Origin of the sequence: [Clostridium] innocuum, from assembly GCA_012317185.1 — a bacterium.
In the GTDB taxonomy this organism is placed as follows: domain Bacteria; phylum Bacillota_I; class Bacilli_A; order Erysipelotrichales; family Erysipelotrichaceae; genus Clostridium_AQ; species Clostridium_AQ innocuum.
The window spans coordinates 519,044-749,729 of the sequence record CP048838.1; the positions used below are offsets into that span (position 1 = coordinate 519,044).

The 230,686-nt window shown below is 43.8% G+C and carries 213 protein-coding genes, 1 tRNA gene, 1 rRNA gene, 6 pseudogenes and 1 other annotated feature (1 of these 222 only partly in view); of the genes and pseudogenes, 180 read left to right on the forward strand and 41 right to left on the reverse strand.

The window, feature by feature from the left end; genetic code table 11:
- Window positions 1-76 carry the end of an SDR family NAD(P)-dependent oxidoreductase gene (locus tag G4D54_02595; protein ID QJA01383.1) on the forward strand. Its footprint begins 677 nt before the window's first position, so 76 of the gene's 753 nt are visible here — the last part of the coding sequence; its start codon lies beyond the left edge, outside the window; it ends in the stop codon at window positions 74-76.
- A 78-nt stretch (window positions 77-154) separates the two neighbouring features.
- Here G4D54_02595 and mscL read toward each other — a convergent pair whose 3' ends face one another.
- The 4 genes and pseudogenes from mscL to G4D54_02615 form a co-directional block, all read right to left on the reverse strand.
- Window positions 155-652 (reverse strand): large conductance mechanosensitive channel protein MscL, encoded by a 498-nt coding sequence (gene mscL / locus G4D54_02600; protein QJA01384.1) that lies wholly within the window; start codon window positions 650-652, stop codon window positions 155-157.
- A gap of 203 nt (window positions 653-855) precedes the next feature.
- A pseudogene (locus G4D54_02605) lies at window positions 856-1,979 on the reverse strand (transposase).
- Window positions 1,951-2,370, reverse strand: coding sequence for an IS200/IS605 family transposase (tnpA, locus tag G4D54_02610; GenBank protein ID QJA01385.1), 420 nt, complete (start codon window positions 2,368-2,370; stop codon window positions 1,951-1,953). Before tnpA ends, G4D54_02605 begins: the two are co-directional and overlap by 29 nt.
- Window positions 2,371-2,501: 131 nt before the next feature.
- Window positions 2,502-3,791 carry a M24 family metallopeptidase gene (locus tag G4D54_02615; protein ID QJA01386.1) on the reverse strand — a complete coding sequence of 430 codons (1,290 nt, stop codon included), beginning with the start codon at window positions 3,789-3,791 and terminating at the stop codon, window positions 2,502-2,504.
- Window positions 3,792-4,045: 254 nt separating this feature from the next.
- On the opposite strand from G4D54_02615, the gene G4D54_02620 reads away from it, so the two are divergent.
- From G4D54_02620 to G4D54_02665, 10 genes are all read left to right on the forward strand, one after another.
- Window positions 4,046-4,255, forward strand: a complete 210-nt coding sequence (locus G4D54_02620; GenBank protein QJA01387.1) for a hypothetical protein — start codon at window positions 4,046-4,048, stop codon at window positions 4,253-4,255.
- The gene (locus tag G4D54_02625; protein QJA01388.1) at window positions 4,252-5,253 is read left to right on the forward strand and encodes a sugar-binding transcriptional regulator; all 1,002 of its coding nucleotides are present in this window, start codon (window positions 4,252-4,254) and stop codon (window positions 5,251-5,253) included. The genes G4D54_02620 and G4D54_02625 overlap by 4 nt, the downstream gene beginning before the upstream one ends.
- Window positions 5,238-5,696, forward strand: coding sequence for a transcriptional regulator (locus G4D54_02630; protein QJA01389.1), 459 nt, complete (start codon window positions 5,238-5,240; stop codon window positions 5,694-5,696). Before G4D54_02625 ends, G4D54_02630 begins: the two co-directional genes overlap by 16 nt.
- A gap of 19 nt (window positions 5,697-5,715) precedes the next feature.
- Window positions 5,716-6,258, forward strand: coding sequence for a PTS sorbitol transporter subunit IIC (locus G4D54_02635; protein ID QJA01390.1), 543 nt, complete (start codon window positions 5,716-5,718; stop codon window positions 6,256-6,258).
- A 3-nt stretch (window positions 6,259-6,261) separates the two neighbouring features.
- Window positions 6,262-7,260: a PTS glucitol/sorbitol transporter subunit IIB gene (locus G4D54_02640; GenBank protein ID QJA01391.1), complete on the forward strand. Its 999-nt coding sequence runs from the start codon at window positions 6,262-6,264 to the stop codon at window positions 7,258-7,260.
- Between the two features lie 11 nt (window positions 7,261-7,271).
- A complete protein-coding gene (locus tag G4D54_02645) occupies window positions 7,272-7,637 on the forward strand; it encodes a PTS glucitol/sorbitol transporter subunit IIA (GenBank protein QJA01392.1) in 366 nt (121 codons plus the stop codon).
- A 130-nt stretch (window positions 7,638-7,767) separates the two neighbouring features.
- Entirely contained in the window at window positions 7,768-9,060 is a 1,293-nt protein-coding gene (locus G4D54_02650; GenBank protein ID QJA01393.1) for an NAD(P)-dependent oxidoreductase, read from the forward strand.
- A gap of 411 nt (window positions 9,061-9,471) precedes the next feature.
- Window positions 9,472-10,455: a sugar-binding transcriptional regulator gene (locus G4D54_02655; protein ID QJA01394.1), complete on the forward strand. Its 984-nt coding sequence runs from the start codon at window positions 9,472-9,474 to the stop codon at window positions 10,453-10,455.
- A 28-nt stretch (window positions 10,456-10,483) separates the two neighbouring features.
- Window positions 10,484-12,016, forward strand: a complete 1,533-nt coding sequence (locus tag G4D54_02660; protein ID QJA01395.1) for a PTS glucose transporter subunit IIA — start codon at window positions 10,484-10,486, stop codon at window positions 12,014-12,016.
- A gap of 18 nt (window positions 12,017-12,034) precedes the next feature.
- Complete coding sequence (locus G4D54_02665; GenBank protein ID QJA01396.1) at window positions 12,035-12,400, forward strand: PTS glucitol/sorbitol transporter subunit IIA; 366 nt, start codon at window positions 12,035-12,037, stop codon at window positions 12,398-12,400.
- Between the two features lie 256 nt (window positions 12,401-12,656).
- On the opposite strand, the gene G4D54_02670 is transcribed toward G4D54_02665, so the two are convergent.
- The 7 genes from G4D54_02670 to G4D54_02700 form a co-directional block, all read right to left on the reverse strand.
- Window positions 12,657-13,373 carry an MBL fold metallo-hydrolase gene (locus G4D54_02670; protein QJA01397.1) on the reverse strand — a complete coding sequence of 239 codons (717 nt, stop codon included), beginning with the start codon at window positions 13,371-13,373 and terminating at the stop codon, window positions 12,657-12,659.
- 175 nt (window positions 13,374-13,548) lie between these two features.
- The gene (ispD, locus tag G4D54_02675) at window positions 13,549-14,223 is read right to left on the reverse strand and encodes a 2-C-methyl-D-erythritol 4-phosphate cytidylyltransferase (protein QJA01398.1); all 675 of its coding nucleotides are present in this window, start codon (window positions 14,221-14,223) and stop codon (window positions 13,549-13,551) included.
- Between the two features lie 295 nt (window positions 14,224-14,518).
- Window positions 14,519-14,773, reverse strand: a complete 255-nt coding sequence (locus G4D54_02680; GenBank protein QJA01399.1) for a hypothetical protein — start codon at window positions 14,771-14,773, stop codon at window positions 14,519-14,521.
- Window positions 14,774-15,320: 547 nt separating this feature from the next.
- On the reverse strand, window positions 15,321-16,142 hold the full coding sequence (locus G4D54_02685) for an ImmA/IrrE family metallo-endopeptidase (protein ID QJA01400.1): 822 nt from the start codon (window positions 16,140-16,142) through the stop codon (window positions 15,321-15,323).
- Window positions 16,142-16,519 carry a helix-turn-helix transcriptional regulator gene (locus G4D54_02690; protein QJA01401.1) on the reverse strand — a complete coding sequence of 126 codons (378 nt, stop codon included), beginning with the start codon at window positions 16,517-16,519 and terminating at the stop codon, window positions 16,142-16,144. Before G4D54_02690 ends, G4D54_02685 begins: the two co-directional genes overlap by 1 nt.
- A gap of 605 nt (window positions 16,520-17,124) precedes the next feature.
- A complete protein-coding gene (locus G4D54_02695) occupies window positions 17,125-17,928 on the reverse strand; it encodes a DeoR/GlpR transcriptional regulator (GenBank protein QJA01402.1) in 804 nt (267 codons plus the stop codon).
- Window positions 17,929-17,948: 20 nt separating this feature from the next.
- The gene (locus tag G4D54_02700) at window positions 17,949-18,746 is read right to left on the reverse strand and encodes a hypothetical protein (GenBank protein ID QJA01403.1); all 798 of its coding nucleotides are present in this window, start codon (window positions 18,744-18,746) and stop codon (window positions 17,949-17,951) included.
- A 242-nt stretch (window positions 18,747-18,988) separates the two neighbouring features.
- Here G4D54_02700 and ulaG point away from each other — a divergent pair, with 242 nt between their 5' ends.
- The 9 genes from ulaG (at window position 18,989) to G4D54_02745 (ending at window position 27,658) form a co-directional block, all read left to right on the forward strand.
- Window positions 18,989-20,047, forward strand: a complete 1,059-nt coding sequence (gene ulaG, locus G4D54_02705; GenBank protein ID QJA01404.1) for an L-ascorbate 6-phosphate lactonase — start codon at window positions 18,989-18,991, stop codon at window positions 20,045-20,047.
- A 12-nt stretch (window positions 20,048-20,059) separates the two neighbouring features.
- A complete protein-coding gene (locus G4D54_02710; protein QJA01405.1) occupies window positions 20,060-20,515 on the forward strand; it encodes a PTS sugar transporter subunit IIA in 456 nt (151 codons plus the stop codon).
- Window positions 20,516-20,541: 26 nt separating this feature from the next.
- Complete coding sequence (locus G4D54_02715) at window positions 20,542-22,014, forward strand: PTS ascorbate transporter subunit IIC (GenBank protein QJA01406.1); 1,473 nt, start codon at window positions 20,542-20,544, stop codon at window positions 22,012-22,014.
- Between the two features lie 36 nt (window positions 22,015-22,050).
- Window positions 22,051-22,350: a PTS sugar transporter subunit IIB gene (locus tag G4D54_02720; protein QJA01407.1), complete on the forward strand. Its 300-nt coding sequence runs from the start codon at window positions 22,051-22,053 to the stop codon at window positions 22,348-22,350.
- A 120-nt stretch (window positions 22,351-22,470) separates the two neighbouring features.
- Window positions 22,471-23,496 (forward strand): hypothetical protein, encoded by a 1,026-nt coding sequence (locus tag G4D54_02725; GenBank protein ID QJA01408.1) that lies wholly within the window; start codon window positions 22,471-22,473, stop codon window positions 23,494-23,496.
- A gap of 10 nt (window positions 23,497-23,506) precedes the next feature.
- A complete protein-coding gene (gene araD / locus G4D54_02730) occupies window positions 23,507-24,214 on the forward strand; it encodes an L-ribulose-5-phosphate 4-epimerase (protein QJA01409.1) in 708 nt (235 codons plus the stop codon).
- Window positions 24,211-25,056 carry an L-ribulose-5-phosphate 3-epimerase gene (locus tag G4D54_02735; protein QJA01410.1) on the forward strand — a complete coding sequence of 282 codons (846 nt, stop codon included), beginning with the start codon at window positions 24,211-24,213 and terminating at the stop codon, window positions 25,054-25,056. Before araD ends, G4D54_02735 begins: the two co-directional genes overlap by 4 nt.
- Window positions 25,053-25,865: a Cof-type HAD-IIB family hydrolase gene (locus G4D54_02740; protein QJA01411.1), complete on the forward strand. Its 813-nt coding sequence runs from the start codon at window positions 25,053-25,055 to the stop codon at window positions 25,863-25,865. Before G4D54_02735 ends, G4D54_02740 begins: the two co-directional genes overlap by 4 nt.
- Before the next feature lie 479 nt (window positions 25,866-26,344).
- Complete coding sequence (locus tag G4D54_02745) at window positions 26,345-27,658, forward strand: DEAD/DEAH box helicase (GenBank protein ID QJA01412.1); 1,314 nt, start codon at window positions 26,345-26,347, stop codon at window positions 27,656-27,658.
- 53 nt (window positions 27,659-27,711) lie between these two features.
- Here G4D54_02745 and G4D54_02750 read toward each other — a convergent pair whose 3' ends face one another.
- The gene (locus G4D54_02750) at window positions 27,712-29,067 is read right to left on the reverse strand and encodes an MATE family efflux transporter (GenBank protein ID QJA01413.1); all 1,356 of its coding nucleotides are present in this window, start codon (window positions 29,065-29,067) and stop codon (window positions 27,712-27,714) included.
- Between the two features lie 280 nt (window positions 29,068-29,347).
- On the opposite strand from G4D54_02750, the gene G4D54_02755 reads away from it, so the two are divergent.
- Window positions 29,348-30,172 carry a hypothetical protein gene (locus tag G4D54_02755; GenBank protein QJA01414.1) on the forward strand — a complete coding sequence of 275 codons (825 nt, stop codon included), beginning with the start codon at window positions 29,348-29,350 and terminating at the stop codon, window positions 30,170-30,172.
- 194 nt (window positions 30,173-30,366) lie between these two features.
- Here the strand turns inward: G4D54_02755 and G4D54_02760 are convergent, their stop codons facing one another.
- Window positions 30,367-30,525: a hypothetical protein gene (locus G4D54_02760; protein QJA01415.1), complete on the reverse strand. Its 159-nt coding sequence runs from the start codon at window positions 30,523-30,525 to the stop codon at window positions 30,367-30,369.
- 427 nt (window positions 30,526-30,952) lie between these two features.
- Between G4D54_02760 and G4D54_02765 the strand changes: the two genes are divergently transcribed.
- The 8 genes from G4D54_02765 to G4D54_02800 all read left to right on the forward strand — a co-directional run bounded on the left by G4D54_02765 (window position 30,953) and on the right by G4D54_02800 (window position 38,894).
- A complete protein-coding gene (locus G4D54_02765) occupies window positions 30,953-32,851 on the forward strand; it encodes a transcription antiterminator (protein ID QJA01416.1) in 1,899 nt (632 codons plus the stop codon).
- Window positions 32,848-33,891 (forward strand): aminopeptidase, encoded by a 1,044-nt coding sequence (gene ypdE / locus G4D54_02770; GenBank protein QJA01417.1) that lies wholly within the window; start codon window positions 32,848-32,850, stop codon window positions 33,889-33,891. Before G4D54_02765 ends, ypdE begins: the two co-directional genes overlap by 4 nt.
- Window positions 33,892-33,906: 15 nt before the next feature.
- Window positions 33,907-34,227 (forward strand): PTS lactose/cellobiose transporter subunit IIA, encoded by a 321-nt coding sequence (locus tag G4D54_02775; GenBank protein QJA01418.1) that lies wholly within the window; start codon window positions 33,907-33,909, stop codon window positions 34,225-34,227.
- Between the two features lies 1 nt (window position 34,228).
- Window positions 34,229-34,561 carry a PTS sugar transporter subunit IIB gene (locus G4D54_02780; protein QJA01419.1) on the forward strand — a complete coding sequence of 111 codons (333 nt, stop codon included), beginning with the start codon at window positions 34,229-34,231 and terminating at the stop codon, window positions 34,559-34,561.
- A gap of 40 nt (window positions 34,562-34,601) precedes the next feature.
- Window positions 34,602-35,927, forward strand: coding sequence for a PTS sugar transporter subunit IIC (locus G4D54_02785; protein ID QJA01420.1), 1,326 nt, complete (start codon window positions 34,602-34,604; stop codon window positions 35,925-35,927).
- 67 nt (window positions 35,928-35,994) lie between these two features.
- Complete coding sequence (locus tag G4D54_02790; GenBank protein QJA01421.1) at window positions 35,995-37,098, forward strand: aminopeptidase P family protein; 1,104 nt, start codon at window positions 35,995-35,997, stop codon at window positions 37,096-37,098.
- Window positions 37,088-38,272 carry a putative C-S lyase gene (locus tag G4D54_02795; GenBank protein QJA01422.1) on the forward strand — a complete coding sequence of 395 codons (1,185 nt, stop codon included), beginning with the start codon at window positions 37,088-37,090 and terminating at the stop codon, window positions 38,270-38,272. Before G4D54_02790 ends, G4D54_02795 begins: the two co-directional genes overlap by 11 nt.
- A gap of 4 nt (window positions 38,273-38,276) precedes the next feature.
- Window positions 38,277-38,894 (forward strand): RDD family protein, encoded by a 618-nt coding sequence (locus G4D54_02800; protein ID QJA05140.1) that lies wholly within the window; start codon window positions 38,277-38,279, stop codon window positions 38,892-38,894.
- 158 nt (window positions 38,895-39,052) lie between these two features.
- Here G4D54_02800 and G4D54_02805 read toward each other — a convergent pair whose 3' ends face one another.
- Both G4D54_02805 and G4D54_02810 read right to left on the reverse strand, forming a co-directional pair.
- Window positions 39,053-39,271, reverse strand: coding sequence for a hypothetical protein (locus G4D54_02805; protein ID QJA01423.1), 219 nt, complete (start codon window positions 39,269-39,271; stop codon window positions 39,053-39,055).
- A 423-nt stretch (window positions 39,272-39,694) separates the two neighbouring features.
- Window positions 39,695-40,798 (reverse strand): annotated as a pseudogene (locus G4D54_02810) (hypothetical protein).
- A 760-nt stretch (window positions 40,799-41,558) separates the two neighbouring features.
- On the opposite strand from G4D54_02810, the gene rpsF reads away from it, so the two are divergent.
- The 11 genes from rpsF to G4D54_02865 all read left to right on the forward strand — a co-directional run bounded on the left by rpsF (window position 41,559) and on the right by G4D54_02865 (window position 50,598).
- Window positions 41,559-41,852: a 30S ribosomal protein S6 gene (gene rpsF / locus G4D54_02815; GenBank protein QJA01424.1), complete on the forward strand. Its 294-nt coding sequence runs from the start codon at window positions 41,559-41,561 to the stop codon at window positions 41,850-41,852.
- Window positions 41,853-41,871: 19 nt separating this feature from the next.
- Window positions 41,872-42,348, forward strand: coding sequence for a single-stranded DNA-binding protein (locus tag G4D54_02820; GenBank protein QJA01425.1), 477 nt, complete (start codon window positions 41,872-41,874; stop codon window positions 42,346-42,348).
- Between the two features lie 20 nt (window positions 42,349-42,368).
- Window positions 42,369-42,599: a 30S ribosomal protein S18 gene (gene rpsR, locus G4D54_02825; protein ID QJA01426.1), complete on the forward strand. Its 231-nt coding sequence runs from the start codon at window positions 42,369-42,371 to the stop codon at window positions 42,597-42,599.
- Window positions 42,600-42,710: 111 nt separating this feature from the next.
- Complete coding sequence (locus G4D54_02830; GenBank protein ID QJA01427.1) at window positions 42,711-43,634, forward strand: DUF2232 domain-containing protein; 924 nt, start codon at window positions 42,711-42,713, stop codon at window positions 43,632-43,634.
- On the forward strand, window positions 43,612-45,609 hold the full coding sequence (locus G4D54_02835) for a DHH family phosphoesterase (protein QJA01428.1): 1,998 nt from the start codon (window positions 43,612-43,614) through the stop codon (window positions 45,607-45,609). The genes G4D54_02830 and G4D54_02835 overlap by 23 nt, the downstream gene beginning before the upstream one ends.
- Entirely contained in the window at window positions 45,587-46,033 is a 447-nt protein-coding gene (rplI, locus tag G4D54_02840) for a 50S ribosomal protein L9 (protein QJA01429.1), read from the forward strand. Before G4D54_02835 ends, rplI begins: the two co-directional genes overlap by 23 nt.
- A gap of 8 nt (window positions 46,034-46,041) precedes the next feature.
- Window positions 46,042-47,388, forward strand: a complete 1,347-nt coding sequence (dnaB, locus tag G4D54_02845) for a replicative DNA helicase (protein ID QJA01430.1) — start codon at window positions 46,042-46,044, stop codon at window positions 47,386-47,388.
- A 127-nt stretch (window positions 47,389-47,515) separates the two neighbouring features.
- Window positions 47,516-48,262: an MBL fold metallo-hydrolase gene (locus G4D54_02850; GenBank protein ID QJA01431.1), complete on the forward strand. Its 747-nt coding sequence runs from the start codon at window positions 47,516-47,518 to the stop codon at window positions 48,260-48,262.
- The gene (locus G4D54_02855; protein ID QJA01432.1) at window positions 48,259-49,347 is read left to right on the forward strand and encodes a PDZ domain-containing protein; all 1,089 of its coding nucleotides are present in this window, start codon (window positions 48,259-48,261) and stop codon (window positions 49,345-49,347) included. The genes G4D54_02850 and G4D54_02855 overlap by 4 nt, the downstream gene beginning before the upstream one ends.
- A 96-nt stretch (window positions 49,348-49,443) precedes the next feature.
- On the forward strand, window positions 49,444-49,953 hold the full coding sequence (locus tag G4D54_02860) for a hydrolase (protein QJA01433.1): 510 nt from the start codon (window positions 49,444-49,446) through the stop codon (window positions 49,951-49,953).
- A 27-nt stretch (window positions 49,954-49,980) separates the two neighbouring features.
- On the forward strand, window positions 49,981-50,598 hold the full coding sequence (locus G4D54_02865) for a TetR/AcrR family transcriptional regulator (GenBank protein QJA01434.1): 618 nt from the start codon (window positions 49,981-49,983) through the stop codon (window positions 50,596-50,598).
- Between the two features lie 77 nt (window positions 50,599-50,675).
- Here G4D54_02865 and G4D54_02870 read toward each other — a convergent pair whose 3' ends face one another.
- On the reverse strand, window positions 50,676-51,560 hold the full coding sequence (locus tag G4D54_02870) for a prepilin-type N-terminal cleavage/methylation domain-containing protein (protein ID QJA01435.1): 885 nt from the start codon (window positions 51,558-51,560) through the stop codon (window positions 50,676-50,678).
- A gap of 299 nt (window positions 51,561-51,859) precedes the next feature.
- Between G4D54_02870 and G4D54_02875 the strand changes: the two genes are divergently transcribed.
- The 21 genes from G4D54_02875 (at window position 51,860) to G4D54_02975 (ending at window position 74,034) form a co-directional block, all read left to right on the forward strand.
- Window positions 51,860-52,384, forward strand: coding sequence for a phosphohydrolase (locus G4D54_02875; GenBank protein QJA01436.1), 525 nt, complete (start codon window positions 51,860-51,862; stop codon window positions 52,382-52,384).
- Complete coding sequence (gene rlmH / locus G4D54_02880; protein ID QJA01437.1) at window positions 52,381-52,857, forward strand: 23S rRNA (pseudouridine(1915)-N(3))-methyltransferase RlmH; 477 nt, start codon at window positions 52,381-52,383, stop codon at window positions 52,855-52,857. Before G4D54_02875 ends, rlmH begins: the two co-directional genes overlap by 4 nt.
- Window positions 52,858-53,104: 247 nt before the next feature.
- Window positions 53,105-55,477 carry an ABC transporter permease gene (locus tag G4D54_02885; protein ID QJA01438.1) on the forward strand — a complete coding sequence of 791 codons (2,373 nt, stop codon included), beginning with the start codon at window positions 53,105-53,107 and terminating at the stop codon, window positions 55,475-55,477.
- Window positions 55,478-55,490: 13 nt separating this feature from the next.
- The gene (locus tag G4D54_02890; protein QJA01439.1) at window positions 55,491-56,261 is read left to right on the forward strand and encodes an ABC transporter ATP-binding protein; all 771 of its coding nucleotides are present in this window, start codon (window positions 55,491-55,493) and stop codon (window positions 56,259-56,261) included.
- Between the two features lie 6 nt (window positions 56,262-56,267).
- A complete protein-coding gene (locus G4D54_02895; protein QJA01440.1) occupies window positions 56,268-56,945 on the forward strand; it encodes a response regulator transcription factor in 678 nt (225 codons plus the stop codon).
- An 82-nt stretch (window positions 56,946-57,027) separates the two neighbouring features.
- Complete coding sequence (locus G4D54_02900) at window positions 57,028-58,206, forward strand: HAMP domain-containing histidine kinase (protein ID QJA05141.1); 1,179 nt, start codon at window positions 57,028-57,030, stop codon at window positions 58,204-58,206.
- A 375-nt stretch (window positions 58,207-58,581) separates the two neighbouring features.
- The gene (locus G4D54_02905) at window positions 58,582-59,313 is read left to right on the forward strand and encodes a MerR family transcriptional regulator (GenBank protein QJA01441.1); all 732 of its coding nucleotides are present in this window, start codon (window positions 58,582-58,584) and stop codon (window positions 59,311-59,313) included.
- A gap of 643 nt (window positions 59,314-59,956) precedes the next feature.
- Complete coding sequence (locus G4D54_02910; protein QJA01442.1) at window positions 59,957-60,946, forward strand: ABC transporter substrate-binding protein; 990 nt, start codon at window positions 59,957-59,959, stop codon at window positions 60,944-60,946.
- A gap of 261 nt (window positions 60,947-61,207) precedes the next feature.
- Window positions 61,208-62,080 (forward strand): ABC transporter permease, encoded by an 873-nt coding sequence (locus tag G4D54_02915; protein QJA01443.1) that lies wholly within the window; start codon window positions 61,208-61,210, stop codon window positions 62,078-62,080.
- Window positions 62,073-62,828 carry an ATP-binding cassette domain-containing protein gene (locus tag G4D54_02920; protein QJA01444.1) on the forward strand — a complete coding sequence of 252 codons (756 nt, stop codon included), beginning with the start codon at window positions 62,073-62,075 and terminating at the stop codon, window positions 62,826-62,828. Before G4D54_02915 ends, G4D54_02920 begins: the two co-directional genes overlap by 8 nt.
- A gap of 283 nt (window positions 62,829-63,111) precedes the next feature.
- Window positions 63,112-64,248 carry a glucose-1-phosphate adenylyltransferase gene (locus G4D54_02925; protein QJA01445.1) on the forward strand — a complete coding sequence of 379 codons (1,137 nt, stop codon included), beginning with the start codon at window positions 63,112-63,114 and terminating at the stop codon, window positions 64,246-64,248.
- 1 nt (window position 64,249) lies between these two features.
- Window positions 64,250-65,365: a glucose-1-phosphate adenylyltransferase subunit GlgD gene (gene glgD / locus G4D54_02930; GenBank protein QJA05142.1), complete on the forward strand. Its 1,116-nt coding sequence runs from the start codon at window positions 64,250-64,252 to the stop codon at window positions 65,363-65,365.
- Entirely contained in the window at window positions 65,365-66,804 is a 1,440-nt protein-coding gene (glgA, locus tag G4D54_02935) for a glycogen synthase GlgA (GenBank protein QJA01446.1), read from the forward strand. Before glgD ends, glgA begins: the two co-directional genes overlap by 1 nt.
- 373 nt (window positions 66,805-67,177) lie before the next feature.
- Window positions 67,178-67,681: a PTS transporter subunit IIB gene (locus G4D54_02940; protein QJA01447.1), complete on the forward strand. Its 504-nt coding sequence runs from the start codon at window positions 67,178-67,180 to the stop codon at window positions 67,679-67,681.
- Window positions 67,682-67,737: 56 nt separating this feature from the next.
- Window positions 67,738-70,470, forward strand: coding sequence for a sigma 54-interacting transcriptional regulator (locus G4D54_02945; GenBank protein QJA01448.1), 2,733 nt, complete (start codon window positions 67,738-67,740; stop codon window positions 70,468-70,470).
- Window positions 70,471-70,544: 74 nt separating this feature from the next.
- Window positions 70,545-71,012, forward strand: a complete 468-nt coding sequence (gene agaB / locus G4D54_02950) for a PTS N-acetylgalactosamine transporter subunit IIB (GenBank protein QJA01449.1) — start codon at window positions 70,545-70,547, stop codon at window positions 71,010-71,012.
- Window positions 71,013-71,040: 28 nt separating this feature from the next.
- Entirely contained in the window at window positions 71,041-71,844 is an 804-nt protein-coding gene (agaC, locus tag G4D54_02955) for a PTS N-acetylgalactosamine transporter subunit IIC (protein QJA01450.1), read from the forward strand.
- Window positions 71,831-72,628 carry a PTS N-acetylgalactosamine transporter subunit IID gene (agaD, locus tag G4D54_02960; GenBank protein ID QJA01451.1) on the forward strand — a complete coding sequence of 266 codons (798 nt, stop codon included), beginning with the start codon at window positions 71,831-71,833 and terminating at the stop codon, window positions 72,626-72,628. Before agaC ends, agaD begins: the two co-directional genes overlap by 14 nt.
- A gap of 66 nt (window positions 72,629-72,694) precedes the next feature.
- Window positions 72,695-73,399, forward strand: coding sequence for a glucosamine-6-phosphate isomerase (locus G4D54_02965; protein QJA01452.1), 705 nt, complete (start codon window positions 72,695-72,697; stop codon window positions 73,397-73,399).
- Between the two features lie 70 nt (window positions 73,400-73,469).
- Entirely contained in the window at window positions 73,470-73,739 is a 270-nt protein-coding gene (locus G4D54_02970) for a type II toxin-antitoxin system Phd/YefM family antitoxin (protein QJA01453.1), read from the forward strand.
- Window positions 73,702-74,034, forward strand: coding sequence for a type II toxin-antitoxin system RelE/ParE family toxin (locus tag G4D54_02975; protein ID QJA01454.1), 333 nt, complete (start codon window positions 73,702-73,704; stop codon window positions 74,032-74,034). Before G4D54_02970 ends, G4D54_02975 begins: the two co-directional genes overlap by 38 nt.
- Before the next feature lie 221 nt (window positions 74,035-74,255).
- Here the strand turns inward: G4D54_02975 and G4D54_02980 are convergent, their stop codons facing one another.
- Both G4D54_02980 and G4D54_02985 read right to left on the reverse strand, forming a co-directional pair.
- Window positions 74,256-74,429: a Txe/YoeB family addiction module toxin gene (locus G4D54_02980; GenBank protein QJA01455.1), complete on the reverse strand. Its 174-nt coding sequence runs from the start codon at window positions 74,427-74,429 to the stop codon at window positions 74,256-74,258.
- Window positions 74,430-74,648: 219 nt separating this feature from the next.
- Window positions 74,649-77,072 (reverse strand): PRD domain-containing protein, encoded by a 2,424-nt coding sequence (locus G4D54_02985; GenBank protein QJA01456.1) that lies wholly within the window; start codon window positions 77,070-77,072, stop codon window positions 74,649-74,651.
- A gap of 338 nt (window positions 77,073-77,410) precedes the next feature.
- Here G4D54_02985 and G4D54_02990 point away from each other — a divergent pair, with 338 nt between their 5' ends.
- The 8 genes and pseudogenes from G4D54_02990 (at window position 77,411) to G4D54_03025 (ending at window position 83,942) form a co-directional block, all read left to right on the forward strand.
- Window positions 77,411-77,830: a PTS sugar transporter subunit IIA gene (locus G4D54_02990; GenBank protein ID QJA01457.1), complete on the forward strand. Its 420-nt coding sequence runs from the start codon at window positions 77,411-77,413 to the stop codon at window positions 77,828-77,830.
- Window positions 77,831-77,855: 25 nt separating this feature from the next.
- Window positions 77,856-78,623 (forward strand): PTS sugar transporter subunit IIC, encoded by a 768-nt coding sequence (locus G4D54_02995; protein ID QJA01458.1) that lies wholly within the window; start codon window positions 77,856-77,858, stop codon window positions 78,621-78,623.
- A complete protein-coding gene (locus G4D54_03000) occupies window positions 78,620-79,447 on the forward strand; it encodes a PTS system mannose/fructose/sorbose family transporter subunit IID (protein ID QJA01459.1) in 828 nt (275 codons plus the stop codon). Before G4D54_02995 ends, G4D54_03000 begins: the two co-directional genes overlap by 4 nt.
- A 13-nt stretch (window positions 79,448-79,460) precedes the next feature.
- A pseudogene (locus tag G4D54_03005) lies at window positions 79,461-80,389 on the forward strand (phosphoglycerate dehydrogenase).
- A gap of 15 nt (window positions 80,390-80,404) precedes the next feature.
- Window positions 80,405-80,878, forward strand: coding sequence for a PTS sugar transporter subunit IIB (locus tag G4D54_03010; GenBank protein QJA01460.1), 474 nt, complete (start codon window positions 80,405-80,407; stop codon window positions 80,876-80,878).
- Between the two features lie 61 nt (window positions 80,879-80,939).
- Window positions 80,940-81,587 (forward strand): bifunctional 4-hydroxy-2-oxoglutarate aldolase/2-dehydro-3-deoxy-phosphogluconate aldolase, encoded by a 648-nt coding sequence (locus G4D54_03015; protein ID QJA01461.1) that lies wholly within the window; start codon window positions 80,940-80,942, stop codon window positions 81,585-81,587.
- A 137-nt stretch (window positions 81,588-81,724) separates the two neighbouring features.
- Window positions 81,725-82,903, forward strand: coding sequence for a mannitol-1-phosphate 5-dehydrogenase (locus G4D54_03020; GenBank protein ID QJA01462.1), 1,179 nt, complete (start codon window positions 81,725-81,727; stop codon window positions 82,901-82,903).
- Window positions 82,896-83,942: a mannitol-1-phosphate 5-dehydrogenase gene (locus tag G4D54_03025; protein ID QJA01463.1), complete on the forward strand. Its 1,047-nt coding sequence runs from the start codon at window positions 82,896-82,898 to the stop codon at window positions 83,940-83,942. Before G4D54_03020 ends, G4D54_03025 begins: the two co-directional genes overlap by 8 nt.
- Window positions 83,943-84,663: 721 nt before the next feature.
- Here the strand turns inward: G4D54_03025 and G4D54_03030 are convergent.
- The 7 genes from G4D54_03030 to G4D54_03060 form a co-directional block, all read right to left on the reverse strand.
- Entirely contained in the window at window positions 84,664-85,434 is a 771-nt protein-coding gene (locus tag G4D54_03030; protein ID QJA01464.1) for an ABC transporter permease, read from the reverse strand.
- On the reverse strand, window positions 85,431-86,372 hold the full coding sequence (locus G4D54_03035; GenBank protein QJA01465.1) for an ATP-binding cassette domain-containing protein: 942 nt from the start codon (window positions 86,370-86,372) through the stop codon (window positions 85,431-85,433). Before G4D54_03035 ends, G4D54_03030 begins: the two co-directional genes overlap by 4 nt.
- A gap of 70 nt (window positions 86,373-86,442) precedes the next feature.
- Window positions 86,443-87,090 (reverse strand): TetR/AcrR family transcriptional regulator, encoded by a 648-nt coding sequence (locus tag G4D54_03040; protein QJA01466.1) that lies wholly within the window; start codon window positions 87,088-87,090, stop codon window positions 86,443-86,445.
- A 181-nt stretch (window positions 87,091-87,271) separates the two neighbouring features.
- On the reverse strand, window positions 87,272-88,027 hold the full coding sequence (locus G4D54_03045) for a hypothetical protein (protein ID QJA01467.1): 756 nt from the start codon (window positions 88,025-88,027) through the stop codon (window positions 87,272-87,274).
- Between the two features lie 49 nt (window positions 88,028-88,076).
- Window positions 88,077-88,646 (reverse strand): matrixin family metalloprotease, encoded by a 570-nt coding sequence (locus G4D54_03050; protein QJA01468.1) that lies wholly within the window; start codon window positions 88,644-88,646, stop codon window positions 88,077-88,079.
- Window positions 88,647-88,894: 248 nt separating this feature from the next.
- The gene (locus tag G4D54_03055) at window positions 88,895-90,151 is read right to left on the reverse strand and encodes a hypothetical protein (GenBank protein QJA01469.1); all 1,257 of its coding nucleotides are present in this window, start codon (window positions 90,149-90,151) and stop codon (window positions 88,895-88,897) included.
- Between the two features lie 111 nt (window positions 90,152-90,262).
- A complete protein-coding gene (locus G4D54_03060; GenBank protein QJA01470.1) occupies window positions 90,263-92,647 on the reverse strand; it encodes a PRD domain-containing protein in 2,385 nt (794 codons plus the stop codon).
- Between the two features lie 340 nt (window positions 92,648-92,987).
- Between G4D54_03060 and G4D54_03065 the strand changes: the two genes are divergently transcribed.
- The 6 genes from G4D54_03065 (at window position 92,988) to G4D54_03090 (ending at window position 98,958) form a co-directional block, all read left to right on the forward strand.
- On the forward strand, window positions 92,988-94,043 hold the full coding sequence (locus tag G4D54_03065; protein QJA01471.1) for a zinc-binding dehydrogenase: 1,056 nt from the start codon (window positions 92,988-92,990) through the stop codon (window positions 94,041-94,043).
- Between the two features lies 1 nt (window position 94,044).
- Window positions 94,045-94,872 (forward strand): class II fructose-bisphosphate aldolase, encoded by an 828-nt coding sequence (locus G4D54_03070; protein QJA01472.1) that lies wholly within the window; start codon window positions 94,045-94,047, stop codon window positions 94,870-94,872.
- A gap of 209 nt (window positions 94,873-95,081) precedes the next feature.
- On the forward strand, window positions 95,082-96,008 hold the full coding sequence (locus tag G4D54_03075; GenBank protein ID QJA01473.1) for a phosphoglycerate dehydrogenase: 927 nt from the start codon (window positions 95,082-95,084) through the stop codon (window positions 96,006-96,008).
- Window positions 96,009-96,079: 71 nt separating this feature from the next.
- Window positions 96,080-96,787, forward strand: coding sequence for an RraA family protein (locus G4D54_03080; GenBank protein QJA01474.1), 708 nt, complete (start codon window positions 96,080-96,082; stop codon window positions 96,785-96,787).
- Between the two features lie 3 nt (window positions 96,788-96,790).
- Window positions 96,791-97,945, forward strand: coding sequence for an iron-containing alcohol dehydrogenase (locus G4D54_03085; GenBank protein ID QJA01475.1), 1,155 nt, complete (start codon window positions 96,791-96,793; stop codon window positions 97,943-97,945).
- 59 nt (window positions 97,946-98,004) lie between these two features.
- Complete coding sequence (locus G4D54_03090) at window positions 98,005-98,958, forward strand: D-2-hydroxyacid dehydrogenase (GenBank protein ID QJA01476.1); 954 nt, start codon at window positions 98,005-98,007, stop codon at window positions 98,956-98,958.
- A 292-nt stretch (window positions 98,959-99,250) separates the two neighbouring features.
- Here G4D54_03090 and G4D54_03095 read toward each other — a convergent pair whose 3' ends face one another.
- Window positions 99,251-99,517: a hypothetical protein gene (locus G4D54_03095; protein ID QJA01477.1), complete on the reverse strand. Its 267-nt coding sequence runs from the start codon at window positions 99,515-99,517 to the stop codon at window positions 99,251-99,253.
- 625 nt (window positions 99,518-100,142) lie between these two features.
- On the opposite strand from G4D54_03095, the pseudogene G4D54_03100 reads away from it, so the two are divergent.
- The 17 genes and pseudogenes from G4D54_03100 to G4D54_03180 all read left to right on the forward strand — a co-directional run bounded on the left by G4D54_03100 (window position 100,143) and on the right by G4D54_03180 (window position 114,571).
- Window positions 100,143-100,375, forward strand: a pseudogene (locus G4D54_03100) (hypothetical protein).
- Between the two features lie 492 nt (window positions 100,376-100,867).
- Entirely contained in the window at window positions 100,868-101,926 is a 1,059-nt protein-coding gene (locus tag G4D54_03105) for a 3-phosphoglycerate dehydrogenase (GenBank protein ID QJA01478.1), read from the forward strand.
- Window positions 101,916-102,596 (forward strand): bifunctional 4-hydroxy-2-oxoglutarate aldolase/2-dehydro-3-deoxy-phosphogluconate aldolase, encoded by a 681-nt coding sequence (locus G4D54_03110; protein ID QJA01479.1) that lies wholly within the window; start codon window positions 101,916-101,918, stop codon window positions 102,594-102,596. Before G4D54_03105 ends, G4D54_03110 begins: the two co-directional genes overlap by 11 nt.
- A gap of 27 nt (window positions 102,597-102,623) precedes the next feature.
- On the forward strand, window positions 102,624-103,112 hold the full coding sequence (locus G4D54_03115) for a PTS sugar transporter subunit IIB (GenBank protein QJA01480.1): 489 nt from the start codon (window positions 102,624-102,626) through the stop codon (window positions 103,110-103,112).
- A gap of 110 nt (window positions 103,113-103,222) precedes the next feature.
- Window positions 103,223-103,975: a PTS sugar transporter subunit IIC gene (locus G4D54_03120; protein QJA01481.1), complete on the forward strand. Its 753-nt coding sequence runs from the start codon at window positions 103,223-103,225 to the stop codon at window positions 103,973-103,975.
- Between the two features lie 2 nt (window positions 103,976-103,977).
- Window positions 103,978-104,802 carry a PTS system mannose/fructose/sorbose family transporter subunit IID gene (locus G4D54_03125; GenBank protein QJA01482.1) on the forward strand — a complete coding sequence of 275 codons (825 nt, stop codon included), beginning with the start codon at window positions 103,978-103,980 and terminating at the stop codon, window positions 104,800-104,802.
- Between the two features lie 161 nt (window positions 104,803-104,963).
- Window positions 104,964-105,377, forward strand: coding sequence for a PTS sugar transporter subunit IIA (locus G4D54_03130; protein ID QJA01483.1), 414 nt, complete (start codon window positions 104,964-104,966; stop codon window positions 105,375-105,377).
- An 18-nt stretch (window positions 105,378-105,395) separates the two neighbouring features.
- Entirely contained in the window at window positions 105,396-105,893 is a 498-nt protein-coding gene (locus G4D54_03135; protein ID QJA01484.1) for a hypothetical protein, read from the forward strand.
- A gap of 10 nt (window positions 105,894-105,903) precedes the next feature.
- Window positions 105,904-106,536 carry a ketohydroxyglutarate aldolase gene (locus G4D54_03140; GenBank protein ID QJA01485.1) on the forward strand — a complete coding sequence of 211 codons (633 nt, stop codon included), beginning with the start codon at window positions 105,904-105,906 and terminating at the stop codon, window positions 106,534-106,536.
- Window position 106,537: 1 nt separating this feature from the next.
- Window positions 106,538-107,488: a phosphoglycerate dehydrogenase gene (locus tag G4D54_03145; protein QJA01486.1), complete on the forward strand. Its 951-nt coding sequence runs from the start codon at window positions 106,538-106,540 to the stop codon at window positions 107,486-107,488.
- Between the two features lie 69 nt (window positions 107,489-107,557).
- The gene (locus G4D54_03150) at window positions 107,558-108,748 is read left to right on the forward strand and encodes a mannitol dehydrogenase (GenBank protein ID QJA01487.1); all 1,191 of its coding nucleotides are present in this window, start codon (window positions 107,558-107,560) and stop codon (window positions 108,746-108,748) included.
- Window positions 108,745-109,875 carry a mannitol dehydrogenase gene (locus tag G4D54_03155; protein ID QJA01488.1) on the forward strand — a complete coding sequence of 377 codons (1,131 nt, stop codon included), beginning with the start codon at window positions 108,745-108,747 and terminating at the stop codon, window positions 109,873-109,875. Before G4D54_03150 ends, G4D54_03155 begins: the two co-directional genes overlap by 4 nt.
- 1 nt (window position 109,876) lies before the next feature.
- Complete coding sequence (locus tag G4D54_03160) at window positions 109,877-110,563, forward strand: ribulose-phosphate 3-epimerase (protein QJA05143.1); 687 nt, start codon at window positions 109,877-109,879, stop codon at window positions 110,561-110,563.
- Window positions 110,560-111,204: a ribulose-phosphate 3-epimerase gene (locus G4D54_03165; protein QJA01489.1), complete on the forward strand. Its 645-nt coding sequence runs from the start codon at window positions 110,560-110,562 to the stop codon at window positions 111,202-111,204. Before G4D54_03160 ends, G4D54_03165 begins: the two co-directional genes overlap by 4 nt.
- A 135-nt stretch (window positions 111,205-111,339) precedes the next feature.
- Window positions 111,340-111,615: a UxaA family hydrolase gene (locus G4D54_03170; GenBank protein ID QJA01490.1), complete on the forward strand. Its 276-nt coding sequence runs from the start codon at window positions 111,340-111,342 to the stop codon at window positions 111,613-111,615.
- A 48-nt stretch (window positions 111,616-111,663) separates the two neighbouring features.
- Window positions 111,664-112,869 (forward strand): UxaA family hydrolase, encoded by a 1,206-nt coding sequence (locus G4D54_03175; protein QJA01491.1) that lies wholly within the window; start codon window positions 111,664-111,666, stop codon window positions 112,867-112,869.
- A gap of 187 nt (window positions 112,870-113,056) precedes the next feature.
- Complete coding sequence (locus G4D54_03180; protein QJA01492.1) at window positions 113,057-114,571, forward strand: IMP dehydrogenase; 1,515 nt, start codon at window positions 113,057-113,059, stop codon at window positions 114,569-114,571.
- Window positions 114,572-114,952: 381 nt separating this feature from the next.
- Here the strand turns inward: G4D54_03180 and G4D54_03185 are convergent, their stop codons facing one another.
- The 5 genes from G4D54_03185 to G4D54_03205 all read right to left on the reverse strand — a co-directional run bounded on the left by G4D54_03185 (window position 114,953) and on the right by G4D54_03205 (window position 119,492).
- Window positions 114,953-115,591, reverse strand: coding sequence for an acetyltransferase (locus G4D54_03185; protein ID QJA01493.1), 639 nt, complete (start codon window positions 115,589-115,591; stop codon window positions 114,953-114,955).
- 4 nt (window positions 115,592-115,595) lie between these two features.
- Window positions 115,596-116,396, reverse strand: coding sequence for a PHP domain-containing protein (locus tag G4D54_03190; protein QJA01494.1), 801 nt, complete (start codon window positions 116,394-116,396; stop codon window positions 115,596-115,598).
- Window positions 116,397-117,142: 746 nt separating this feature from the next.
- Complete coding sequence (locus tag G4D54_03195; GenBank protein QJA01495.1) at window positions 117,143-117,532, reverse strand: hypothetical protein; 390 nt, start codon at window positions 117,530-117,532, stop codon at window positions 117,143-117,145.
- Window positions 117,532-117,804: a DUF3795 domain-containing protein gene (locus G4D54_03200; protein ID QJA01496.1), complete on the reverse strand. Its 273-nt coding sequence runs from the start codon at window positions 117,802-117,804 to the stop codon at window positions 117,532-117,534. Before G4D54_03200 ends, G4D54_03195 begins: the two co-directional genes overlap by 1 nt.
- Window positions 117,805-117,911: 107 nt before the next feature.
- On the reverse strand, window positions 117,912-119,492 hold the full coding sequence (locus tag G4D54_03205; protein ID QJA01497.1) for a GGDEF domain-containing protein: 1,581 nt from the start codon (window positions 119,490-119,492) through the stop codon (window positions 117,912-117,914).
- A gap of 199 nt (window positions 119,493-119,691) precedes the next feature.
- Here G4D54_03205 and G4D54_03210 point away from each other — a divergent pair, with 199 nt between their 5' ends.
- The 9 genes from G4D54_03210 to G4D54_03250 all read left to right on the forward strand — a co-directional run bounded on the left by G4D54_03210 (window position 119,692) and on the right by G4D54_03250 (window position 128,428).
- Window positions 119,692-120,870 carry a phosphoglycerate kinase gene (locus tag G4D54_03210; protein ID QJA01498.1) on the forward strand — a complete coding sequence of 393 codons (1,179 nt, stop codon included), beginning with the start codon at window positions 119,692-119,694 and terminating at the stop codon, window positions 120,868-120,870.
- A 28-nt stretch (window positions 120,871-120,898) separates the two neighbouring features.
- Complete coding sequence (locus G4D54_03215; protein QJA01499.1) at window positions 120,899-121,645, forward strand: triose-phosphate isomerase; 747 nt, start codon at window positions 120,899-120,901, stop codon at window positions 121,643-121,645.
- A gap of 336 nt (window positions 121,646-121,981) precedes the next feature.
- A complete protein-coding gene (locus G4D54_03220) occupies window positions 121,982-122,539 on the forward strand; it encodes a VanZ family protein (GenBank protein QJA01500.1) in 558 nt (185 codons plus the stop codon).
- Between the two features lie 173 nt (window positions 122,540-122,712).
- Window positions 122,713-123,375 carry a response regulator transcription factor gene (locus tag G4D54_03225; protein ID QJA05144.1) on the forward strand — a complete coding sequence of 221 codons (663 nt, stop codon included), beginning with the start codon at window positions 122,713-122,715 and terminating at the stop codon, window positions 123,373-123,375.
- A complete protein-coding gene (locus G4D54_03230) occupies window positions 123,372-124,367 on the forward strand; it encodes a HAMP domain-containing histidine kinase (GenBank protein QJA01501.1) in 996 nt (331 codons plus the stop codon). The genes G4D54_03225 and G4D54_03230 overlap by 4 nt, the downstream gene beginning before the upstream one ends.
- Window positions 124,368-124,457: 90 nt before the next feature.
- Window positions 124,458-125,222, forward strand: a complete 765-nt coding sequence (locus G4D54_03235) for an ABC transporter ATP-binding protein (protein QJA01502.1) — start codon at window positions 124,458-124,460, stop codon at window positions 125,220-125,222.
- Entirely contained in the window at window positions 125,209-127,179 is a 1,971-nt protein-coding gene (locus G4D54_03240; GenBank protein QJA01503.1) for an ABC transporter permease, read from the forward strand. Before G4D54_03235 ends, G4D54_03240 begins: the two co-directional genes overlap by 14 nt.
- A gap of 169 nt (window positions 127,180-127,348) precedes the next feature.
- Entirely contained in the window at window positions 127,349-127,999 is a 651-nt protein-coding gene (locus G4D54_03245) for a site-2 protease family protein (GenBank protein ID QJA01504.1), read from the forward strand.
- On the forward strand, window positions 128,000-128,428 hold the full coding sequence (locus tag G4D54_03250) for a GNAT family N-acetyltransferase (GenBank protein QJA01505.1): 429 nt from the start codon (window positions 128,000-128,002) through the stop codon (window positions 128,426-128,428). It begins immediately after the preceding gene.
- A gap of 260 nt (window positions 128,429-128,688) precedes the next feature.
- On the opposite strand, the gene glmS is transcribed toward G4D54_03250, so the two are convergent.
- The gene (gene glmS / locus G4D54_03255; protein ID QJA01506.1) at window positions 128,689-130,506 is read right to left on the reverse strand and encodes a glutamine--fructose-6-phosphate transaminase (isomerizing); all 1,818 of its coding nucleotides are present in this window, start codon (window positions 130,504-130,506) and stop codon (window positions 128,689-128,691) included.
- A gap of 931 nt (window positions 130,507-131,437) precedes the next feature.
- On the opposite strand from glmS, the gene G4D54_03260 reads away from it, so the two are divergent.
- From G4D54_03260 to G4D54_03345, 18 genes are all read left to right on the forward strand, one after another.
- The gene (locus G4D54_03260) at window positions 131,438-132,085 is read left to right on the forward strand and encodes a hypothetical protein (protein ID QJA01507.1); all 648 of its coding nucleotides are present in this window, start codon (window positions 131,438-131,440) and stop codon (window positions 132,083-132,085) included.
- A 19-nt stretch (window positions 132,086-132,104) separates the two neighbouring features.
- Window positions 132,105-132,635, forward strand: coding sequence for a signal peptidase I (locus G4D54_03265; GenBank protein ID QJA01508.1), 531 nt, complete (start codon window positions 132,105-132,107; stop codon window positions 132,633-132,635).
- 9 nt (window positions 132,636-132,644) lie between these two features.
- The gene (locus tag G4D54_03270) at window positions 132,645-133,622 is read left to right on the forward strand and encodes a hypothetical protein (protein ID QJA01509.1); all 978 of its coding nucleotides are present in this window, start codon (window positions 132,645-132,647) and stop codon (window positions 133,620-133,622) included.
- Entirely contained in the window at window positions 133,606-135,015 is a 1,410-nt protein-coding gene (locus tag G4D54_03275) for a hypothetical protein (GenBank protein QJA01510.1), read from the forward strand. Before G4D54_03270 ends, G4D54_03275 begins: the two co-directional genes overlap by 17 nt.
- Before the next feature lie 14 nt (window positions 135,016-135,029).
- Complete coding sequence (locus tag G4D54_03280) at window positions 135,030-135,839, forward strand: hypothetical protein (protein QJA01511.1); 810 nt, start codon at window positions 135,030-135,032, stop codon at window positions 135,837-135,839.
- 260 nt (window positions 135,840-136,099) lie between these two features.
- Complete coding sequence (locus G4D54_03285; protein QJA01512.1) at window positions 136,100-137,293, forward strand: ABC transporter substrate-binding protein; 1,194 nt, start codon at window positions 136,100-136,102, stop codon at window positions 137,291-137,293.
- Window positions 137,294-137,365: 72 nt separating this feature from the next.
- The gene (locus tag G4D54_03290; GenBank protein QJA01513.1) at window positions 137,366-138,244 is read left to right on the forward strand and encodes a branched-chain amino acid ABC transporter permease; all 879 of its coding nucleotides are present in this window, start codon (window positions 137,366-137,368) and stop codon (window positions 138,242-138,244) included.
- A 4-nt stretch (window positions 138,245-138,248) separates the two neighbouring features.
- The gene (locus tag G4D54_03295) at window positions 138,249-139,208 is read left to right on the forward strand and encodes a branched-chain amino acid ABC transporter permease (GenBank protein ID QJA01514.1); all 960 of its coding nucleotides are present in this window, start codon (window positions 138,249-138,251) and stop codon (window positions 139,206-139,208) included.
- A 1-nt stretch (window position 139,209) separates the two neighbouring features.
- Complete coding sequence (locus G4D54_03300) at window positions 139,210-139,986, forward strand: ABC transporter ATP-binding protein (protein QJA01515.1); 777 nt, start codon at window positions 139,210-139,212, stop codon at window positions 139,984-139,986.
- Window position 139,987: 1 nt separating this feature from the next.
- Window positions 139,988-140,692 carry an ABC transporter ATP-binding protein gene (locus G4D54_03305; protein ID QJA01516.1) on the forward strand — a complete coding sequence of 235 codons (705 nt, stop codon included), beginning with the start codon at window positions 139,988-139,990 and terminating at the stop codon, window positions 140,690-140,692.
- Window positions 140,693-140,696: 4 nt separating this feature from the next.
- A complete protein-coding gene (locus G4D54_03310) occupies window positions 140,697-141,344 on the forward strand; it encodes a CBS domain-containing protein (protein QJA01517.1) in 648 nt (215 codons plus the stop codon).
- 63 nt (window positions 141,345-141,407) lie between these two features.
- Window positions 141,408-142,325 (forward strand): ABC transporter permease, encoded by a 918-nt coding sequence (locus G4D54_03315; protein ID QJA01518.1) that lies wholly within the window; start codon window positions 141,408-141,410, stop codon window positions 142,323-142,325.
- Between the two features lie 12 nt (window positions 142,326-142,337).
- Window positions 142,338-143,276, forward strand: coding sequence for an ABC transporter permease (locus G4D54_03320; GenBank protein ID QJA01519.1), 939 nt, complete (start codon window positions 142,338-142,340; stop codon window positions 143,274-143,276).
- A gap of 12 nt (window positions 143,277-143,288) precedes the next feature.
- Window positions 143,289-144,302, forward strand: coding sequence for an ABC transporter ATP-binding protein (locus G4D54_03325; GenBank protein QJA01520.1), 1,014 nt, complete (start codon window positions 143,289-143,291; stop codon window positions 144,300-144,302).
- On the forward strand, window positions 144,299-145,273 hold the full coding sequence (locus tag G4D54_03330; GenBank protein QJA01521.1) for a dipeptide ABC transporter ATP-binding protein: 975 nt from the start codon (window positions 144,299-144,301) through the stop codon (window positions 145,271-145,273). The genes G4D54_03325 and G4D54_03330 overlap by 4 nt, the downstream gene beginning before the upstream one ends.
- A gap of 125 nt (window positions 145,274-145,398) precedes the next feature.
- Complete coding sequence (gmk, locus tag G4D54_03335; protein QJA01522.1) at window positions 145,399-145,980, forward strand: guanylate kinase; 582 nt, start codon at window positions 145,399-145,401, stop codon at window positions 145,978-145,980.
- The gene (locus G4D54_03340; GenBank protein ID QJA01523.1) at window positions 145,977-147,875 is read left to right on the forward strand and encodes a S9 family peptidase; all 1,899 of its coding nucleotides are present in this window, start codon (window positions 145,977-145,979) and stop codon (window positions 147,873-147,875) included. Before gmk ends, G4D54_03340 begins: the two co-directional genes overlap by 4 nt.
- A gap of 296 nt (window positions 147,876-148,171) precedes the next feature.
- Window positions 148,172-149,377 (forward strand): ATP-binding protein, encoded by a 1,206-nt coding sequence (locus tag G4D54_03345; protein ID QJA01524.1) that lies wholly within the window; start codon window positions 148,172-148,174, stop codon window positions 149,375-149,377.
- Between the two features lie 262 nt (window positions 149,378-149,639).
- On the opposite strand, the gene G4D54_03350 is transcribed toward G4D54_03345, so the two are convergent.
- Entirely contained in the window at window positions 149,640-151,544 is a 1,905-nt protein-coding gene (locus G4D54_03350) for a PTS transporter subunit EIIA (GenBank protein ID QJA01525.1), read from the reverse strand.
- Between the two features lie 166 nt (window positions 151,545-151,710).
- On the opposite strand from G4D54_03350, the gene G4D54_03355 reads away from it, so the two are divergent.
- The 44 genes from G4D54_03355 (at window position 151,711) to G4D54_03570 (ending at window position 198,321) form a co-directional block, all read left to right on the forward strand.
- Window positions 151,711-152,028, forward strand: coding sequence for a PTS lactose transporter subunit IIBC (locus G4D54_03355; GenBank protein ID QJA01526.1), 318 nt, complete (start codon window positions 151,711-151,713; stop codon window positions 152,026-152,028).
- Window positions 152,025-153,281, forward strand: coding sequence for a PTS sugar transporter subunit IIC (locus G4D54_03360; GenBank protein QJA01527.1), 1,257 nt, complete (start codon window positions 152,025-152,027; stop codon window positions 153,279-153,281). Before G4D54_03355 ends, G4D54_03360 begins: the two co-directional genes overlap by 4 nt.
- 5 nt (window positions 153,282-153,286) lie before the next feature.
- Complete coding sequence (locus G4D54_03365; protein ID QJA01528.1) at window positions 153,287-153,616, forward strand: PTS lactose/cellobiose transporter subunit IIA; 330 nt, start codon at window positions 153,287-153,289, stop codon at window positions 153,614-153,616.
- A 5-nt stretch (window positions 153,617-153,621) separates the two neighbouring features.
- Window positions 153,622-155,031, forward strand: a complete 1,410-nt coding sequence (locus G4D54_03370; protein ID QJA01529.1) for a family 1 glycosylhydrolase — start codon at window positions 153,622-153,624, stop codon at window positions 155,029-155,031.
- A gap of 207 nt (window positions 155,032-155,238) precedes the next feature.
- A complete protein-coding gene (locus tag G4D54_03375) occupies window positions 155,239-156,861 on the forward strand; it encodes a peptide ABC transporter substrate-binding protein (protein QJA01530.1) in 1,623 nt (540 codons plus the stop codon).
- A 141-nt stretch (window positions 156,862-157,002) separates the two neighbouring features.
- On the forward strand, window positions 157,003-158,205 hold the full coding sequence (locus G4D54_03380; protein QJA01531.1) for a M20 family metallopeptidase: 1,203 nt from the start codon (window positions 157,003-157,005) through the stop codon (window positions 158,203-158,205).
- 235 nt (window positions 158,206-158,440) lie between these two features.
- A complete protein-coding gene (locus tag G4D54_03385) occupies window positions 158,441-158,902 on the forward strand; it encodes a PTS sugar transporter subunit IIA (GenBank protein ID QJA01532.1) in 462 nt (153 codons plus the stop codon).
- 15 nt (window positions 158,903-158,917) lie between these two features.
- Window positions 158,918-159,232, forward strand: a complete 315-nt coding sequence (locus G4D54_03390; GenBank protein ID QJA01533.1) for a PTS fructose transporter subunit IIB — start codon at window positions 158,918-158,920, stop codon at window positions 159,230-159,232.
- A 10-nt stretch (window positions 159,233-159,242) separates the two neighbouring features.
- A complete protein-coding gene (locus G4D54_03395) occupies window positions 159,243-160,292 on the forward strand; it encodes a PTS fructose transporter subunit IIC (GenBank protein QJA01534.1) in 1,050 nt (349 codons plus the stop codon).
- 15 nt (window positions 160,293-160,307) lie between these two features.
- A complete protein-coding gene (locus G4D54_03400; GenBank protein QJA01535.1) occupies window positions 160,308-161,123 on the forward strand; it encodes a class II fructose-bisphosphate aldolase in 816 nt (271 codons plus the stop codon).
- A gap of 42 nt (window positions 161,124-161,165) precedes the next feature.
- A complete protein-coding gene (locus tag G4D54_03405) occupies window positions 161,166-163,136 on the forward strand; it encodes a PTS transporter subunit EIIA (protein ID QJA01536.1) in 1,971 nt (656 codons plus the stop codon).
- A gap of 130 nt (window positions 163,137-163,266) precedes the next feature.
- Window positions 163,267-163,512 carry a MerR family transcriptional regulator gene (locus G4D54_03410; protein QJA01537.1) on the forward strand — a complete coding sequence of 82 codons (246 nt, stop codon included), beginning with the start codon at window positions 163,267-163,269 and terminating at the stop codon, window positions 163,510-163,512.
- A gap of 15 nt (window positions 163,513-163,527) precedes the next feature.
- A complete protein-coding gene (locus G4D54_03415) occupies window positions 163,528-164,076 on the forward strand; it encodes a hypothetical protein (protein ID QJA01538.1) in 549 nt (182 codons plus the stop codon).
- Window positions 164,073-165,116: a BtrH N-terminal domain-containing protein gene (locus tag G4D54_03420; GenBank protein ID QJA01539.1), complete on the forward strand. Its 1,044-nt coding sequence runs from the start codon at window positions 164,073-164,075 to the stop codon at window positions 165,114-165,116. Before G4D54_03415 ends, G4D54_03420 begins: the two co-directional genes overlap by 4 nt.
- 158 nt (window positions 165,117-165,274) lie before the next feature.
- Complete coding sequence (locus G4D54_03425; protein ID QJA01540.1) at window positions 165,275-165,745, forward strand: PTS fructose transporter subunit IIA; 471 nt, start codon at window positions 165,275-165,277, stop codon at window positions 165,743-165,745.
- A 172-nt stretch (window positions 165,746-165,917) separates the two neighbouring features.
- Window positions 165,918-167,078 (forward strand): iron-containing alcohol dehydrogenase, encoded by a 1,161-nt coding sequence (locus G4D54_03430; protein QJA01541.1) that lies wholly within the window; start codon window positions 165,918-165,920, stop codon window positions 167,076-167,078.
- 803 nt (window positions 167,079-167,881) lie between these two features.
- Entirely contained in the window at window positions 167,882-169,855 is a 1,974-nt protein-coding gene (locus tag G4D54_03435) for a PRD domain-containing protein (GenBank protein ID QJA01542.1), read from the forward strand.
- 4 nt (window positions 169,856-169,859) lie between these two features.
- Window positions 169,860-170,300 carry a PTS transporter subunit EIIA gene (locus tag G4D54_03440; GenBank protein QJA01543.1) on the forward strand — a complete coding sequence of 147 codons (441 nt, stop codon included), beginning with the start codon at window positions 169,860-169,862 and terminating at the stop codon, window positions 170,298-170,300.
- 37 nt (window positions 170,301-170,337) lie between these two features.
- The gene (locus G4D54_03445) at window positions 170,338-170,625 is read left to right on the forward strand and encodes a PTS sugar transporter subunit IIB (protein ID QJA01544.1); all 288 of its coding nucleotides are present in this window, start codon (window positions 170,338-170,340) and stop codon (window positions 170,623-170,625) included.
- A 31-nt stretch (window positions 170,626-170,656) separates the two neighbouring features.
- A complete protein-coding gene (locus G4D54_03450; protein ID QJA01545.1) occupies window positions 170,657-171,940 on the forward strand; it encodes a PTS sugar transporter subunit IIC in 1,284 nt (427 codons plus the stop codon).
- 10 nt (window positions 171,941-171,950) lie between these two features.
- Window positions 171,951-172,328, forward strand: coding sequence for a hypothetical protein (locus G4D54_03455; GenBank protein QJA01546.1), 378 nt, complete (start codon window positions 171,951-171,953; stop codon window positions 172,326-172,328).
- Between the two features lie 39 nt (window positions 172,329-172,367).
- Entirely contained in the window at window positions 172,368-173,204 is an 837-nt protein-coding gene (locus G4D54_03460) for a class II fructose-bisphosphate aldolase (protein ID QJA01547.1), read from the forward strand.
- 82 nt (window positions 173,205-173,286) lie between these two features.
- Window positions 173,287-173,889, forward strand: coding sequence for an ATP-binding protein (locus tag G4D54_03465; protein ID QJA01548.1), 603 nt, complete (start codon window positions 173,287-173,289; stop codon window positions 173,887-173,889).
- A gap of 645 nt (window positions 173,890-174,534) precedes the next feature.
- The gene (locus tag G4D54_03470; GenBank protein QJA01549.1) at window positions 174,535-175,062 is read left to right on the forward strand and encodes an RNA polymerase sigma factor; all 528 of its coding nucleotides are present in this window, start codon (window positions 174,535-174,537) and stop codon (window positions 175,060-175,062) included.
- Entirely contained in the window at window positions 175,053-175,793 is a 741-nt protein-coding gene (locus tag G4D54_03475; GenBank protein ID QJA01550.1) for a hypothetical protein, read from the forward strand. The genes G4D54_03470 and G4D54_03475 overlap by 10 nt, the downstream gene beginning before the upstream one ends.
- Window positions 175,786-176,961 carry a hypothetical protein gene (locus G4D54_03480; protein ID QJA01551.1) on the forward strand — a complete coding sequence of 392 codons (1,176 nt, stop codon included), beginning with the start codon at window positions 175,786-175,788 and terminating at the stop codon, window positions 176,959-176,961. Before G4D54_03475 ends, G4D54_03480 begins: the two co-directional genes overlap by 8 nt.
- 131 nt (window positions 176,962-177,092) lie before the next feature.
- Window positions 177,093-177,956 carry an ATP-binding cassette domain-containing protein gene (locus G4D54_03485; GenBank protein QJA01552.1) on the forward strand — a complete coding sequence of 288 codons (864 nt, stop codon included), beginning with the start codon at window positions 177,093-177,095 and terminating at the stop codon, window positions 177,954-177,956.
- A complete protein-coding gene (locus G4D54_03490; protein QJA01553.1) occupies window positions 177,953-179,305 on the forward strand; it encodes an ABC transporter permease in 1,353 nt (450 codons plus the stop codon). The genes G4D54_03485 and G4D54_03490 overlap by 4 nt, the downstream gene beginning before the upstream one ends.
- A 280-nt stretch (window positions 179,306-179,585) precedes the next feature.
- Window positions 179,586-181,253, forward strand: a complete 1,668-nt coding sequence (locus G4D54_03495; GenBank protein ID QJA01554.1) for a hypothetical protein — start codon at window positions 179,586-179,588, stop codon at window positions 181,251-181,253.
- A gap of 621 nt (window positions 181,254-181,874) precedes the next feature.
- Window positions 181,875-182,180, forward strand: a complete 306-nt coding sequence (locus G4D54_03500; GenBank protein QJA01555.1) for a PTS sugar transporter subunit IIB — start codon at window positions 181,875-181,877, stop codon at window positions 182,178-182,180.
- A 10-nt stretch (window positions 182,181-182,190) separates the two neighbouring features.
- On the forward strand, window positions 182,191-183,441 hold the full coding sequence (locus tag G4D54_03505) for a PTS sugar transporter subunit IIC (protein QJA01556.1): 1,251 nt from the start codon (window positions 182,191-182,193) through the stop codon (window positions 183,439-183,441).
- Window positions 183,442-183,457: 16 nt separating this feature from the next.
- Window positions 183,458-184,873, forward strand: coding sequence for a glycoside hydrolase family 1 protein (locus G4D54_03510; protein ID QJA01557.1), 1,416 nt, complete (start codon window positions 183,458-183,460; stop codon window positions 184,871-184,873).
- The gene (locus G4D54_03515; protein ID QJA01558.1) at window positions 184,870-185,205 is read left to right on the forward strand and encodes a PTS lactose/cellobiose transporter subunit IIA; all 336 of its coding nucleotides are present in this window, start codon (window positions 184,870-184,872) and stop codon (window positions 185,203-185,205) included. The genes G4D54_03510 and G4D54_03515 overlap by 4 nt, the downstream gene beginning before the upstream one ends.
- A gap of 114 nt (window positions 185,206-185,319) precedes the next feature.
- Entirely contained in the window at window positions 185,320-187,221 is a 1,902-nt protein-coding gene (locus G4D54_03520; GenBank protein ID QJA01559.1) for a transcription antiterminator, read from the forward strand.
- Window positions 187,222-187,753: 532 nt separating this feature from the next.
- Window positions 187,754-190,579 (forward strand): sigma 54-interacting transcriptional regulator, encoded by a 2,826-nt coding sequence (locus G4D54_03525; GenBank protein ID QJA01560.1) that lies wholly within the window; start codon window positions 187,754-187,756, stop codon window positions 190,577-190,579.
- Between the two features lie 155 nt (window positions 190,580-190,734).
- Entirely contained in the window at window positions 190,735-191,169 is a 435-nt protein-coding gene (locus G4D54_03530; GenBank protein ID QJA01561.1) for a PTS mannose transporter subunit IIB, read from the forward strand.
- On the forward strand, window positions 191,163-191,633 hold the full coding sequence (locus tag G4D54_03535; protein QJA01562.1) for a PTS sugar transporter subunit IIB: 471 nt from the start codon (window positions 191,163-191,165) through the stop codon (window positions 191,631-191,633). Before G4D54_03530 ends, G4D54_03535 begins: the two co-directional genes overlap by 7 nt.
- Before the next feature lie 17 nt (window positions 191,634-191,650).
- Window positions 191,651-192,442, forward strand: coding sequence for a PTS sugar transporter subunit IIC (locus tag G4D54_03540; GenBank protein QJA01563.1), 792 nt, complete (start codon window positions 191,651-191,653; stop codon window positions 192,440-192,442).
- Window positions 192,435-193,256, forward strand: coding sequence for a PTS system mannose/fructose/sorbose family transporter subunit IID (locus tag G4D54_03545; GenBank protein ID QJA01564.1), 822 nt, complete (start codon window positions 192,435-192,437; stop codon window positions 193,254-193,256). The genes G4D54_03540 and G4D54_03545 overlap by 8 nt, the downstream gene beginning before the upstream one ends.
- A gap of 22 nt (window positions 193,257-193,278) precedes the next feature.
- Window positions 193,279-194,352 (forward strand): SIS domain-containing protein, encoded by a 1,074-nt coding sequence (locus G4D54_03550; protein ID QJA01565.1) that lies wholly within the window; start codon window positions 193,279-193,281, stop codon window positions 194,350-194,352.
- Between the two features lie 377 nt (window positions 194,353-194,729).
- Window positions 194,730-194,987: an HPr family phosphocarrier protein gene (locus G4D54_03555; GenBank protein QJA01566.1), complete on the forward strand. Its 258-nt coding sequence runs from the start codon at window positions 194,730-194,732 to the stop codon at window positions 194,985-194,987.
- Window positions 194,988-194,989: 2 nt separating this feature from the next.
- A complete protein-coding gene (locus tag G4D54_03560; protein ID QJA01567.1) occupies window positions 194,990-195,628 on the forward strand; it encodes an HAD family hydrolase in 639 nt (212 codons plus the stop codon).
- Window positions 195,629-195,658: 30 nt separating this feature from the next.
- Window positions 195,659-197,002 (forward strand): MATE family efflux transporter, encoded by a 1,344-nt coding sequence (locus tag G4D54_03565; protein ID QJA01568.1) that lies wholly within the window; start codon window positions 195,659-195,661, stop codon window positions 197,000-197,002.
- A 269-nt stretch (window positions 197,003-197,271) separates the two neighbouring features.
- The gene (locus G4D54_03570; protein QJA01569.1) at window positions 197,272-198,321 is read left to right on the forward strand and encodes a DUF2251 domain-containing protein; all 1,050 of its coding nucleotides are present in this window, start codon (window positions 197,272-197,274) and stop codon (window positions 198,319-198,321) included.
- 109 nt (window positions 198,322-198,430) lie between these two features.
- Here the strand turns inward: G4D54_03570 and G4D54_03575 are convergent, their stop codons facing one another.
- On the reverse strand, window positions 198,431-199,504 hold the full coding sequence (locus G4D54_03575; protein QJA01570.1) for a helix-turn-helix transcriptional regulator: 1,074 nt from the start codon (window positions 199,502-199,504) through the stop codon (window positions 198,431-198,433).
- A gap of 137 nt (window positions 199,505-199,641) precedes the next feature.
- Between G4D54_03575 and G4D54_03580 the strand changes: the two genes are divergently transcribed.
- Both G4D54_03580 and G4D54_03585 read left to right on the forward strand, forming a co-directional pair.
- Window positions 199,642-200,373, forward strand: coding sequence for a diadenosine tetraphosphatase (locus G4D54_03580; GenBank protein QJA01571.1), 732 nt, complete (start codon window positions 199,642-199,644; stop codon window positions 200,371-200,373).
- 69 nt (window positions 200,374-200,442) lie between these two features.
- Window positions 200,443-201,264: a MerR family transcriptional regulator gene (locus G4D54_03585; GenBank protein ID QJA01572.1), complete on the forward strand. Its 822-nt coding sequence runs from the start codon at window positions 200,443-200,445 to the stop codon at window positions 201,262-201,264.
- 94 nt (window positions 201,265-201,358) lie between these two features.
- On the opposite strand, the gene G4D54_03590 is transcribed toward G4D54_03585, so the two are convergent.
- Window positions 201,359-202,327, reverse strand: a complete 969-nt coding sequence (locus G4D54_03590) for a prolyl oligopeptidase family serine peptidase (protein QJA01573.1) — start codon at window positions 202,325-202,327, stop codon at window positions 201,359-201,361.
- Between the two features lie 798 nt (window positions 202,328-203,125).
- On the opposite strand from G4D54_03590, the gene rplK reads away from it, so the two are divergent.
- The 8 genes from rplK (at window position 203,126) to G4D54_03630 (ending at window position 214,468) form a co-directional block, all read left to right on the forward strand.
- The gene (gene rplK, locus G4D54_03595) at window positions 203,126-203,542 is read left to right on the forward strand and encodes a 50S ribosomal protein L11 (protein QJA01574.1); all 417 of its coding nucleotides are present in this window, start codon (window positions 203,126-203,128) and stop codon (window positions 203,540-203,542) included.
- 17 nt (window positions 203,543-203,559) lie between these two features.
- Window positions 203,560-204,246: a 50S ribosomal protein L1 gene (rplA, locus tag G4D54_03600; protein QJA01575.1), complete on the forward strand. Its 687-nt coding sequence runs from the start codon at window positions 203,560-203,562 to the stop codon at window positions 204,244-204,246.
- 33 nt (window positions 204,247-204,279) lie between these two features.
- Window positions 204,280-204,406: a sequence feature (ribosomal protein L10 leader region), on the forward strand.
- A gap of 43 nt (window positions 204,407-204,449) precedes the next feature.
- Window positions 204,450-204,971, forward strand: a complete 522-nt coding sequence (locus G4D54_03605; GenBank protein ID QJA01576.1) for a 50S ribosomal protein L10 — start codon at window positions 204,450-204,452, stop codon at window positions 204,969-204,971.
- A 21-nt stretch (window positions 204,972-204,992) separates the two neighbouring features.
- Window positions 204,993-205,364 carry a 50S ribosomal protein L7/L12 gene (gene rplL / locus G4D54_03610; GenBank protein ID QJA01577.1) on the forward strand — a complete coding sequence of 124 codons (372 nt, stop codon included), beginning with the start codon at window positions 204,993-204,995 and terminating at the stop codon, window positions 205,362-205,364.
- A 71-nt stretch (window positions 205,365-205,435) separates the two neighbouring features.
- A complete protein-coding gene (locus G4D54_03615; protein QJA01578.1) occupies window positions 205,436-206,047 on the forward strand; it encodes a class I SAM-dependent methyltransferase in 612 nt (203 codons plus the stop codon).
- A 100-nt stretch (window positions 206,048-206,147) separates the two neighbouring features.
- On the forward strand, window positions 206,148-210,359 hold the full coding sequence (locus G4D54_03620) for a DNA-directed RNA polymerase subunit beta (protein QJA01579.1): 4,212 nt from the start codon (window positions 206,148-206,150) through the stop codon (window positions 210,357-210,359).
- A gap of 4 nt (window positions 210,360-210,363) precedes the next feature.
- Entirely contained in the window at window positions 210,364-214,224 is a 3,861-nt protein-coding gene (gene rpoC / locus G4D54_03625; GenBank protein ID QJA01580.1) for a DNA-directed RNA polymerase subunit beta', read from the forward strand.
- Window positions 214,225-214,379: 155 nt separating this feature from the next.
- Window positions 214,380-214,468 (forward strand) — tRNA-Ser (locus G4D54_03630).
- A 586-nt stretch (window positions 214,469-215,054) separates the two neighbouring features.
- Here G4D54_03630 and G4D54_03635 read toward each other — a convergent pair.
- The 3 genes from G4D54_03635 to G4D54_03645 form a co-directional block, all read right to left on the reverse strand.
- Complete coding sequence (locus tag G4D54_03635; GenBank protein ID QJA01581.1) at window positions 215,055-215,354, reverse strand: hypothetical protein; 300 nt, start codon at window positions 215,352-215,354, stop codon at window positions 215,055-215,057.
- 109 nt (window positions 215,355-215,463) lie between these two features.
- Window positions 215,464-216,024, reverse strand: coding sequence for a ParB N-terminal domain-containing protein (locus tag G4D54_03640; protein QJA01582.1), 561 nt, complete (start codon window positions 216,022-216,024; stop codon window positions 215,464-215,466).
- Window positions 216,025-217,347: a DUF3440 domain-containing protein gene (locus tag G4D54_03645; protein ID QJA01583.1), complete on the reverse strand. Its 1,323-nt coding sequence runs from the start codon at window positions 217,345-217,347 to the stop codon at window positions 216,025-216,027.
- Between the two features lie 771 nt (window positions 217,348-218,118).
- Between G4D54_03645 and G4D54_03650 the strand changes: the two genes are divergently transcribed.
- Window positions 218,119-218,742: a superoxide dismutase gene (locus G4D54_03650; protein QJA01584.1), complete on the forward strand. Its 624-nt coding sequence runs from the start codon at window positions 218,119-218,121 to the stop codon at window positions 218,740-218,742.
- A gap of 157 nt (window positions 218,743-218,899) precedes the next feature.
- A pseudogene (locus G4D54_03655) lies at window positions 218,900-221,455 on the forward strand (DEAD/DEAH box helicase).
- A gap of 7 nt (window positions 221,456-221,462) precedes the next feature.
- Here G4D54_03655 and G4D54_03660 read toward each other — a convergent pair.
- From G4D54_03660 to G4D54_03670, 3 genes are all read right to left on the reverse strand, one after another.
- Window positions 221,463-222,656, reverse strand: coding sequence for a tyrosine-type recombinase/integrase (locus G4D54_03660; GenBank protein ID QJA01585.1), 1,194 nt, complete (start codon window positions 222,654-222,656; stop codon window positions 221,463-221,465).
- Between the two features lie 78 nt (window positions 222,657-222,734).
- Complete coding sequence (locus G4D54_03665; protein ID QJA01586.1) at window positions 222,735-222,938, reverse strand: excisionase; 204 nt, start codon at window positions 222,936-222,938, stop codon at window positions 222,735-222,737.
- Entirely contained in the window at window positions 222,938-224,029 is a 1,092-nt protein-coding gene (locus tag G4D54_03670; protein ID QJA05145.1) for a replication initiation factor domain-containing protein, read from the reverse strand. Before G4D54_03670 ends, G4D54_03665 begins: the two co-directional genes overlap by 1 nt.
- Before the next feature lie 466 nt (window positions 224,030-224,495).
- On the opposite strand from G4D54_03670, the gene G4D54_03675 reads away from it, so the two are divergent.
- The 5 genes and pseudogenes from G4D54_03675 (at window position 224,496) to G4D54_03695 (ending at window position 230,621) form a co-directional block, all read left to right on the forward strand.
- The gene (locus G4D54_03675; protein QJA01587.1) at window positions 224,496-225,167 is read left to right on the forward strand and encodes a helix-turn-helix transcriptional regulator; all 672 of its coding nucleotides are present in this window, start codon (window positions 224,496-224,498) and stop codon (window positions 225,165-225,167) included.
- A gap of 191 nt (window positions 225,168-225,358) precedes the next feature.
- Entirely contained in the window at window positions 225,359-225,562 is a 204-nt protein-coding gene (locus tag G4D54_03680; GenBank protein QJA01588.1) for a hypothetical protein, read from the forward strand.
- A gap of 3 nt (window positions 225,563-225,565) precedes the next feature.
- The gene (locus tag G4D54_03685) at window positions 225,566-226,162 is read left to right on the forward strand and encodes a hypothetical protein (GenBank protein QJA01589.1); all 597 of its coding nucleotides are present in this window, start codon (window positions 225,566-225,568) and stop codon (window positions 226,160-226,162) included.
- A 214-nt stretch (window positions 226,163-226,376) separates the two neighbouring features.
- Window positions 226,377-228,242: pseudogene (locus G4D54_03690) on the forward strand (DEAD/DEAH box helicase).
- A gap of 829 nt (window positions 228,243-229,071) precedes the next feature.
- Window positions 229,072-230,621, forward strand: a 16S ribosomal RNA gene (locus tag G4D54_03695).
- Window positions 230,622-230,686 lie beyond the last annotated feature (65 nt).

Genomic DNA, 230,686 nt, shown 5'->3' on the forward strand with positions numbered 1-230,686 from the left:
TCTGCTGTGCAAATGTCTTCCGCTGTCTGTGCAGATGGAGGCATCCTATCATATACAGCATCGGAAAAACAGGTAGACGAATGCTTGCATTTCCAAGTAAATCTTATAATTTAGAAAAACAGGAATCATTGAGGATTCCTGTTTTTAGTAAGGGTTATCGCTTTTTAATGGATGTTGTTTTATTATCCTTGTTTGTATCCAGCGAAGATGTACAATGCGGACAGCGAACTGCCTCAGCAGAAATCTCGCTTTTGCAATACGGACACACCTTTGTAGCTGCTGCAGCATCTTCCATATCCTGCGGCTTCTTGACCTTTCTTGAGAGTGAATTCATCATCTTCACCATCATGAAGATAATAAACGCCATGATGATGAAGTTGATCACCTCGGTGAGAAAGGTTCCGTAATTCAGTGTCGCAGCCTTGGCAGCTACTGCATCCTGCAATGTATTATAATGATTCCCGTCCAGTGCAATAAACCAGTTGGTAAAATCGATACCACCGGTACATAATGTAATAACCGGCATAATAACATCATTGACCAGAGATGCTATGATTTTTTGAAATGCACCGCCGATAATAACACCGACTGCCAGATCAAGCACATTTCCCCGCATAATAAATTCTTTAAACTCATTGATAATATGTTTCATATACACTCCTGCACAGTTTCCATAGCAACTGTCTTTTTCTATTTTCTAAGCTTGTGACGTACTCTCACCACATATGCTATGACTAGCATAGAAGTGGGAGCTTCTCACCCTTCGGGTGCGCAGAGTGTGTTCGATAGAACCAATGTCCTAAGCATAAGCAAGCTATCCTTGCTCGTCCAGCGGTTCTTTGTAATCCTTATTTTCTAACCTCTATGTAATCGTATACCTTCATCACGTATATTCTTCGCTGCATTGATATCACGATCCTCTATATGACCACACTTCGGACATTGATAGATTCTTTCATTCAGTCCTATCTTTCTCTTTGCTCCACAGCGATTACATATCTGCGTACTGGCATACCATTTATCGATTTTTATAAACCATTTCCCTTCATCTTCTAACTTACGCCATTGGCGAGCAGTGCTTATCTTAAATAATTTCTCAGGGTGCCAAAGCCATTATCCATAAGATTCTTTCCTAGCTGTAATCCTTGGCTCATTGCTTTCATGTCGATATCTTCTACAACTACCATATCCCAGGAATTGGCTATCTTCCTGCTTTCTTTATGTAGAAAATCTTTTCTTTGCTGTGCTACATGGGCATGCAGCTTGGCTACCTTGTTTCTTTGCTTCTTATAGTTATTACTTCCTTTGACCATCTTGGAAAGTTTGCGTTGTTCTCTTGCTAATCGCTTCTCACTCGCACAGTAAAAATGGGGATAGTCACATACCTGACCTTCACTATCTACATATAAATGTTTTTGCGAATAATCAAGACCTAACACATGTACTACTTCTTTACTTTCTACTTTATTTTCATATTCAAACAGACATGTCGCAATATAACGGTCCTGCTGTTTGCTTATCGTCACTGCTTTTAATATCCCCTGTGGTATGCGATGCATATGGATCCTTACATCACCTGCCTTTGGTAAACGTAGATAGGTCGTTTGGTTTTGTATCGTACTAAACAATCGGATATTTCCGTTGACCATATTTGTCGTGTAACTTTGTTTCGCCTGATGCTTTGATTTCCATTTGGGAAAACCGATATCTGTTTCTTTGAAGAACTTTTTGAAAGCAGCTTCTAAATGTAGTTGAGCGTTTGCTAATGCCAAAGAATCTACTTCCTTGAGAAATGGATGATCCTTCTTATAGGATGCAGGTGTCGTTTGCTTCATTTTCTTAGTTTCTTCATAATATTTGATTTTGTCATCTAACATATGATTATACAGAAAACGGACACAACCAAATGTTTTGGTAAAGAAAATCTCTTGCTTCTTGTTTGGATAGATTCTAAACTGATACCCTTTTCTTGACACCATTCTTCTCACCTTGACTTTCGATATAAGCTTTGATGATGTCGGTGGTGACACCTCCTGTACTGATCAAACAGAAGCTCTGACTCCAAAATGCTTCTTTCCAAAGCTTTTCACGAATTTCAGGAAACTCCTTCTTCAATAAACGTGAACTGGCACTCTTATACGCATTGATGAATTTCGTAAGACAAGAGTTAGGGTGAGCAGAGAACAGGATATGAATATGATCGACATCATGATTCCATTCTTGAAGAGAGATGTTATAGGATCTGGCAATATGAAGAAAGATATCTTTTGCACGATCACTGATGACATCATCGAACACACGACGCCGATATTTGGTTGTCATGATCAAATGATAATGGAGAGCAAATACTGAATGAGCATTACTTTTCACTCAACAGTCATAAAAAGTATGAGCAAAATCCTTTCTCAAATGTTTTTGCTTTTTTTGAATCTAAGAATTTTAATCGTGTTTATCCTGTGTGAGGGATAAAGGAAAATGGCTGCATTCATCACACCATCTGCTTATCGTCGCAAGATGGGGGACTTCTGCCTGTTATTTGTTAAATGGATGTTGTTTTCCTGCATATATGCTTCGATTTCATCCGGATCCTTGATAATGGAGGAAGAAAGATTTATACAGCCATCCTCAGTAACCAGTACATTGTCCTCGATGCGGATGCCGATTCCTTCATCCTCCAGATATAAGCCTGGTTCAATCGTAAACACATTGCCGGGACGCAGCTTATAGCCGCTCAAAGACACATCATGTGTTTCCAGCCCCAGCATATGAGATACTCCGTGCCAGTAATAATCCTCCACCCGCTTACCGCGTTTCAACAAGCCAAGCGGCTTCAGTCTTTCTTCATAAAAGTGAATCAGCTCCTGATTCAGCTCCTTCAGTGTAATGCCCGGATGTACGAGTGACATAATGGTCTGATTGGCTTCAAGAACAATATTGTAGATTTCTTTCTGTCGCTTTGTAAAGGAACCGCTTGCCGGAAAGGTTCTTGTGATATCGGCATTCATATAATGACAGCTCGCACCCAGATCACACAGCAGCAGGCTGTTCTTTTTTATTTTCTGATTGTTTTCATCATAATGCAGCACAGTGGCATTTCTTCCACTGGCAATAATGGATGGAAAGGAATGTGAGCAGCCGTTTGTTTTCAATACAAAATCAAACCATGCCTCCACCTGGTTTTCCATCATACCGCTGCATACATGATCCATCATGGCTAGAATTCCCTGCCGTGTTACTTCAATCGCCTGCTTCAATTCATCAATTTCTGTATCTTCCTTAATTAAACGCAGACTGCTTATTCTGGAGGCTGCATTATGCAGGGTTACATAGGGATATTGCCGCAGCAGCTCTCTTGTGAAACGATGCGCTTCACTGTCCGCCTGATAGGCTTCCTGCTGTGTGAAATCCGCATAGATATCAACACGGGATTCATGGTCGAAGAACCGTGATATCTGTAGACCGAGCATATCCATTGCTTCCTCAAGCCAGAAGATTTCTTCAATCTCACTGATATCGGCGGCTTCCTCCGGCAAAAGCTTTCCACCGACCCATTTTGCCTGTTCCTCGTCATAATGCTCCAGAAACAGCTGTTCCTTTATTTTGCCCTGTGTGCGGATAATTGCCAGAATCATGTTCTCCTTATCCAGACCGCTCAGGTAATAGAAGCTTCTGTCCACACTGAACGGATACTTTTCATCGCCTACCTTATATGGGGCTTTGCCGCTGAAGAACAATGCAATGGAGTTTTCCGGTAACAGAGTAGCCAGTGCATGCCGTCGTTGCTTATACATGTTATCAATCCTCTTTTCTACTATGTATTGTACCACGAAAATACAGTTCCAGTAAAACGTATGGTTACATGCTGTTTATGGCAGCAGAAAGCTTATACATTTGTACAGACGAGCTGAGTGCTATCCTTTACAGCGAATAAAAAGATGTGAAAAAAAAGCTTATTTATCAGCGTTTTATAGGTTTAATGAAAAATAATAATGAATTTATGTACACAAATGAACAGTAAAAAGTCATGCTAAGGAGTCTCAGTTTTGTGAAAACCCAGTATTTATCATTGTTTTTTAACATTGTGAAATTTCTGTCATTACATCAATATTTCAATACAGAACAATTGCTTAAGATAAATTGTTACAAAATTGAACTTATACATATGTTCAGTATTTATGCATTGACCTCAATAAAACGCTGTGGTAATCTTAAGACAGACAAAGGAACCGCTTACAGAAAGGAGGCGCAGGAATGAAAAAAATAGTTGATGATAACAGGCTGATATATAAATGCTGTTATCTCTATTACATGGATGGACTCGGACAAAAGGAGATTTGTGATCAGCTTGGGATTTCACGGGCAACAGTATCCAGACTGCTCAAGGCGGGTAAGGAAAACGGTGTGGTAAGAATCGAATTGGATAATCCCGACAGTATTCTATATGGAGAACTGGAACGGAAAATTGAACAGCAGCTGGGCTTGAAGGAAGTCCTCATTGTGGATGAAATGGAGCTGGAGAGTAAAGCGGATCATATGCAGCGGGTATATGAGGAAGCACTTGCCTATCTGGCACGCATTTTCCACAACAAGGATTACATCGGGGTTTCGATGGGAAAGACGCTGTATCATCTAGCCAATGGAAAAATCAATGTGGAGGAGGTTGATTGTACCTTTGTTCCCGTTGTCGGTGGTGTCGGTACGCAGCTGCAATCGGATGAGGGATATCATTCCAACGAAATAGCAAATGCGTTCGCAAAGAAATTTCATGGCAGTGCTGTTCAGTTCTTCGCTCCGGCAATGTTCAATGATACACAGATCATGGAGGGGTTTTTGAAGGAACGTCCTGTGCAGGAGGTAACGGCTTTGTTTAAAAAACTGAAAACCGTTATCATGGGTATCGGCTCCTGCAGCTTAAAAGATTCCACTCTGGTCAAATGCGGGTATATCAGTAAAGCTGACTATGAGCAATTTAAACAGCACGGAGCTGTCGGAGATGTTCTCCTGAAATTTCTGGATAAAAACGGAAACAGTGAACCCTTCCATGAATTCAATGACCGGGTCATGGGGTTATCCGATGAGGGACTTATGAATATTGAAAACCGTATCGGAATTGCGGTTGGAGAAGAAAAAAGTAAAGCGATTCTCGGCGTGATCCGCGCGAAGAAAATCAATATTCTAATTACCGATATCAGCTGTGTAAAAGAGCTGCTTTCCCTTATGGAAGAGGAGGAATCGTCATGTCAAACGATCTGATGCTGATCTTTCTGATTGCCATATCCCTGTTTGTTATGCAGGCAGTGGGCGGCGTATTTCAGATCAAAAACTACAAAGCTGCCATACGGCGGGTTCATAAAAAAGGAAATGTGGGAATCGGACAGAAAAAAGGACGGTTCTTCAACGGCAACATCGTGATGATTGCCTGTGATAATAATCATATCATCACAGCATGTGAGGTCATGGATGGCAAAACCTTTCTGGCAAAGTTTCACCCGGTGAATACCTTGCTTGGAAAAACAATCAACGGGGTATCAATCGATAAGTTTCTGGAACAGTTTCGCTCCATGGATTCGAAAAAACAGAAACAGTATCGAGGATATATACAGGCATTGGAAGCGCTGGAGCTACGCTTTCAAAATGCAGCAGGCGCACAGGAGATGGACACGGCCGAACATCTGTCATGTGCTGTCATGGATTGATACAAGGAGGAAGTGACGTATGGACTTTATATCTGATTTTGCACAAGGATTCATGGCGCTGTTTCAGGCAGGAGGAGAAACCTTCGTAGGTTGGGTTACCGGAATTATTCCCATGGTAATCTGTCTGATGACAGCCATAAACTCCATCATTAAGCTGATAGGAGAAAAACGAGTTGAAAATTTCACAAAAAAACTGACGAGATTCACAATTGCGCGTTACACACTGGTACCGGTGCTGGCAGTACTGTTTCTGGGAAATCCGATGTGTTATACCTTCGGACGTTTCGTGGAAGAAAAGTACAAGCCTGCGTATTATGATTCCTGTGTAAGCTTTCTACATCCTGTAACCGGCTTGTTCCCGCATGCGAACCCGGGTGAACTGTTTGTATATATGGGAATCGCAGCAGGTATTACCAAACTGAATCTGCCATTAGGGGATTTGGCAGTTCGCTACTTTATCGTCGGTGTGATTGTCATTCTGATCAGAGGGGTACTGACAGAAAAAATCTATTTCAGACTTACTTCTAAATTTACAAAAGAGAAAGAGAATGCGGAGGAATAGGCTATGTACAGAAAGGTAAAAATCACAAAAGGAAGCAGCGGCTGGGGCGGACCACTGGTGCTGGAACCAAATGAAACCTGTAATAAGGTCTTATGTGTGACCGGTGGCGGTATTCATCCTGTGGCAGCCAAGATAGCGGAAATGACAGGAGCCGAAACAGTCGACGGCTTTAAGACAACCGTTCCGGATGAGCAGGTACTGGTTGCTGTAGTGGATTGCGGGGGAACAGCACGCTGTGGCGTATATCCGAAAAAACGGATCAACACTGTCAACCTTGTACCGGTTGGGGCAGTGGGACCTCTGGCACAGTATATTACAGAGGATATTTATGTCTCGGACGTAAAGGAAGATACTATTGCATTTACGGATGAAGAAGTAAAGGTTGAAAAAGCAGTGGAAGAAACGAAGGAACCGGGAGCACCGAAAACGAAGGCACAGGCGAGAAAAGAGCTGGCTGAAGCAAATCAGAGGAAAAAGCCGGGGATCATTACCCGCATCGGTATCGGTGTGGGACAGGTGGTAAACAAATTCTTTGCCGCCGGACGTGAATCCATCGAAATGGTTATCAAAAACGTATTGCCGTTTATGGCATTTACATCCACGATACTTGGTATCATTCAGGTAAGCGGCCTGGGGAATATCATCGCAAATACGATTTCTCCATTATGCTCCACCATGCCGGGAATGATTGTGATCTCCCTGATCTGCGGTCTGCCATTCCTGTCACCGATTTTAGGACCGGGAGCGGTTATCGCTCAGGTGGTCGGAACCCTGCTTGGTGCGGAAATCGGTTTGGGAAATATACCTGCGCAGTATGCATTGCCGGCATTATTTGCTATCAATGCACAGGTTGGCGGCGATTTTGTACCGGTAGGCTTGTCCCTTGGTGAAGCGGAACCGGAAACGATTGAATTCGGTGTGCCGGCAGTCTTATATTCCCGTGTTATCACCGGACCTCTGGCTGTTATTATCGCATTCGTATTCAGCATTGGCATGTATTAAAAGGAGGCGTTATGAAATATAAGGCAACGATTACCGGACTAGGGGAATGTGCACTGGATTTTCTGGATGAATGCTGTAATTTCATTATCATCTTTAATGAGGATGCACCGCCGGAGCTGGCAGATATCTCAGTTTTGCATACGAAAAGTGAAGTTAGGGAGGATCCTAAAAAAGGGGATACCGTTCGGATCTGCGGTGTGGAATATACAATCGCCGATGCTGGCTGGGAGGCTTTAAATACCTTAAAGGAGCTTGGTCACTGTACGTTGTCCTTCAAGGGTCTGGATACAGTGGAACGCCCGGGTATTATTGAACTGATTGGAGAGCCGATCAAGGCAGAACAGCTGCTTGTCGGTGGAACAATAGAGATTGAATGATGAAATTGTAAAGGATTCGATGGATTGAATAAAGCAGAAGAACAGGAATTACGCAATCAATTATTTAAGGATAGAAGTAAGAAAATAACAGGATCTAATAGATAGATGAGAAAAAAGGAGGAAAACTGTTATGTTAAACATGAACAAAAAACTGGAACAAAGAGAAAAGGAAGGGAAAATTATCAAATGCGGTATCGTTGGTGCCGGTCAGATGGGACGCGGTATGGTTACACAGATGGTGCTGATGAAGGGAATCACACCGGCTGTCGTATCTGATATCGACTTAAAGCTTGCTGTTCACGCATTCAAATATGCAGGGGTAAAGGATGAGGATATTGTTCGCACCAATGAGGTTGCGGAAGCTGATAAGGCAATGGATGAAGGGAAATATGTCGCAACTACAAATTCCAATCTGATTTCCCAGTGCCGCCCGGTAGAGGTCGCAATTGATGCGACAGGAGTTCCTGATGTAGGGGCTAAGGTCGCAACCAATGCAATTAACAATAAAAAGCATGTCGTCATGCTGAACGTGGAAACGGATGTAGTCATCGGACCTCTGCTTGATAAAATGGCAAAGGACAACGGCGTTATTTATACCGGAAGTGCAGGAGATGAACCTGGTGCTGTAATGGAACTGTATGATTTTGCGACGGCAATGGGCCTGGAAGTTAAGGTTATGGGAAAAGGAAAGAATAACCGCATTGATAAAAACTGCAATCCGGATACGGTTCTGGAAGAGGCTACAAGAAGAAAGATGTCACCAAAGATGCTGTGCGCCTTTAAGGATGGTACAAAAACAATGGTGGAAATGACAGCGATGTCAAATGCGACCGGTCTGGTTCCGGATGTAATTGGCGGGCATGGTATTGCAAGTGATGTAAAGAGCCTGAATGAAACCTATAAGCTGAAAGAGGATGGCGGTATTCTGAAGCAGCATGGTGTTGTGGAATATGTGAACGGAATTGCACCTGGTGTTTTTGTAACAGTTGCGACGGATAATGAAGAAATCGCATACCAGATGCAGTATCATTCCATGGGACCTGGACCATTATGGACACTGTATCGTCCATACCACCTGTGCAATCTGGAAACTCCGTTAACAGCTGCCAAGGTTGTTATTGACGGGGAGCCTACCATCGTTCCGAAAAACGGTCTGGTTTCCGAATGTATTACTGTTGCGAAAATTGATTTGAAGGCGGGACAGACAATTGATGGTATCGGCGGGTATACCACCTATGGTTCCATCTGCAAGCATGAAGAGGCAAAGGAAAAAGGCTATGTGCCCTATGGTCTGGTCAATCATAAGGCAGTCATGAAGCGTGATGTAAAGAAGGGTGAACTGATCACATATGACGATATCGAGCTTGACACAACAACACTGATCTATAAGCTGCGTCAGGAACAGGATAAAATCTTCGGATAATTGTAGTATCTCACTGCTGATTTCTGCCTGGCATACAAATATCTGATTTTGCAGGCGATTTATAACAACACATCCTCATGTACGGAATGTCCGTGAGAAATAAATATAAGATTGTAGCTAAGCGGTAGTTCTGCTGTTTCTACAATCTTTTTTTGTTTACTGGTAGGCTTCCTGCATAACAAGGGGAAAGAAACCGGTAGTTATTTTCAAGAAGGAAAAAGCTCTCAGACAGTTGTGGAAGCAGGTAAGATCAGGTCCTATCATACCGGTCATGGACATCTGTTTTTTCTTGGAAGCTGCTAGGAACAGCACTTATTATCGCACTTGTTCAGATAAGAACATTGACGTCAATACATGATTGTGATACTCTTTTATTACGAAAGAAAACGTTTACAGAAAAGAGGAGCCTATGTGAAGAAAATCGTTGATGATGCCCGTCTGATTTATAAGTGCTGTTATCTGTATTATGTAGATGGCATGGGGCAAAGGGAGATTTGTGATGCAGTAGGAATTTCCCGTGCGACTGTTTCCCGCCTGTTGCGTGCCGGGAAGGAAACAGGTGTTGTGAAAATCGAATTGGAAAATCCGGATAGTGTTTTATACGGAGAGCTGGAGCGTAAAGTGGAGCAGCTGCTGGGATTGAAGGAAGTGCTTATCGTAGATGAGTTGGAGCTGGAAAGTAAGGCGGATCATCTGCAGCATGTATATGAAGAGGCACTGATGTATTTGTCCCGTATTATCAATAAAGGGGATACCATTGGTGTATCCATGGGAAAAACGCTGAGCAGTATCGTAAATGTAAAGAAAAGCGTAGATGAGGTGGATTGTACCTTTGTCCCGGTTGTAGGAGGAGTCGGTTCCCCTTATCAGATAGAGGAGGGGTACCATTCCAATGATATCGCGAAGGGCTTCGCCATGAAGTTTCATGGTAAGGCAATGCAGTTTTTTGCCCCGGCAATGTTTGATGATCCTAAGGTTATGCAGGGATTTTTGAAGGAGAAACCGGTTAGAGAAGTGGTATCGGTATTCAAAAAACTGAAGACCGTAATCATGGGAATCGGGACTACGACGGCAAAGGAACCGACACTTGTGAAGTGCGGATATCTGACAAAAGAGGATTATGAGGAGTTCAAACAGCAGGGTGCTGTTGGAGATATTCTTTTAAAGTATGTGGATGCAAACGGAAACAGCGATGCGTTTCGCTCCTTTAATGAACGTGTGATGGGGATGTCGGATGAAAAGCTGTTGAACGTGAAAAACCGCGTCGGGATAGCGGTTGGTGCAGATAAGGGGGAGGCAGTGTTAGGCGTTATACGCGCCAAAAAGGTGAACATTCTGCTTACGGATATCAGTTGTATACGAAGCATGATGTCCCTGCTGGGCGAAGAAATATGATTGCAATTGTGTTGAAAGGGGTATGGGAATGGATGCGTTTACCGATTTGACACAGGGGTTTTTGTCCATGTTTGAAACCGGGGGAGAAATTCTTTTGGGCTGGATGACAACGCTTCTTCCGATGGTTGTCTGTTTAATGACGGCGGTGAGTGCGGTTGTGAAGCTGATTGGAGAAAGCCGTGTAGAAAGGATTACCAAATCTTTGACCCGCTGGCGCATTGCACGTTATACGCTTTTACCGCTGATGGCAATTTTATTTCTTGGAAATCCGCTCTGCTTCACATTTGGAAAATTTCTGGATGAGAAGTATAAGACAGCATACTATGATGCCTGTGTAAGCTTTCTGCATCCGGTTACGGGATTGTTTCCTCATGCGAATGCTGCTGAGCTGTTTGTTTATATGGGGATTGCTTCGGGAATAACGCAACAGAAATTGTCGCTGTCCGCATTGGCAACCCGCTATTTTATGGCAGGACTTGTCATCATGATACTGCGTGGTTTCATAACGGAACAGATATCCGTTTATTTGAATCAGAAAAAGGAAGGGCAAAAGCCAACGGAGGAAGTGGGTGCGGAGAATAAAAAGGATGCCTTGAAACAGCAGCCGGCAGTGCGTGTTACAAAAGGAAGCGCAGGCTGGGGTGGCCCACTTCTTTTACAGGCAGATAAAAGGAAGCATGTCATTTTATGTGTAAGTGGAGGAGGCATCCATCCGATTGCGCAAAGGCTGGCAGAGGCATGCCGGTGTGATGTGGTTGACGGATTTGCCACAGGCTGTCCGGATGAGGAGATTCTGGCGGCTGTAATCGATTGCGGTGGAACGGCGCGCTGTGGTATATATCCAAAAAAGGGAATCCCTACCATCAATGTGCTTCCTACCGGACAAAGCGGTCCGCTGGCACGTTTTATGAAGGAAGACAATTATGTTTCTGATGTAGGTGAGGCGAATATAGAAATCCTCAAAGAAGATACAGCACACACTATCGATACGATGCAGGAACCGGGGTCAAAGATATCTGCACAGCCGGCTTCTTATAAAAATGCGCTTCTTCATGTTGGCATGGGAATGAGCCGTGTTGTCAGTACGTGCTATGCGGCAGGGAAAGAAACCATTGAAATGGTGCTGCGCAATATCCTTCCTTTTATGGCATTTACAGCAACCCTGCTGGGTATGATTCAGGTGAGTGGTCTTGGCAATTTTATTGCAAATTCCATTGCACCCCTTTGTGCAACCCTTCCGGGAATGCTTCTGATTTCTCTGATCTGCTCCCTGCCGGTGGTATCTCCCATCCTGGGACCCGGTGCTGTCATTGCCCAGGTTGTGGGAGCGCTGCTGGGAACGCAGATCGCCCTTGGAAATATACCGGCGCAATATGCATTACCTGCATTGTTCGCTATCAATGCGCAGGTTGGCTGCGACTTCATACCGGTTGGATTATCGTTGTGTCAGGCAAAAGCGGAAACTGTTGAGGCAGGTGTACCCGCCGTATTATACAGCCGTATGATCAGCGGACCTCTTGCTGTTGTTATAGCTTATTTATTCAGTATCGGGATGTATTAGGAAAAGGAGCGAGTGATAATGAAATATGATACCAGAATCAGCGGATGGGGAGAATGTGCGCTGGAATTTTTAAATGAGGATTGCAATTTTCTGATTATTTTCAATGAAACGGCACCACAGGAGCTGGCGGATATCTCTGTATTGCATACCGTTGCCAAGCTGCAGGAAGAGCCCTGTGTCGGAGATACCGTTCAGATTTGTGATGTATCTTATACGATTACGGCAATTGGCTTTGAAGCACTGCATACATTAAAAGAGCTTGGACATTGCTGTTTATCCTTTTCCGGAAGTACACAGGCACTGCGTCCGGGGAATATAGAGCTGAAAGGACCTGTATTCACAGAGAATCACCTCTACAAAGGCGGACGGCTTCAAATCCTGTAAAAGATCATATTGAATTTCAAAGAGAGCGTGAACAACCGGCATATATTCAGGCTCTTTTTCCATATGGGTTCGGACAAGGATATCTGACAGCATTTGAGAAAACTCCTCATAGTAAAGAATACTTCGTATATACGGATTCAATTATGCTATTAACTGTATGATATGTGAGACTTTCACTGAACAGCATATAAAGAATACGAATGAAAGGCTGCTTCTTTCTGTTAAGTAGGAAACCATGATGGGCAGGATGTTGAATTTACTGTTTTAGAGCATTCAGATTCATCGAGTGAATCCCCTGTGTTTCTTCTGAATCAAACTGCATGGCTTCATTGCCTAAAAGCGCATGAATATATGCCAGCGTATCCCGCACATCGGCTTTTGTCAGCTGTAAGGTATGTCCTGCATAAAAGTGTGTTACAGGTAAGGTTAAGAAATATTCCAGTGACTGCCTATACTCTGAAAGATAAGATCCTTCTATTTGAATCAACGGCTTTTCCAGTGTATCTCCAACAAACAAAGCATTCAGCGTTTGATCATAGACACTGATTCCATCCAGGGTGTGTCCGGGTGTATAAAGCAGCTGAAGACCGTCTGCTATCTGTAACTGTTTTCCATCAAAGCAGTAATTTGGTAAAATCAGCGTTTGTGTTCCTTGAAAACATTTCTTCTGTTCCTGCAGTTCTCTTATACCATGGCGCTGTATCATGGTTTTACAGAGCTGATGAGCATAGATCGGACAATGAGAAAAGCTGTAATTTCCCCATATATGATCAAAATGATAATGGGTGTTGATCACAACAAAATTCTTTCTCGGGTAATCTGCCTTTATGATTTCCATATATGTGGCACCGCAGAAGGTATCGATGATATAGACCCTATCATCTCTTTGAAGAGCATATACATAGGTTTTATAGGGGTTTAGTTCCATAAATTCATAGGCATACAGTGATGGATGTATCATATGTTTTCTCATATACGGTGCCTCCTGTTTCTTTCGTACCATCTTTTTTTCATGTGGCATTGTTTTCTTGTATTTAAACTGGTATGTGATCATTTCACAGTGCTGAGATCAGTCAGCAGGCAGAATACTAGCTGTTTGAAAAAAGAAGCCATTCTATGGTTTATAGAATAAGACTTCTCATGTTTCTTTATGTATTTTGTTCCTCATGAAGCAGATGAATCTGTTTCAAATCACGCTGTGTGGTCACCTTGATATTGTCATAGCTTCCTTCTACAACCTTTATTTTTGTATCTGAGAACAATTCTGCAAGCATAGCATCATCACTGGCGACAATCTCCGGATGCTTTTTTGCCTCTTCATGACAGTTTTTGATCAGCTCCGTGCGAAATGCTTGCGGTGTCTGCGCACTCATATAATTGGAACGCTCCGGAGTGTGAACGACATAACCGTCTCTCACTTCCTTAATGGTATCGATCAGCGGTACCATCAGTAATGCGGCATCCTCTGTTTTCAGTGCAGCCTTTAAAGCTTCCAGATGCTTCGCAGTTAGGAACGGACGTACGCCGTCGTGAATCATGACAAACTCTGTTTCTACTTCCTGCAGACCGAGATATCCGCTTTCCTGTCTGGTTGCCCCGCCAGGTACATAAACGATCTTCTCACTTTGAATAATCTTTTCAAATTCCTCCTGTTCATGTGGAGAGATCGACATGATGATTTTCGCACAGTCCGCATCTTCCAGAAACGGTTTCAGAGTCTGTGTGATGATGGGAGCATTTCCGATTTTGTAAAATACCTTGTTATAGGTCAGACCGGTCCTCGTACCTTTTCCGGCCGCAACAATAATTACACTATAGTTCATGGCAACATCATATCATATATGGAGAAAAAGTAAATATAAGTCAATGGAGAAAACAGACCAGCAGAGAAAGCGCAGGGTACTTATGTGTACGAATGTTAGACTGTTCTCTATCCAATAAGGGTTTCTTATTTTTTTGAATACTGTTACAGAACATACCCATTTGGTAAATTCTCTTTAGCTTCCTACATCCAGCGATATGATCTAATATAGATAAATCGATGTATCGTATTTTTTCCTTGTATAACAAATATAAAACACCATCTTGGCTAAATGACCAAAATGGTATTACGTTACGCTATTTTCTTTTGAAAAAACCATCTTTTTGTAAATCAAGCTCGTCCTCATACAACATATCGAAAATATCTTGACCAGGAACACGTTCTAACTGATATCCACTTTCGCTATATATTTGAAAACATTTTTGATTTCTATGCAAAGCCATCCACGAATCAAAAAATACTTGTGCATATTCCTTACTCATATGCAAATAGTTTTTTGCCAGATAAAATGAAGCTAATGCACTAACACAGTCAATGCTTTGGTTTGACATTACGGAACGTGCTTTGCGGTCGTCAGAACAGAAAATATACAACTCTTCTATACTTAATACTTCTAATATTTGTGCAGTAGAATAAAGTTTAATTTCGCCTAAATTATTATCTCGACCAACTTCTTCATCACATTTTTCTAAAATTGATAAAAAATCATCTATAGTCCATTTTGACCAAAAATCTATTTGATATTCTTTTAGAGTGCCATAATGTTTATCATAGTACTTTGATGAAAATGTAGTACAGCTTTTTTGAGTATATTCAAAAAGTATATAAATGCCATTTGCCCGAAATTATCAATTAAAATACTGAGCAAATCACGATCTGTATAAACACGAATACTATCATTTGCATTTATCCAATTTGCAATTGATGGGTCATGGTTATTTATCTCTTTAATGGTTTGAACATGACATGCATAATGAAAGGAATCAATACAGATAATCCTTTGAATAAAACGGTCTGAATCATCTATCTTTGTGGCGTAAAGTTTTGAAATGAAATCAGTGTCCAGTCACACGCATCGATTCTTACTCATTGCCTGACTCACTTTCTTGAAAACCACTCTCTTATATCTTTGAGTGTACGTTCGTCTTCTACGATACGAGAATCTGACAATCGATCTGCTTCCTTATTTTGTTTTAAACGATTTTCAACAACTCCCAGATCAATTTCATCGAATGTTCTTTTTTTCCATCGCTCTCCAACATTTTGAGATTGCATGGAAAATTCTATTCTTTCAATGGTCCCTTCTTTTAAAAGTTGAATTGCATTTTTTTCACTAATAATATTTTCTTCAAAAAGCCGCAATACAATTGCTTTATATGGAACAGCAAAAATATCCATTAGTTTCACAACAGAATCAAGATCTAATTTACTTTTATCAATTCCATAAATCTCTATCTGTTCTAGTAATTGTAAATCAGGTACAAGAAGCAACCCTGCAAAAGCATTAGCTTCCTTATCTTCTCTTGTTGCTGTATCATCATCCATATTTTCTGATCTTAATAATGAACCATTATTGGATAGTGAATCATCTTGATCAGAAATATAGCGCCAAACATGATATAGCTCATGAGCAGTAGCAAAAATCTGTTTCGAAATTGGCAACCATGAATTTAATACTGTGAAAAGTTTCCCTTCTCGAATGCAGGTAAATGCACAAAAATCATCATCTTGTATTGGCAAACGAAAAAGTTCTAAATGTTTGTCATTTTTTGAAACATAATTTTTCAACACAATATAGATATCATCTTGAATGATATTACTGCCGTTGTAGAGTATATTTAATGTCTTTGCTTCTTCTTTCAATTTTTGAAATCGCTTTACATTTTGTTTGTAAAGGCTGTTTGCTAGAATTTGATTCATTATAGGCTGCTCTTCTCTTTCATACCAACCATTCCACTTTCATATATACGAGAATGGAACAGATACATATCAATAAGTTTGTCAGCCATTTCAATTCCTTTTTTTGCTTCTTTCGTCTTGACTTGTCCCATAAATGCACGAACAACATTTGTTTCAACAGGTTTCTCTGGCAATGCTACAAGCCTATCCATTGAAATATTGCAAAAACCAGCAATCTTTTTAAGGTCCATTGCATTGACTGTACGAGATCCTGCAAGTATGTTGCTGACAGTCTGCTTTGAGTAACCAAGAGCATCTGCTAGCTCATATTGTTTCTTTTCTGCTTTTTTTAGTGCTTCTCTAATATTTTTTGCAATCATCATATTCGTATCTGCCATATGAAAACCTCCTCTATCTTTCATCTATATTATAGGCAATTCCGAGGTGTTTAGTCAACGAAATATGAATTTATTTAATAATATTTAATATAAAAATCAATATTTTGTATACTTTCATAAAGCTTTTGTAGGAAACAACTTACTCAATTCATGATGATACAAACCTCTGACACTTAGCTATTTTCTTTTACTTCCTTTAATTTCATGATACATCTTTTCATGAATAATATTTAAATTAAGAATAGATAATTCCTTATCAAAGTAGCGTGTATGTAATGTTAAATATATATCGGAAGTTGCATCAAAATCCTACGTAAAAATAATAGCCATGATTCTTTAGCCACCTGAAAAGAACAACATAAACGCCAATACATCACTCACTTTCGAATATTTTACTTCTTATATTATTAAACATTTACTTCCGGTATTGCTGCTGTTTTACTTCAGAGGATACTTTGAAGTAACATCCTACGAACAGGTTTGTTACCTAAGTGCTGCATAGAACCTCCACATCACACATACATACTCATACAAACAACAATAAGCCCCATTTACGGGACTTATGTGAGTATATAAGTGTAAGTAAGCAAAGAAATAACTGTTTGTTATCGCTTTGTGAAACTGTCCGCAATATGGGTTAACGGATCCAGTGTGACCGTTTTAACGCCTGCCTCCTGAATTGCCAGAAGTTCTTCCTCAGGCGCAAGATGATCAGTGATCAGATAATCGAATGACTGAATCATCCCACTGATGAAACTGTGGTTGGTTCCGATTTTTGTATGGTCAGCCAGAATAAAGGTCTCACCGATACAGCGGGTGATCATCACCTCATTGATAGCAACCTCCTGCAAAATAGCGGTAGTCATGCCGCTTGCCACACTGAATCCGCTGCAGCCGAGAAAGGCTTTTGTTGCCGATACCTTGTTCAGATTATTCAATGCAAAATCACCGACCATGCTTTCTTTCGGAATGCGCAGCTCACCACCGCTCAGACAGATGCTGACCATGGGGTCATGGTCCATGAAAATCGCTTTGCCGTTGTTGGTGATAACGGTGACACGCTTGTTTTTAATATACTTCAGCACAAGCAGTGCAGTTGAGCTTGTATTGATAAATATCGTATCACCGTCCTGTACATACTGTGCGGCATATTTTGCGATGGCATGCTTGTACTGTTCGTTAGATAGCTGTGGGTCATCGTTTTCCACAAAATGCTGAATCAGCTTGGCACCGCCGTAATAGCGCTCCACTGCCCCCATTTCCTCCCAGAACTGCAGATCACGCCGTATGGTCAGCGGTGATACCTGCAGCTCCTCTGCCAGATCCTCGACCGCAGCCTTTCCCTGACTCTGAATCTTCTGCATGATTTTATTGCGTCGTGCATCCACGACTGCCTTATTCATTTTCATATTGTATCCCCTGTTTCATTTCATAAACGATGGAAGCAGGCACCTGCCTCCCTGCTGCTGGACAGCTGTTTCCCTGTTTCCATAGCCTTTGTAAACATTATAACTGCATTTTCCTTATCATTCAATTCTTTGTAAACTTTTCCAAATTCCGTATAATACTGCGCCATTTCCCGATTGTTCATATATCTAGTATCAATCTGCTTGAACTTTGCCAGACTTTTCTTATAATCCTTCATACAGGAAAGATACACGGCCTCGATAAACTCCCAGTTATACAGAGGAGAGACCTTGCTGCCCTTGATTTTGGTATCCTTCAGCTTCATAACCTCCGGATACCAGTGCTTTACCTTTGTTCGGTTTCCCAGCTTATAATAGGAATAAAAATAGGTATAATTGCGAATCAGCAGATAATCAAGGGAGGAGCGAAAGGTTTTCTCATTGCTTTCCAACAGCTCGATGCAGGTCTGTGGTTTTCCAATATCCTGATAATACAGAGTATCAAAGATCAGCTGCGTTGTCCGGTAGCTTTTCATGAAATCCCGCTTTTTCAATATGTTATAATAGTGTTTCGCAAGACCTGCGTCACAATCCATATTCAGTGCCATAATCATTTTCTGATATAGAATCCGCAGATATTCCGCCCAGAGTGCTACCCCCATAAAGATGATCAGAAGCAGACCATAGCATAGCTTGCCTTCCGGGCTTGGTTCCTGAAGCAGCTTATATAAGGTATATATTGTGAAGAATGCATAGATGGCAATGGTGATGATACGGCGTGTTGTTTCACTGAACGTGAGTCTTGATAATCCTTTTTTCATATGTCTGCACCTCTTTTACAAATACATTATATGTTCTTTATGAATGGTTGTCAATCATATAATTCATAAAACAATTCATTTATTCATGGTTATATGAATTGTAATCGCACACATCTCTCGAATTGTTCATATATTTTATGAACTGTTCATTTAAAACTATTGCCAATTGTTCATGAAATGTTTATCATATGGGTGTACAAAAACAAGCGGCGCGCGCAATTAAGAAACTGGAGGAATATGCAATGAGTCAAGTAGATGAAATTACCAGAGAATCCTGGATTCTGGGAGCTTTTCCGGAATGGGGAACCTGGCTGAATGAGGAAATTGATCAGGAGGTCGTAGAAAAAGGTACCTTCGCCATGTGGTGGATCGGCTGTACCGGCTTATGGATCAAGACAGAGAACAATACCAACATTTCCATTGATTTATGGTTTGGTAATGGAAAGCGTACAAAGAAAAACAAAGAGATGGCGAAATTCCATCAGATGCGCAATATGACCGGAGGGAGAATGACACAGCCGAATCTGCGTGCTGCGCCAATCGTATATGATCCCTTCGCTGTAACACAGGTGGATGCTGTATTATCCACTCATTATCATAACGATCATATCGATCCGTTCTATGCAGCAGCTGTCTTGAAGAACTGTGATGCTGCCGTACCGTTTATCGGTCCGCAAAAGAGTGTGGAAAAATGGCTGAGCTACGGCGTACCGAAAGAGCGCTGTCAGGTTGTAAAGCCGGGGGATGTGGTGAAAATCAAGGACACACAGATCATTGTTGTGGACAGCTTTGATCGTACCTGTCTTGTTACCAATGATGAGGATGTACGCGGTAAGTGTCCAACCGATATGGATGAAAAAGCTGTCAACTATATTATAAAGACACCAGCCGGAAGTGTTTATCACAGCGGAGATTCTCATTACTCCACCTATTATGCAAAGCACGGCAAGGACTACGATATTGATGTTGCATTAGGCTCCTATGGGGAAAATCCGGCAGGGAATCAGGATAAAATGACAAGCGTGGATATCCTGCGTATGGCGGAAGCACTGAACTGCAAGGTCGTTATTCCATTCCATTACGATGTATGGACAAACTTCAAGGCAGACCCGCAGGAAATCAATATGCTGTATGAATACAAAAAGGATGTTCTGGATTATAAATTCCATCCGTTTATCTGGGATGTCGGTGGAAAATATGTGTGGCCGACAGATCAGAACAAGCGCCAGTTCCATTACCGCAGAGGCTTTGAGGACTGCTTTACGGATGAACCGAATGTTCCGTTCCGTTCCATATTATAGGAGGTAAAGCGCATGCTGAAGGAAATCATTGAGAAAGGCTACTTTTCCTTTGAACAGCACTTTGATGACTGGCAGGAGGCAATCCGTGCCGGTTATCGTACGCTGCTGGAAGCGGGAGTTGTAGAAGATATCTATGTGCAGGCAGTTATTGACTGTGTAAATAAATACGGTCCCTATATCGTTATTGTACCGGATATCGCCATGCCGCATTCCACAGAAGGGGCAAAGGGGTGCCATGGCACTGCCATCTCCTTTATGAAGGTGGAAGAGCCTGTGGATTTTGATAAACAGGACCCTGACAAAAAAGCAAGACTGTTTTTCTCCCTGGCCGCTGTCGATCATGAGCAGCACCTGCATAATATTCAGGAGCTCATGGATGCCTTGATGAACGAGGAGCTCGTCAATGCATTACTGGAAGCGCATACAGTTGAGGAACTGCAGCAGGCAGCACAAACATACGAAGCATAAACCAATATAAAGAGAGGGAAAACTTTATGGACTTTTTAATGAGTATCTGGAGTTTCTTCGCAACAAATATTCTGACACAGCCGGCGTATTTCATCGGGCTCATGGTTCTGGTCGGATATCTGCTGCTTAAGAAACCGTTATATGAAGCATTCGCAGGCTTTATCAAGGCAACCGTCGGGTATATGATTCTGGCTGTCGGATCCGGTGGACTGGTCAATAACTTCCGCCCGATTCTGGTCGGATTGAAGGACCGCTTCAATCTGGATGCGATGGTCATTGACCCGTATTTCGGACAAAATGCAGTTACAGCAGGGCTTGGGGAACGCTTTGGCAGAACCTTTTCACAGGTCATGCTGCTGCTGTTGATTGCGTTTATCATGAATTTACTGCTTGTTCGTTTAAAGAAATGGACAAAAATGCGTGCCGTATTCACGACAGGACATGTACAGATGCAGCAGGCTTCCACCGCTTTCTGGCTGATTCTGTTCTGCTTTCCTACACTGGGAGATACACCGATTCTGATCCTCATGGGTCTGATTCTGGGCCTGTACTGGGCAGTCGGCTCCAATCTTACCGTTGAAATCACGCAGGAGCTTACCGAGGGCGGAGGCTTTGCCATCGCTCACCAGCAGATGTTCGGTATTGCAATCTTTGCGAAGCTGGCAGATAAGCTGAAGGGGAAATCCACCAAGCGTCTGGATGATCTGAAATTCCCGGGCTTCCTGTCCATCTTCAATGAAAATATGGTGGCAACCTCCATTTTGATGTTCCTGTTCTTCGGAGCGATCCTGCTCGTGCTTGGCAAGGATTATCTGGTCAGCATGGAGTTCATGAAGGCCGCTGATAATTTCTTCTTCTACATTATGACTACGGCATTGAACTTCGCTGTCTATCTGGCAATCCTGCAGCTTGGTGTACGTACCTTTGTTACCGAGCTGACAAATTCCTTCCAGGGTATTTCCAACACCTTCCTGCCTGGTGCAGTTCCGGGCATCGACTGTGCAGCGGTATTCGGTTTTGGAAGCGCCAATGCAGTTACGGTCGGCTTCTTGATGGGAGCGCTTGGTCAGTTCCTTGCCATCATGATTCTGCTGCTGATGAAGAGTCCGACACTGGTTATCGCAGGGTTTGTACCGGTCTTCTTCGACAATGCGGTAATCGCAATCTATGCGGATAACCGAGGCGGTATCAAAGCAGCTATGCTGTTCCCGTTTATCTCCGGTCTGATTCAGGTATTTGGCTCAGCTCTGATTGCCGGAGGTGTCGGTCTTGCGGCATATGGTGGTTATCTTGGAATGTTTGACTGGGCAACCGTATGGCCGTTATTCACCGTCATCATGAAATTCCTCGGATACTTCGGTGTCGCGATCGTTGTATTGATTCTGCTTGCAATTCCACAGCTTCAATATCGCAAGCATCCGGATACGTACTTCCTGATTACAGAGGATTATGATGAATATCTGGAAAAAATGAAAGAAAAAGAAGCGCAAAAGGCGTAAAATAGAAGTGACATAATCAATAAAGGAGAGATGACAATGGCTGGAAAACTGAAACTGCTGGTCTGCTGTGGAAATGGTGCAGGCACAAGTATGATGATCAAATTAAACGTTGAAAAGGTAACGAAGAAGATGGGGCTGGGTATCCAGGAAATCCGTCACTGTGCGGTATCCGAAGGAAAATCTGCCGCAGGCCAGTATGATATCGTTCTGTGCTCCAAAAACTTTGTAAGCATGTTTGCGGATGCGGAAAAACGTGGCACAAAAATTGTCGGACTGAAAAATGTAATGTCCGCAAAAGAGATTGAAGAAGGGCTGGCAGCCGCTATAAATAAGTAAAAAAGAATAAGCTGCCCAGTGCAGCTTTTCTTATACGCAAAATTCGTGAATTTAACGAAAAATCTATAAAATTAACGATAAAACGTACTATATGAACATACAGAAATGAGGGCTTTGACTATGAAAATTACAAAGAAAAAACTGGATGAAATCCGGCGCTGTTACTGTGCCGCCAGCATCCATATGAACCATGAGAATCACATTATCTATGCCAGTGAGGATCCGGATGTGATGTGTGAAATGTTTTCGGGAAAGAGCTTTGAGCATAAGGAGACGATCTGGAAAAAGGCCGGGGGCTGCATGTCCATTATTCCGATTCCCAATCATGAGGGAGAGTTTCTGGCAGTGCAGGAATTTTACCTCAAGGTATCCCCATCTCTCTCCAAAATCGTGTGGGGGAAATATACAGAGGGCGGCTTTGTTATAAAGGATGTATTACAGCTGCCGTATATTCACCGCTTTGATATCTATCATAAAAACGGAGTGAATTATTTTATCGGTGCCACCATAGCGACTGCAAAGCAGAACAAAGAGGACTGGAGTGTTCCCGGACGCATCTATGTCGGTGAGCTTCCTGAGGATTTGAACGAGGGTATACAGATTGAGGTCCTGATGGATGGGCTGTATCGCAATCACGGCTATTATCGGGATGCACAGCATACCTGCGGGTATTTCGGAAGTGACCAGGGAATCGTTAAGGTCGCACCGCCTGCGCACAGAGGCGGACAGTGGCAGGTGGAATACGTGCTGAGCGGTACCATTGGTGAGATTGCTGTGCTGGATATTGATGGAGACGGGGAGCAGGAGATTATGACGATTGAGCCGTTCCATGGAACAGAGATCCATATTTATAAGAAGCTGGAGGGAAGCTATCAGCGGGTATATACGTATGAGAATGAGATTGACTTTGCCCATACGCTGGTGGGAGGCACCCTGCGTGGCGTACCGACTTTTCTAGCAGGTGTGCGTCGAAGGGATGCGGAGCTGTTCTATGTGCAGTATAAGGACGGCGCCTTTGTGACGAAGGAAATCGATCGTGGCGTGGGTCCGGCAAATCTGTGTCTGGTTAATGAAGAGGACCGCGATCTGATCGTTGCCGCCAATCATACGGCGAATGAGGCAGCGGTCTATATCGTAGAGGACTAGGAGGTATACGATGCTGGAAGAACTGAAAAAGAAGGTGCTGGAGGCAAATCTACTGCTTCCTAAGTATGGACTGATTACCTTTACATGGGGAAATGTATCTGGGATCGACAGGGAACACGGAATCGTCGCCATCAAGCCGAGCGGTGTGGAGTATGACGACATGAGTGCTGAGGATATCGTTTTATGTGATTTGGAAGGAAATGTGGTGGAGGGAAAGCTGAAGCCAAGCAGTGATCTGATGACACATCTGGAGTTTTATAAGAACTTCCCGAATATCGGAGGAGCCGTGCATACACATTCCCGCTGGGCTACGGCATTTGCACAGGCAGGAAAAGCAATCCCTGCGCTGGGAACGACTCAGGCGGATTATTTCTATGGAGATATCCCCTGTACAAGGCAAATGAGTGAGGCGGAAATCCATGGGGAATATGAGCTGGAAACCGGACATGTAATCGTGGAAACCTTCAAGCAGAAAGGGATTGATCCCAACAGTATGCCGGGGGTGCTGGTACACAGTCATGGACCGTTCAGCTGGGGAAAGGATCCGTTTGAGGCAGTGCACAATGCCGTTGTGATGGAGGAGTGCGCCGCTATGGCATTTGTGAGTGTGATGCTGCAAAATGGAAGTGCACAGCCGATGCAGCAGGTATTGCTGGATAAGCACTTCAAGCGCAAGCATGGTCCCAATGCCTACTATGGACAGGGGAGCTCCTCATGAGAGCATATGAGCTGGGACAATATGAGAAATCCATGCCAAACACCCTGTCATGGAAGGAAAAGCTGCAGCTGTGCAGAGAATTCGGCTTTGATTATCTTGAAATGAGTGTCGATGAGAGCGACGAAAAGCTTGCACGGCTGCAATATACCAGGGAAGAACGCGGGGCTATTGTGCGGGCCATGGAGGAAACCGGTGTGCGGATCCATTCCATGTGTCTGAGTGGACACCGTAAGTATCCTCTGGGGCACCCGGATGAGCATATACAAAAAAAGGCTCTTCAAATCATGGAGGCTGCAGTACAGCTGGCAGATGATCTGGGAATCCGTATCATACAGCTGGCAGGCTATGATGTATATTATGAAGTGGGCAGCGAACAGACAAAGCAGAATTTCATCCGCAATCTGCGACATTGTGTGGAACTGGCAGCGAAAAAGGGAATCCTGCTGGGCTTTGAGACGATGGAAACACCGTTTATGGATACGGTGGAAAAAAGCATGCACTATGTTCAAGAGGCTGCTTCTCCCTATCTGGGCGTATATCCGGATATGGGGAATCTGAAAAATGCGAGTCTGCTTTACGGGAAGAATGTAAACGAAGATATCCGGACGGGAAAGGGTCATATTGTGGCGGCACATTTAAAGGAAACTATTCCCGGTCATTATCGTGAAATACCGTTTGGCAGTGGTCATACGGAGTTTGTGGAAAACATAAGAGAGCTGAAGCAGCAGGGTGTACGGATGTTTGTAGGGGAATTCTGGTACACGGGGAATTCTGACTGGCAAAAGGTATGCACACATGCCTCTGCCTTCCTTCGTGATAAGCTGGATCAGGTTTTTGTATGAGCGGCTTTTCGGATATCCGGCTTGTTGTTGCCGATCTCGACGGTACGCTGCTGGATGATGAAAAGCAGCTGGATGCCGGAATCGTTGACGTGATAAAGGAATTAGCGAAACGCGAAATCATGTTCACACTGGCAAGCGGGCGCAATATTCATATTATGAAGCCATATCTGAAGGAGCTGTCTCTGCAGCTTCCCTTTATCGCAAATAACGGAGCGAACATGTTTCAGGGGGATGCCTGTATATATGAGAAAAGCATGGAATCCGTAGAGCTGGCATTTGCTTTCCAGCAGCTGCAGCAACAGGATATTCCATGTATTGCTTACACAAACGATGTTGTTTTTACAACCTCACTGCAGGATGCGCGGCTGCAATTTTTTCTGAATCGTCTGCGTGGAAAAACAATGGTGAAACAAGCAGGCAATGATTGGGATATGCTGGAGCATGCCATCTTCAAGGTGGTTATGGTCGCAAAGAATGCGAATGTGATGGAGCCTGTTCTGCATACGATCAATGCACATTGTGAAAGCCTGCATGCTGTACGCAGTGAGGATGATGTATACACGATCACACATGTGGATGCGACAAAGGGAAAGACGCTGGAACGACTGATGGAGCTGCTGCATGTACAGCCGAAGCAGACGATGGTGTTTGGTGATAACTTCAATGATGCGACTATGTTTTCCACAGCCGGAATCAGTGTTTGTATGGAAAATGGTCAGTCAGAGGTAAAGGAAATGGCGGATTATATCGCAAAGGCGAATACGGAGCAGGGAGTCAGCCGGTTTTTGAAGGAATATGTGTTAAGGTAGGGCAGTATTAAATCTGATATGTTTAAAAAGGTTCACAGGTTATAAAGTCAACGTGTGAATCTTTTTGTGTCTTATATACTTGTGAAGGATCTGGTTAGTAGTTGAAAAAACTGATTTTGGCGATATGAGTATAGCCCTGTAACGATAATTCTACGTGCATGGTCGACAACAAAATAGATATCATCATAACTTGATATTTTGATTTTAATTTGTATGTCTTTCCTTATAGTCTTAATTTTGGGATAGATTGTTTTTCAAAACTGTTTACCGTGCAGAAAAATATAAATACTCACTCACGTTTGGTAAAGCATAGATATAAAAAGCACATGTTTCTATGTGAATCTTTGTGAAATTTCAAAAAAATCTTCTGTTCTGCAACAAAGTGTGTTATGATGAGGTTGCTTAAATTCAAGGCTAACGCGATACTTAGGGATGAACAATAAGTATCGCTTTTTCATGCCTGATAGAAAGAAGAGAACATGAAATTTCAAACATTACATATAACAGAGCCTATTTTAAAGGCTGTTAAAGAACAGGGATATGTTGATCCCACACCAATTCAGGAACAGGCAATACCCTACGCTTTGCAGGGTCGTGACATTCTCGGCTGTGCACAGACCGGTACCGGAAAAACAGCAGCATTTTCCATTCCGACAATTCAATTGTTAAAGAAGCATTATAAACAAAGCATCCGCTCCCTAATCGTAACACCGACCAGAGAGCTTGCCATACAGATTCAGGAAAACATCACAGCGTATGCCCAATATACAACAATACGCAGTGCCGTCATCTTTGGTGGTGTACCGCAGAAGCCGCAGGAACGTATTTTGAAGGCCGGAGTGGATATTCTGGTCGCAACACCCGGTCGATTGAATGATCTGATTCAACAGGGCATAATTGACATCAGCCATATTGAAATCTTCATACTGGATGAAGCAGACCGTATGCTGGATATGGGATTTCTTCCGGATGTAAAGCGGATTATCGCAAAGCTGCCCAAAAGGAAGCAGACATTGTTTTTCAGTGCCACCATGCCTTCAGAAATCCGTAAACTTGCCCAGTCCTTACTGCATGAGCCTGTCAGCATTGAGGTGACGCCGGCATCAACTACAGTGGAAAAGATCGATCAGAGCCTGTATTATGTGGACAAAGCAAACAAAAAACGCCTGCTGTTAAAGCTTTTACAGAAGAACCGCGTACAAAATGCACTTGTATTCACAAGGACGAAAAGCAATGCAAACCGTCTAACAAAGTATCTGAATGAAAACGGTGTAACAACCGGTGTGATTCATGGAAATAAATCTCAGAATGCGCGTCAGCAGGCATTGTTGCAATTCAAGGAAGGAAAAAGCCGGGTACTTGTTGCTACAGACATCGCCGCAAGAGGAATCGATGTTCAGGAGCTGAGTCATGTATTTAACTTTGATATCCCCAATGAGGCTGAAGTATATGTACATCGCATCGGACGTACCGGCAGAGCCGGCAGACAGGGCTGTGCCATTGCATTCTCTGACTGCAATGAAGCAGAGTATGTAAAGAACATCGAAAAGCTGATTCGTATGCACATACCGGTTGTGGAGGATCGCGAGTTTCCAATGCGTAATCTGGAGCCTGCGGCATCTGCAAAGTCGCAGAATAGAAGAAGGCAGAAACCCGCAGCGAAGCCTTCCGTATCCAATCGAAGCGAGAACCGCAGTGCTGCAGTGAAGCACCAAACATCGGCAGCTGCACCAAAGCGGAACAACCGCAGACGCAGACCGCAGTCACAAAAGCAGCCGGCACATACAGCATAAATATAGTAAAAAGCCATCGAATATTCTGGTTCATCGATGGTTTTTATCTGTCTTTAAGAATCATAGCGTGTCATCCATTTTCCCTTACGATAATACAGGAACAGCCATAGGGCACTGGCAATCCAGGTCAGCGGCCATCCCATAAAGACGACACCGATATCATGAAACAACGGTACACTGGTTAGAATCCATGCCATACGCAGCCCGCACCAGCATGTGACCATAACGATCATAGGCACTGTCGTGATGCCTGCGCCACGAATGATACCGTTAAAGGCATGGGATATTGCCAGGAAGATATAGCCCGGTGCGAGTACATGCATCATATACAGTCCATAATTAATCACTGTCGGATCACTGGAGAAAATCGCAAGAACGTTAGGACCTAACATCAGCAGCAGGGCAGAAATGCAGACAATCGTTAGGACACTCATGAGAATGCCGGTCTTTGCACCCTGCTTTACCCGGTCATATTTTTTAGCCCCCATATTCTGTCCGGTAAACGTGGTCAGTGCCATGGAATAGCTCATAACCGGAAGTATGGCAAAGCCGTCGATCTTGGTGTAGGAGCCGCAGCCTGCCATTGCCAGAGAACCGAAGGCGTTGATGTTGCTTTGCACGATAACATTGGAAAAGGAAACGATGGCATTCTGCAAACCGCTGGGAAGTCCCAGTCGGACAATTTCATAAAGCATATGCTTGTGAAAGCGGATATGCTTCAGCTTTACCTGGTATTCTTCTTTGGTACGCATAAGCAGAAGCATGGTTAATACAGCACTGATGGTCTGTGCAATCAGCGTGGCCCATCCGACTCCAGCAATTCCCATGTGAAAGACGATGACGAACAGCATATCCAGAATAATGTTGGTGACGGAAGACACGATCAGAAAGTACAGCGGATTTCTGGAATCACCCACTGCCCGCAGGATACCGCTTCCCATGTTGTAAACCATCACAGATAAAATGCCCAGAAAATAAATACGCAGATACAGCACGGAGCTTTCCATGACATCACTTGGTGTTCCTACCCATTGCAGTACATAAGGAGAAATAAGTACGCCAATCAGCGTCATGACAAGACCTGCCGCAAAGGTCAGTGCCAGCGAGGTATGCACGGCGATGTGCAGCTCTTCTTTTTTTCTTGCCCCGAAATAGCGGGAGATGATGACGCCGGCCCCAACCGCAAGTCCCATGAAAAAGCTGACAAGTAAATTGATGACAGGCGCACTGGAGCCTACAGCCGCAAGTGCCTGTGCCCCGATATAATTCCCCACAACAACGGAATCCACTGCATTATACAGCTGCTGAAACAGATTTCCCAGCAGCAGTGGTATGGAAAACAGCAGAATTTCCTTCCAGATGACTCCCTCAGTCATCAAACCTCTGTTTATTGACTTCTCTTTATTCATTCTACTACCCCTTTGATATTTGTATCTTATTATACGCCTGTTTGGTTCAGAGGTAAATGTTAAAAAAATGAAAAGGATTGGATGTTCAAAGCTGGGACAAACAGGATTGTACAAAAAGATATTCCCCGGGAAATGGATACATAACCCATGAAAGTATACTTTTCCATAATTTTTCATAGAAAAAACATTGTAATTTTACGGTGTATTTGTTATCGTATAAATGCTCACGCAATCGGATTCATATGATATACTATAATAGGACAGGAAAGAGGTCATAATCATGGAAAATAATGAAATACTGGACCTGCTGGAACAGGAATACCTGCAGGAATACAGGAAAATACAAAATCGACTTCTTAAAAAAATAAGAGAGAGCAGCTATCTGAATGTGGAGCTGCATGACATTGCGAATCAGCTGTATACTGCCCAGCTGCGAAGCCTGCAGCCGCAGGATATTTACAATGGGGATGAAACAGCCTTTATCAATGGGATTGTGCGCAATGTACCGGAGCCGCTGTTGTTGAAAAACAAAAAAAGCAAGGCCGGAAACCGTGCGGTGATTAGTATACTGGTGGCTGTAATCATTATGATCAGCTTTTATGCTATCAGCCGCAGTGTGGCAATCGACGATCAGCGTAAGGCAATGGGCTATCTGCAGGAATCCAGCAATTATCGTACGATACAGCAGGAAATAAAAGAAGAGGTTGTGTATACCTTTCAGCTGAAGGATGTGTCCTCCAACGAGGGACAGAAGGTTTATGAGAGTGAAGGAAATACGATTTATCTTTCTGATGTGGAGGAAGAAACCGATGCCTATCTTATCTATTTTGAGGCAAGTGGGGAATTCAGCACACAGGGCGGAAGTATTGTCTCTGTTGTTTCCCATGACATAGAGAAAAAGCATAAGGCTTATGAGCTTGAGGGTAGTGTAAATGTTATCCTTGACAGCGGTATGCAGGAGCTTCCATGGATGTATCTGAGCGTCAATAAAACAAAGAATAAGGATGAATACGGCTTCCGTTTAAGCAAAGCTCTGGTTGCGGGACAATCAAGTGTAAAGCTTCAGCTGAAGGATTTAGTGAAAACTACATGGACACACAAATAGTGTGTCCTTTTAGGCAGTCGTGGTAAAATAAAATTATAAGAAGGTCATGTAAACACTGTTATGAATATCAGTTACATGACTTCTTTTTATATCTTGGATTATTGCTGATGTCGCTTAAAATCCAGGTTTATAGGAAATAACATATTATATACTGGTTAAGCTTATAGGCAAAGAATTCAAGAATTTCATATCGCTTATAATAACAAATATAATAGCAGAATTAGCAATGCCAGTATGCTGTGCGCAAACAAGCCTTTTGCATAGCTTCTCGCATTCTCATATAATTGTTTGTTGAATTCTTCGTTTTTGCTGTTTAATTCTCTTAAACGCTTTCTTTCGTTATCCGTCATCATGCATACCTCCATATGAAACATAAGCTTGTGAGAAACAGCAGGACAGTTTGAAAAAACTCATTGCTTTCATGATACGGTGACACTTCTTTGCTGTTACTCTTTTTGTATACACTTACTTCAATAATATACTAATTGTTTCTAAAAAAACATGCAATACTTTAAGAAAAAGAGGATACGGAAACGGAAAAATTAACGTAAATTCCATATCGGTAAGGGCATTCTACATCGATAAATATGACGGGAACGATGGAACAAAGCATTTATCTATATGTTACTATTATCCCTGTATCTTTTACATCCGTTATCAAAGCAGCACTTTACGATTTTATTTGCACATTCAGGTGTAATTGTTAATCTGTTCTTAATGTGAAAGCAATCTTATAATGTGGATGTAAGCGATACCGAAAACAAGAAAGGAGAATCCTGTATGAGATTATATTCCATAATGAAAGACTTTCTGACAATGAAGGAATACCTGCCCATGGAATATTTCATGAAGCGATATGATGTATCCAGAAGAACGATACAGAATGATCTGTCATATCTGATACAGATTTCTTCAAGAAACGGGTATCAGCTGCACATGCGCAGGGGGAACGGATATCTGCTTGAAGTAGTCAATGACCGTCTGCTGGATGAATTTATGAAATCGCTCGAGCATGAAACGATGTTTGACATGAAGGACCGCGTCAAGAACATGATGGCGTATCTGACATTGCAGGAAAGCTATGTTTCCATGGATCGTATGGCAGAGCAGTTTCAAATCAGCCGTACCTCAGTAAAAAAGGATTTACAGGAAGTGGAAAAGCAGCTGCAAGCTCATCATTTGCAGCTGGAAAAGAAAAGCCATTACGGCATCCGTATCCGTGGAGATACACAGCATATTCGAAAGCTGATGAGCGAGCTGTATTTTGATGGGAATACCTTTATCACGCAGGAGCTGGAAAAGGAGGATGCTTCCTTTAGCCGGATTCATGAGGTGCTGGTACACAGCATTGAGCAGGAGCATCTCAATATCAATTACAATGAATTGAAAAATGTTATCGTATGGCTGAAGGTCACGCTGTATCTGGCGCAGATTCGAAAAGAGGAACGATATCATCCAAATGAGCGTAAGGATGCCTGTGAACGGGTCGGGGCAGAGGTCATACAGACCGTGGAAGGCTTATTCACCTATGGTATATCAAAAAAGACCTATCAGCAGTTTCTTGAGGTGCTGCGAATCAATATTCGTCAGATGGTACCGGCCAGCTCCTTCAGCGTCAGTCTGCGGGAGGATATCGACCAGTTTCTGCATGAATGCGATGAGGTATATGGAACAGAATTCAGTGAGGACGAGGTATTTAAAACATCACTGCTTACCCATGTATCCCTATTGATCGACCGGCTGCATCAGAAAATATCGTATAAGAATAATCTGATCAGTGAAATCTGTATTCGCTATCCGATGATTTTCAACATTGCCATACGCTTTGCGGATATGCTGAAGGAAAAATATGATGTTGAGGCGACGCACGATGAGGTCGGCTTTGTAGCGACGCATTTTGCGGCTCACATGGAAAAGGAACGCGAGCTGCGTATCCGACGGTTTAACCGAATCGGCGTCGTCTGTTCCACCGGCGGGGGCAGTGCCTATCTGATCAAGCTTCAGATCGAATCGCTGTTTGTCAAGGCAGAGGTGGAAACCTTCAGCTTTCTGCAGCTGGAGGAGCTGGCAGCTTTTCAGCCGGACCTGATTTTTACCATCGTCCCTTTGAATCGGGAATTCAGTGCTCCGATTATCTATATCAAGGAGCTGCTGGATGATCAGGATCTGATTCGTATTCGTCAGGTGCTGCAGTTTGATAATTGTGATTCCCTGAGCATTGCAGATGTGGATTCCTATATCTATTCACTGTTCAGCCGTGATTTTTTCCAAATCAGTGAGGAAACAGACTATCCGGCTCTCTTGAAGCAGATGGCGGATCAGCTGGAAACCTGTGGCTATGGCGGTGCGCATTATGCGGATTACGTCATGGAACGCGAGTCTTATATGAGTACCGTGTATGCACATGGTGTTGCTATACCGCATCCGATTCAGATCATTGCGGAAAAGAATATGATTTCTGTCTGCATATTGCATAAACCGCTGTGGCATGAGGGCAAAGAGGTACGCATCATCTTTATGATATCCCTGACGAGAAGCAGCTATGAGATGCATAAGGATATCACCCGCAAGCTGTATCAGCTTATGAAGGATGAAAAGCGTCTGGAACGGGTGTTAAGCAGCAGGACGCTGGAGGAGCTGCTGATTGTTATGAAGGAACTGGATGGAGGAAGTATATGAAAGAAGAGTTACTGGTACGCCTGTCTAATGCGGATGCGGTTGCTTCCAAAGAGGGGGAGGTACGCGCCATATTGAAAGAGGAATTATCCGCATACAGCGATGAAATCACATACGATACGCTTGGCAGCATTTCCTTTCACAAGAAGGGGACAGCTGAAAAACCGCTGAAAATCATGTTTTGCGCCCATATGGATGAGGTCGGCTTTCTTGTGCGGCATATATCAGATATCGGTTTTGTATATCTGATTGCGCTGGGCGGCGTTCAGCAGAAGAGCATGGAAATGCAGGAGGTAAGGATTACCACGGCCTTTGGAGCGAAGGTGTCCGGTATTCTGAACATTACGACAGATGAAAATCACCATGTCAGGGAGCTGTATGTGGATTTGGGCTGTGACAGTCGCGAAGAGGTTGCGGCACTCGGTGTGGAAATCGGCAATATGGTCTGCTTTGCCAGCAGTGCACATCCCTTCAACCACGAGCATGTATATGCCGGCAAGGCGATGGATGATCGCAGCGGCTGCTATGTGCTTGCACAGGCGATGAAGCGTCTTCATGCGCTGCCACTGGAAAATGAAATCATTCTGTGTGCAACCAGCAGTGAAGAGGTAGGTGTGCGCGGAGGGAAAACAGCAGTATATAAGGAAGAGCCGGATATCGTCTTTGCGCTCGATGTGGCAAACCATCCAGAGCTGTCAAGAAACCATACCAATCACCGTATGTTGGGAAAGGGCTGTATGCTGGTGCATTATGATAAAACACTGGCACCGAATGAGAAGCTGCTGGCGTTTGTTAAAGAAATTGCACAAGCCCACAATATTCCATACCAGTGTGATATGTTCAGCGGTGGAGGTACCGACGCGGGCAATGCAGGAATCAGCCGCAGTGGTACGCTCGCTATGGTCATCGGAATACCGCTGCGCTATTGCCACGGCTCCTGGAGTCTGGTGAATACACGGGATTTGGATCATACAATAGAGCTGGTCGTACAGCTGGCGAACGCATTGACGAAAGAGAGAATCGAAGCATTTACTGCATATTAACGAGGAGGAAACGAAATGAATCAGTTGGAACAGGAAATCGTAGGCATGATTTCAGCTGCCGGAGATAGCAAGGCAAAAGCATTTGAGGCTTTGAAAATGGTAAAGGAAAGTCGTTATGTTGAGGCACGCGAGCTGCTTGCCCAGGCGAGAAAGATAGATCTGGAGGCACATAAAATCCAGACAAAGCTCATCACTGCAGAAATGAGTGACAGCGATGAGAAACCTGAAATCGGGTTGTTGATGGTTCATGCGCAGGACCATTATATGACTTCTCAATTAGCGAGAGATCTGATTGAGGAAATGATAAATGTGTTTGAAGCAAAGGAGGGTAACTAACATGAAAATCGTATTGTGCTGTGCAGGAGGCTTCTCTACAACCATGCTGATGGATAGCATGAAGAAAACTGTCAAGGACAGTGCCAAGCTGAACATTGATGATTTCCAATTTACTGCAATACCGGTAGATTTGCTGCAGAGTGAAGTGGAAGGTATGGATGTACTTGTCATCGGACCGCAGATTGCACACAAAATCGACTACATCAAGCCGATCATCGATCCGTACCATATTCCTTATGTTATCGTAGATAAAGATACATATGGAAAAATGGATGGTGCCACGGTTATGAAAATGGCATTGATCGCAAGAAAAAAAGCAGATATGCAGAAATAATTCTGAGGGGAATTATAAAAAAGAAAGCGAGAGTGGAAACATGTTTGATAAATTTGAGGCATTTATGAATAAATATCTGACGCCGATCGCCAATAGGATGGATAAACAGGTGCATCTGAGTGCAATCAAAAAAGCGATGGTAGCGATGACACCGCTGCTGATTATCGGAAGCTTCTGTTTGATTCCGGAGGCAATTCCGAATATGATCGGTGCAGAGAATCCGGTATCGCAGTGGATCACAGCCAATCTGGATATCATTTATATTCCGTTTAATGTCGGGATGAGTCTGATGTCTTTGTATGTGACGGCTATTATCGCCTACCATTTGGCGAATTCCTATAAGCTGGATGTTCCCGGCTGTATGAGTATGGGGATTATTGCCTTTTTGATGATGGCAGTGGAATATACGGAGGATGGCGGTATTTCCGGGACCTATTTAGGTACCAAGGGGCTGTTTGCCGCTATGTTTGCGACGATTATTGCGGTAGAGCTGTATCGCTGGTGTATTAAAAAGCATTTTACCATTAAGATGCCGGAGTCCGTACCTGATTTTGTATCACGTTCTTTCGAAATGATTCCGATTTCTGTTATCGTTATCGGTTTCTTCCTGATTATCCGCGTTGTATGTGTGAATGTATTTGAAACCATACCGCCGATGATCTTCACCAACCTGTTAGCACCGTTGGTAGGCTCCATGGATAATCCGCTGGCCTTCACCTTCCTGCAGATGATGAGCTGTCTGTTGTTCTTCTTCGGTATTCATCCATCTGTATTGAGTCCGATTACCAGTCCGATTTCCACACAGTTTCTGGCTGACAATATCGCTAATTACAAGGCACATCTGCCGCTGGAGCATTTCTATACCGGTGGTGCGATCTCTGCTTTCGCAAACTTCACGGGAACCGGAGTCACCTTTGGTCTTGTATTCTGGTGCATCTTCTCAAAGGCGGCGGCACAGAAGAAAATCGGCCGTGTAGCTTTGATTCCTGCATTATTCGGTATCAATGAACCGATTCTGTTTGGAGCGCCAATCGTATTGAACCCGCTGTTCTTTATTCCTTATGTTATCGGAGGGGCGATTCTTGGAACCTTCCCGCACTGGCTGATGGATATGGGACTGCTGAATATGCCGGTCTTCAATCCTCCATATGTCGGAGTCTTCCTGGAGGGCTATCTGGTCAACCTGGATTGGAGAACCATTGTAGTAAATGCTATTCAGATGCTTGGTTCTATTGCACTGTGGTATCCGTTCTTCAAGCTGTATGAAAAGCGCGAGCTGGAAAATGAAAAAGCTGTGGAAGCACAAAAGAGTGTGATCTCCGCAGAGGATGAAGCATTGCTGAACGATTTGGATCTGGATTTCTAAAGACGCAGTATTGGTAAGGCAGGCGCAGGTCTGCCTTATTTAAAAATTAGGAAAGGGGTGCTGTGCAATGGCAAAGCGCTTAGGAAAGCTGCAAACATTTCTGCAGGAGCAGAAACTGGATGCATTGCTGATCAAAAGTAAAACAATGAAAAAGTATATGGACACACTGACAGGGAGCGGCTGTCAGATTCTGCTTATGAAGGATCGGGGGTTTCTGATTGTTGATGGCCGTTATCTGGTAGAAGCAAATGAGCGGGAGCATGAGTTACAAATCGTGCAGCATAAGCCGCATACCGGTGGAAACGGATATCTTGGTGTTGTTGAAGAGCTGCTGCACAAACATTCCTGTAAAAGCATGGGGGTGGAAAGCTCACAGCTGCTGGTAAAGGAATACTGGCGTATGGAGGCTCTCGGTGTGGATATCCGCCTGCTGGATGAGGAAATTCATATGCTGCGCATCTGCAAGGATGAAGAGGAACAGCGTCTTATGCAGGAGGCAGTGGATATCACAGACGATATTTATCAAAGAGTCATCCATCATCTGCATATCGGTATGAGTGAATATGAAATATCTGCTTTGCTGCAGTATTATGCGATATCCGCCGGTGCAGCGCAGATGTCCTTTGAAACAATCGTAGGGACCGGAGAACGCAGTGCCCTGCCGCATGGACGCCCGACAGGAAGGAAGATTCGTGCGCATGAGCCGATCCTCATGGACTTCGGTATTCAATATAAAAATTATCAGTCTGATATGACAAGAGTCTGCTTTATCGGTAAGCCGAAGCCGGAAATTGCAAATATTTATCATATCGTTCTGGAAGCACAGCTTGCAGGTATTCGGGCGATGAAACAGGGGGCAGTGGCGTGTGAAGTAGACAACGCTGCACGCGCAGTTATAACGCGCGCAGGCTATGGGGAATATTTTACACACGGTCTGGGACATGGCCTTGGAATCGGCGATGGCTGTGAATATCCGATTCTGAATGAAACGGGTACTGTTGTTTTACAAAACGGTATGATGATGTCCTGTGAGCCGGGAATCTATCTTCCGGGAATCGGCGGAATTCGCATAGAGGATGATGTGGTAATCAGAGATGGTATCGGTGTAGCGATGAATAAGACGAGCAAGGAGCTTTTGATTCTGAAGGAGGATGCAGTACATGAAGTATGATTTTGATGAAGTGATCGAGCGCAGGGGCACCTATTGCACACAATGGGATTATATCGAAGACCGCTTTGGGGAAAAAGACCTGCTTCCGTTTTCTATTTCCGATACGGACTTTCGGATTCCCAAGCCGATCAGTAATACGATTAAAAGGATCGCCCAGCACGAAATCTACGGCTATACGCGCTGGAATCATCATGATTTCAAGGAGAGTATCACCGGATATTTTCAACGGCGTTTTCAATGCCATATGGAAGAGGATTGGATATTGTACAGTCCAAGTGTCATGTATTCCGTTTCTCTTCTGCTTCGGCTGTTATCAAAACCGAAGGACCGCATTCTAAGCTTTAATCCCATGTATGATTCCTTCTTCACGGTAATTGAGGATCAGGATCGCATCCTTGTAAGCCATGAGCTGGTACAGGGGGAGCATGATTTTGAAATCGACTTTGAAAAATTCGAAGAGGATATAAAAGGATGCTCCGTATTTCTCTTATGCTCTCCGCACAATCCTACCGGACGTCTGTGGAGTCGCAGGGAGCTGGACAAAATGGTATCGATCTGCAAGTCGCATGGAACGGCTATCATATCGGATGAAATTCATATGGATATGCAGCTGAGGGGAAAGCATACGCCGATCCTCGATTATATAGAAGATTATGACAAACTGTTTCTGGTCAGCTCCTGCAGTAAGACTTTAAATGTTCCCGGATTGATTGGCTCTTATGCGGTGATTCCGGATCAAAGCATTCGTGATGAATTTCTGTACCAGACAAGAAAGCGCGATTTCCTGAATTCTGCAAGTATCTTCGGAATGTATGCGACTATGGTCGGTTATACGGAATGTGATGATTACATTGATCAGCTGTGCGACTATATCCGCGGAAATATGGAGCTGGTGGAGCAGTTTGTGAAGGCGCATTTCCCGGATATGCGCTTTACTATGCCGCAGGCGACATATCTTGCGTGGATCGATGTCAGCGCTGTGCCGTTTTCAAGTGAGGAGCTGCAGGAAGCTCTGGTGCATATCGGAAAGGTTGCTATCATGAAGGGGGAAACCTATGGCAGCAATGGTAAGGGGTATCTGCGTATGAATTGCGGTTGTCCAAGAGCTAAGCTTTTGGAGGGGCTGCAGCGTATGAAGAAGGCGGTGGATGCCCTATATGAAGAAAAGAGGTAAGAAAATGCAGCTGAATATGACAGGTATTTATACAAAGCTATATGCGATTACCGATCATACGCCGTGTGATGTCGATACACTGAAACGCCTGGGTGCTTATATCGTGGATTGGGTAGTCGGCGGTATTTTTACCGGGCTGCCTGCTGTTCTTTTATACAGCGGATTGACAAAAAAACAGGATATGTTTGGTGGTCTTTATGTTTTTGAATCACTTGGATATGCACGAGGCTGGGCTTTTCTGGCCGGGGCACTCTGTATTTTGTTTGCACTGTTTTATTTTGTATATGTCCCATGGCGCATTTGGCCGGGGCAGACACTGGGGAAGCACATTGCCGGTTATCGAATAGAAAAAACGGATGGTACAGCAGTGGATTTGCTCACATTGCTGAAGCGTCAGGTTATCGGTGGTTTTCTGCTGGAGGGGGCAGCATTTGTCGCATCGAATTATATCCGGCAGCTGGTGACGCTGTCCTTGAGCTATTATGTAGATTATTACTGGCAGATTGCAGGGATGATTCTTACAGCACTGTCCCTTATTCTTGTGATGAAAACTGACTCACATCGTTCACTGCATGATTATCTTGCGAAAACAAAAGTGGCTTGTGTAGAAAAGAGCAGCTAACCGTTCTACTGTCTGATAATAAAGGATTAGACAATAAGGGAATGGGGAATTGCAGAAGGCATGGGCTGCGTATACAGAGGGAAAAGAAAGCAGGTACCTGTAAATAAGGCTCCTGCTTTCTTTTTTTGTACTGTAACATGATAAGCAGTGCTATAGGCTTATTCGCATGTCACATTATAGAAGATACCGCCAAGCTCCGGCAGCTGCTTCAATTCGTCCTTTACCTTTCTCAGAATGATTTTCTCATCCTCATCGGATGTACAGTCAAATACCATCTGAAGTCCCTTTTTGCCCTGATAGGTAAGCGGAAGCTCCATGGATAATACTGCCTGCTTGATTTCCTCGCATTTGGTAACTGATCCAATCAGCAGTTTCATCAAATCCCTTCTTTCTTTTCTCTAGTATAGCACTCGAAGACAAGCTGTAACGAGGCGTTATTTTCACAATAATATGCAAATAAAAGCTTGATTGATATGCAGGAGAAAAGCGTGAAGGGATGAATAATCATACATCCTCGACAGTGTTATTTTATGTGAAACGCAGGTGCTTATCAATCGTGCGCAGTCGTTCTTTTTTTTGCTGAATATATTATAAAGTCCTATGGGAAAAATTAAAAGCCAATGATTTGCCCTGATAATAAAAAAGCAGAAGAAATTCTATGGTGCCAATGCTTTGACATGTATGCTTTATGTACAGGTTCCTGCCTTTTTATGCTGCGTCAGGAATGATAGCCGGCATATACTGCAAAAAGAATGAACTGATGTTTGCACAGCTCTTTTGGTTATGAGTGATACCGCTTTTCAGGAAAGGTGCAGAGATTGCAGAACAGCAGGTCGAATATCGTCTTCAACATCCAGTATATTCATTGCCTCCACAGCACTGACGTTGATTCTCTGCATCAGCTTTTTTACATGGAGAAGGGTTGCTTCCGCTTTGCCTTCTATCTTTCCTTCCGCTTTTCCTTGTTGTAAGCCTTGTTCCAGCCCTTTTACCAGCCCTTGTTCCAGCCCTTGCTCCAAGCCCTTTTCAATACCTCGCTGTTCGATAAAATCACTAAAGTTGCACATATCCATGACCTCCTTACCAATCTCTCTTTCCATGAGTATACCATACTCCTTCTGTAATTGTTCCTTTTTATCCACGATTGCGAGATTTTTTATGAACAATATTTTTAACAGCTCTAGCAGCCTCTGCTTGTTCTCATCCTCCTGCTCTACTGCATCCGGAATATCCTGCGCTTTACGAATGCCTTCCTTCTTCGGATACACCATGACCGCCGTTATCAGGTCATAGTCCTCCTTTTCCGCATGCCATATCTTTGTTTCACATGTTTCCTGTATCCTATACGTATTGATGACATCATTTTTCTGATTGTCATGGCCGATACAGATCCAGATAGATCATACCTTCTTGATTTTGTCATAATCGGAATGCTGAAAACCATCCCTTGGATGCTTCTGCTTTGCCATCAATCTGCCGCAGTAATACAATGCACGCTTGATCAGTGGATAGCCTGGATTATCCCTTGCCTGACTTTCCAGATTGATGATCATACGAAGTCTGTCTTCTGTGTCTGTGTTCTTTCGGGTATCATTTTGCTTCAAGGGTAGCGCCGCTTCAAACTGGATATCGTATCTGATTTGTGCCCCCGGTATGGATTCGTCGCTGACCTCTATCTGCTGATCATCAATGTATTCACAATCTGCGGTGTTCATGGTAGATAATTCGATATAGGACGGTATATCCTCCAGTGGAATATCTGCATATTCCGGAATGCAGCCCTTCATAACATAGGCGAGTATCTGTTTATTTGACAAAAGCTTTTTACAATACATATCATATGCTTTCTTATCATCGTAATGGCTGATGACAGAAGCAGTTTCTGTATATTTCTTCATAATCATATCCCTTCTTTCCTGTATTGTTGTATGTGCTTAGGAATATGATCAGGTGGTGCTCTTTCTCTGCTGTTATTTTCATAGGAATCCAGAAGTGCCTGCCGCTTGCTTTCACAACCAATAATTTGTGAATCAAAAACAAGGCAGTCACCGCCGACAAGTGGCGTTTAATTGCAGCGTATTGCTTCGGGTAAGAAAAGAATAACTTAAGCTGTTGAAAGCATAAGAAAAAACGCTTCTAGCAGGCTGTTGAGCTACGGAAAGGCCGGGGCTTTTGCGGATGGATCGTAAATGGATAGATCGTATTTATTATATAATTCCTCATGGGTCAGCCCCTCCTTTTTTTCGTATCTACAGTCTAACACATATCCTCATGAAAATACAGAAAAAAATCCCGATCCACCTTCTGAAAAAGATTGGATGAATGCTCTTGTATACGCTCTTGAACGAGGAACAGCAAATATACCCGGCTGTTTCTGCTTACTACTGATGTTGCCTGTATTTCTGTAAACATCGCGGAGATGATATGCCGGTAATATCAGGAATAAGATTAAGGATGAATCAATAAATAGATGATTCCGTCTCATAAAACTCCCTCTGCATTGTCTGAGAAAACAGTACTGCTCTACTCTATTTGGAAAAAGTCAAAATATGACTTTACTTTCACCATTTCCCCATGATATAATCAGTAAACGGGTAGAAATCTCTACTCCCCGCTCTATACATAACGGATATAGGGCCTTAAGACCACGAGGAGGTGTACAGAATGAAAAAATACGAAATCATGTACATCGTGAACGCATCTTTGGATGATGCAGCACGCACTAAACTGATGGACAGTTTCCACAAGATTATTACTGACCACGAGGGTACTATCGATAAGGTAGACGAATGGGGCGTGAAAGAGTTCGCGTATGAAATCAATCACATGAAAAAAGGTTACTATGTTGTCGTAAATGCAACTGCCAACAACGAAGGAATTCACGAATTCGAGCGTCTGGCACGTATCAACCACAGCATCGTACGTTATATGATTATCAAAACTCAGGACGAAGAGTAAGACTTAGGAGGATGGACATATGATCAATAGAGTCGTATTAGTCGGTCGTTTAACGAAAGATCCTGTCTTGCGTAAGACTGCAAATGGTGCATCTGTTGTTTCCTTTACTGTAGCATGTACCCGTCGTTTCAAGCAGGAGGGACAACCGGATGCTGATTTTATCAACACGGTTGCCTGGAATAAAACAGCGGATATCGTATCACAGTATACACATAAAGGTTCTCTGGTCGGTGTGGAAGGAAGAATCCAGACGCGCAGCTATGATGATCAGAGCGGTAAACGCGTTTATGTAACAGAAGTTGTCGCAGACAGCGTACAGTTTCTGGAAAGCAAAAGCGCAGCTGCAAGCAATGCGAACAGCAATGCCTATGTACCTGACTATGATCAGGGAAGCAATCAGGGCTACCAGAGTGACAACAGCAGCTCTCAGTCCTACTCCAATGACTTTACAAGCAGCGATACACTGGATATCGCAAGTGATGATTTACCATTTTAATGGTAGAAAGGAGATTTTCTATGGCATTCAAAAAACAGCGTATGGGACGTAAAAAAGTATGTTACTTTACGAAAAATAAAATTGAAAGCATCGACTACAAGGATATTGAATTATTGAAAAGATTCATTTCCGCAAACGGAAAAATTATTCCAAGACGTGTAACAGGTACACGTGCAAAATATCAGCGTATGCTGGCTACTGCAATCAAGCGTGCACGCCAGATGGCTTTACTGCCTTACGTAAGCGAATAATATCGCATATTCACTCCATCTGTCGCAGGATGGAGTTTTTTCATAGCTGTATCCCTGCACAGGGCGGCAAGGAGCATTGCTGAGGCACGGCAGAGAAAGGAAGCAGAGGGTATGAAGAATCAGACACGTAAGATAACAGAAGGGGCGATGATGTGCGCCATTGTCGGACTGATTCTGTTTATCAACCGACAGCTGGGAAACATGCTGGAATATTTCATGTACTGGGTACTGACCTTTCCCATTCTGGTCTATACGGCAAAATACGGAGTGCGCAATGCACTGGTTCCCTCTGTCAGCATGCTGCTGCTTTCCTTCATGATCAGCTCACCAACAACGATCTTTTATCTCTTTAGCTGCATTGTTGTGGGACTGGTATATGGTGGCGGGGTGAGAAAAGGCTGGAAGAACGGTACGCTGCTTGTTTTCAGCGGTATCTTCACATTTTTTTCCTATCTGGTCACAACTGTTTTGCTTGCAGCTGTATTTGGTTACGATCCGGCAGAGGATATCGAGCTGGTGAAAACCATACTGGAGCTTATGAACATCCATACCGGAATCGATCTCATGAAAACTGTAACGGTCATCGTTGTTCTGGTGGCTGTTCTCATGAGCGTGCTGCAGACGATGTGTATCCACATGATTGGCAACATCCTGCTTTCCCGGCTGCATATCAGGGTACGTCCGATGAACAATATTCTCAGTATTCGTGCTCCGAAATGGAACGGATGGCTGATTCTTGTCATTTGGGTTCTATTTTACAGTGGAAATGTGCTAAAATTAAACCAGGAAGCTTCGACGATACTGCTGGGGGCCTACCTTGTCTGCAAGGTCTATGCAATCGCCTGCGGAGCGATGTGTATCATGGGACTGCTGGTGCTGTTACGAAAGCGCGCATTTGTGTTTCTGTTGATGATTGCAGTCTTTGTGCCCTATGTACAGGATGTCATTGCCGTAATCGGCATTGCGGATATCCTGTTTCTGCTGAGAGATAAAATGAAACGAGGTGTCATAAATGGATCGTTTGGAAAATTTTAAGGTTCAAATCGCAATTATACTGATTGCGGAAGCTGCGGCATTGTTTGTGCTGTATATGGCCGGGATTCCGGGTCTTCAGATTCTGCCCATGACGATTCTGCTGATTCTGAATATCCTTGTCATCATTTGGATCGTATTGAAGTATGAGCGTGATAAGGAACAGCGTGATATCGATATCTCCCATATTCTGGGACATGATGCCAAGGATGCCCTGTCCTTTGGCGAGGTCGGTATCATTACGTATGATGAGCAGTACAATGCGACATGGATCAATGAGTTTCTGGAGGAGCGCTCTGTTAATGTTGTTGGAAAAAAGCTGACCAGCTGGATTCCGGAGATTACAGATCTTTTCAACGGCTCTGTGGACGAGCTGACGGCAAGTGATCCGAATGGGGAATATGTATATGAGATTGCACGCAAGGAAAACGGACAGGTGCTGTTTGTACGGGATATCACTAAGCTGGAAACCATAACAGAACGGTTTAAGAAGGACAGTATCGTTGCCGGATTGCTGCAGCTGGATAATTATATGGAAATTCAGCAGTATGAGGATGAAGGAACCATGGCAACCATCAATACACAGCTGCGTCAGCCACTGGTGGAATGGGCAGGCCGCTACGGGATGTTTATCCGGCGTCTGCGCTCCGATCGCTTTCTCGTCATTTTGAATGAGGCGATTTTCGAACAGGTCGTACAGGATAAATTTGACATTCTGAACACGATACGTAAAAACGCTGAGGATATCGATGTATCCATAACGCTGAGTATGTCGTTTGCCCGTGGTACGGATGATTTCCGTCTGCTGGATACGATGGTGAATGATCTTCTGGAGCTGGCACAGAGCCGGGGCGGTGATCAGGCTGCTGTCAAGAAGTATGGCGAAAGTGTGAAATATTTCGGTGGGAACAGTGAGGCACGTGAAAAACGAAGCAAGGTGCGTGTCCGTGTGATGTCGCAGGCGATCAAGGAAGCCATCATGGAAGCAGACCGGGTGTTTGTCATCGGTCATCAGAATATGGATTTTGACTGCATGGGAAGTGCGCTGTGTATGTCACGGCTGGCTGCTGCCTATAGCAAGGAAGTATATGTGGTATCGGATGGCGGTGGAATCGAACCGCAGCTGCAGGAGGCTTTGATGCTGTACCGGGAGAAGCTGGAGGGACGGCACCGCTTTATCAGTGACGGTGATGCCGCGAAAATGATAGAAAACGACGATTTACTGATTGCCGTCGATCATCACAATCCAAAACAGACGGGAGCTCCGCAGACACTGGAGGCAGCTAACCGTATCGTTGTGATCGATCATCACCGCAGAAGTGAGGACTTCATCGGTAATCCGCTGCTGGTGTATGTGGAATCGAGTGCAAGCTCCGTATGTGAGCTGGCAACCGAATTCCTGCCTTATCAGAACAATAAGGTAAACCTGAGCGAGGAAGAGGCAACACTGATGTATGTCGGTATTCTGGTGGATACCAACCGCTTTAAAACAAGAACCGGAAGCCGTACGTTTGAAGCTGCTGCCTATCTGAAAAATCTGGGAGTTGACCCGATTACGGCAGAGAATCTTCTGAAGGAGGATTTTGATGATTTCGAGGCAAAAACCGAAATCATGAAATATGCAGGACAATATGCGGATGGTATTCTGATCGCCGCAGTTGATAACAACCGTGTAATCAACCGTACACTGATGTCTCAGGTGGCGGACAGTCTGCTGAATATCAAGGATATGGAGGCAAGCTTTGTCATCGGTAATATCGAAAACGGCAAAGTGGCGGTATCTGCCCGCAGTAAAGGGAAGATCAACGTACAGATTATCATGGAGAATATGCATGGCGGCGGACATTTCACGATGGCTGCCCTGCAGAGAGAACAAACAACGGTGAAGGCCGTACAGGAAGAATTGAAACAGATGATAGATACCTATCTGGAAGAAAACAAGGAGGACGACGAAGATGAAAGTGATACTGCTAAGTGATGTAAAGAAGCTGGGAAAGAAAGGGGATATCGTAGAGGTCAGTGACGGCTACGGAAGAAACTTTCTACTGAATAAAAACCTGGCGGTAATGGCAACAAAGAAAAGCATGGAGATTCTGGATGAGCAGAATCTGCAGCATGATCTGGAGGAAAAGCAGAAGGAAGCGGATGCAGAGGACCTGAAAAAGCAGCTTGCGAAGATCACGCTGGAATTCCATGTGAAAACAGGAGAAGGCGGACGTGTGTTCGGCAGTGTTTCCACAAAGCAGATTGTTGCACAGCTGCATGAAACATACGGAATTCATGTGGACAAGAGAAAGGTCATCGATAACGATGCCATCACCTCTCTGGGCTATACGGATGTAAAGGTGGATCTTTACAGAAATAAGGTAATCGGAACCATTCGTGTTCATGTGAACGGATAGGAGGCTTTATGAGTAGAGAATTGCCACATAGCACCGAGGCGGAACAGTCCATTCTCGGTGCAATGATGATTTATCCCAGCGTAACCAGCGTTGTATATGATCAGGGGCTGGATGTGCGAGATTTCTATCTGGATATCCATCAGCGTATATTCTCTGCCATGATGGATATCACGGACAGCGGTAAGCCGGTGGATGTCACCACGCTGATTGCCCGTTTACAGGATATCGAGCAGCTGAATCTGGTCGGCGGTGCTGACTATATCATCAAGCTGAGTGATACGGCGATATCCAGCGCCAACAGTGTGTATTATATTGAAATGATCAAAAGCAGAGCACATCTGCGACGCTTAATCGAAGCAGCCGAACAGATTGCCGAGGACGGCTTTGATACAGCAAATGATCTGGATGAAATCATGGATAAGGCGGAACGGGATATCCTCGGTGTTACGCGCAGCCGTCGTGCCACTGATTTCAAAAGCAGCCGGGAGGTTGTTTCCAATGTCATGCAGGAGCTGATTCGTCTGCGCTCCAGTGATAACCGTGTAACCGGAATCAAGACCGGCTATACCGACCTTGACCGTATGACCAACGGCTTTCAGCGTGGCGATTTGATTATTCTTGCGGCCCGTCCGGCGATGGGAAAGACTGCCTTCGCGCTGAATCTGGCGTTGAATGCATCCTTTTACAATCCCGGGGCAATTGCCATCTTCTCACTGGAGATGCCGGCGGAGGCATTGATGAAGCGTATTCTGAGTGCCAAGTCCGCAGTGGAATCCAATAAGCTGAGAAGCGGTGCTATTCTGGATGATGAATTCAGCAAGCTGAACGAAGCGGCGAATGAACTGATGGCCAGCAAGCTGTTTGTGGATGACAGCTCCAATATCAAAATATCCGAGGTGTTCTCCAAATGCCGTAAGCTGAAAAGTGAGCATGGTCTTGATCTGGTCGTCATTGACTACCTTCAGCTGATCAGCGGAAGCGGAAAAAGCGGAGATAACCGCCAGCAGGAAATATCGGAAATTTCCCGTTCCCTGAAGGGACTGGCCAGAGAAATGGAATGTCCGGTGATCGCACTTTCACAGCTGTCGCGTTCCGTGGAAACCCGTCCCGACAAGCATCCGATGCTGTCCGACCTTCGTGAATCCGGAGCCATCGAGCAGGATGCCGATATCGTCATGTTTCTGTATCGTGATGCCTATTATGCGAAGGATGATGAGGCGGAACAAAACAATCCGACCGATCAGACCGATCTTGATATTGCCAAGCACCGTAACGGTGCGACAGGCAAGGTGGAGCTTGCATTTCAGAAATCCATATCTGCCTTCTTCAACATCGCACACGACGGATTCTCATAGTGTCAAATATTTGTTATATAACTTTTTGCATATTGCATGTAGATAGCATACCGGCTGTGATGCGACAGCCTGTTTCTTCCAAGGGCTCAAGGAAGTGGACATATCGTATAAGAAAAGGGGGCCGCATATGAAATTTGCACTACTGGCCAGCGGTTCCAAAGGTAACTGCTGTCTGATAAAACATAAGGATACCAAACTGGTCATTGACTGTGGAACAACGCGAAAATATCTGAAAAGCTGCTTCGAACAGATCAGCTATGATCCCATGCAGAGCAATGCACTTCTGATTACGCATACACACAGCGACCATGTCGCACAGATGAAGCTGTTTGACCCCATACCAACATATGCGACACAGGATATCGCGACCAGCCATCTGCACGGCATACGCCCCTACGATCGCTTTGAACTGCAGGATTTTCGAATAACCGTACTGCCGATGAGTCATGATTGTGAAGGCACCGTAGGCTATGTCATCGAGACCGAGGATGAGAAAATGGTATATGTGACAGATACGGGATATATTAAAGATGAGGTTAAGGAATACATACGCAATGCGGACTATTATGTCTTTGAAAGCAATCACGATATCGAGATGCTGATGCAGACGACAAGGCCTGTCTATCTGAAGCAGCGTATCATCGGTGACTGCGGACACCTGTGCAATGAGGACTGCTCGAACATCCTGTGTGATGTCATGGGGGATCATACAAAGGAAATCGTACTTGCGCATATCTCCCAGGAAGGAAACACACGGGACATGGCACTTACCACACTGAAGGAAACACTGAAGCGGAAACAGAAGGATCGCGAGGATCTCCGCCTGTATCCTGCGGATCAGTTTTCCATTTATACCGGAGGGAAATCATCATGAAACGACTGACAGCCTTTCTCCTAGTGGCACTGATCGGATGGAATATTGTCCTGACGATTTTATATTTGCAATCAAAAGAGGACACAACAGCAGCAACTGCTGCACAGCAGACGAAGCAGAAGGTGGAAACCGCAAGTGTAAATATCACAAGTGATGTGACAGAGCTTGTGGCGAAGAGCGAAAATAAGGTTGTGACAGTTACTGCCAGAGCACGCGGTCAGGCACTCGACACTGGAAGCGGTGCAGTTTATAAGGTTGACGGAAAGACGGTTTATATCATCACCAACAATCATGTTGTTGCGGATGGGGATGAAGCGGTTGTCACCTTTGCGAACGGCAAGGAACAGAAGGTGGATATCGTCGGAAAGGACGAGCTAACCGATCTTGCACTGTTGAAAACAGATGTTGATTTCAAAGCGGAGGCCTTTGTGATGGGGAATTCCTCACTTGTCAAAAAGGGGGAATATGTCATTGCCATGGGAAGTCCGCTGGGCATTGAGTATCAGGGCAGTGTATCCGGTGGTCTGATATCCGGTGTGGACAGAAGAATGGAAATGGATATCGACAACAACGGTGTTGCGGACTGGGATGTGAATGTTCTGCAGACGGATGCCGCCATCAATCCGGGAAACAGCGGCGGACCGTTAATCAATATGGCAGGAGAGCTGATTGGTATCAATTCCATGAAGATAACGGATACCTCTGTAGAGGGCTTTGGCTTTGCATTGCCGATCAATGAGGTTCTTCCCATCATTACGGAGCTGGAAAACAACGGCAAGGTGGTACGTCCGATTCTCGGAATTTCCGTACAGCCGATCGAGCAGCTGAGTATGCTGGACAAGGCATATCTGGGAATTGATTCCAAGGTGGAAAGCGGCCTGCTGATTGTCAAGGTTGCCTCACGGACACCGGCAGCCTCTGCTGGAATAAAAGAAGGTGACATCCTTGTGAAATTTGATGGTAAGGAGATCAAGGATTATAAGCAGTTCCGTCAGTATCTCTACAGTCATAAGGTAAAGGACAAGGTGAGCATTGTCGTAAACCGCAATGGTAAAGAAATCGAAAAGACGGTAATACTGGAATAAATAAAGGAACGGTATCTGATGCATGATCCTGCACGGATACCGTTTTCTAAAATAGCTGTATGTATAGGGAAAGCAGGTGACAGCAGGATATACTTCATGGCAGATTTGCACTTTTATCATGATCATATCATCCGTCTTGCCAACAGACCCTATCAAAATGCCGTAAAGATGAATCAGGCGCTTGTGGAAAACTGGAATCGAAGGATATGCGGAGATGACGAGGTGTATATTCTGGGAGATGTAACCATGAAGAATCATGTGTATGCCCGGGAAATGCTGAAGAAGCGAAAGGGCAGAAAGTATCTGATCGAAGGTAATCACGACCGTTTTGTTCGTCAAACAGGATTTGATCAATCTATATTTACATGGGTAAAGCAGATGCATGAGCTGAAGTATGAGGGACATACCTTTGTCTTATTTCATTATCCGATAGCGGAATGGAACGGCTTTTATCAAGGAGCAATCCATCTGCACGGACATCAGCACAATCACGCGGATGTAATTTACAGAAACCGTGATAACGGTCTGTTACGATATGATGTGGGCGTCGATGCAAACGCGATGGTCCCGGTCAGCATACAGGAAATCATAGCTTTTTTTGAATAACATATCAGGGGGTTAGGAGTATATAGTATGGAAAAATTCGAGGAGCTTTCACAGGAGAAGCAGCGGCGTATCATCGATGCCGGTATGGAAGTGTTTGGCAGATATGAATACAAAAAGGCAAACACGGAGGATATTGCGGCCAAGGCAGGCATATCCAAGGGGTTATTATTCTATTATTTCAAGGATAAAAAAAGCTTTTATATGTATCTGTTTCAGTATTGTGTAACTATCGTCACAAAGACGCTGGATGATGAGGACTTCACAAAAATCACAGATTTCTTCGCATTGATGGAATTCGGGGCGCAGAAAAAAATGCAGATAATGGTGGAGCATCCGTTTATTCTGGATTTTATCTGCCGGGCATTTTCTTCCCGCCGCGAGGCTGTCAGCAGTGATGTGGCAATGGAGCTGCATTCTCTGATGGACACGACCTTTGACCGTTTTTTTGCGCATGTGGATTTCTCAAAATTTAACAATGATGTTGATCCGAAGCAGGTGTATCAGATGCTGGTATGGATGACAGAGGGGTATATGCATGAAAAGCTCAGCTGTCAGGAAACGCTCAAGCTGGAGAACATCATGAAGGATTTTGAAGAATGGAAGGTCATGTTTAAGAAGATGGCATATAAGAAGGAGTATCAGTAAAAAAACTGCTTATATCATCAGTGATACCGGTCAAGCGTACCACAGATGCATTGCAGTTTTTTATTACATTCACATGGCTATTGTGAGATAACCTCCCAGTCCTTGATATCATCCAGCTTTAATGCAGCGTAATCGTCCTGTGTACCTCCGGAGTCTTCTCCAAGCTTAACGGAAGCATTTGCTGTCTTAACACGTGGTGTTCCGCTAAATCCATTATTTCCGGAATAATCATACTGGATAACCTTGACTTTATTTCCCTTTTTTATATCCTCCAAGGTTACCTTGCGCTCACTTATCGTTATCGTATAATTGTTATCACTTTTACTTGCATAGATTCTGAAGCTGTAATCATATCCGCTGGCTATACCAGCGTCGTTAAGCGCCTTGCGCAGACTGTTACCGGCATTTGCACCTTCCGAATTGATGAATGCCTTATCTTTTTGATCGATGAAAGCCTGAATGATGCTGAGAGGCTCTCCCTTTATTAAAGCAAGGTGAATTTCGTTTGCTTTTACAAATAGATTATCATAGGAGGTCAATATTTCATACTTCTGCTGTTGATCATCGTATCGGATATAGGTTTCCCCTATCAAAACGATAAAATCTCCGGCACCGTTATTTGCCTTGTTTTTATATATTTCCATCAGGGTCCCTTCCACTTCCGAGCGTTTCATGATATCCTTCATATTTTCATCCGTCGCCAGTAAGTCCAGCTGCTGTTTCTTTACCAGTTCGATTCCCTTCTCCTTGGAGGCTACCATGACACTTCTTGCTTCGGAAATCAGCTTGGTATCTGCCGCCTTGCGCACGTAGCTCATGACAGCCGGTACAGCAAGTGCCATCAGGATACCGATGATTACCAGAACAACAATGATCTCGACAAGTGTAAATCCTTTTTTATTCTTTTTCATACCATCACCCTTTTCTTTCATTGTACTATAAAATTCGTGGTTTGTAGACATTTTACGAAAAAATGATATGATTTTTATATTCTATATGCGTTGAAATAAACGCCTATGCATAAATGTTCATGTATACCTGTTTCCTGAGTATCCTCACTGCTTATTCGAAGGAGATTACGAAACATTGACGCTCTTATAAAATAATCATCAGGTGATATATCCTCAGCTGCAGGTCAAAGGCTACGCTTTGAGCATTGAACATTTTTTTGCAACGGGTATTGGATACGATAAAGTACGGCTTCTGATATTTGCACTCTGATGAAAAACAGCGTACAATAATTCTCGTAGTGAGGTGGAATATGCACGTAGAGGAAGTACCGGAATTTTTAAATATAGCGAAGGAGCTGCTGGGGGATGCCAGGGTATGGGATATGCAGAAGTATATACAGCACGGATCCATCAGCTGTCTGGAGCACAGCTTCGTCGTATCCTATTACAGCTTTACACTGGTCAGAAAGCTGCGGATGTCCTGTGATGAACGCTCTTTGGTACGGGGCGCGCTGCTGCATGACTATTTTCTATATGACTGGCATGAGGCAGAGGATTGGCACAGACTGCATGGCTTTCGCCACCCTTTTTTTGCGAATCGCAATGCATTGCGCGATTTTCAAATCAGTGAACGGGAGCAGGAAATCATCCGCAAGCATATGTGGCCGTTAACCGTCATACCACCTATGTGCAGGGAAGCATGGGTGGTAAACGCAGTGGATACAGCATCCGGCATTGTTGAGGTGCTCGCAGAATATCGGATGTTTAAAAGACTGCGCCGCAGATGGCTGGAAAGTAAGCTGGAGCTATTGAAGCAGGTAAAGGAGAACTTATGATAAAAATTGTTGCAGTAGGAAAAATAAAGGAAAAGGCACTGCGTACACAGATTGAAGAGTACGAAAAAAGGCTGCGGCCGTTTACAAAGCTGGAAATCATCGAAGTAAATGATGAAGTGGCACCGCAGAGCAACAGCGATTCACAGAACAATCAGGTTAAGGAAAAGGAAGGAGAACGCATTCTCGCCAAAATAAAGGAGCAGGAATATGTAATCCTTCTCGATTTATGGGGAGAAATGGTGGATAGTGAGCGGTTTTCCAAAAAGCTTGATCAGCTACAGACCTATCAGACCAGTAACCTTACATTCGTTATCGCAGGCTCTCTGGGACCGGGCAAAAATGTCTATGATCGCTGTAACTGGAAATGGAAGCTGAGTGATCTGACCTTTACCCATCAGATGACAAGAGTGCTCGTACTGGAACAGATTTATCGTGCCTTTATGATACAGAACAACAATCCATATCATAAATAGTGTACAAAGGTCATACCTGCGCCATCCTTTTCAAAGATGAATACAAAGCAGGAGCATCCGCAGAGGTTTAGAACAGCTTCTGCTTTCTTTATGAAAATATATGGCTGATATTGAAATAAATATGGCTGAATCTGATTGAAAAAGAATATATGTGAATAAATGGTAGGGATGAAAGCTTTCTTCGGTATTTAAGGATTTTTTAAGAAAGACTGCGGTATTCTTAGCTTGTAGAAAGGGTGTGACGGCAATGCTGAAACGAATGTTGAAAAAAGATTTAATGCATAGAAAGAGTGTCAATCTGATTCTGTTTCTGTTTATTACCATTGCGACGGTATTTCTTGCAAGCAGTGTAAATAATATTCTTGTTGTAAGCTCCTCTGTGGATTACTACATGGATTATGCAAATATACCGGATGTGAATCTGGTGGCAGTAAATTCCGGGGAAAAAGAGAAGATCATGAAATGGATAGAAACCGAGGCTCCGGGTGTGAAGGATTACGGTTATCAGGAAATGCTCTCTGTGGAACAGAAAAATTTGCACAGGGAGAATGGAAAGAAGTTTAACGCGGAAGGACTCAGCCTTTTCCTGTCCGAGGAAAGAAGTGACTATTGCAAGGGCTTTGATCCGGATGGGAGAGCTCTTCATTTAGCGGATGATGAAATCGGAATGCCTGCATTTCTGATGGACAAAAACGATTTGAAGCTCGGCGATAAGGTGCGTATCATGATCGGCAGTGAGGATAAAACCTTTACTCTGACAACCGTAGTAAAGGATGCGGCGTTTGGAAATGATATGGTTGGTATGTCAAGAATCTTTCTGAATTCAGATATGTATGAAAAATTTAAAAAAGCGGGCAGTGACCGGACGTATTCTTTATACTTCATCAATGTGGACTCTATTTCTGAATTCACGGAAGCACAGAACCTGCAAAGCTTTCCCTCCGTTTTAAATACGGTTTCACGCAGTATGTATTCCATGATCTATTCCTTTGATCTGATTCTTGCTGCTCTGTTGATTCTGGTGGGCATCTGCATGATTTTGATTGCTTTACTGGTTCTTCGCTTTACCCTGCTGTTCACCATGGAAGAGGAGTACCGTGAAATTGGTATTATGAAGGCAATCGGCCTGAGGGATAAGGCAATACGACGGCTGTATCTTGTGAAATATGCATTTCTTGTCAGCAGCGGGGCGTTTCTCGGTCTGTTGATCAGTGTGCCGATCAGTCGTGTCATGGTGGCGGGAGTCAGTGTGAATATGATTATGGAGGACAGCGGTGTTAATTTTTTTGTAAATATTCTCTGTACCCTGCTTATCATCTTTCTAGTCATGCTGTTCTGTATGAACTGTACACGAAAGCTGAGCCGCATTACTGCGATATCCGCCATTCGGGGCGGACACAGCGGAGAGAGCTTTGCGAAAGCGTCGGCCTTGTATTTGTTCAAACAGAAATATCTGCGTGTTCCCGCATATCTGGGTATCAATGACATGCTGACGCATCTGAAACGCTATGCCCTGCTGCTGGTTACCTTCTGTATCAGCTTTGTTCTGATCACTATTCCACTGAATACCATCAATACCATGCAGAGCAGTGAAATGGCATCCAAATTCACCGTGAATACAGACAGTGCTGTATATATAAAGAAAATTGAAGGAAAACAGGATTCCGCATACAGAAACTCCGCACAGCTGAAAAAGGGAATGCAGCGTGTGGAGCGGGAAATGAAGGAAAAGGGCTATGATGCTGAGCTGACGGCCTCCTCCATTTACTTCCTGCCGTTTCATGCTCCCGGAAAAAAGGGCAATACGAAAATCATGTCCCTGCAAATACAGGGGCGCAATACGGAATATCTGGATTATCTGGAAGGCAGTGCTCCTGTGCTGGAAAACGAAATTGCCTTCTCCCGCCTCATTCTGGAGGATAACAACTGGCATATCGGAGATCGTATAGAGGCCGATCTGAACGGTGAAACCTACAAGTTTATCATTACAGGAAGCTACGCCGATTATATGCAGCTGGGAAGCAGTGCCCGTCTGAATGCAAAGCTTGATCTAAGTAAGGTGGACATGTTTGAGTATTGGAATGTCAATGTTGATATGAAGACAGACAAGAGTCAAACGGAGCTGAAGGATACCCTGCAAAAGCAGTTTCCTGATTATGAATGGTATACGGCTCAGGAAATTGTCGATCGCAATATCGGCGGTATTCAGGAATCTCTGAGTGAGCTTCTGATTCCGATGACTGCTATGCTCTGTGCTGTTATTATGCTGATTACACTCTTGATGGAAAAGCTGTTCATCGTACGTGAAAAGGGAGAAATCGCTATGATGAAGAGTATTGGATTCCGTAACAGCAGTATTCGCAGCTGGCAGGTGATTCGGATGATTCTGGTTGCCCTGGTATCCATGCTTGCGGCAGTTCCATTGTCCATGCTCAGTAACCGCTTCATGCTGGAGCCAATCTTCGCCATCATGGGTGCGGATGTGCATATCCAGATAATTCCAGTGCAGGTTTATCTGATATATCCGGGTGTACTGCTGCTGGGAATCATCTGTGCAACGATATTTGCTACCGGTCAAATCAAGCGTATCCATATACGTGAAATGAACAATATGGAATAAGGAGGAAGCTATTATGAGTGGAATAACAGTAAGCAATCTGTGTAAGACATATATCGTAAATAAACGACAGAACAACGTATTGAGAAATGTCAATCTGACATTGGAAGAAAAGGAAATGATCGCCGTCATGGGACCATCCGGCTCCGGTAAGACAACCCTGCTGTATACCATCAGCGGTATGGACAGTGCGACAGCCGGAAGTGTGAAATTCTTTGAGCGTGAGCTTACGGATATGAGCCGCAATGAGATCAGCGATCTGCGCCTGGAGGAAATGGGATTTGTCTTCCAGCAGATGTATATGCTGAAAAACCTGTCCGTTTATGATAATATTATTTTACCAGCCTATCAGTCTGTAAAGGGAAGAACGAAGCAGGGAAGAAAAGAAATCAATGCCTATGCCGCAAAGCTCATGCAGAAGCTTGGCATCAGTGAAATCGCGGATAACGATGTGAATGAGGTATCCGGAGGACAGCTGCAGCGTGCCTGTATCTGCCGCAGCCTGATCAATCATCCGCGTATTCTGTTTGCGGATGAGCCGACAGGTGCCCTGAATAAGCAGAGCTCTCATGAGGTGATGGAGGAGCTGAACCGTATTCATAAGGAAGGGACAAGCATACTGCTGGTAACCCACGATATGAAGGTAGCCTCACGCTGTGACCGTGTGCTGTATATCGAGGACGGAAATATCCGGGATGAAATGCAGCTTGGCGCATGGGAAGACTGTACGGATATCCGCAAGCGTGAGCGCAGATTAAATGAATGGCTGATAACGTTAGGATGGTAATTGCCTATGATAGATATATTACTTGTAGAGGATCACCGTGAGCTTGCCCAGCTGATCGTAAGCTTTTTAAAGCGGGATGGATTTCAGGTGCATCATGTGGAGAGCGGGGAGGCTGCGCTTTCCTATCTTGCACAGACAGAGGTACGTTTGCTGCTGCTTGATATCATGCTGCCCCATATGGATGGCTTTACGGTATGCAAAAAAGTGCGGGAGCATAAAGCGGTTCCGATACTGATAATGAGTGCGCGAAAGGATCGAAATGATCAGCTGAACGGCTATGAGCTGGGGGCGGATGATTATATCGAAAAGCCTGTGGATCCGCAAATACTTGCCGCCAAAATACGTGCTGTTTTACAGCGTACATCCGATTTGCATCGCAAGGAAACCATATCCTGCTGCGGTGTGGTCATTGAGCGTGCACAGCACAGAGCCTTTGTGGATGGAAATCTTATGGAGCTGAACGCGAAGGAATTCGAGCTGTTGACACTGCTGGTATCCAACGCAGGGAAGACCTTACGCAAGGAATATATTTTCGCAAGCATATGGGGCATGGACAGCTTCAGTGAACAGCAGACACTGACCGTTCATATCAAAATGCTGCGTGACAAAATAGAGAAGAATCCAAAACAGCCGCAGCGGATTAAAACAGTCTGGGGCGTGGGGTATCGCTTTGAAGAAGTATAATATCCTGATCCTTTCCTGTTTCCTGCTGTATCTGGGCATTGCAGCCTTTCTCGGGTGGAGTATTCTGCAGATGGAGGAAACCATGGACCATGCATATCGTGTGGAAATCAATCGTATCCTGCAGCAGGTGGAAAAGGGTACGAAGGCTGAGGATATCGCAAGGAACAGCTATCCGCATATCGAAAAGCTGCAATGGCTGTCCGCAGAGGAAGGAAGCAGAGAAACAGCCTCTGCCTTTTTCCAGGAGGGAAATAATCTGGATATGCATGTGGTACCCGTCTACAGAAAGCAAAAGCTGACAGGATATCTGCGCTTTGATTATCATCGCTCGCTTGTGGATACCAACGGACTGATGCTGCGCACACAGCTGTCTCTCGCCGCTTTGTTCGCAATGCTGCTGGGTGTTCTTCTCTATCTGAGAAAGCACCTGTTAAAGCCCTTTGATCGAGTGCGTAAGCTTCCCGGTGAGCTTGCGAAGGGACATTGGAAGGGGATCGTGAAGGAGGAAAAAAGCAGATATGCACATGATTTCCTGCTTGGAATCGGACAGCTGAAGGATTCGCTGGATACTTCCAGAAGGCGGCAGCTGGAGCTGGAAAAGGAAAAGAAGAAGCTGCTGCTTTCTCTGTCACATGATATTAAGACACCGCTGAACACCATCCAGCTGTACGCGCGGGCTTTGGAGGAGCATCTGTATACGGATGAGGCACAAAATGTACACGCAGCTCATCAGATACAGGAAAAGGGGAAGGAAATTGAACATTATGTCGAAGAAATCATGAAGCAGTCCCGTCACGACATACTGGATATACAGGTCCAAAACAGTGAATTCTATTTGAAGGAGCTGATCGACAAGGCTGTTCACGCGTATAAAGAGCCATTGCGACTGCGGCGTATGGAGCTGGTGGTAAAGCCCTATGAAAACCTGCTGCTGAAGGGAGACCTGGAGCGCAGCTTTGAGGTCGTGGAAAACATTATGGAAAATGCCTTGAAATACGGAGATGGAAGAAGGATAGAAATATCGTGCTATGAAGAGGACTATTGTCAGCTAATTCGTATTTTTAACACTGGAAATACAGTGAGTGACACCGAATTTCATCATATATTTGAAAGCTTCTTTCGTGCCAGCAACAGCGAGGGGAAGCAGGGCAACGGTCTTGGACTTTATATATGCCGGGAAATCATGCGGCGTATGAATGGGGAAATTTTCGCCGAAAAGGAAGCGGATGGTATGGCCTTTCTACTCGTGTTCCCTTATTGAATACCAAATGGTGCAGCTGCCTGCAAATGCGGATACCGTGGATGCAATGCTTTGCTTGGAATACGTGAAGAGTGCATCCTTTTTCATGCTTTATAAAGCGAATAGGGAGAAAAAGCTGCTTTGCTTCATCATACAGTAAAAGAACGATCGCAGTCTCATAGAAAATATAGGAACTCTCCTGAAGCTTACATGAATACTGCAAAAGGGCTTGTCCTGCAAACAACGCTGTTATAGAATATCAGAGAAAGAGTTTCGTAAAAACAGGAAGGGATGTATTGTACGGTTATGCTTTCATAGTATGACTTGCAGGTAAAAAAAAGGGCTGCCTGTGATTCAAAAGGGAAGGCAGCTTGGAAAGCCAGAAAGGAGAGAGAAATGCTGTTGAAAGAAGTTATGGAGAAAAGCGGTCTTAGCAGGAAGGCTGTACAGTATTATGAGGATCAGGGCTTTGTAAAGCCGGTAAAGCTCGAAAACGGCTACCGCGATTATGATGAAGACTGCCTGAAAACATTGCGAGATATTCATGCCATGCGGCAGATGGGACTGCATATAAAGGAAATACGTGCAATCCTTATAGAGGAAGAATATGCACCTCAGGTCTATGAACAGCTGATTCATGAGCTTGATATGCAGATGGTGCGCCTGCAAAGTCAGCGCATGGTACTACGAAAACGTATGCACCATGAGGAGGCAGAAATGGAATATACAAACGAAATGTGTCCATATGTATATATCCGAAAGCCCTCCCTATTGCTGGGGGTAATCCAGTGCATGCTGGGCGCCACCGGCTTTCTTCTGTTTCCCTGGCTACCGGGTACAACCAATCTGTGGCTGATTGCTCTACTGCTTGCTTTCATTTTGCAGCTTATACAAAATATGTATTACGATACGAGAATTCACGGTCTGCAGTATATGGAAATCGGTTGGAAACAGCTCGGACTGACCGCTGTGCTTGCTTTTATCTGTGGTATTCTGACAGCGATTTCCTGCAAGGAAGCATATATGCAGCAATCTGGTGCTGTCTTTTGTATCACTGCTGTAACTGCCATCCTGCAGCTATGGAACGGATTTCATCTGTATGGAAACTCGCAGGGAGAACACGGCTAGGCAAAACAGATATGGCTCTATTATCTCCAACGCATCACCATTTGCCCGCCCGCCAGGCAGTAGGCTTCTGTGAATGCAGACATTATATAGGGTGGCACATTCACCTGATTACACAGAGACGATGCAGCTGCAAGCAGACAGACGCTGTTCCTGTAAATGGTGAAAATGTTTTCAGAATAAAAAATGTAAAATTTCAGAAAAAGTGTTGACAAGCAAAAAGAAGAGGTGTATCCTATAGGAAACCATAGACAGAGAGATCAAGCAGAAAGATGCGCTTATAGAGAGCACGCGGATGGTGGAATCGCGGCAGAAATGCAGTTTTGTAAATGGACTCTGGAGGGCAAGGTGAACGGCGCAGCTCAGTATCCAAGACGTATGCCTACGTTACAGGGCTAGAAATGTGTCGGCATTTTGATGAGAGGATGGTTTCCAATAGATGGAACGATCAAATCAGGTGGTACCGCAGATGAACCTAACAGCATCTGTCCTGAAGTCAACAGACTTTTGGACGGGTGCTTTTTTTATATAAGGGAGGTGGTCATTGTGTTACAGAGCACAGAGGAATGGCGATGGCATAAGGGAAAACAGACGTCATATAAACGAAGGAAACAAAACAACACAGTGAAAGAGAGGACAACAGGTCATGAAAAAATTATGTAAGGCAGCAGCTGCATTTCTATTATGTGCAGGCGTATTAACAGGATGTGGAAGCAAGGAGGATACGAAAACTGAGAAAAAAATACCGGTGGTATCGGTAGCGCAGATTGTAGAGCATAAGTCACTGAATACGATTCGTGACAGCTTCAAGGCAGAGATGGAGGCACTGGGCTATAAGGATGGAGAAAATATCAAGCTGGACTTCAAGGATGCCGGCGGGCAGCAGAACACGCTGAATTCCATCATGTCGACATTTGCCGGAAACAAGAGTGATGTCATCGTGGCAATTGCAACACCGACAGCCATGGCGGCAGCGAAGTACAGCAAGGATATTCCGATCGTATTCTCCGCAGTCAGCGATCCGGTAGGCGCAGGTCTGATGGATGATCTGAAAAAACCGAACAACAACATTACCGGGACAAGCGATGAAATTCAGGTGGATCAGATACTCGATCTCGCATTGAAGGTAGACCCTAATCTGAAGACACTGGGCTTTATTTACAACAGCTCTGAAGCGAATTCCGTAAGCAATCTGGCAAAGGCAAAGGAATTCTGTAAAAAACACGATATCAAGCTGGTGGAGGGAAGCGGCGCAAACATCACGGAGATTCAGAGCGCAGTCAGTGTGCTTACCGATAAATGTGATGCAATCTTTGCACCAAACGATAACACGGTGGCAAGCTCTATGAGTGCTCTTGTGGAAACTGCAAACAAGAAAAAGGTTCCGGTATATACCGGTGCTGATTCCATGGTAAGTGACGGCGGCTTTGCGACGGTTGGTATTGATTACACAGAGCTTGGCAAGGAAACGGCAAGAATGACGGATAAAATTCTGAAGGGCGAGGATGTGGAGAATCTGCCGGTTAAGGTCTTCAAGGATAATCTGAATATCTATGTAAATGAGAAAACGATGGAGACACTGGGCATTCAGCTTCCAAAGGATGTAGAAGACAGCAAAAATCTGGTCATGATGTAAGCCTGTGCACAATAGGAACAGGCCTGTCATATATAAAGATATAAAAGATATACGGAAGATAATCGTGCTGGGTACAGATTTCTATTGATAAACAGGACGGAATCTAAACAGATTAAGAAAGTAATACACGGTTCGTAATGGAATCTGTATCATACAGCCATACAGCCGTATGAAAAAATCTGTAAGGAACATAGGGCTGGATAGGCAATGTAAGAAGTAAGCGGTACAGGTAACAGTATAGTAGAAGAGAGGATGAGGGTTATGGCATTATCAACCATACAGGATGCAGTGATACTCGGCATGATATTTTCCATCATGTCGCTGGGGGTGTTTATTTCCTTCCGCGTTTTGAATATTCCCGATCTGACGATTGACGGGAGCTTTACAACCGGATGTGCGGTATCTGCCGTATTCGCAATGAATGCTCACCCGTTTATTGGTACACTCATGGCGTTCCTTGCCGGAGGTCTTGCGGGGCTGGTAACCGGTCTGCTGCAGACCAAATGCAAGGTGCAGTCACTGCTTGCCGGTATACTGACAATGACAGCCCTGTATTCCGTCAATCTGAAAATACTGAACGGCATGCCGAATGTATCCCTGTTCGGAAAGAAAACCATCTTTACACCGCTGGAGGCAGTGCTTGGTGATCATGCCTATGGTGTAATGATTGCCGGGCTTCTCATCCTTCTGATCCTTCTGCTGTATCTGTTTTTGAAAACACAGCTGGGAATGAGTCTTCGGGCAACCGGTGACAATGAAGCGATGGTGCGTGCCAGCAGCATCAACTCGGATTTGATGAAAATCATGGGTATCGCACTTGCAAATGCCCTAGTGGCGCTGGGTGGTGCAGTCTTCGCACAGAATCAGGGCTTTGCGGATGTGAGCGGAGGAATCGGTATGATGGTTGTCGGTCTGGCGAGCATCATTGTCGGTGAGGCATTTATCCGCAGAAAAACACTGGGCTTTCAATTTGCGGCTGTCGTTGTGGGCGCAATCGTCTACCGGTTTATCCTGACCGTTGCCCTGCAGCTGGGAATCGGTGCAAGCGATTTGAACCTGTTCTCCGCAGCTCTTGTGGCACTGGCGATATCACTGCCGCATCTGAAAAAGAGAAGGAGGGGGACGCATGCTTGATTTAAAGGATATCAGTGTAACCTTTCATGCCAATACCGTCAATGAACGAAAGGCTCTGGATCATCTGTCCTTCCATGTGGAGGATGGTGACTTTATCAGTGTGCTGGGGACCAACGGTGCCGGAAAAAGCACGCTGCTGAACGTAATCAGTGGAACGATACCGTGTGACTCCGGGACAATTTTGCTGGATGGAAAGGATATCACAGCTTATCCTGAGTACAAACGGGCAAGAGAAATCGGCCGCCTGTTTCAGGATCCCCTGAAAGGGACGGCCCCGCACATGACCATTGAGGAGAATCTGGGACTGGCATACAGCCGCGGCAAGAGAACGACGCTGAGCCGGGCAATAAAAAAAGGGGATCGAAGCTTTTTTATCGAAAAGCTGAAGGAGCTGGGACTTGGTCTGGAGGATCGCATTTCCACAACCGTGGGATTGCTGAGTGGCGGGCAGCGGCAGGCACTGACACTGCTGATGTCCACAATCGTCACACCGAAGCTTCTTCTGCTGGATGAACATACGGCGGCGCTCGATCCGAAAACGGCCGCCTCTGTCATGGATATCACAGAGAGAATTGTAAAGGAGAACCATATCACTACGCTCATGATTACGCACAACATGAAGCAGGCACTGGAATACGGCAACAAGACGATTATTCTGAATGAAGGGAAAATCGTCAAGGTGCTGGAAGGGGAAGAAAGAAAGAACACAACGGTCGATGACCTTCTCAACATGTACGACTTTGTCTGAAAAAGGAAGTATTTGGCAGATTGTTTTTCTTGGAATAATCTGCCGCATACGATAATATAATGAACATGCGAGTATAAGATTGAGCATAAATTTCATGAAAACCAGAAAAAAATCAATGAAATTTTGACTTGACTTTTCCGCGTGTTTTTGCTTTTGGCGTCATTTATGCTCGAAAAGCTGAAAACGCATACATAAAGTTCATTTTTCTTACAAAAAGGGTGGAAATTTATGTTGAAAATCATTATACTTAATATATAGAAAAAATTCCTAAGGGGGGATTTACATGAGACAAAACAACATGCTGGCTATGATACTAGCCGGAGGCCGAGGAACACGACTGTATGCCTTGACCAAGAAGATTGCAAAACCTGCAGTGTATTACGGAGGGAAATATCGAATTATCGACTTCCCGCTGAGCAACTGTGCCAACTCCAACATCAACGTTGTCGGGGTACTGACACAGTATGAGAGTGTATTGCTGAATTCCTATGCAGCAGCTGGACAGCGCTGGGGACTGGATGCAAAAGACAGTGGTGTATACGTACTGCCGCCTCGTGAGAAAGACGGAGCAGCATTTGACGTATATCGCGGAACTGCAGATGCAATCTCACAAAATATCGATTTCATCGACAGCAACAATCCGGAGTATGTTCTGATTCTGTCGGGAGATCATATCTACAAGATGGATTATTCCAAGATGCTTTCCCATCACAAGGCATGTGATGCGGATGCAACGATCGCCGTATTACCGGTTCCGATGAAGGAAGCAAGCCGCTTCGGTATTATGAACACGGATGAAACAGACCGTATCGTTGAATTCGAGGAAAAGCCGGAGCATCCAAAGAGCAATCTGGCTTCCATGGGTATCTATATCTTTAACTGGAAGCAGCTGCGAAAAATGCTGGTCGCAGATATGGATGATCCTAACAGCAACCATGACTTCGGAAAGGATATCATTCCTGCCATGCTTGCGGAGAACAAGCGTCTGTATGCATGGAAATTCAAGGGTTACTGGAAGGATGTAGGAACCGTGGATTCCCTTTGGGAAGCAAACATGGACCTGCTGAGCAAAAACAACGAGCTGGATCTGAATGATCCAAACTGGAAAATCTATACAGAGGATGTATCAACCGTGCCGCATTATATCGGACCGAGCGGCAAGGTGGATAACGCATATATCAACCAGGGATGTGTCATCAATGGTGAAATCAACAACTCAGTCCTGTTCACAAACGTGAAGGTTTCAAAAAATGCAAAGGTCAATGATTCGGTTCTGTTACCGGATGTGGAGGTCGGCGAGGGTGCCGTCATTCACCGTGCCATCGTTATGCAGGGTGTCAAGATTGATGCCGGTGCTGTCGTAGGTGATCCGAACAGTGAAGAAATCGAACTGATCAGCAAGAGAGTGAGGGGTGAGTAATATGTGCAATGCAATCGGTATTGTTAATTATGAAGGACCTAATGTACAGGTCAAAGGTATGCAGGATTATCGCCCGGTATCCGCCTTCTCATTCCTGGGAAGATATCGTCTGGTCGACTTTCCAATTTCTAATCTGAGTAATTCCGGTGTAAATCATATCAAGGTGTTTGTAAAAACAAATCCGAGATCTCTGCTGGAGCATCTGGGAACCGGACGTCATTACAACATTAACTCCAAGCGTGGAAAGCTGCACATCCTGCCGGCAAAAAGCATGGATGAAAATGATTTCTACAGCAATGATATCAATTCTTATATGTACAACATGCAGGCAATCGAGGATGCCAATTATCCTTATGTTGTTCTGACACCGAGTCACTTTGTTTTCCGTCAGGACTTCAGTGCGCTGCTGGATACGCATATCGAAAGCGGTGCGGATATTACCATGCTGTATCAGAATGTGGATAATGCAAAGGAATCCTTCGTGAACTGTGATGTAGTGAATCTGAACAAGCAGAAGGGTGTTCTGTCTCTGGAGAAGAATCGCGGAAACTCCAAATCCAGAACAATTTCTCTGGAAACCTATATCCTGAGTAAGGAGCTGTTCATGGATCTGGTAAAAAAAGCAGCGAATATCTCTTCTCTGTACTGGTTCCGCGATATCGTAAACGATGAGTGTGCGGAGCTGGATATCCGTGGTGTTGCACACCGTGGCTTTGTGGCATGTATCAATGATTTCAAGAGCTACTACAATGCCAATATGGATCTGCTGGACTATGATAAGGCAATGGATCTGTTCCATACAGACTGGCCGGTTTATACAAGAACCAACGATTCCTGTCCTACACAATACTATTCCGGTGTCAGTGTGAAAAACAGTATGGTTTCCAACGGATGTCTGGTAGAGGGTGATATTGAAAACAGTGTTATCGGACGTGGTGCGATTATCAAGAAGGGGGCAGTCGTGAAAAACTGTGTTATCCTTCCGGGTGCCATGATCGGTGAAGATGTGCATATTGAAAATGTAGTAGTGGATAAGAAAGCAAGAATCGTTCGTAAAAAGGAACTGCTGGGCCTTGCCGACACTCCGCTGTACGTGAAAAGGAATGATAAAATTTAATGGCAAGAATATTGATGGTTGCTGCCGAGGGTCTTCCCTTTATTAAAAGCGGAGGACTGGCAGATGTAATCGGCTCCCTGCCGAATGAGCTGGCTAAAAAGGGTCATGAGGTGCGTGTTATCATGCCGCTGTACCTGAAAATTGCTCAGAAATTTCACCATGAATTTACGCTGGAGGCTCAGTTTTCCGTGAGTATTGCGTATCATGAGGTACCGGTAAATATCTGGTCAACCATGCGCAAGGATGTAAAATTCTATTTTGTTGAGCACAAGGGATACTTTGAGCGTGAAGAAATGTATGGACATATCGATGACGGGGAACGCTTTGCTTATTTCCAGAAGGCTGTCATTGAAATGTGCAATCAGCTGAACTACTTCCCGGAAATCATGCACTGTCATGACTGGCATACCGGGATGATTCCTGCTATGTGCAAGGAAGGTCACAGCTTTGATGAACGCTATCGCAATATCCGCTTTGTTTATACGATTCACAATCTGGCTTATCAGGGGAACTTCGGTGTGGAAATGTTGGACAGCTGTCTGGGACTGGATTATCGAATTTATGACAACGGAAATGTACGCTACGACGGTGGAATCAGTTTCATGAAGTCCGGTATTCTGTATGCGGACAAGGTGACAACGGTTTCCCCTACTTATTCTCAGGAGATTCTGACGCCGCAGTATGGCGAGCATCTGGAAATGGTGCTGAATATCCGTAAATATGACCTGTGGGGAATCACAAACGGTATTGATATCGAATACTGGGATCCGAAAAATGATCCGGAAATTCCATATCACTACAACAAGGTAAATGTAAAAAAAGCCAAGGGCTTGAATAAGGAAGCACTGCAGAAGGAGCTCGGTCTGAATGTGGATCAGAATGTACTGCTGATCGGTGTTGTTTCCCGTCTTACCTGGCAGAAGGGCTTCTATCTGATGATGGAAAAGCTCTCTGAAATCTGTGCTATGCCGATTCAGCTTGCTGTGTTAGGAAGCGGAGAGGCAAGCATTGAGGAAAAGATGGCGCAGCTGGAAGCAGGAAACAAAGGGAAAATTGCATTCTACAAGGGATACAATGATTCTCTGGCACACCGCATCTATGGTGCATGTGATCTGTTCCTGATGCCATCCCTGTTTGAACCGTGTGGAATCTCACAGCTGATATCCATGCGCTACGGTACACTGCCGCTGGTACGTGAAACCGGAGGTCTGAAGGATACGGTAACACCGTATAACGAATTTGAAAAGACAGGTAACGGCTTCAGCTTCGCAAATTACAACTCTGATGAAATGCTTCAGGTGATGTACAATGCCATTGATGTCTATTACAATCGTAAGGAGGACTGGAAGATTCTTGTCCGTAATGCGATGAATACAGATGTCAGCTGGGCAAAGAGTGCGGAAACCTATTGTCAGCTGTACGGTCAGCTGCATCCATAAGGAAACAGAAAGGCATATTGTGTAAAACAGTATGTCTTTTTTTAGCTTGCGAGTGGTAGCGAACCTGTACAGCTTTTCGACATTAGGATAGAAAAATTTACATACTGTACAGTTCATGATTCAAATCACAGGGCATTCCGATATAGATAGTTATCATTCCTGAAGGTGAATTCCTCTTTCTGATATGGTAAAACGGTTATACTATGCGCATATTCGATTTTGTAAGCAGGGGGCATATTCCGAATCTGATGAAAAGGCACTCTTTCGTAGCTGTTATGGATTTACAACATGTACCTGTGCTTGTATTATAATTTTTTTTAGGATATCATTTCTTTGAAAAATGGGTTAAAATGAAAGAAATGAGGTGGTTCATATGAAAGCAAGAATTGAATTGACTAGAATTGACAACCGGCTTGTCCATGGACAGGTTGGTCTTACATGGGGAAGTACCTTAAATATTGACACGATTGTTGTTGTGGATAACCTGACTGCCGCCAGCAGCTTTGCACAGAAGCTGATGCAGAGTGTTGCCTCTGCCGCAAGCCGTCAGATCCGCTTTTATACAGTACATGACTTCATCCGCGCATACAATGACAACACAAGTCATCAAAAGCTGTTCGTTGTCGTACAGTCACCGCATGAGGCGCGTCTGCTGGTGGAAGCGGGAATTGAATTGAAGCGTGTCAATGTCGGCAATATGCATTATGAAAAGGGGAGAGTCGCATTTAACCGAAAGGTATATCTTACACAGCTGGATATTGAGGACATAAATTATATGATTTCACAGGGGACAGAGGTATTCTATCAGGATGTTCCCGGTTCGGCTGTTGAGAAATTCAGTGAGCTTGATTACGAAACAATGAAGCGGAGAAGGTAAATGGTCTTCGCTTTTGTATACATGCATGTTGAGAATGGAAAGGCAGGAACAACGCAATGAAGGAAATCGTATTTGAAGAATTGAAAAAACGCTGTGAGGAATATGCCATAGAGGAGCACACGCGATTTACAGCAGCCAGTATTGCCGATACACTGCATATCAGTCGCAATACGGTATCCCAGTATTTGAATGAAAGGGTAAAGACAGGGGATGTAATCAAAATCAATTCCCGCCCGGTATACTTTTTTGTACGTGAGGCTGTGGAAAACAAACGGAGCGGTGTTGTGACCAAATGCACCTTTGATTCATTTGAACAGCTTGCGCAGGAGCTGGTGGGAGATGCACAGGATTTTGAACAGCTGATCGGCTGTAACAATTCTCTATCCAGTGTGGTGGAGCATTGCAAGGCGGCAGTATCCTATCCCGGAGGCCTGCCGATTCTGATCAACGGTCCGACCGGTACGGGGAAAAGCATGATTGCCTCCATGATGTATGAATATGCGGTGAATCAGAATATTATCGGAAAGAACAAGAAATTTGTGGCGGTAAACTGCTCGGAGTATGCAAATAATCCGGAGCTGCTGACAACCAATCTGTTCGGAAATGTAAAGGGAGCCTATACCGGAGCGGATGAGGATAACCCCGGGCTGATTTCACTGGCAGACGGCGGATTGCTGTTTCTGGATGAGGTGCACTGTTTGAAGGCGGAGTGTCAGGAAAAGCTGTTTTTCTTTATGGACAAGGGCATGTATCACAAGGTCGGTGATAATGAAAACTGGTATTATTCCAAATGCCGACTGGTTTTCGCAACAACGGAGGACCCGCAGAATGTTCTGTTAAAGACCCTGCTGCGAAGAATTCCGATAACGATTACTGTTCCGGCATTGAAGGATCGTCCGCTGATTGAAAAGCGGGAGCTGATCTACACGATTTTCACAAAGGAGAGCAAGCGCCTTGGAAAAGAAATCCTCATCAGCAATCTCGCCTATCAGAGTCTGATGGATTTTGAGTTTATCGGCAATGTCGGGGCATTGAAAAATGCCATCAAGGCAGCCTGTGCAAATTCCTTCCTTGTTCATCAGGGAGAGCCGAAGCTGAAAATACAGGTGGCTGATTTGCCGGATTATATCTTTCCATCCCTGACCTCCGTGCAGCTGAAATCCTCCACCCATGGTATGCAGGAGGCTATGATACCAATCGAGCGGCTCAAGGGCTCGCTGAATCAGGCGTCCCCGCTGCTGCATCTGTACAGTCAGCTGGTCACGCAGTATGAGGGATATCAAACCTCGACAAATGCCTTTCCTGCGTATATGGAAAAAACCGGAATTCTCATACAAAGCTATATTGATTATGTCATGTTTCATAACCGCTATCAGAAAAATACGAGCGAGGCATACCTGTTGAAGCTGCTGGATAAAATCTATTCCATCGTCATGAATAAATACTCCATCAACATACCGAATAATGAAATCAAAATCTATTCCCGCATCCTTGTTGAATATTCAAAATGTGCAACCGATGCCAATGTTTGGATCAGTGCGCATCAGAAAACGGTAAAAGCGCTGGTGGAGGAGGTTCAGGAGCGAATGCCGAGAATCTTCCATATAGCAGAGGAAATTGTGGAGAATGTGCGTCTGAATCTGGATTTGGAGCTGGATGAGCTGCTGCTGGTGATTATCGCCATTGCATTTGCGGGCTATCAGAATGAAGAGGTCAGCTCCTGTGTCGGTGTTATTCTATGCCATGGCTACTCCACCGCAAGCAGTATTGCGGATACAGCGAACCGTATGCTGGGGCAGTATGTGTTTGACGGTATCGACATGGAAATCAATATCACCATCGATAAGGTGGCGCAGCTGGCAGATGATTATCTGAAGCGCAAGGGAACCATACACGAACTGATTTTTCTGGTGGATATGGGAAGTCTGGAGGAAATCTATACAAGAATCAAGCCGATGTCCGATTATAATATTGCGCTGATCAACAATGTATCTACCGCTATGGCATTGGAGGTCGGCAACTACATCATGCAGGGAAAACGCGTGGAGGAAATTTTGCAGCTGGTGAAGGAGCACCATCAGCTTTCCACACACTATCTGAAAAGCAGAAAAAAGAAATCTGCCATCCTTTCCATCTGTGCCACCGGCTTTGGGGCAGCGAAAAAAATCAGTGAGCTGCTGGAGGGCTCACTGCCACGCAAAATCGATCTGGAAATCATCCCCTATAATTATCAGCAGCTGGTTGAAAACGGGAACCGTGATTCCATCTTCAACCGGTATCAGGTGGAGCTGATTGTCGGAACGCTGGATCCCAAGGTGAGCGGCATTCCGTTTATGGCGATTGAAAGTGTTATGATGAACGATGAAATCGGCGTTCTGGAACAGCTGATGCAGCGGTATCTGGGAGCTGTTGATCTGGAAGCGTTCAATCAGAATATTACAAAGAATTTCACTCTGTCCAATATCGTAAATCATCTGACTATTCTGAACGGAGAAAAGATTATCGACGATGTGGAGGAAATTGTGGAAAATCTGGAGGAGGATTTGAACGAGGAGCTGGATGCCACCCGCAAGGTTGGTCTGTATGTACATATCAGCTGTCTGATCGAACGCCTGATCCTGAAACAGGGAATTGAGCATGTGGAGGGTATGGAAAAGGCAGTAGAAGGTAAAAAGGATCGTGTTGACAAGGTCAAGGATGCCTTTAGTGGCGTGGAAATGAGATATAGTGTCGAACTTCCGGCGCCGGAAGCACTTTATGTATTGAATTACTTCAAAAACCCTAAATAAATCAAGCGAAACGTGCTGCGACAGAAAGTTGGCACGTTTCTTGCTGATTATAAAAGTGAATGGAGGTGGAATATATGCCGAATATTCTATTAACAAGAATTGACAACCGTCTGGTACATGGACAAGTTGGGGTCACATGGACAAAGACGCTGGGAGCCAATCTGATTGTTGTGGCAGACGACACTGCTGCAGAGGACAGAATCCAGCAGTCACTGATGAGTGTCACAGCAAAATCATCCGGTGTGGGAATCCGTTTCTTTACGATTGAAAAAACGGCTGCCATCATTGGCAGGGCAGCACCGGAACAGAAAATCTTTATCGTATGCCGTACGCCGAAGGATGTCCGCCGTCTGGTGGAGGCCGGTGTTGCTCTGAAGGAGGTAAATGTGGGAAACATGCATTTCTCCGAAGGGAAACGCGCTATGACGAAGAAGGTCTATGTCGATGATGAAGACATGGATGATTTGAAGTATCTGGTATCCAAGGGCATCAATGTGTATGCACAGGATGTACCGGGAGATCCGAAATTCGCTATTGAATAACAAAAACTGAAAAGGAGATGAAAGTAATATGGAGATTACACTTTTACAGGGAATCCTACTGACCATTATGACGATTATCGTCGGTCTTGATTTCTTCCTCGAAGCGTTCTTTATCTTCCGTCCGCTGATCGTATCGACACTGACGGGACTGATTTTGGGTGATATTACCTTGGGGCTGAAGGTTGGTGCATTGATTGAGCTTGCATTCGCAGGGCTGACACCGGCAGGTGGTACGCAGCCGCCAAACCCTGTATTCGCAGGTCTGATGGGGACAGTACTGGCGTATACAACCGGCTGTGATCCGAAAGCTGCACTGGGTCTTTGTCTGCCATTCTCTTTCCTGGGACAGTATGTCATTCTGTTCTATTATTCCGCTTTCTCATTCTTTATGGGAAAAGCCGACAAGTGTGCTGCAGAGGCTGATGTAAAGGGAATCCGCCGCATCAACTTCACAACCATGACCATTATCTCACTGACCTATGGAGCACTGGCATTCCTGTGTACCTATGTTGCACAGCAGCCGATGGCTGACTTTGTAAACGCACTGCCTGCCGTTATCACACACGGACTTGAGGTTGCCGGCGGTATTCTTCCGGCAGTCGGATTCGCTATGCTTCTGCGCGTTATGATGAAGGTAAAATACACACCTTACTTTATTGCAGGCTTTTTGATGGCATGCTTCTGTGAAATGCCGAACCTGCTGCCGGTAGCGCTGCTTGGTACCGTATTTGCACTGATTGACTTCTTCGGTGTGAAGCAGAGAAAAGACGAAATCGAAGAAGCTGTGAAAAACGCAGGGATAACTGGAGGTGACACGAATGTCGGCATCTAAGAAATTAACAAAACATGATATTACAATGCTTGGTATACGTTCTTCCTTCCTGCAGGCATCCTTCAACTATGAACGTATGCAGGCCTGTGGCTTTACATGGGCAATGCTGCCTGCTCTGGAAAAGGTATACGGAGATGACAAGGAAAAGCTGTCTGCCGCAATGACAGATAATCTGGAATTTATCAATACACATCCAAACCTAGTCGGCTTTCTGATGGGCTTGATGATGTCCTTGGAGGAAGGTGGAGGAACCCGTGATGCAATCAAGGGTCTGAAGCTGGCCCTGTTTGGACCGATTGCCGGTATCGGTGATGCAATCTTCTGGTTCACCATTCTGCCGATTGTCGCAGGTATCTCCTGTTCCTTTGCATCACAGGGATCCGTTCTGGGACCGATTATTTTCTTTGCGACCTATGTGGTTATCTGGATTCTGCGTATTGTCTGGACCCGTCTTGGCTACACCCTTGGAACACGTTCCATTGATATCATCACAGAGAACTCTGATATGATTGCCAATTCCGCAACAATTCTGGGTATCACGGTAATCGGTGCGCTGATTGCTTCCTATGTTACGATTAACCTGCTGCCTGTCATTAAGGTAGACGGTGGTATCGAGGTTGCGGTACAGGCTGAGTTCTTCGATCGAATCTTCCCGAACTTTTTGCCAATGTGTGTTACCCTGCTGCTGTTCTGGCTGCTGAAAAAGAAACAGGCGAATCCAATCGTTCTGATTGTATCCATTATCGTGCTTTCCATTCTGGGCGCATGGATCGGACTTGTTTAAAATATGATAAAATAAAGCTATCCACATAAGAATTTCGGATAGCTTTTTTCAAAATAGGAGGTAATTATGAAACTGATACATACAGAGAATTATGAAGCAATGTCAAAAGAGGCTGCGGATTTGCTGCTGGATACACTGCGTAAGAAGCCGGATGCAGTTATCTGCCTTGCGACCGGAAGCTCTCCGGCGCGGATGTATGAGCTGGTATGTGAAGCAGTGAACAGGGAACGAATCGACCTGTCCGAAATCACATTCGTGAAGCTGGATGAATGGTATGGAGTAGAGCCGCAGGCAGCCTGTACGTGTACCACCTTTATCAGGGAGCATCTGCTGGATCAGCTGTATATGCAGCCAAAGGCGGTCGTTGAATTTGTGTCCGATGCGGCAGATATCAGGCAGGAGCTGGATAGGATGGATGTGTTTTTATCAGAGCATCCTATTGATGTCATGATTCTCGGACTGGGAATGAATGGACATCTCGGATTGAATGAGCCTGCGGATTTCCTTACACTGAACGCACATTATGCAGAGCTGGATGAGAAAACAAAAACACACGATATGGTAAAGGGCTATGAGCCAAAGGGAGGTTTGACGATAGGACTGCAGGGAATCTTTACATCAGGGCAGATTATTATGCTGGTTTGCGGGGATCGAAAGGAAGCAGCCTATCAGGCATTTATGAGTCAGAGAATAGCAACCTCTACTCCGGCATCTCTATTATGGCTGCATCCGAACTGCGTTACGCTGGTGGATGATACCATACAGAAATAACTTTTTATGTTGTTATTGTGATAAAATTATGATAAAATTATGATAACAAAATAGAGAGGAGTAGATTGATATGATACAAATTCGTCCTGTTTCTGATTTGAGAAATAAATTCTCTGAAATTGAAGAGATTGTAAATGGTGGGGAACCCGTTTACCTTACAAAGAACGGCTATGGTACAATGGTGGTTATGAGTCTGGAACGGTATGCAAATCTTACAGATTTTGTAGAGACCAAGCTGGATGAGGCTGATCGTATTGCGGAAACAAGTGAGGAACGATATTCGCACGAACGAGTGTTTGGCGATGTCAGAAAAGCTGTTGATGGAAATGAAGACCTATAAGCTGCGTTATCTTCCGCTTTTTGAAGAGGATGTAAAGAATGTGGCAGCATACATTTCCCATGTATTGCAGAACCCGGATGCGGCACACAATTTAATTGATGATGTGGAAACGGCCATTTTGAACATGCTATATCATCCTGCAATTTATGAAAAAGTCTTTTCACAGTGTGAACGAGTGAACCCATATTATCGAATATACGTGAAAAACTATACCATTTATTATGTTATATTGGATGATATTGTGGAAATTAGGCGTTTTCTATATAATGGAAGAGATATGAATCGTTTGATCTGACGTTATGATATCACATATTTTATGAAAGAAACCAGCAAGTACAGGTATTATATTCTGCACATGCTGTTTATCATTTTTTGAAGAGCGCTTCTATTATAGACTTTGAAGATATAGCTATATCAGAGACATTTTGTATCTCTATTGGTGTATCTTTGAAGATAGGCGAAAATGAGATAAAAATTACACATGGAATAGAAAAGCGTCCTGAAAAGTTCGGGACGTTACATATCACCACAAAGAGTACGACATTGGAAAATTTCAATACGCCCTTCAACAATGCGATAGACGAGACGGTTAGTCTCATCAATACGACGGCTCCAATAGCTTTGAAAATCACCCTTTAGCTGTTCAGGTCTTCCAAAACCGGTATGCTTGTTGCGGTCTATATCCTGCAATAATAGTTTGTTGCGCTTTAAGTTTTTTTATTATCATTGCCTTTCGAAAAGGAGGCAGCCTTATGTTCCTGCATTCCATCCCATCACATACGTCCTTAGGATAAAGCAGCAGTGAGCTGCAACCCCTACATCGTGCTTCTTCCCGCTGCTTTTAGGTTCACCTTTCGTTTGACCTTGTTTGCTTTCATGATGGAACGCTAGAAAGTAAGCGAACACATCCTACATATATGGCAGGAATATCTCCATAATCATCGCCATTTCGGAAGAAGGGATCGTCACGTTGAAAATTTCAGAGATAATTTCAAAATTTTTCTCCATGATATAATACATCTGATCATACTGATTGATGATGCCTCTGGCCTTTGGATAGGACAGGGGCTCTTTTCGTATGCATCGCTCAATCATAAATCCACTGTGGAATATGAACTTAATCAACAAATCATCCGTATAGGAAATATTCAAATCATGTAGAATATTGATCAATACATTAAACAGAGACTGACAGACCTTATGCGGATTCAGAAATACCAGTGACTCAGACAGTACCTTGTTTGTGATATCATTCAGCAGCTCCTGTGCATGTGTTTCCGTTTCGCTTACACTTGCTGCATCCCTTGTGTTTTCCTGTCGGAAATATTGGATGGAACTTAAGGTGGAACCGAGTGATTCCATCTTTTCCACAATCGCCATCAGTGTTTTTACCGATATATCACTTACAATGGTAAACGCAGCATCACTCAGTTTTTTCAGCATGGCTTCACTTGCTGTGACTGTACTGCTGTCTGTGGCAATCACAACACCCTTCCCGCGATTGATGGAATGCATCGTATCGGAAATCAGCCTGCAATTCTTTTCATGGGAGGTCTGTGAATGCAGACGAAGGTAGTGAATTTCAGTTTTGAAGGACAGGCTGTTCAAATAATCGGCATACTCCTTTGCTGTATCGTTATCCACACTGATAATCAGCAGCTGAATATAATTGCTGTCGATCCATTGTGAGGAAAGATACAGATAGGTGGCGATATAATCCGTTTCCTCGGCAGGAAGCTGCAGCTCCTGATGCGTGTGAATGTGTGAAACAATGCTTTGCGCACAGTCATAATCCTCCTGCTTGGCGATACGGTACTCTGCCCGGCGAAAGCCAAGCTCCTGATTACCACTGCGTATGCGGCTGATGGAATTGGATACATGCAGAAGTAAACCGTACAACAGATTTTCATTCTTACAAATCGGATTGTTTTGCAGAATCGGATACAAAAGATCATAAACCTGCTTCAGCATTACGGAGCGAATCGTATTCAGGTGGATACCGATTGCTGCATTGATATCCTGTATACACAGATTGATCAGCTTATCATCAATGCTGTCCAGATAGCTGTCCTTTTTGCTGGTACTGTCATTGAGATCATACAGCAGCTCCAGCTCCTGATTCTGTTTCAGCGCTGAGAAAAACAGATACTCACCGGCAAACAGATTCAGAATGTTATCCAGTTCACTCATGCGTTCATTCACGTCATAAATATCCGTTAATACCTGTGTGGAAATATCATCATAATCAACACTGACAAACAGAGCCTCCTGATCCAGATAGCTGCGAAAGGCGTGTGCACAGGCCTGCTTGATTTCCGCATGCAGATGAGGCAGGTTCCCGGAATAGTCCGACATAACAAAACAGCTCAGTGCGCCCTTTGATATCCGTATGGTTTTATTAATATGTGCAGCCTCCTGCTGGAAATACTGCATCGTCAGAACAAGCATTTCCTGAATGGATTTCTCCCGCAGACAGGGGATATGTATCTGCATAGGGAAGCAGCGGCGTATGTCCGGATTCAGTATCATGTTTTCCGTGTTGGAGATACCCACTATCAGGGAGCGAATCGGATATTCCTTGGAAGGAAGATGCAGTGGCGTATAGGATTGGCTGATCATACTGTTGTACAGGCTGGTCAGGGCGGAAAAGGAAAGACGATCCATGTGATTCAGAATGAGCATACCGTTTCTGCTTGCTTCCAGCAGCCCCTTTTTCAAATGGCTGCCATCATAATAGCCATACAGCTTACTGAGTATTTCCTCCGGCTCCTGATCGGCATAATTCAGACAGTCAAAGACAACGATCCGTGATCCATGAGTAAAGATTTTCCTTTGCAGGCAGAATTCAAACATCGTTTTCGCAAAGTTAAGCTTTCCGACACATGGATCCCCGTATAACAGAATATTCAACCCCTGCGGCGGATACAGCAAAGCGGATTTCGCCCGTTGAATCGGCTCAAACATACTGCTGGTATTGCGGTTTGCGAGATACTGACGGAAAACATCCGCCTGTGTCTGTTCGTTTTTTAGCTCCTGCTCCTCCTTCAGGTAGCTTTGAATGCTCTTCCCCTTTGGAATGACACTGGGGATATGTACATCCGGATGCTCATTTTCCAATGGTGTTTTGGCAAAAAACAGAGTCGGACGTCCCTGCGTCTTGATCAGTCTTCCCTCATGATGCAGCTGGTTTAAAAGTCTCGATACATTGGAGCGGTCCATTTGCAGATCAAGACTGATATTCAAAGCATCCCTTCCCAGACTTCCGCGCTGCTGCAGCTGTTTTGCTGTATGACGGATGAGATGCTGATACACCTCTTCTTTTTTCTTGTCCATATAGCCTAACCTCCTTTTTGACATTATAACAAAAATATCCGGTATTTGGTGTAAAATGGGCGAGTCGCTTACACACTGCTGTTCAGAATGTATTTTTAATTCACCATGATTGTGCAAAAACTTACGCACATATGTATGGATAGGAAGAAAAGCGGTTACTTTTTCTGTAAAAATAAAAAGAAACCGCTGATATATACATGAAATATCGCTTTACACAATTTGTTTACTGTGTAAAAAAAGCAACGATTTTGTGTGGCGAAAACAGCGTGATACAATACACTCGAAGTTGAGAACGACTGTCGAACAACCGGCAGCTGGTGAAATGAGGAGGTAGAAATATGGTTGCAGTGTTATTGGTGACACATGGCGATCTGGCACAGGCGCTGTTGTCAAGTGCGGCACTGATTATGGGAGAAGCAGCGCTGATTGAAAGTCATGGTTTATATCACGGAGACAGTGTTGATAATCTGAAGGACACGATTAAGGAGGCGATAATCAGATTGTCTGAGTGCTCACAGGGAGACGGTGTTCTGATTCTGACGGATTTATTCGGAGGTAGTCCGTCCAATGCGGCAGCAAGGGCGATGCACGAGCTGCAGGATAGCGTTCACTGTGAGTGTATCACCGGGGTGAATCTTCCGATTCTTCTGGAGGTGGCTACGAGCAAAACCTTTATGAAGCTGGAGGAGCTGAAGCAGCACGCATTAGAAGTTGGTGGGAACAGTATTCTGGATCTGAGAAATCAGTTTCAGTTATAAGCAGATTGCTGAAAGGAGATAAGTTATGCAGATTTCAATTATTCAGGCCATTCTGATTGGTACGCTTTACTATTTAACAAACAACGGGGTTCCCTGGCTGACCGGGCTGGGCAGTGTTTCCATCCGCCAGCCGATCTGTGCGGGAACGATTGTCGGATTGATTCTCGGGAAGCCGGTGGAAGGCTGTATCATGGGTGCTACGATCAATACCTTGTATCTGGGCTTTGTAAATGCGGGAGGTACGTTGCCAACCGATCCCGGAATCGGCGGAGTCGTAGGAACAGCACTTGCGCTGAGTGCCAATGCCACACCGCAGGTCGCTATGTCGATTGCAGTTCCACTTGGCGTTATGGGGACGATGGTATGGACGCTCCGTCAAACGGTAAACATTTATTTTGTACACCAGATGGACAAATATGCAGTCACCGGTGATATTAAAAAGATGGCATTCTGGCAGCTCGTACCGACGCAGCTGTTCGGATATGCCGTGACCATGATTCCATGTGCGCTGCTGGTTTACTTCGGTGCCCCGGCTACACAGGGACTACTGGATATGCTGGCAGGAAAGCCGCTTCATATTCTGAGTGTGATCGGCGGGATTCTTCCTGCCATTGGTATTGCAATGATTATCCGTATGCTGAATACAAGAAACGGAATCCTGATTTTCTTTACACTTGGATTCTTTCTGGAAACATACTCCGGGCTGAGTATGCTGGTGGTATCAATTTTTGCGGCAATCGCTGCTTACTTCTATGGTGAATTGAAATTCGGAAAGGCAGGGAATGAGGAATGAGTGAACAGGTGACGGAAAGAAAGCTGACAATAAAGGATCTGAATACATCCTATTTCATGTTTGAGGTGTTTGCACAGGCCTGCTGCAGCTATGAACGATTGCAGGCACCCGGATTTTTCTCCGGTATGAAGAATGTTATCGCGAAATTATACACAGACCCTGAGGAACGTGCAGAAGCATGTCAGCGTCATATGGAATTTTATAACTCGGAATTTGCGCTGGTAGGGCCGGTAATTCTTGGTCTTACGATTGCCATGGAGGAAGAAAAGGCCTGTGGTGCGGAAATCGACGGACTTGCGATTAGTGCGGTCAAGACTTCTCTGATGGGACCGCTTGCGGGAATTGGAGATACCCTGCGGCAGGGAACACTGATTCCGATCATCGGCTCCATCGCAATCTCCATCGGGCAGGAAGGAAATCTTCTGGGACCGATCTTCTATTTCTTTGTGACGCTGGCACTGAACTTCGGTATCAGCTATACGCTGTACCGCAAGGCATATGACAAGGGGCGCGATTTCGTCGGTGAATTCTTCAGCGGCGGGAAGATGGAGAAAATCATGACAATGGTAACCGCTATGGGCTCCATCACCATCGGTGCACTTGCCGCCACGACTGTAAAGCTGACTTCAACTGCCGAGATTGCTCTGGGTGACAACAAGCTGGCGGTACAGACCGATATTCTGAATAAGGTTGTAAACAATCTGCTTCCCTTTGGCATGGTCATGCTGACGTTTTATCTGATGAATAAAAAAGTTAGTGTAAACAAGGTTCTGCTCATTCTGTTTGCCATCGGAATCATCGGTGGACTGCTGGGAATCGTTTAGGCAGGTGCAGTATATGAAGGTTCTGATTACATCCAACAGCTTTGGAAAATTTGATGAGGCACCGCGGGAGCGGATGCTGGATCTAGGCTGGGAGCTGCTTGATAACCGCTATCATCATATTATGAGCGAGGAAGAAATGATGAACGAGGTTCCCGGCGTGGATGCGATTATACTTGGCTCTGATATTGTCAGTAAACGGGTGCTGGATAAGGCTGACAAACTGAAAATTATATCCAGATACGGTGTGGGAATTGACAACATTGATACCGTGGAGGTTGAAAAAAGAGGCATTGCTGTCACGGTGACGAAAAACTGTAATACGGAGGCGGTGGCAGATTATACGATTGCCCTCATGCTGGCGACCCTGCGCCATGTATGCAATGTGCATTCCTCCTTGCAAAAGGGGATATGGAAAAAGGAAACCGGTATGGATTTATGCCATAAGACAGTCGGAGTATTCGGTCTGGGCGCAATCGGCCGTCAGGTTGTAAAACGTCTCAAGGGATTTGAATGTAAGATATTAGGAATGATATATTCGCAGATGAAGAATACTGCGAAAAAGAGGGAATCTGTCTGCTTTCCCCACAGGAGATTTTCAAACAGGCAGACATCATTACACTGCATGTTCCCGGCAACGCGGATGGAACACATTTCATCACTCAGCAGGAGCTGGAGCTGATGAAGCCCGAGGCTGTCCTCATCAATACCGCGAGAGCTTCTCTCATCGATGAAACGGCCATGGTTCAGGCATTGCGGCAAAAACGTATCTATGGGTACGGAACGGATGTCTTTGATGGGGAACCACATATGGATCCGGAATTTATCGGTTTGAACAATGTGGTATGCAGCCCGCATACAGCCGCCGTCAGTGTGGAGGCAGTCAATACCATGTCACATGCCGCCGTGGAGCATCTGATGGAGTATTTTGGAGTAACAAAATGATAGGAGAAACCTTATATGAAACATATCGTTTGGACAAGAATTGATGACCGTCTGATTCACGGTCAGGTCATGACACAATGGATTCAGTATACCGAGGCGAATGAGGTACTGATCATCGATGATGGCGTCGCAAAGGATTCCTTTCTGCAGATGGTTATGAAATCCAGTGTTCCCGGTAAAATCAGTTTAAAGGTGTTAAGTGTCAAGGATGCAATCGGATACTTGAATGAAGATGGAAAGCATGAGAAAATTATCATTCTTGTAAAGACACCGGTGGTGTTGGATGAGCTGACCGATGCCGGTGTCCGTCTGAAGAGCATCAATGTCGGAGGAATCGGCGCGAAGGCCGGAAGAAAGCCGATGTTCAAAAACATATCTGTCAGTGAAGAGGAAAAGGAAGCCTTCCGCAATCTGTTAAACAAGGGAATCAACGTGTTCCTGCGTGTCATTGTTACAGAACCGGAAGAGGATATCGCAAAATATTTATAGAAAGGAAACGGTATACCGATGCGTATCAGAAGCAGTCAGGTCGTATACCGGAGGTAACAGGATGAATGAAATTGTAGAATTTATCGCAAAGCACAAGGTGGTCGTTATCTGCCGCGGCTTGTATGATAATGAGCTGATCAAAACAATCAGAGCGCTGTATGATGGCGGTATACGTGTAGTGGAGGTTACCTTTGATCAGGCAGACCCCGATGCGGTAGAGAAGACATGCGGTGCAATCAGGACAATCAAAGAGCATTTTCCACAGATGAAGGTGGGAAGCGGCACAGTAACCTGTGTAAAGCATGTGCTTGCCACAAAGGAGGCAGGGGGAGAATTCTGCCTGTCACCGGATGTGAATACGGAGGTGATTCGTGCAACGAAAGAAGCCGGTCTGATTTCTATACCCGGAGCAATGACCTCAACAGAAATTTTGCAGGCACACAATGCCGGAGCGGATATCGTGAAAATATTCCCTGCAGGATGGCTGGGACTGTCCTATCTGAAGGATATCAAAGGGCCGATCAATCATGTGAAATTCCTTGCGGCAGCCGGTGTAAATGAGGAGAACTTCAAGGAGTATCTGAACGCCGGATACTGTGCAGCAGGCATCAGCGGCCGCTTTATCGATCGAAAGGTTATCGCTGAAGGAAATTTCGAGGAGCTGACACGTCGGGCAAGGATATTTACCGATATCGCAAAAGCGTGTTAATTCAACCCCCGCCGCACAACTGCTATAGGCGGGGGTTCTTTTAGAATCATACCAACAATCTACGACTGTTCTCTATGCAGGAAGTGAGGGAATCAGCGTATGCAGGAAAGCAGAAAATTATACGAGGAGGATAACAGATGAAGGCTATTGTATTTGGTGCGGGGAAAATCGCCCGTGGATTTATCGGGCAGCTGCTGTATCTCAGTAAGACGGATATCACGTTTGTGGATATCGATCAACAGCTGGTGGATCGTTTGAATAAGGATCAGAAATACCATGTGTATATTCTGGGAGATTCTTCATTGGATAGTGATGTTACAGGCTTTCAGGCGGTACAGCTGGAGGATGAAAAACGCATTGGTGCTGCCCTTGTGGAAGCGGATATCGCCTTTGTTTCCGTAGGTGGTGCAAACCTGAAGTCACTGGGTGAGAAAATTGGAAGAATATATAAGGAAAACGGCATACCGAAAAAGCCGTTTAACTTCGTGACGTGCGAGAACTGGAGACATGCGGGAGCGTTTCTGTATGAAGGGATTACGGCAGAGATGGAGGAACAGGAGAAAACGATGTTTGATCAGTTTGTCGGTGTGAACGAGGCAGTTATCATGCGCTCTGCGACCCAGCCCAGTGATGAACTTGCAATGCAGGATGCAACAGGTGTATGGGTACAGAATTACTGGTATCTTCCCATCAGTGCCGAGCATTTCAAGGGGGAGCTTCCACCGATTCAGGATGCGGAGCTGATGCAGAACTTCGGCGATTTTTTAACCCAGAAAATGTATACCAATAATACAAGCAACGCTGTCATCGCCTATCATGGCTATCTGGCAGGCTATGAGCTGCTGGCAGAGGCCGCAAACAGCCCGGAGGTTTCCGCCTTGCTGGATGAGGTATATGAGGAAATCAACCAAACACTGGTGGCGGAGCTGCATGTCGATCCGCAGCAGCAGAAGGCCTTTGCGGAAAAGGCAAGAGCAAAATATACAGACTGGACGATTGTCGACCGTGTCATACGGCATGGAAAGGATCCGCTTCGCAAGCTGGGAGCACAGGATCGGCTGATTGCACCGGCAAGAATGGCATTGAACCATGGGGTTTATCCCCGGGTGATAATTGAAACCATCGCAAAGGCACTGTTCTTTGATGAGGAAAGTGATGCGTCCGCAAGGAAGCTGAAAGCAATGCGAAGAGAGCACGGGATACCCTATGTATTACAGACCGTATGTGAACTGAACGAGCAGGAGCCACTGTACCGGGAGGTGCTGAAGGCTGTGGATAGGATATGTAAGGAAGGGCTGGTCAAGGGACGTGAGTAAAAATGTAATCATCGGTGCCGGATTAAGCGGGCGGGGCTATTTAAACCGTCTGCTGTATCTGTCAAAGGAAGAAACCGTTTTTTTGGATTGTGATGAGAGCCTGATCCGGCAGCTGCGCAAGGAGCCTTCGTATACGATTCGCTTTGGAAGTGAGCGGGAGCCTCTGAAGGTGGATAATTACACTGCCTATACGATAACGGATGAGCGTGCGATAACAAACATCGCACAGGCAGAACGTATCTTCATCAGTGTCGGTGCCGATCACGTTGCGGAATTGCTGCCCTTTTTGCAGGCAGCATTGCAGGAGCGAGATAGGCGTTCTTTGGATATCCTTGTTGCAGAAAATGGAATACAGCCATCCTCACCCCTTGCTGTATTGCGCAGTGATTCCCGAATACACTTGAGTGAAGCTGTCATATTCTGTACAACGCTTGGACAGTGTGATTCACTGGATATCTTAAGTGAAAATCTGGACCATCTTCCCTACGACAGCGTAGCATTGGGACATGAGCTTCCCTTATACGGCTTTGTACAGGAAACACATTTTTCCGATTTGCTGGAGCGCAAAATCTATACGTATAACTGTATCAGTGCATGTATAGCCTATCTGGGGTATGAAAAGGGGTATACGGATTATGCCGAAGCCGCGAATGATATTGAAATAACTGAGAAAATCAAACGGATAGCGGAAGTAATCAATCGCTGTATCACTACTGTGTATAATGTTTCCATGCAGGAGCAGACCGCGTTTTCTGAAATGGCGATTCGAAAGTTTCAAAATCGAAATATCAAAGATACCGTAGCGCGCAATGTTCGGGATGTTGAAAGAAAGCTGAAGCCTGAGGAAAGAATCCGCAAGCCGTTGTCTTTGATGCAGGAGCAGGGGGAATACAGCAGAGAGCTGCTGGAGGTTCTGGCAGCGGCACTTCGATATGGCATGAAAACAAAAGAGCTTTCGCAGGATTGGGAGAAGCTGGTGGATTTCTACACACAGGGGATGTGCGAGGAGTGGAAGCAGGTTTTGCATCGCTGTAAATGATCGGGCTGTAAGGCATCTGCTATACGTATGAAGGCTGCTGGTTCGCTAAAGCGCAAGGTGTAAAAGGGAATCGTGTATTCCTGCTTCTTGCCCGCATTAAAAGACAAGCATAAAAAAAACAAAAAGAAGAAACAAATTCCTTTTCACAGGAGCTTTCTTTCTTCTTTTTTTTTCAGTCAATTCAATTATCTATTTCCGGTTTAAAGCCTGTTCATGACGATCCCTGTTACAAGCAGTGCAAAACAGTTGTCTTCCTGAGAGAGAACAGGAATGTCTGTAGTAAGGAACGGGTTTTCCACAGTTGCCGTGTTTGTTTCGGCTGGATAGACAGAACGTCTCACTTATTGTTTAGCTTTGCAGAAATATCCCGCAGCTCCAATGCGATATAAACCAGCAGTAGAAATTTCATGATATCTATGATCATACCTAACATATCCACACAACCTCCTATTCATAAACGGGGGAACAGTATACTCTGCAGGACACTGTTTCCTTTGTTTCTTCCAGTTAAACTTTACTGTAAATAGCCTGTGGTGTAAAGCTGAATCAGTAATGAATTGAAAGGATCAGATTTTACAGGTCTTAGATACCGCAGGAGGGAAGCTTTCTAAGGGATGTATACGGAATATAGCTGCTCTCATCCTGCTCCAGTACCTGTCGGAAAAATTTTTGAACTGCTAAAGCAAACAAATTCCTTCCTCAGCTTTGCATGAGACAGCTGTTAGTGATTGCTTTTCTTTTTAAATGCTCTTACGGATAAAATATAGAATAACAGAAGCAGCACCGTACACCACAAAATTGCAGAAAGCAGTGTACCGGTCTTTAATGACTCATTCAGAAGCAGGGCACGCAGTGAATCAATGACAGGGGTGATCGGCTGGTATTCGGCAAAAATCTGCAATGCTTTCGGCATGGTGTCGATTGGTACGAAGCCGGAGCTGATGCAAGGCAGAGCAATCGCCAGAATTGAGAATGAGCCCGCTCCCTCCGGACTGTTGGCAATCATTCCAAAATATACGGATATCCAGGATAAGGTGAGAATGTACAAAGAAATAATCAGCAATGCGGCACACCAACTAAGTAAATCCGCATTTGGTCGAAAGCCAATCAGGAATGCCACGAGGAGAATCAGCAGGGCAGTTACCATATTTCTGATAAAGGCTTCCAGTACATGCCCGTTTAAAATGGAAGAGCGTTTCACAGGCATGGTGCAGAAGCGCTCCATGATTCCGCTTTTTATATCTGAACAAACGGCAATCGCCGTGGTAGCGGCACACTGTCCGAGGCATTGCAGAATGATTCCTGGAACAATGAAATTCACATAGCTTGTTTCACTTGTCTGCATGGCGCCGCCAATTACATAAGCAAACAGCAGCATGGTGAGTATCGGAGCGATGATGCTCGTTAAAATTGTATCGGGATTTCGTTTGGATAGAAGCAGACATCTTCCGCTCATCGTCAAAACATCCTTTAGTGTCTGTATGGTTTTCATTGTATATCCTCTCTTTCATGAACCAGTGTTAGGAAAACATCCTCCAGATTCGGCAGCTTTTGATAAAATTTCAGGATTTTGATATTACCGGAAGAAAAAATATGAAACAGCTCGGATAATGCTTCGGCACTGCCGTCCGTATATATAATCAGCTTATGCTCTGTATTCACCGGCTTCGTCGAATAGCCCCCTGTACATGACATGGCAGCCTCCAGCATACTGCTGTCGGGAAATTCAAATTCGACGATTCCCTGTGGCAGCAGCTTTTTTAATTCCGCAGGAGTACCTTCCGTAAGAATCCTTCCTTGATCCAGAATGGCGATATGATCCGCCAGCTGCTCCGCTTCCTCCAGATACTGCGTGGTAAGAAAAATAGTGATTTCCATTGAATTCAGCTGTTTTATGATGCTCCACATACTGTGACGGCTCTGTGGATCCAGACCTGTTGTCGGCTCATCAAGAAAAATAATCTGCGGATTACCGGCAAGGCTCATAGCGATGTCCAGCTTTCTGCGCATACCGCCGGAATAGGTGCTCACCATACGGTTAGCGGCTTCTGTAAGGGAGAAATATGCAAGCAGCTCTCCTGCCTTTTTCTTTGGCGTCTTCAGGTGATTCAGCTTTCCGATTATCACAAGATTTTCATAACCGCTCAGCTTTTCATCCACACTGGCAAACTGCCCGGTGAGACTGATCAACTTCCGAACGGCTTCTCCCTCGGCAGTGACAGAATGACCGCATACGGAAACTTCACCGCTATCAAAGGCCGCAAGTGTTGTCAGTATCTTAATCGTCGTTGTCTTTCCGGCACCATTGGAGCCAAGCAGACAATAGATAGAGCCTTTTTCTATTTCCATATTCACATTCTTTAATACCTCTGTATGACCATAGCGTTTGGTTAACCTGTGTACAGAAACAGCGAGATCTTGTGTGTTCATATTTATATTCTCCTTTTTATATACATTCAGAATGTATGTATTCTGGTAAAATAAAATTGCATATGCAATCTTATTTTGTTGGAATGCTTTGGACAATCGTCTGGGCATGCTGAAGAATTTCATCATCAATGAGGTAGATTCCCATACTATCCAGCATGTGTTTGGTGAGCAGCAGGCGTTCCAGCAAATCTTCCTGCGTACAGGGGACAATGGAAGGAATGAACCACACACTGGTTATCATTACAAATAAGCTGGCCAGTGCCTTGGGATATTTGATATCCGGAATAGAGCCGTCCTGAATGCCTTCCAGAAACAGCTCTTCGAAAAAAGGTGTAACGATTCGCAGATTGCTTTCCATATAATCCGCAAGAATCTTCGGATTCTTCAGCAGTGGAACAGACATCTGGTTCAAATCGAGCTGATCCTGATTCTGTGCCTGCAGCTTGATGATCTTCTTCAGCTTTTCAAGGCCGCTTAGCCCCTTTTCCTTACGAACTTCCTCAAATGGATTATGCTCCAGAAACATTCGGTCACTCAACGCATCCAGCACTTCCTCCTTGGATTTGAAATGGTGGTAGAAAGCACCGCGGGTAAGTCCTCCCAACTCTCCCACTATATCCAAAACGGTTGTTTCTTCATATCCTTTTTCCAGAAACAGCTTCATGGATACATCCAGTATTTTCTGAACCGTTTCCTCCGGATACTTATTGCGCGGCATTGTATCACTCCTTAATACATACATTGTGTATGTTGTCAATGGAAAGTATATGTTCCTTTTTTTTATCGATGGAATTATAGATAAATACAGAATCTGGCACTTAAGCCTTATCGAATGACATCATTATAAGATGAAAACGAGGATATCACTTTATTGAATATCCTCGCACGATGATTTAAATTTATGAAGGAAAGTACAAATCAATAAATTCATCTAAAGATTCAAATTCCCCTGTATCATTGTTTTTCACTTGAAGTGTAGATTCATTAGGAAGTTCCCTGAATAGACTGCTTTTGGATGATGGTTGATAAATTTCTCTTGTTCCATATTGGACACCATTAACTATATAAGTATTAGTTGAACTTACATAGTTCATAAAAAATAAGTAGGTTTTACCAGTTTCTAAAATAATATCATTTTCATAACGAAGCTCTACATAAGTGCTTGCTTTGTCAATTTTCTCCTGTCCTGCTTCTTTTCTATGCTTATCGTCATTTTCAATCATTTCTTTTGGGGCATTTTTTTCGTAATCAGCAATTGAAATTACACCACCATTTCTTGCGAAATTTATAGTGTTTGAATTTGTCTGACCCTTCAGGTTTTTTAGAACAGAGATTTTACCATATTCATATGGTATTGGATTAAATGCATTTTCAGCGGCTGTTGTACTACAGCCATCTATACTTTCCACTGTTCCGATAAAAACATTACTATCAAAATCCCTTAACTGATTAACATCACTGATATCAATACTTTGATCTGCAGATACCGTAGCTATATCTATGCTTTCAGAACTAATTTTATCACGATAGTTATAATGTTTAATTGTTTCCTCTTTTTCATTTGTTTTTGGTATCTGTGTTTGATCTGTATTTTTGAGACTTGCACAGCCAGTTACGATAAGAGAGGTTGCGATAATTAATAAGAATTTTTTCATGATTGACCTCGATTCCCCATATACATATTTATGGATTTCATTACACAAGTTAGTATCTGCCATAGATTGAAACAACTTCTTCACTATCTACTTTTTGAGGTTTATTAACTTTTCTGCCTGCTCCTGTTTGACACATGATGCTGTTCACGTTCTTGTTATTTTCGCCAAGCCCTAAAACATGGCCGAATTCATGCGCCATTACTGCATTATGATTTATGCTGGTATCATTAATGTACTTATTATTTAAAAATATTTTGTTCCACCAATAATTAGAGCTCGGGTTCTGTTGCTGGTTATTTTTATTAAAGAAAATAGTATAAGCGATTGTTGATGATGCACTATCGTTATAAGAATATATATCAACTGTACTTCCTGTTGTGCTGGATACAGCTGTCATATAAATGGGATTATCATAACCTGTATACATCCAGTTATTAGCGGCTGTATTGATATTTGGAGTATAAGGAGATGCTCCTCCGTTTACTGTATAGGTGATATTTCTAGGACCATTTATTAATCTTCCCCCTAATTTCACTGCATGAACTTCTGTAGTGAAACATACAATTGTAATTAGAATTATAAAACTGAGCATTAAAGTTTTGCAATTTTTCTTAGTCATATTGTCTCCTTTTTTTGAATATGAGGATTATCAAGATTATCCTTTTATGTTATCTCCTCTTCCTAAAGGTTGAATGCCTGAGTCATTGTTAATAGGTATAATAAGAAGAAACAGGCATAATAAAGGCAAAAACAATACACCGATTTTTTTTCATTTTCCTCATCCTTTCTATACGTACTATATAATCTTTTTTTTATTTATAGTCAAGGTATATGTAATTTGATGCAGAAATACCAATGTGAAGACACTTATTTCAATATATTTTCATTTTTCAGTAGAGCATGAAATCTAAAATAATTAACATAACTTCCACTTTCAGAGCTCAGTCTTGTTATCTCATCACTTACTATTCTTGTATAAATTTTATCAAATGCAGTTAAATTCGGGCAAACCTTGTCTTGAAGAAATTTCATTCTTTCTTTGTTGTTCTTAAAAGTTTGCTTGTAGTAAGAAAAGAGCGAATATTCAAGTTGATCATCATATTCTGATGTTAGATTATCATTAACAAAAAGTGTTTTATCTTTTTCTTTGTTAAGCATTTGATTACAATATGAAAGTAAAATGATATTACTTGTATAGTGTCTTTTTGGATTCAATACAATATAAGCTTTTGTATAGTTGCTACAGCGTACATAATTTCTGAGCATAAGATATCGATTCGCTAAATTTAATAAAATCATTCCTTTTAAATTATTGTCTTCATGTTCTTCGGTAAGCATTTTTTCCAGCATATGAAGATAGCTGTAACATAATTCTATATCGATGTGTAAAGCGATGCTGCTTAAAATAATATATATGTATGCTAATTGGTTTTTACTTCCTTTTTCTCTGGCAACAGGTTCTGCTTCTTTCAGAATAAGGTATGCACGTAATTCTTTGTTCTCTTCATAAAGCTGATTTGCATAATTAATGCGATTTGGTAAATAAGCTGATGCTTCCATAGAGTATGAACTGAAAAAAGCAGATAGCTTCTTTTCATTTGCACCGCTTGCATGGATGTAAAGAAAATCCATGAGGATATCTTTGAAGCCTTTAGGAAATATATTTACAAGCGGAAATAATAAAGAATATTCCTGATCATTCATAAAGATACGATCTTTTAAATATAAGAACAGCTTTCCTAAGAAAAATATGCACTCTTTATAATAGACATGGTGCCTTTGGCTTTTTAGAGAAAGCAAGGTAGTCTCAATTATCCGTATTGCTTCTTCATATCTTTCTGTTTCCATTACACAGTAAAGCTGTTTACTTTGCGTTATGAGATAATGATCTATTTTCTGTGAAATATGCAATTGCTCATTCAAATTAAAAAGCAGCTCCTGATACTTTTCATCTTTTATAAAAACCTGTTCATGATTTTCTAATTTTTTGACTGTGGCTGGAGATATGATCCATTTATAATTGCCGTGTCTTCGATATACATCATTTTGTGATAGCTTTAATACTCTACGATAGTATGGTATTAGGATATGAAGTCTGTCATGCCATTCTTTTGATATTCTCATATAATTTCCCACCCCTTTAATATTAGTATAACATATTTCTTAATTGGACGAAAAACCGGTCTGCAGACCGGTTCATTTTCAATATTTGAATGAGCTGTCAGAGGAATCGCATTATTTTCGCTCTGCTTGAACATCAATCTCCATCTGATAATTGAGTATAACATCACACAAAACGGCGATTTCCTCCTGTGAAATGGAAAGTGTCATAAAATCCCGGATTTTCAACAAATTCGTTTTCATGATGTGAAACAGCTCGGTATGCTCCATCATAAAGCTTTCCAAAAGATTATAGCGGATTTTCTGCTTCTTCACACAGCGGTCCAGCATACAGGTGCCGTGAAACAGGAACTGTATAATGATGTTATTGGAAAGCGGCAAATTGCATTCCGTGCAAATATTGAGCAGTACGCGGTACAGGGCTTCATTGGACTTTGCTATATTGATGGTGGGGAAGGTTGCCTGAAAGCGCTGAAAGATATCGCTGCTTTGACGCTCATTTTTAGAGGTCAGACTCTTATCATTCAAAAATGCCTTTATTTTCTTCTTTCGGTTCACTACATCACTGAGCAGAGCCAACAGATGCATGGTCTTCTGTGAAACCACTTCACTGGTTTCATATAATAGTGGAAGAGAAACCGGATACAGGGAGAAGGAGGGAATGTTTAACGTGGAGATAATGGACTTATCCAATGTCGTAAGCGGCGGCTTGTCACCCACGATGAGTACGCCTTTTCCTATATCAATATATTTGATCAGCTTATATATCTTATCCGTAAACTCATGAAAATCATGCGTCTGATAATAGAGATTATAATCGAAGGAAAAGAAACAGCGGCTTCCCAGAATCTGGTTCAGATGCTGGGCATAATTTTCCGCAAGACGCTCTCCGTGACAGACAATCAATGTCATAATGGTATTCTGACTGATAGATTTTAATGCATAGTAGATAAAATTGCGAATATAGCTTTTATATACCTTCAGAAGACTGATATTGAACTTGTTTTCCACTGTGCTGATCACATTGTCACTCAGCTCCTGGGAATATGCCGTTTCCTTATAATCCAGATGCTCCAGCTGGAACTGGTAGGCAAAGGTATTATCCAGCATATGCTGAATCTGAATGTAGAGCTTACTTAAAATCTGGCGGTCATTTTTCAATTTTGTTTTCGTAAACAATGGGGTCAGAGCCTGATAGACCTTGGATTGCATTTCTATGGATGAGGAATCCAGAAGCTTTGTCCGCGTCATCAGGACATCCTCTTTCGCCTTTTCTATGATGTTTTTCAGCTGCGCAGTTATGACAATGCTTGCATTGAGCTGCGTCTGTAATAGATTTTCCAGTGTTTCACACGGCTGATCCGGATAAATATCTATGATTTCCGGAAGGAGCTGTGTAACTGTTATTCGAATATGGTCCTCCAAAGAATTATCTGCACTCTTGTTTTGAATGACATTTTTGGATATGTTCTCATGTGTGATGACGATTGGTTCATGGTTGCTAATCACACTGGAATACAGATTATTGGATAGGGAATAAACGATCTCATTGCGGAGCTGAAAGAGATTGTAGGTATAATCTGCGCTGAGAAAGGAGGCAATCGCATTTCCGGTTACCTTGATGCGGCTGTTCAGATTCACTGCCTCCTCCTGCAGGAAGGTCAGCACAAGCTCAATCATTTCTTTTGTTGTGCGCTCTTTTACATTGGGATACTTCGCTGTATAAGGTGTCAGCTGTGAGAAATATGCAAAGTTTTCAACGCTCTTATCTATCAGAAAAATCATGATAGGTAAAGGTTTGTTTTCGTTGCTGCAAAGATTGTTGAGATCGTTCCAGAACCGGTAAATCTCACTTTCCTGAAACGGGGTGTAGATTTCCATGATGACCATGGAGATATTACGATCAAGAAACTGCTGCCGTAAAGTGGAAAAGCTTTCATTTATGGAACGATAATCAAAGGTGAAGCTTCTGCTTTTTTTGGAAATACGCTTATTCTGTACGGCCAGATCGAAAAGCTTTTTACAAAAATATTTCTTGCCTGAGCCTTTTTCTCCCTGTAAGGCAATCAGTAACGGCTTGTTCTGGTAATAAAAAATGGCAGGGGTGATCTTACTGATAACCGGTGTCAGTGATTCCTCATAACCGTTTCCAATAATATTCATACCTTTTTTGTAAAAACTGGCGTCACTTGCATCATATACGAATAAATTTTTCAGGTTTTCTTTTCCGGGTATGATTTGGGGAATATTATTGAAATGATATTCGCTGACAATAACATCCTTGGATAAATATAGAGTGGGTCTTCCTTCCACCTTGATGAGCTGTAGATCGTTAAACAGCTGATTTAAAATTCTGGATACGTTGGACCGGTCCAGCTTCAGGTCCAATGCGATATCAAAGGCATTGCATCGTTCAAAGCTGAAGGATTTGTCCGCAAGACTTTCACTGGTGTATTCTCTGACCAGATTCATAATCAGATCCCGTCTGGTTTTCGCCATACTATCACTCCTATTGCTTTTTTCGTGTTAAATTAATGGGTGAAATAACACACAAGCTAGGAAAATATTAACATAATCCATATGAAAAGTACATACTTCCTATGATTTTGCGTGAAATGTAAATGATTTCATCACTTTGTTGAGGTTTCTCTTCGTAAGATGCCTTATTGTGATGACACACTGTTGCTTTTTGTGTCAATTTGACACTGTAATCGTTTTCAATATGATTATAGGTGTCAGATAAATATAAAGATTCAGTAAGAAAGAAGCTTCAGGAGGTGAAGAAAACTGCTTCTTTTCAGATATAGATAGGGAATAACAAATATGAGAGGAGAATCCTATGGAAAAAGCAAGAGCATGGGTGATTGAAGCAAAGGATAAGCTGGCAATGCGTGAGCTGGATATCCTGGAGCCGGGGGATTATGAGGTACTGTTTAAAACAGAGGTATGTTCCTTATGTACCGTGGACCGCAGAACATACAAAGGAACAAGGAACTACGGATATCCGTTTCTTGGCGGTCATGAGTGCAGCGGGACGATTATAAAGACAGGCAGAGGTGTTGTAGGTGTAAAGGCAGGCGATAAAGCAATTTTTACATCCGGATATTGTAACCAGTGTGAGCTGGATCGCTCCGGCAGAGGAACGCAGTGCAATCGCAAAAAGGAAATGCCGAAACGCTCAAGTCTGGATGGGAATATACTGGGTGGCGGCTTAAGTGAATATCTGGTGATTCCTGCATGGCAGATTATCCGTATGCCTGATGATGTGGATATGCGGCATGCAGCACTAACAGAGCCTCTGGCATGCTGTATTCACAGTATACGCAAGGCAAGATTAAAGTTTGGTGATACTGTTGTCATTATCGGTATGGGTATTATGGGGTACTTCCATGTGAAGCTGGCTCAGATGTGCGGTGCACGCATTATTGTGAGTGAAACCGATGAAGAAAAGAGGAAAACGGCGATTCATGAAGGGGCTGCCTATGCCTTTGATCCAAGTCAATGTGATGTCGGTGAAGAAATTCGCAGGCTGACGGATGGGCTGGGGGCAGATGCTGTCATCAACACCATACCGTTCAAAGAGGTGTGGCAGCAGGCAATTGACATGTTGGCACCATATGGCAGACTGATTGCCTATAGCTCACAAAACAGCAAGGAACCAATCGGTGTGGATTTCGGCATGGTGCATAGTCGTGAAATAGAATTTATCGGAACGCTGAATCCGACGATTGAGGATAATCAGATGGCGGTCAAGCTGATCGGTTATCAAATGATTGATATGGAGAAGGTGATTGACCGTGAATTCAGCTTTGCACAGGGAAAAGAAGCCTTTGATTATGCATGTAAACCGAGTGTTTACCGTGTCATGATCAATTACGGAAAGGAAGATAACTGATATGCTAGTAACATTAAAGGAAATTCTAACAAAGGCAAAGCAGGAGAATTATGCCGTGCCTGCCTGCAATATTGATAATGAACATAATCTGCGTGCTGCCATCGAGGCGGCAGAAGAAATGAATACCGGAATTATATTGAATACAACACCGGTTGCCAATCCGGATCTGGAAAGCTTTGGACGAATTGCAGTGGATCTTGCCAGACGCTCCCGAGTAAAGATTGCCCTGAATCTGGATCATGGCAAAACCTTTGAAGACTGTCTGCTTGGCATTCGCGCAGGCTATACCTCCATCATGATCGACCGTTCCTTACTGCCGTTTGAAGAAAATATCAGAGAGGTGCAGGAGATGGTACGCATTTGTCATGCACTGGGAATCAGTGTGGAAGCTGAGCTTGGTCATGTAGGTGTTGGTGAGCAATATCATACTGACGGACATCAGGCATTTACCCGTGTTGAGGAAGCAGTGGAATATGTAAAGCAGACCGGAGTGGATGCACTTGCGGTTGCCATTGGTACTGCACATGGCGTATATAAAGGTACTCCGCAGATTCATTTTGACCTTCTTCATGAATTGAAGGATGCACTGGATATTCCGCTCGTTCTTCATGGCGGCAGCGGTACCGGGGATGAAAATCTGGCACGCTGTGCAAGAGAGGGAATCAATAAAATCAATTTGTCCAATGATTTGAAACGCAGTGCGATTGAAAATCTGGTTAAGGAGGATTTGAGCGGCAATGCCGTTTATCAGCTGTATCCGCTGCTTGCGGAGGGATTCAAACATAAAATCAAGCACTATATCCGTCTGTTTGGCTGTGAGGGCAAGTAATGGAAAGCATTCTGGCTTCTGTAAAGAGGGAGCTGGCTGTCATCCACTTTATCTTTTTCATCCGGATAAGACATTGCTGCATATGACATGACACCGCCGGTGTTGACGTTTGACTATTTCCGTTTATTGGAAAAAGCATTTCGCAGTTAAGACGATTCGGTAGAAAAACAATTACCGGACAATATTGAAAATACAGGAGGAAATCGCTTATGAAGGTTTTGGTAACATCCAAGTCTTTTGGTAAATTAAGTAGGAAACCGATACAAAGATTACAGGATGCAGGCTTTGAGGTCTATGGAAATGAAAAGGGAAGACTGCTGAATGAGGAGGAAATGGTGGAAGCCGTTCAGGGGATGGATGCTGTCATTTTAGGGACAGAGGTTTTCAATCGCAATGTCATTGATCATGCGGATAAATTGAAAATCGTTTCACGCTATGGTGTGGGGCTGGATAAAATTGATGTGGAATATTTAAAGGAAAAAGGCATTGCATTACAAATTGCACGCAATGCAAATACAAACTCCGTAGCGGATCACACCATAGGACTTATGCTTTCTCTTTGTCACAATATTACAAGAAGTGATGCCAATATCCGCTCGCATGTGTGGAAAAAGCCGATTGCAAAGGATTTGTATCAAAGCACCGTCGGTATCCTTGGGCTGGGTGCCATTGGAAAAGCTGTTGCACGAAGACTGAAGGGGTTTGATTGTCATATACTCGCATTTGACAGCTATTATGATGAGGCGTTTATCCGGGAGTATGGCATACGCAAGGCGGATATAAACGAGATCGTGAGCAGCAGTGATTTTCTGACGCTGCATCTTCCTGCACTTGCAGAGTTTTCACCATTACTGGATGCGAAGGCTCTTTCCAAAATGAAAAAGGATGCGATTATCATCAATACGGCACGGGCGAAGCTCATTGACAGGCAGGCATTGTATGATGCTTTGCACAATGGGCAGCTTTACGGCTACGGAAGTGATGCGCATTATATGGAGCCCGGCTTTGATGAGGAGCTGATCGCCTGTGAGAATACCGTTCTGACACCGCATATTGCCGCAAGCAGTGAAGGGGCAATCAATCGCATGTCGGATATCGCGGTTGATCATGTGCTGGCATATTTCGGCTGTCAGTAGCCGCTGGGTAATTGAAGAATGCATACAATATGCTTTTTGTTTCAGATAGCTTCATATACAGGAGGATGAACATGAAAATTGATGATAGGCTGGAAAAGCTGAAGCAGTTTGATACACCGTCCATTACCAATGTGGTCGCAACCTATCCGGATAAGGAATATTGCCTGGGACTGTATCATCCATGGCGCGGACAATGGTATACGGATGAGCGTGCAAGGGTTATGTATCCAGAGCTAGGCAGAACCGTCGGCTATGCGGTTACGTGTACCTATGGTCTTGCGGACCCGAACTATGAGTGCCTGAAGTTCGCAGATGTGTTAAAAGCAGTTGCAGCTGTCGGAAAACCGGTGGTACTGATTGTGAAACAGGATATGCCGGAAGAGATTAAGTGTCGTAACGGCTTGCTGGGTGGAAATATGATGACAGCACTTCGTTCTGCCGGCTGTGTCGGTGTCATCAGTGACGGTCCGAGCAGAGATGTGGATGAGATTCGTCCGCTGCAGATGCAATACGTGTTAAGCGGTGTTACGGCAGGTCATGGAAAATGGGCAGTGCAGTCCGTGAATACCGGTGTGGAGGTTTTTGGGATGCAGGTTAGTCCGGGGGAAATCATTCACATGGATGAAAACGGAGCGGTGAAGTTTCCGGCATCCGTCATAGATCAGGTAATTGAAAAAGCAGAATATCTGCAGAAGTTTGAAGAAAACAGACAACGGAGGATGAGAGAAACCGAAGATGTGGATGAACTGATCAAAATCATGTCCGGCTTCTACGATTGATATATGGAAAATTTTATTTATGATATACCGACAAAGGTGTATTTTGGAAAGGGACAACTGCAGCAGCTTCATACCATTATGAAGGAATTCGGAGAGCGGGTCTTACTTGTTTACGGAGGAGGCAGTATCCGTCGTAACGGTATTTATGACGAGGCGGTTACAGAATTGCATACGGCGGGAAAGAAGTATGTGGAGCTGTTTGGTGTAGAGCCAAACCCTTCCCTTACAACGGTGGAAAAGGGAGTGGCGTTATGCCGCAGGGAGAATGTGGATGTTATTGTGGCAATAGGAGGAGGCAGTGTGATTGATTGTGCCAAGGTTGTGTCTGCCGCTGTATGCAGTACCTTGTCGCCATGGGAGCTGGTGCTTCACCCGCAGGAAATAAAAAAAGCGATTCCGGTTATTGCGGTTTTGACAATTGCGGCTACCGGCAGTGAGATGGATCATATTGCTGTTATCACGAATCCGGATACAAAAGAGAAAATAGGTACACGGAATCCACTCCTTCGCCCAAGGGCTGCGATACTGGATCCTACCTTTACCTTTAGTGTAAACCGCTATCAGAGTGCCTGTGGTGTGGCTGATATTATGAGCCATACGATGGAGTCTTATTTTGCACGGGAGGATGCCGGTTTACAGAACCGGTTTGCGGAAGGTATACTGAAAATCTGTACAGCATACGGACCGCTCGTATTGAAGGAGCCGGATAATTATGAAGCAAGAGCCAATCTCATGTGGGCAGCAAGCTGGGCAATCAATGATATGCTGAAGCTGGGGCATATGACACAGTGGAGTGTTCATCCGATGGAACATCCGCTCAGTGCCTTTTATTCCGTTACACACGGCGAAGGTCTGGCTGTTCTGACGCCGCACTGGATGGAGTATGTTCTCAGTGAGGATACAGTGGATATGTTTGCGCGTTTCGCCAGAGAAATCTGGCAGGTAACAGAAAAGGATCCGTGGGATATGGCACGTGAGGGAATTGAATGTCTGCGAAGCTTTTATAAACAGCTGCATCTGCGCTCATCCTTAGGGGAGCTGGGTATCGATGATACGCACTTCGATGCAATGGCACAGGATGCCGCAAAACAGACGGTGAACGGATTTGTGTCACTGTCCGCAGAGGATGTGAAGAATATTTATCGCAACAGCTTGTAAAGTGTTTTATAATATGATCAGGGAAAGGAGATAAGGGTGCTGACTGGCATCCTTTACATATGTATATGAAGCTTGTAGTTTTGGATGGTTATACAGAAAATCCGGGGGATCTTGACTGGAGGGGGATGGAGGCGCTTGGTGATTTGACGGTGTATGCACGCACGGATCACTCGCAGGTAAAGGAAAGAATGCAGGATGCGGATGCCGTGATTATCAATAAGGTGCCGATGACAAGAGAGCTGATGCAGGAAAGTAAGCAACTTCGTTACATCGGTGTACTGGCAACCGGCTATGATGTTGTCGATATCGAAGCCGCAAGTGATCTCCATATCGCAGTTACCAATGTTCCCGGGTATGGTACGGATACGGTTGCACAATATGCCATTGCACTTTTACTGGAGGTGACATCCAGGATCGGGCATCATGCAAAACGTGTAAAGGAGGGGGAATGGGCAAACAATGCGGACTGGTGTTTTTGGGACTATCCGCTAATGGAGCTGTCAGGCAGAACAATGGGGATCATCGGATTTGGACGCATTGGCAGGAAGGTCGCTGAAATCGCACAGGCACTGGGAATGCATGTCCTGTTTCATGACGCCCATGCCGACAACGACACGCACGCTGAAAAGGTTTCTCTGGAGGAATTACTGCGGCGAAGCGATGTGGTAAGTCTGCATTGTCCGCTCACAAAGGAGAATGATTCGCTGATAAACAAGGCTACGCTGGCTTTGATGAAATCAAATGCCATCCTGATCAACAATGCCAGAGGAAAGCTGATCAATGAATATGACCTTGCGCAGGCATTACAAAACGGTACGATTTATGCGGCCGCTTTGGATGTGGTAAGGGAGGAGCCGATCCGTAATGATAATCCGTTGCTGGAATGTGATAACTGCCTGATTACGCCGCATATCTCCTGGGCAAGCAAAGAGGCTAGGCGCAGAATTATGGATACTGCCGTTGAAAATCTGAGATGCTTCCTACAGGGGAAGGAACAGAACCGTATTGTGTAGATTGTTTATGCGCAATAAAGTGATTAAAGAAAACGCCACAAACATGAAGGGCGTTTTTTTTGAAGGAGCGACTTGTAATTAAAAATGAAAACAAACAAGGAAACCGGATGTACCCAGCAGAATTGCGGGGGATCACTTATGAAGGGTGATCCTTTTTTCTTGATAATTCAAATTAAAAGTTATAAGATGTGAATACGAAGAAGCGGTAGTAACCCTACGGGGACTATTGCGGAAAACCTGCCATTCTGTAGTGGTAGGTTTTTTTAATATTTGAAAGTACCCGCTGTGAGTGTTAATCTTCAACGTATAATAATTCCGGTAAATCTGTGTCCTCTATTTCCGCTTTCTCATATTGGAGTCCATGATCACCACTTATCGGCATAGTGTGCAGTAAAGTCCCAGTCCATACAGCTTCCGGAATACCTTGTGGGAAAGCAGAACAAATAGGTTTCATATTTCCCATTGCTTTGAAATGTTTACAATCCATGCAAATTGCACATGTTACACAAGAGGCATGATAATCACTATGCCTAACACCTTTTTTATCTATCCAGATCATTCCGTACCCTCCTCAAACCAATAAAGCAATCGTATTTCTTTCCATAATCAAAAGATTAAAAAATCATATCTGTGGCTGTTTATTTGTTTTCCTTCTCGTTAATTATTTCTGAAGGAGCATTGTGTTTTTCGTAATCTTCTATTAACGTGATTCTTCTTTTGTCAATTCACGTATATCTTCTGTATATAGATTCATTTTCTGCCTTCACTTTTATTCACCAACCCTCTCTTATCAAAGAAATCATATAGCACTTTATCTTTTTCGTAAAGCAATTCAGGATTGGTAATACAGTATTCATATGATACACTTACATATTCTTTTAGATCACTTTTACTGATAACGCCAGTTTTCTTAAACTCTTCAAGAGTGACGTATCTTATCACTTATAATTTTGACATGCGATAAAGTGTTCTGCTATCCACAGCAAACGTGTTCTTTACAAAATAAAAATACGCTGGAATAAATAAAAGCTATCCTGCAGTTGTAAAGCGATGGCTTATTTTCTATTCCGTTATTTTTATCGGTGAATAGGAATGAAATTTAATGCGTGTGTCCTCCATTTAAGGAACATAAAGGATCTTTTATAGCAATCAAAGATGAAGCGATCAAAGATGAATTGGAAAAAATGAAAAATATTCCTATCGGCTCATGGAAAAAAACAATATGATTATGCCTGGTTTACAGGTCATGGTAATTCTTTTCATACTCCCACAGTAGATGAAATAGAATTACACAAGATAGCTGTTTTGATAGAAAAAAAGACCGTTTTATCTTACATAAAGTATTGTATATCGTAAAGAGGACTTTGTTGAATTTAATTATATAGTAAGAGGAGATGATGAAGAAAACCGTATATGATTTATTGTTCTGATAAAAAGACTGTAGAAGAGTATTATTATTGTTCACCTTTTATACCAGATACAACTACGCAGCCATATGTGATAAAAGAAATAGTTAAGGATCGGTACTTTATAAGATTTGGAATTTCATTATGATGATATATGAAAAAAATATTTTTTAAAATTAACTGTTTGCCAGTGGCTCAAAAGGATTTATTTCTTTTTGGGCTTTTTTATATGTAGGACGTAGCAAATATAAGAACTTACAAATTTGTGCGTTTTTTCGTGTCAAATTATTGCTTTGATATACACACTATGTTTCATATACTGTGCTATTTACAACATAATTTAACACAGTAGTGTTATTTGGCTGCTTTTGTGTTGTCATTTCCATAGATTACCAGTTGATTCATAGTAAAAAGGTCCGATAAAATAGAAAAATCAGGAATTTAAACGTGTGACACACTAGGCTTAAAATGAGCAGTTTGACATCGTAAGCGTTTTCAATATCATGGATAGTGTAAGGCAGCTGATCTCAGTTTGCCGCAGAATGCAGGAGAAAGGAGACGAAAGTCAGGTGATAAATTTGAGAAAAACAGCAGTTATCAATATTACCAGCTTTGGCAGAGAATTTCCACAGCATCTGCAGGAATTGGAAGAGAAGGTCGGGCCGGTTGATAAAATGCTGTTGCCGGCAGATATGGATGGCAGGACACTCGCTCAGAAGCTGAAGGGATATACCTATATAGTATTAGGCAATTATCCAAGCTTTGATGAAACATTCTTTTCCAACAATTGTGATGTGAAGCTGATTGCCCGTCATGGCATCGGCTTTAACAATGTCGATCTGGAAAGCTCGAAAAAGCATGGTGTGTATGTAACCCATATCCAGAATTATGTGGAACTGGATGCTGTCGCAGAACAGGCAGCTGCACTGCTTATGGCAGTATCGAAAAACGTGGTCATAGCCAATCGCAAGGTGCATCAGGGCGACTGGAACAGAGATCGTCAGGAAATCATGGGATTTCAGCTGCGTGGAAAGACATGCGGGGTCATCGGCTGCGGTCATATCGGCACACGCTTTGCACAGATTATGAAATATGGCTTCCAAAACCGCATACTAGCATATGACCCGTATGCAGACAAAGAAAAGGTTATGGCCGAGGGGATTCAGCTCTGTGATCTGGATACCTTGCTGAAGGAATCGGACTTCATCAGTCTGCATGCCAATCTGGATGAGGAAAGTAAGCATCTTATCAATGCACAGACACTGGCAAAGATGAAGCACAACGCCATACTGATCAACACAGGGCGGGGTGGACTCGTTGATGAAACAGCTTTGCTGGAAGCACTCAGGAACGGACATCTGTTTGGCTATGGTGCGGATGTTGCTGCGCATGAGCCGATGCAGGCCGATGATCCTCTGCTGACGTGTGAACGTGTAACCATCACGCCGCACTCTGCTATTTATAACTATACATGCATGAAGAACATGAACCGCAAGGTTATGGAAGATATCTACTGCATGGAACGGGGGGAACGGCCGGTGGAGATTATCAATGGATTATAGAAAGGAAATATGTATGAGCAGACAGGAAACGATTCAAAAAATTGAAAAAGAGAAAATTGTAGTTATCACAAGAGGGATTTACGGGGATGACTTGATGAAGCTGGCAGATGCACTGTTTCAGGGAGGCATCCGCTGTTTTGAAATCACATACGACCCATCCGATCTTGATACGTGTACAAAGGTGAAAGAGAACATACAGGCACTGCATGCACAGTTTGGGGATGAATTGTATCTGGGCATTGGAACCGTACTGACAAAGGAACAGGTTCACAATGCCAAAGAAGCCGGAGCCAGATTTATCGTTTCTCCCAACTTTGATGAGGAAATCGTCAAGGAAACGCTGGCTCTGGACATGGTTTCCATGCCGGGCTGCATGTCACCAACAGAAATCGTCGCAGCGGATAAGGCCGGTGCCGATTTCATAAAACTGTTTCCGGCAGGAACACTGGGTATCAAATATTGCAAGGATATCTATGCACCGCTGCATCATGTGAAATACATTGCGACAGTCGGCGTTACGGAAGAAACCTTTGTGCAATACCTGAAGCTTGGATTCACCGGTGCCGGTATCAGCTCCCAGCTGGTAGATAAGAAATGCCGCAAGGAAGGCAATTATGCGGAGCTGACCCGCAGAGCAAAGCGGTTTGTGGAGCTTGCGAAGCAATCGTAAAAAAGACGCAAAAGAAAGAAGGATAACATGATGGAAAACCTAAAACTGACAAGAATTGACTTTCGACTCATCCATGGGCAGGTAATGACCCGCTGGGTGGCAAAATATGAAATTGAAAGCATCGTTGTAATTGACGATCGCTCCGCAAAGAGTCCGATTCTGAAAAAGATTCTGCTCGGTGCTGCCCCAAGCGGCGTTAAAGTTCTGGTATGGAATGTTGCAGAGGCTGCTGAAAAGTGGAAGGCGGAAGAATTTCCAAAGAACAATCTGCTGATTCTGTTTAAAAATACTTCACAGGCGAAAGCGGCCTGGGAAGCAGGTGTGAATTTTCCTTCCTTACAGGTAGGTGGAATTGAAGGCTCCGGTGATAAGAAGAATATTTACAAAAATGTAGTTATGTCGAAAACGGAGGCGGAGGAGTTAAATGTCTTGTATCAGGGAGGCGTGGATATTTTCATGCAGCCGATTCCCGAAGACAATCCGTATCCGTTCAAGGATGCTCTGGCGAAATTTTAGCTGTGTATCCGATAGAATTCGATCACATGGAGGTGATGAACATATCGTATCTGTATGACAAGAGTAAAGAGATGTAGTAGAGGAATTGACAATGAAAAGGAGGAAATTTCATGGTACAAGCATTGTTAATGGGGCTGCTTGCACTGCTCAACGGTATTCAGGGACCATATCACTGGTACTTCTTCCGTGAGCCGGTAATGGCAGGATTTTGGGTAGGTCTGATTTACGGTGACCCCGTACAGGGAACCATCATCGGTGCAACAATCAACGTTTCTTACATGGGCTGGATTTCTGCAGGAGGAGCAAATGCTTCTGACTTATACTGGGCAGGTCTGCTTGGTACATTTGTAGCGATTCAGGGCGGTATGTCCATCGACACGTCTGTAGCGTTTGCGGTTCCTATTGGTTTATTAGGCAACTATGTGCATGTCGCATATATGACGATTGCATCCCTGTGGCCCGTTAAAATGGATGCGCTCGCTGCCAAGGGAAACTGGCGCGGCATCCGCAGAATTCAGTTCCTGGGTGGACCGGCTATCGTTCTGGTATTGCGTGCGCTTCCGGTATTCCTGATTGCATTATATGGAAGTGAATATATTCAGACACTGATCAACAGTATTCCGACATGGGCAATGAACGGTCTGGCTGCAGTCGGCAAGATGCTTCCGGCATTAGGTATGTCCATGCTGATGAAGTTCATGTACAAAAAAGCGCTGCTGCCTTTCTTCGTGCTGGGCTTCGGTATCGCGGCTTACTCCGGTATGACCGATCTGCTGCTGTATGCACTGGTTGGTGTATGTCTGGCAGTTATCCTGATTAAGATTGGATTCAACAACGATACAGAACAGGAAGGGGCTGAATAATCATGGCAGAAAAACATTCACTAACAAAACGCGATGTCCAGAAAACAGCCTTCTTCTGGCACATGACAAGTCATATGACCTATAACTATCAGCGATTACAGGCAGGCTGTCTGGCATGGATCATGGGTCCTATTTTTGAAAAGCTGTATCCGAATGATCATGACAAGATGGTGGAGGGTCTGGAACGCCACATGCTGTATTTCAACACAGAGCCACGTTGGGGAGCTGTATTGCCCGGTATGGTAGTCGCTCTAGAAGAAGGTCTTGCGAATGATGATTCCGGAGAAATGGACGCAAGCATCATCGCGGAAATCAAAACCGCTTTAATGGGACCTTTGGCAGGTATCGGTGATACGGTATGGGCAGGTCTGATCAAACCGATTATTCTGAGTGTAACCCTGGGATGGGCGATGCAGGGATATGTATGGGGTGCCTGGGCCTATGGTATCGGTGTTACCCTGCTGGACTTTGCCATTACCTACTTCATGTTCATGCGCGGCTATCAGCTGGGTATGGATTCCATTGACCGTTTCCTGGAAAGCGGCTTCGTTAAGAAAATCACCACCTTCCTTGGTATCGTCGGGCTCTTCTGTCTGGGTGCCATGATTGTAAAATATGTCAGCATCGGTGCTGTTTTGGAAATCGAAATGAAAACCGGTGTCCTGAATCTTGGTGAAATTATGAATAAGATCTTCCCTTGCTTCCTGCCGCTTGTGACAACCCTGTTTGCATACTGGCTGCAGGTAAAGGGAAAGAAAATTACAACAGTTCTGATCGTGCTGTTTATCATCGGCTTCATCGGTGGTGCTGTCGGACTGCTTGGATAAAAATTCTATGAAAGGAATTTAACACTTTCATATATAGCAATCATCGGCAGGAAACTTGCCATATGCTCTTCGTGTTTTCCTGCACGGGAAGAAAAAGCTTCCTGCCGGTCTGTTTTATTATGCGTCAGTAAAGCGCAAACGACGAGAAAGGGTAATACAGTATGATCAAGATTTTAATTGTGACACATGGTCCTCTGGCACAGGCACTGAAGGAAAGCTCTGCCATGTTCTTTGGAAGTATGTCAAATGATGTGGAAACCATTGGTCTGTATCCGACGGATAATCCGGAGGATTTGAAGGAAGCCATTTGTGAAAAGGTGGAAGCGATTGATACAGGCGACGGTGTACTTGTACTGGTGGATATTTTCGCAGGTTCCCCGTTTAATATGACGGCACTTGCAATCGACGAGCTGAAGGAAGCACACAAGCTGCAGTGCTATACCGGTGTTAATATGCCGTTTTTAATGGAGGCACTGTCCAGCTGTAATTCCATGGAGCTGGATCAGTTAACGACGCATCTGGCGGATATCGGCAGGGATACGATTGTAAATCTGCGCAAAGCGCTGGAAATTTAAAACTATTGAGGTGATAGAATGGTAACAGGATGGATGCTGTTTACAGGAACAGATACAAAAGGAAGAAGACTGCTGTATATTAAAAAGAAGAATGCATATTATCTTCTCCCGCAACATAGGGAGTTTGCGATTACTCTGTGGAAACACGCTGAAATCAACGCCATTTCCATCAGTATTATTTTAGGGTATTTTCTGTTTCATAAGATCGCGGGCACCATTGCACTGGCCCTTGTGCTGTATGCAGTGGAGCTGCTCATAATGAATAAAAAATTACTTCCGTCACTGCATCGTGCAGGAGGAAAGCATATCACATGGCGTAAAGAACACCGGGATAAGGAAAGCGGCGGCATACTCCCTGCACTGCTGTTTCTATTCATCGGTATCGGATTATTTCTCTGTCTTGTTTTTCAACAGACAGCGAATACGATAGAAACGATAACAGCCGCTGCCGGAGGCTGCGTTGCTTTACTTATGGGTGTACGAGCGCTGTATCAGGCAAAGACGACAGGAAAGTGAGGTCAAAAAAATGTTGGCAGAAACAATATGCAGAATTAAAAATACAGGCTTAATGGGAATTGTGCGGGTGGAAACCATTGCACGCGGAATTGAAATCGCACAGGGATGCATCGATGGCGGTGTGGATGTCCTGGAAATCAGCTATACGAATAACAATGCAGGAGAAGTCATTCGCGCTTTAAAAGAAAAATTTGGTGATCAGCTGCTGGTAGGAGCCGGCACGGTGCTGGATCCGACGACTGCCCGTCTGGCTATTATGGATGGTGCGGAATTCATCATCGCTCCGACCTTCAACAAAGAGGTACAGGAGATGGCGAATCTGTACCAGATTCCCTATGCACCGGGCTGTACAAGCTATACGGAAATGATCGAGGCATTGAAAGCGGGAGCATCCTTTATCAAGGCATTCCCGATATCCAATTACTATGGACCGGATCTTGCCAAGGTGTTCAAGGTGCCATGTCCGCAGATTCCGATTCTTGCGAGCGGCGGAGCAAACTTCGACAATCTGCATACGTGGTTTGAAAACGGTGTGGACAGTGTTGGTCTGGGCGGACTTCTGACAAAGGGAAGCAGTGCCGATATCGCAGAGAATGCAAGAAAACTGCGTGCTATTGTGGAAGAAAGCAGAAAGGCTGCCTGATATGAGCAAGGGAGTAATTCTGGTTACACCACGGGGCTATGCAGCCTATGGTGCGCAGGCCGCAAAGCGTCTGGAGGCACTGGGCTATGAAATGAATATCAATACAACAGGAAAACCGCTGTCCAGAGAAGCCTTTGTGGAATATGCGAAAAAAAGCACCGGTATCATCGTCGGTGTGGATGAGCTGGATGGCGAACTGTTAAAGGAATGCAAGAGCTTAAAGGCAGTTGTGAAATTCGGCGTCGGTACGGATAATATTGATGTAAAAACAGCGGAAGCTTGTGGAATCAAGGTAGGCCGCTGTGTCGGTTCCAATTCCAATGCGGTGGCAGAGCTGACCATCGGCATGATGTTTGCCGCTGCCAAATATCTGGTATCCAGCAATGTGCAGGTACGCGGGGGAGCATGGAACAAACCGACCGGTCGTGAGCTTACGAAAAAGACCATCGGCATTATCGGCTTTGGAAATATCGGGCGTCATGTCGCACGCATGGCACATGGAATCGGCATGGAAGTGCTTGCCTATGATGTATTCGATATTCCTAAGGAGATACTGGACACCTATCAGGCTAAGCAGTGCAGTATTGAGGAAATTTTAAAGGCTGCTGATTTTATATCCATTCATACTCCGCTTACAGACGAAACAAGGAATATGATATCCGATGAACAGTTTGATATGATGAAGGAAACGGCTGTCATCGTCAATGCGGCACGCGGCGGTATTATCAATGAAAAAGCGCTGTATACTGCATTAAAGAAGAAGAAAATCTATGCGGCCGCCAGTGATGTATTCACAAGCGAGCCACCGGTTCAGGATGACTGGGTTCAGGAGCTGATTCATATGGATAACTTTATACTGACACCGCATATCGGTTCACGTACGGTGGAGGCAGAGTCCAATACGGTGGAAATGGCAACGGATAATCTGATCAGACTGCTGGAGGAAGCGTGAGGTTGATCAAGCAACCTTAGCAGGGATGTTAATATAACGTGTAGATCACACAGTGAAGGAGGAATGTATTTGAAAGCAATGATTCTGGGAGCCGGGCGTATTGGAAGAGGCTTTGTCAGCGAGCTGCTGCATGCCAATCAGGTTGAAATCACCTATTTTGACGCAAGCCCGGTCATGGTAGATAAATTAAATGAAAAAAAAGAATATACCATTCATGTTCTGGGGGCGGAAGAGCTCAATACACATATGGAAGGTGTCCGGGCACATCTCTTTTATGATATTGACGCCTTATGCAGCTGCTGGAAGGAAGCGGATTTTCTGTTTACAGCATGCGGTGGAAAAAATATGGGAAATGTCGGAGAAACGCTTGCCAAAGCGTTCAAAAGGCTGGTGGAGGAAAATGCGGTGCATGTTTCCAATATTGTAACCTGTGAAAACTGGATTGATCCGGCAAAGGATGTAAAGGAAGCGATTGTTTCTAATCTGAACGAAGAGGAACGCAAGCTGTTTGAAGAGAATGTCGGTGTCAGCGAATCTGTCATCATGTGTACCGGAACCGGGGCACCGGATCCGGATAAGGTCACGAATGAAATGGATACCTGGGTACAGAATATGCGGTATCTGCCGATAGACAGGGATCGTATCAAAGGGGAAATTCCCCAATGGGAGTATGTGGAGTTTGTAACTGACTTCGGTGATCTGCTAAAACAGAAAATCTATACGAACAATACGAGTGTTGCGACGGTTTCCTATCTTGGGAAGCTGAAGGGGCTGACCTATGTGGCAGATTCCGCCAATGATCCGGAAATCGAACCTATTCTGGATCAGGTTTATGAAGAAATCAATTATGCGCTGATTCATGGAATGGGAATCAATGAGGAAAGTCAGCTCAAATTCTCAAAAACAGCAAAAGCGAAATATACAGACCGCGCTATTGTCGATCTGGTTACACGCATTGCCAGAGATCCCATCCGTAAGCTGGGACCGCAGGATCGCTTCATCGGGCCGATGCGTATCGCACTGTCTGCCGGTATCAAGCCAAAGGCGATTGCACTCGGTGCTGCCGCTGCCTTGTATTTTGACAATCCTGAGGACCGCGATGCACTGCGTCTGAAAGAAATACGTGAAGCAAAGGGAATTGACTACATTCTGGAAACGATTTCTGAAATTGATCCGCAGGGAGAAATCGCAGTGCTGATCAAAGAGGCAATTGTTGAGCTGAAGGCAAAGGGCTGGATCAAAGAGGGAGCATCCGCATGAAAAAGGCAGTTGTTATCGGAGCCGGACAAACCGGCCGCGGCTATGTAACCCGCTTTCTGTTTCAAAGAGATTATGCAATCACCTTTATTGATAAAAATGAAGAGCTGGTTCGTATGCTGGATGCGGATCGTGCATTCTGTATCCATTTTTATAAAAAGGACCGTACACCGATTTATGTGAACGGATTTCAGGCATTTCACACCGATTCCAAAGAAGCGGACCAGGCAATACGGGAAGCCGATTTCATTGTGACCTCCACCGGGGAACAAAATCTGGGGGATGTTGCTCAGCAGGTCAAGGCAGGTATGCGCAATAAGCAGAAAAAGACCGTCTTCCTAACAGCGGAAAACGGTATCAATCCGGCTAAGGTGCTTCGAACACATTTACAGGAAGCCGGTGTGGAAGGGGACTACACGGTGACCCAGACTGCTGTCTTCTGTTCCACAGTCAGTGTTCATGACACACGGCTGGACATTCTGTCTATGAATGAAGCGTACTTCCCGTTTGATGCGGATGAGCTGGAAGAACTGGACTTTGAAGGAGCTGTGCCAATTCACAACTTTGAAAAATTCTTCAAACGCAAAATCTATACCTATAACTGTCTGGCAGGACTGATTTCCTATTGCGGTTATATCAAAGGATATGAGGTTTACGGAGATGCAGCCTGTGACCCGGATATCGATGCTGTGATGATGCGTCTGATGGAAGAGCTGAATCCGGCATTACAGGATTATTTCCAGATTACAAAAGAGGATCAGGAGGCATTCACCAACCGTGCGCTTGCGAAGTTCCGGGATAAGAGCATTCTGGATTACAATATCAAAAACGGACGTGCACCTGCAAGAAAGCTGGGACCTACCGAACGTATTATGTCACCGATGCAGATTTTACTGGATCATCATAAGGATCCGCGTATTATGGAATTCGTTGCGGCAGCGGCACTTGTTTACTGGGATGAGCTGCAGGGAAAGACAGAGCCGAAAATGGATAAGGATCTGATTACAACCTTCTGTGAAATCAATTCTCTGGAAGGAAATGAACCGGTTGTTGAACATGTAAAGCAGTATTTATATGAAATCAAAAAGAACCGGGACAATATCTGCATCATGCAGATTCTGTTTGGATAATATGCGCACGGTTTCAAAGGATAAAAAAATTCTGGTAAGTGCATCACTGTCCTGTGCAGACCTGTTGCATGTATCAGACGCCATTGCACAGATCAATGCTTCCGATATTGATTTTGTGCATTATGATGTTGTAGACGGTATGTTCAATAACTGCTTTGTTTTCGGTGATTTGGTACTGGAAAAGATACGTCCCATCTGTGATAAGCCGGTAGAGGTGCATCTTGCGGTACAGAACGTGCGTCCCTATATTGAACCGTTTGCCAGGGCGGGGGCAGATTACATTGCTGTGCATTATGAAATTGACGATGATCTGGAGGATATCTTTGCACATATTCGCTCTGCCGGCTGCCGTCCGGTATTGGCAATGCGGTGTGATACAGAGATGCCTTCTGATTTTGTGAAGCTGGCATCACAGGTTGACTGGATTTTAAAGCTGATGGTACAGCCCGGATATGCCGGACAGCATATGCGAAGGGAAGCCGTTGAACATATCCGTAGTATGAAGGAACAGATTACCGCAAACTGCTTATCCTGTCGTATTCAGGCAGACGGCAATATCCACACGGGGACCATACCGCAGGTATGTGCAGCCGGGGCCAGCATACTGACGGGAGGAACCAGCGGATTATTCAGGCAGGATGCAGATCTGCAGGAGAACCTGCGGAGAATGAAGGAGGCGGCATCATGATATTATGTCCCAGTATGATGTGTGCGAGCTATGCGAATCTGGAAGAGGAAGTCCGTGCCTTAGAGGAAGCGGGGACAGATATTTTCCATTGTGATATCATGGACGGAAGCTTTGTGCCGAATATCTCCATGGGACTGACGGATGTAAAAGCAGTCCGTGCTCTGACGAAAAAAATGGTGGATGTCCACCTGATGATCGATCATCCTGCCGATAAAATTGACTGGTTTTTAGATGCCGGTGCAGATTTGATCTATATTCATCCGGAATCTGAGCCACAGGCGATGAAGACACTGATGTATATTCGTTCCAGAGGAAAGCTTTCCGGTCTTGCCGTCAATCCGGACACCAGTCTGAGTGCAGTGAAAGAATTGCTTCCGCATTGTGATTATCTGTTAATTATGAGCGTGTTTCCAGGCTTTGCCGGACAGACATTTATCGACAGTGTGGATACGAAAATCCGTGAGCTGATCGCATGTAAGAAGACGTATGGGTATCGTATCATTCTGGATGGAGCATGTTCTCCCGCCGTAATTCAGGAATATCATGCACTGGGTGTTGACGGCTTTGTCCTCGGGACAAGTGCATTGTTTCACGGAGAAGGCAGCTATGTGGAAAACATGAATCTGCTGCGTTCTCTATAATATAAGGAATACCATAACGGGATGTATGCAAATGATATGTGATTTCATGAGGAAACTGTACACTTATTTGTATGGCTACGAAAAAGAAGCAGATCAATGTGTGCATCCTTTTGTTGTGAAAATGTTGGAGGTAATATGAAAAATGCTGTTCGTATACATGAACGGGACAATGTTGCTGTCGTAATCGAACCGATCAGTAAAGGTGAGCTGTGTATCTATACCGATATGCAGGGGAAGGAACAGGAATTTGCTGTAAGAGAATGTATTCCTGTTTATCATAAGCTTGCACTTTGCAGAATACAGAAGGGAGAACCGGTTGTAAAGTACGGGGAATGGATCGGGATAGCGGCGTGTGATATTGAACAGGGAATGCATGTTCATGTACATAATGTATGGAATACCAAAAGATAAAAGGGAGTCAGCTATGATGATATATAAAACAAAGAAGGAGGTGCTGATATGAGGTTTCGGGGATATCGCAGAAATGACGGTCGGATCGGTATTCGGAATCATGTGCTTATTCTTCCTGCCAGTATATGTGCAAGTGACGTGGCACATCAGGTCATGATGCAGGTACAGGGAACCGTGAGCTTTCACAATCAGTTGGGCTGTTCACAAACACCGATCGATCAGGAATGTACGCTGCGGACAATGGCAGGGATGGCTGCCAATCCCAACGTATATGGAACCATCATCATATCGCTTGGCTGTGAAAACTGTCAGATGAAGCTTGTCACAAAGGAAATACAGAGCCGCTGCGATAAGCCGTTAAAAGCCTTCATCATTCAGGAATGCGGCGGTACTCTGCACACCGTGGAACAGGCGGTTCGCTGTGCAAGAGAAATGGTTGCGCAGGCAAGCTGTATGCAGCGCGAGGAGGCAGACGTTTCAGAGCTTATGGTTGCGATGGAATGCGGCGGCTCGGATCCTACAAGCGGGCTGGCCGCAAATCCGCTGGTGGGAGAAGTGGCGGACAGCATCATCGCATCAGGAGGAACGGCGGTTTTGTCGGAAACAACGGAATTTATCGGTGCGGAAAAGCTGTTGGCAAAGCGCGCTGTCAATGCACAGGTATCTGCACAAATACTGGAGATTGTACGTCATTATGAGGATGCTATGAAATGTGTTAACGATGATGTGCGAAAGCGAAATCCATCACCCGGCAATAAGGCGGGAGGAATCACGACACTGGAGGAAAAATCACTGGGCTGCATATACAAGTCAGGACATGCACCGATTCAGGCAGTCTACGATTATGCACAGGACATTCATCATAAGGGGCTGGTCATTATGGATACACCGGGTAATGATCCCATCAGTATGAGCGGTATGGCTGCGGGAGGGTGTCAGCTCGTTTTGTTTACCACAGGCAGGGGTACGCCTACCGGAAATCCCATTGTGCCGGTAATCAAGCTGTCCGCAAACCGGGATACTGCAGTCGTGATGAGGGACAATCTTGACTTTGATGCAAGCGGATACCTGTATGGCAGTACAACCATGCGGCAGCTGCGCGATGCATTGCTGGAGGAAATATGTGCAGTCGCAGGCGGTAAGCTGACACGCAGTGAAATACTGGGCTACTGTGAAACCGCGATTGCCCGCGTCGGCAGATATGTAAAAAACGAGGGGGAAATGAAGGGCTGTGTGGAGTCGTACTATTACTGATGCAGCTGTTCACAAAGGGGAGAAACTATATGCTTTCCGTCAGGTTCTGTACCGGTTCTCCGGATTCATGAAAATTTTTTCAAAACCATATTGACTTCAAAAGTGAATGTCTTTATAATGTATTAAAATATCAATTTTTAATCGGGAAAGTTTATAAAAAATTGAATATGGAAAAGGAGATGTGAAAATGGCATATTATTTTAATGAACCTTCACGTACATTCAGTGAGTATCTTATTGTTCCGGGGTATTCCTCAGCAGAATGTACCCCAGCAAACGTTTCTTTAAAAACACCACTGGTAAAATTTCGAAAAGGAAAGGAAGAACCGGAGCTTTCCTTGAATATACCGATGGTTTCCGCAATCATGCAGTCTGTTTCAGGCGAAAAGATGGCATGTGCACTGGCTAGAGAGGGAGGCATTTCCTTCATCTACGGTTCTCAGACAATTGAGAATGAGGCTGCCATGGTTCGCCGTGTAAAGGCGACAAAGGCAGGCTTTGTATACAGTGATTCCAATATTCGTCCGGATGCCACACTGCAGGATGTACTGGATCTGAAGGAAGAAACAGGACATGCAACCATGGCGGTTACAGAAGACGGCACGCCGGAGGGAAAGCTGCTCGGTATTATTACAAGCAGAGATTACCGTACCTCCCGTATGGATCCATCCACCAAAGTAGCGGATTTCATGACGCCGTTTGAAAAGCTGATTTACGGCAACGAGGGATGCACGCTGAGTGAAGCAAACGATATGATCTGGGAGCACAAGCTGAACCAGTTGCCGATCATCGATGAAAACCAGCATTTAAAAGCGTTCGTATTCCGCAAGGATTATGATTCCCACAAGGAGCATCCAAATGAATTGCTGGATGATCAGAAGCGGTATATCGTTGGTGCCGGTATCAATACCCGTGATTATGAAGAACGTATTCCTGCTTTGATCGAAGCCGGTGCGGATGTTTTATGCATTGATTCCAGCGAAGGATTCAGCGAATGGCAGGCACGCACATTGAAATGGGTTCGTGAGAAATACGGTGACAGTGTAAAGGTCGGTGCCGGTAATGTCGTGGATGCGGAGGGCTTCCGTTTCCTGGCCGAGGCAGGCGCAGACTTTGTGAAAATCGGAATCGGTGGCGGTTCTATCTGTATCACCCGTGAACAGAAGGGAATCGGGCGCGGACAGGCAACGGCTACGATTGATGTTGCGAAAGCGCGTGATGAATATTATAAGGAAACGGGAATCTATGTTCCAATCTGCAGTGATGGCGGTATCGTTCATGACTATCACATCACGCTGGCACTTGCCATGGGCGCAGACTTCGTCATGCTGGGAAGATATTTCTCCAGATTTGAAGAATCTCCAACGAAGAAGGTTACAATCAACGGTACCTACATGAAGGAGTACTGGGGAGAAGGAAGCGCGCGTGCCAGAAACTGGCAGCGGTATGACATGGGAGGCAGCAAAAAGCTGTCCTTCGTGGAAGGTGTTGACTCCTATGTTCCATATGCGGGTGCCTTAAAGGACAATGTCGATCTGACACTGAGCAAGGTGAAGCATACCATGTGCAACTGCGGAACGCTGACCATTGAGGAACTGCAGAAAAATGCCAAAATCACACTCGTGTCTTCTACAAGTATCGTAGAAGGCGGGGCACATGATGTTGTTGTGAAGGACAACACACTGGACGCCAAAGTAAAATAAATTTTCCAATACATATAAGGAAGCGGAATGGATAGACTCTGTTCCGCTTTTCCTGTTCATCAGTAGCTGTATTATCGAAAACGGGTTAATTTGTGAATAAGACAGATAATAGAAATTAACGTAGCAGCTTTGCAAAACCAAGTTAAATAGCGCCTTGTAGAGAGTGCAGGGCATATGATGGAGCTATTCTTATGCTGTACCATATGTGACGTAACAAATGGATAAACGCAATATAAACGTGTTGTGATTGAATAACGCAATAACATGAATTTACCTTTTATATAATAAATAACAGGCAGAGGTCTTCCATCTCTGCGATGATAGTAAGAAAACCGTAATTCCCGGATATATCAGAATAACGGTTTTCTTGTTCATGACTGTTTAGCAGACATCCTGTTTTATGATTTTCGCCGGAACACCGACAGCCGTCGCATGCACTGGGATATCCGTGATGACAACAGCACCTGCACCAATGACTGCATCCTCGCCAATAGTGATACAGGGAGCTAGTGTGCTTCCGATACCAAGGAACGCTCTACTTTCCACTCTGCAGTGGCCTGCCATGGCGCAATTTGGTGATATATTGACAAAATCCTTTATGACACAGTCATGCTCGACGATAGCTCCTGTATTGATAATGCATCCTGTCGAGATGCATGCAAAGGTATGAATGACTGCATTTGCCAATATGGTACTGCCGTGCTTCACTTGAGCAGTCGGACTGATGATTGCCGAGGGATGAATGATGGTTGCCAGGGGAATACCATATTCCTTTAATATCTGCAAACGGATCTGACGAAGTCGATTGTCCCCTGTAGCCACAATCACCTCATCATAGGCATGGAACATCTCCGCGTGTATGACGTTTTCTTCCATCAGTACACGATGCTGAGCAAACCGACGTATGGGCTGCGTGGCGATGCCCATTACATCAATTTGTCCATACATCTGCATTGCCTGTGCACAATCCAGTGTGACCACCGCCTGATCACTCGCTCCCCAGATTAGTAATCGTTTCATAGCATTACCGCAAGCAGATGGCATCTGTAAAATTCAGTGGAATGCCTTCCAGAATCTCTTCAGCCATATGAATGCGGTGCGCTTCCAGCAGCGTAATCGGAGAGTGTGCATCAAAGCCATACACCACCCTGCAGCCGTAAGAGGAAACAATGTCCCAGAATTCACGGAACGGATACGGATAGCGTTCCGCCTGCAGTCCCGGCTTGCTGGAAAACCGATAGGTTTTTTTTCCATAGTGAAATCCGTTCAGATTGATTTCCAGCGGAATGTCATGCAGGATGCTTGCTCTGGCAATGCGATGTGCTGCTTCCACGCATACCTCGGAAAACAGTCTTCTTCCCAGCATGAAATAATCCGGATGTGCCACATAGGTGATTATATCAAGCTCCAGTGCGTCCTCAATCTGTTTTACATAAGTCAATACATCCTCATTGCTGCAATAGCAGTCATACTCATAGCCGATTTCCCGGCAATGCTGTCCCAGAATCATGTAATCACATTCCTGCTTCATCTGCATCAGGAAATCCACATGATCATTCATATACTCCACCTCATAGCCGACCTTAATATTGATTTTATCCTGAAATCCCCTCTGCAGATTACGTAGTGTATCCAGATATTCGTTTTTCTGTTCATAGAGCATACGGCAAGCGGGCAGGTGCATTTCCGGGTAAGGGATATGTTCACTAAAGCCCAGTGTGGTAAGCCCTGCATTGATTGCACTGTGGATATACTGGATATCCAATCCTTCCGCATGTCCGCAGCGTGCAGTGTGTGTATGAAGATTAAATTTCTGTTTGTTCATAAGAGAACCTCCTTTTCTATTATGTATCGTAAAAGCATGCGCTTACCGATTACATAGGCACCACTTCCTTTCGCGGAATACAAAAAAGCACATTCCAACAGGAACGTGCTTACACGCGGTGCCATCCTGATTCGCACGACAAAAAAAGGTGCGCATCTTGATTGGGAGATAACGTCTCCAAACGAAATCATCTACTAAAGCTTCAATGATCCTACTCAACAAGCGTAATCCATGACTTCCAATGCCCTCATCTTTCACCATCATGAGTTCGCTAACCATCTTTCATCACTTAATCTTGTATCGCTGTAGTTACCTTCATTATAAAAACGGAATTGGAAAATGTCAATATGCTTTAAAGAGTTTCAGCAGGAAATATGATTCAAAGAGTTTCAGCAGGAACAAGCTGAAGCCGGTTACTTTTTCAGCGCTATGGCAAGGGGATACTGGCATAAAGGAAAATCAGGTGAAGATGTAGGGCAGCTACGCTATCTTCTATATCGGGAAGACACTCCCGGAATTTGGCCGCTGAAGAATTATGATAACTGCTCGTAAGGGCAGGCACGGCATTTGGGTACACAGCGCACTGGTATGCTATGCACTGTATGTATGTTCGACAAGGGCATAAAGAAAATGAAAAGCAGCTGATCTGCATATACCAAGGAAGTTGTCGCAATATGTGGGGTAAACGGGGTTAGGGATTCGCAGTCCTTGTGCTGTATACAGTATGGGAAATAAAAAGGATATTCCTAATAAGAAATATCCGGGTGTCTGGCAATGATGTCCTCACTTGCAAGCTGCTGTTGCTGCTTCCTTGTCAGCCGCTGCAGAAAATTCGCATAGCTCTTCTCCATAAGCTCCTCCATCAGTTCTTTAGAAGCCAGCTCATAGCGTACACTGATCCAATGTACCTTATTCATATAATAGCCTTCCGTTATAAACGCATATTCATCCCGATACCAGGCTCCCTCCTGTGGCGGAAGCTTCAGCGTCAGAATCTTTTCCTGCTGTTTATTGTACCCCAGCATGGCGAACATTTTACCAAAAAGCAGAAAACGAAATGCATCCCATTCCAGCTTGAAATCCATCTCGACGCCCAGCTTTGCCTGCAATGTGGCTTTGATACGTTCCGCATCCATTAGCCCGCAATACCTTCCTTCTTCCAGCAGCGGCAGGTTTCCAGACGTTTTCCACCATCCCCCTGCTTTTCATCATAGGCAAATGCCTTTGCAAGCTCGCATGGAAACATCCCGCACTCCCCGCAGTGCTGCAGCTGTTTTTCTTCCACACAGCTCTTAACCGGGCAGCTCTCTCCCCAAAACGGCTTTTGTATATACAGGCAGCCTGCACAGCCCATCTGCTCCTTGTATGTACAGCTTCCGCATTTGATTCCGCAACGTGACTCTATCATAAATCCGCACTTCCTTTCCTTATGAAATATATACCTGATTATATAGGAAGCTTTGCCGTCTGTATTGTAAAAAACCGCCATTCATGCAGCGGTTATTTTTACATCGTCTATAGGCAGCAGCTGTGCCGGTTTCTTCCGCTGTTCTTTGCCTGATAAAGTGCCGTATCCGCCATCGTGATCGCAGTTTCCAAATCAAAGCCTTCATCATTGTCAAACAGGGAATATCCGATGGACAATGTAGCAAGAGAAGCTGCAGGGGATGTGGCATGCTCGATATGAGCCAGCCTTAAATCCTCATAGACCCTTTTCAGGTAGCTTTCAATTTCTTCTTTTTCTGTATTGACGCACAGACAGATGAATTCATCGCCGCCGTAGCGTGCCGCAAAGAAACGGGAGTCACCGTTTTCATCCAGACACAAGGCAACCCTGCGCAACAGCTCATCCCCCTTGTAATGTCCATACAGATCATTGTACTCCTTGAAATAGTCAACATCAACCAGGATGATACCAATGGCTTTAACATCCGGATTGTTCTGCATGACATCGCACAGGGTATTGAAATAGCTGCGATTGAACAGGCCGGTAAGTCCATCGATTTTCACGCGCGCCTCCAGCACATTTTTCTCACGGACTATGCGCTCCTGTTCCTCCAGCATATGCTCCATCAAAATCTTTTCCTTCATACTTTCCGCCTTGGTCTTGTTGGTGACATTCACCACCATTTTCTGCAGCAGATAATACTGCTTATAGGAATTGATGAGCGTATCCTCCATATGAAACACCTCTGCGAAGTTGATCCAGCTCAGGTGCAGCTGCAGCTGCTGTTCGATGTCATCCTCCAGACAGATTTCCCCCATATACTGCAGGAACTGTTCACAGCGCTTTTTATCCTTTATGTTCAGCAGGATGTCAAAGATATCATTATAGAAAGCAAAATACATACTGCGGTTGAGATGATGATGCAGCTTGGCGGAAGCAAAGTAATCCGCAATTTTCTGTATCTCATCGCTTCGATGAAAGGCGTCCGCTAGAAACAGCTCACACAGCAGAGCCACATGCAGACGAAGACCCTTTGCCTGCCCCTCATGCAGCAGCGGTCCATAGGCAGCATATATATTCACGGCCTCATTCAGCTGGCCGTTGCGGATATACAGCTCCACAAGGTTGAGAATAACAATCAGCTGTGCATGATCTTCGGGCGGTGTCTGCTGCTTTAGAAACACCTCATAGGCATTGCGGATATAGCGCAGGGCTTCAACCGTATCGTTCTTCTGCATAAACAGAACACAGAGATTGTTGAGAATCACCATCTGTTCATGCAGATTATTCTGTTCCAGAGCAATATGATAGGCTTTCATATAATACTGAACGGCGCTGATTTCATCAAAATGCGAGTTGTAATACAATCCGGCAATCGTGTAGCACATAAGCAGCAGATCGTCATAATGGTTTTCTTCCGAACAGGAAATCGCCTCGTGCAGATGCTGAAGACAAATGTCCTGCTGTCTGGTCAGAATGTAATAATCCGCAAGATAGGCGTGGGCAAATGCAAGGGCATAGCTGTCCTGCTGCTGGTTACCCAGATTCAAAAGCATTACGGAACAGCGGTACTCCTCTTCCATATCGCTGTTTTTGGATCTTTTTATGATATCCATGAGATCCTGCATGGTTTCCTTTATCGTATCCATAGAATGCTCCTTACTGTATGGTAGCTCGTATTCACATTATACTATAAATGTTGTCCTAAAAACACAGAAAACCGCAGCTTCCATATGATTTTCTTGAAAATATCCAGAATTGTGATTTTTTTCGCAAAAAGTGAAATTTCGTTTACGAAAAAGGCTCTTGGTGGTATAATAAAGCCGATACATAAGGAGGAATTTTACTATGGCCAAAAGAACTGTAAAAGATTTAGATGTTGCTGGAAAACGTGTCATCGTACGCTGCGATTTCAACGTTCCTAGAAAAGATGGCAAGATTACAAACGACAACCGTATTATTCAGGCTCTGCCAACCATCAAATATTTAGTGGAAAACAACGCAAAGATTATTTTGATGTCCCACCTTGGAAAGGTGAAGACAGAAGAAGATAAAGCAAAGAACGATCTGCGCTGTGTAGCTGAGCGTTTAAATGAACTGGTTGATACGAAGGTGACTTTCGTTCCGGTTACACGTGGTGAAGAACTGGAAAATGCAGTTGCTGCACTGAATGACGGTGAAATCGTCGTTATGCAGAATACTCGTTATGAAAAAGGCGAAAGCAAAAATGATCCGGAGCTGGCTGCTTACTGGGCAAAGCTGGGTGACCTGTTTGTTGAGGATGCATTCGGTAGTGTTCACCGTGCACATGCTTCCACTGCAGGCGTCGCATCCATTCTGCCGAATGCGCTGGGCTTCCTGGTAGAAAAAGAAGTGAAGATGCTAGGAGCTGCTGTGGATACTCCTGAGCGTCCGTTTGTCGCAATCATCGGCGGAGCTAAGGTTTCCGATAAGATTGCTGTTGTGGACAACCTGCTGAAAAAGGCTGACAAGGTCCTGATCGGTGGCGGTATGGCTTATACCTTCCTGAAGGCTATGGGCTGCAATGTTGGTAAGTCTCTTGTTGAAGAAGACAAGGTGGAGCTTGCAAAGGAATACATCGAAAAAGCAGAGGGCAAGCTGATCCTGCCTGTTGACCACGTATGTGCTGACAAATTTGCAGAGGATGCAAACACAGTGATTGCTGACAATGACAGCATTCCTGCAGACTACATGGGTCTGGATATCGGTCCGAAATCTATCGAGCTGTACAAGGAAGCACTTGCCGGTGCAAAAACCGTTGTATGGAACGGGCCTATGGGTGTTTTTGAAATGGCACCGTTTGCGAAGGGTACACTGGAAGTATGTACTGCTATTTCCGAGCTGCCAGGAGCTACGACTGTAATCGGTGGCGGAGACAGTGCTGCTGCTGCAATTCAGCTGGGATTCGCAGAAAAATTCTCTCACATTTCCACAGGTGGCGGAGCTTCTCTGGAATATATGGAAGGGAAAGTCCTGCCTGGAATCGCTGTAATCGCAGATAAATAAGAAAAAAACGAAAATAGGAGAACGAGACATGAGAAAACCAATTATTGTTGGAAACTGGAAAATGAACAAAACCATGAAGGAAACAAAGGAATTCATGGAAGCTGTAGATGCTGCTGCCGCAAGTGAAAATGCCGTATTCGGTATTGGTGCTCCTTACACGGCACTGTCTGCTGCTGTTGCCGGTGCGAAAAACCTGGTAATCGCTGCAGAAAACTGCCACTGGGAAGACAGTGGAGCCTTCACTGGTGAAATTTCTGTACCTATGCTGCAGGAGGTTGGTGTTACACACTGTATCATCGGACATTCTGAGCGTCGTGAAATGTTCAATGACACAGACGAAACTGTAAACAAAAAGGCAAAACGCCTGATCGATGCCGGTATTACACCAATTCTGTGTATCGGTGAAACAGAGGCTCAGTATGATGCCGGAGATTCTGAAAAAGTAATCCGTGATCAGCTGACTGGTTCTCTTGCGGATATGTGTCCAAAATGTGTTGGAAACATGGTAATCGCTTACGAGCCAATCTGGGCAATCGGAACAGGAAAGAGCGCTTCTGTGGAAATCGCAGAAAACTGCTGCCGTATCGTTCGTGACCAGGTACGTGTTATGTATGGTGACGAGGCTGCTGAAAATGTTCGTGTACAGTATGGTGGATCTGTTAAGCCTAACAACATCGTTGAATACATGGCGCAGCCGGATATCGATGGTGCACTGATCGGTGGCGCAAGTCTGAAGGCAGACAGCTTCATTGAAATCATCGAGAAAACAAAATAAGCTGCAGATAAACAGTATGTAAGGGATCAAATATATGGAATGAAAAATACGTCCGATTTCCTAAAGGACGTATTTTTTTGCATTGCTTTTAAATCTGATCTGAATGCGTATTAGATAGGGGAGTTATGCTTGATCATAAGGGATAATGTGGATGCCTCCACAATGTAACCAGACAGGCGGGTAAAGCATCATACAGATCATGTTGAAGAAATGAAGTAGGTAAGGCATACTGAAAAATCAGATCAACGGTATATCTTAAATTTTTGTTATATTTAACTGCATGTCTTGCGTATGCATCTGTTTTGTTTTACAATAAGGCAACAAGGTGGTGAGCGTATGAAGAAGAAAAAGAACATGGGAATCCGCATTCTCTGTGCATTGATTTTTCTGGGGGTCTGCGGTTCCGTTATGTTTGCAATCTACTCGTTATCGGCAGAGGACGGACAGATGTCCAATGCACGAAGTGAGATTGTAACGGAAAAAATCAAGGAACAGGTGAATACCAGACTGGAAACCACCGAAGAGGGAATAGCATTAAGTGAACGCATCAAGTACTTCGTTATTCTGCACTCTCCCTATGGCAGTGACTGGAATGCCAATATCAGAAAGCTTGCCCACTTTTCCATTTACTTTACACTGGCTGCCGGTATTTATATCACACTGGCGATTTTGGGAGTTAATAAATTCTGGCGTTTTCTGCTTACTGTTGGTATCTGCTTCTGCTTTGCTTTCGGGGATGAATATCATCAGAAATTTACCGGCCGCACATCATCGATGAGTGATGTGTATCTGGATACATTCGGAGCACTGGTATCCACCTGTATCTGGACGGTGATTTCCATCATATACAGTGGAATACATCTATTAGTGAACAAGGCCTATGGGGACGCTTAGTTCTTACAGTATTGAAAGATGACTGCGGTCATCTTTTCTTTTTCCTTGCGGCTATTGTATAATGAGTTAGAGGCTTATAGCATCCCAAGGATGAAAAATGAAATGCCTCCATTTCATTTTAGGTGTTATAAAGCTGTTGTTCCTATATGAAACAGAAAAGAGAGGAAATGCGTATGTATACGATTTTAATAATTGAAGATGATGAGGCAATCTGCCGAGAACTGCAGATGCTGCTGCAGAAACAGGGGTATGAGGCGATTTGCTGGAATATGCAGGAGGATATCAGGGAGCTTGTGAAAACGCATGATCCACACATTATCCTGCTGGATATTAATCTGCCGCAGATGGACGGCTTTACAGTTTGTTCCCAGCTTCGCAGCTTTTCCAAGGTTCCTATTATTTTTGTGACGAGCCGGAATACCGATATGGATGAGCTGTGCAGTATGCAGATGGGCGGTGATGATTTTATTACCAAGCCATACAATACAAGTATTCTGCTTGCCCGTATTGCGGCACTACTGAAGCGCTCCTATGAATGGAAGGATCAGAATCTGACACATCATGGTGTTCTGCTGGATGTCGCAATGAGCCGTGTTGAATATCAAAATAATACAAGAGAACTGACAAAGAATGAGGTGAAGATCCTGCATTACATGTTCCAGCATAAAGGGGAAATCATTCCGCGGGAGGATCTGATTGACTATCTGTGGGATAATAAGCTGTTTATCGATGATAATGCCCTCAGTGTCAATGTCACCAGAATCCGCAATAAGCTGCGTGAGCTGGGGGTGGAGGATTTTATTGTGACACGTCACCGGCAGGGATATCAGATATGAAGCTGCATGAATATCTGGAGGATCATGGAATTCTCATGGCCGGTATGCAGCTGGTTTTTCTGCTGCAGTGTGTACTGCTCGTTTTCTTAGGAATGCCGGCAGGACTTGCGATTTTGCTGTGCGGAATGTGGCTCCTGTTTTTCTTATTGTATTTCATCCAGGATTATCACAGAAAAAACAGGCGCAGAAAAGAGCTGTGTGCAATTATCGATTCCATGGAAAAACGCTATCTTATGCATGAGATGCTGCCCAAAGGGGCAAACCATGAAGAGGCATTTTACCGGCGGCTGTTGTATCTGGGTAATAAATCCATGCTGGAGGAAATCGGTACTGTTCAGCGCTCCCGCCGGGAATATCAGGATTATGTCGAGCAGTGGGTACATGAAATCAAAACACCGATTGCAGCAATGAAGCTGTCCATCGAGAATCAGCAGGGGGAACGAAAACGACAGCTGTTTCAGCAGCTGGAGCGCGTGGAGCATTATGTGGAGCAGGTGCTGTTTTATGCGAGAAGTGAATCTGTGGAAAAGGATTTTCGTATCCAGCAGGTATCACTATCCTCCTGCATTCAGGAGGCACTGCTGCAATGTAAATATCTGTGTACACAGGCTTCTATGTCGATTCGTTTTCCCGAGCAGGATGCTCTTGTCTATACAGATGAAAAATGGCTGATTTTTCTATTGAATCAGCTGATTGAAAACGCAGTGAAATATAGGCGTAAAAAGGGTGCGGTTTTAAGTCTGGCAATACAAAAGGATGCGCGCCATGTTGTGCTGACGGTAAAAGATAATGGCATTGGAATTCCGGAACATGATTTGCCAAGAATATTCGATAAGGGCTTTACCGGAGATAACGGAAGACTGATTCATTCGCATTCCACAGGCATAGGTCTGTATTTATGCAAAAAGCTCTGTACATCACTGCAGATCGATCTGCATGCGGATTCAGATCAGGAGGGAACCGTGATGAGTCTGGAGTTCTCCCATGTGTAAAGTTACAGAACTGTCATATTCCTGTAAGGAAACCTCCTACACTTACCTGGGCATATTTTGTATACTTCAGGGAGAGAGGACGTGAAGTATATGAGTGTTGTTACAGTTTCCCACGTGGAAAAATTTTATGGAAATCAGGGAAATATCACACAGGCATTGAATGATATATCCTTTGCAGTTGAAAAGCAGGAGTTTACAGCGGTTATGGGAGCTAGCGGCAGTGGAAAAACCACCCTGCTGAATGTCATTTCAACCATCGATGCTGTAAGCGCAGGAAATATAGAAATCAACGGAAACGGTATTTGTGAGCTGCGGGAAAATGAGCTGGCTGAATTCCGTAAAAAGGAGCTGGGATTTATTTTTCAGGATTTTAATCTTCTGGATACTCTGACCCTGCAGGAAAATATCGCATTGCCATTGACTCTTTTGAAGAAAAGGGCGGAGCAGATTGATACACAGGTAAATGCATTGGCAGAAATTCTTCAGATTCAGGATATACTGGAAAAATATCCGTATCAGGTAAGCGGTGGTCAGCGTCAGCGGTGTGCCTGTGCAAGAGCGATGATTCATGACCCGAGTCTGATTCTGGCGGATGAGCCGACGGGTGCACTGGATTCACATTCCTCCTATCTGCTTATGGAACAGTTTCAGAGAATGAATACAGAGCTTCAGGCAACAATTCTGATGGTTACACATGATGCGTTTTCAGCATCCTATGCAAAGCGTGTTTTGTTTTTGAAGGATGGAACTATCTTCAATGAAATCTATCGCGGATCCCTGACAAGAAAAGCATTCTTTCAGAAAATACTGGATGTGATGCAGCTGCTGGGTGGTGATGTGCATGCTGTACGTTAAACTTGCACTTCGCAATCTGAAACGAAGTCTGAAGGAATACAGTATTTATGTTTTTACAGTGACGATTACGATGACACTGCTGTATGCGTTTTTCGCGATTGCCTTTTCCGGTGAAATGCAGGATTTGGTTACAACCTATGACAATATCAAAAGCATCATGATTATGGTCAGTATTCTGGTAACCCTGATTATCGCCTGGCTGATTTATTATATATCGAATTTTATTCTACAGAAACGAAGCCGTGAATTTGGTATGTATCTGCTTTTGGGGATGAAGCGAACACAGGTTAGCCGTATGTTCCTGTTTGAACAGCTGGCTCTTGGGGCTGTCGGTTTTTTTATCGGCTGTGTTCTCGGTATTTTCGTCTATGAGATATTGCACGCAATACTGTTGAATATCTTTGGTTTTGCATATGCATTTCAGCTTTCCTTCTCCTGGAGCGCATGCGGTGCTGCATTTCTCTGCTTCCTGAGTATTTATCTGCTGGAGATGATCAGGGAAGGGATTGCTTTGAAAAAGCAGAGCATTCATACCATGCTGTATAATGCGAGCAGGAATGAAAAAACAGCAAAGGGTTCTCGTTTATCCGGACTCTACTTCCTTGCAGCTGTCCTTCTGGCAGTAGCAGGATTATATGTGACACAGCAGTATCTGAGAAGTATGGTAAACGGCCAAAGCTCAGATTCCATGCTGTTCATGCTGGGGGTATTTGCTATTATCGTATCCGTCTATCTGTTCTTTTATGGCATATCGGCAGTACTTGGGATTTTTCTGAATCGTCACAGGAAAATCAAATATAAGGGAAACTGCATGTATCTGTACGGGCAGATAGCGGGTCGCTTGCGTTTGAACCGAACGGTGCTTGCGACTCTGTCACTGCTGACACTGCTGACGCTGCTGTTTCTCTGTATTGCATTGAAATTCAATGAGGTGAAGGAGCTGAGTAATGCACGCTTTGTACCATTTGATATCATGGCAAGCAGCAGTGAAAAGCTCAATATGAAATCAATTGAAAGCTATTTGCAGGAACATAAGATTTCGTATCAGTCAGCGGATATTCATTACTATCAGAAGGAAGAGCGTGATGATTTCTATTCTGTAGTAAAGGGGAAAAGCTATTATACCGAGGATGAAAAGCATTCTGTTTATATGAAGCAAAGCGATTTCAATAAGCTTCGTTCCTTAAAGGGAAAACCGTCTGTAACGCTGAAGGCTGATGAATATATGATCGTATGCGCAACAGATATCAAAGATAGCCTGCAGGAATATGGCGCACAGCATACTCTGCATCTGCAGGGGAAGCGTCTGCAGCTACGTGGTGTAGATGATACGGAATATGGACAGACACGGAACAGCGGCTATTATCTTATCGTTGCGGATGAGCATGTCAAGCATGCCAAGCCGTATTTTCGAGAATGGGTGGCGAATACGAATCCTGAGACCGAGGTGTCCTGGTATCAGGATACGGTCAACCAGTTTTTTGACGATAATAAAGAGCAGGTAGGGGACAGCTATTACAGCTATGCCTCCTATCGTGTGAAGGCGAAATGGTTTGAGGAAAATGCAGTGGGCTTTGTCAGTATCTGCTTCTCCCTGTTCTATCTGTCTTTTATCTTCATCTGCATCAGTGCAACCATACTCGCCGTGCAGCAGCTTTCCGATGCTCACCGGCAGCGGTATTCCTACGCAATGCTGCATAAAATGGGGGTGAATCAAAGACAGCTTCATGCATTACTGGCTAAGCAGATTGCGGTTTATTTCATTATTCCGCTGGTACTTCCTATCGTGTATCTGCTTCCGATTATCCGTATGCTGGATGAGCTTTTCGAGATGACCTATGCCAGTGCGAATATGTTTATTTATCTGGGGGGAAGTATGCTGTTCTTCCTCGCTGTTTACGGCTGTTATTATGTGATGGCGTATCTTGGCTGCAAGAGGAATATCGATCAGATGTAATCAGAAACAGGGATTCTATACAGGAATCCCTGTTCAGTTAAAAATATCTGGCAAGACGGTTTGCGCCAAGGATAAGGGTTACCTGCTGTTCCTGCAGGGGTGACATTTATGAAACTTGTAATTCCTTCAAAATATGATATACTAACACTATTCTATTGGAGGAATGTTTATGGATATTCGTGGTTTTTTTGCTAATCTGATCTATATACTGCCTGCGGTTGCGATTGCACTTTCCGTGCATGAATTCGCACATGCATTTGTTTCCTATAAGCTGGGTGATATCTCTCAAAAGCAACGTGGCAGACTTACCCTAAATCCCCTAAAGCATTTGGATCCGTTTGGAACTCTGTCCCTGATTTTCTTTGGCTTTGGATGGGCAAAGCCGGTACAGGTGGATCCATATTTTTACCGCAATAAGAAAGACGGTATGATTTGGACCGCAATGGCGGGACCGCTGATGAATTTCATCGTCGGCTTTCTGATGGTCATATTGTATATGCTGTTCATACGCTTTGGATTGCTGTACAAAAATGAATTCACTTATTATCTGTTTCAGGTAATCGGCACAACGGCATCCATCAATATTGGTCTTGGAATTTTCAATCTGATTCCGATTCCACCACTGGATGGCTCCAAGATTCTAATGGGGATCTTAAAGGAGGAAACCTATTTCAAGCTGATGCAATATGAAATGTATCTATCCTTCATCATGATATTCCTGTTAATGTCAGGTGTTTTGGATGGCCCGCTGATTCATGCCAGAGAGGCTATTCTGGATGTGTTCGTCAAAGCGGCAAGCATGATCACCGGCCTTGGCTAAATGAAGCTGTTGTTTAATAAAGCATCACCACAGCATGCAGCGCCCTTAACAGCCCTGCAGCATGTCTGTACGGATTTCTTACTTGCAAAGGGGATTCGCCAATGGACCTATATGTCGAAAGGTGATATTATAAAGGAGCTTCCGTTTACCTATGTGCTTTTGTCAAACCATACCGTGGTTGCTTCCTTTTGCATAAAGCCGTATGAAGAGGATGCAGCGTATGCAACCCGTATTGCTGTGCATCCCGATTATCAGGGAGCAGGCATAGGAAAGGCAATCTGTACCTGGCTGAAAGGCTATGAACAGCCTGTTTATCTGGATTGCTGGAACGGTAACGAGAAATTAAAGCGCTTCTATAAGGAAAATGGCGGACACATAATTGGCGTGTTTCCGGAAGCAGATTATGAAATTTGCGTTTTTTGTTTCTAAAAAAGGGATCGTAGCGGAAATCACGTTATGATCCCTTTTCGCTGAAAGGAGAACGAAGGACTTCTAAGTCTGACAGGTTTCCTATACCGGCAAATATCTGCATATCAATCCTTTGGGGATAATGAAAAAAAGCTTCATCCAATTTTGCACATAAAAAAGGGCATTTTCCATGCCCTCTTTTCTATATTTAACCGCAGATGTGCAAACGTGTGTGTAGTATCAGGAAATTGAATGTAAGCGCACATCTTACGTTAAATACCTTATTCTACAGTGACAGACTTTGCCAGATTACGCGGCTGATCAATTTCACACCCGCGCAGCCTGGCGATTTCATATGCCATCAGCTGTAAAGGGATTACCGTCAGGATTCCCTGAATCAGCTTATCCACCTTTGGTATCACCAGCACATCATCATAATAATCCGAAGCGATATCAAGGTCATCGCTGATTAACAGCACAACATAAGCACCGCGTGCCTTAACCTCCTTGATATTGCTGATTGTTTTCTCATATAAATCCTCATCGGTCGCAAGTGCAATCACCGGTGTTCCCTTTTCAATCAGGGAAATGGTTCCATGCTTCAATTCTCCGGCAGCGTAGGCCTCGGAATGGATATAGGAAATTTCCTTCAGCTTCAGACTGCCCTCCATGGATAGTGAATAATCCAGACCGCGACCGATAAAGAAGACATCGTTGTGCTCATATATTTTTTTAGCAAATGCCTTGTACTGGTCGGAATCGATCAGCTGTTGCATATGCTGCGGCAAATCCTTTAGTTCCTTCGTAATGCGTGCCGCTTCCTCTGCATCAATATTTCCATGAACATAGGCCAGATTGCAGGCAATCAGTGATAATACGGCAACCTGTGTACAATATGCCTTTGTAGTCGCTACACAGATTTCCGGACCTGCCTTTGTATAGATAACAAAGCTCGCCTCTCTGGCGATTGTAGAGCCGACAACATTGACGATTGCCAGAGTATCCACACCGTGCTCTTTCGCAAGTTGCAATGCCGCAATCGTATCGGCGGTTTCTCCGGATTGGGATACCAGAATAACAAGAGTCTTATCCGTGAATATCGGATTTGCATAGCGATACTCACTGGCGCACACACAGTCCACATGAATCCGTGCTCTGGTTTCAATCAGAGATTTTGCAATCATCCCCGCATACATGGCACTTCCGCAGGCAACTATGTGAATATCGTTGTACTTTGCCAGATTCGGCATGGTATTCAACAGGTCCTTCATATCCACCTGCATTAAAGAATCAATCGTTTTCTTAACGACCTCCGGCTCCTCATGAATTTCCTTCAGCATGAAATGCTCAAAGCCATCCTTTTGAATATCCTTTATATCCAAATCGGTCACAAGGATATCGCGTTTCACAAAATCACCGTCCAGTGTCTTGATAATAATACCTTCACTGCTGCAGCGGGCAATTTCTTCATGCTCCAGAAGCAGGTATTTATTCGTATACTTCAAAAATGCGGAAATATCACTTGCAAGGAATGCCTTGTCACTTGCAACACCAAGTACAAGCGGAGAATTCTTTCGCATGGCATAGATGACATCCGCCTCATCCGCAAATATAATGGCAAATGCAAAGGAGCCGCGGAAATGATGATAAGCACATGCAAGAGCCTGCTGCTTGTCCTTTTTCAAAAAATAACAGTAGTCGATATACGCGCAGGCGATTTCACTGTCAGTGTCACTCTTGAATGTATAGCCTGCATTTTCCAGTTCTTTTTTCAGCTCATTATAGTTTTCGATAATACCGTTGTGAACCAGCGTGGTATTGCCGCTTTGATGCGGATGGGAATTGATTTCGCTCGGTTCACCATGTGTTGCCCAGCGCGTGTGTGCGATTCCCACCTGACCGCCGGCTAAGCCTACAGCCTCCATTTTTTTCTTTAGAAAGCTGACCTTGCCCTTTGCCTTAACGACCTGAACCTCGCCGTCATGTACAACGGCGACTCCGGCAGAGTCATAGCCTCGATACTCCAGAGCCTCCAGACCCTCAATTAAAACACTATTTGAGATATTGCATAATCCCGCATAGCCTATGATTCCACACATAAATTGTCCTCCATTTTCGTTATTGTTTATTTTATGATGAAACTGCATACTAAAAAAATGTGTTTGTATACGCATGTACTGCAATACGTATACGCAAATTCGTAAAAAGCATGATAAAAAAATGAAAATTCTGTTGTATGAGTTGATATGATATATAAATGTGTGATGAAATCAGTTTTGTAGCAGTATGATCTTGCTTTTGTCTGAAATCTTTCGATCCACACATAACCGTAACAGTACCCGCCGAATCTTTCGATAACTGTTATCCTCGTCAACCACGTAGGTCCTGGCGCTCATTACTATATTCCTCATGTCCCTCCCTGAAACATAATAACTGTTACTAGTATACTATACTTTTATGAGAATGCAACTTAAATTTTTTATAAATTTAGCTTCTCAAGGAAGGATTTTAAAAAAGAAGGTGTCGAATATAACAGGGATTCTTACTCACTTTGGGTGCAAGTATAAATAAGGAAAAATGAGGAAGTAATTATCCTGTGAATTTAGAAACTTCATGTTTTCTTTCTTTTAAACTGTTTTATCAATTCTCCTTTCCAAGTAAAAACCTTAGCATAGATTTCACGGCTTATTATCAGAAACGGGTGTAACTTTTCCGGTTCCATGTACGCATTCACCAAGCTTTCATGCTCCTTGTTATTTAATGACAGTACAGCTTCTGCAGAATACATCGCCTATCATTTGTTCAAGATGTATAAATTAAATACAATATCCTTGTTTACAATTTCTGCATTAAAATAAAACCTTCATTTTATTTCAGAAAATTTCCATAAAATGTTAAGAAAACGCTTGCATTTATTTTCGTGTCCTAGTATTATATGGTATAGACCAAGTGGTATATACCATTTGCGATGAATGTGGCAATGACCATCACAGCACTACTGCAGATTAGGAAGAGAGAGGAAAGAGACAAATGAAAAAAACGTTATTTATGGGTGCTTTAGCACTTACAATCGCTACATCCATGGTTGCGGGAACCATGGCCGTTTACACACATGCAGATACACTTGCCGGAACAACGAATGATACGGTAAGCGCGAAAAAGTTTTATATAAACTCTACTGCAACGGATAAAATTAACATAAAGCTGGCTCCGGGAAACGAAGAATTCTGGGATTTCCAAGTAACGAATCATAAGGATCATATCGTTACCGAGGTTCCGATGGATTTGAAGCTGAAGGTGGATTTGAAAAATGCAGCGGCACTGCCCGATCTTGTATGCACGTTATATCGCGTGGATGGTGAAAAGAATGTCGCACTGGCAAGCGGAACAAGAGCAGATGGCAGTACAACGATTGAATTAGAGAAGCTCGGTGAATTTGCTCCGAATGTTGAAAAAGACAGCACCTATAAGCTTGGTTTCTATTGGAAGGATACGGCTGGAAGCAATGATGCGCTGGATACGGCAATCGGTAGTGATGGCGCTATTAAAGATGACGGACAGGCGAATCCTGGAGACACGCTATCCGGTATTTCTGTAACAGTGACCGGTACGCAGACCACGGATGCAGCAATCTTGCAGAGTATGAACCAGCCGGAATATAAGCCCGCCAATAAATAAGTAAGGAACATTCAGAAATATGAAGCAGGATGTGTATACCAGCGAAGCACAGCTGCAGGCAATGCTGGACGAACTGGAGCATGCACATGATCTCGACAGCAAGGCACATACGCGCATTGCCAGAAGAAAGCTGTTCAAGCTGATTGGTAATCTGGCAGGCGTGCTTATCATTGCCTTTCTGTTTATCACATGGCTGCAGGTGGAGGATGCAAGAAGCAGGGGAGAGGTACCGACTGTATGCGGTTATCAGATATATGAAGTGAAAACCGGCAGTATGGTGCCGACCATCCCTGTGAAATCACTCATCCTCTCCCGCATTCCAAAGGACGCGGCAAAGCTTGCGGCCGGTGATATTGTCACCTTTCAGGATAACGGGGTAACCATAACACACCGTATTGTTGAGGTGATAGAGGAGAAGGGATCAATCAGCTATCGTACCAAGGGCGATAATCCCGCTAATTCTGTAGACCCCAATATCCTCACACCGGATCGCATACAGGCCGTTTATGTGATGAAGCTACCCTTTCGGTTCACGTCGGAAAGTGATTAGGTGATTGCTATGGATCAAACGAAGAAACGCTCTCAATGTGTGCTGATGGAGCACGTCGGCTCCATGGAATATTATCAGAGTCCGCAGCAGGAACCGCAGCAGGTGTTTTCGGATATCAACTTTGAGGCACTGGAGGGCGAGGTGTGGGCAATCCTTGGCACCAGTGCGTTTGAGGTGCGATTGCTGCTGGAAATTATAGCAAATGCAAGACCCTACAAGGACGGACGCTGTGTACTTGCGCAAAAGGGCATGATGCGCAAAAAAAGAACCATCCTTCCACATGTATATTATATAGGAAGTACAAATATGCTGTTTACCAATATGAATGTACTGGAGTATCTGATGTATATCACAGCGCGTGAGCAGGGGGATGCGGCAGTCAGGCAGAAACGTATACTGGAGAAAATCATGGAACTGAACATGGGCTATGTCGCGTTATCCGTAATAGGAAATCTCACACCGTCTGAGCGATCTGTGGTCACGCTTCTTGTATCACTGTTCACGGAAAGTAAACTGATTATCTGGAATCTGGCACGGTTGGAATACGATGAACGCAGTCTTCAGGCAATTGCCGCAATCTGTGAAGAAATTCGGAAACAGAAGCGAACACTGCTGTTTTCCACATTCGACTATCAGCTGATCGAACGTTGTGCAACGCATATCGCTCCTTTATATGATGGCAGGCTGCTCTATACGGGAACGGTAGAAGCCTTTGTGCAGACCTGGGATCACCTGAGTACGATTATACAGGATGCACATATTACAGCTATACGAAATGCGATAGAAACGGCGCACAGCGACTATACGGTTCTGGAACGGGATCAAACGTTATATGTTTGGGATCAGGAACAGAAAACGGATACCTATCACAGCATCTGGAAACTGCTTACCGAGCATCAGCTGCATCCGGATAGTATCCGCCGCCATCCACTGTGTGTGGAAAATGCCTGGAAGGAAATAAGAAACCATCATGATTTACAACCATAATATAATTACAAAGGAACAGAAGCAGGCGTTTGTGGAAAGAAAAGAGAGCCGCAACAAGATTTTCTTTTACGGCATCATCGTAGCGCTTTTAACCTTTTCCCTGCATTTTATGTTACAGACCCTAACGCGCAGCGTACTGTCCACCGCCCTGCCGCAACTGATGATGCCAAGCTACTTTTCCACACTCTCCCTGTATATTGTTATGGCCTTTATCTTATACACGGCCTACATGATCCGTTATTATGATTTTCTGACCTATGCGGAAATCTCACAAAATAAATGGTATACTCTGGCAAAAAACGGTTATGCGCCTCATCGCATGATTCTCGTCAAGCTGCTGACGCGGTTGTCCGAGGTGATTGCCTACTATACCATCGGTTTTTTGGCAACGCTGTTTCTGACCATGTTTCTGAAATATCCGTTTGTCGTATCATATATGCTTCCCTTATATATATGCGGACTGATTGATCTGATCTTTTTGTCCCTGATCACCATGAGCGCCTCTTTGTTCATCAGCCGTCAGAGGAATGCACGGTATGTGATTATCATTGGTGCGATATGCATCTGGATGCTGCGACTGCAATGCGGTTATTATCATCTGATCAGTGATCGTATATGGATGAGCACACCCGGGAATTTATTTGATCTGTCGCAATGCTCCTACCTGTTGTACTTTATCATTATGATTATCCTCTGTGTTCTAGTGGTTGTCTTTCGGGCGAAGCGAATTGCTCAGTATACTAATTTTCCGTTTTATGAACGGGATATGGATATGGGTGAGGATGTGAATATCGTTGTTCTTCAGGAGGACGGATATCGTGAGGTCGAGGAGCAGTATGTACGCAGACAGCGCAGAAAGGGAATGGATACACTGGTGAATCTGGCCATGGTTTTACTAATCACGGCCGGTGTTCTGATCAATGTGTTCGTGCTGTTTGTATCCTTATCCTCACCGGAGCGGGAAACCAACTACTTCGGTGTGATACCGTTTGTCTTCCATACGGAATCCATGGAGCCGCAGATTATGTATAATGATCTGGCGTTCTTTGATGCAATCGACAAACAGGAGCCACTGCATGCCGGGCAGAGTGTTCTGTACCATGAGGATGACGGTCCGCAGGTCGCAAGCATCAAGGCGGTAAAGGGAGAAAAGCTTTCCGTTGATATTTTGAAGTATACGGACGATGTGAAAAAAGGAGCCTATGAAAAAGTTATAGCACGCGATGCGGTCTATGGACGCTACAGCGGAAGAAGCCGATGGCTGGGGGTAATTATTCTGTTTGCCAATACTGTTTTAGGTAGACTGATTCTATTGTTGATTCCGGCGTTTATGCTGTATTACTACAAACCGATTCTCGCCTATCTGAAAAAGAAAGGGTTTATTACAGAGTAAGGAGGAATGCAGGAATGAGAAATTATGCAATACTTGCTGCTGTTCTGCTGTGCGCGATTGTGCTATCTTCCGTTTCGGATAGCGCCGCAGTCTATACGCATTCTCAATCCTACAGCGGTGAGCTTACCTTTCACCGAGAAATTACGATCGATGATTTCTTTCACTATGAAATGGTGGATACTGTGGCAGACAGCACCGCCGTTTATGACAAGGAACAGAAAAGCATTATCCTGCAAAATGAATCGGGAGCTTTTATACAGCATACCAAGCTACCCGCAAAGGGGGATTACATGGCCTCAGTGGAACTGACATCAATTATGCCGGATACCCTGCAATCCATCGCCTTTCAATTTGGCGGCTCTGCGAATGTGACCAGTGAAGGAGAGGAAGGCAGAACGAACTATACTGCAATGGGGAATATTTTGAAGTTTGAGGACAATGGGGATCTTGTGATTATCAATCAGGGATTTCAGAAAAATCTCAATCAACATGATCAGTATGTGGAGTATTCCAATCATCAGGTATATCATCGGATTCCAAAAGCCGAACTGCCTGCTTTGAATGGCCGTCCGGTTACGCTTCGGGTGTTTGTGAAATATAACAGAGATAATGAAAACTGCTCCATTTATATCGTGATTAACGATACTCTGCTAAATAAGGATGCTTTGATTCCGGCAGGCAGAGCAATGAATACCCAGTTTGCGGATCAGGTGGGCGCTAATCAGATCATCACAGGTGTATCCTCCTATGGCGCTGGTAAGCAGGTCACCTTTACAAAGCTGAAAATCGAACCTTGGGATGGAGAACGAAGCTCTGTTTATTAAAGCAGGGCTTTTTTTTTAATCAAAAGCCATATCGGAATGCTGCCGATATGGCTTTTACCCGTTGAATAAGAAAAATCCTGACTATTACAAACTGCATTGCAAGAAAAACAGATGGAGCACTGTAATAAATTACATAATGTCATGAAAATGTGTGAAAAATTTGCAGAAAACACTTGAAAAAGAATCCGTGAGCGAATATAATAGAACTATCAATTTTAACGGTAATTGATATAAGGAAAATGAAAAGAGGAGAGAGGAACATGGGAAATTTTAAGAAATTTATGGCCATGGCAGCAGTCAGCTGTATGGCTTTGACAACGATGACAGCCTGTGGAAACAGCGGTGATGCAGGCTCCGGTGATGGAGATACAAACGAAATCAAAATCGGTTTAAACTATGAGCTGTCCGGGGAGACAGCAAACTATGGTACGCCGGAATATAACGGCTCCATGCTGGCCATTAAACAGGCAAATGCAAACAAGGACAACAAGTTCAGCTATAAGGCAATAAAAGGGGATAATAAATCACAGGCGGATGAATCCACAAACGTAGCTACCAAGCTGATTACATCCGATGGTGTAAAGGGGATTGTAGGACCGGCAACCTCCGGCGCTTCTGCGGCAACCTATCAGATTGCTACCGATAATAAAGTGCTGGTTGTTTCACCATCCGCAACTGCAACCAATGTGACGCTGCAGGACGGTAAGACGAAGGAAAGCGTGTATCCGTATGTATTCCGTGTCTGCTTCGAAGACCCTTATCAGGGAGCTGCCATGGCAGTCTATGCTAAGGATACCTTAAAGAAAACCAAGGCTGCTGTCATTTCCGACTCCAGCTCTGATTATGCAAAAGGTTTATCAAAAGCATTCCAGGATAAATTCAAGGAAAAAGGCGGAAACATCGTAACCGAGCTGAACTATCAGGCAAAGGATACCGATTTCAACGTACAGCTGACAAAAATCAAGGGAATGGACTTTGATGTGATCTATATCCCAGGCTATTATAATGAGGTAGGTCTGATTATCAAGCAGGCTCGTGAAATGGGAATTGATGTACCAATCGTCGGCGGTGACGGATTCGATTCTACCGACCTTGTGAAGCTGGCAGGAAACAAGAACCTGAACGATGTATTCTTTACAACAGCCTATACAACCGTGGATGCAAGTGATGCACTGACACAGTTTATTGCGGACTACAAGAAAGAATATAATGAAGATCCAAGCATGTTCTCCGCTCTGGCATATGATGCGACGAACGTCTTGATTCAATCCTTTGAAAAAGCAGGAAGTGCAGATACGGAAGCAGCACAGAAGGCTATGACTGAGCTTGATTTCAAGGGAGTAACCGGAGATTTCACATTTGATGAAACACATACACCGAAGAAGGCTGCACTTGTTGTTGAGCTGGTAGACGGCGAACAGAAAAATGCAGTTGAAGTTGATCCAAACAAATAGTAGAATACGATGAAGTATAGAATAGGGGAAAGATATTCTTTCTCCTATTTTCCAGTATAGAGGGGTGAAGTTATGACAGAATTTTTTCAACAGCTGGTAAACGGTCTTTCCATTGGCAGTATCTATGCTCTGATTGCATTGGGATATACGATGGTGTATGGCATTATCAAGCTGATCAATTTTGCGCATGGTGATATTTACATGCTTGGTGCCTATGTGGGATTCATCTCCATAGCACAGTTACATTTGGGCTTTTTTCCGGCACTGCTGCTGGCCATGGTGGTATGCGGTGTGCTGGGTGTTATTATTGAACGCATAGCGTATAAACCACTGCGTAATGCTACACGAATTGCGGCATTGATTACGGCAATCGGTGTCAGCTATTTTCTGGAATATTCCACACAGAAGATCATGGGGCCGGGGGTTAAAACCTATCCGTCTGTATTGAGCAATCAAACCTTCCATGTGTTCGGCATCCAGATTCAGATGCAGCAGATTTACATTCTGGCGATCACCATCATTCTGATGCTCGCATTGCAGTTTATCGTACGCAAGACGAAAATCGGACGCTCCATGCGTGCTGTTTCCGTGGATGCGGATGCGGCAAAGCTGATGGGGATCAATGTGGACGCAACGATTTCCTATACCTTTGCCATCGGTTCCGCACTGGCCGGAGCCGGCGGTGTTCTGGTTGGTATGTATTACAATACGATCAACCCGCTGATGGGAATGGTTCCCGGTATCAAGGCGTTTGTCGCTGCGGTATTCGGCGGAATCGGTATCATTCCGGGTGCGATGTTCGGCGGCTTCTTCATCGGCATTGTAGAGGCGCTTGTCACAGCATACGGAAGCTCCTTATATAAGGATGCCGTTGTATATGCCATTTTGATTCTGATTCTCATCATCAAGCCGGCAGGACTGCTGGGCAAAAATGTGAAAGAGAAGGTGTAGGCGTATGAAACATATCTTTAGTAAGCTGAACCTTTGCTGGATTTTATTCACAACGGCATTGTTAACGATCATCACGCTGCTCATGCAGGGCGGTGTGATCAACTTCTATTATCAGAGTACCTTATATACCATTGGAATCAATATGATTCTGGCAATCTCCCTGAATCTGATCATCGGTGTGACCGGTCAGTTCTCTCTGGGACATGCCGGCTTTATGTGTATCGGTGCCTATGCGGCTGCCATCATTACCAAGGCAACACCGAATCTGGGCGGCTTTGCGCTTGCCGTTGTGATCGGCGGTGTGATCTCCGCGCTTGTCGCTCTGGTTGTTGCGATACCAACCCTGCGCTTGAAGGGGGACTATCTGGCGATTGCGACGCTTGGTTTTTCTGAAATCGTTCGTATCATCGTATTGAATATGACGATTACCAACGGAGCTGCCGGACTGTTCGGTATTCCGAAGCTGACGACCTGGCCGCTGCTGCTGTTCTGCCTGATCGTATCCCTGTTAATTGTACTGAACTTTTCACGCAGTGCACCCGGGCGTGCCTGTATTTCCATCCGTGAGGATGAAATAGCATCCGAGGCAATGGGAATCAATACGACAAAATATAAGACAATCGCCTTTGTGATCGGCGCCGTTCTGGCATCCCTGGCAGGTGCCTTGTATGCCTGCAACTTCTATGTTGTAAAGCCTGACCTGTTCACCTTCAATAAATCCGTGGACATTCTGATTCTGGTTGTATTCGGCGGTATGGGAAGCTTTACCGGTTCCATTGTAGCGGCGGTTGTTATCGGCTTTATCAATATGTATCTTCAGAATTTCGCAGATGTCCGTATGATTATTTACGGGGCAGCACTGGTACTGATCATGGTCTTTCGTCCGGAGGGCCTGTTTGGAACCAAGGAATTTACCTTCTCGGGTCTGCTGAAGCGGTTCTCGAAAAAGAAGGAGGTGCGTTAATATGGCATTGTTGAAGGTCAGCGGACTGACAAAGAACTTTGGTGGTCTTTGTGCGGTATCCAATGTAAATATGGAAATCAATGAACAGGAGCTGATTGGACTGATTGGTCCAAACGGTGCCGGAAAGACGACGCTGTTCAACCTGCTTACCGGTGTTTATGAACCGAGTGAGGGGAAAATCGAGCTGAATGTCGATGGCGCGATAAAGGAAATCGGTGGTATGAAGCCGTATGCGGTAACGCGTATGGGGCTGGCGAGAACCTTCCAGAATATCCGTCTGTTTAAAAATCTGACAGCGCTGGATAATGTGAAAATCGCAATGCATAAGAATATTAAATACGGAACCCTGCAGGCAATCCTGCGTACACCAAACTATTATCGTGAGGAGGAACGTGTGGAGCAGCAGGCAGAGGAGCTGTTAAAGGTGGTTCATCTGTACGACAAGCGAAATGAGCTTGCCAGCAACCTTCCCTATGGGGAACAGCGCCGTCTGGAAATCGCCAGAGCGCTTGCCACAAAGCCGAAGGTATTGTTTCTGGATGAACCGGCAGCCGGTATGAATCCACAGGAAACAGCAGATCTGACCAGACTGATTCACCAGATCAAGGATGACTTCCATCTGACGGTGATCCTGATTGAGCATGATATGTCGCTGGTCATGACGATTTGTGAGCGCATTTATGTGCTGGATTATGGAAAATGCATTGCCAACGGCGTTCCGGAAGTGATTAAGAATGACAAGCGCGTCATCAAGGCGTACTTGGGGGAGGATATTTAAGATGCTGAAGGTAGAAAAATTAAATGTCCACTATGGCGTGATTCATGCATTGAAGGATGTATCCATGGAGGTTAAGGAAGGCGAAATCGTTTCGCTGATCGGTGCCAACGGCGCCGGTAAGACAACGCTGCTTCAAACCATCAGCGGCCTGCTGAAGAAGACGAGCGGAGAGGTTGTGTTCCTTGGAAAATCCATGAACAAGGTCAGTGCCAAGAATATCGTAAAGGAAGGTATCACACAGGTACCGGAGGGACGGCATATCTTCTCCGGTATGAGTGTATATGAAAATCTTCTGATGGGTGCCTATCTGCGTAAGGACAAGGACGGCATCAAAGCGGATCTGCAGGATATCTACCAGCGGTTTCCGATTCTGGAGAAGCGAAGCTCACAGGATGCTTCCACCTTATCCGGAGGAGAACAGCAGATGCTGGCGATGGGAAGGGCACTGATGGCCCGACCGAAGATTCTGCTGCTGGATGAGCCGAGCATGGGGCTTGCGCCGATTCTGGTAAAGGAAATCTTCAACATCATCAAGGATATCAATGAAAAAGGGACAACCGTTCTGCTTGTTGAACAGAATGCAAAGATGGCATTGTCCATTGCGGATCGTGCCTATGTTATGGAAACCGGCAATATCGTCATGACGGGAACCGGTGCAGAACTGGTCAACAGTCCGGAAATTCAGAAAGCATACCTGGGAGGATAATACTATGTACGTAAAAAACAGAATGACAAAGCATCCGATCTGTATCGATGTGAACAGTAAAATCAGCGATGTTGTCGATATCATGAGTGAAAAGGAGCTGCACCGTATTCCGGTCATCAGCGGCAAAAAGCTGGTCGGACTGGTTACGGAGGGCATGATTTCCAAAAAGGGTGCCAGCAAGGCAACCAGTCTGAGTATTTATGAGCTGAATTACCTGCTTTCAAAGACAAGCGTGGACGCGATTATGATTCGCGATGTTATCACGATTCACGAGGACCGTTTTCTGGAGGATGCGGCACTGCTGATGTATAAGCATGATATCGGCTGTCTGCCGGTTGTCAATGATGCCAATGAGGTTGTCGGTATTCTGACCAGCAACGATGTTCTTTCTGCATTCCTGGATATTCTGGGCTATCGTACAAGCGGAAGCCGTGTCTGCATTGAAGTCAAGGACGAGCTGGGAACGATCGGTAAAATCTCGGAAATCTTTGTCCGCAATAACTGCAATATCACCCATCTGGGGGTATACTCCCAGCACAACGGCTTTGCGGATATGATCATCCGTATTGATACCTTCCAGACAGACGCGTTGGCAAGTGATCTGGAAGCAAATGGATACAAGGTGTTGAGTATTACCAAAAATCCGAATTAACACAGCGGGATATAGTCATCGGGAGTATCCTTCTATTATAGAATGAGAAAAGGGGTTGTTTGAATGCCAAAGTATATCATCAAACGTGTGCTGATCGGATTTGTGACACTGTTTGTATTAGCCAGCGTTACATTTTTTCTGATGAAGGCAACGCCGGGATCACCATTTTCCCTGGCGAAGTATAAGACACCGGAGGCACTGGCTGCCGCAGAGGCAAAGTATAATCTGGATAAGCCGCTGATGGAGCAGTATGTGATCTACCTGAAGGGGGTCGCACAGGGGAATCTCGGAGAAAGTATGATCAATACCGGACGCAGCGTTTCCTATTATATTAAAACCGGCTTTCCGGTAACCGCACGTCTGGGGCTGATTGCCTTTGTCCTGGCACTGGTGGGAGGAATCGCACTGGGAACCGGGGCAGCATTGTCACGGCATAAGTGGGTGAACAACCTGTGTATGTTTGTGGCGACCATCGGTGTCAGCGTACCGTCATTTCTGATTGCGATGATCATGTTGATCGTATTCGGTGTGCAGCTGCATATTCTGCCGTTTATCGGCTTGAACAGTCCGCTCAACTATATCATGCCGGCGCTTTCACTTGCGTTTTATCCCATCGCTATGATTGCCAGATTGACCCGTTCCAGTATGCTGGAGGTTATGAATCAGGATTATATCATCCTGGCACGCTCCAAGGGAACACCGTATAAGAAGGTTGTCATCAAGCATGCCTTGAAGAATGCCATGCTGCCGGTGGTGACCTATGCAGGTCCGATGTTCGCCTTCATGCTGACGGGAAGCTTCGTCATCGAGAGTGTTTTCTCGATACCGGGTATCGGCAGTGCATTTGTATCCTGTATTACAACACGAGATTATCCGATTATCATGGGGCTGACGATATTCCTTGGTTTTCTTGTCATCACCTTTAATCTGATTACAGATATCCTGTCCGCCATCATCGATCCGCGGATCAAGCTGGATTAGGAGGTGAAGGCTATGAGTGATAAATTATTGCAGGAAGAATTGAGCGACGATCTGTTTGAACGTCTGGATGATTCTGAAAAAAATGCGGAAAAAATAGCATATGAAAGCCGGACCTATCTGGCGGATGCATGGCATCGGTTCCGACAGAACAAGCTGGCATTTGTAGGCTTCTGCTTCCTGATGTTCATGCTGCTGTGTGCGATTATCATACCAATGGTATCCCCCTATACCTATGACGGACAGAATCTGGAGCTGCGCAATATAGGTCCGTCTCTTCAGCATTTGATGGGTACCGATAAATTCGGTCGTGACATTCTGGTTCGTATCATGTGGGGCGGACGTGTTTCCTTAAGCGTCGGCTTTGCGGCAGCGCTGATTTCTCTTGGTGTCGGTGTTCTCTACGGAGGAATTGCCGGCTACTTCGGCGGTAAAATTGATATGGCAATGATGCGGTTTGTGGATATGATGTATTCCATCCCGGATATGCTGTATGTCATTATGATCGTTGTGGTCATGGGACCGTCGATGAGCTCCATTCTGATCGGTATCTGTATTTCGTCCTGGATGGGGATGGCCCGGCAGGTACGAGCACAGGTCATGACGCTGAAGGAACAGGAGTTTTCCCTTGCAGCCAAGGTGCTGGGAGCGGGAACCGGACGTATTATTTTCAAGCATCTGATTATCAACAGCATGGGGCCGATCATCGTATCTGTCACGATGCTGGTTCCAAGTGCGATATTCTATGAAGCCTTTCTGGGCTTTCTGGGAATCGGTCTGAGCGCACCGCAGGCAAGCTGGGGAACGCTGGCCAATGAGGCAAGAAGTACCCTGACCTCGTATCCGCTGCAGACACTGTGGCCGATTCTGGCAATCTGTCTGACGATGCTTGCTTTAAACTTTATCGGTGACGGTCTGGGGGATGCCCTGGATCCGAAGAAAAAGAAGAAGTAGGGAGGGAATCATATGAGTATGCTGGAAATACAACACCTCTCTACCGATTTTGAAACAGAAAACGGTATGGTACACGCCGTGCGTGATGTGTCTTTGTCTGTGGATAAGGGAGAGGTTTTGGGAATCGTAGGAGAATCCGGTTCCGGAAAGAGTCAGACGATGTTTTCCGTTATGGGGCTGCTGTCAGGCAACGGAATCGTGAAGGATGGCAGTATCACCATTGACGGCAAGGAAATATCGCCAAAGGCTTTTTCCGACCGTAAGGAATATGAACAGGTAATGGATCACATCCGCGGAAATGATCTGGCAATGATCTTTCAGGACCCGATGACCTTTCTGAATCCGGTTCTGCGTATTGAAACGCAGTTAATGGAGCCGATTCTGAATCACATGGATATATCAAAGGAAGAAGCGAAAAAGCGCGCAATCGAATTGATGCGTAAGGTTGGTATTCCTTCTCCGGAGGCCAGAATACGACAGTATCCGCATCAGTTTTCCGGTGGTATGCGGCAGCGTATCATCATCGCAATCGCGCTGGCCTGCGATCCGAAAATCATTATCGCGGACGAGCCGACAACGGCGCTGGATGTGACCATACAGGCACAGGTTCTGGAATTGATTTCCCATCTGAAGGAGGAAATTGATTCCGGTATTATCATGATTACGCATGATCTTGGTGTTGTGGCGAGTATCTGTGATCGTATCGCGATTATGTATGGTGGAAAAATCGTTGAAACCGGGACGGTATTTGAAATCTTTGAGCATCCGCAGCATCCGTATACGATCGGTCTGCTGTCCTGTATTTCCAATCCGAATGAGCTGGAAAAAAAGGAATTGCATCCGATTCCCGGAAGTCCTCCCGATTTATTGAATATTCAGGAGAATTGTCCGTTTGCGGATCGCTGTGCAGCTGCAATGAAAATATGCAAGCTGCATATGCCGCAGGAAACACAGATATCTGCTACGCATCGCTGTTCCTGCTGGCTGCAGCATCCCAAGGCACACAAAGGTGGTGAAGTCCAATGAGTGATGCAGTATTGAAGGTGGAAAACCTGAAGGTGCATTTCCCGGTCAAGGGCGGCCTGTTCACAAAAAAACAGGTAGTAAAGGCCGTGGACGGCGTCAGCTTTGAAATCTATCCGAGAGAAACCTTCGGACTTGTTGGAGAAAGCGGCTGTGGAAAAAGTACCACCGGTCGTGCAATCGTCAAGCTTTATGAGCCTACAAGCGGAACGGTGTATTACCATGGAGAGGATGTTACGAAAATCAAAGGCAGCCATCTCGCGGAATTCCGCAGGAATGTACAGATGATTTTTCAGGATCCCTATGCAAGTCTGAATCCGCGTATGACGGTGGGAGAAATCATTCGCGAGCCGATGGATATTCATCATATTTTCAACACGAAGGAAGAGCGGGAACAGCGGGTTCGCGAGCTGCTGGATATTGTCGGGCTGAAGCCGGATCACATCCGCCGTTACCCGCATGAATTTTCCGGTGGACAGCGGCAGCGTATCGGAATCGCTAGAACGCTTGCCCTGAATCCGCAGTTCATCGTCTGTGATGAGCCGATTAGTGCACTGGATGTTTCCATACAGGCACAGGTCATCAATCTGCTGGAGCATATACAGAAGGAGATGGGGATTTCCTATCTGTTTATTGCACATGATTTGAGCATGGTAAAGCATATATCCGACCGAATCGGTGTCATGTATCTGGGAAATCTGGTGGAAATCGGAGAGAGTGACGATGTGTATCATCGACCGCTGCACCCGTATACACAGGCTTTATTGTCAGCGGTACCGATTCCCGATCCCCGTGTTGCTAGAGAAAAAAAGCGCATCGTACTGGAGGGCGAGCTGCCGAGTCCGCTGGATACCCCGAGCGGCTGCGTATTCCGTACCCGCTGTCCCAATGCCACAGAGCGCTGTGCCAGGGAAAAACCGGGAATGGTAAACGTTGGAAAACGAACGGTTGCCTGCTTCCTGTATGAAAAATAATGTAATCATATAAAAGGAAAACGAAGCACTGTCCATCCGGCTGTGTTTTCGTTTTTTTGAAAGAAAGGAAAAGGTATGGTATGCGGCGATCATTCCTGCTGCATATGATACCGGGAGGAAACATCATGAACAAGGGTTTACTGTTTGTATTAACCGGCGCCAGCAGTGTGGGAAAAAAGGATATCCGTGACCGGCTGCTTGGTGATGAACAACTGCATCTGAATTATTCCATTTCCATGACGACCCGTCCAAAACGCGGGGAGGAAGTGGATGGCAGGGATTATTATTTTGTCAATCATGAAGCCTTTGCGCAGGCTTTGCGAAATCGTGAGCTGCTGGAGTATACAGAGTTTGACGGCTATTACTATGGAACACCAAAGCATCAGGTGGATTTCCTGCTAAATAGTGGGAAAAATGTCATGGTTGAGGTGGAAGCACAGGGTGTGGGACAGATCAAGCTACAATATCCGGATGCTTTGTGCGTATTCGTGGAACCGGAAAGCATGGAGGAGCTGGAGAAACAGATCATGTTACGGTATCGGGACGATGCTGCCAGCGCACAGCGCAGAATTTCCAAGGCGCTGGTTGAACTGGAATTATCATCACTGTTTCGTCATACGGTTAAAAATACGGATGTCGATGCGGCATATGAGGAAATCCGCAGATTACTGGATGAGCATATGCGTGAAAGAGGAAACAAGGCATGAAGAAACGCATAGAGAAAAACGACCTCTATCAGCTGCACCTGCTGAGCGGTTTGAAAGCATCTCCTTCCGGGAACCGTCTGGTTTATGTGCATACGCAGATGGCGAAAGCAAGTGATACGTATGAAAAAAGTCTGTGGCTGCTGGAGGGAGGTAAGAATTTCTGTATCTATCAGAAGCAGCAGTTTTCCACCTTCCTGTGGGAAGATGAGCATACACTGCTGATCCAAAAGCCTGTCGGGGAACAGAAAACGGAATTTGTTCGTCTGCATCTGGATACCTTATGTACCACACCGGCCTTTACGATATCTGCGAATGTTGTACAGCTGCAAAGGATAAGTGAACAGCGTTATGCTTATCTGGCAGAAGAATCCGTACAAAAAAATAATGACGATGACACCATCGTACTGACACAGATTCCATTCTGGGATAACGGTGCCGGATATATTAGCGGGAAGCGAAACCACCTGTATGTCTTTGAAGAGAAAAGTCAGATATCCACAGCGTTGTTTAAAGGAAACTGGCATGTGGAAAACCTGACGGTTTCAAATTCGCAAATTGTGTGCAGTGCACAGGAGTATTCCACAAAGAAACCGCTGACGCAGGGAGTTTTCACCTTTTCCACAGAAGCTATGGAAAGAAGGGAAATTCTTCCCTGTGATGAAATGCGCATAGAGTGTGTTGTCTGTGAGGAGGATACGGTTGTTTTCACAGGAACGGATATGCAGAGGTATGGCAATGAAGAGGCGGCGGATTTCTATGTCTGGACGAAAGAACAGGGGCTTAAAAAGCTGCTGGATTGCGAGCATTACGCATATTGCAATATTGTGACCGACTGCCATGTCGGAGCCTCCACGTCCATGCTGATGAAGGATCAGATTGTATACCATTTGAAAAACGAAGAGGGACGCTGTCTGCTGTATGCGCTGTCCATGGATGGTGAGGACATCTGTCTGACACCAAAAGCCAATGTGATACGTGATATCGCCTTGGCGAAACAGGGCTGTTATACATTGGAAATGGAAGAAAATGCATTGGAGGAAATCTATTTCCGTAAATCTGATGAATGTCAGAAACTGACAATATGGAATGCGGAGTACTTACAGACACATACATGTGCACAGCCAAAGGAAGTCCTGTATACCAATCGTGACAAAGGCACACAGAAGGGATGGATTCTGTATCCCGCCGATTATGAGGAAGGGAAGCGCTATCCGGGTCTGTTGAGTATCCACGGAGGACCGCGCTGTGCATTTGGAAATGTGTTCAATCATGAAATGCAGATGTTCGCATCCATGGGCTATATGGTGTTTTATACAAACCCAAGAGGCAGCGATTCCTTTGGTGAAGAATATGCGGATTTGCGGGGGAAATACGGTACGATTGATTATGAGGATCTGATGGCGTTTACAGATGAAGTAATTCAGGAAACCCCTGCACTGGAGAGTGAACGCTTAGGCGTGCTTGGCGGAAGCTATGGCGGTTTTATGACAAACTGGATCATCACGCAGACAGAGCGCTTCAAGGCTGCGGCTTCCCAGCGAAGTGTTGCGAACTGGATTTCGGATTTTGGTACCAGCTGCATCGGCTATAGCTTTGATCCCAATGAGATGCAGACCACGCCATGGAAGGACGTCATGAAAATCTGGAAGGCTTCTCCGCTGGCCTATGCGGACTGTGTTAAGACACCGACGCTGTTCATCCATTCACTGGAGGATTATAATTGTCCGTTGAGCGAGGGACTGCAGATGTTTACAGCCTTGCAATATCATGATGTGGAAAGCCGCATGTGTCTGTTTCCAGAAGAGAATCATGAATTGAGCAGAAGTGGAAAACCGAAGCACAGACTGCGCAGACTGCAGGAAATGGCAGAGTGGTTTGACGCACATTTGAAATGAGCAGGAGAGCGGTTATCATGCGCAGTTGATAATCGCTTTTTTGTGTTCTTACAGATTGCTGTTCCTAGTTTCTGTATGTTATGTTTTATGAATGAGCGTCAGTAAACTATCGTATTATAGGAATTTATTGAATATCCTGATATAGTTTTAAAAGGGCTTCTTTTCTGAATTTAAGCAAAACTCATTATCGATTATAATCGAAAAAAATAGAGAAAATGATATAATTTCGATTATAGTCGATATACAGTTGAAATTATATCTTATTTCGATTATAATCGAAATAAGAGGTGATGCTCATGCTATATCGTGAGAACTATATTCAAAAGATAGCTGGTTTTAAAGATATGGATGTAATTAAGGTTATAACCGGACTTCGCAGAAGTGGAAAATCGACAATTATGAGACAGGTTCAGGAATACTATGAAAAAACAGGAATTTCACCTAATCAGATACTTTACTATAATTTTGAATCTTATGAATACATCGACCTGTTAGATGATAAGAAGCTATATATGCATATTAAGAATGAAGTTCAACATATTCAAGGTTGCTGCTATTTGTTCTTAGATGAAATTCAAAATGTAAAGAATTGGCAAAAATGTATCAATGCCCTGCAGGTTGATGTACGATGCGATATATACATTACAGGTTCAAACGCCAAGCTATTATCAGGGGAACTAGCTACTTATATTGCAGGAAGATTTGTTGAAATTAAGGTTTTTCCATTTTCGTTTAAAGAATATGCTGCTGCGCAAAAGGATCAGAATAGAGAGATAATATCAAAGGTTTTATTTCAGGAATATTTGCAGTATGGAGGAATGCCGTTTGTAAGTTATTTAAATGATAAAGAAAAGTTCAAAGAATATATGAGCGGGGTCTTTTCTACGATTGTATTAAATGATATGATTTCAAGAAATAATGTTCGAAATCCATTGATTATGGAACGGGTTTTAACGTATGCAGTTGATAATATAGGACATTTGATATCAGCCTCAAGCATTGTTAAATATTTAAAAAATGAGCAATTAAAAGTCAGTATAGATACCGTTATTTCTTATTTGAAAATGGGATCAGATGCATTACTCTTTCAAAAAACACCACGGGGTAATTTATTAGGGAAAGAAGTATTAAAGACACAGGAAAAATATTACATCTGTGATCATGGCTTTAAACAATATCTATTTCATAGCAATATACGTGATATTGAACTGGTGCTTGAAAATATAATATGCATTGAAATGCTTCGAAGAGGATATGATGTTTCTATAGGAGAAGTCATGAGGAAGGAAATTGATTTTGTTTGCAGGAAGAATGAAGAATGTCTGTATATTCAGGTAAGCTACCTGATGCCTGATAGTGCCACGAGAGAACGTGAATTTGCACCGCTGTTACTGATCAGAGATAATTATCCGAAATACGTTTTGTCTATGGATGAGCTGGATTTCAGCCAGCAGGGAATACAACATAAAAATATTATTGATTTTCTATTGGCTGAGGGATGATGAAATGATTGATATTTCATTTATCTGTATCATGATAATTCGTAACGTTTATCATACAATTCCAGTAAAAAAGCAGAGGTTTAACATAGGTTCTTACTCAATTGTGGGTGAATTTAAAACACGAAGAAATCAACACTATTGTAGTTATCAATAGATGTTGATTTCTTCTTTTTTGCAAACACCCTAAAGTAAGAAAGAACCTTAACATAGTCTTCTGCTTTTTTACGTGCTATGTTGCAGGATTTGTAAGCTATATGATAAATCATTCAGTAAGAAGCTTAATGAAAGCCTCATAGGTTTTAACCTTAATTAATTCCTGAATTATCGTGATATCCTGAAGCTTTTCCAATAAATTACTGTAAAGCTCTTTAAAAAATCTTCTCTGGTTGTGATTTATACCAATCATAATTATGATATTGACCTCAAAATATCCCCATTTCATAGGTGTAGTATTGACGATTACATAAGCGCAGTTTCTGCTTGTCGAGCAAAGAATGGAATGCGGTATTGCAACTCTGTTGTCAAAGCTTGTTGAGGTTATTTCTTCCCGCTCTAAGACAGACTGCGTGAAGGATGCAGGAGCTATTCCTGCATCAATCAGTTTTTCCGAGATATAATGTATCATGGCATTAGCATCAGACTCATAATGCTCCAGTTCAAACATATCTTTAGAAAAAAAGGAATTAAATTGATGTTTTAATGTGTTTGTATGCTGCTGTTCAATCAGTATATTGAGAAAATCGTGTATTTTATGCAAATCCTTTTTATCAAACAGAGGGCTGATCAATATCGTTGGAACAGCATACGATTTGTTTTGCTCACCGGAGGCGTCAATTATAAAATCTATTCCTTCTGTGTCGATCGAATGCGAACTTTGCATAATGGAAACAATATCAATTTTATTTTGAAATTCTTTTTGGAATTGATAAAGGTAATTTGAAACTGGATAATAGTATTCATTCATAATGAGCAATGCTCTATGTGTATGGCTTTCTTCTGCCTTTTTTTCAATCACCGCTCCGATATGCAAGGATATAAAGGTGATTTCATCTTTGTTGAGTCTACAGTGATATCGATTATGAATTTCATTTGCTATATAAACAGCGATATCATAAATGAGCGGGTTCTGAATAAAAATCTGATCGCTGAAAGGATTGACATTAAAGGTATTATTGTTCCAGCGAAACAATACATTTTTCAAATGAAGAGAGAAGAAGTTGATAAAATCAGAATCATTCAAATCAATATAATAAATATAATTGATGTTCTCTATCAGCTGTTTTGTGAATGCTATGTATTCCTGGCTGATGAAATTCTGTGTCTGTTTTTTTGTTTGAATACTACGATCCAATCTGGCAGTTTTACTCATAAGTAAAAATATTAGCTGATTTTTCTCCTCTGTATTAAACATAATATTATAGTTTGCTTCTATTTCCTGAATGATATTTGCTGCGCAGATGCTTTCCGGTTCTTTTTCCTGTGCTGAAGGTGTATTTTGTTGCTGCAGTGAATATTTATTTTGTAATCTTGATAACGTTATAATGACATGCGTTAAAATGTTTTTTATCGCATAATCACTGGCATAAAGCTTTTGCTGACGGGTATGATAAAGAATCAGATCCTTTAGCGTATCAAAGGAAATATGAATATCTTTGCATATAGCAAGAAGTGTATTATGAACCGTTGCAGAATCCTGTTCAGAAAGCAGATAGCGTATAAAAGAACGCTTGCTTTCTTCACTACCCTGAATGATTACTTTTCCGTTTGCACGCTGAAGAGAGAGATGGAAGTCTTTTATAAGACTTCGGATTTGTATCAGATCTTTCTCCATCGTTGAATAGCTGATATAAATCTCATCTGCAATATCATATAAATCAGCGTCCTGTGAAGAAGTTATAATTCTCTCCGAGATATATAAAAGACGTTCATTTTGTGATGAAAAATCATAAACGAAGGAATTGTCGGGCTTTTGATTGCAGGTACTATCCAGTGTGGAAAGCCGGTAGCCATTACTTGAAGATTGTATGATAAGTTTTTCTTCATTTATTTCACGGATATAATTTCGAATCGTCCGATCTGAAACATTAAGGCGTGAAGAAAGCTCTTTTCCTGTAACAGGATGATTTGCACTTGATAATAAAGCAAGTAGTTTCTTTTTCTTATCCATAACGATCTCCTTATTCTCACCTATATACCCTCCATGTATATATTATATATACATTCAATAAAAAGCACCAAATAATTCTTTTCCTACGCTTAGGAAAATTATGGAAAGACAGATATTCCGGTACATGTAATAATGAAAGTGCAAAGAGTGAAAGGAGATGAGTTACATGAAGATTTTACTGATTTGCGGAAACGGTGTATCAAGTGGGATGATTGCACAGAAGATTAGAAAGGCAGGAATAGCGAGGGGCTATGATGCTGTTTCTGATGCATACAGTTATTCTCAGCTGTCAGAGGTCGTTGATGAATTTGATGTTGTACTTGTCGCACCGCAAATGAAATTCAATGAGGATATGATTCGGGATATCTGTGCTCTGCATCAAAAGCCATATGCAGTACTGGATAACTTTGTCTATTCTACATTGGATGGAGAAAGAGGATTTGATACTGTATTGTCTTTATTAAATGAAAAGGAGAAGGTATGAAAAACATTTATGAGAGGATAACTGCCTGGCTGGCAGGTCCATTTAGTACGAAGATATCAAGATTTACACAAAATGCCTATGTTATGGCGATTCAGAATGGCTTTCAAACAGTATTGCCGATGATTCTTGTCGGATCTATTGCCAGTCTGATTAATACCCTGCGTAATTTCTGGGAATGGGTACCCGATCTGTCTTTGGTGAATCAGTATTCCTTTGGGTTGATTGGTATATTTCTGGTCTTTATCCTACCGTATAATATAATGGAAAATAAAAAGCAGAATCGTGCAAAGCTCATATCCGGATTTACCGGTGTTTCGGTTTTGCTGGCGTTGTGTAATCCGGTATTCAGTGATGGCAGTATTTCACTCAATGCCGGTTATATCGGAACCGGAGGGATGACGGTGGGTCTTTTGGTTGGCTTACTGATCGGTGCGATATTTGCTGTCTATTTCAAGCATGGTCTGTTTTCAAAGGATACAAGTCTGCCTTCCATTGTTGTGAACTGGTTTGAATCCATCGTGCCTGTGTTTCTTGTTATCGGCATCGCTATCCTGATTGCTGGCTATGGTGTTAACCTGTTCGATCTGATGGAAGAAGTAGTATCTCCGATAGCAGCTATTGGAAATACATACTTAGGCTTTGTATTATTGTATTTTATTATGGCATTATGCTACAGTCTCGGGCTGAGCGCATGGGCTGTATATCCTATTTTCCTTGCTTTGGCGTTAAATAATATTGCTGCCAATATAGATATGGTCGCAGCAGGTAAGGATGCAGTTTTCATCACTACAGTTGAGGTGGTATTCTGTGGCTGGTGCTGTATGGGCGGTATGGGCTGTACAATGCCTTTGAATATTCAAATGCTCCGTTCAAAATCAAAGAAAATAAATGCGATAGGAAAGGCAGCTATATTTCCATCCCTGTTCAATATCAATGAGCCTGTTATGTACGGCTTGCCTGTAGTATGGAATCCGATTATGATGATTCCCTATCTTCTGGTCTCCTTTATAGTACCATCGCTTGTTTATCTGGTTCTTACAGTGGGCTTTGTGGATATTCCAGCTAGAGCATTTCAAATGAACTTCCTTCCGCAACCCATCGCTACCTTCCTTATAAATTATGACTTCAGAGGGGTGATTTTCTGGATTCTGTTATTTATGTTGATTTATCTGATTTATCTTCCGTTTTTTAAAGTATATGAAAATCAGGAAATGAAAAAAGAAGCAGCGGAAGAAGGAAAGGAAACGGTATAGACAGTATGAAACAGACAAAAGAAGAATGCGTGATCACAGCTGCTATGAATATTATCCTGCATGCCGGAAATGCCAGAAATATTTTACGGGATGCAGGAAAACGGATCGCAGAGGGGCAAAATATGGATGCGATTGCACAGCAGCTGGAGGAAGCAAGGGATAGCATTCTGCTTGCACACAAGGCGCAGACTGATATACTGCATGAAGAAGCTGAAGGGAAACATATTGAGGTAACCGTTTTGTTCTCCCATGCACAGGATACGCTTATGACAACGCAAAGTGAATTATTCTTTGTGGAAACATTATATGAACTGGAAATGAACAGGAGGAAATAAACGTTATGAAATCAACTTTTTTATGGGGTGTTGCCACTGCAGCAAATCAGTGCGAGGGTGCCTGGCAGGAGGGAGGAAAAGGTATTTCCACTGCAGATATACTATACGATGGAACTGCCGGAGAATATCCGGAGAATTTAAAAATTTATCCGGAACGTTATTATACTTATCATACAGGAAATGACTTTTATCACCGTTATAAAGAAGATATCGCTTTAATGAAGGAAATGGGAATCAAGTGTTTCCGCATGTCAATTGCATGGACAAGAATTTATCCTAAGGGAATTGAAGATAAACCAAATGAGGAAGGACTGGCTTTTTATGATCGCGTTTTTGATGAGCTGAAAAAGCAGGGAATCGAACCGCTTGTAACAATATCACATTACGAAATGCCATTGTATCTGGTACAGGCATATGGCGGATGGAAACATAGATGCGTTATTGATCATTATGTAAAATATGCGAAAACAATACTGGACCGCTTTCATGAAAAAGTTAACTATTGGATCACCTTTAACGAAATGAATTTTATCAGTACGATACCGTTTTGTGCAGGAGGTCTGTTAATCAGAGGTAAGGATAATAAGGAACAGGATATGTTTCAGGGAGCACATCATCAACTGGTGGCGCATGCTCTTGTGACAGCCTACAGTCATGGATCATATCCGGATTTAAAGATTGGGTGCATGGTTTGCGGTACACTTGCCTATGCACAGACTCCGAATCCACAGGATGCTTTGGAACAGCTGGAATGTGACAGGGAAACCTACTATTATACAGATGTGTTTGTAAGAGGAAGATATCCGAATTATGCGGACAGTTTTTTGAAGAAAAAGCAGGTTGTTTTACAGAAACAGGAAGGTGACGATGAAATCTTAGCAAAGGGAAAGGTGGATTTCCTTGCATTCAGCTATTATTTCACTAGAATTGCCCCGATCAATCCGGATAACGATCCGGATTTAACAGATAATGAACGTATGCTTGGAAAACTCGAAAATCCTTATTTACAACGAACACAATGGGGTTGGGTAATTGATCCTGTAGGCTTCCGTCTCGCCTTGAATAAATTTTATGACCGTTACCAGATACCGCTGTTTGTAACTGAAAATGGTCTTGGCGCAAGAGATGTATTGTGTGAGGACAAAAGGATTCATGATGACTACCGTATTGATTATCTCAGACAGCATATCCGGGAGTTGAAAAAAGCAGTTGAAATAGATGGTGTTGATGTTATGGGCTATACCTCATGGAGTGGCATTGATCTGGTTTCCGCAACAACTGCACAAATTACGAAGCGCTACGGACATATTTACGTAGATTATGATGATCAGGGAAACGGTACTGGAAATCGATTTAAAAAAGATAGCTTTGCGTGGTATAAGAGAGTTATTGAAACAAACGGTGAGCAATTATAATAGAGGAGTCTGTAAAAGGAGTTGGTTACAGGCTCCTTTTATGCAGGTCTTATAATCAGGCAAATTTAATATTGAAAGAAGACCGGTATGCTTAATTTCTGTAAACACTTTTACTTTTATATAAGTTTTATGTTGAAAGTATTTACATTTATTGAAAAATAATCGAAAAGAAGGTATGATAATAAATGTAAAAAGGAGAGAAACTGTATGAAAAAGCTAAAAAAACTGATGTTATCGCTCTTCATGGGAATCAGTGTTCTCAGCCTGAGTGCCTGCGGGGGCGGGGAAGAAAGCAGCAGTGAGCTCAAGGTTGCACTTGGCGGACAGATTACCAGTCTGGATCCGGCGCTTGCGGATGACACGTATTCCATGATCGTAATTCAGAACATGTATCGTACCTTGTTCAAGCTGGACGAGGAAGGGAAGCTGGTAAAGGATCTTTGTGAGGACTATAAAGTCAGCGAGGATGGGAAAACCTACACATTTACCATTAAGGACGCAAAATGGAGTGATGGGGAAGCAGTAAAGGCAGACGACTTTGTTTACGGTATCAAGCGAGGACTTTCTTACGGTCCTGAGAATTCTTATAATGCACAGGATGGAAGAAAATACATTGTCGGAGCGCAAAAGGCTTATGAAAAGAATATGAAAATTAAGGATATGAAGGATGTTGGCGTAAAAAAGGTGGATGACAAAACCTTTACCATTGACTTGATTCAGCCTGTTCAATATTTTGACAAGCTGATGACACAGGGGATTTATACACCGCTTCGTTCTGATATTGCAAAGGAAAAGAATTCCGAATGGTCTCTATCGGCAGATGTACCGGTGAACGGACCATTCAAGGCAGAAAGTGTGAATCCTGCAGATGCGGTTGATCTGGTAAAGAATACAGAATATTACGAGGCAGACAAAACAACGCTGGAAAAACTGCACTTCAAGATTATGGAAGACAGCGTTTCTCAGTATCAGGGCTATGATGCAGGAGAGATTGATTTTGCTACCTATGTTGCAAATGAAGGATATACCAATTATAAAGGCAAGGATGATCTGTATCGGGTGGATCCATATGTATCCAATTACTTTATTGACATCAACTCCTTATCTACAGAAAATAAAGCACTGCAGGACGTCAATGTTCGTAAAGCAATGGCAATGGCAGTTGATCGTGACGGTATCGTAAAGGTACTGGATACAGGAGATTATGTAACGCCGCTGTTTGGTCTGGTTCCACATGGAATTCAGGGAGAAAAGGAAGATTTCCGTAAAGAAGCGGATGATGCAGGTAATTTAATTAAATATGATCTGAAGGGTGCACAGGCACTTATGAAGAAAGCTGGATACTCCGACAGCAAAAAGCTGACAATCAAATACAAGACGACCGGTCAGCAGGTAAATATGGATATCGCTCAAATACTGCAGGAACAGTTCAAGAAAATTTATATTGATTTGAAAATTGAACAGGTGGAACAGGGTGTCTTCTATCAGCAGGTAGATGGCGGTCAGTTTGAAACAAGCCGTTATGGTCTGAGTGCCACGACACTGGATCCTGCCGCAGCATATCTTGGTATGTGGCAGAAGGAATCTCAAGCGGTCCTGATTTTCGATGATGCAGAATACGAGGATCTAATGGCGAAGGCTGCACTGGAAACGGATGCTGTGAAGCGTATGCAGCTGCTGCATGATGCAGAGAATCGAATGATTGTTGAACAGGCTTACTTCATTCCACTGGTAACAAATACACAGGTGATGCTGAAAAAGCCGGGTGTGAAGGGGCTGGAACGTACACCGGCAGCAATGTTCTACTTTGAACATGTAACAATCGAATAGCACAATAAAGAAACAGAGAACCCATCTCTGTTTCTTATTCCATGTGACAGGCTTAATATAACTGCATGCTGTAAATGGATATGTAAATACTGATGTTAGTATCCTTAAGGTAATATTAATGAGAATAATGGAGGCTACGATATGAAAGAAGAAAGAAAAAAGCAGCTGGAAGAGCTGTATGCGGCAAAGGTGCAGGACAAAGCTGAGGAAATCAGCAAATGGATATACGAACATCCCGAAGATGGTGATCAGGAATTTTTGTCAAGTGCTTATATTTGTGAACAGCTGAAGGAGGCAGGCTTTTCTGTACAGCTCCCGTACGGGTCTTTGAAGACAGCATTTCGATGCGAGCTGAAGGGCAGTAAGCCGGGAGCGACCTATGCATTTTTGGCAGAATATGATGCCTTGCCGGGGTATGGTGAGCAGCATGATGAGCTTGCACATGCCTGTGGACACAACTGGATCGGAGCGGTGTGTGCGGGTGTGGGGCTCATGTTTGCACAGATGCAGGAGGAACTGGAGGGTACCATTGTTATTATGGGAACCCCGGCAGAGGAAACAACCGGTGGAAAATGTGTTCTTGTTGAGGAAGGCGCATTTGATGATGTGGATTTTGCCTTTCAGCTGCATCTGGGTGCAGAAAATAATGCACATGTCGTTACACTTGCCATGGACTCTCTGGAATTCACTTTTCATGGAAAAGCAGCTCATGCAGCTGCCTATCCGCATCTGGGAGTCAATGCCTTGGATGCGGTCAATCTGATGTTTACGGGAATCAGCTATCTGCGCCAGCAGATGCGCTGTGACACACGGGTGCACGGTATTATCACCAAGGGTGGAGAAGCATGCAATATCATTCCGGATTTGTGTGCGTGCAAATTTTACATCCGCGCAGCCGATAAGGCATATATGGAGGAAATCAGTGCGAAAATCGTCAATATCGCAAAGGGAGCTTCTTTCATGACGGGAACGCAGATGGAATATCGTAATTTTGAAAATACCTATTATGATCTGGTCAACTTGGAAAGCTTTCAGCAGCTGTATGTGGAAAATGCAAAGCTTTGCGGCTCCGGTGACTTTGTGGACAGTGATGCGGATGCCAGCGGCTCCAGTGATGTAGGAAATGTATCGCATGTCTGTCCGATGATGTACAGTGAGCTGGCATTAAAGGGACCAACACCCGCTTATGCGCATGATGTTAAATTTCTCGAATATCTGAAGCTGCCCTGTGCGGATGACAAGCTAAGAAAGGGAATCATCAGTCTGTGCTTAACCGTGTTCGATTTGTATGATGAAAAACAGCGTGAAGATATTTTAAATGAATTTGATGCTAGAAAAAACTAAGTAGATATTGATATATCCTGGAAAAGCAGGAGCATATACACACAAATAGAATTGCTGAACAACGAATGAAAACTGTCGGAAAAAATACCGGCAGTTTTTCTTTTAGGTATTTTGATAATGATTCAGGTAAAAAAGATATTGCATAATGTAAAAAATTCCTGTTGTAAAAAGGAAAAAGACGAAATTTATATTTTTTAAAATTCACTATAATAAAAGTAGATAAAGGAGAAGGAATATGGAGCTGAGAAAGATATTGCAGGAAGATGATATTCTGATTCCCATGCAGGCAGATTCAAAAGAGGAAGCAATACGGCAGCTTGCTAGGCTGTTGAAAGAGCATGAAATTGTAATTGATTTGGATGCGTTTGTAAAGGATGTCTTTTTACGGGAAGCGGAAGGTATCACAGGAATCGGAGACTATATTGCAATACCGCATGGAAAATCGAAGGGAGTGAAAGAAAACAGAATTGCGGTTGGCATATTGCAGGAGCCTATTTACTGGGAGAGTATTGATGAGCTTCCGGTAAAGGTGGTTATCCTCTTTGCGGTCTGCGCTCGGAAGCACGATGCAGATCAGAGTCATTTATCGATGATGGCGGCAGTTGCTAAATCACTGGCTTATGATGATGTGAAGCAGCGGCTGTATGAGGCGGAAAGCAGACAGGATGTCATGGAGGCTATTTTATCAAGACAGTGAAAGAAAGGTGAGCGTATGAAAATTGTAGGTATAACAGCATGTACAGCAGGAATTGCACACACGTATCTGGTAAGAGAAAAGCTTGTAAACGCAGCAAGGGAGCTGGGACATGAAATAAAGATTGAAACACAGGGCAGCATTGGCGTTGAGGATATTTTGGATGAGCAGGATATTGCACAGGCAGATGTGGTCATTATTTCAGCAGATATCGAAATATCCGGAAGAGAACGGTTTAAAGGAAAAAAAATTCTGGATATGCCAATGAAAATGGTAATGAAGGCGCCAAAAAAATTATTGATGCAGATAGAAGAAAAATTGAAAGAAAGCTGAGGTGGAGATAGTGAAAAAATTGCAACTGAAAAAACATGTTCTTACGGGGATTGCCTATATGATACCAGTAGTTGTAGCAGGCGGTATCTGTCTGGGGATTTCCAGGATTTTTGGAGGGGTGGATATTCAGGAAGGAACGATTGCGGCAGCGTTAGAGCAGATTGGAAATGCGGCGATTGGATTTACAGTTCCCGTGATTGCAGCAGGCATTGCATATTCGATAGCAAATCGCCCAGGTATTGCTCCGGGTCTTGCGGCGGGTACCCTTGCAAATGTTGTTGGTGCAGGATTTCTTGGAGGTCTTGCAGGTGGCTTTATCGCCGGTTACTTTGCATGGCTTGCAAAAACCTATATTAAGCCGCCGAAGCTGATTGAAGGCCTGATGCCAGTGCTTGTTATCCCGGTATTGTCAACGCTTGCTGTTGGCTTGGTATTTATGTATCTGATTGGTACACCTTTGGCAATGATACAGCAGGGTATGACTGACTGGCTTCTCTCCCTGCAGGGGGAATCAGGCTTTTTGATGGGTGCTATTATTGGCGGTATGCGCTTTGATATGGGTGGTCCGTTTGCACAGGCAGCAGGTGCTTTCTGTGATGCAATGCTTACACAGGGGGTCTATGCACCGAAGGCAGCAAGCATGGTCAGTGGAATGACACCGCCTGTTGGTGTTGCCATCGCAGTATTCTTAGCAAGAAAACGGTTTACAAAGGCAGAGCATGAAGCCGCAAAAACAGCACTTCCGCTAGGCTTATGCTTTATTACAGAAGGTGTCTTTCCATTCCTTGCAAGTGATCCGCTGCGTATTGTAGCGGCATGTACTGCGGGGAGTGCAATTTCCGGTGGTTTGGCAGTAATTTTCGGATGTCTGTGTCCGATTCCGGCAGGTGGTGTTTTCGCGATACCGTTTATCACAGAGCCATTCCTGTTTGTGGTCGCTTTCCTTGTTGGTGTAGCTGTAACCGCAGGTGTACTGCTTCTGTTAAAGCCGAATCGTAGCGCTGCTGCCGAGGATACCGAGGAGGACTATGATTTCACCATTGAATTCAATACAAAATAAGAAGGAGAATAGAAAATGCTTGTACCAATGAGGGATTTGCTGGATAAGGCGACGATAGAGGGCTATGGTGTGGTGGCACCAAATGTTATCAACGAATGCACCGCCCGCGTATGTATAGAGGCGGCAGAGGAACTGCATGCACCGCTGATATTGGATGTAGGCTATGTGTTCCATCCGGATCTGGTTTTTCTGGGTCGCATGCTGGAAGAAATGGCTGTTCGATCATCGGTGCCTATAGCTGTTAATCTTGATCATGGCGCAACCTATGAACAGGTCATGTGGGCATTGCGTGCCGGATTTACATCTGTTATGATAGATCGCAGTACTGCATCCTTTGAGGTGAATGTACGTGATACTGCTGAAATTGTTAAAGCTGCACACGCTGTACAGGTCAGTGTGGAGGCAGAACTGGGGCATGTGGGAGATGGCTTCTCCTATGGACGTGAGGCTTGTCTGTATACGGATCCATTGCAGGCCGTTGAATTTGTAAAGCAGACAAGTGTTGATTGTCTGGCGATTTCTGTAGGAACTGCACATGGTGTCTATGCGGGAAAGCCGCAGCTTGATTTTAAGCGTATCCGTGAAATTCGGCAGGCTGTCGATATACCGCTGGTCCTGCATGGCGGCAGTGGAAGCGGCGATGCAAACCTGCAGAAAGCAATACAGTGCGGTATTTCCAAAATCAATATCGGTACCGATAATTTTACAGCTGCTATTAAAGCGGGCGGGCAGGCAGGTGAACCTCATATGGTCTACCATCGTATGCAGCAGGGGTTTAAGGATATGGTTAAGCATTATATGCATATTTTTCATCAGGAGGGGAAAGCATAGAAAGGGGACAGTCTGTCCCCTTTTGTAAAAGGAGGTATACCTATGCTGAGCAGAAGGCAGAAAGATATCCTGCAGCAGCTGGAGCGCGCAGATGATTTTATCAGTATACGCACCCTGTGTGAAACCTGTTCCCTGTCTGAAAAGACGATGCTTTCAGAACTAACAGTTATTGAAACCATCCTTCAGGAACAGGAAATCGGTGTGTTAATTCGCAAACGAGGTAGCGGAGTGTCTCTGCAGCTGCAAAAGAATAAACGCAGGCAATACGAAATGCTGCTGCATACCCGGCAGGACCAGGAGGAGGCATTCATTGTAAGGAGTCTGTTCTTTCATAATGCAGACCACGTATGGAGTGAAAAGCGTTTTTGTGAGGTTCTGCATGCGGGACGCCATGTTGTTCACGGCTACCTGCGTGAGCTTTCTGAGTTCTGCTGCAATTATAGCATAGTGATCCGCAATCGACAGAAATATGGCATTTTAGTAAAGGGAGATGAGTTTCATATCCGTGATTGTATCATTGCCCTGTTCATGAAACGAAGCGATTACCCGTTAGTAAAGGGGAAGGTTGGACAGATTCTGGATGAACAGCAGAGCAAGCAGTTTCAAGAGCTGTTTCAGGGATTTTTGTATCATCCGCTTGAAACCTGTGTATTGGAGCTGGAAAAGGACTGTCATGTATATCTGGATCATATCAGTCGATTAAATGTTTTCCTGCATCTTTGCATGTGTATTCTGCGTGTCCAGCAGAAGGCTTTTGTGGACATGCGGCAGGAGCAGCTGGATATGCTGCATAAAAAGCAGCGAAACAATCGACTTTTAAAGGTCTTTGAAACAATGGAAGTAATCTATCATATTCCTTTGCCGGAGCAGGAAAAATGCTATATTCAGCTGTATCTTGATATTTACGGTCTGGTAGATGATAGTATGTTTGATGTGGCACGTGAGGATTTGGAGCATACCGAGCATTTTCATACCTTTGTAGACCAGTTTCTGGATATATTAAATGGCATTTTAAGTATCAGCATAGATCGTGAGGAAGAATTGATGGAGGGACTGCTCACACATCTTGCAGGAACGATAATACGTTTGAAAAACGGTGTTCGGATTCATAATCCGCTGCTTCATGAGGTTCGCAACAGCTTTTCCTCCATATATCAGGCTACCTGGGCAACCAGCATTTTATTTGACCAGTATTATAGCGTGACGATTACAGAGGATGAAATTGCATACATAGCTTTATATCTTGGTGTCGTTAGAGAAAAGACAGACTACGATTTGCATGTCTGCCTCCTTGTAAAGCGCTATGACAATGTGATTCGTATTTTGCGGGAGCAGATTCAGAAGCTGCATCATGCCATAAGGATTGATGATATTATGACGGAACAGGAATATCAGAGCAGGAAGCAGCATCGAAGATGGGATTTGGTGATTGCCACGATTGATTTTCATGATGATTTTCCTCAAATTCATGTAAATGAAATTTTAAAGGAGGAGGATTGCCTGTACATTCGCTCCATTGTAAATCATATATTGGACAAGAAGATTCTGCATGGTGAAAACAATCTGCCACATGCAGATAGCATGTTTGATGAGAATCTGATTTTTCTTGAACAGTCTGTGGAAAGCAAGGAGGAGCTTTTGAAGCAGATTTGTGAAAAATTGCTGAAGGCTGGTTATGTAAAGGAGCAGTTTTTCTCTTCTGTCATGCAGAGGGAACGTGAAATATCGACAGAGATTGGATCAGGTGTTGCCATTCCACACGGAAATGCGCAATATGTTAACGATACAGTGATCGTGTATGCCGGACTGCAAAAAACCATTCCATGGGGACGTGATGAGTCAGTTCAGCATGTGTTTCTGCCGGTGATATCCGTAAGCAATAAAAATGAGGTTGAACGCTCCATCAAGAATTTTTACCGCAGGCTGATTGCTTTGATTGAGCATGGGGAAATCAGAAAGCTGCTGGATATGCGCTATGCCTCAGAGGTAATTGCACATTTTGAAGACATATAAACAGTATACACTTTCAACAAAAAGGAATCGTATACTGTTTTTCAATATCAATTCGCGAAATATGCTATTATCTACTTGACACTCCTGTGCACAGGAACGTTTACAATAAAGCAGAGGGAGGTGAAGCATTATGTACACCATCAGCCAGTTTTCCAAATTGTGCGGTTTAACAGTAAAAGCATTGCGGTATTATGACACGGAGGGACTGCTGAAGCCATCCTTTCGAAAAGCGGAAAATCAGTACCGTTATTACAATGATGAGGATTTAAAAACGGCACAGATGATTCAGTATCTGCGCTCCCTTGAATTTACCATCATGGAGATAAAGGATATTCTGGATAATAACGAAGGTGAGGACCTTTCCTATATTCTTTAGGAAAAAATCAGCCGGATGGAGGCTAATATACAGAAAGAAAGGGAGCTGATTCAGCGAATGCGGGAGCATAGCTTTGCACAGGGTGAGGAATATGTGGAAAATACATATGCGATTGATACGGCTACCGTTGCAGGACAACTGATCGCATCCATTCGCTTTACAGGCAGATACCGGGATCTGGATACGCACATTCCGTTGCTTTACAAAGCTGTAAAAGGAAATGCGAGCGGTAAACATTTTAATCTGTATCACGATGAGGAATGTAAGGAAGCTGCCGATATTGAATTATGCATCCCCGTGAAAAAGGAGATACACCATCCCTCGCTAACCTGCAGATATCTTGAGAAGCTGCATGCTCTGCATACAACACATCATGGAGGCTATGACACACTCTGGATTGCCTATAAGGCTTTGTTTGCCTATGCAAATGACCAAGGAATTCGCATTCTGACACCATCCAGAGAGGATTACGTGAAGGGACCGGGAATGCTGTTTCGCGGTAACCCGGATGCCTATGTAACGGAAATCTATTTGCCCTTTGCAAGAGAGGAGCACCGTAGATGAAAAATACAGTGGAGAATTTCGTCCCGCAGGGAGGGAAGCACTGCATTACCAATTCCCTGAAACAAATCTTTACGTATTACGGATATCCGATGTCAGAGGAGTTAATGTTTGGGCTGGCCTCGGGATTATCTTTTCTCTATCTGAATCAGGCAGCCTCTCCCATGATCAACGGACGTACCAAGGTATTCGAATTTGAAAAAAAGCTGGCAGACAGATTACAGATTACCATTCACTGCAGAGCCGGTAAGAATTATGAGAGAATATTTCAGACAACAAAGCAAATGATTGATGCCGGCGAGCCTGTTCTGGTTTATGTGGATATGCCATTTCTTCCCTATCTCGGCCTGGATGCGAAAAGCCATTTTGGCGGACATGCCGTTGTGCTGTTTGGCTACGATGATGAGCAGCGGAAATTTCTCGTCAGTGACAGGGATCAGCAGGATGCTCCCATACAAACGCCCAACGGACTGCTTGCTAAGGACTATCACATGGTGGATTATGAGGATATCAAGCGGGCCCGCTGCAGCAGCTTTCGTCCGTTTCCTGCAAAGAATAAGTATCTGACCTTTGATTTTCAGGGATATCGCACAGTGGATAAACAAATCTTGCGGGAAGCGATTCTGGATACCTGTGACTGCATGCTGCATCCACCGGCTCAGCTGTTGGGTGTTTCCGGTATACTGAAATTCTCCAGAGAAATCAATAAGTGGAAAGCATTTCATGCAGAAAAGCTGAAGCTGGCAGGAATAACAAACTATTTTCAAATCAATGAGAGAGGCGGAACCGGAGGGGGAATTTTTCGCAGAATGTATGGTGATTTTCTGAAGGAAGCTGCTGGTATATGGCAGGATACGCGTTTATTTGAGCTGGGAGAACAGTTTATTGCGGTATCCTTTTTATGGGATGCTGTTGCAGAGCTGCTGTGGAAGCTGTCGCAAACCAAAGATATACGACTGCTGGAAATGATTTCACAGCGTGTGCTGGTGATTTATGAGCGGGAAAGCTCCTTGTATCATGCGCTTTATGCACTTGCCGCTTAGAGGAAGAGGAGGTAATACAGCAGACGAAAGAATAAATCGGAAGATTTCCACGGTACTTCATTCGTGAGAAAAAAGGAAACATTTACCAATGTATATAGCCATGCTGTCTGCTTTCCTGTAAAATATAGCTGAATAGATGCAGACAGGAATTCGTATCGATGGCTGCACAGGTGGAGGAAATGAACATGAATCTGATTACGGAGCAACATATCATATTGGATATGGAAGGCAATACCCAAAAGGAAATTCTGCATGCACTTGCAGAAATTGCATTTCGTGAGGGAAAGGTGAGTGATGCAGATACCTTCTTTCAGGAGCTGTGCAAGCGGGAACAGGAATGCACAACCGGCTTTGGAAAAGGAATTGCCATCCCGCATGCCCGTCATGCCTGTATAAAGGAAGCAGGAATTCTGTTCGTCAGAATGAAACATAAAATAGAGTGGAAATCCATAGATGAAAAGCCGGTGGAAGCAGCTGTCTGCCTGCTTGCCCCGGATGATAAACATGACTTTCACCTCAAGGCATTGTCAAAGCTTGCCCGCAGACTGATGCATGAGGATTTTGTTGACATATTAAAAACGGCAGAGAAACAGCAGATCTTAAGTGAAATTATAGATACGGTATCCTGAAGGATAAATGTGACATCACATGGAAGCTTCCACATGGTATGAATTTCCCGGGAAATATATGTACAAAGACCGTTTTGAGATTTGTCTGTTTTTCATAGGACAAACACTTAAAAACAGACATGTTCAAGTTGCTGTGAACGTTGTATAATAAAAGCAAGGAGGGTTTTTGATTATGGAAAACTTTATTTACTCAATTCCCACAGAAATTTATTTTGGTAAGGGGCAGATAGCCAATATCGGCAGAATCGTTTCCGGCTATGGTAGGAAGGCATTGCTGGTTTATGGTGGCGGCAGTATCAAGCGCAACGGTATTTATGATGATGTTGTAAAAATTTTCAAAGAGAACGGCATCGCATGGTGCGAGCTGTCCGGCGTGGAGCCGAATCCGAGAATTACAACGGTGCGCGAGGGTGTGAAGCTGTGCCGTGAGGAAGGTGTTGAAGTTTTAGTACCGATTGGTGGCGGTAGTACCATTGACTGCGCCAAGGTGATTGCTGGTGCTGTCAGCTATGACGGCGATGCATGGGATATCGTTTTAAATCCTGCAAAGGTAGTTAGTGTGCTTCCAATCGTAACAGTTTTGACCCTGTCGGCAACCGGTAGTGAAATGGATACCTTTGCCGTTATCAGTAATCTGGAAACCAATGATAAAATCGGAACGGGGCATGAGGATATGCGGCCGAAGGCATCAATTCTGGACCCAAGCTATACCTGCAGTGTATCCGCATACCAGACTGCGGCAGGTACGGCGGATATTATGAGTCATATCTTCGAATGCTATTTCTCCAATGTACAGGGCTATATGCAGGATCGCATGGCGGAAGGACTGTTAAAGACATGCATTGAATTCGGTGTACGTGCAGTACAAAATCCTGAGGATTATGAAGCGCGGGCAAACCTGATGTGGACCAGTAGCTGGGCAATCAACAATTTCATTAAGCTGGGAAAAACGGTGGAATGGACGGTGCATCCGATGGAGCATCAGCTTTCTGCATATTATGACATCACACATGGTGTGGGGCTGGCTATTTTAACGCCGCACTGGATGGAATACGTGCTGAATGAGGAAACTGTGGAAAAATTTAAAGACTATGGTGTTAATGTATGGGGCATTGACAGGGAAAAGGATCCGTTTGAAATTGCGCATGAAGCCATCAAAAAGACGAAAGACTATTTTGTTGCTATGGGAATTCCGACAACGATGCGTGAAGTGGGAATTAAAGATGAAACAAACTTTGATGTCATGGCGGAAAAAGCTGCAGCGGATTTGAAGGGAGCTTATGTAGAGCTTACGAAAGAGGATGTAAAAAACATCTACCGCGCCGCATTATAAGTATTTTATAAGGAAGCCAAGGCTGCTTTCATACGCAATATAGAGAAAGCCTGTAATACATAAGGTTCTTTCTCGATTGTGGGTAAACTTAACATAGGGAGACTTCCATACGATTGTAGTTCACAATAGTATGAAAGTCTCCCTTTTGCAAACACTCTAACGTTAGAAAGAACCATGCATAAGCAGGGTTTTTTTCATATGAATCAGTGAGTGAACAATATGCTGGATAAGACTATACAGTTTCTGATGAAAGGTTTCTAAGCAATAACATGATGAGTTTCAAAATAGAACTTCAAGCTTATATAAGGACGCTTACGAAAGGAAGCCTATCTGCCGATAGATGGTGAAAAGGAATACTCGCAGCGTTCGTTGAAATGGCAGGCTATAGCACTTCCTGTACAGGGAGTGATGTGTGATAGCATACGCATATAATGGAATTTCAGTATTTGCTGTTATTTTGGAAAGTAAGAAACCAGTAAACAGAAGCTACATCATTCACTCTTTCCATATAAAAAAAGAGTTGCAGGGCTTTGTAGGATAGCGAAACATTCTGCAGGTCTTGACAGGAGAAACTGAAAGATTGATGAAAAGAAAAAGAAGAGAAGGTATTCATTTTGTCAGGAGTTGTGATGGAACGGATATCATTTTTTTTCGTTTTGTGTCACTATGAATCTGCTTGGTCTATTATAGGAAAGCGATTAGGAAAAGATTTCCTGTTTTTGCCGCAGATAGTGGAAAATGATAGCCTATCAATCCCCCCAATGCTCTTTTATAATAAGACCATAAGCAAGGAGGGAACAGTATTGGAACTATATAACAAACGTATGATTCAGATTCTGGAACTGCTGACACAAAACCGAAAGGTATTGAGCAGCGACCAAATTGCTTTATCGATCGGCGTGTCATCAAGAACGATTCGAAACGATATAAAGGAATTGAACGGCATCCTTCATGCTCATGGTGCAACCATTCTTTCCGAAGCAGGCAGTGGATATTATCTGAATACGGAACAACCAGAGGCTTTCACAGAGCTCATGGATCAATTGCATGCCGAGGAAGAAAAGGATGCGGATACGATTATCCCCAGTGATCCCAGAGACAGGGCAGCCTATATCATGCAGCATCTGTTAAAAAACACGTTGCGCAATGAAGAAATTATTGATCCCAACGATTTGGCGGATGAGGTGTTTGTCAGTATGTCCACGCTGAAAAAGGATATCCGGCAGATTGATAAAATGCTGGAGCGCTTTTCCTTAAAGGTCGGTATCAGCACAAAGAAAGGTGTGCATATCATCGGAAGTGAAGCCAATATCCGTTATTGCATATCGGAATTTATTTTCAAGCACAACGATGCGCGTGCATCCAGAGAAACGGGATTTTTTGATGATATCGTTAGTGAAGAGCTCTTTTCCCAGCTGCATGAAATCCTTCTGGAAACCATGAAAAAGTATGATATGCGTCTTACGGATATCGCATTCAAGAACCTGATCGTACATATTGTCATTATCTTAAAGCGCTCCTTTCATGAACGGCGTGTGGATTATGAAGAAGCGGAAATCCGTCAGCTGGAAAGTCATATGGAGTTTGCGGCGGCAAAGGAGGTTCTGGCTGTTATTTATCATAAACTGCACATTGATATCACCGATGAGGTGTACTATCTGACGCAGCATTTGATATCCAGTAAGAAGTTTCTTACCACAAACTTTACGGATGAAAATGAGGAGTATGAATTTAAGAAGGAAATTCAGGCAATTCTGTATCGAATCAGGGAGGATACCAATGTTGATCTTTCGGATGATACGCAATTGATCAATGGTTTGGCAGTTCACCTCAGTGTTGCAGTTCAGCGGCTTCGATTCCATATGAATATACGCAACGACTTTCTGGACTATATGAAAAACAATTATCCCTTTGCATTCGAGCTGGCAGTCAAGGCGAGTGAAATCGTGGAGCATGTTTTCTCCATTAAGACAAATGAAAATGAAATTGGTCTTCTTGCGATTCATTTCGGTGCAGCACTGGAGCGGAAGGGCCTGAATGAAAAGCAGAAAATCTTTGAAGCTGTCATCGTATGTGCCTCCGGAATGGCAACCGCAATGCTGATGAAGGAAAGAGTGAAACAGTTTTTCCAGAACCGGATTCATATTGTGAAAACCTGCCCGCTGTATGAGGTAACACAGGCACTGATTGACAGTGTAGACCTCGTACTGACAAGTGTGCCGGTGGAGACATTCCATAGTGAAAAAATCCTGCAGACACAATTATTGCTGGATGACCGGGATGTCCGCAATATTGAAACCTTCATGACGCATCACCATGAGGACAGCGGATATTTCAAGGAAATCTTTCGGGAGGATCTGTATTTCACAAATCTGAAGCTGAAAACAAGAGATGAGGTACTGCATTATATTACCGATGCTATGATCGAAAAGGGGTATATGAAGGAGGAAAACAAACAATCCGTATTCAAACGGGAGGCTATGGCGACGACTGAGCTGGGCAGTATGGTTGCCATGCCGCATTCCCTGGAAAATGATATGCTGGAGGCCAGTGTATCCGTAACGATTCTGGATAAACCGATCGTCTGGGATCAGGAAAAGGTACAGGTTGTCCTGCTGTTAAATATACCGAAGAGCAAATACGGCATGTGGGAAGATGTCTTCAAAACACTGTATAAATATCTGATACGTGATTTTGGTGTTCGCAGGCTTGCCAAGGGCTGCACCTATGAAGAGTTTATACGGGATTTGGAATATCAGAGGCAGGGAAAGGAATGAGGTTATGAAGGGAATTGAATTAAGTGAGAAAAATGTAAGGCTGCATGTAAGTGCAAGGGACTGGGAGGAAGCAGTCCGCATCGGCGGCAGGATTCTGGTGGAAAACGGAACCGCAAAGGAAAGCTATGTGGAGGGTATTGTAAATTCAATCAAAGAATACGGACCGTATGTTGTCATATCAAAGGGATTCGCCATTCCGCATACAAGAGCAGAGGATGGTTCTCTGGGTATCGGGTTTTCTCTGATTACACTCAGGGAACCGGTTTACTTCGACCCCAAGGATGATCCGGTTGAGGTCATGATCTGTTTTACCGCAATTGATTCCCAGACACATCTGGACATATTGAAAATGATTGTGACCTTTGTGGAAAAGGGGTATGTGGAGAAAATCGCAAAGCTGGATACGATCGATGAGCTCAACGCCCTGTTACAGAATGAAGAATAAGGTAGAAACGGCAACCCCGTGAAGATTGGAGGAAAATATGAAAATTTTAATGGTATGCGGTAACGGTCTGGGAAGCAGCTTTGCCTGTCAGATGACAGTGGAAACCGTGCTTCAGGAGCTTGGTGTCAGTGCCTCGCTGGATCATTGTGATCTATCCAGTGTGAAGGGAATGAAGGCGGATCTGATTCTTTCGGGTAATAATTTTGAGAGCCAGTTCGCAAATCTGGAGCTGACGACACCGACCATCTTTTTGAACCGTCTGGTGGACAAAAATGAAATCAGGGAAAAGCTTGTACCATTCCTGAAGGAACAGGGCAAACTTTAAATTTTAAAAACAAGAGAGGAAGGGAACTACTATGCAAATTGTAAATTTTATCATTGACAACATTCTGACACAGGCACCGATCACCATCGCATTGATTGCGATGCTGGGATTGCTGCTGCAGAAAAAACCAACCGGACAGGTGATCTCGGGAACCTTTAAAACACTGCTGGGCTTCATGGTGTTATCAGCTGGTTCCAATGTCATTGTACAGGCACTTACGTATTTTGGGGCAATCTTTACCGAAGGCTTTGGCATGCAGGGGCTGGTACCCTCCATCGAAGCGATTAACGGACAGGCAATGGGGGAGCTTGGTCTGGGAAGTGAAATCGCACTAACACTGGGGGCAATCTTCATCTTCAATATTATCATTGCGCGCTTTACAAAATGGAAATATATCTTTCTGACAGGACAGGCACTGCTCTGGATGTCAACGATCTGCGCTGTCTTTGGATACTGGTGCGGACTGCGCGGGGTAACGCTAATTCTTGTTGGTGGACTGATTGGTGGAATCTTCGCTGTTGCCATGCCTGCGATTGCACAGCCTTATGTTAGAAAAATTACCGGCAACGATGATATCGCACTCGGGCATTTCTGTACTGTAGGCTATGTATTAACTGCATGGGTAGGTAAGCTGACCGGTGGTAAGAAATCAGTTTCCACAGAGGAGCTGCAGCTGCCAAAGGGTCTGGAATTTTTACAGGATACCTACTTGTCTATCGGTATCGTCATGATTCCGCTGTTTCTGGTAACGGCTTTCTTTGCGGGACCTGAGTTCTGTGCGGATTATGCAGGGGCAACAAATTATCTGGTACACGCCTTCCTGCAGGCAGTTCAATTTGTTGTAGGCGTATATGTATTGCTAGCCGGTGTCCGTCTGTTACTGGCAGAAATCGTTCCTGCGTTCCGTGGTATTGCTATGAAGCTGGTTCCGGATGCAAAGCCTGCACTGGACTGCCCGGTCTTGTTCCCATATGCACCTAACGCAGTTATTATCGGCTTTGTAAGTACGACGATCGGTTCTGTTATCGGCATGTTTCTCTTTCCGATGTTCGGTCTTCCGATGATCCTTCCGGGAATGATGACCAACTTCTTTGCCGGAGGCTGTGCCGGAATCTTCGGAAATGCGATGGGAGGTACCAGAGGTTGCATTATCTCCGGCATCATTCACGGCTTGTTTATCACACTCCTGCCTGCAATCCTGTCACCGATGCTGGCAGATATCGGATTCCTGAATGCAACCTGTACAGATGTGGATACCATCGTATGCGGGCTGCTGTATGGCTGGCTGTTAAAACCGGTTCTCGGCTTGTTCTAGGAGCTTGTATATGTTCTTTAAACGCAAAGAAAAGAAAGAGGAGCCTGTACAGGAAGAGGTACAGGATACTGGTGAGCTGCTGGCAAACGCACAACGAGCTGTTGCAGAGCTTAAGGATAAGAGTGGAGAGGAACGCATTGCGGCATTAAACGAAATAGGAATCCTGTATGCGGAAGCAAAACAGACTGATGAAGCTATCACATATCTGGAAATGAGTCTTTCGGAAAAGAAGGATCTGGGGAAGGGATATCGTACACTGCTGAATCTGTATAATACCAAACGAAGAGAGGCCGCAAAGGCAAAGGATGATGAACAGATTCAGTATTATCTTCGTAAGATTGATGAAATGATGGCGATTTCCAAGGAAGTCACGAGAGCCAGCTTTTAAAACCGGAAACGATATAATAAAAACAAGGAGGAGCTTGGAATGTATAAGAATCTGATAGAAATGTTTAGGGAAAATGAAGGAAAGGGAGCTGTGGGAGCCTTCAATCTGCACTGCTTTGAAATGCTGCCGGCACTGATTGCGGCTGCACAGGAATTGGGAACACCCATCATTATTCAGACGTCTCTGGGGACTGCGGAATATATCGGATTTGAGGCACTGATTGCGGCTGTCAAAGCATTGGCACAGAAAGCGGATATCAATGTATGTCTGCATATGGATCACTGCAAATCCATAGAAGCGTTAAAAAAAGCAATAGATCTAGGGTATTCCAGTGTTATGTATGACGGCAGTGATCTGCCACTGGAGGAGAATATCAAAAACACACAGGAGGTCGTTGCCTACGCCCATGAGCGCAATGTATCTGTGGAAGGGGAAATCGGAAGCATTGGAGGAGCAGAGGATGGTATTGTGGTGGAAAAAAGCGATGCCGCCTACACTAAGCCTACGGATGCAATCCGTTTTGTAAAGGAAACGAACGTGGATGCTTTGGCAGTCGCAATCGGAACTACTCATGGACAGTATAAATCCAAAGCAAACATAAATTATGAGCTGCTGGAAACCTTACAGGATAAGCTGCCGGATGTCGGACTTGTGCTGCATGGCGGTACCGGTGTCAGTGATGAGGATATGAAGCGATGTGCAAAGGGTATGAAGAAAATCAATGTCGGCACGGAATTAAATAAATCTTATATTGAAGAAGTGAATGCCAGCTTCCCGGATGCAACACCGTTAACATCTTTACGAAAGCTGTTTACGCCGGCAAACGATCATATCAAACGTATCATCACAGAAAAATCCACATTATTTAAGATATAGCCAAATGCCAGCGGAACGGTGGGCATTTGTATAACAGAATCAGATAACACCTGATGAAAACAAACAAAGGAGAAGCTGTAAAGTGAAAAAGACACTCGTATTGCTGGCAGGCTATCCGGGCACCGGAAAATCCTATCTGATGCGTCAGATTCAGGAAGCATATCCAACATTTCAAATCCTTTCCCCGGATGAATATAAAGAAGAAATGTGGGATCGTTACGGTTTTGATACGATGGAGGAAAAAGAAGCCGATATACAAAAGGCTTGGCTAGCATATTACAAGGATATGAAGGATATGATGCAGATGGATATACCCATTCTGAGCGATTATCCTTTCAGTGATAAACAAAAAAGCAGACTGGAACAATTGGCAGCCACACACGCCTATCAGATTGTGACCATACGGCTTGTGGCAGATTTAGACATCTTGTATGAACGCCAAAGAGCACGTGATCTGGATGATACACGCCACCCGGGACATATTGCCGGCAGCTTTCACAAGGGAGATATACTTCAGAGCAGGGATGAGCAGCCCTGTATGGTTGGTTATGAGGAATTCATGAACCGGTGTAAGAACCGTGGGTATGGAACCTTTGCATTGGGTACGGTGCTAGAGCTTGATGTTACCGATTTCAGCCGTGCGGATTATCCTGCCCTCATGCAGAAGCTGAAAAGAATATTATGATAAGTCAGTAACTCAGAAAAGCGGTATTTTACATATAAGCGACTAGCTGCTATATTCTTCTGATATACGAAATTAGATAATAGAAATCAAGCCTAAATTTCAGAAAATATTACTTCATTATCAGCAGATCACTTGTCTGCGACAAAAAGATGGAATCATCCATTTTTTTGAGAAATATGTATAATATAAATCGGCTATCTTTGAAAGATAGTGTTGTTCTTGCACATACCGTAAATGATTTTAGCTAGTTTAGCGGTACATGCAACCTTGGCGGCTTTTGAATTTAACGGGTTCAATTGCTGCCTTTTCTTTTGATAAAACTGATTGATGGGAACATGTTTTATACTCTTTTCGGTGAAAAAGAAAACTATCAGAATCATATAAAATGGTTGCTGTATTAAAAAATGTTTGATAGACAAGAAAATTGAAAAATGAATGAATTTACGAAGATGACAAACGCTTACTGCCTTGTCATCTTTCTTTAAATAACCATGGACATCATTTTTTGCTTCAAATGCCTTAAACTATAATGTTATATCATATAGAAATGAATGAATCTGGTATCATTTATAATGAGTTGAAGAAAATTGATTTTCTTTCATCTTTTCACAATTCACTGCGTTATACAGAATGAGGAGGGGCGTCATGCAGATGAAAATAAATAAACATGCTGTTTCTAAGGAAGCAGAGCTGGAAACAGCCATACGGGATGCCTATCCGAAAGTGTATTCCTACCTGTATCATCGAACACTGGATGTGGCACTGTCCAAGGATCTGACACAGGAAACCTTTTACCGGTTTTACAGACATCTGGATCAATATGAGGAACAGGGAAAGCTGCTGAATTTTCTATACCGTATTGCTAGGCATTTGGTGTATGACCATACCCGCTCCAGACGGTATACGGACGAGCTGCAGGAGGAGCAGATGCGCGATGATACGTATAATGGTGAGCGGCTGTTTCAGAAGAAGGAGGAATTTGTAATTCTTCGTTCATGGATAAGCGAGCTGCCTCCGCATTTGCAGGATGTGCTTCTGCTGCGGTATGATGAAGGATTGAAATACCGGGATATCTCACAGATTACGGGAATTCATGTTTCCACTGTGAAATCGCAGGTAAGGCTGGCACTCCATATATTGAAAAAACGTGCTCAGAAGGAGGGATGGAAGTGAAAAAAGAAAGGATTTGCCTGGAAACGCTGGAAATACCGGACATACCGGAGGACGATATTGTGGAGGTTATCACAAACGTAAAGGAACTGCTACAAAAGCGTGCTGTGAAAAAATATGAAAGCAGTATACTGAAAAGTCTGCGTGAGCTGCTGTATGTACATGGTTGGAAAAGTATTGTATTACAGGGGGGACTGACACTGCTTGTGGCACTAGCTGTATGGCTGTGTCTGCCAAATGGATATAAGATGAATTCTGTAGCCTTTCTTTCACTTGGAAGCTCTCTGTTGTCTGTTGCTGTTACAGTAGAGGTTTTCCGATGTGATATCTATGGTATGAAGGAGCTGGAAATGGCGTCGCCTTATTCGCCGCAGCGTATGCTTATGTGGAAAATGCTTCTGCTGGGTGGTATCTCCTTTCTGGGAATTCTGATTATCGCAGTCAGCATCTCCCTGCAAACGGATATTCATCTGCTTACGCTGCTGTATAGCGGCTGTATTCCGTTTTTGCTGCTGAATGCCTTTACCTTACACCTATATGCCCATGATCAGGTTTTGCAGGTGTTTCTGACGGTATACGGCTTTGCGGCAGGTGGTCTTGTCCTGCTGGAGCTGTTTGGAGTGGGATATTGGATCGGTTTTCTGGAACAATATGGCGGGCAGCTGTTTCTTGCTGTTCTGGTATACAGCGGTTATGTCCTGTGGGACCATTGCAGGAGGAATCTTCATGTGTAGACTGTGTCTGCGTGAGCTGCATAAATTTTTCCACTCCCGGCTGCATTGTGCCCTGCTGTGTGTCCTGCTGCTGTTTCCGCTTCTGCATCTTGCTTTTACGCTGCATGCGCAGACACAGGAGTGCTACGCCTTGCTCAATGATAAGGTATTGAACGCAAAAGAAGCAAAAGCCATAGCGGACGATCTGCGCAGAAGCATGTCCGGGACAGTGCAGAAGAGCTGGATTGCCGATCGAAAGCAGGAGCTGGAAAAGCTTGTCGAGCAGGGAATCCAGAAAGAGGATATTCGCTATCAAACACTGGATCAGGCATACTGGGACGGCTATCGTACCATGGAAATGGTGGATGCCATACGATTGGACCCGCAGACACCTGCTATCGTACGACATGATTTGAACACACACCAATGGCGCTATGGTCCATACGAGGGCTGGATGAGCCGCATGAAGATATTTGAGAACACTGCCAAGCTGTATGCACTCTTCTGCCTGTTTCTGTTTGGAAGTATGTTTAATCAGGAGGAATCCTGCGATATGCTGGAGCTGTTGAAAAGCTGCCGAAAGGGGAGGAGGAAGCTTGCCTGTGCCAAACTGATTGTCTCTTTTTCACTGGCACTCATGCTGGCGGCCGCGCTGTATATCATACTGTCTGTATCAACCTCTATGATCCTGGACTTATCCGGTGGGGATACGACACTCATGATGCTGAGAACACTGCATATCTATACATTTTCACAGATTGATTTGCAGGCGCTTGGATTGTTGCTGCTCAGTGGAATAGCGTGTACTCTGTTTGCTGTCTTCACCTCCGTCATAGTAAAAAAACCGGCAGTTTCGCTGGGACTTGGCATGCTCTTTTTTCTATTGCCGATGCTGATAGCGATGGATGGTCTGCAAACCTCGTGGACATCATTTTTTCCATCCAATTTCCTTTCCTTTCGGGCAATTGATCAGCTTATGACAACGCCATGGCTTGCTGTTTTGGGAAACCTCTATCATCGTTTGCCCCTGTTGTCCGTTGTATGGAGCTTTCTGTGTATCGTGCTGATTCCGGTTATGATTGCAAAACACAGCAGCATCCGTTCATGGTCGATCATGCGCATGATGAGTACATTGGGGAAGAGTACAAAACGGAAACCGAACCATACCGATCATAATATCCGTTCATAGGCTAATCATAGAAGTCTGTACAGCTTCCGCGATGAAGGTGGAGTGAGGGAAAGAACAGAAATGAAGTGATCCGGCAAATGAAACATGCAGAAAATTATATACTTGTATTCAGCAAGAGATAGGAGATTTATATGAATGTAAAACTGGAACAGCTGTCCAAGCACTTTGGAAGCGTCATTGCGGTTCAACATATGAATGCCGTATTAAAGCCGGGAATCACCGGTCTTTTGGGAGCGAATGGCAGCGGAAAAACCACACTGCTGCGCATGATGGTCAACGTACTGCCTCCGGATGAGGGACATATCCTATACGGTGATATTGACATACGGGAAAAACGGGAGGAATATCTTGCCAATATCGGCTATATGCCGCAGCATCTGGGTATGTATCCAACCTTTCGGGTTGAGGAATTCCTTCAGTATATGGGGGCTGTCAAGGGCTTGACGAAGTCCTATACGATGCAGCGTATACAGGAGCTTCTTCCTGCAGTTCACCTGGAGCCACAGCGGAAAAAGAAGATTCGGACGCTTTCCGGCGGCATGCGGCAGCGCCTTGGCATTGCACAGGCACTCCTGAACGATCCTGCTGTCCTGATTCTCGATGAACCGACCGCAGGGCTGGATCCAAAGGAACGAAACCAGTTTTCCCAGCTTTTAAGCGAGATGTCCAAGGATAAAATCATTTTACTGTCAACACATATTGTCAGTGATGTGGAAGCCATAGCCGATCAGATTATGATCATGAAAAAGGGGTGTCTGATTGCCCATGATACACCGCAAAAGCTTCTTTCGATGCTGGACGGCAGGGTGAAGGAGCGTCAGGTATCACAAAAAGAGCTGGAGCAGCTGCGTGGGCATGCCGTTATATGCTATCAGCGTGCATCAACACAGGGAACACTTGTCCGCTATCTGGATGAAACAGGCAGGGATGCCTGCAGTGTGGAGCCGACCCTGAACGATTTGTATTTATATCATTTTCAGGAGGAAGAGGCATGAGACTGTATTTGCTGGAATGTAAAAAAATAATGACCTCCCGCTTTCATCTGATTCTTTTACTGCTGTTTATGATGCTTCCGATGGTCATTTTTCAAAATAGAATTACGGATACCGGAGAAAATACGAATCCTTATCGGCATGCGGATGGAAGCAGGATGAGCAAGGAAGAAATTCAGGAGGAAGTGCATCATGAAAAATTAAAATGGACCGGTACCATGGATACAGCGTGGTGGAACCGTTTAAAGGTGGCAAAAAAAGCGGCAGATAAACGCATAGATACGCATTTTTTCAACATGGAGAAAATGAATGCACTGTATGGGAAAGACTGGTATGAGGATTATCAAAGCAATAAAAGAGATTACGCCTATGCGGATGATACAAAGGAAGCAAAAAAAGGAAAGCGGATTCTCTATCTGCGCGAGGAGTTTCTACCAAATTATAAAGAGGATATCGCAGATGAGGTGGTCAGCATGCTGTATTTGAATTATGGAAAGACTATGCTAGCGGATAAACCATGGAACAGTGAGGATGGCACCTTTGGGACGATGTACAGCTCATTTAATAATGAAAAGGTCGCAGCCCCGGTATATTCCCTTGATGTGAGCAGGGCTGAGCTTCAGCTGCTGAAGGATTACATGAATGAAAAGAAATCCTTTCATTACGGAGACAGCAGAGAATGGTTTTCCTTACTGGAAACCTATTCCACAGTAGGCATCGTGCTTATGGTGTGGGTACTGGTGATATCCAGCAATGTGGTCAACAGGGAGCGTAAACAGAATATGCTGGAGGTGCTCAGCTCCTGCAGCAGAGGCGGCAGCGCTTTATTCTTGTCCAAGCTGGCCGCTGTGATAACCTGTGCACTGATTGGCTTGCTGCTGATGATTCTGCCGGTAACACTGTATGCGTGGCTGTCCGGAAATCTTGGTGATATGGCAGTAAATATCACCGAGGGTCTGCATATGATTTCTGTATTTACCTATCAGGAGGGATTCCTCATATCAATGGAGGTCCTTGTACTGGGAGCTATGGTCTGTGCAATTCTGGGAACACTTGCCTCCACCTGTCTGAAATCCTCCTATGTATCTCTTGGACTCTGCATGCTGTGTATGCTTGCAGGTACTGCTCTGTCCTCCTACGCATCGTGGATGAAGCTGTTTCCCTTTAAATTTATGGAACTCTTACATGTGTCGCAGTCAGAGGCTTCACCTGCAATCTGTTTGATCAGGCCTTTTTCCTCTGGAAGCTGCTTCCTCTTGTATGGATTCCCTGCAGTTTTCTGCTTTGCTATGCAACCCTACGCATCTATCGCTCCCGCTCTTATCACAGAATTTAGAAGCTATAAAGCATGAAAAGGAACATGCTGTCCATGAAAGAGGATGCAAGGCATAGCTGTAGCTGAAATAAGCTGAAATGAGGATATATCCTATACGTGATTGATTGCACCCCTGTGGATATGAGGAAGGGGAGTCTTTATTGATAAACAAGGTCAATGGACGGTGAACGGTAACGGATATAATTGTGCAGCATAAGAACTTACGTAGTTGTTTGAAAAACAAACTTATAGGAAAACAGTGTACGAACAGGCTGGAATATGATATATTTATAGCATTCAAAAGCGAGGGATAAGCGATGAAAAAATATATATATTTTCTGATTCCCGTATATGCACTGTACATATTCGGAATGTTTTATGTGATGCTGCCGCCGTTAAACTGGCATGCACCTGCCTTCTGGAAGTTTCTTGCATTAAGCGTTGGACCGTTGCTGGTGCTGCTAATTGTATTTTCCTTTACCAAACGGCAGATTGATTCCTTTCAGAACTGGCGTTCATCCTTTCATAATAAGAATGTCGTCAATATGACAAGCGAACAGAAGCGCTGGGGAACGATTTGCAAGATCTCTATTCTGGCACTGATTTTTGTGGTTGTCTTCCCATCCGCCGCAACGCTGGTTACTTCACGCATCTTCCATGCCAAGGCATTCTCACAGAGAATCGAGCCAAAGGATGTGGAATTCAGCGAGGTTCCACAGGTAGACTTTAAAAAGACACCGATCATCGACCGTGACAGCTCTATCCGTCTGGGAGATAAGGTTATGGGCAATATGACGGAGTGGGTATCCCAGTTTGATGTCAGCAATGAGTATACACAGATTTCCTACAAGGACAGTGTGTATCGCGTGACGCCGTTAACCTATAACGGATTTATCAAATATTTCAAAAACAAGAGCGGCGGGGTGCCGGCCTATATCACGGTGGACAGCACCAGTGGAAAAACGCAGCTGGTGAAGCTGAAGGATCTCGGAATGGATGGTATGAAATATGTTCCATCTGCGTATTTCAATGAAAACCTGAGCCGTCATTTGCGTTTCCAGTATCCGACTGAAATTTTCGGAGAGCCATCCTTTGAAATCGATGAGGAAGGAAGACCGTGGTACATTTGTACGACCTATACGTATTCCGGCGTCGGAAATAAGAAACGTGTCACCGGAGCCGTATTCCTGGATCCGATCACCGGGAAAAGTGAGAAGTATGATACCAAGCATATTCCATCCTGGGCAGACCGCATTTATCCGGAATCTCTTGTTGTGGAGGAGCTGGATGACAACGGCAGTCTGAAGAAGGGCTTCTGGAACTCCCAGTTTGGACAGACCGGTGTCATTGTAACCTCCGAGGGCTATAATTATCTGGAAAAGAACGGGGATATCTGGCTGTACAGCGGACTGACCTCCGCAAATGCGGATGAATCCAATCTGGGCTTTGTGCTGGTGAATCTGCGCACGCATGAAGCGATGAAAATCGCAACGGCGGGTGCCAATGAAAAAAGCGCTATGAAAAGTGCGCAGTCCGAGGTGAAAAACTACGGCTACCAGTCCACCTTCCCGCTGCTGATCAACATCAAGGGAAATCCGGTTTATTTAATGTCTTTGAAGGACAATGGTCTGATTAAAATGTATGCAACAGTATCCGCAGTGGATTATCAGAAGGTTGCTACTGTTTACACAGATGAAGGTCTGGATGCCCTGTTTAAAAAGACACTGAATCTTTTAGGAAGCGGCAGTGAGGACAGTATCAGTAAGGAGTCCTTAAAAACAGAAGATATTACGGTTGCCGGAGTGGAAAAAATCAACATGGACGGTAATACGATCTATTATATTCAGTCGGAAAAGGGCGATATTTATAAGATTAGCTTTACGACGAAATATGAAAATCAGCTCGTATTCCTGAAAACAGGCGATAAACTGAAAATATCCTATATTGATGCCGAGGGCATTAAGACGATTAAGGAACTGAAATGAGGTTCTCAATGCTGTAGAATATCATCAAATTCAGGTTTTAAAAAGGGTTAATTTCATTTTTTAAAGAAATTGACCCTTTTTGTTTAAGAAATCCCCAGATAATCTGGAGATTGGTAAAGCTTTAGCATTGAGTCTTTAAAATAAAAAATTTTTTGATAAAAAACATACGCTCATAACTGCAAAAGAATCAAAAGGAAATAATGAAAACCGTACAATAAACTCTCACTTATGATTCTTAGGAGGAAGGAACTCGTTAGGGGGCTGACCTATCCAACACAGCAGGAAAAAATGACAAAATAATCAAGGCATATATGAAGCAGTGACTGAAAGAAGATAGACTGAGTGAAAATTGATTCTCGAAGTGAAATACTTGCTTACGGAAATTGTAAATAGAAATGCAAATGCCAGACCGTATTGTTACTCTGGTTAGCGTAGCCTGATTCTGAGTTCCTTGTGATGAGTACGATATATAACTGCATATTTTTATTTCCTATTCTGAGGAAAATAAATAATATATAATTTTTCCTGTTATGCGGAATCAAGATTATTTGAGTAATCTGACATAAACGATTAATATGATATTGTAAAGTTCACGTGAATGATAGAAAGAGGTGAATGGAAATGAAAATTATATTACTCTGTGGATCGGGTGCCAGCAGTGGCTTTATGGCTGCAAGTATGAGAAAGGAAGCAAAAACCAGAGGATTGGATTATGAGATAGAAGCTCATAGTGAATCTGAAATTCAGAATTATATCGATGAGGTAGACTGTGTCATGATTGGACCGCATCTAGCCTATTTAGAGGATGAATTACGAGAGGAATTGCTTTCAGGAACAAGGCTTCTTGTAATGGAGCATAGTTATTATGCAAAATTAGATGGTAAAAAAGCATTAGATCATTTGCATAAAGTTTTAAAAGATAGCTAGGAGGAAGAAAATGAAGAAATTTACAACATGGCTTGAAGATCGTTTTGTACCAGTTATGAATAAAGCAAATGGGAATATATGGGTGCTTACAATAAAGGACTCTATCAATCTATTACTACCTGTTATTATGCTTGGGTCATTCTTCTGCTTATTATCTATACTCGAGGAATATATCACGCTGCCTTTCTCTTTTTGGACAGGGTATGATTGGACTATTGGGAAACTCTCTCTGTTTATTAGTTTCTTGATACCATTTAATTTTTGCGAAAAAAAGAAATATCGAAATCACCGCTTTGCTGCGGCAATTTCCGGATTAATTATATTTATGATTGTGGCAACTCCGCAAATTGAAACATCAAAAGATATTGGTTTCAGTAGCAGTGCATTAGGCGCAGGCGGTATGTTTGTAGCAATTATCACTGGAGTACTGGTTTCTTTAGTATTTGAAATTCTCCATAGCTTTTCATTTTTTAAAAAAGATTCCGTGTTACCAGGCTTTGTGAAAAATATGTTTGATATGATGATTCCCATGGGATTGATTGTGCTGGTTGGATGGCTCGGTGTTCAAGTCGGAAACATTGATGTCTATGCAATTATTCAGGAAGCATTCAAGCCCTTGACTAGTTTCATTCAAACATTGCCAGGTTGGATTCTCTTTGACTTTGCGCTGGTATTCTTATATTCGCTAGGCATATCAAACTGGGTATTAAGTCCTATAACAGAGCCGGTAACATTAGCGGCAATAGCAGCAAATGTTCTTATGGCAAGTGAAGGTGTAGCAAATGCTTCAGATTTAAATATGTTTACACAGGAACTGCGCTTTTCCACTTATATGATGATCGGTGGAACAGGTTGTACGCTACCTTTGGTCTTCATGCTGTTAAGAGCAAAGTCACAGAAATTGAAAACAATGGGAAGAGTTGGTCTGGTGCCGAGCCTGTTTAATATCAATGAACCAATTGTATATGGTTGTATAGCCTGGAATCCGTTATTGATGATACCAATGTGGCTAACTGCAATAATTCTACCCTGTGTAATTTGGGTCTTTACAAAAATTATAGCTTTTGCTCCGATACCAGCTATGGTATTTAATCTCTGGTATTGCCCGTATCCTGTCAGTACCTGGTTGATAACACGTTCTATTAATGCGATTTTATTAATGCTTATTTGCTTCGTTATTGCGGCGATGATATACTATCCGTTTTTCAAAGTTTACGATAAGCAGGAGTATGAACAGGAACAAAAAGCATTGCAGAAATAATCGGAGGTAAAACACAATGACAAAATTTTTATGGGGATCTGCTACTGCGGCATATCAATGTGAAGGAGCATGGAACATAGACGGAAAAGGTATTAGTCAATGGGATGAATTTTCTCATCATTCACCGTTGAATATAAATCATGTGACTGGAGATATAGCCAGTGATTTCTATCACCGCTATGAAGAAGATATCAGATTACTGAAAGAATCTAATCAAAATTCATTCCGAATGTCAATTTCCTGGGCCAGAATTATACCGGATGGAATAGGAACCGTAAATAATGAAGGAGTAAGGTTTTATCGTGAGGTATTTAAGTGTTTAAGGGAAAATGGCGTGGAACCTAACGTGACTCTGTATCATTATGATTTGCCGATGGCTTTGGAAAAAGAAGGTGGATGGGAAAATATTAAAACAGCATATGCTTTTGCAGAATATGCTGCTGTATGTTTCCGTGAATTTCGTGATATTGTGAAAATCTGGGTGACAGTAAATGAACCTGTATATAATCTTATGTGTTGTTATGGAGTAGGTAATTATCCACCGCATGTAAAAAATCCAAAAAAATTTGCATGTGCAGGTTATCATTATATGCTGGCCTCTGCTTTAGCAGTACAGAAATTCAGAAATTTAAATATCGATGGCAAAATCGGTATCGTTCACGATATACATCCTGTATATGCCCTTAATAATACAGAGGCGTATCATTTTGCACAGCGTATGGCAGATAACGTTTTGAATAACTGGGTGTTAGATACCGCAGTATTAGGTTATTTTCCATCGGACTTCATTAATGAACTAGAAAAGCATTTTCCTTTGGATTTTATGAGAGATGAACACAGGGAATTGTTTCGCAAGGGAACGGTTGATTTTATAGGTATTAATTATTATACAAGGGCTTTTGTTAAACCTTACACGGATGGTGAAACATGTTTTAATGAAAATAATAGTGGGAAGCGCGAGGAAGGTGCTGCAAAAAAACTAATGAATGTAAAAGGTATGTTTGAAAGAGTAGAGGATCCAGATGGTAAATACTCAGATTGGGATATGGAGATTTATCCTGAAGGATTGTATGATTCTTTAATGCTAATTAAAAGTCGTTATCAAAATATACCAGTTTATATAACAGAAAACGGTATAGGTTTACATGAAACATTAGAAAATGGAACAATAGAGGATGATGATCGAATTAATTTTCTGGATGCACATATAAATGCAATGCAGAAGGCAATAAAGGATGGAGCAAATGTTTGCGGATATTATGTTTGGTCCACGTTTGACTTATACAGTTGGGTAAATGGTTATGAAAAGCGATATGGATTGATATATATTGACTTTAATGACGAGAGACTTATTCGAATACCTAAAAAAAGTTATTACTGGTATAAGCAATTGATAGAAAACACAAATGTTAGGTACGGAGAGGCTGTATGAGTGAAGAAATAATGGAGCAGGCAATGAATATTATATTATTTGCCGGAGATGCAAGAACGTATTGTGAAAGAGCTTTAAATGCAATAGCAGACTTCAATTTTGCTGATGCAAAAGAAAATCTTGCACTTTGCGAACAGCATATTATTGAAGCTCATACAATACATACGAAAATTGTTCAGCGGGAGGCTGCAGGAGAAACTTTTGATTATATGATGTTGTTTGCACATGCGCAAGATACGCTTATGACGATTGCAAGTGAAATCCATTTGACAAAGAAGTTACTGAATATGTATCGCGTTATCGATGAAAGATTTAAAAATCTGGAGAAATGAAAAATAATAGGATTAGAAGCAGGAAATTCTGCTTCTTTTCCCATATTTTGGGGATAAAAATGAGCTGTGTTAAAATTAATTATGTGATAGGATAAATATAGAGAGGTATTTAGTATGGCAATTAATATTAATGACATATTACAGTATTTAAGAAAAGAAGGGGAATGGGTGGAATCTAAGACATTAGCAGATAATTTCAAGGTTTCAACAAGAACTATACGCAACTATATCAGAAAAATCAATACCAGGGCAAATCAAACTATTGTGCTGTCATCCTACCGCGGTTATAAATTAGATAATAAAAGTACTATTGATGTGTCTAAAGTATCTGATACTTTGGAAAACCGATATGACTATATTATTCGTAGACTATTATGCTGTAATGAAATAGATTCATATGATCTTGCGGATGAATTATGTATTAGCGATTCTACGTTAGATTTGGATATAAGAAAATGTAAGAATATTTTAAGTCAATATAATCTTCAATTAAAAAAACATAGAAATATTTTATCACTGTCAGGCATGGAGCAAGATAAAAGAAAGTTTATGAACAAACTGATTAGCAATGAAAATGTGAATGATTTTATACATTCCTATAATGAAATGTTAACAGATGAAGCTGACATTGATTATTTGGTATTGTGTCAGCAACTGCATGATATATTTACTGAAGAAGGTCTTTTTGTAAATGATTATGAACTAAATAATATTGCGGTTCATATTATGGTTGTTATAATACGTATTCGTACGTCAAAATCAATACTTGAGGATGTTAAACTGTCTAAAATTATAGATACACACGACTATCGTGTTTCATTACGGATAAAAAAAATGCTTGATAAATTTTATTCTGTACATATGAATGAGGCAGAATTATATTATTTAACCCTGCTTATTTTATCGAATAGCAGTACGATCGATGACACATTTGTAAATATGGACAATATTTATCAATACATTGAAGAAGAATATATTAATATATCAAAAGATATTATAAAACAACTAAACGAAGCTTATCATCTGGATGATTTTGATGAAACCTTTTTTATTAAATTTTCAATTCATATAAAAAATTTATGTTTTAGATTAAAGCATCATTATCACGTTCAAAACCCTTTATCAGTTAAAATAAAAAAAGAGTATCCTCTGGTATATGACATGGCAGTCTTCGTTGCAAAAGAGCTCAGTACCTTTGGATTTGATAAGATTTCAGATGATGAGATCGCCTTTATTGCTTTTCATATCGGTGCTTATTTAGAGAATACTAAAAATTGCGAAGATAGTTGCAGTTGCTGTTTTATTTATACAGATTATCACGACATGCATGAAAAATGTATGAAAGAAATTATTAGAATTTTTGGTAATCGGATTCATATTCAGAAAGTTTTATCTTATAGACATATTCAGCAGGTTACGCATTGTGACTTAATTATATCAATGAGTGAGATATCAGAATATATAACCTTACCTTTTGTTTGTGTCGGACCTTTTCTATCTAAGAGTGATATAAAATCAATAGACGATAAACTGATTTCAATAGAAAAAAATAAAAATAAAAAGGCAGTAGGAGAGTATTTAAGGAAGTTTGTGGGAGAACAATTGTTTTATAAGGAGGTTTATACAAACAGTATCGAAGAAATGATTAAAAAACTATGCAGTAAATGTTGTCAAATGGGACTTTGTGATAAGGATTATGTATATAAGGTGATGGAACGAGAAAAAATGTCAAGTACGTCTTTCCCTAATCGTGTTGCAGTACCTCATTCGCTATTACATTCTAGCGAGCATTCATTTTTGTCGATTGTTATTAATGAAAAACCGATGATGTGGAACCAGTATGATGTGAATCTAATCATTCTTATAGGATTTGGTAAAGATGATCAGGAAATATTTTCACACCTTTTCGATCAACTGATTGCTGCCCTTTATGAGCAAAGCAATGTAGACCGTTTGTTGAGATGTAAAACTTATGATGAATTCATTTGTAATCTTGAAAAAATTTTAACTGATTGAATAAGTATTAAATCAAGTGGAACTTTGCAAGGATACCCGAGAAGTCTTAATTATTTCATCATTGTTAGCAATTCGGTTATGCAACAATATGATTAAGGGTGAAAAAGAAGAGCTTTCGTTTTATAAATGGTGTTATCATATTCATATAAGAAAAACAGAAATCAGAAACCAGTTTTTTCCAGTCTCTGCTTTTCTTGAATATTTCATATTTATTCAATATATTAACTATTGAACTCCTCTGCGACAGAATGAAATGAGATAAGCATCCCTGAAACGGGGATGCTTTTTTGTCTGGAAAAGATGTTGAAAGCATACATTTTTTACCATATAGTTTTCACCTATGCTTCTCTACAACATCTTTTTCGCAGATAATGATTTTTTCTTTCGTGAAACAGAATGAAATTCATGTATAATAAAGAGTAATAGGAAGTATTTTGTATAATCAAATACATTATCTAATAATTATACAGAATATGTATGGGTGGTTCACTTCTGAAATACACGTATTTCATGGAAGAAAAGGAGAGAGTGCATGAGCGATAATACGATCAGGCAGGGCATTCTGGAACTGCTGGAAAGGGAATGCAGTATTCTGGATTTTGACAATTTATGGTCGTCTGAGGAACTGGAGGCACTGACGGCAACGTGGCTGAGCGATCATTTCCAATGCAGCCGAAATCTGATTTCCCATTACATGAGTGAGCTGCAGCAAAAGGGGCAGATTATCAAAATCAATACACGCCCGGTATACTTCTTTCTGCGAAAATCACTGGAGGAACGCTTTTCCGTACAGCTGCAGAGCGATATTTATGAGACACTGGAAGAAATGCGCAATGAATTAAAGGCAGCGGATAAGAAGCATGCATTTATGAATCTGATTGGTGCACAGGACAGTCTGAGCTATGTGGTAGAGCAATGCAAAGCAGCTGTCTCCTATCCTGATCACGGACTTCCGATTCTTTTACAGGGACCTACCGGAACCGGGAAAAGTCTGATCGCACAGCTGATGTTTCAATATGGGAAGGATACGCATATCCTATCCGTAGACAGCCGGTTTGTGACGGTAAACTGCTCGGAATATGCAAACAATCCGGAGATGCTGATGACCAATTTATTCGGCTATAAAAAAGGTGCCTATACCGGTGCGGAAAAGGATACCCCCGGATTGCTGGCACTGGCTGATGGCGGTATTCTGTTTATGGATGAGGTACACGGACTGAAGCCGGAATGTCAGGAAAAGATATTTCTCTTCATGGATAAGGGCATTTATCATATGGTCGGGGATAATGATGTATGGTATGAATCCAATGCGAGAGTGATTTTCGCGACAACCATGCAGCCAAGTGAGGTGCTGCTGAAAACACTGCTGCGAAGGATACCGCTGATTGTCAAGGTGCCTTCCCTTGCAGAGCGCCCTCTGCAGGAGAAGCGAAGACTTCTGCAATTTCTGATACAGGAGGAGGAACAGCATATTCAACGGGAAATCTGCCTGTCGGATCTGGTCTATCGCACGCTGGAGCGTCATGTTTTTGCCGGCAATGTCGGAGGGTTGAAAAACTGTATCCGGGCAAGCGTTGCCAAGGCATTTCTACGCAGTCAGGAAAAACAGAAGCATGTGGAGCTGCATCTGTATGATCTGCCCAGCGACCTGCTGGAAAGCACAGGTCAGGACCTGACACTGTACAGCTATGACGATAAAACAATGATTCGCAGCGGTGATATGCTGGTAAATATACAAAAGGACGGGCATCTGTATAAACTGAATTCCTACCTTGTTCACAAATACCGTACCTTGAATCATGCCGAGCTGAAGCTTTCCTCCTATGTGGAAAGCTGCTGCCGAAAGCTGGAACAGTATGTGGATTATCTGTTTGCGGGAAATACCTATGAATCGCCGAAGCTCGATATGATGAATCATCTGGTGAAGAATATCATGAATATAGTGATTCATAAGTATCATCTGGAAACATTCTCCAACAATGAAATATCCGTGCTTGTTCATTTTATGAATGATTATATGCAGAACTATGCTTCCATCAACCAGCTGAGAATCTGTAACCGCAAGGATGTGGAGCAGCTGCAGAATCTGCTGCATCGTGAATACGGACTGGAATATGATATTGTCTGTGATATCTGGCAGCTGGTCAGTGATGCGTTAAACTTTGTGCCCGGACCGTTTGCTTTTCTGGACCTGTTCCTATTTATCCGGTATTTTGACCGGGACATGCAGGCTGCGGATATTCCGGCAGTGATTATCGCCCATGGCTATGCAATTGCCAGCGGAATTGCCGAGGTTGCCAATCAGCTGTTGAAGCAGCATGTTTTTGATGCTATCGATATGCCGATTGAAAGTGACTTTGAAGTTATCGTAACGAAGCTGAGCGACTATTTAAAGGGGAAAGAAAGCAGTAAGGAAGTAATCGTCCTTGTCGATATGGGCTCCTTGGAGGATATCTATCAGCGATTGGGCAGTGTTAAGCTTATGGATATCGGTATCATCAATAATGTTACGACAAAGCTGGCGCTCGATATCGGCAGTATGATTTTGGAAAAAATGACGATACAGGATATCCTCAGGGAAGCCAGCAGTCATCTTCCTTATCATTATAAAATCATCAAAAACCGTGTGAAGCAGGATGCCGTCTTATCGGTATGTGAGACAGGAATCGGTACGGCGGAGAAAATCAGTAATCTGATGGAGGAATCATTACCTGAACATGTATCCATCAGTGTGATTCCCTATGATTTTGATTCCCTGATAAAATCGGGAAGAAGCTCTTCTATTTTTGAAAAATATAATATTCTGTTCATTGTTGGCACAAAGAATCCAAAAATAGCCGATATTCCTTTTATTTCATTGGAGGAAATGATTGAACAGAAGAGTGTGGAGAAAACGAATGCAGCGTTTGCCCAACGGATGCGTCCGGATCAGATTGAAGCCTTTAATGAAAATATGATTAAAAATTTCTCTATGGATAATTTACTGGACTATTTAACCATTTTGGACAGCGATAAGATTATCAACAGTGTGGAAAAAATCATTAAGACGATCCAGCGGGAACTGCAGATGGTTCTCAGCAGCAACATCACACTGGGCCTGTATATCCATATCAGCTGTCTGATTGAGCGGTTGATTATCAATAAGAATGTGACGAAGTTTCATAATCTGGATACCTTTATACAGGAGCATGGAGATTTCATCGCTATTGTAAAACGGGCATTTCATGATGTAGAGGTGCATTACAATGTGGAAATACCGGTTAGTGAAATTGGCTATATTTACGATTATATCTTTAAGCGGGACAGTGTCAAGGCGGTGGATGACAGTGTCAACGAATTATGGGAAACGATCGAATGATGGTTTTTTGATAGTAGCTGCAATATCTTCAATAAAATTAAATAAGCCCCTGTTTAAAGGGGAAACAGGAACTGCGTGTCGATTTTACGAAAATTGGCACGCAGTTTGCTTATAGATTAGTGAGACGTGAAATATCAGGAAAGGAGGGGAGGAATTTGAGAAACATCATACTGGCTTCTCATGGTTCATTGGCCGAGGGCATGCTGAGTGCTGTGCGAATGATTGTGGGAAGCACGCAGGGAATCGCCGCATATGGATTGGACACTTATAAGACACCGCAGGATATCTACCAGCTGCTGAAGGAGCAGATTGAACAAAATCAGGATCAGGAGTACATCCTGCTCTGTGATATCAATGGCGGAAGTGTTCACAATCAGCTCATGCATTTATGCATCTTTCCCAAGGTTTATCTGATGACCGGAATGACGCTGTCTGTTGTATTGGAGCTGCTGCTGACACAGGATCATGGAAATACAGAGGAGCTTTTAAGGAAAACGATGGAGAATGCCAGGAAAAACATTCTGTTATTTAATTATCAAAGTGTTAAAAGTGAAATTGACAAAGGAATCGAGGATGATAAATTATGGTAGAACTTTGTAGAATTGATGATCGTCTGCTGCATGGACAGGTGGCGGTAACATGGGTTGGTGCAGTGGCGCCGGAAGCCATACTGATTGCGAATGATGAGGCGGCAACAAATGAAATGAGCAAGCTGGCGTTGAAAATGGCAAAGCCGGCCGGCGTAAAGCTGGCTATCAAAACAGTCGATGATGCAATTGCTCTTCTCAATAATCCAAATGCAAAAAAAATAAAAATCTTTTTGATTACAAGAACGATTCAGGATACCTTAAAGCTTGTGAAATCGACAGATTGTATCCATCGTGTAAACATCGGCGGTGTTAAGAATAAGGAAGGAGGAAAGATGATTGCAGCTGCTGTATGTTTGGATGATGCAGACCTGGCTGCTTTGAAGGAACTGAAAACACTGGTAGACAGTTTAGAGCTACGGATGGTTCCTACGGAAAGTCGCACAAATATTGATAAATACTTATAAGAAAAGGAGGAAGGATTATGATTCAAGCACTATTAGTCGGGTTAACAGTAGTTATCCTGGGCTTCATCGAATGCTGGTGCTGCTTCCCAATGGTGGAGAGACCGCTTATTGTAGGAACAGCAATTGGTATCGTTTTGGGAGATGTGAAAACAGGTGTTGAAGTTGGGGCTTCACTGGAGCTTGTATTCATGGGGGTTATGGCAATTGGCGGCACAGTGCCTCCGGACGCTGTATCCGGAACAGCTGTTGGTACAGCATATGCAATCATTCTTGGAGCCGGCATTGAAACAGCATTTGCATTGGCAGTTCCTACATCTATTATCTGCCAAATGCTCTTTGTACCAAAGGTCGCAATACGTTCACTGTATACACCTTTTATTGACAAGATGGTGGAAAAAGGTAATTATAAGGGAATTCAAAGGATATTCCCACTAGTTGCTGTAACAACTTCTTTATTCAGCGGTCTGATTTGTGCATTGGGTGTCGGGCTTGGTGCAGATGTTATGAAAGAATTCATCAATAATGTTCCGCAAACCTTACTGGACGGCATGGGTGTTGCAGCGGGAATGCTTGGGGCAGTCGGATTTGGTTTACTGCTGAAGATGATGTGGCAAAAGAAGCTGGCTGTTTATTTCTTTCTTGGATTCATTATGGCATCCTATTGTGGAATGCCGTTAATGGCGATTGCTATTTGCGGAATGATTTTAGTTATTATCCTTTACTTTGAAGGCGAATTCAGTAAGCGCCGACAGGCAAGTAAGCTGATTACAGATACGGATACCGGGGAGGAGGAATTGTTCGATGATTAAGGAAAAATTTGGCTTGACAGATGAAGAAGGGAAACTGATGGCCAAGGTTGCACGACGCTCTCATCAGGTCGATGCAGTTTATACATGGGAAAAATTTCAGGCTATGGGTTATATGTGGGTTATGATCCCTGTCATTAACGCTATGTACGATAACGAAGAAGACCGTATTGCAGGATATAAACGCCATTATGAATTATTTAATACGAATCCTGTAGTTGGAGGGTTTATCACTGGATTAAGTACAGCGATGGAAGTACAGGCAGCTCATGATTCGAATTTTGATAAATCTTCGATTGCTGCTGTAAAAACATCACTCATGGGACCGTTTGCCGGTATCGGGGATTCAATATTCCAGAGTACATGGCGTGTTATCACGATGGGTATCGGCTTAAGTATGGCGAAGGATGGCAATATATTGGGGCCTATCGTTTTCTTAGTACTGTTTAATCTGCTGGCAGAGCCTGTTCGTATATTATTCCCTTATATCGGTTATAAAATGGGTACAAAATTTATGACACAGGCAGAAGAAAGCGGCATTATGAGTTTTGTAACAAAAGCAGCCAGTATTGTAGGTCTGATGACTGTTGGAGCGATGGCAGCTACCATGGTATCTCTGAATATCGGCTATGTCTTTACCATGAATGGAGCGGAGCAGTCCATACAGGAAATGCTGGACTCCATCTTCCCGTGTATGCTTCCGTTGTTATTAACACTTGGCTGTTTCAAGCTTCTGAATAAAAATGTAAAGCCGACTTTATTGATTGTAGTGATTATGATAATAGGAATTGCAGGAAAATACATTGGAATTTTCTAATAGAAAAGAGAGGAGAAATGAAATGAGTTTAATTGATACGATAAGGCGTGTCCCGGGAGTCGTGGACAAGGTGATAAAGGAAAGAAAGGAATTAACCGCCGGATTATTCGCTTACCTTGGTGATAAGCTTTCTTCCATCAATGAAATTGTGTTGATAGGATCCGGTACAAGCAATACCTGCTCCATGACTTCCCATGAATTCGTCGAGAAAGCAAGCGGTATTTCAACTACGGTACTGCTGCCTAATCTATTCCTTGAGAAGTGTGCATATAATCCAAATGCTCTGTATATTTTTACATCACAGAGCGGAACATCTACCTTAACGCAAAAGGCATTGCTGAAAATGAAAGAGCTTGGAAATTTAACAGTGGCTGTTACAGAGGATGCATCATCACCACTTGCCAGTGTTGGTGGCTGCCATATTCTGATGGAAACAGATCATGAGGAATACGGCTGCCGCACAATCGGATATTGTATGTCTGCCTTTACACATATGATCACCGCTATGGAAATAGGACTAGCCAGAGGAACGTTATCAGAGGCGGATTATGCTTCATATCTTAAGGATGCAGAAGCTGCAGCTGTTCACCATAGTGAGCTATGTGATGCTACAATGCAGTGGTTTGATAAAAATAAATGGAGGCTGATGAACAAGGATGGCTATGCACTATACGGTTCTGGAGCTCTATATGGTGTAGCGGTGGAAGGTGCTTTGAAATGTCTGGAAATCGCGAAGCGATATCTGTGTGTAGGATATGAAATGGATGATGGAATGCATGGTCCGACGATGGGCTTTACCAATCGAACAGCTGTGATTATTTTAAATAACGGACGAAATACTGAGATTGCGAATGGTCTTGCACACTATATCAAAGCAGAAGTAGGTGATGCATTTGTCATCGGTATGAATACCATAGATGAAAGAGATCTTGCTTTTGAACCTCATGGAAACGATTTTGCATATCTCGAATATGCACCGGTCGTAGAGATTCTTGCTGCTCGTCTGGCTGCTGACTATGGTATTATAACTAAGCCTTTCGGAGTTGATGATGAACCAATGCCGGAGGCAAAATATTTCAATACGCATGATGAATAAGGAATGAAAAATAGATGCTGATAATCGGCAGTCCATAGCACATCACAATCTCATAACGGTTATTGTAAACGTGATGGATACCGTTGTGTCAGATGTTCTGGGCGAAGCCTGATCAGCATCTTCTCTTTTCATCATTTTATACGAATTTGGTGATTTTAAAAATACAAAATATGAATGTTTTTATTGCTTGGTTGAAAAAATTTCATGTTCCTTTTGTTGATTAATCCGGCTCTTGCATATTTGTACAAACAAATCCTGAATTTACCAGTATTTCCTATATGTACGCTGCCAGTCTTGAGTGATATGATAAAAGCCGGCATAGTATCATACGAAAACATATGAAAAAAATTGACATGAAAAAGACAAGAGGTGACAGAATGATTACATTCCAATATACAGTAAAGAGTCATATGGGGCTTCATGCGCGACCTGCGAGTGATCTCTCCGCAATGGCGCGTAAATTCAGCAGTACAATTACCGTGCATAGCAGGCGGCGAAGTGCCAATGTACGCAGAATCGTAGAGCTGATGGAAATCAATGTGGGAAGGAATGAAATTCTGTTATTTGAAATTGAAGGCAGCGATGAACAGCAGGCAGCGGAAGAATTGCGCCATTATTGTGAAAGAAGGTTGTGAGTTTGCAAAACTATAAGATGGTGGTATTTGACTGCGATGGTACTCTGGTTGACTCTGCCGTTATGATTTCCATGCTTTATGAAGGATATCGTAAAATGTATCCGAATCGCAAGCCCTTGCCATATGAACACTTTATTCCCTGTTATTTTCAGACGGATCAGGAGAACTGTGTGTATCTGCAAATACCGCCGACAGACAGGGAACGCTTCGAGGATATCTGTTTCCATCAGCACGAAAAAGGAATCGATAACGTAAAACCCTTTTCCGGAATTGATGAGCTGTTGATTGAACTGCGCACTCGCGGCTATGCGCTTGGCATTGCGACCTCCCGCAGCTATGACGCTTTCTATGAATTGAAAAATCAGCTGACAAGGGAAGCGTTTGACAGCTTTTCCTGCATCGGCGTAAAGGATGTCGTAGCACACACCAAGCCTGCACCGGATGTACTCCTTTATATCATGCGGCAGAGTGGGCTTCTGCCGGAGCAGCTGCTGTTTGTCGGTGATTCCATGAACGATGCACTCTGTGCAAAAGCGGCTGGTGTAGCCTTTGTCTGGGCGAAATGGGGCAGGATCACAGAAGAATCTCTGCCCTGCCGCTATGCTGTGGAAACACCGCAGGAGCTTTTAACTATCTTATAAGCAAATGAGTGCTGATCGGGAGGGAAAACGATGCAAAAGAAAATAGATTTACTGCATGGCAATTTATATTCAGCCCTGCTATGGTTCGCCCTGCCCTTTCTGGCAGCGAACCTCATACAGGTACTGTATGGCACCGTTGATCTGCTGGTGGTTGGGTGGTACAATAGCGAAGCGCAGATTTCTGCAGTATCACTTGGCTCACAGATTACGCAGCTGCTGCTATCCTTGATAACCGGTCTGACGATGGGGAGTACCGTACTGATTGCACAATATGCAGGCTGTGGTAAAGATAAGGATATCGAATCCTCCATTGCCACGACCTTCACGCTTTTTCTGCTGCTGGGTATCCTGCTGACAGTTGTCATGCTGGTGCTGACACCACAGCTGTTAACGCTTATCCAGACACCGCAGGAAGCCTATGAGGATGCCTGCAGCTATGTTTATATATGTAGCATGGGAATTATTTTCAGCTTTGGGTATAATGCTGTCAGTGCTGTTCTTCGAGGTCTGGGAGATGCCAAGAGTCCCTTGTATTTTATTACGACAGCCTGCATGTTCAATATCATACTGGATGTTGTGCTCGTTGCCGGTTTTCATATGGGAGCTGCGGGAGCTGCCATTGCGACTACTTTCTCTCAGGGGGTATCCCTGCTTTTGTCCATTATCTTTCTGCGCAAACAGAAATTCAGCTTTGACTTTCATCTTTCCAGCTTTCATCTGCAAAGGGATAAGGCTCTGCTGCTGTTAAAAATAGGTCTTCCCATTTCTTTGCAGGAGGTCATATCAGCTGTCTCATTCCTGTGTATAGCTGCTATTATCAATGGTTTCGGGGTTGCAGCAAGCGCTGCTGCCGGTATCTGCAACAAGTTTGAAGGCTTTGCCATGCTGCCGTCAACGGCAATCGCATCTGCCATCAGTACGATTGCTGCACAGAATATCGGAGCCGGAAACTGGAAGCGGGCAGGAAAGGCCTTATGGATCAGTATATTCTTTGCGTTTACCGCCTCCATGATTTTCTTCCTCTGGGCCGGTATATCCTCAGAAAGTATTCTGCAGATTTTCAAGGCGGAGGGAGCCGTTATCACTGCAGGGGAACAATATCTGCATTATTTCCGCTATGATTTTCTGCTGGTTGCCTTCGGATTTACAATGAACGGCTTTTTCAATGGCTGCGGACGAACACTGTTCGCCATGGTCAATGGAATAGCAGCATCTCTATGTATTCGTATCCCTCTCGTATTTATTCTGTCGCAATACGGGAATCATGATCTTACCGGAATTGGTCTTGCAATTCCTGCCGCAACGCTTGTATCTGTGATTGCCGCAATCATCTATTACCGCCGCGGCAAATGGAAACAGGCACTTACGGTGTAAAGCAGAACTCAAAACTGCATGCATCTGGTTTTGGAAGAGGAGGACACTTATGCTACATAACTTCGATAACCAGTGAGTATATAGGAATCAAAATCTGTCACGCATCCCTGTGTACTTGTAAAAAAGCTCCTTTGTTCTTATGAAGAGGAACGCTGTTTGCAGTCATACAGGGATTTTTTATAAAAAAGAAGTCCTGTATCGGGTTTCGGTGAGTGCTATTTACTCGCTTTTCCTGTATAATATTGCCATACGAATAAAAGGAGAAATGCATGGAACAAATAAAAGAAACAAGCCTGAAGTTTTCAGAATCACCGCTCTGTCCGATTGCGGCTGACGTCATCAGTGATGGAGAGAGTATTTATTTTTATATGTATGATCTGGATTTTGAAAATGAACGATTGATTGCCCGCTCTGCCTGCTGGGTGAAAAATCTGGTGGAGGCACCTCTTTCCTTTCAGAAAGATAAAATTGATGAGGATCATCAGCCGGTACTGCCTGCTATGTTTGTAGATGAGGATATGGATATAAAACCATGGAATGAGGATGAGCTGGAAATTGTCTGGAGTAAGGAAGGACATATCGCCGGTTTACTGCATAACAATGAAATTGTCTGTGTCATACCATCCTGGGCAGACGGTCACAACTTTCCCGGCTATGCTCTGTATGCGAAGGAAAACAATATGGTTGCGTGGAAGCTGAAGGATGCAAGCCCTATGGTGGGACGGATACTGGAAGGGAAGGCTTTCTGGAAACAGGAATTTAATGAGGTGTGGAAAACCTATAACACCCCTTATTTCTCACAGCTCAGTGATTTGTTCGGGGCTGCTACCAACTGCTATGACTTAAACAAGGACCGTTTTCCAAGCAGACTGCTGTTAACCTTTGAAAAGGATGGGATGTCGTATGCCTTTACCATTGGTGCCGGTATGTTTTCCATGCCGAATGCAGACCGTTATTATGCGGAGTATGAAGACTACGCCCGATGTGAATACGCAGTTCAATATCCGAGCAGTTCGTTGAGCAGGGAAGAGGAAATGGAGCTGTTCTCCTCGATTGCCGGTTTGTGTTCACTTCCATGGCATGCGATTGACTGTGTCGGACACGGGCATACACTGGATATCCCAATCAAAGATAAGTATGGCTGTGTGCTGATCGATGATGATAAAAGCGGGGATCCGTTACCTCTGCATTTAAAAAAGGAAGGCGTACATGTATACTGGATTCGCAGTGTGGAGGATGAGATATTTGCACAGCTCAAGGATGAGGAAAAGAAAGAGCAGCTGCTGGAGCAGCTCTGCCTGCATACCGAATTGCTGTAAGGTACAGTACGAAAACATCTATATACGTATACGGGAGAAAGGCAAAAAGAACAGAACCATATGTGAGCGCTCTGTTCTTCTTATCTGGAATCTTCTGGTTTTTTATGCATCATTCTTTCCTTAACAAGGCGATTTCCTCTTTCAGTAGCTGTTGTACACTGTCAAATGATAAGATGGAAGACTGTGCCATATCCTCTAACATATCTTTTATGTGCGTCTGCATGATTCCCTTGGCGAGCCCCTGAGCGTTCAGCTCTACATGATCAAACCAGGGAATGTCATGTAGCTGCATCTGCCGCTGTTTCTGAAGATTGTCCATTGATTTCAACTGCTCGATATATTCCTTTACATAGCGAAGAGTGGCTGCTTCATCATGCAGTGCCGCACTGTAGATATACAGTTGGGACATTACCGAGAGAGGGAGCTGAAACAGGTGGCTTAAGCCTTCCATCAGCTGCAGATAGCTTCTTAACATATCCATACGGTTGTTGCGCTTTGCCAGATTACACATATTTAATAGGATCATGCCTATCTGATGATAGTGGGAAAACAGCTGAGCCTGCAGCATATGCATAGCTTCGTCTTCATCCTTGATCTGCATGGCAAGCGTACCTTCCAGAGAAGAGGTATCCGCAAGTCTGGGCAGTTTCTGCAGCAGCTGCAGACCTTCCTCATAGCGCTGTTCCATTGCCAGAAAATTCACCAGAAGAATACCGGCCAGCTGCTTTTTCTCTAAATCCGCTGACTGTGAAACCTCCTGTGCCAGCTGCTTTGCCAGTGCCAGAAACTCATTTGCCTGATCTTCCTCCTGAAGCAGAAGAAGTACCTGCATAGATAAGCGGGCAAACGATAATTTCAGGCTCTCACTGTTGGGATACTGCCGTAAAACTTTTTTCACATATGCCATGGCTTCAGGGAAAGGTGCACTTTGAAACTGTCCCAGCATTTCTTCACATAGCCTGTTCACCTGCTCCTCGCTCAGATTTTTTTCAAAATTCAACAGCTCATCAATACTGATATCAAAAATTCGTGCTAAAATGGGAAGTGTAGATATATCGGGACAGCTGCTGCCGTGCTCCCATTTACTCACTGCCGCAGAGCTGACATGAAGAAGTGATGCCAGCATTTCCTGTGTATAACCCTTTTCATTGCGCAGACGAACGATGTTTTTACCTATATCCATATATATGCATACCCCTTACTTTCTACAGGTACCTGTAACTATAGTATAAAGCAGGACAGGGCTTCCTGCAATGGAAGAAGAGTTAACATACTGTGGTATAAATCAACTGCTGGTTAAGGCATAAAGGAGGGATGTTTTTGAGTACCTATGTGATGAGTGATGTCCATGGCCTTAAGGACCGCTACGATGCCATGCTGGAGGCACTTGCGTTACAGAATGAGGATACGCTGTTTATACTGGGGGATGTGATTGACCGCGGAAGGGATGGAATTGCCATCCTTCTTGATATTATGAATAGAGATAATGCACATATGCTGCTGGGAAATCATGAATATATGATGAAGCAGTATTATGAGGCGGTGCACCATGTGATAACCGATATGCAGGAGGCATGGGTGGTAACCGATCGCTGGCAACGCAATCACTGCAGCCCGACGATCGATGCCTTTGAATGTCTGAATGAAAGGAAGCAGCGTGAGCTTCTGGATTATCTGGATGAACTGCCGATTGCAATCTGTGACCTTAAAGTGCATGAGGAACTGTTTTACTTAACACATGGCAGTGCGCAGCCACAGTTTACGCATGGTATCGTAACACAGCAGGATGTGAAAGACAGTGATGTTACAATGGAACGCTTTGTATGGGACCGTATGGATGTACATGAGCGTCTGTTTGATGACCGCAGTGTGATTGTCGGTCATACACCTACCCTGTTTTTTCAGGAGACACATCCCTATACTATTTGGACAGATACCGGTGATGTAAAGACTGCCCGTGTGATGGATATCGACTGCGGGTGTGCGGCAAATGATATTCACAGCAGACTGGGGGTTGTCTGTCTGGATACAAGAACCGTACAGTATTTCTAAAAGCGGGTTGACTCTGACATTGTGTCATGGCGTATACTTCCTGTGAGCTCAGAAAGCGAGGTGCCTTGCATGTTAAGGATTGGTGATTTTTCGAAGCTGTCCAGGATCAGTATCCGGATGCTGCGGTATTATGAAAAGCATAATCTGTTGAAGCCCCGTTATGTGGATGAGGAAAGCGGATATCGCTTTTATGCACATGAACAGATTTTCGAGGCTGCCAAAATACGGTTTCTAAGAGAAGCCGGCTTCAGTGTCGCCATGATGGAGGAAATCATGACGCAGTATGACAGTCCGCAGGAGATTCAGCGGTATTTTCAGATACGCATGAAGGAGCTGGAAGAGGAACGGCAAAGGATCTCGAATACACTGATCCGACTGGAACGGGCGCAGAAGCTGCTCGATACGGAGGATACGTTTATGAAGTATACGGTAGAAGTAAAACAAATCAAGGGAATGTATGCCGCAACCCTGCGCAGCATGATTCCCACATATGAGCGTGAGGATCTGGTATGGAAGAGGATGTACAGCATCCTTGCGGAAAAGCATCTGGATATCACCTTTGCACAACCGCAAAATGCACGGGCATATTTTTTTGATGAGGGATTTGCAGAAAAGAATGTGAATATAGAAATCGCCACGGAGGTAGTCGGCAGCTATGAGGATGTTGAGGATATCTGCTTTCGTCAGCTGAAGGATGAAACGGATGCCAGTGTTACCTTTACCGGTGATTACAGCCAGATTACGGAGGTCTGCATGGCGATTACGATGTGGATCAAGGAAAACGGCTATGAGCTGGATGGAGCGAATTTCTGCATCTATCACAAGGGCTGGGGGCAGTGTGACAATCCAAAGGAATTTATGACAGAAATCTGTTTTCCAATTCGTAAATAAGAAAAGAAGGTAGAAGAAAACAATCCTGTTTAAGGTACGCAGGATTGTTTTTTGTTGTTTCTGAAGGTATCTGTAAGGATACCTTCCATATGCATTATTTCATATGCTCATCGAGGAAGTGGAAAATCTTCTGATAATACGCCTTTGGCTGTTCATACATATTGGCTCTGTGTCCGCTGTTTTCCACAATGTAGAGATCCTTCGCGGACTGACAGGCATCATATAGGCGAAATGCCATATCACAGGGCACATGCACATCCTTTTCACCATGGAGAAACAGAGTTGGAAGAATCGCCTTTTCCATCTTCGGCAATGCGCTTGCCTTGCGGATGCCGAATTTCATTTTCTGTTTTACAAGGACACCCATGGAATCCAGAATCGGGAATGGAGGCATTTTATAATAGTGCGTCATCTGCCATGATAATATATCATACACCGAGGTGTATCCGCCGTCTTCAATGATACAGCGTACTGCGGCAGGCAGTTTTTCCTGCGGACAGAACAGAATTGTGTCCGCTCCCATGGAAATACCGTACAAAACGATTTCCGCCTGTGAATCCATTTCCAGAACCGCATCGATCCAGCGAAGTAAATCCTTACGCTCATTCCAGCCCAGAGATATCAAAGAGCCTTCGCTCTCTCCGTGTGCACGTGCATCCGGGGTAAGCACATGATAGCCCTGTTCATGAAAGGCTCTTGCGACTGTCCGCATATCCTCCTTGGTGCAGGCGTAGTCATGCATAACGATAGCCCAGCGGTGTGATGTATGGTCCTGGGAAGGATAAATCATACCAACCAGCTGCAGACCGTCTTCACTTTCTACAGATACCTTGTCAACCGCAACATTCTGTATCCATTTCTTACAGAGCAGCAGCTCCTTGTGGCGCCGTGTTTTTTGTTCATCATTCAGATCCGCGTCTGCCAGACTCAGCTGCTTCCCCTTTTTCAGTTTTTTCCGGTTTAGCGTCTGGTCAAACAGTGTCCGGCACAGAAAGAAATCGGTTGCGGCCGCAAGTGTGGACGCTGCCCCCAGCCCGGTAATGATTTTTGATTTTTTGCTCATGTTGTCAGCTCCCATCTAATTTGTTTCATTATCTATATTATATAATGAAATCTGTGAAATTACGAGCGGAAACGTTTACATATCGTATGAAAGGTACAAAAAAGTTGTTTTTAGCACGTTGCAGGCTGAGCATTCTGCAAGGGGAATTTTAAGATGGAAAGCCAGGGCGGTATCTGTCATAAAAGGCAGGTCTGTAAGGTAGAAGGGGATGAGGTACACCATGGTTGTCTAATGGTAAGAATGTCTTTTTATTGTGATAAGGGAAATTAAGACTGTTAATCTATCGTGCTAAAAAACAAATAGTAGTAAACATCAGGGATATTCATAATAAACGTAAGCAAGGCAGTGATATTGCAGAAATAATGATATGGATATGCAGGTGAATCTGCTGTACTCTGTATGGGATATACATAGATTCAATGCAATGAATCTATGCATTTGCAGAAACCTTATGCTTTGCTGTATGCCGTAACCTGCTGTAAGAGTTTCATAGTTAGCGTTGTTCTGCTGTCGTGGATGCTATTGATATAGAAAGCCGCTTGCGGATAATCTTTGATTCCTTCAGCTGTAGCAGGTATGGATAACTGAAAAAGATCTCTTTTTCTGAATACAAAAGAAGCGATAAAAGAGAAAGGGATATTACTTGCGTAATTTATGAAAAAAACAGTTGCAATTCCAATAGAATCATATTACAATACTAAGTACCGCGGTTTCGTGGTATTTTCATGCGTGGGAGAAGGAGGCAACCCTTCATTCTGACCACTGCATAAGACTTTTTAAATATAGGAGGAATGTCTTGTGAGTAAGAAAGTTGCAAAAGTTTGTAAACTTCAGTTCCCTGCAGGGGGAGCTAGACCGGGACCTGCACTGGCTTCTGCCGGTATCAACATGCCGCAGTTCTGTACAGCATTTAATGATGCTACGAAAGAACGTGCCGGTGATGTCGTTCCAGTTATCATTACTGCATACGAAGACAAGAGCTTTGACTTCGTAATCAAAACAACTCCGGCTGCTATGATGATCAAAAAAGCTGCTGGAATCAAAAAAGCTTCAGGAAACCAGAAAGAGATCTCTGGAAAAATCACAGTAGATCAGCTGCGTGAAATCGCAGAATACAAAATGCCAGACTTGAATGCCAACGATGTGGAAGCTGCTATGCGTATTGTCGCAGGTACTGCTAAAAACATGGGTGTTGAAGTTGAAGGTTTTGAATAAGAAAGGCGGAAAACAAAATGGCAAAATTCGGTAAAAAATATGTAGAAGCTGCTAAAAAAGTTGATCGCACAAAAACTTATTCAGTAGCCGAGGCAGTAAAATTAGCAAAAGAAACAAACATCGCTAAATTCGACGCATCTGTTGAAGTTAGCTTCAAATTAAATGTGGATCCTCGTCACGCAGATCAGCAGATTCGTGGTGCGATGGTACTTCCACACGGAACTGGTAAAACACAGAAGGTCTGTGTTATTACACAGGGACCGAAAGAGCAGGAAGCGAAAGATGCCGGTGCAGATTTCGTCGGTGGAAAAGAACTGCTGGAAGACATCCAGAAGGGATGGTTCGACTTCGATGTCATCGTTGCGACTCCGAACATGATGGGTGAACTTGGTAAGCTGGGACGTCTGTTGGGACCAAAGGGCTTAATGCCAAACCCTAAGACTGGTACAGTTACCATGGATGTAGCAAAAGCTGTTGAAGATATCAAAAAGGGTAAGGTTGAATACCGTGTTGACAAAGAAGGAAATATCAACCTGATGATCGGAAAAGTAAGCTTTGACGATGAGAAGCTGGTTGACAACTTCAATGCACTGCTGAAGGTAATCTCAAAAGCACGTCCTGCGGCTGTAAAGGGTACTTACATCAAAAACCTGGTGATTTCCACTACCATGGGACCTGGTGTAAAAGTAACTGTTGAAAAATAACGATTGACAAAATCTCGTTAGCAGGTTAGAATATCAGATGTTATCAATATACCATAGACAGTAACGGCCCTACGGCTTAATCATGTTACCGAGGTAAAAGTTGGATACTAAACTTTCACCCGTAGTCTGTCTATGCCTGCGGGTGTTTTTATATCACTCTTAAAGGGTATATTGTTACATATAAATTTAGGAGGTGTGAAGTTATGAACCAGGCGATTATCGATAGCAAGAAAGCGGTCGTTTCTGAAATTGCTCAGAAAATGAAAGAATCTCAGTCAACTGTTGTTGTTGAGTACCGTGGACTTAGCGTTGCCGAAGTAACCGAGTTACGTAGAAATCTGCGCGAAGAAGGTGTTGAGTTCAAGGTTTACAAAAACTCACTGGCTCAGCGTGCTGCTGTTGAAGCAGGTGCGGATGATCTTACAAAGGATCTGATCGGACCAAACGCCATCGCATTCGGTGGTGACGCAGTTGCTCCTGCGCGTGTTCTGGCAAAATTCGCTAAGAAACATGAACACTTGGTATTGAAAAGCGGAATCGTAGAAGGAAAAGTTGTTGGTGTAGATACCATTAAGGAACTGTCCAGTCTGCCGAACCGTGAAGGTATGTTATCAATGCTGTTAAGCTGTCTGCAGTCTCCAGTACGTGGATTTGCATGTGCTGTTAAGGCAGTGGCTGACGCAAAAGACGGAGGTTCTGCTGAAGAAGCAGCTCCACAGGAATAAACTTACAGGAGGAAAATGAAAATGGCAAAATTAGCACAGGAAGATATCTTAGCTTACTTAGAAGAAGCTACCATCTTAGAACTTAACGAATTAGTAAAAGCAATCGAAGAAAAATTCGGTGTAACAGCTGCTGCACCAGTTGCTGTAGCTGCTGTAGCAGACGACGCTGCTGCTGCAGGACCTAGCGAAGTAACAGTAACTCTGACTGACATCGGTGGAACAAAGGTTGCTGTCATCAAGGCAGTACGTGAAATCACTGGTTTAGGTCTGGTTGACGCTAAGGGTCTGGTTGACAAGGCACCAAGTGTAATTAAGGAAAACATCAAACCGGAAGAAGCAGAAGAAATCAAGAAGAAACTGATGGACGCTGGTGCTTCTGTAGAAATCAAGTAATTCATACTTACACATTTTACAAACAACAAAAAGCCGAGAGGCTTTTTGTCACCTAAAAAGGCGGGATAACGATGGATCATTACTTTACAGATAATCGTCATTTAGCAGAAAACCGGAAGGAAATATCTTTCCGGTTTTGGTGTTTTAACGTTTCTTTTATTACTGATAACGGTGTGTTCTCCAAAGACAGTGTCGATTTTGGTACACGGGTACTGCTCAACACGCTGCATGAGCATGAGGAAGAGCTGGGAAATCAACTTCTTGACATGGGCTGCGGCTATGGCGTTGTGGGAATCGTTACCAAAAAGGCATGGCCGGATAAGCAGGTTGAAATGGTGGATGTGAATCCAAGAGCGGTGGCACTTGCCAGAAACAATGCCGAAAAGAATAATATCGAGGCAAACATTCATGTGTCCGATGTATATGAACAGGTAAGTGGGAATACTTTTACTGATATCATAACAAATCCTCCGATTCGTGCCGGTAAAAACGTCATCTATAACATCTTTGAGGAGGCATGGAATCACCTTGCGGACCAGGGGACACTTTGGGTTGTGATTCGCAAACAGCAGGGAGCACGCAGCGCCGTGACGAAAATAAAAGAAGTGTTTGGAAATTGCGATATCATTCACAAGGAAAAAGGATATTTCATACTAAAAGCAAAAAAAGCATTGACAATTTGACAAACAGTTGATATTATAATAAATTGCATAATACTAAAATATTAAAATGGGTTTTTATGCCTTATTTTGATAGGTGAAACTTGTAGAAAGGATGGCGTACATGGACAAAAAACAGCCTTATCGTATTGTCGCTTCCGGTAAAAAGGCAGAGCGTCGAGACTACTCAAAAGTAAGCGGGCATCTGGAACTGCCAAATCTGGTAGAAATCCAGACAGACTCCTTCGAGTGGTTCAAGAACGAAGGGATTGGGGAAGTTTTCAATGAGATTTACCCGATTCAAAACTATGGAGGAAATATCAAGCTGAAATTCGCCGGCTATGAATTCGGAGAGCCGAAATTCAATGCGGAGGAATCAATGTATCGCGAATGTAATTTCGCGGCACCTTTGAAAGCCCGTATGGAGCTTGAAATTACAGATAACACCACTGGTGAGGTTATCAACAAGTGGGAGGATGTCTTCCTTGGGGACTTCCCGCTGATGACGGAAACCGGTACCTTTATTATCAATGGTGCGGAGCGTGTCATCGTTTCGCAGATTGTGCGTTCCCCGGGTGCGTACTTTTCCACTGGTTATGAGGAAAAAACAGGGAAGGAATCCTTTGCCTGCGAATTGATTCCAAGCCGTGGAACATGGCTGGAGTTTCTGACAGAAGTGAAAAAGGCGTCTACAGGACGTGTTTTAAACATGAGCATTGACCGGAAACGTAAAATGCTGTCTTCCATTCTGTTCAAGGCGATCGGTATGTCTGTGGATCTTGACAGAAGTGAGGATGCACATGACACGATGCAGATCAAAACCTTCCTGAAGGCTATGGGAAGAGATATCGTGGAAAATGTAGCGATTGATGATGAGGATCGTGAGTTCATGAATCTGTACCTTACATTATATGCATCCTTCTTCGGCAAATACGAGGAAATTGAAAACACACTGATGGCAGATAAGGTCAAGACAACACAGGAGGCATTACTGTCCATTTACGAAAACCAGCGTTCTGATGAAATCCCGACACTGGATGGTTCCATCACGTTAATGAATGCGAAGTTCTTCGATCCGCGCCGTTATGACCTGACAAAGGCCGGACGTTATAAGCTGCGCAAGAAGCTGAACGCGATCAACCGTGTTGATAAGCACCATCTTGCTCAGGATATTCTGGATGCGGATGGCAATGTGTTTATGGCCAGTGGTACGATGGTCAACCGTGATGAGCGAAATGCACTTCGCAAGGAGCTGGAAAAAGGTATGCATGTCAATGCATTCCCGTTCAATCCGCTGTTCAATCATCCGGATAAGGTATATGTACCAAGCAGCAATCACCTCGGTCTTGTCGGACGTGTTCTGGCAGGCGATGTGGAGCTGGAAGACGGTACGCTGTATGAAGGAAGCATTCTGAGCGAACAGGATGTGGAAGCAATCGTTAAGGGTGTGGAAAAGGTAGCTGTTCATGGAGGCATCATTGCCAAGAAGGTTGCTTTAACAAGCGCTAATGTGAATGCCGTATTGAACTACGGACAGAGAATGTACGCGTTTGCCCGTTTGACGGACGCAAATGGAGAAGATGTAGTCAACGAGGAAGGCGATTTCTTCGTGGATGGCTATACTCCTCGCCACAAGCCGGAAGCACTCAGTGTGACTGCCGTAGATGAAATCAAAGCAAAAGTTAACAACGGTGCTGTATTATATGCATGGCTGGTCGGGGCTGCGATTCAGGAAATCCTGATCCGTGACCACGACGGTGCAGTTGTGAAGGTTATGGGAAATGACCCGTATGCTGACAAGCACACCATTACTATTTCCGATATGTATGCATTCTATGCCTACAATCTGAACAATATGGAAGGTGTTGGAGATACCGATGATATCGATATGCTGGGGAACCGTCGTATCCGTTCCGTCGGAGAGCTGATTCAGAATCAGTTCCGTATCGGTTTAAGCCGTATGGAGCGTGTGGTTAAGGAACGTATGTCCATCGCGGATATCGCGACCCTGACACCGAAGAAGCTGACCAATATCCGTCCGCTGACAGCGGCAATCAAGGAATTCTTCTCCTCTTCGCAGCTGTCTCAGTTCATGGATCAGCAGAATCCGCTTGCTGAGCTGACAAACAAGCGTCGTATTTCCGCATTGGGACCTGGCGGTATCACCCGTGACCGTGCGAGCTACGAGGTTCGTGACGTTCACAGCTCTCACTATGGGCGTATCTGTCCGATCGAGACACCGGAAGGTCCAAACATCGGTCTGATTTCCAATCTGACGACGTATGGAAAAATCAATGAATACGGCTTTATTCAAACACCTTACCGTATTGTAAATGCGGATGGAACCGTACAGGAAGAGGCACTTTACCTGTCTGCGGATGAAGAAGCCGATTATGTAATCGCACAGGCCAACGAGGTTGTTGAAGGCCGTCTGATCAACGAGCATGTCGTTGCACGTAAAGCCGGAGATACCATCATCGCAAGACGTGAAGAGGTAGAGCTGGCCGACGTTTCTCCGAAACAGATCGTATCCGTTGCGACTGCTTGTGTACCGTTCCTGGAAAACGATGATGCTTCCCGTGCCCTCATGGGTGCGAACATGCAGCGTCAGGCCGTTCCTCTTCTGCAGCCGCATTCTCCGTATGTCGGAACCGGTGTGGAATTTAAAATCGCAAAAGACTCCGGTGTCGGTATCGTCGCAAGAGAAAACGGTGTCGTGGAATATGTTGACTCTCAGAGAATCATCGTCAGTGAGAATGACGGAAACCGCAGAGAATACCGTCTGCGTAAATTCCAGCGTTCCAACAACGGAACCAACATCAACCAGAGTCCGATCATTTCCAAGGGAGAGCGCATCGAAAAGGGGGATATCCTTGCCGATGGCCCATCCATGGAGCGCGGCGAGCTGGCACTTGGACAAAACGTAACCATTGCCTATATGACATGGTACGGATATAACTACGAGGATGCCATCATCATGAGTGAACGTCTGGTTCGCGATGATGTGTATACCTCCATTCATATTGAAGAATACGACATTGACTGCCGTGAAACAAAGCTGGGGCCAGAAGAAATCACCCGCGATATTCCTAACGTGAGTGAAAACGCATGCCGTAATCTGGACAGCCGTGGTATCATCATGGTCGGTGCAGAGGTTATGGAAGGCGATATTCTGGTCGGTAAGGTAACGCCGAAGGGGCAGAGCGAAATCTCTCCTGAGGAAAAACTGCTGCTGGCTATATTCGGTGAGAAATCACGTGAGGTACGTGACAACTCTTTGAAGGTACCGCATGGTGGTGCCGGAATCGTTCACTCCATCCGCGTCTTCAAAAGAAGCGAAGGACACGATCTGCCGCCTGGAGTCAATGAAACAGTAAAAGTATACATCGTTCAGAAACGTAAGATTTCTGAGGGTGACAAAATGGCCGGACGTCACGGTAACAAGGGTGTCATCTCCAAGATTCTTCCTGTAGAGGATATGCCTTACATGCCGGATGGAACACCGGTTGATATCATGCTGAACCCGTTTGGTGTGCCTTCCCGTATGAACATCGGTCAGGTACTGGAAATCCATCTGGGATATGCTGCCAAGAAGCTGGGTGTGAAATTCTCCACACCGGTATTCGATGGTATCAACAACACCGAGCTGAGCGATATCATGAAGGAAGCGGAAATGACCGTGGATGGAAAACAGGTACTGTATGACGGACGTACCGGGGAACCGTTTGATGAACGTATTTCCGTCGGCGTCATGTACATGATCAAGCTGGCCCACATGGTTGACGATAAGCTGCATGCCCGTGCAACCGGACCATACTCTCTGGTAACTCAGCAGCCGTTGGGTGGTAAGGCACAAAACGGTGGTCAGAGATTCGGTGAGATGGAGGTCTGGGCACTGGAGGCTTATGGTGCCGCTCATACACTGCAGGAAATCCTGACAGTGAAATCCGATGATATCGTTGGTCGTACAAAGACCTATGAAGCAATCATCAAGGGAAAAGATATTCCGGAACCGGGTATCCCGGAATCCTTCCGCGTATTGAAGCACGAGCTGCAGGCTCTTGCCATTGACGTGAAGATGCTGGATGAAGACGGTAACGAAGTAGATATCAGCAAGGAGGATAACAGCGAAGCAGCTGCAACTCTGCCTCCGATTCCTGCCGCTGAGCCTGTCGGTGAGGAAGACATCAATGATCTGGAAGTAGAAGAGGAAGATGCTGTCGCAGATGACGAATCCGAAGATGAAATTCTTCTGGATGACGATGCAGAGGCTGATGACTTCATAGAAGATGAAGACATTGAGCTGAGCGATGATGAAAACGAAGAGGAGGCGTAAGTAAATGAGTGTTAATAATTTTGCCTCAATTCAGGTAAGCCTGGCTTCACCTGATAGAATCCACGAATGGAGTCATGGTGAAGTAAAGAAACCAGAGACGATCAACTACCGTTCTCAGAAGCCTGAAAGAGATGGATTGTTCTGTGAAAGAATTTTCGGACCGAGCAAGGACTGGGAATGTTACTGTGGAAAATATAAGAAGGTACGCTACAAGGGGGTTGTCTGTGACCGCTGTGGTGTAGAAATTACAAAATCCAGCGTTCGTCGTGAACGTATGGGACACATTGAGCTTGCGGCTCCGGTTGCGCACATCTGGTATCTGCGCGGTATTCCAAGCCGTATGGCACTGCTGCTGGATGTAACACCGAAGCAGCTGGAAGAGGTTGTATACTTCGTGTCCTGGATTGTAACAGATCCTAAGGATACAAAGCTGGAATACAAGCAGGTGCTCTCTGAACGTGAGTACCGCGAAAATATGGCAATTTACGGTCCGGGCAGCTTTACTGCCCAGACTGGTGCCGAGGCTGCGCTGACGCTGCTGACAGAGGTTGACCTGGAGGCTGAATTCAAGCATATTCAGGATGCACTGGAGTCTGCACAGGGTGAAAAGCGTAAAAAGCTGATCAAGCGTTTGGATACCGTAGAAGCCTTCCGTAACTCCGACAATAAGCCGGAATGGATGGTAATGACGGTAATTCCGGTAATCCCGCCTGATCTGCGTCCGATGCTGCAGCTGGACGGCGGACGTTTTGCGACAAGTGATCTGAATGATCTGTATCGCCGTGTCATCACACGTAACAACCGTCTGAAAAAGCTGCTGGAGCTGGGAACCCCGGCTATCATCGTACAGAATGAGAAGCGAATGCTGCAGGAAGCGGTGGATGCGCTGATTGATAACGGACGTCGTTCCAAACCGATCACCGGAGCCGGTGGACGTGCATTAAAATCTCTGTCACATTCCTTAAAGGGAAAACAGGGACGTTTCCGTCAGAACCTGCTCGGTAAGCGTGTTGACTTCTCCGGTCGTTCTGTTATCGCGGTCGGACCGGATTTGAAAATGTATCAGTGCGGTCTGCCTCGTGAAATGGCAATTCAGCTGTTCAAGCCGTTTGTCATCAATGAAATCGTAAATAAAGAAATCGCAAGCAATCCAAAGACTGCGGAGAAGCTGATCGATCGTCAGGATCCACGTATCTGGGATATTGTGGAAAGTGTCATTGACGGCTATCCGGTTCTGATGAACCGTGCGCCTACACTGCACCGTCTGGGTATCCAGGCCTTCAAACCGAAGCTGGTAGAAGGACGTGCCATGCGTCTGCATCCACTGGTATGTACTGCCTTCAACGCCGACTTTGACGGTGACCAGATGGCTGTTCACGTACCGTTGAGTGAAGAAGCAAGAGCCGAAGCACTTGTCATGATGCTTGGTAGCAACAACATCCTTGGTCCTAAGGATGGAAAGCCAATCGTTACACCTGGTCAGGATATGGTCATGGGAAACTTCTATCTGACGATGGAAGAAACCGCAGAGGAATTCTATCAGGAGGCTGACCGCTACAATGCGGTAGACTGCCCGAAATCCGCTGCGATCTGGACCCGCTATGGTGATAATGAGGGACATGTGTTTGGAAGCATCAATGAAATCCTGATGGCATATCAGACACAGCAGATTCATTTGCACTCCCGTATTGCGATTCCTGCACGTGCATTAAAGAAAGAAAGCTTTACAGAAGAACAAAATAAGAAATACCTGCTGACGACCGTTGGTAAGGTAATCTTCAACAATATGTTCCCAACCGACTTCCCGTTCCTGAACGAAGTCAGCGCGGAAAACTTTGTCGCAACACCGGAGCGTTTCTTCCTGGAGATGGGAAAAGACGTGAAGGAGGCAATCAAGTCCATGCCGGTAACCGCGGCTTTCAAAAAGAAGGACCTCGGTAAAATCATCGGTGAAATCTTTAAACGCTATTCCACAGAGAAAACAAGTGAGATCCTTGACCAGATCAAGGATATGGGATTCCAGTATTCCACCGTTGCCGGTGTTACCGTATCCCTGTCCGATATCGAGGTCGCACCTCACAAGGAAGAGCATGTGGAATATGGTAAACAGAAGGCCGAAGAGCTGAAAACACTGCGTAAAAAGGGTAAGCTTACCATGATGGAGTGGGAGCGTCACCTGAATAAGCTGTGGGCGGATGTCAAGGATGATATCGCCGAGGAGCTGCTGGGAAACCTTCCTCGTAAAAATCCAATCAGTATGATGGCGCGTTCCGGTGCCCGTGGTAATACCTCCAACTTTACACAGCTGGCTGGTATGCGTGGTCTGATGGCAAAGCCAAACCAGTCCAAATCTGCCAAGGGTGAATATGTTCCTACCATCATAGAGGTTCCGATCTACTCCTGTTTCCGTGAGGGTCTGAATGTGTCCGAATTCTTTATCTCCACACACGGTGTGCGTAAAGGTCTGACCGATACCGCCCTGAAAACAGCCGAATCTGGATATCTGACACGTCGTCTGGTTGACGTAGCACAGGATGTTATCGTTAAGCAGGAGGACTGTGGAACGGATAAGGGCTACTGGGTGGAAGCAATCGTTGATCGTAAGACAAATACGATCATCGAGAGTCTGTTTGACCGTCTGGTAGGACGTTACAGCAAGCAGGAAATCACAGATCCGAAGACCGGAGAGGTCATTCTGGAAAGTGATGAATTTATTACCGATGCACTTGCACAGAAGGTTGTGGATGCCGGTGTTGAGGGAATGTATATCCGTAGTGCGTTTACTTGTAAATCCATCTATGGTGTATGTAAGAAATGTTACGGACGCAACATGGCGACCGGCAAGGATGTTGAAGTCGGAGAAGCTGTCGGAATCATGGCTGCCCAGTCTATCGGTGAGCCAGGTACGCAGCTGACCATGCGTACCTTCCATACCGGTGGTGTGGCAAGTGCCGACGGTGGAGATATCACACAGGGTCTTCCTCGTGTCGAGGAGCTGTTTGAGGCTCGTTGTCCGAAGGGTGTTGCCGTACTGGCACAGATCACAGGTGAAATCACCGATGTTCATCAGATTGATACAGGATATGAGGTTACCGTATCCAATGATAAAGAAAGCATTGTCCACAAGGTTACCCTGATCCAGGCAATTCGTCCTTGGATGAAGGTGGGAGCACATGTGGAAGCCGGTGACAAGATTACCGAGGGTCAGGTTGATCCGAAGGAGCTTTTAAAGGTTGCCGGTGTACGTCAGGTACAGAACTACATTCTGAAGGAAGTCAAGAAGGTTTATCAGAGTCAGGGTATTGAAATCAGTGACAAGCACGTTGAGGTTATGATTCGTCAGATGCTTCGCAAGGTTGTCGTACTGGAAGGTAACGATACACACCTGAACCCTGGTGTTCAGATTTCCCTGACGGAAATTACGAAGATCAACCGTAAGGCACTGCTGAGCGGTCAGGTGCCGGCTACCTTCAAACCGGTATTGCTGGGTATATCCAAGGCGTCTGTTGAAACAGATTCCTTCCTGTCTGCCGCATCCTTCCAGGAAACCACAAAGGTTCTGACCGATGCCGCAATCAAGGGTAAAAAGGATTACCTGATTGGTCTGAAGGAGAACGTTATCATCGGTAAGCTGATTCCTGCCGGAACCGGTGTAGGCGATGAGCGTCCAATGAATCTGATTATCGGAGAAAAGGCAAAAGAACTGAAGGAAATCCGTGAGGAGCGCAACCATAAGGAAGACGATGACAACTTTATGGCATACGTGCCTGCCGGTCCGGAACGTCTGACCACTGAGATGGTTCAGCAGATCATGGACGGTGAGGATACCACCCTGGAACAGCCTGCTGTAGAAGTACAGGAATAACATAAAAAACATGTAGTAGCGGTGCTCTGCCATACTGCATGTTTTTTCTTATCATTTTAAAAATAATATAGAATGAAATATCACATAAAGCAGAACGATTTTACAAATAGTCTTGAAAAAGGCCTGTATTCTGTTATATAATCTTCAATGGATATGCAGCAGTGGCAGAGTTTGGTTTAATGCACCGGTTTCGAAAACCGGCGTGTCATTGACACCGGAGGTTCAAATCCTTTCTGCTGCGCCAGAAAAAGATACAGGTATATTTACATCCCAGAGGCAAACGTAGACTTTGCGATGCTTTTATACCTTTTTATATGCTAGTTTAAAGAGGCAATTATTAGGATTATAAATAACTTTATTATGCAAAAATGCAGAGAAGGGGAAGCTATGATAAAATTCTTAAGTAGGTTTTGTAGGATTCTAACATTTTCTCAACAAGCTGATCTACCATATCAAAAGAATTATGCTGTGAACGTATCAAACGATTATGGTTCAGTATGGAAGCCGATTGATTAAAATGAAAAATATGTCAAAAAACATAAGGAATGTTATTATCTGGTATATTATCTTTATTTTTGCTACATGGTTTTTCCTGTCACTAACTCTGTTGAATGCATTTGATTTTCTGATATGGTATATTTCCATTATATCGTTGGCTTTACTTATCGCCATAAGTATTATAGTCTGTGAACTCTTTAAAGCTTTGCAAACTATGAATGAAAAGTAATTATACAAATATGTGAAGATGGTTTTAATTTTCTTTCATAAATGTACTTAATTAAGTGAGAGTAGAGTGGTCTGGTTTGGTATAAATTATGAAGGCTGATGTCTCATTGACACAAGTTATTGAAAAAAGGCGATCGAATGAAAGGGTTAAACCTTGTTTGATCGTCTTTTATTGTGCCGAGATTAACAGCTTTGATTATCTTTTGTGATAAGAAACGTAGAATCAAGCAATTCGTTGGCGCATATGCAAATAGGGTTTCATAATCCGTGTTCTTTGGATCATTCTGCAGCTTTGTTAACTCATGCTCCATTGTATTGTAGAATGCATCATACTTTTTCCAAAATTCCTTTTTCTGAATCATTCTTATATTAAAAGACCAGAATCCGACATTCTCTGTTGTCATTTCTATGATCTTCCTTTTTTTTGTCAACTTTTTTAACTAAATGGCATGTTGAATACAGCCGAACGTTTTTTTTACGTTTATTGATTCCTATAAATTCAATGTAACTGTTTTAAGCATCGACAAATTGATCCTCAATACTCTGCAGTTGCTCCTCATCCTCAACCGGTTCCCATGATTGACTGAAATCTACCTCTTTAAACAATGCGGCAAGTCCTGTAATCTGCTTTAATCTCAGTATTTCATCACGATCCATACCCAAATGCTTTGCAATCCATGCATCTGAACGTCCAAGCTCATGTAATTCCTTAACAATGTTACTCATCAAATCCACATCGTGACTACCTCTTGCTCGATTGTGCCGTATAGTACTGGCCATACGCTGGTCAAGCGGCTTATTGATTACTGAAACCGGTAAAACCCCCTTCTCACGCTCATAGATATCCGGGTATTCCTTCATGATGCGATATCTGTGAAAGCCGTCAACAATGATATAATGATCGCTAGCCTCATCGTAATAGCATACGATTGGCATGGTGTAGCCGTCGGCCTTTATACTGTCATACAATAATTTCATTTCAGGTGGCGCAACGGCATTCGGGTTATAATCATTCGGTATGATTTTTTCTATTGGAACTGCACGTATATGATAAACCGGACTCTTACTCATCATCTAAACCTCCGTACCCTTGTATTTTTCTTTTAAATGATCCAGTCGTCTCTGCTGTTCCCGTGTTAATCCAAACCCCATGGAACGGCAGATATGGTCATTCTTTAAAATGCAGAAGCACATACGCTTCCAACTGGGGATATCCTTTGTGGATTTTATATCGTCGGTATCATCCGGTATACGATCCAGAAATATGATTCTGGAATTTTTAAAAATTGTATAATTGGATACCCCGTTTCGCTTTATGTGATAGCCATGCTCCTTTAGCTCTTCGATTGTTTCTTCCTCAAGCCCTCCTCCTACCGTATGCCAGAAGGTTATCGATTTATTGAATTTTTCAATATAGTTTTGCCGCAGCCGTTTGGGAAGTGTTGCCAACAGGAACATTGTATACGATTTCCAGGTATGTCCCTCCGGCAGTTTTATGGTTCGATATCCGACTGCCTTTGTTTTGGCATAGATTGCCGCAAAATTCGCTCCCTGAACACGGCCCAGCAGCTTCACCCACATCTGTGGATCAATCACGCGATATAGATTCAATGATTCCTTAGCATAATCCTGAAATGGAGAAGCCACCCGCATTTGTGAAATTGTCAATCCCGCCTTGTAATACAAATCATACAGACTGTTATAGCTATATCCGAACTTATAATAGGCATGCCATATATCCTCGACTGACCAGTCATACAGAGGCGAACCTGTCCAAACCTCCTTGAATTGCTGTGTAATCCAGCATTTGCCTTTATAGCTGTGCTTTTTATTAACAAAACCGCTGTAACGCTGCATAGACTCATCAGCACGTAGACCCAGCAGACAAATCGTTTTTTTGTTATCATGCACACTGCGATACCATCTGCCGAATTGCTTGGCCAGATCCTCCTGATGCATTTTATAGTGATATGTCGTTACAGGATTATTTTTCAGGTTAATGACATAATCATATTCAGGCATTGGCCGTACCCATAATGTCTCTTTCTTATCATCCCATGGATACCAGTACATTTCAAAGCTGCTTAACGCTGTTCTTGTTGCCATCGGTAGGCAAAGCCAATACAATTCCACCCCGGGGCGTTTTTCCAGCATCCTGAACGTTTCTTCTACATACTCCGTAGTAGCACGGTACTGAGCTTCGAAATCCTGGTGAAATACACCGATGGATGTCGAGGGATAAAATTTATCTCGAAAGTCCAAAAGAATATTCAGCAGCAGCCCGCTGTCCTTTCCTCCTGAAAAAGACACATATACGACATCAAATTCATGAAATATAAAGTGGAGACGCTCCAATAAGGCCTGATATACATTTTGTTGCAAATATCGTTTTTTCATAAGCTATTTTGTTTACACAGCAATATTTCATTACAGGATTCGAAGAATAAACCACAAATACAAATATCAGTATGCAGAGAATCACACAAGATCACGTTCATGCCAATTCCTGAAATAAAAACATAAAGGGTATTGCAGGTCCTGCAAAAAATCTGATACGGCATATGATATCAGGAAAGCGATTGCCATGTAAAAGATGTCTCCCTCCCTTTCGATCAAGCATTTATAATTTGTCTTATTCAATGATTTGTATAATGATTTCTTCTGTTTCTAAAGCTTGCAGTGATAAATACCGATTATATAAAACAAATTATGTAATATTATAGCACTGATGGAAAAAATTGTATAGATAACGACCCGGATATTCACATAAGTAGACATAAATATAATTACATTCACGACGCAACTACTGCGAATCCTGCAGAAAACATAAGCGATAACAGGGGGGATCTATCATAGTGCGGATTTTCCTGATGTATGGAAATTCTGTAATTCTCTCAAGGATTGATCGTTGAATAGCTGCAAAAGGAAGCCTTATAAATGAATAAGAAAATACCTTTTCCAGTGTTTTATTCAAAACAAGAACAAAGGTATGCGGCAGCTGCTGGCATACAGAATGCTCCGTTTACGAAAGGGGGGGGAATGCCACGTATAGCTTTTTGTTCTCTTTTCAGATTATTTTGAAAATAGAATCAAGGAAATTCAATAGGCGGTAGTGGTGAATAAAATACATCTTTCACATAGCATAAGGAGAAGGTGAGGTGAAAATCTATGAATGAACACTATCCTTTTGTATTGCCACCGCTTCCGTATCGGTATTATGCACTGGAGCCGTATCTGGAGGAACAGACCATCCGCATTCATCACGATACACTTTTTCAGGGATATGTTGACAGATTAAATGCAGCTCTCCAGAAATATCCACGCTTTCAACGCTGGAATCTGGAACGGCTGATCGTAGACAATGATCGTCTGCCTGTGGAAATACGAACTACGGTATATAATAATGCAGGCGGTGTATATAACCATGATGCCTACTTTGCAGCCATGACGCCCAAGTATCGCCGGCCGAGTAACTATATGCGTAATGTTCTGGAGGAATCTTTTGGCTCTTTTGAAAATTTCAAGGAACAAATGCTGAATGCAGGACTGCGTGTGTTTGGTTCCGGCTGGGTATGGCTGGTACAAGATCGCGGTACTAAACTGCGTATCGTTACAACAAAGAATCAGGATACGCCGCTGCCACAGGGACTTGTACCACTGCTACCGCTGGATGTCTGGGAGCATTCCTACTTTCTGCAATATTACAGTGAACGCGCTGCCTATATCAAAAACTGGTTCGCGCTGATTGATTGGAGCTATGTGGAAAAACGTTATTTAAATGAGCATTCATAAAGACCTGCACGGGTCTTTTTCGTTTCCGGCGAAGCAGGTATCCTTATGAGTGGCTCAATCAGAAAAGCTGATTTGGCACAACTCCGGAAGTATGATAAAATCGTTATAAGTATACGAAATTCGCAAAACATATAAGTAGAAAGCAGGAGGATATCGAATGGGAAAAAAGAAAGACAGCTATATGCATGTGTTTACACAGCCCACTAAAGACTGGATCAGCCATACCTTCGCTGCACCAACCGCTGTACAGCAGGAAGCATGGCCTGTAATTGCGGAAGGCGGCTCTGTTTTGATCAGCGCTCCAACCGGAACAGGAAAAACACTCTCTGCCTTTCTGGTTTTTATCGATAAGCTGCAGGCATTGGCTCATCAGGGAAAACTGAAGAATCAGCTGTACCTGATTTACGTATCTCCCTTGAAATCACTCGCACAGGATATTCGTGAAAATCTGAATAAGCCCTTATCTGGTATTGCACAGGAACAAAACGGGCAAGGCGCAGCGAATATCACAATAGGCATACGTACCGGTGATACACCGCAAAGAGATCGGCAGAGAATGATCAAGCATCCTCCTCATATTTTGATTATTACACCGGAATCTCTGTTTTTAATGCTGACTGGCACCGGAGGTCAAACGATATTGCATACGGCAGAGGCATTGATCATCGATGAGCTGCATGCCCTCATTGACACCAAACGAGGTGCGCATCTCATGCTTTCCATAGCCAGGCTGGAAAAGCTATGTAAACGAAAGCTGCAGCGCATTGGCCTGTCGGCAACAATTGAGCCGCTGCAGACAGCCGCTGACTACCTGTCTCTGGATACCGTAAGCATGATCGCTCCCAGTATGCAGAAGCAAATACATATCGAGGTGAACGGCTTGACTCCTGCGCTGGGCAGAAGAAAGGATCCGGTCTGGGAGGAGCTCGCAGAAAGTGTTTATGCAAAATGCCTGGAAAGCAGAAGTGTCATCGCATTTTCAGAGGGACGCAGATATGCTGAAAAGCTGGCCTATTATGTAAACCAGCTTGGCGGTGAGGACTTTGCGCGTGTACATCACGGCAGTATGTCAAAGGAACAGCGTTTAGAGGTAGAGGCATCCCTGAGAAACGGTACACTTCGTCTGCTCTGTGCCACCTCCTCCATGGAACTGGGGATTGATGTGGGAAATATCGATCAGGTTTTACAGATTGGCTGCCCACGCTCGATCTCCAGTACGATGCAGCGTCTTGGACGTGCCGGTCACAATCCCGGTCAAACCAGCTATATGTTTATGTACCCAAGAACCTCACAGGAAACACTGTTTTGCGGTATGAGTGCAGCTGTTGCGAAAGCCGGCGGTATTGAGCAGGCATCCCCGCCGAAGAAATGTCTGGATGTTCTGGCACAGCATCTCGTCTCCATGGCCGCAATCGCAAGCAGTTCCCATACGGAGCTTGAAAGAAAATGGCATCTTACCGGGATCGCCTATACGATTGACGATGTCATGGAGCTTTTGCAAAGCACCTACACCTTCCAGGATGTCAGCAAACAGGAGGTAACCGGTATTCTATGCATGCTGGCTGGTGATTTTGAGCATAAAAGAGAGGTTCCGGTTCGCCCGCGCATACTTTATGACCGATTACACGGATGTGTTCTTGCGGAAGCCTACAGCAGAATGCTCGCTGTCGCTGCCGGGGGAACTATCCCGGATAAAGGACTGTACGCGGCAAAAACTGAGGATGGTGTTAAAGTCGGAGAGCTTGATGAGGAATTTGTCTATGAAACCCGTCTGGGTGATCGCTTTATGCTGGGGGCGAATGCCTGGCAGGTTGTCGGAATGGATAGAGACAGTGTGGTCGTGACGCCAACCTATCCGCAGGGGGCTCGTCTGCCCTTTTGGAAAGGGGAAATCAAGGGGCGGAGTCTGAAAACAAGTCTGGCCTTTGGCACTATTATGAGGAAGCTGTCAGAGGCATATCGTCAAAATACACTGCAACAGGAATTACAGACGCTGGGGCTGGATGCTGCAGCAGTCGAAAATACGAGCGAGTTTCTAAAACGGCAGATCAAGGCAACCAAAATCCTGCCGGATGATCAGACAATTCTGATTGAGCATTTTAGAGATTCCTCCGGAAGTCCGCAGGCTATGCTGCATACCATGTTCGGTCGAAGAATCAATGCTCCTCTTGCCCTGCTTCTGCAGGAAGCTGCTCAGAGAGTGACCGGGACGCATATCGGAAGTGTGGATGAAGAAGACGGTATTCTTTTATATTCCTATGGTGAAGGGAAAATCGAAGAAGGGCTGCTGTACAATATCAATCCGGAAGCAGCTTCGAAAATTCTGGAAATCATGCTTCCACTGACACCTGTTTTCAGTATGAATTTCCGCTATAATGCTGCACGTGCTCTCATGATGGGAATGCGTAGAAACAAAAGACAGCCATTGTGGATGCAGCGGCTTCGCAGTACGGAAATGCTGGAAGCACTGCTGCAGGAGGAACATCATCCTCTGATTATGGAAACCAAACGCGAATGTATGGAGGATCAGTGGGATTTAAAGGGATTACTGGAAATCATATATGTCTTTTTGACTATCTTTTTATATCTTCTTAAATGTCCGCAAAGCCTTATTTTATAGGCTCTACGGGCATTTTGCTTTTGTGGTAAACCTCACATATCTAGGTCTATCTTCTTATATTTTCGCTATCAAGCGTGGTTAAAATCGTGGTAAATACTTCTTATGCAATTAGACGCTGAACCTCTGATTTTGCGGTATCTATGGACGCATGAGCATACCAGTTCATTGTGATACTGATGTTTGAATGTCCCATGATATACTGTAAATCTTTCGGGTTCATGTTCTTGCTTGCCAATCTTGTGCAGAATGTATGGCGTAGCGTATGTGGTGTGATATGTGGCAAAGGGTTATCCTTATGGTGCTTGTTGTATTTCTTTACTATACGGACAAAAAGCATATTGTAATCAATCGCAACTTTGGGCTTGCCTTTATGATTGACAAATAGAAAGTTGCCTCGTCCGTCTATCACAAATGGTTCTGCCTTTGGGCGTTTCTTTATAACCCGTTGAAATGCCTGTATCGTTTCTCTACTTAATGGCACTTGCCTTGTTCCGCTTTTTGTCTTAGGCGTTTCAATATAATAGCCCTGTTCCTTGCTCTTTAATAACTGATGGTTGATAACCACAACTTCATGGATAAAATCAATGTCCATTATTGTTAGTCCGCACAGTTCCGAGATACGAAGTCCTGTCTTTAACAGTATCAGCACATCATCATAATACTTGTGATACACATTGTCCGTCTTGATGAATGACAGTAGGACTTGTTCTTGCTCCTCTGTCAATGCGACTTTCTCTTTGGTATCATTTTCTATGACTTCACTTAACTTGAAATCAAAAGGGTTTTTCCTTACACAATCGTCTTGTATGGCGATATAGAATGACGCTTTTAACGAGCGTTTATGGTTGTTAATGGTGTTATAGGAAAAGCCTTTGTCTTTCATGCGTAACGCCCATTCCTTAGCGTCAGAGGGTTTTATCGTATCAATGCTCCTAGCACCTAACTTGTCCTCTTTCAATAACCGCATGAGCTGTTCCCGTTGTTTCTGTGTGCTTTTCTTCACATTTGCCCTCTGTGCGTTCTGTTTGGCGTAGAGTTGGCAAAGCGTCATTTTCTTGCCTGTGCTGTCGATACCGTCCTCAATATCCCGTCTTATCTGCTGTTCCAGTTCACGAAGTGAGGATTTTTCCCGTTTTCCCTTTGGTGTCGGGTCTGTGGGTATCAATCTCCAAGCATACACATATTTTGTGTTTCCAAATGCGTCCACATATTTATATAAGTATTTTCCATCTGTTCGTTGGCTCTCTCCAGTATGCAGGATACGTCCTTTACTATCCCGTCTTTTTTCTTTCATGGTGTCTGCTCCTTTCCTTGTTGGAAAGAGCCTTGATATGACTTGTGTTCATCATAACACATACAAGGCTCATTTGCATTAGATAGCGTCCAATTTGTCAATAACCTGTTCAAACTGTCGGCGTTTAATCTGTATGCGGTTGCCATTCATAATGAGCCAGCCAGCGTCCTTGTTTTCCTCTGCCAATCGTCTTAACTTGTTTTCTCCGATACGGAAATACTTTGACGCTTCTTCAATGGTAAGGGTGTATTTTTCCCATACAGGAATATCGTTGTTATTCATCAGATACCCCCTTTCCCATGTTTCGTGTCATACTGGATATAGGGGATAAGGTCGGTGCGGTCTATCCTCTGTAAGTGGGCGGTTAGTTTACTGGAAAGGGAATTGCTGTATCTTGCCTTATCAAGCATAGTTCCCACTTTTTCCAGTCCACCTAATGCGTCATGTTCTTCTAAGAAGTAAAAACTTTTGACAGCGGAAATCACACCACCCTCTGTGAGCCATTGCTGTGTTTCTTCAAGAGAATTATGTAGTTTCGGTACTTGCAGTTTCAAGACTTCCACAGCCCCTAAAAAGCGTTCCCAAAACCGACACGTTTTCCATCTGCTCTTATTACTTTCATTTCTGCTTGGTACGACAAAGCGTAGGTTGTTTGCCAATAGCCCGAAAGCCAGTTCACCAAGTTCCAGCGGTCTGTCTTTGAATGTCATGGCAAAAGCATGAGCCTTATCATCACGCAGTTGCATTTCTGTCCGTTTCCAACTGCCGACTTCATCAAGTGTCTTATTATGTTTTGAACAGACTTCCTTATCTTTATCATAAAAGCGGTAGGACAATCCCGATTTACCAGCACCGATATAAACAGTCTTTGCGGTGTCGAAATCATCAAACTTGCTTTCGTCAAAGTGGTAGCCCTCACTATTCGAGATAAATTCCTCTTTTTCGCATTTCTTCTTTATCTGCTCTATGGTAAAGAATGGCTTTTCGTTCTTATCATCAATGGCAATATCAAGTCTTGTGAAATGGAAATTATCCAGTCCGTATCTTCGCTCACAGCGTCGGAACATATCCCCAAAGGTATAATTCCTACTGTCGAGAATACGGAAAATATCATCACAACCTCTGCCAGTCATAACAAGATAACAGCCTAGTCCCTGTGGGTTGTCCTCTGTCTTTCTTGCGTCCCCCGATACATAAATATCTCCAATCTGCCAGCGTGCTTGATAAGTCTTGAATTTTATTGTTGCTGGATAAACATTGAAAATGTCAGTCGGTAAATCTAAAATGTGCATGATTACATCTTCAGCGGTTGCAGTTTCAAATACAATGCTGATGTAATCAATCTTAACGGATAAATTTTTGTGTGTAGTTATAGTGCATTACTCCTTTCGTACTTCCCGTTTTTTTGCGGGGTAAAAATCGTGTTTTGTCCTTTATTTATCACAGTTTCTAGGTACTATGACATGTATGCGCAGGGCGGTGTTACATATACGCCCTTTACGAACGCCTAACGGCGTTCCCTTTCTTCCTGTGTCTGCCCCGTTCTTAACGCTCACGAGCCTTGTAAGGCTCGTGGCTAAACGGAACAGCCCCAGTCAGAAACCTTATTTTCGGTCTGATAGTCCATGCTTATTCATGCTATCAAAGTGAAAATATCTATTCTATATGCTTACTCAAACGTGTGATTGACCCTAGCGTACTTAATCGCTCTATCCAATACGATAATAACGCCATTAGAATTACTTGTCAAGAAGTTTTTGTTGACTTTTAGATATATATTAAGTATGATATGCTTATAAATACCAAGAAAAGCAACGGAAGGAGCGGTTATACTAAGTTATGGAGCATTATGAAAAGAAAATCAGTTTCTTAGGAGAGAACATACAAACCATAAGAAAACACAGAGGAATGAAACAGCAGGAACTTGCGGACAAAATCGGTATCAATATGCAGAGCCTTTCCAAGATTGAACGAGGTGTGAATTATCCTACCTTTGATACATTAGAAAAGATAATGGACGTGCTGGGTGTAACGCCCAATGAATTATTATCGGGAGAATGGAAGTATATCGACCACACCGAGCCATATATCATGGATATTATCAAACGGGAACAAGATTTTAATGTTTCCTTAGATTATCTGTCTGAAAATGAATTTTTCGATGATGAAAACGAATACAAATTTTACATGGAAACCATATTGATTAGGTACATCAGCAATTATCTTTCTAATGAGGTTGTAGAAATTGAAGAACTTATGGAAATCAAACAGTTGATACAGCGTCAAAAAATAGAACGCATGATGAAAGTACATAAGGAAATGCGAGGGTTAGACCGATACAGAGAACAGCCGAAAGAATACAAATATCACAACCCTTATGATGACTGGATATTCCGTCAACTTGCGGATATAGATAACAGAAAAAACATTCCTAATACTTCTCCACAAGTAGATTTCAATGAGGGAGATTATGAAGATTATCTAAAGGCGAAATGGAACAGAGGTCTTTAATTTCCTCTTGCATGGAAGATACAGCAAACAAAAAGCCCAGTAAAGAGTGCAAAGCACCACCAATGGTGGCAAGGCTCTTGACAGGGCTTTTTCTTTTCTGCACGTGAAAAAATGTTGACAAATAAAAGAGCATTAGTTATTCTAAGATTAGCTTAGACTAACTAATGTAAATCTAGGAAAGGAGGAGTTAAATGCAAAATAGAAATTTTAGAAAAATCGTGATATTAGTATGTATATGTTTACTTTCAACACCAATAGCAACTATTATTTCCGATTGTATAGACGTAACTACCACTGAATACGCTATAAGCAGAATTTCTAATTACTCATGGAGCATTAGATTTGCATGTCTTATGTTATCTATGTATTTTATTTTTGACAGAAAGGGGAACTAATCTATGAAGAAAATAGTATCGTTATTGTTAGCAACGGCTGTAATATTAACTAGCAACACTTTAAGTGTTCATGCAGAGACAAAACAAGAAAATTTACCTGATAGTGAAGTTGTTGAAGAATTTAATGTCTTTAATACAGATGTTATCGAAACAACTGAAGAAATACCTGATATTCAAACAAGAAGTCATATTACATATAAAGTGACAAAATTAAATCGGACAAGCGAAATAGGAGCGTACACAGGACAATCTGTTTCGGGAGAACCTGGTGTAACTATTTCTTTAAGTCAAATGAAAGCAACTTCTTTTTCAGCAAGTTCAAATGTTGCATGGAATGTAAAAGGAAAAGCACAAGCCACATTAGGTTTTAATTTCAGCAAGAGTTATACAATAGGGCATTCGGGTTCACGAAAAGTCCCTAGCACACACAATGGTAGGAAAGTTAAAAGAGCCGAACTGAAAGCTTATAGATTGTATGACAAACATACTTTTAAAGTAACGTGGACAAGTATTCATGTAAAACAACCTCAATATTACGGTACATATTGGGCAAAAAAACCAAGTGGTTACCATTATAAAATGGTATATTATTACAAATAAACAAATGTGTTCTGAAATTGATTTCGTCGAAACAGTGAAAAGAAGACTAGATATTTAAGTAATCTAGTCTTCTTTTCTTAGTTTTATATCATATCAAGGCTCGGTCAATCGTGGTAAATTCGTGGTAAAATGGTTATTTTTCTATACTTTAAAATGATTGAAAGTATAGTGTTTATATGGATAATCAAAAATTATATATATAATTTATGCATAAATTCTATATGCAATTCGCAGTGGGGATATCCATGTGCATGAACTGCAGCTGGACACGCCTTCCCCGTTATCACTGCCACTGCAGTGGCGTGTGGAAGCTGCTGAAATGTATGAATATACACCAACAACACCGGGGATCCAGCAGGCAGTATATGAAGAATTACAGCAAATGGAACAAATAAAGCCTTCCCTGGAGGCACTAAAGCATATGGGGAAGCGGAAAAAGACGATTCAATCTGCCAATGAGCTGCATACGCTGCTTATGATGGAAGGGGATATGACAGCACAGGAAATTAAGGCTGCATGTACGGACGAAATGGATGTTAAACATGCGGAAGGTCGGATAGCGGACTGGCTGCATGAACTGACCTCTCAGGAATTGATCACCTACATAGAACCCGGTCTCTGGATCGCCGCAGAACAGCGCGAGGAGTATGAGCAGGCACTGCTGGAGCATAAGTCTGAAGCCGGAATGCATATCATACGCCGCATGCTGTACTATCGGCAGGCACAGACGCTAAAGCAGCTGCAGGAGCGATATCTTGCGCAGGAGGAAGCTGTACAATTCTGGTTGCAGCAGCTTTGTTGGGAAAAAGAAGTCATCGAGGATGGTGGCTGCTATTATCATTCCAAACAGTATGAACGTGCAAGAAAACAAACAATTCGCAATTTACGCATTCAGGCTGTAACACAGCCATCTCATCACTATGCCGCTCTCCTTGTGAGCCGTGTTTTTCACAATGCCCCTGTCAAAGATCAGCTGAAGGATACACTGTCTCTATTCTGTAATCAGAAACATGCAGCCTCATTATGGGAAACGGTTTTATTGCCATCCCGTATAAGCGGCTATCAGCCGGAGCTGCTGGATCAGGAGCTGGCACAGGGAGAATATTTCTGGAAGCTGCATCCCGATGGCATGCTGAGCTTTCATCGTTACGAGGATATCGACTGGGAACAATCCACAGCTGCTGTAAACGACGGCAGCAGGGAAATGCAGACAGAGGACACGCAGGAGCAGCGGATTTATCAACGACTCAAAATTCAGGGAGCAAGCTTTCTGCATGCACTCAATCGTATACCGCAGGCCGGAGATGTGCATGCTAATCTACTGCGGCTTGCAGAGCAGGGCCTTGTCTGTGCGGACAGCTTTACGCCGGTGCGACAATGGCTGAATCGAAAGAAAATGAAAAAGGCAACCACTAAGCAGCAGCTCCATGCCAGAGCCTATGCAATGTCATCCGGAAGGTGGGATATACTGCGTCCGTTAAAGTCGATCCCGGAAGAGGCGCTGATTCAGGCATGCTTTCAAGAATACGGTATTGTATGCAGAGAAACCTTTCGCATATTCCTACAACAGCTGGAACAGGAACAGAATTTCAGCTGGCGGGATGCTTTGCATCTGCTTAGTATCTGGGAATTCACCGGCCGTGTACGCAGAGGATATTTTGTAAAAGGGATGTCCGGTGCGCAATTTATTAGAAAGCAGGAATATGAAGGCAGTATGCATATTCTGGCTCATCCAAAGCAACAAATCTGCTGGTTGAATGCTCAGGATCCTATGCAGCCATGGGGGAAGCTATTGGAGCATAAGGATTCTGCGGCCTTTATGAATATAGCAGGAACTGCGGTGGCTCTGGCAGGAGGAACTGCTATCATGGTTTTTGAACGTCAGGGGACTGTTTTAAAAATTTTTGATATAAGCTTGGCTGAAGAAGCACTGCATGCCTTTGTTCAGACGTATCGTGAGCAACGGATTTATCCTGATAAAAAACGTCTGCTTGTGAAAGAGTATCCAAAAGCAGCTGCAGCGTTGTTGGAAAGGGCTGGGTTTTATAAAGATATGCTGGATTATATGCTGTATCGTTAAATACATATATGAAATGAAAAAAAGCAGGCTTGCTGAATGTGCATTGCTGCCTATAAAAAGGAAATTTAAAATACATTGACCCGCGCAATCTTTTGGATTTCCTTTTTTCATATCGAAATGATTTGATACTTCTTTTTCGGTGATAACGCAGCTGGGGATACAGAAGAGAAAGAAAAGGGGTGGAGGAGAAAACCTGCAAGCCAAGGTTAATGTATTGCAGATAGATACCGATACAAAGAAGATGTTATCATTCATATATATTAAAGAATGGTAGCGAATAGAAGCTGCACTTGGTATGTGAATCACAGTGACAGTATTTGTCACATGCGAGTGTGCTGGTAAGGTGCTTCCTTGTCATAATTGCATGATTGTGATGTCTGTATATGTGCTATGATTGCGGAGAATGCTCCTTACTCATTTTGATTACAGAAGAAACGCTGTGTTAGCTGCTGACCTATGAATGTAGGAAGGAAATGAAGTACAATAGCATGCAGGAGCTGGAAAGCACATAAACAGGTGTAAAAGAAGAAAAGGTCTGTTATAGGTAAGGATTCTATAAAGAAATAGGCGATAAATTGAAAAAATGTTACATTCATAGCGGTTTAAAATAAAAAGGACAAAAAAATATAAAAAAAGAGTAGAAAATCGTTGACAATCATCTTTAAAAGAGGTATTATATACAGGCACCGAACGAAACAGCGGCGCACGAAATAGAAATTTCGGTCTTTGAAAACTGAACAGGAAACGTCAATTATTTGAGAAAACAATATTCTCGGTATAACGATAACAAAAATGAAATTCAAACGCAAGTCATGCGTTAGAGCTAAATCAAATGGAGAGTTTGATCCTGGCTCAGGATGAACGCTGGCGGCATGCCTAATACATGCAAGTCGAACGAAGTCTTCAGGAAGCTTGCTTCCAAAAAGACTTAGTGGCGAACGGGTGAGTAACACGTAGGTAACCTGCCCATGTGTCCGGGATAACTGCTGGAAACGGTAGCTAAAACCGGATAGGTATACGGAGCGCATGCTCTGTATATTAAAGCGCCCTTCAAGGCGTGAACATGGATGGACCTGCGACGCATTAGCTAGTTGGTGAGGTAACGGCCCACCAAGGCGATGATGCGTAGCCGGCCTGAGAGGGTAAACGGCCACATTGGGACTGAGACACGGCCCAAACTCCTACGGGAGGCAGCAGTAGGGAATTTTCGTCAATGGGGGAAACCCTGAACGAGCAATGCCGCGTGAGTGAAGAAGGTCTTCGGATCGTAAAGCTCTGTTGTAAGTGAAGAACGGCTCATAGAGGAAATGCTATGGGAGTGACGGTAGCTTACCAGAAAGCCACGGCTAACTACGTGCCAGCAGCCGCGGTAATACGTAGGTGGCAAGCGTTATCCGGAATCATTGGGCGTAAAGGGTGCGTAGGTGGCGTACTAAGTCTGTAGTAAAAGGCAATGGCTCAACCATTGTAAGCTATGGAAACTGGTATGCTGGAGTGCAGAAGAGGGCGATGGAATTCCATGTGTAGCGGTAAAATGCGTAGATATATGGAGGAACACCAGTGGCGAAGGCGGTCGCCTGGTCTGTAACTGACACTGAGGCACGAAAGCGTGGGGAGCAAATAGGATTAGATACCCTAGTAGTCCACGCCGTAAACGATGAGAACTAAGTGTTGGAGAAATTCAGTGCTGCAGTTAACGCAATAAGTTCTCCGCCTGGGGAGTATGCACGCAAGTGTGAAACTCAAAGGAATTGACGGGGGCCCGCACAAGCGGTGGAGTATGTGGTTTAATTCGAAGCAACGCGAAGAACCTTACCAGGCCTTGACATGGAAACAAATACCCTAGAGATAGGGGGATAATTATGGATCACACAGGTGGTGCATGGTTGTCGTCAGCTCGTGTCGTGAGATGTTGGGTTAAGTCCCGCAACGAGCGCAACCCTTGTCGCATGTTACCAGCATCAAGTTGGGGGACTCATGCGAGACTGCCGGTGACAAACCGGAGGAAGGTGGGGATGACGTCAAATCATCATGCCCCTTATGGCCTGGGCTACACACGTACTACAATGGCGACCACAAAGAGCAGCGACTTGGTGACAAGAAGCGAATCTCATAAAGGTCGTCTCAGTTCGGATTGAAGTCTGCAACTCGACTTCATGAAGTCGGAATCGCTAGTAATCGCAGATCAGCATGCTGCGGTGAATACGTTCTCGGGCCTTGTACACACCGCCCGTCAAACCATGGGAGTCAGTAATACCCGAAGCCGGTGGCATAACCGTAAGGAGTGAGCCGTCGAAGGTAGGACCGATGACTGGGGTTAAGTCGTAACAAGGTATCCCTACGGGAACGTGGGGATGGATCACCTCCTTTCTAAGGAGAAAGTACAAAAGAAGAGTTATCGAACATTTCCTGTTCAGTTTTGGAAGACTGATCTTCCAAACGAA

Excerpts from the sequence above, each read along its gene's own strand:
- G4D54_03515 (QJA01558.1), top strand. The coding sequence starts at position 184,870 with ATGAGTGAAGAAATAATGGAGCAGGCAATGAATATTATATTATTTGCC.
- G4D54_03060 (QJA01470.1), bottom strand. The coding sequence starts at position 92,647 with ATGGCGAAAACCAGACGGGATCTGATTATGAATCTGGTCAGAGAATAC.
- G4D54_03665 (QJA01586.1), bottom strand. The coding sequence starts at position 222,938 with ATGAATAACAACGATATTCCTGTATGGGAAAAATACACCCTTACCATT.
- G4D54_02720 (QJA01407.1), top strand. The coding sequence starts at position 22,051 with ATGGCTGGAAAACTGAAACTGCTGGTCTGCTGTGGAAATGGTGCAGGC.
- G4D54_03380 (QJA01531.1), top strand. The coding sequence starts at position 157,003 with ATGAAAGAAGAAAGAAAAAAGCAGCTGGAAGAGCTGTATGCGGCAAAG.
- ypdE (QJA01417.1), top strand. The coding sequence starts at position 32,848 with ATGAAAGAAGAGTTACTGGTACGCCTGTCTAATGCGGATGCGGTTGCT.
- G4D54_03065 (QJA01471.1), top strand. The coding sequence starts at position 92,988 with ATGGAAAAAGCAAGAGCATGGGTGATTGAAGCAAAGGATAAGCTGGCA.
- G4D54_02725 (QJA01408.1), top strand. The coding sequence starts at position 22,471 with ATGAAAATTACAAAGAAAAAACTGGATGAAATCCGGCGCTGTTACTGT.
- G4D54_03325 (QJA01520.1), top strand. The coding sequence starts at position 143,289 with ATGAGTATGCTGGAAATACAACACCTCTCTACCGATTTTGAAACAGAA.
- G4D54_03340 (QJA01523.1), top strand. The coding sequence starts at position 145,977 with ATGAAGAAACGCATAGAGAAAAACGACCTCTATCAGCTGCACCTGCTG.
- G4D54_02715 (QJA01406.1), top strand. The coding sequence starts at position 20,542 with ATGGACTTTTTAATGAGTATCTGGAGTTTCTTCGCAACAAATATTCTG.
- G4D54_02710 (QJA01405.1), top strand. The coding sequence starts at position 20,060 with ATGCTGAAGGAAATCATTGAGAAAGGCTACTTTTCCTTTGAACAGCAC.
- G4D54_02755 (QJA01414.1), top strand. The coding sequence starts at position 29,348 with ATGGAAAATAATGAAATACTGGACCTGCTGGAACAGGAATACCTGCAG.
- G4D54_02735 (QJA01410.1), top strand. The coding sequence starts at position 24,211 with ATGAGAGCATATGAGCTGGGACAATATGAGAAATCCATGCCAAACACC.
- G4D54_03260 (QJA01507.1), top strand. The coding sequence starts at position 131,438 with ATGAAAAAAACGTTATTTATGGGTGCTTTAGCACTTACAATCGCTACA.
- G4D54_03010 (QJA01460.1), top strand. The coding sequence starts at position 80,405 with ATGAAACATATCGTTTGGACAAGAATTGATGACCGTCTGATTCACGGT.
- G4D54_03230 (QJA01501.1), top strand. The coding sequence starts at position 123,372 with ATGAAGCTGCATGAATATCTGGAGGATCATGGAATTCTCATGGCCGGT.
- rpoC (QJA01580.1), top strand. The coding sequence starts at position 210,364 with ATGAGTGTTAATAATTTTGCCTCAATTCAGGTAAGCCTGGCTTCACCT.
- araD (QJA01409.1), top strand. The coding sequence starts at position 23,507 with ATGCTGGAAGAACTGAAAAAGAAGGTGCTGGAGGCAAATCTACTGCTT.
- G4D54_02740 (QJA01411.1), top strand. The coding sequence starts at position 25,053 with ATGAGCGGCTTTTCGGATATCCGGCTTGTTGTTGCCGATCTCGACGGT.
- G4D54_02765 (QJA01416.1), top strand. The coding sequence starts at position 30,953 with ATGAGATTATATTCCATAATGAAAGACTTTCTGACAATGAAGGAATAC.
- G4D54_02975 (QJA01454.1), top strand. The coding sequence starts at position 73,702 with ATGTCAGAAAAGCTGTTGATGGAAATGAAGACCTATAAGCTGCGTTAT.
- G4D54_02945 (QJA01448.1), top strand. The coding sequence starts at position 67,738 with ATGAAGGAAATCGTATTTGAAGAATTGAAAAAACGCTGTGAGGAATAT.
- G4D54_03320 (QJA01519.1), top strand. The coding sequence starts at position 142,338 with ATGAGTGATAAATTATTGCAGGAAGAATTGAGCGACGATCTGTTTGAA.
- G4D54_02850 (QJA01431.1), top strand. The coding sequence starts at position 47,516 with ATGAAATTTGCACTACTGGCCAGCGGTTCCAAAGGTAACTGCTGTCTG.
- G4D54_02985 (QJA01456.1), bottom strand. The coding sequence starts at position 77,072 with ATGGACAAGAAAAAAGAAGAGGTGTATCAGCATCTCATCCGTCATACA.
- G4D54_03455 (QJA01546.1), top strand. The coding sequence starts at position 171,951 with ATGTTCTTTAAACGCAAAGAAAAGAAAGAGGAGCCTGTACAGGAAGAG.
- G4D54_03195 (QJA01495.1), bottom strand. The coding sequence starts at position 117,532 with ATGGATGCGGAACGTATCAAAGCCACATTGCAGGCAAAGCTGGGCGTC.
- agaD (QJA01451.1), top strand. The coding sequence starts at position 71,831 with ATGTCGGCATCTAAGAAATTAACAAAACATGATATTACAATGCTTGGT.
- G4D54_03400 (QJA01535.1), top strand. The coding sequence starts at position 160,308 with ATGCTTGTACCAATGAGGGATTTGCTGGATAAGGCGACGATAGAGGGC.
- G4D54_03145 (QJA01486.1), top strand. The coding sequence starts at position 106,538 with ATGAGCAAGGGAGTAATTCTGGTTACACCACGGGGCTATGCAGCCTAT.
- G4D54_03535 (QJA01562.1), top strand. The coding sequence starts at position 191,163 with ATGGTAGAACTTTGTAGAATTGATGATCGTCTGCTGCATGGACAGGTG.
- G4D54_03205 (QJA01497.1), bottom strand. The coding sequence starts at position 119,492 with ATGGATACGATAAAGGAAACCATGCAGGATCTCATGGATATCATAAAA.
- G4D54_03345 (QJA01524.1), top strand. The coding sequence starts at position 148,172 with ATGCTATATCGTGAGAACTATATTCAAAAGATAGCTGGTTTTAAAGAT.
- G4D54_03120 (QJA01481.1), top strand. The coding sequence starts at position 103,223 with ATGGTACAAGCATTGTTAATGGGGCTGCTTGCACTGCTCAACGGTATT.
- G4D54_02780 (QJA01419.1), top strand. The coding sequence starts at position 34,229 with ATGAAAATCGTATTGTGCTGTGCAGGAGGCTTCTCTACAACCATGCTG.
- G4D54_03000 (QJA01459.1), top strand. The coding sequence starts at position 78,620 with ATGAGTGAACAGGTGACGGAAAGAAAGCTGACAATAAAGGATCTGAAT.
- G4D54_03410 (QJA01537.1), top strand. The coding sequence starts at position 163,267 with ATGTACACCATCAGCCAGTTTTCCAAATTGTGCGGTTTAACAGTAAAA.
- G4D54_02860 (QJA01433.1), top strand. The coding sequence starts at position 49,444 with ATGGCAGATTTGCACTTTTATCATGATCATATCATCCGTCTTGCCAAC.
- G4D54_02855 (QJA01432.1), top strand. The coding sequence starts at position 48,259 with ATGAAACGACTGACAGCCTTTCTCCTAGTGGCACTGATCGGATGGAAT.
- agaC (QJA01450.1), top strand. The coding sequence starts at position 71,041 with ATGGAGATTACACTTTTACAGGGAATCCTACTGACCATTATGACGATT.
- G4D54_02670 (QJA01397.1), bottom strand. The coding sequence starts at position 13,373 with ATGAGAAAACATATGATACATCCATCACTGTATGCCTATGAATTTATG.
- G4D54_03315 (QJA01518.1), top strand. The coding sequence starts at position 141,408 with ATGCCAAAGTATATCATCAAACGTGTGCTGATCGGATTTGTGACACTG.
- G4D54_03190 (QJA01494.1), bottom strand. The coding sequence starts at position 116,396 with ATGAACAAACAGAAATTTAATCTTCATACACACACTGCACGCTGCGGA.
- G4D54_02760 (QJA01415.1), bottom strand. The coding sequence starts at position 30,525 with ATGATGACGGATAACGAAAGAAAGCGTTTAAGAGAATTAAACAGCAAA.
- G4D54_02915 (QJA01443.1), top strand. The coding sequence starts at position 61,208 with ATGGCATTATCAACCATACAGGATGCAGTGATACTCGGCATGATATTT.
- G4D54_02700 (QJA01403.1), bottom strand. The coding sequence starts at position 18,746 with ATGAAAAAAGGATTATCAAGACTCACGTTCAGTGAAACAACACGCCGT.
- G4D54_02650 (QJA01393.1), top strand. The coding sequence starts at position 7,768 with ATGTTAAACATGAACAAAAAACTGGAACAAAGAGAAAAGGAAGGGAAA.
- G4D54_03210 (QJA01498.1), top strand. The coding sequence starts at position 119,692 with ATGGCCAAAAGAACTGTAAAAGATTTAGATGTTGCTGGAAAACGTGTC.
- G4D54_03425 (QJA01540.1), top strand. The coding sequence starts at position 165,275 with ATGGCTGCACAGGTGGAGGAAATGAACATGAATCTGATTACGGAGCAA.
- G4D54_02820 (QJA01425.1), top strand. The coding sequence starts at position 41,872 with ATGATCAATAGAGTCGTATTAGTCGGTCGTTTAACGAAAGATCCTGTC.
- G4D54_03490 (QJA01553.1), top strand. The coding sequence starts at position 177,953 with ATGAGACTGTATTTGCTGGAATGTAAAAAAATAATGACCTCCCGCTTT.
- G4D54_02635 (QJA01390.1), top strand. The coding sequence starts at position 5,716 with ATGGACTTTATATCTGATTTTGCACAAGGATTCATGGCGCTGTTTCAG.
- G4D54_02895 (QJA01440.1), top strand. The coding sequence starts at position 56,268 with ATGATAGATATATTACTTGTAGAGGATCACCGTGAGCTTGCCCAGCTG.
- G4D54_03305 (QJA01516.1), top strand. The coding sequence starts at position 139,988 with ATGCTGAAGGTAGAAAAATTAAATGTCCACTATGGCGTGATTCATGCA.
- G4D54_02615 (QJA01386.1), bottom strand. The coding sequence starts at position 3,791 with ATGTATAAGCAACGACGGCATGCACTGGCTACTCTGTTACCGGAAAAC.
- G4D54_02870 (QJA01435.1), bottom strand. The coding sequence starts at position 51,560 with ATGTCTACAAACCACGAATTTTATAGTACAATGAAAGAAAAGGGTGAT.
- G4D54_03070 (QJA01472.1), top strand. The coding sequence starts at position 94,045 with ATGCTAGTAACATTAAAGGAAATTCTAACAAAGGCAAAGCAGGAGAAT.
- G4D54_02805 (QJA01423.1), bottom strand. The coding sequence starts at position 39,271 with ATGAAACTGCTGATTGGATCAGTTACCAAATGCGAGGAAATCAAGCAG.
- G4D54_03495 (QJA01554.1), top strand. The coding sequence starts at position 179,586 with ATGAAAAAATATATATATTTTCTGATTCCCGTATATGCACTGTACATA.
- G4D54_03480 (QJA01551.1), top strand. The coding sequence starts at position 175,786 with ATGTGTAGACTGTGTCTGCGTGAGCTGCATAAATTTTTCCACTCCCGG.
- G4D54_03265 (QJA01508.1), top strand. The coding sequence starts at position 132,105 with ATGAAGCAGGATGTGTATACCAGCGAAGCACAGCTGCAGGCAATGCTG.
- G4D54_03105 (QJA01478.1), top strand. The coding sequence starts at position 100,868 with ATGGATAGTGTAAGGCAGCTGATCTCAGTTTGCCGCAGAATGCAGGAG.
- G4D54_03450 (QJA01545.1), top strand. The coding sequence starts at position 170,657 with ATGCAAATTGTAAATTTTATCATTGACAACATTCTGACACAGGCACCG.
- G4D54_03045 (QJA01467.1), bottom strand. The coding sequence starts at position 88,027 with ATGAAAAAATTCTTATTAATTATCGCAACCTCTCTTATCGTAACTGGC.
- G4D54_03485 (QJA01552.1), top strand. The coding sequence starts at position 177,093 with ATGAATGTAAAACTGGAACAGCTGTCCAAGCACTTTGGAAGCGTCATT.
- G4D54_03355 (QJA01526.1), top strand. The coding sequence starts at position 151,711 with ATGAAGATTTTACTGATTTGCGGAAACGGTGTATCAAGTGGGATGATT.
- G4D54_03030 (QJA01464.1), bottom strand. The coding sequence starts at position 85,434 with ATGAAAACCATACAGACACTAAAGGATGTTTTGACGATGAGCGGAAGA.
- G4D54_03280 (QJA01511.1), top strand. The coding sequence starts at position 135,030 with ATGAGAAATTATGCAATACTTGCTGCTGTTCTGCTGTGCGCGATTGTG.
- G4D54_02630 (QJA01389.1), top strand. The coding sequence starts at position 5,238 with ATGTCAAACGATCTGATGCTGATCTTTCTGATTGCCATATCCCTGTTT.
- G4D54_02660 (QJA01395.1), top strand. The coding sequence starts at position 10,484 with ATGGATGCGTTTACCGATTTGACACAGGGGTTTTTGTCCATGTTTGAA.
- G4D54_03650 (QJA01584.1), top strand. The coding sequence starts at position 218,119 with ATGAATGAACACTATCCTTTTGTATTGCCACCGCTTCCGTATCGGTAT.
- G4D54_03055 (QJA01469.1), bottom strand. The coding sequence starts at position 90,151 with ATGAGAATATCAAAAGAATGGCATGACAGACTTCATATCCTAATACCA.
- G4D54_03075 (QJA01473.1), top strand. The coding sequence starts at position 95,082 with ATGAAGGTTTTGGTAACATCCAAGTCTTTTGGTAAATTAAGTAGGAAA.
- G4D54_02750 (QJA01413.1), bottom strand. The coding sequence starts at position 29,067 with ATGAATAAAGAGAAGTCAATAAACAGAGGTTTGATGACTGAGGGAGTC.
- G4D54_03175 (QJA01491.1), top strand. The coding sequence starts at position 111,664 with ATGAGGTTTCGGGGATATCGCAGAAATGACGGTCGGATCGGTATTCGG.
- rpsF (QJA01424.1), top strand. The coding sequence starts at position 41,559 with ATGAAAAAATACGAAATCATGTACATCGTGAACGCATCTTTGGATGAT.
- G4D54_03225 (QJA05144.1), top strand. The coding sequence starts at position 122,713 with ATGTATACGATTTTAATAATTGAAGATGATGAGGCAATCTGCCGAGAA.
- G4D54_03165 (QJA01489.1), top strand. The coding sequence starts at position 110,560 with ATGATATTATGTCCCAGTATGATGTGTGCGAGCTATGCGAATCTGGAA.
- G4D54_03365 (QJA01528.1), top strand. The coding sequence starts at position 153,287 with ATGAAACAGACAAAAGAAGAATGCGTGATCACAGCTGCTATGAATATT.
- G4D54_03645 (QJA01583.1), bottom strand. The coding sequence starts at position 217,347 with ATGAAAAAACGATATTTGCAACAAAATGTATATCAGGCCTTATTGGAG.
- dnaB (QJA01430.1), top strand. The coding sequence starts at position 46,042 with ATGAGTAGAGAATTGCCACATAGCACCGAGGCGGAACAGTCCATTCTC.
- G4D54_03540 (QJA01563.1), top strand. The coding sequence starts at position 191,651 with ATGATTCAAGCACTATTAGTCGGGTTAACAGTAGTTATCCTGGGCTTC.
- G4D54_02890 (QJA01439.1), top strand. The coding sequence starts at position 55,491 with ATGAGTGGAATAACAGTAAGCAATCTGTGTAAGACATATATCGTAAAT.
- G4D54_03570 (QJA01569.1), top strand. The coding sequence starts at position 197,272 with ATGGAACAAATAAAAGAAACAAGCCTGAAGTTTTCAGAATCACCGCTC.
- G4D54_02900 (QJA05141.1), top strand. The coding sequence starts at position 57,028 with ATGGACCATGCATATCGTGTGGAAATCAATCGTATCCTGCAGCAGGTG.
- G4D54_03275 (QJA01510.1), top strand. The coding sequence starts at position 133,606 with ATGATTTACAACCATAATATAATTACAAAGGAACAGAAGCAGGCGTTT.
- G4D54_03555 (QJA01566.1), top strand. The coding sequence starts at position 194,730 with ATGATTACATTCCAATATACAGTAAAGAGTCATATGGGGCTTCATGCG.
- G4D54_03285 (QJA01512.1), top strand. The coding sequence starts at position 136,100 with ATGGGAAATTTTAAGAAATTTATGGCCATGGCAGCAGTCAGCTGTATG.
- G4D54_03635 (QJA01581.1), bottom strand. The coding sequence starts at position 215,354 with ATGACAACAGAGAATGTCGGATTCTGGTCTTTTAATATAAGAATGATT.
- G4D54_03015 (QJA01461.1), top strand. The coding sequence starts at position 80,940 with ATGAATGAAATTGTAGAATTTATCGCAAAGCACAAGGTGGTCGTTATC.
- G4D54_03525 (QJA01560.1), top strand. The coding sequence starts at position 187,754 with ATGAGCGATAATACGATCAGGCAGGGCATTCTGGAACTGCTGGAAAGG.
- G4D54_02680 (QJA01399.1), bottom strand. The coding sequence starts at position 14,773 with ATGTCAAACCAAAGCATTGACTGTGTTAGTGCATTAGCTTCATTTTAT.
- G4D54_03140 (QJA01485.1), top strand. The coding sequence starts at position 105,904 with ATGTTGGCAGAAACAATATGCAGAATTAAAAATACAGGCTTAATGGGA.
- G4D54_03360 (QJA01527.1), top strand. The coding sequence starts at position 152,025 with ATGAAAAACATTTATGAGAGGATAACTGCCTGGCTGGCAGGTCCATTT.
- G4D54_03420 (QJA01539.1), top strand. The coding sequence starts at position 164,073 with ATGAAAAATACAGTGGAGAATTTCGTCCCGCAGGGAGGGAAGCACTGC.
- G4D54_03235 (QJA01502.1), top strand. The coding sequence starts at position 124,458 with ATGAGTGTTGTTACAGTTTCCCACGTGGAAAAATTTTATGGAAATCAG.
- G4D54_03590 (QJA01573.1), bottom strand. The coding sequence starts at position 202,327 with ATGAGCAAAAAATCAAAAATCATTACCGGGCTGGGGGCAGCGTCCACA.
- G4D54_03310 (QJA01517.1), top strand. The coding sequence starts at position 140,697 with ATGTACGTAAAAAACAGAATGACAAAGCATCCGATCTGTATCGATGTG.
- G4D54_03290 (QJA01513.1), top strand. The coding sequence starts at position 137,366 with ATGACAGAATTTTTTCAACAGCTGGTAAACGGTCTTTCCATTGGCAGT.
- G4D54_02965 (QJA01452.1), top strand. The coding sequence starts at position 72,695 with ATGAAACTGATACATACAGAGAATTATGAAGCAATGTCAAAAGAGGCT.
- G4D54_03405 (QJA01536.1), top strand. The coding sequence starts at position 161,166 with ATGCTGAGCAGAAGGCAGAAAGATATCCTGCAGCAGCTGGAGCGCGCA.
- G4D54_02835 (QJA01428.1), top strand. The coding sequence starts at position 43,612 with ATGGATCGTTTGGAAAATTTTAAGGTTCAAATCGCAATTATACTGATT.
- G4D54_02790 (QJA01421.1), top strand. The coding sequence starts at position 35,995 with ATGGCAAAGCGCTTAGGAAAGCTGCAAACATTTCTGCAGGAGCAGAAA.
- G4D54_02970 (QJA01453.1), top strand. The coding sequence starts at position 73,470 with ATGATACAAATTCGTCCTGTTTCTGATTTGAGAAATAAATTCTCTGAA.
- G4D54_03135 (QJA01484.1), top strand. The coding sequence starts at position 105,396 with ATGGTAACAGGATGGATGCTGTTTACAGGAACAGATACAAAAGGAAGA.
- rplL (QJA01577.1), top strand. The coding sequence starts at position 204,993 with ATGGCAAAATTAGCACAGGAAGATATCTTAGCTTACTTAGAAGAAGCT.
- G4D54_02800 (QJA05140.1), top strand. The coding sequence starts at position 38,277 with ATGCAGCTGAATATGACAGGTATTTATACAAAGCTATATGCGATTACC.
- G4D54_03115 (QJA01480.1), top strand. The coding sequence starts at position 102,624 with ATGATGGAAAACCTAAAACTGACAAGAATTGACTTTCGACTCATCCAT.
- G4D54_02830 (QJA01427.1), top strand. The coding sequence starts at position 42,711 with ATGAAGAATCAGACACGTAAGATAACAGAAGGGGCGATGATGTGCGCC.
- G4D54_03520 (QJA01559.1), top strand. The coding sequence starts at position 185,320 with ATGGCAATTAATATTAATGACATATTACAGTATTTAAGAAAAGAAGGG.
- G4D54_02885 (QJA01438.1), top strand. The coding sequence starts at position 53,105 with ATGCTGAAACGAATGTTGAAAAAAGATTTAATGCATAGAAAGAGTGTC.
- G4D54_03575 (QJA01570.1), bottom strand. The coding sequence starts at position 199,504 with ATGGATATAGGTAAAAACATCGTTCGTCTGCGCAATGAAAAGGGTTAT.
- G4D54_02910 (QJA01442.1), top strand. The coding sequence starts at position 59,957 with ATGAAAAAATTATGTAAGGCAGCAGCTGCATTTCTATTATGTGCAGGC.
- G4D54_02685 (QJA01400.1), bottom strand. The coding sequence starts at position 16,142 with ATGAATCAAATTCTAGCAAACAGCCTTTACAAACAAAATGTAAAGCGA.
- G4D54_02795 (QJA01422.1), top strand. The coding sequence starts at position 37,088 with ATGAAGTATGATTTTGATGAAGTGATCGAGCGCAGGGGCACCTATTGC.
- G4D54_03440 (QJA01543.1), top strand. The coding sequence starts at position 169,860 with ATGAAGGGAATTGAATTAAGTGAGAAAAATGTAAGGCTGCATGTAAGT.
- G4D54_03640 (QJA01582.1), bottom strand. The coding sequence starts at position 216,024 with ATGATGAGTAAGAGTCCGGTTTATCATATACGTGCAGTTCCAATAGAA.
- G4D54_03385 (QJA01532.1), top strand. The coding sequence starts at position 158,441 with ATGGAGCTGAGAAAGATATTGCAGGAAGATGATATTCTGATTCCCATG.
- G4D54_03200 (QJA01496.1), bottom strand. The coding sequence starts at position 117,804 with ATGATAGAGTCACGTTGCGGAATCAAATGCGGAAGCTGTACATACAAG.
- mscL (QJA01384.1), bottom strand. The coding sequence starts at position 652 with ATGAAACATATTATCAATGAGTTTAAAGAATTTATTATGCGGGGAAAT.
- G4D54_02745 (QJA01412.1), top strand. The coding sequence starts at position 26,345 with ATGAAATTTCAAACATTACATATAACAGAGCCTATTTTAAAGGCTGTT.
- G4D54_02665 (QJA01396.1), top strand. The coding sequence starts at position 12,035 with ATGAAATATGATACCAGAATCAGCGGATGGGGAGAATGTGCGCTGGAA.
- G4D54_02640 (QJA01391.1), top strand. The coding sequence starts at position 6,262 with ATGTACAGAAAGGTAAAAATCACAAAAGGAAGCAGCGGCTGGGGCGGA.
- G4D54_03125 (QJA01482.1), top strand. The coding sequence starts at position 103,978 with ATGGCAGAAAAACATTCACTAACAAAACGCGATGTCCAGAAAACAGCC.
- rplA (QJA01575.1), top strand. The coding sequence starts at position 203,560 with ATGGCAAAATTCGGTAAAAAATATGTAGAAGCTGCTAAAAAAGTTGAT.
- G4D54_03155 (QJA01488.1), top strand. The coding sequence starts at position 108,745 with ATGAAAAAGGCAGTTGTTATCGGAGCCGGACAAACCGGCCGCGGCTAT.
- G4D54_02625 (QJA01388.1), top strand. The coding sequence starts at position 4,252 with ATGAAAAAAATAGTTGATGATAACAGGCTGATATATAAATGCTGTTAT.
- agaB (QJA01449.1), top strand. The coding sequence starts at position 70,545 with ATGCCGAATATTCTATTAACAAGAATTGACAACCGTCTGGTACATGGA.
- G4D54_03090 (QJA01476.1), top strand. The coding sequence starts at position 98,005 with ATGTATATGAAGCTTGTAGTTTTGGATGGTTATACAGAAAATCCGGGG.
- G4D54_03445 (QJA01544.1), top strand. The coding sequence starts at position 170,338 with ATGAAAATTTTAATGGTATGCGGTAACGGTCTGGGAAGCAGCTTTGCC.
- G4D54_03430 (QJA01541.1), top strand. The coding sequence starts at position 165,918 with ATGGAAAACTTTATTTACTCAATTCCCACAGAAATTTATTTTGGTAAG.
- ulaG (QJA01404.1), top strand. The coding sequence starts at position 18,989 with ATGAGTCAAGTAGATGAAATTACCAGAGAATCCTGGATTCTGGGAGCT.
- rplI (QJA01429.1), top strand. The coding sequence starts at position 45,587 with ATGAAAGTGATACTGCTAAGTGATGTAAAGAAGCTGGGAAAGAAAGGG.
- G4D54_03110 (QJA01479.1), top strand. The coding sequence starts at position 101,916 with ATGGATTATAGAAAGGAAATATGTATGAGCAGACAGGAAACGATTCAA.
- G4D54_03035 (QJA01465.1), bottom strand. The coding sequence starts at position 86,372 with ATGAACACACAAGATCTCGCTGTTTCTGTACACAGGTTAACCAAACGC.
- G4D54_03585 (QJA01572.1), top strand. The coding sequence starts at position 200,443 with ATGTTAAGGATTGGTGATTTTTCGAAGCTGTCCAGGATCAGTATCCGG.
- G4D54_03565 (QJA01568.1), top strand. The coding sequence starts at position 195,659 with ATGCAAAAGAAAATAGATTTACTGCATGGCAATTTATATTCAGCCCTG.
- glgD (QJA05142.1), top strand. The coding sequence starts at position 64,250 with ATGTGCAATGCAATCGGTATTGTTAATTATGAAGGACCTAATGTACAG.
- G4D54_03605 (QJA01576.1), top strand. The coding sequence starts at position 204,450 with ATGAACCAGGCGATTATCGATAGCAAGAAAGCGGTCGTTTCTGAAATT.
- G4D54_03350 (QJA01525.1), bottom strand. The coding sequence starts at position 151,544 with ATGGATAAGAAAAAGAAACTACTTGCTTTATTATCAAGTGCAAATCAT.
- gmk (QJA01522.1), top strand. The coding sequence starts at position 145,399 with ATGAACAAGGGTTTACTGTTTGTATTAACCGGCGCCAGCAGTGTGGGA.
- G4D54_03040 (QJA01466.1), bottom strand. The coding sequence starts at position 87,090 with ATGCCGCGCAATAAGTATCCGGAGGAAACGGTTCAGAAAATACTGGAT.
- G4D54_03020 (QJA01462.1), top strand. The coding sequence starts at position 81,725 with ATGAAGGCTATTGTATTTGGTGCGGGGAAAATCGCCCGTGGATTTATC.
- G4D54_03505 (QJA01556.1), top strand. The coding sequence starts at position 182,191 with ATGAAGAAATTTACAACATGGCTTGAAGATCGTTTTGTACCAGTTATG.
- G4D54_03550 (QJA01565.1), top strand. The coding sequence starts at position 193,279 with ATGAGTTTAATTGATACGATAAGGCGTGTCCCGGGAGTCGTGGACAAG.
- G4D54_03245 (QJA01504.1), top strand. The coding sequence starts at position 127,349 with ATGGATATTCGTGGTTTTTTTGCTAATCTGATCTATATACTGCCTGCG.
- G4D54_03615 (QJA01578.1), top strand. The coding sequence starts at position 205,436 with ATGGATCATTACTTTACAGATAATCGTCATTTAGCAGAAAACCGGAAG.
- G4D54_03215 (QJA01499.1), top strand. The coding sequence starts at position 120,899 with ATGAGAAAACCAATTATTGTTGGAAACTGGAAAATGAACAAAACCATG.
- G4D54_03675 (QJA01587.1), top strand. The coding sequence starts at position 224,496 with ATGGAGCATTATGAAAAGAAAATCAGTTTCTTAGGAGAGAACATACAA.
- G4D54_03240 (QJA01503.1), top strand. The coding sequence starts at position 125,209 with ATGCTGTACGTTAAACTTGCACTTCGCAATCTGAAACGAAGTCTGAAG.
- G4D54_03250 (QJA01505.1), top strand. The coding sequence starts at position 128,000 with ATGAAGCTGTTGTTTAATAAAGCATCACCACAGCATGCAGCGCCCTTA.
- G4D54_03510 (QJA01557.1), top strand. The coding sequence starts at position 183,458 with ATGACAAAATTTTTATGGGGATCTGCTACTGCGGCATATCAATGTGAA.
- G4D54_03500 (QJA01555.1), top strand. The coding sequence starts at position 181,875 with ATGAAAATTATATTACTCTGTGGATCGGGTGCCAGCAGTGGCTTTATG.
- G4D54_03080 (QJA01474.1), top strand. The coding sequence starts at position 96,080 with ATGAAAATTGATGATAGGCTGGAAAAGCTGAAGCAGTTTGATACACCG.
- G4D54_02775 (QJA01418.1), top strand. The coding sequence starts at position 33,907 with ATGAATCAGTTGGAACAGGAAATCGTAGGCATGATTTCAGCTGCCGGA.
- G4D54_03180 (QJA01492.1), top strand. The coding sequence starts at position 113,057 with ATGGCATATTATTTTAATGAACCTTCACGTACATTCAGTGAGTATCTT.
- G4D54_03460 (QJA01547.1), top strand. The coding sequence starts at position 172,368 with ATGTATAAGAATCTGATAGAAATGTTTAGGGAAAATGAAGGAAAGGGA.
- G4D54_02990 (QJA01457.1), top strand. The coding sequence starts at position 77,411 with ATGGTTGCAGTGTTATTGGTGACACATGGCGATCTGGCACAGGCGCTG.
- G4D54_03330 (QJA01521.1), top strand. The coding sequence starts at position 144,299 with ATGAGTGATGCAGTATTGAAGGTGGAAAACCTGAAGGTGCATTTCCCG.
- rpsR (QJA01426.1), top strand. The coding sequence starts at position 42,369 with ATGGCATTCAAAAAACAGCGTATGGGACGTAAAAAAGTATGTTACTTT.
- G4D54_03370 (QJA01529.1), top strand. The coding sequence starts at position 153,622 with ATGAAATCAACTTTTTTATGGGGTGTTGCCACTGCAGCAAATCAGTGC.
- G4D54_03130 (QJA01483.1), top strand. The coding sequence starts at position 104,964 with ATGATCAAGATTTTAATTGTGACACATGGTCCTCTGGCACAGGCACTG.
- rlmH (QJA01437.1), top strand. The coding sequence starts at position 52,381 with ATGATAAAAATTGTTGCAGTAGGAAAAATAAAGGAAAAGGCACTGCGT.
- G4D54_02645 (QJA01392.1), top strand. The coding sequence starts at position 7,272 with ATGAAATATAAGGCAACGATTACCGGACTAGGGGAATGTGCACTGGAT.
- G4D54_02695 (QJA01402.1), bottom strand. The coding sequence starts at position 17,928 with ATGAAAATGAATAAGGCAGTCGTGGATGCACGACGCAATAAAATCATG.
- G4D54_03050 (QJA01468.1), bottom strand. The coding sequence starts at position 88,646 with ATGACTAAGAAAAATTGCAAAACTTTAATGCTCAGTTTTATAATTCTA.
- glgA (QJA01446.1), top strand. The coding sequence starts at position 65,365 with ATGGCAAGAATATTGATGGTTGCTGCCGAGGGTCTTCCCTTTATTAAA.
- G4D54_03170 (QJA01490.1), top strand. The coding sequence starts at position 111,340 with ATGAAAAATGCTGTTCGTATACATGAACGGGACAATGTTGCTGTCGTA.
- G4D54_03220 (QJA01500.1), top strand. The coding sequence starts at position 121,982 with ATGAAGAAGAAAAAGAACATGGGAATCCGCATTCTCTGTGCATTGATT.
- G4D54_03160 (QJA05143.1), top strand. The coding sequence starts at position 109,877 with ATGCGCACGGTTTCAAAGGATAAAAAAATTCTGGTAAGTGCATCACTG.
- G4D54_03660 (QJA01585.1), bottom strand. The coding sequence starts at position 222,656 with ATGAAAGAAAAAAGACGGGATAGTAAAGGACGTATCCTGCATACTGGA.
- G4D54_03270 (QJA01509.1), top strand. The coding sequence starts at position 132,645 with ATGGATCAAACGAAGAAACGCTCTCAATGTGTGCTGATGGAGCACGTC.
- G4D54_02690 (QJA01401.1), bottom strand. The coding sequence starts at position 16,519 with ATGGCAGATACGAATATGATGATTGCAAAAAATATTAGAGAAGCACTA.
- G4D54_02785 (QJA01420.1), top strand. The coding sequence starts at position 34,602 with ATGTTTGATAAATTTGAGGCATTTATGAATAAATATCTGACGCCGATC.
- G4D54_03295 (QJA01514.1), top strand. The coding sequence starts at position 138,249 with ATGAAACATATCTTTAGTAAGCTGAACCTTTGCTGGATTTTATTCACA.
- G4D54_03300 (QJA01515.1), top strand. The coding sequence starts at position 139,210 with ATGGCATTGTTGAAGGTCAGCGGACTGACAAAGAACTTTGGTGGTCTT.
- G4D54_03390 (QJA01533.1), top strand. The coding sequence starts at position 158,918 with ATGAAAATTGTAGGTATAACAGCATGTACAGCAGGAATTGCACACACG.
- G4D54_03680 (QJA01588.1), top strand. The coding sequence starts at position 225,359 with ATGCAAAATAGAAATTTTAGAAAAATCGTGATATTAGTATGTATATGT.
- G4D54_02925 (QJA01445.1), top strand. The coding sequence starts at position 63,112 with ATGAGACAAAACAACATGCTGGCTATGATACTAGCCGGAGGCCGAGGA.
- G4D54_03475 (QJA01550.1), top strand. The coding sequence starts at position 175,053 with ATGGAAGTGAAAAAAGAAAGGATTTGCCTGGAAACGCTGGAAATACCG.
- glmS (QJA01506.1), bottom strand. The coding sequence starts at position 130,506 with ATGTGTGGAATCATAGGCTATGCGGGATTATGCAATATCTCAAATAGT.
- G4D54_03415 (QJA01538.1), top strand. The coding sequence starts at position 163,528 with ATGGAGGCTAATATACAGAAAGAAAGGGAGCTGATTCAGCGAATGCGG.
- G4D54_03375 (QJA01530.1), top strand. The coding sequence starts at position 155,239 with ATGAAAAAGCTAAAAAAACTGATGTTATCGCTCTTCATGGGAATCAGT.
- G4D54_03545 (QJA01564.1), top strand. The coding sequence starts at position 192,435 with ATGATTAAGGAAAAATTTGGCTTGACAGATGAAGAAGGGAAACTGATG.
- G4D54_03470 (QJA01549.1), top strand. The coding sequence starts at position 174,535 with ATGCAGATGAAAATAAATAAACATGCTGTTTCTAAGGAAGCAGAGCTG.
- G4D54_03095 (QJA01477.1), bottom strand. The coding sequence starts at position 99,517 with ATGATCTGGATAGATAAAAAAGGTGTTAGGCATAGTGATTATCATGCC.
- G4D54_03185 (QJA01493.1), bottom strand. The coding sequence starts at position 115,591 with ATGAAACGATTACTAATCTGGGGAGCGAGTGATCAGGCGGTGGTCACA.
- G4D54_03085 (QJA01475.1), top strand. The coding sequence starts at position 96,791 with ATGGAAAATTTTATTTATGATATACCGACAAAGGTGTATTTTGGAAAG.
- G4D54_02940 (QJA01447.1), top strand. The coding sequence starts at position 67,178 with ATGAAAGCAAGAATTGAATTGACTAGAATTGACAACCGGCTTGTCCAT.
- G4D54_02865 (QJA01434.1), top strand. The coding sequence starts at position 49,981 with ATGGAAAAATTCGAGGAGCTTTCACAGGAGAAGCAGCGGCGTATCATC.
- ispD (QJA01398.1), bottom strand. The coding sequence starts at position 14,223 with ATGAACTATAGTGTAATTATTGTTGCGGCCGGAAAAGGTACGAGGACC.
- G4D54_02875 (QJA01436.1), top strand. The coding sequence starts at position 51,860 with ATGCACGTAGAGGAAGTACCGGAATTTTTAAATATAGCGAAGGAGCTG.
- G4D54_02920 (QJA01444.1), top strand. The coding sequence starts at position 62,073 with ATGCTTGATTTAAAGGATATCAGTGTAACCTTTCATGCCAATACCGTC.
- G4D54_02995 (QJA01458.1), top strand. The coding sequence starts at position 77,856 with ATGCAGATTTCAATTATTCAGGCCATTCTGATTGGTACGCTTTACTAT.
- G4D54_02905 (QJA01441.1), top strand. The coding sequence starts at position 58,582 with ATGCTGTTGAAAGAAGTTATGGAGAAAAGCGGTCTTAGCAGGAAGGCT.
- G4D54_03685 (QJA01589.1), top strand. The coding sequence starts at position 225,566 with ATGAAGAAAATAGTATCGTTATTGTTAGCAACGGCTGTAATATTAACT.
- G4D54_03620 (QJA01579.1), top strand. The coding sequence starts at position 206,148 with ATGGACAAAAAACAGCCTTATCGTATTGTCGCTTCCGGTAAAAAGGCA.